The organism is Streptomyces hawaiiensis (assembly GCF_004803895.1).
In the GTDB taxonomy this organism is placed as follows: Bacteria; Actinomycetota; Actinomycetes; order Streptomycetales; family Streptomycetaceae; genus Streptomyces; species Streptomyces hawaiiensis.
In genome coordinates this window covers 7506618-7736175 of record NZ_CP021978.1, presented here as the reverse complement: position 1 = coordinate 7736175, position 229558 = coordinate 7506618, and the positions used below count along the sequence as shown (strand labels likewise).

Genomic DNA, 229558 nt, shown 5'->3' with positions numbered 1-229558 from the left:
GGCGGCAGCGGCGCCGCCGGCGCCGGTGCCCGTGCCGTCGACCGCACCCGGGCCGGCATCGGTGGTACGCGGGCAGCGGGGATCCCCGTCGCGTCGACTCCCTCGTCCGCCCTGCGCCTGCACGTGCCGGCCCCCGCTCCCTGATCCGCCTTGTTTTCCCGACGGCCACTGACAGTAGTCGCCACCGCATCATGTGCGGTGGGCAGTTGACAAACTCATACGGTGAGCGTCCCGCTCTGGTATGAGGCCTCGTACGACAGACCGATAACACCTCCAAACATCGGACCGCGAACGAAACGGGTTCGATCCGACCTGGTCAGAAGCGGTCACACAGGGACGGCGAGGGCCGGGGAGCCTCTCGCTCCCCGGCCCTCGCCGTTGGTCTGACGTATGTCCCGGGTCGGCCCGCCGGGAGCGTCTTGGGGTCCTCGGTGCCCTTGTCGGCCCGATGACCGTCGTCACTCACCGTGTCGGCCTGGGCCACGGCTGCCGCGTCCGACGCGGTCTTGATGCCGGCTCCGGCGAGGGCCTCCGCGGCCGGAGGCCCACCCTTCGGGGCGAGCGCCACCCCACGCCACCACGGCTCGGACGGGACGGTTTCCGCCGTGGGCTCGAAGGGCTCACCGGGGTGGGGCAGGGCGACACCGGCGCCCACCGCGCGGACGGCCGCGAGCGGCCCCTCGTCGGGGTCCGCCCAGGGATGCGTCGCCAGAATCATGCAGCAGCCCGGTACCAGACGTGTTCCGGTGACGGTACTGATCACCTGCAACCCGCCCGCCGCAAACAGCGGGTCCATGGTCAGCAGCCCGTGGAGGAAGCTGCCGAGCGGGTCGTCAGGGCGTGGTGGACGGTCGTCTCCGGGATCGATGTCATTGCAGGCGGCCAGGGCCAACACCGCAGTACCGACGTCGTCCGGCGTCCGCTCGCCATCGAGGGCCGCGTGAGATGACCTCTAAGGGCTGTCCCGTAACGGCTGATCTTGGTGTCATGATCTTGCCATGCCTGGGCTGATCACGTCGTCGGAACCATCCTGGATAGCCCCGTTCACGGGCTGAACCCGCGACAGTTCGGCAAGCTGGTCACTGCGATGCGGAGCGCAAGTACGGACCAGGTGCGCAAGGGTCGACCGTGGAGCCTGACTCTGGAGGACCGGATCCTGCTCGTAGCGGCTTACTGGCGTACGAACTTGACGCTGCGGCAGCTCGCCCCGCTGTTCGGGGTGTCGAAGGCCGCCGGCGGCCGGGCCACAGTCATCGCGGACGGCGGCTATCGGGGCACCGGCCTGCTCATCCCGCACCGCCGTGAACGCGGCCAGACCGAACTGCCCCCTTCGTGACTGCCGTCTGAAAGGCGACGGCGTTGACCCCGCCATGCTCGGCATCGCCCGGCTGCACAACCTCGCCCTCACCGGTAACTCCCGCCCCATACGAGGACCAGAGAGCCTCAGGGGAGGCGGTTCCCTGCCTCCCCGGCTCGGAGAATGCTCAGTCGATACAGAATTCGTTGCCCTCGATGTCGAGCATTGGGATGCATGACTCGTTTTCCTCATCGGCATACAGCGTTTGCACGTGGGTCGCACCGAGCGCAACCAGTCGTGCGCACTCAGCTTCGAGCGTGGCGAGGCGCTCGTCCCCCACGAGCCCGGTGCCGACCCGGACATCGAGATGCACCCGGTTCTTGACGATCTTGCCTTCGGGGACGCGCTGGAAGTACAGGCGCGGGCCCACACCTGAGGGATCACTGCAGGCGAACCACGAACCCTGCTTCTCAGGGGGCAGGGTGCGGTTGAAATCCTCCCAGGTGGTGAATCCCTCCGGTGGCGACGGTGTGACGTACCCCAACACCTCGCACCAGAAGCGAGCGAGGCGCTCGGGTTCTGCGCAGTCAAAGGTGACTTGGAACTTCTTGATCGCTGACATCGGCGCACCGTACCGCGTACAAGGGGGACCCTGCCGCTCATTTCCCCAGGCGGATCCGCCCGCCACCCGTCGCACCCAGGGGCGCCTTGGACACCCAAGTGATCAAACCGGACAGTCCACGAGAACGACGAGACCCTGGCGGCGGAGCGCCCCCGTGGGCCCCGGTATCCACTCCTGACCGACCACCTTCATGTCATGATCAGTTGCGGGACCACCCTTGGCTCAGCGCTCCAAGATGCGTGTTCGGACGACAACCCGAGGCGAGCCTTCCAGGGACGGCAAGGGCCTGAATCGCAGAGCTCGTCCCCCACGTCACCGCTCACCGGCGAGGTCGAGATCCCCCTTGCTCGGCTCGGCCGCACCCTCAACGACTTGCGGACGACGCCACGGGCACGCGATCGGCTGCGACACCGCCCGCCACCACGCCTCCACCGGCAGCTTCCCCGCCGGCTCGAACGGCTCGCCCGGCCGCGGGAACGCCACCGCCTGGCCTGCCTCCTCAGCCGCGTCCTTCATCCACTCCCCCGGCTCCGCCCACGCGTGCGGCGCCAGGTTGAAGGTGCCCCAGTGGATCGGCAACAGCACCCCGCCCGGGCTGCCTCCCTGCAGGTCAAGGTGGGTCTGCACCCCCTGGGCAGGCGTCATGTGGATGTCGGGCCAGAAGTCGGAGTACGCGCCGACCTGGATCATCGTGGCGTCGAACGGCCCGTGCTCGGCGCCTATCTCCTTGAAACCGTCGAAGTAGCCGGTGTCGCCGCTGTGGTAGATCCGGTGCTCCTCACCGGCGACGACCCAGGAGGCCCACAGGGTGTGCTGGGTGTTGCGCAGCCCGCGGCCGCAGAAGTGCCGGGCCGGGGTGGCAGTGAGGCTGAGCCCGCCGACCTTGGTGGTCTCGTGCCAGTCCAGCTCGCGCAGCCGGCCGGCGGACACGCCCCAGTGCTCCAGGTGCGCGCCGACGCCGAGGGGCACGGCGAACAGTGTGTCGGTGCCGGCGAGCGCCTTGATGGTGGGCATGTCCAGATGGTCGTAGTGGTCGTGCGAGATGACCACGACGTCGACCGGGCCGAGCGCGGCCAGCGGCAGGGGCACGGGGTGCAGCCGCTTGGGCCCGGCGAAGGGGAAGGGGGAGCAGCGCTCGCCCCACACCGGGTCGAACAGCACGCGCCGTCCGTCCATCTCCGCGAGGACGCTGGAGTGTCCCATCCAGGTCAGCCGCAGGCCGGTGGCAGGGGGCCGGGCGATGTCGGCGAGGGTGGTGGAGTGCACCGGAACGGTGCCGTTCGGGGTGCGGCGGGGACGGGTGTCCTTGTCGAAGAAGACCTTCGCGAAGTCCAGGGTGGAGCCCGAGGGCCGGGTCCGCGCGGAGCCGCCGGGGTTCTGGAAGACCCCGTCCGCGAAGTGGGGCGATCTGCGGATGCGCGCCATGCGCTCACCGCTCGGGTCCGCGCCGAACGCCCCGGGCTGCAGCGCGCGGAGCCCGGAGCTCAGGGTACGGAAACCGGCCACGGTACCTCCAGGTGGAGTCGGTCAGGCTTTCCATTATGGTCGGCCCCTCCGACAACACTGGCGTACAGGGGTCCCACCAGAAGTGGATACTGACCGGTGATTCAGTATCCCGGCGGCGAAGGAGCCCGTATGGCCACCCCCCTGCTGTCCCTGACCTGGACCGATCACCTCACGGAACGGCAGGGCTTCCTGGTCGTAGACCGGCTGGTGCGCGGGGTCGCCAGCGGTGGTCTGCGGATGCGCGCGGGCTGCACCCTGGACGAGGTCGCCGGCCTGGCCCGCGGCATGACCGTGAAGGAGGCCCTGCACTACGACCCGGCGAGCCGCTATGTCCCGCTCGGCGGCGCCAAGGGCGGCATCGACTGCGATCCCCGGGATCCTCAGGCGTACCCGCTGCTGGTGCGCTACCTGCGCGCGATGCGGCCGTACATAGAGAGCTGCTGGACGACGGGTGAGGACCTGGGGCTCACCCAGGACCTGGTCGACCGGGCCGCCGCCGAGGCGGGGCTGGTCTCCTCGATCCAGGCCGTGTATCCGCTGCTGGACGACGAGGCCGGGGCCCGGCTGCGGCTGCGGGACGCGTTCGCGGTCGAGGTCGACGGCATCGGTCTGGACGAGCTGGTCGGCGGCTGCGGTGTGGCCGAGGCGGCCCTGGCCGCACTGGACCGGGCCGGTGTGCCGTACGCCGGGACGCGGGTCGCCCTCCAGGGGCTGGGCACCATGGGCGGAGCCACCGCGCGCTTCCTCACGCGCGCGGGGCTGACGGTCGTGGCCGTCGCCGACCTCAAGGGCACGATCGCCAACCGCGCGGGCCTCGACGTCGAGGCGCTGCTCGCCGCGCGGGATGCCCACGGCACGGTGGACCGCTGCGTGCTGCGCCCCGGCGACCGCGAACTGCCGGGCGACGCCTGGCTTGCGGCCGACGCGGACATGCTGGTGCCGGCCGCCGTGTCGTACGCGGTCGACGCCGGGAACCAGGAGCGGATCACCGCCCGCTGGGTGGTGGAGGCGGCCAACATGCCCGTACGGCCGGAGGCGGAGCTGCTGCTGGCCGCGCGCGGTGTGACCGTACTGCCGGACGTCGTGGTCAACTCCGGGACGAACGCCTGGTGGTGGTGGACGCTGTTCGGGGACATCGGCGCCGACGCCGAGGAGGCGTTCGCGTACACCCGCCGCTCGATGCGGGTCCTGGTCGAGCGGATGCTGGTCCGCGCGCAGGCTGACGGGACGACACCGCGGGCCGCCGCCCACGCGATCGCGGCGGACCGGCTGCCGCTGATCGCGGAGCGGTTCGGCTGGTTCCGGTGAGGCGCCCGCCGCTTCGCCGACGGCCGTCGCGGGCCGCGCCGGACAGGCTGAAACGCCCCGTCAGGGGACATGAGGCGGGTGGGTAGGGTGACGGCGTGACGAGAGTCCGGTTGAGTGTGGCCGAGCGGCGAGGGGATCTGCTGCGGGCCGCCATCGAGCAGATCGAGGCGAGGGGTGTGGCGGCGGTCAGGATCGCCGACGTGGCCTCGGCGCTGGGCGTGAGCAACGCACTGGTCCTCTACCACTTCTCGACGAAGGAGCAGCTGGTCGCCGCCGCCTTCCGGCATGCGGCAGAGGGCGACCTGGCGCATCTGCGCAAGCTGCTCGGCCGCCGTTCACCGGCGCTGCGCCGGCTGCGGTCGGCCGTACGGTGGTACGCCCCGACCGGACAGGCCAAGGGCTGGCGGCTGTGGATCGAGAGCTGGGCGGCGGCGCTGCGCGACCCCACGCTGCGGGAGGTCGCCCAGGACCTCGACCGGCAGTGGAAGGCCGCCCTCGCCGAGGTCATCGCGGAGGGCGTGGCCGCCGGCGAGTTCCGCTGCCCGGACCCGCAGGGCACGGCCCTCCGCCTCACCGCCCTCCTCGACGGCCTCGCCGTCCAGCTGACGTCCTACGCCGGCGCGGTGCCGCGAGCGCGGGCCCAGGAGTGGGTGGAGGAGGCACTGGTCCGTGAGCTGGGCCTGGCGCATGAAGAGCGGCTGACGCCCTAGACGCCACGGCTCCCGCACGTGCGGGCCGCGCCGGTTCCCGGCCGGCACGGCCCGCACGCGCGGGAGCCGCTCTCACGCCACCGATGCGATCCGCATCCTGATGTCGTCCGGCGACAGCGCCCCCTTGGCCGTCACATGGTCGCCCGACGACTCCCCGCGCAGCCGGCGCCCGATCCACGGCACCAGGAACTCGCGTGCCCAGGCGACGTTGTCCCGCCGCATGTCGAGCGCGCCGCGCGGGGGCAGCGGAGGCCACGCCTGCTCGGGGTCGGCCGGCACGTCGAGGCCGAGCACCTGGCCCGCGCGGAGCGCCACGCGCGTGTGCCCCTCGGGCGACAGGTGCAGCCGGTCGGCGTCCCAGGCCCTGCGGTCCCGCACACTGCGCAGGGACCACAGATCGAGCACCGGGCAGCCGTACCGGTCGGCGATGGCCCGGACATGTCCGTTGTACGTGGCGATCTTGCCGCGCAGGTGCTTGAGCACGGGCACGCCACGGGTGTCGAAACCGGTCGTCACCATGACCGTGCCGGACACGGCGGTGAGCTGGACCAGGGCCCGCTCGAAGCGTTCGGCCACCTCGTCCGGGTCGGTGCCGGGCCGGATGATGTCGTTGCCCCCGGCGCAGAACGAGACGAGGTCCGGGGTCATGTCGACGGCCCGCGGAACCTGGTCCGCCACGATCTGGTCGAGGAGCTTTCCGCGTACGGCGAGATTGGTGTACCGGAAGTCGCCCTCGGGCCTGCGGTCGGCGAGAAGCACGGCGAACCGGTCGGCCCAACCGACGAACGCCCCGTCGGGGCCGGGATCACCGACGCCCTCGGTGAAGCTGTCCCCCACCGCCACGTACGACCCGATCACTGCTCTGCTGTCACTCTTCGAATCGTCTGCCACAACAGCTCATGATTCACCTTCGAATGTGACCTACGCGACCGTAGGAAGGGATTGACGGGCGGTGAGATAAGCCACTCCTAAAGTGTTCGCCAACTCCGGAATACACCGCTCGTCAGGGATGTTTCGGGGTGAGCCACCAGACCCGGAACCCACTGATCCGGAAATGGCTCCAGACGGTCCGGAAGGCGAAGTGCCCGCTCGTGTACGGCTGCGGATCGGTGTGGTCGAAGACGAGCCGTCCGTTGTTCCACCATTGGACCGTCGAGCCGTCGGAGACGATCCGGACCCGGTTCGGCTCGCCCGGGACCAGCAGCGGCTCGGTGTAGTCGAAGACCAGGGGACGGACGCCGGGCTCGCCGACGTAACGTCGCAGCCGGGTCGTGGTGTTGTAGTTGGCGCCGTAGCCCGCATAGTACGTCGTGAGGTGGTCGTACTCGTCGAGGGCGCCGCCACGCGCAGTCGCGAAGAGGTCGTCCGGGGAGCGGACGTCGGTCGCGTTCCAGAAGGTGTTGAGGTCCGAGACCCGGTCGTTGGCCCCGCCCTCGGAGACGGGAGTGGCGGTGTACTGAAGGACGTACGGCCCTGTGAGCCGCCGCCTGAACCACACGGTCGCGCCGCTCGGTACGTCGATCTCCAGGATGCCGCGGGAGGCGGTGACGGTGCCGCCGTCCTGGAGTTCGGTCGTCCATTGCCCGAGGCCGTGGCAGAAGTCGTCGTGGGCGATGAGGCGGCGAGGGCGGGGCGCGGCGTGCGCGGTGGCCGCCGGGGAGAGGGCCGCCAGGGCGGCTCCGGCGGACAGGGCTCCGAACGCTCTGCGGGTGGTCGGCACGGGACACAGCTCCTCGGGATCCGCCGGGAAAGCTCTGGAAAGCGCTTGCGCTCCGGACGGGATCACTCTGTCCCAACTGCCGCCGCCTGTCGATCCCTTGAGGCGATCAGTCCCTCCCCGGCCATCCGGCCCCGGCGGCCGCCCAGCAGGGAGCGGCACGCGCACACACCGAAGGCCGGACCCGGGGATCGGGGTCCGGCCTTCGGTCGCGTGTCAGGCAGGTGGTCGTGCGGTCGGTCAGCCGACGGAGACGCCGTGCGAGCGCAGGAAGGCGACCGGGTCCACGTCCGAGCCGTAGTCCGGCGTGGTGCGGATCTCGAAGTGCAGGTGCGGTCCGGTCACGTTGCCGGTCGCACCCGACAGGCCGACCTGCTGCCCGGCGGTCACGGTCTGGCCGGCCGAGACGGAGAGCTGGGACAGGTGGGCGTACTGGGCGTAGTTGCCGTCGTTCAGCTTGATGACGACCTGGTTGCCGTACGCGCCGCCCCAGCCGGCGGAGACGACCGTGCCCGCGCCGACGGCCTTGAGGGAGGTGCCGGTCGGGACGACGAAGTCGACACCGGTGTGGTAGCCGCTGGACCACATGCTGCCGGACATGTGGTATGGGGTGCCGACCGTGGCGCCGGCCACCGGGAGGGTGTAGCCACCGGAGTTGCTCTCGGCGGCGGGCTGGGCGGCGGCCGGCTTCGCGGCGGTCTCCGCCTTCGGGGCCGACTCGGCGGCGGACGGCTTGGAGGCCGAGGCCTTCGGCGCGGACGGGGCCGAGGACTTCGGAGCAGTCGCCGCCTTCTTGCCGATCGACAACTTCAGGCCCGGGTGGATCAGCGACGGGTCGGAGCCGACGGCGTCACGGTTGTCCGCGTAGAGCGTCTTCCAGCCGCCGCTGACGTTCTGGTCGTCGGCGATCTTGGCGAGGTAGTCGCCGGCCTGCACGGTGTACGTGCGGGCGCCGGTGGCCTTTTCGGCGGCCTTCTTCTCGGCGGCCGGAGCGGACTGGACGGCCTTCTCCGGAGCCGACTGCGGGGTGGCGGCGTGGGCGCCGGCGGCCCCCATGAGCGGCAGGGCGAGTGCGGCCCCGCCGGTTCCGGCGACGGCGATGGAGCGGGTGAAACGCTGGGTCTTGGGGCGGCGGTGCTTACCCTTCGCGGGCATGGCGAATTCCTCTCCGTCGCCTGCGAGGTGAGCTGTCGGGTGCGGGCTGGAGATGCCCGGCCGCGCCGGGGCGCGGCTTAACCCCAAGCCGTTCCGGGAACCGGAACAGGCGTCTTACCTGTGGGTCCCCCGCTCCTGCCGTACGTCGGGTCAGTGTGTGGGGCTCCGGGCGGCGGCAGGATTAGGCGTCCGTCCGGATTGATGTGGAACGTAAGCGACCAAGACGCAAGGGGACAAGCTTGCGGTTGCCCGTGACGGTGTTTTTCTTGACGCGTCGGCACATGTGCCGTCACCGAGCGTGGATTACCGGTCTCCCGCTTTCCTCAATGGCCCTGAATAACGCCAGAATTACGTGAACATGGCGACAACACATCGTCACGAATATGACGATGGTCACGCACCCCCTCCACATCTCCCTTACGATCGGGGCACGTTATCTCTTAGCGGCCGAAGCGCTTTATTCGGACAGAACGGCTACTTCCGCTTAAGGCGGACGACCGTGGCATCCAGATCCCCCCGCAGGCCGACCCGCAGTCCGTGATGAAGCAGTACGGCCCCTCGGTGAACTTCGCCCGTTTCGAGGCATTCGTACGATGCGGTCGAGTCGAGGGCGCGCAGCCGGAGCGCCGGCACGGGCTCGCCGTAGCGCTGCGCCTGGAGCCAGGCGAGGACGACGGTCTCGTCGCCGAGGGTGTACTGCACGGCGCTCATGCCGCCCTCCGGGGGCCGCAGCCGGTACAGGTCGCCGCGCTGCACCACGGGCCGGATCTCCTTGTAGAGCGCCACCCACTCTCCCGCCTCGGCGAGCTCCTGCGGCGTCCACTTCGTGAGGTCGCCGCCGACCCCGAGCACCCCGGCCATGGCGCTGACGAACCGGAACCGCAGGGAGCTGGCCCGGTGGTTGAGCATGGCGTTCGGGCTGTCGGTGACCCAGGCGGCCATGACCCGGGCCGGATGGACCTGGCTGAAACCGTGCTGGATGGCGAGCCGGTCGAGCGGGTCGGTGTTGTCGGAGGTCCACACCTGGTCCGTGCGGCTCAGCACACCGAGGTCGATCCGGCCGCCGCCGCCCGAGCAGGACTCGAAGGCCACGCCCGGGTGGGCGGCCCGCAGTCGGTCCAGCAGGACGTACAGGCCGTGCACGTGGTCGACCCACAGCCGCTGCGGGTAGGGGTCGTCCGGCCAGCCGGCGTCGGTGAAGCAGCGGTTGAAATCCCACTTGACGTAGTCGATCGGCGCACTGGAGAGGAGCCCGTCGAGCCCCTCCCACAGGTACTCCCGGACGTCCTCGCGGGCGAGGTTCAGTACGAGCTGATTACGGAACTCCGTCCGCTTTCGTCCCGTTTGGTACTGCACCCAGTCGGGGTGCGCGCGGTACAGGTCGCTGTCCGGGTTGACCATCTCGGGCTCGACCCAGATCCCGAACCGCATGCCGAGGCCGTGCACCTGGTCGGCGAGCGGCTTCAGCCCGCCCGGGAAGCGGTCGGGGTTCGGGGTCCAGTCGCCGAGCCCGGCCCGGTCGCTGGTGCGCGCCCCGAACCAGCCGTCGTCGACCACGAACAGCTCGACGCCCAGGGCGGCGGCCCGTTCGGCGAGCGCCCGCTGCTGTTCCTCGGAGATGTCGAACTCGGTGGCCTCCCAGGAGTTGAACAGCACGGGCCGGTCCTGTCCGGCGTCCGGGATCACGTACGCCCGCTGGTAGGCGTGCCAGGCGCGGCTCGCCCCGCCGAAGCCGCCGTCGCTCCAGAGGCCGGCGAAGAGGGGGGTGGTGTACGACTCCCCCGTGCCCAGTGTCAGCAGGCCCGAGTCGTCGTAGCCGGCGCCGCCGGTGATCTGCACGCGCGCGTCCGGGAGCTGGGCCACGGCGATGCGCCAGGAGCCGGACCAGCCGAGGGCGCAGCCGTAGACCTCGCCGCGCTCCTCGGTGGCGTCGGTGTCCAGGGCGACCCACGGCAGGTGCTGGTGGGAGGTGTGGCCGCGGCGACTGCCGATGACCTTCTCGCCGTGGGTGAGGGCGGAGCGCGTCAGCCGGGACTCGGCGCCCCAGCGGCCGTGCAGCTGGGACAGCCGCCAGGCGTCACGGTCGGGCAGGGTCCAGGTCGCGGAGTCGGCGCGCAGCAGCTCGACGGCGGGCCCCCGGTTGTCCAGGGTCACCCAGCGCTCGACGACATCCGTCGAGGAACGCATCCGGTAGTGCAGCGTCACGGCCAGGTCGCCGTCGCGGAACCGGAGCCGCAGTTCGTCGTCCTGGGTGTCGTGCCCCTCGTAGACCCACTCGGTGCCGCGCCGCTCGGCCGTGCGCACGGACAGGGCGGGGCGGACGAAGCGGGGGCCGCCCTCGACCGGGTACTCCTCGCGTCCGTCGAGCGGGGACTCGAAGGGCCAGTACTCCGGCAGCGGCCGGACGGCGAGGGCCTCGGCGTCGGCGAGGCCGATCCGGGGGCCCCAGTGCAGGTGCACCAGCTCGTCCCGGTCGGTGACATGGACGGCGTAGCTGCTGGCCGGGCCGGAGAGCACCCACGTACGACCGTCTTCGGAGATGTCCAGCATCATGCCCTCACAGATTCGAACAAGCCCGACCAGGTGCGACCAGGCGGCAACATCATCAAGGGCCGCGGGGGCATCGGGCAACGCTTGTGGACAACTCATTGCCCCAGGCAGGCATGTCGTATCGTCGAGTGATGCCCGTCGACGAGCCGCGCCGGCGGCGCCGAAGGGGAGGAGCCCTCGTGACACAGCAGGTCCCGTCGACCGAGCCCGAGCTGGCCGGAGTGCGCAACTTCCGTGATGTGGGCGGACTTCCGACCGTGGACGGACGGCGGCTGCGCCAGGGAGTGCTGTTTCGCAGCGGTCACCTCGCCCACGCGACCGGGGAGGACGCCGCGTTCCTGACCACCCTGGGCCTGCACACGATCTTCGACTTCCGCAACGCGGCCGACCAGAAGCTCGAGGGGCCGGACGTCGCGCTGCCCGGCGTGCGCAATGTGAACCTGCCGCTGAGCGACCCCGCCGACGGCGCCGAATTCTGGAAGATGGTCCGCGACGGAGACCTGGACCAGCTCCGCGCGATCCTCGCGGACGGCAAGGGCGCGGACCGGATGATCGCCTCGTACCGCATGATCATCAGGGACCGCACGGCTGAGCACTCCCGGGTGCTGCACGCGCTCGCGGAAGACAGCGTCCCCGCGCTGATGCACTGCGCGGCGGGCAAGGACCGCGCGGGTCTGTCCGTCGCGGCGACGCTGCTCGCGGTGGGCGTCGAGCGCGAGGCGATCGTCGACGACTACCTGAAGTCGAACGCCAAGCACCGCCGTTACAAGGTGCACCGCAGCAGCTCCGCCGCCTCGGCCTACTCCCCCGAGGTCATGGAGCTGCTCAGCCCCCTCTTCGACGCGCGCGCCGAGTACCTGACCGCAGCCTTCGACACCATCGAGGAGACCTGGGGCGGCGTCGACGCCTACCTGGAGAAGGGGCTGAAGCTCACCCCGGAGACCCGGGAGCGGCTGCGCGAGCGGCTCCTCGACTGAGGCGCCCGGGCAGCTACTTCGCGCCGACCGCGAACAGCAGGTACACGAACGCGGCGAAGACGTGTCCGAGGACGAGATAGATGAGCAGCCTCACCCACAGGCCCCGGGGGAGCCTCTCCTCCATGTCCCTCATGACATGCCTCCGGGGGTGGGGCCCAGGCACAGGGCGGCCGTGGGGCTCTGCAGCAGGGTGTGGACGAAGAGCAGCTCGACGCCGTCGTGGTCCTCGGCGGCGATCCGGTGCGGGGTGAGCGAGTCGAAGTGGGCGCTGTCGCCGGCCGCGAGCCGGTGCGTGGTGTCCCCGAGGCGCAGCCGCAGCCGGCCGCGCAGCACATGCAGCCACTCCTCGCCGGGGTGGACGCGCACGATGTCGCCCTGGGAGCCATGGGGGACGTGGACGCGCAGGGCCTGCATCCCGCGGCCGGGCGCGCCGGCCTGCCAGTAGGTCCAGCCGCCCGCCGCGGTGGGTTCCATGTCGGCCGCGCGGATGACGGAGTCCCGTTCGGCGACCGTCTCGCCGAGCAGTTCGGAGACCGTCGTACCGTAGACGCGGGCGAGTGCGAGCAGCATCGGCAGCGAGGGCTGGCGCTGCCCGGTCTCCAGTCGGGAGAGGTGGGCGGGCGACAGTCCGGCGGCGCGGGCCGCGGCCTCCAGCGTCAGGGAGGCCTGGCGCCGCAGCGCCCGCAGCTGGGGCGCGACGGTGGGCAGCGCACCGGCCGCCGGTTCGGCCGACGAGTCGGTCCCTGAGGGCCGCTCGGTCTCGGAGGAGCTCATGCCTCCATTCAGCCGGAGGCTTGCCTCAGCGGCAAATTTCTTGCCTCACAGGCAAAAAGCCCGGGGTCGGGGTCTCAGCGGTTGGCGACCGCCTGCTTGACGAGCGTCTTGCCGAAGTCCCACACCAGCCCGCCGTTGTGCGCGTCGTCCATCACGGCCGTGAAGGCGTCGACGAACCGGTCCACCTCCCGCTCGCCGATGATCAGCGGCGGGATCAGCTTGATCACCTCCATGTGGTCGCCGGAGACCTGGGTGAGGATCCGGTGCCGCCGCAGCAGCGGCACGACGACCATCTGCGCGAAGAGCCCCTTGCGGGCGGCCTGGAGCATGGCCCAGCGGCTGCGCAGCTTCAGCGACCTGGGCCGGCCGAACTCGATGCCGATCATCAGGCCCCGGCCGCGCACCTCGGCGAGCATCTCGTACTGGTCCGTGAGCGCGGCCAGCCGCGTCCGGAGCCGCTCCCCGGTGGCACGGACCTTGGCGACGATCTGCTCGTTCTCCATCACCGACAGCACCGCGAGGCCCGCCGCCATGGCCTGCGCGTTGGACCCGAAGCTCGCCGAGTGGACCAGCACCCGGTCCATGGACGAGTAGACCTTCTTGAAGATCCAGTCCTTGCCGATCGTGGCGCCGACCGGCACATAGCCGCCGGAGAGCGCCTTGGCCACACACACCAGGTCGGGTTCCACACCGTCCTCGTGCTGGTAGGCGTAGAAGTCGCCGGTCCGGCCGAGGCCCGTCTGCACCTCGTCGGCGATGAGCAGCGCCTTGTGCCGGTGCAGCAGCTCCTGCGCGGCCCGCAGCCAGCCGGGCGGGCCCTGCAGGACGCCCTTGCCCTGGATCGGCTCGACGATCAGCGCGGCGACGTCGCCCTTCTTCAGCTGCCGTTCGAGTGCGTCGAGGTCGCCGAGGGGGACGGCCGTGTCGGGCAGCAGCGGGGCGAAGCCGTCCCGGAAGCCGGACTCGCCGTTCACGGAGAGGGCGCCGGTGGTCAGGCCGTGGAAGGCGTGCGCGCAGTACAGGACCCGGGGCCTGCCGGTGACGAACCGGGCGAACTTCAACGCTCCCTCCACCGCCTCCGTGCCGCTGTTGCCGAAGAACACCCGGTCCAGATGCGGGCTGTGCGCGAGCAGCTTCTCGGCCAGCAGGCCCGGCAGCGGCTGGCAGTCGAACCGGGTGAGATCGGCGAGAGAGGCGTCCAGCACGTCGTGCAGTGCCTTGCGTACGACGGGGTGGTGGCGGCCGAGGCCCATCACCCCGAAACCGGCGAGCATGTCCAGGTAGTCGTTGCCGTCCGCGTCGTAGAAGTAGGCGCCCTCGGCGCGCTCGTAGACCTTGTCGAAGCCGATGGTGTGCAGCATCCGCGGGAGCTGGTGGTTGAGATGCCGGGTGTGCAGCTCGTAGCGCTCGGCTCCGCGCTCGGCCAGCAGCTTGCCGAGGTCGAACTCCCCGGCCTGCGACGACTGAGACGCGGACTCGGCGGTTGTCATTCCTGTGGCTCCTTGGACATCTCTTCCTTGACGGTCAGGCTCGCGCTGATCCGTCCGGCGACCTCGACGGGTGTCAGGCCGATGTCGGCGAGCACCTCGCCGCGCTTGGCGTGCGCGAGGAACTGCTCGGGGATGCCGAATCGCCGTACCGGCACGTCGACGTCGGCGTCGCCCAGCGCCAGCGCCACGGCCGAACCGACTCCGGCCGCACGGCTGTTGTCCTCGACGACGGCGACCAGGCGGTGCTCGGCGGCGAGGCCGGGGAGCGCCGGGTCGACGGGCTTGACCCAGCGGGGGTCTACGACGGTGCAGCCGATGCCGCGCGCTTCGAGCAACTCGGCGGCCCGGAGGCAGACGGGCGCCATCACACCGACGGCCACCAGGAGAGCCTGCGGCTGGGAGGAACGGTGCAGCACGTCCAGTCCGCCCACCCGGTCCACGGCCGGGATCGCCGGGCCGACGGACTCCTTCGGGAACCGCAGCAGCGTCGGCGCGTCGTCGACGGCGACCGCCTCGCGCAGCTGCGCGCGCAGCTGGTCGGCGTCCCGCGGCGCGGCGATCCTCAATCCCGGCACGACCTGGAGGACGGACATGTCCCACATGCCGTTGTGGGAGGCCCCGTCGACACCCGTCACCCCGGCCCGGTCCAGGACGAAGGTCACCCCGCAGCGGTGCAGGGCCACGTCCATGAGGACCTGGTCGAAGGCGCGGTTGAGGAAGGTGGCGTAGACGGCGACGACCGGGTGCAGGCCGCCCGTCGCCAGGCCGGCCGCGGACACGGCCGCGTGCTGCTCGGCGATGCCGACGTCCCACACCCGGTCGGGGAAACGCTCGGCGAAGGCGCCGAGACCGACCGGATGCAGCATGGCGGCGGTTATCGCCACCACGTCCTGGCGCTCCTCCCCGATCCGGACGATCTCCTCGCCGAACACCGAGGTCCAGGACGGGCCGCCCGACGGGGACAGCGGTGCGCAGGTCAGCGGGTCCATCACGCCGACGGTGTGGAAGTGGTCCTCCTCGTGGGCGAGGGCTGGCTCGTAGCCGCGGCCCTTCTCCGTGAGGCAGTGGACGAGCACCGGCCCGTGGAAGCGTTTCGCGCGCCGCAGCGCGGACTCCACCGCCCCGATGTCGTGCCCGTCGATCGGCCCCACGTACTTCAGTCCCAGGTCCTCGAAGAGGCCCTGCGGGGCGAACGCGTCCTTGAAGCCCTTCTTCGCGCCGTGCAGGGCCTCGTAGAGGGTGTTGCCGACCAGGGGCGTGCCCTGGAGCACATCCTTGCCCCAGGCCAGGACCCGCTCGTAGCCGTCGGTCGTGCGCAGTGTGGCGAGGTGGTCGGCGAGACCGCCGATGGTGGGGGCGTAGGACCGTTCGTTGTCGTTGACGACGATGATCAGCGGGCGGTTCTTGGCGGCCGCGATGTTGTTCAGGGCCTCCCAGGCCATCCCGCCGGTGAGCGCCCCGTCGCCGATGACCGCGACGACATGGCCCTTCTCCCCCTGCACCTGGCGGGCTTTGGCGAGCCCGTCGGCCCAGCCGAGTGCCGTGGAGGCGTGGCTGTTCTCGATGACGTCGTGCTCGGACTCCGCGCGTGAGGGGTAGCCGGACAGGCCGCCCTTGCCGCGCAGCTTGGAGAAGTCCTGGCGTCCGGTGAGCAGTTTGTGGACGTAGCTCTGGTGGCCGGTGTCCCACAGGATGCGGTCGACCGGCGACTCGAAGACCCGGTGCAGCGCGATGGTCAGCTCCACCACGCCCAGGTTGGGTCCCAGATGACCGCCGGTCCTGGCGACCGCGTGCACCAGGAACTCCCGGATCTCTTCGGACAGTTCCCCCAGTTCCGCCTCGGACAGCGCCTTCAGGTCGCGTGGTCCCCGGATGTTCTCCAGCATCGTCACGCTCGGGCCCCCTTCGGATTCCGTGCTGTTCAGCTCACGGTGACGGCCGGCTCCCCCGACCCCACGCCGTCCTGCTCCATCTGCTCGGCGATCTTCATCGCCTCTTCGATCAGCGTCTCGACGATCTTCGACTCGGGGACGGTCTTGACGACCTCGCCCTTGACGAAGATCTGCCCCTTGCCGTTGCCGGAGGCCACTCCCAGATCGGCCTCCCGCGCCTCGCCGGGCCCGTTGACCACACACCCCATGACGGCGACGCGCAGCGGCACCTCCATGCCGTCGAGTCCGGCCGTGACCTCCTCGGCCAGCTTGTAGACGTCGACCTGGGCGCGCCCGCAGGACGGGCACGACACGATCTCCAGCCGGCGCTCCTTGAGCCCCAGGGACTGAAGGATCTGGATGCCGACCTTGACCTCCTCGGCCGGCGGCGCCGACAGCGACACCCGGATCGTGTCGCCGATGCCCCGCGACAGCAGCGCCCCGAACGCCACGGCCGACTTGATGGTGCCCTGGAACGCCGGCCCGGCCTCCGTCACGCCGAGGTGCAGCGGGTAGTCGCACCTCTCGGCGAGCTGCCGGTAGGCCTCGATCATCACGACCGGGTCGTTGTGCTTGACGGAGATCTTGATGTCCCGGAAGTCGTGCTCCTCGAACAGGGACGCCTCCCACAGGGCGCTCTCCACGAGCGCCTCGGGAGTGGCCTTGCCGTACTTCTGGAGCAGCCTGCGGTCCAGCGACCCGGCGTTGACACCGATCCGGATCGGCGTGCCGTGGTCCTTCGCCGCCTGGGCGATCTCCTTGACCCGGTCGTCGAACTGCTTGATGTTGCCGGGGTTGACGCGGACGGCCGCACAGCCCGCCTCGATGGCCGCGAAGACGTACTTGGGCTGGAAATGGATGTCCGCGATCACCGGGATCTGCGACTTGCGCGCGATGGTGGCGAGCGCGTCCGCGTCGTCCTGGGTCGGGCAGGCGACCCGGACGATCTGGCAGCCGGACGCGGTCAGTTCGGCGATCTGCTGCAAGGTGGCGCCGATGTCCGACGTACGGGTCGTCGTCATCGACTGCACCGACACCGGGGCCCCGCCCCCGACCGGCACCGGTCCGACCTGGATCCGGCGCGAGGCGCGGCGCTCGGCGACCGGCCGGACCGGCATCCCGGGAACACCCAGCGAGACAGCGGTCATGAGCTCACTCCCGGTTTCCGGAGACCGTCTCGCGCAGGGCGCGCAGGGACTCCTTCAGCGATCCCATGGTGGCCAGGACGGCGGTGGGCTCGTACCCGCAGTGCGCCATGCAGTTGGCGCAGCGCGGGTCCTTGCCGCGGCCGTACTTGTCCCAGTCGGTGTCCTCGACCAGCTCCCGGTACGTCGGCACGTACCCGTCGCTCATCAGGTAGCAGGGGCGCTGCCAGCCGAAGAGCGAGTAGTTCGGGATCGCCCACGCGGTGCAGGGGAAGTCGACCTTGCCCTCCAGGAAGTCCAGGAAGAGCGGCGAGTGGTTGAGCCGCCAGCGCCGCCGGTTGCCGCCGGAGAAGGCCTTCTTGAACAGCTCGCGGGTCTGCTCCACACCGAGGAAGTGCTCCTGGTCGGGGGCCTTCTCGTAGGCGTAGGCGGGCGAGATCATCATCTCGTCGACCTGGAGGTCGTCGTTGAGGAAGTTCAGCACCTCGATGATGGTCTGCGGGGTGTCGGTGTTGAAGAAGGTCGAGTTGGTGGTGACCCGGAAGCCGCGCCGCTTGGCCTCCTTGATCGCCTCCACGGCCTCGTCGAACACGCCCTCCTTCGCCACCGACTCGTCGTGCCGCTCGCGCAGCCCGTCGATGTGCACCGCGAAGGCGAAGTAGGGGGAGGGCGTGAAGTGGTCCATCTTCTTGCGCAGCAGCATCGCGTTGGTGCACAGGAAGACGTACTTCCGCTTGGCCACCAGCTGACGGACGATCTCGTCGATCTGCGGGTGCATCAGCGGCTCGCCGCCGGCGATGGACACCATCGGGGCGCCGGACTCCATGACCGCCCCCACGGCCTGGGCGACCGGCATGCGCTGCTTGAGCACCCCGGCCGGATGCTGGATCTTGCCGCACCCCTCGCACTTGAGGTTGCAGGCGAACAGCGGCTCCAACTCGACGATCAGCGGAAACTTGTCCCGTCGGCGGATCTTCTGTTCAGCCAAGTATGTAGCGACCTTGATGGACTGTCGGAGCGGCATGGCCATCTGGCTCACCTCCTGGGGAGCAGCAAGGAACGGTGCCAATCGAAGAAAGCGGGAAGGACGGAGCGAAGGACACGGAAAGCTGATATTCCACCGCGCACCGTGCCGATCCGGACGAGTTCATGTTCAGGAGCGTCCACGACCACCCGGACGGCCGCAACCGGGCGCTCGCCCGCACGCACGGCGCTCAGGAGCGTGACGGCGGACTCCATGTCGACCGCGATTGCGCCGGTCGCGCGCAGAGCGGACCGTTCGGGGCCGCGCACGACGTGGTCGGAGCCGGTGAGCGGCCCGGTGTGCACGGTCCGTCCGGGCAGCGCCCGGGCCAGCTCCTTGACCAGCAGCTCGGTCCCCACGCAGGGGGTCGTGCCGCGCGGGTCGCGGGTCTCCTCGGCGACGACCAGGTCGCCGGGGTGCATGCCCGGCGCGAGGCCCGCGCAGAAGCCGGTGGCCAGGACGGCGGCGTCGCGCAGGGCCGGGTCGGCCAGCACGCGGGTGACGGCCCGCTCGGCAGCGGCCGGCCCCATGCCGGTCCGCAGCACCGTGACCGGCCCGTCGGCCCCGCCCCGGCCGCCCGCGCGCAGCGCGAACTGCTCGATGCCGAGCGCGCAGGCGATCAGCAGCGGGACCGGGGCGGGCTGTGCGCTCATCCGCTCCCCTTGGCCTCGGCGAGCGGCTTCCCGGCCCGGCTCCCCCGGAACCCCTCGGTCTCCCCGCTTCCCCGGAGCCGTTCGGCATCCCCGCTCCCCTGGAGCTTCTCGGCGAAGGGCTCTCCGTGCAGATAGCGGCCGAGCGCGGTGAGCGGGAACACCTGCCGGTAGAGGTGGTAGTTGATCGAGAAGTCCCACGGGAAGCCCGTCCCCGTGAAGTACGGCTCGTCCCAGGAGCCGTCCTGCCGCTGGGTGGCGGCGAGCCACGCGACACCGCGTTCGACGGCCTTGGAGTCCCGTTCCCCGGCCGCGAGCAGGGCCATCAGCGCCCACGCCGTCTGTGAGGCGGTCGAGGCGCCCCGGCCGCTCCACTCCCTGACGTATTTGTAGGAGCGCAGGTCCTCGCCCCAGCCGCCGTCGTCGTTCTGGACCGACTCCAGCCACGCGACGGCCCGCCGGATCGCGGGGTGCGCGGCGGGGATGCCGGCGGCGGTCAGGGCGGGGACGACGGACCCGGTGCCGTAGACGTAGTTGACGCCCCAGCGCCCGAACCACGAACCGTCCGGTTCCTGTTCGGCCAGCAGCCACTCGATGCCGCGCCGGGTGCGCGGGTCGTGGGCGAGGCCCTCCACCGCGAGCATCTCGACGACGTGTGCGGTGACGTCCGCGGAGGGCGGGTCGATGACCTCGCCGAAGTCGCAGAACGGCAGCCGGTTCGGGAAGGGGCTGGTGTTGTCGACGTCGAAGGCGGCCCAGGCGCCGTTCTTTGACTGCATGCCTAGCGTCCAGCGCATGCCACGCCCGATGGCCCCATCGACGCGCTCCGGGTCGTGGTGGGTGATCCGGCGCAGCGCGAGGATCACCTCGGCGGTGTCGTCGATGTCGGGGTAGTTGTCGTTGTGGAACTCGAACGCCCAGCCCCCGGGCGGCAGCTGGGGACGCTTCACGGACCAGTCGCCGGGCCGGACGATCTCCTCGCCCAGCATCCAGTCGGCCGCCTTCACCAACTGCGGGTGATCGGCGGGCAGTCCGGCGTCGGCGAGGGCGATGGCCGCCAGGCAGGTGTCCCACACGGGTGACTGGCAGGCCTCGATCATCCGGGCACCGTCCTCGCGCCACACGGCGAACCGGTCCAGGGACGCCAGCCCCTCGCGCATCACGGGGTGTTCGAGGTCGTAGCCGAGCAGATGCAGGGCGATGATGGAGTACACGGCTGGGGGCTGGATGCCGCCCCAGCAGCCGTCGTTCTCCTGCCGCTCGATGATCCAGCGGGCGGCGCTGTTCATGGCGGCTCTGCGCAGTCTGCGCGGGGCGACCTTCCGCAGGGCGTGCAGGCCCTTGTCCATCCGCTGGAAGGCACCGTCCCAACTGAACGGCGGGGCGAGGGGCTTGACCGGGTTGGGGTGGTCCGGGTCGGTGTGCAGCTCGTCGAGGGGGAAGGGCGCGGGGCGTACCGGCCGCTTCGCGGAGACGATCGTCAGCGGAACGATGGTCTGCCGGGCCCAGCAGCCGAAGTCGTAGATGTTGAGCGGGACCCACTTCGGGAAGAAGACGAGCTCCGGGGGGAGTTCGGGCAGGTCCTCCCACTTCCACCAGCCGAACAGGGCCAGCCAGATCCGGGTGAAGACCCGGGCGGCGGCGATGCCACCCTGTGCACGGATCCAGGCGGAGGCCTTCGCCATGTGCGGGGCGTCGGGCGCGTCACCGGCCAGGCGGAGGGCGACGTACGCCTCGATGGTGGCGGACAGTTCGCTCGGTCCGCCGTAGAAGGTGGACCAGGTGCCGTCCTCGCCCTGCTCGCCGCGGATGAAGAGGGCGGCGGCCTGGGTGGTCTTCTCGTCGCGGATGTCGAGGAACTGACGGAGCAGCAGGTCCTCGGCGTCCATCGTGACGTTGGTCTCGAGGTCGCCCTTCCACCAGCCCTGGGCGTCCTGGCGGGAGAGCAGGAAGTCGGTGGCGCGCCGGGCGGCGCGGGCGGCGGCTTCCGGTACCCCGGCCGCCCCGGGGGTGTGCGTGTCGGTGTCGCTGGCCGCGGCGGCGCGGGGTGGCAGGGCCCCGGTGCTTCCGTCGGTCGTCGCTGTCATGGCTTCCCCTTCGTGCAGTGGTGCAAGGTGTGCATCTGCTGTGGGTCCGCCGTCGGCCGGTGCTCCGTGATGACTCGCGGGCACCGGCCGGCGACTACGCGAGGGCTATTCGACCGATAGTGATCATCTCTTTCGTACGACGACGAAGTCCGCGAGCGCCGTGAACTGTGCCCGCACCCGGTCGGGCATGTCCACGGCGTCGAGGGCCTCGATGGCGATGGTGTGCTGACGGCGTGCTTCGCCGGCGGTCCACTCGCGGCCGCCGGCCTCCTCGATGAGGGCGGCGCGGGCCGCGAACTCCTCCTCGGAGAAGTTCTCGACGTCGCTGTTCTTGGCGTCGGCGGCGAGGATCTCGCCGAGCCGCTCGGAGGCGGAGCCGCCCGCCGCGAGGGCCGCGACGACCGGCAGGGACTTCTTGCGCTGGCGCAGGTCGCTCCAGGTCTGCTTGCCGGTGGAGACCGGGTCGCCCCAGATGCCGAGGAGGTCGTCGACGGCCTGGAAGGCGAGGCCCAGGTGGTAGCCGTACTTCTCGAGGGTGTCGGCGGTGCGGTCGTCGGCGCCGCCGAGGACCGCACCGATGGAGCTGGCGCAGGCCAGCAGGGCGCCGGTCTTGTTGCCCTCCATCTCCAGGCATTCCTCGACGCTGACACGGTCGCGGTGCTCGTAGGAGATGTCCTGGGCCTGGCCGTCGATCAGGGCGCGGGTGGCGGTGGTCAGACGGCGGGTGGCACGGCCGGCCTCGACGGTGCCGAGTTCGAGGAGCACCTCGTTGGCGAGGGCGAACAGGGCGTCGCCGACCAGGATGGCCTGGGCGGGGCCGTGCACCTTCCAGACCGTGTCGCGGTGGCGGCGCTGCTCGTCACCGTCCATGAGGTCGTCGTGGAGGAGGGAGAAGTTGTGGACGAGTTCCACGGCGACGGCGCCGGGGATGCCGGTCTCGGGGGCGGCCGACATGACCTCGGCTGACAGCACCGCGAGGGCGGGGCGCACGGCCTTGCCGCCGTCCCCCTCCGCGGGCCTGCCCTGGGCGTCGATCCAGCCGAAGTGGTAGGCGGCAACAGTGTCCATGGGAGGTGCCAGGCGGTCGACGGCCGCCCGCAGTACCGGTGTGGCCAGGGTTCGGCCGCGCTCCAGCAGCGCGGTCACGTCCACCGCCTCGGCAGTCTTCGAGGCCGGGGGCACAGTGGGCACAGTCTCTCCTCTTGTTGCGGTACCGGGGGTGCGGGGGCCGCCTGCCGCGCCGGCCTGAGCCGGCATCATGCCGCCTCCTCGAAGTCGAAGAGGGCTTGCGGACGGGGCCGGCCCAGGGCGCCCAGCACGGCGTCCGCCGCGCTCACACCACTGCGGACCGCACTCTCCATGGTCGCGGGCCACCCGGTGGCGGTCCACGCTCCGGCCAGACAGAGGCCGGATGCCTTGGTGCGGGCGCCGGGCCTGAGGCGCCCGACGCCGGGGGTGGGAGCGAACGTCGCGGTGCGCTCCCGGGTGACGAAGAAATCCCTCACTTGGGCGCCGCGGGTCAGCGGCAGCAGTCGCTCCAGCTCGGGCAGGTACCGCTCGCGCAGCACGGCCACGGGCTCGTCGATCTCGTCCTGCGCCGCCGACTGCGACACGGCGAGGTACTGCCCCTCGCGCAGTCCCGATGCGTCGGTCCGGTCGAAGACCCACTGCACGGGGCTGCCGAGGGCGGTGAAGAACGGCTGACCGAGGACCTTCCGGTCGTACACCACATGGACGTTGAGGATGGGCGCGGTGCCGATCTCCAGGAGCCGTTCAGGCGCGTCGAGGGCGCCCGCGGGCAACAGGTCGTACGCCTCACGCTGCGGTACGGCGAGGACCACCGCGTCGGCCTCCAGCGTCTCGCCCGGAACGTCGACGGTCCACTGCCCGTTCCCGTTCGAGGAAACGGAGGTGACGCGGGTACGGACCTCGGTGCGCACGCCCGCGGAGTCGAGCGCCTTGCGGGCCAGCCGGTCGTGCAGTTCGCCGAGCGGGACACTCGCCCAGCCGATGTCGGCCGCGCCCGGGTCGGACAGCAGGCCCGTCTTGAACACCATCGCGGCAAGCCCCAGGGAGGCGTCGCCGGCGACCGCGTTGAGGGTGGCGACCCCGACCAGGTCCCACAGGGCCTCGACGGCGCGCGCCGACTGGCCGTGCTCGGTCAGCCAGCTGCCGAAGTCCTGGGTGTCCAGCGCCGGGTCGGTGAGGTCGAGTCCCTTGAGCGCCAGTGCGGCCCGGCCCACTCGGGCGCGGTCGGCGAGCGACAGGTGCGGATAGGTGGCCAGGCTGCGGCCCAGGTGCAGCGGCACGGGCAGGGCGTCCCGCCGCAGCCTGCCCAGCCTGCGCCCCTCGGGCCGGGCGAGGTCCAGCACGGGTACGTCGAGCCGGTCCTGGAGCGGGGCGAGCGCGGCGCCCTCGATCCGGTCGAGGAACCAGCGGTAGGCGGTGCAGCAACGCAGGTAGACGTGCTGGCCGTTGTCGACGGTGAGATCGCCGCGCCGGAAGGAGAAGGCCAGACCGCCGAGCCGCGGCCTGCCCTCCAGCAGGGTGACGCGCATCCCGGCGTCGGCGAGCGCGAGCGCGCTGGTGACACCGGCGAGCCCGCCGCCCACCACGACGGCGTGCCGCCCTTGTCCGACCGGTCCTTGGGACCGTGCGCCGTAGGTCATCGCATGCCCTCCCCCGCGGCCGGGCCGTGCTGCTCGAACGGTGCACGACCGGCCGTCTCCGTCAGTGACGCGGCCCCGCACCGGAGGGTTGCCCGCCGGTTGTCTCCGACGGCTCGGCCAAGAGGGACGTCGTGGCCTCGCTTGACCGTGCGGGGCACGCGGGCGGGACCGTCCGGCCCGGCGCAGACGACCCCAACCCGCCCCCACCGACGGACCGGGGAGAACACCGGCTCGCTCCCGTGGCGGGCCCGCGGGGCGTCATGCCCGCGCTCGGCCGCCCGGGCCACGCAGGCGCAAGCGCCCGGCCCGGTGCCGACGACCCCGGCGTGCCCCCGCCCGCGGACCGGCGAGAACACCGGCTCGCTCTCGTGAGGGGCCCGCGGGGCGCGCGGCACCGCGCTGTCCGACGCCGCCCTGCGGCACAGGCCCGCACCCGCGCGGCCGGGGTGAGTCTGGTCACCGGTGGTGTCTCGCTGGACCGATCCGTTCGTCACGCACGCCTCCTGACGGTCCGCCGGGTCACGTGCCGGGCGTCCAGGCCGGACAGGCCGCGCACGGCGACGTAGGCCTTCTCCCGGCCGGGCAGGGAGACCCGGCCGCGCAGCACGGCCTCCGGGTCGCGCTCGATGCGGTCGAGAAGGCGACGGTAGATGCCGGCCATGGCGGCGACACAGGCGCCGCTGCGCCGGTCGAGCATGGGCAGCAGCCGGTAGCCCTCGGCGAACAGGGCGCGGGCCCGTCGCACTTCGAAGTGCACGAGGCCTACGAAGTCGGAGCCCTCCGGCGGCCGCGGCCCGCTGAAGCCGGCCGAGCAGCCGAACTTGGCGAGATCGTCGGCGGGCAGGTAGGTGCGCCCGCCCACGGCGTCCTCGCGGACGTCTCTGAGGATGTTGGTGAGCTGAAGCGCGAGACCGAGCGTGTCGGCATACTCCGGCGCTCGGTCCACACCGCGCGCCCCCGGTTCCGTGCCGAACACGCCGAGCGAGAGTCGCCCGATCGCGCCCGCCACGCAACGGCAGTACGCCTTCAGGTCGTCCCAGGTCTCATAGGTCTCGCCCCGGACGTCCATCAGGACGCCGTCGATGAGCTCGTCCAGGCCGCCGAGCGGAATCGGGAAGTGCCCGGCGGCGTGCGAGAGGGCGACGGCGACCGGGTCGGTGTCGTCCTCGTCGATCTCGTCCTCGCGGATCCGGGTGAGCAGCGCCCGGGTCTCCTCCAGCCTGGCCACCTTGACGTCGCCGGCGAGCGCGCCGTCGCCGATGTCGTCGACCCGCCGCGAGAACGCGTACAGCGCCGACATCGCACGGCGCTGGGGCGTCGGCAGCAGCCGGATGCCGTAGGCGAAGTTACGGGCCTGGCGCCCGGTGACGGCCTCGCAGTAGCTGTAGGCGGCGAGTACCGGTGGGGACGCGTGTGGTTCCGACTCCACGGTCCGGATCACCCCTCTCCTCGCAGAGTCACGCCCACCTCACGCAGCAACCGGACCTTGCCGGGCTTGGGCGGGCCGGGAAGTACGTCGTATCCGGCGGCGGCGATCGCGTGAACGGCCGCCCTTCCTCCCGCCACGAACCCTGCGAGCAGCAGCTTCAGCCTGCCGTGGACGCTACCCACCAGGGGGGCGCCTTCATTCAGGAGATCCCGGGCTCTTTGCGCTTCGTACGCAATCAACGCACGGACCGACGCTCCGGCGGTCTTCGTGGCGAGATCCGATTCCGGGACGTGGAAGCGTTTCATGTCGGCTGCGGGCAGGTAGATGCGGTCGCGGCCGAGGTCCTCCGCGACGTCCTGGAGGTGCTCGACGATCTGCAGGGCCGTACAGATCATGTCGGAGCGGCGGATCCGCTCGGGTGTCGAGGTGCCGGTGACGGCGAGGACGAGACGGCCGACGGGGTTGGCGGACAGCTCGCAGTAGGCGAGCAGGTCGTCGTAGGTCTCGTAGCGGCCGACCAGTTGGTCCTGGCGGTTGGCGGCGATCAGGCCGAGGAACGGCTCGGGGGTCAGCGAGCGGCGGCGCACGGTCGGCTGGAGGCGGCACAGCAGGGGATGGCGCGGGGTCGAGTCGAAGACCCGGCGCAGGTCTGCCTCGAAGGCGTCCAGCAGCACCAGCCGGTCCTCGGCCTCCCCCGGGGACACCCCGAGCAGGCGGGCGTCGGCGCCGCCGGGGGCGAGGTCGCCGTCGCCGATGTCGTCGACGAGGCGGGCGAAGCCGTAGACGGCCATGAGGTCGGTGCGCCAGGCCCGGGGCAGGAAGAAGGGGGCCACCGGGAAGTTCTCGCCGGCGGCCTTGTCAAGCGTGCCGCGCTCCGGATCGAGGGGGCGCGCCGTGCCGGTTCCCGTCACCGCCGGCTGCCCGGCGCGGGGACGGCACGTGCTGCGTGGAGCTGGGGAGTTTCCGAAGCCATCGCCGTCACATCTCCCGTTCTACACTGCCGACCCAATACATACTATTTCGGACACGCCGCCCGGCCGTCCGCACGATGGCCCGACGGGCGGTGTCGCGCATTATTGCCCTGATTGCCGTGTTTCGGGACCGGTCCAGCTTACGTTGTACAACACGAGACGGTTCGTCAGGGTGTCCCGCACCTCACGAGAACACACCGATTGGCCCCAAGATTCCTGAGATGGGCCGGAGTTGACGTTTCCTTTGCAGACGCGGGGCCCCGCCGGAGCAGTTCCGTCGGGGCCCTGTCCGAATCGGGCTACTTGCCCGTGAACTTCTCGTACTCCTTGAGCACCTCGTCCGTGGGGCCGTCCATGCGCAGCTCGCCGCGTTCCAGCCACAGGACGCGGTTGCAGGTGTCGCGGATGGACTTGTTGTTGTGGCTGACCAGAAACACCGTGCCGGCTTCCTTGCGCAGCTCCCGGATGCGGTCCTCGGAGCGCTTCTGGAACTTCCGATCGCCGGTCGCCAGGGCCTCGTCGATCATCAGGACGTCGTGGTCCTTGGCCGCGGCGATGGAGAAGCGGAGCCGGGCCGCCATGCCGGAGGAGTAGGTGCGCATGGGCAGGGTGATGAAGTCGCCCTTCTCGTTGATGCCGGAGAAGTCGACGATGTCCTGGTAGCGCTCCCTGATCTCCTCACGGGACATGCCCATGGCGAGCCCGCCCAATATGATGTTCCGTTCGCCGGTGAGGTCGTTCATCAGGGCCGCGTTGACGCCGAGCAGCGAGGGCTGGCCGTCGGTGTAGACCTTGCCCTGCTCGGCGGGCAGCAGTCCGGCGATGGCCCGCAGCAGGGTCGACTTGCCGGAGCCGTTGGAGCCGATCAGGCCGATGGCCTCGCCGCGGTACGCCACGAAGGAGACGCCGCGCACGGCGTGCACCTTGCGCACGCCCCGCTCTTCGCCGCGCTTGATGATGCGGCTCAGGGCGGCGGTGGCGCTGCCCTTGCCGGACTTGGCGCCGTTGACGCGGTAGACGATGTGCAGATCGTCCGCGACGACGGTGGGGATGCGTGCGTCCTGCTTCTGCTCAGCCACGGCCGTACCTCTCCTCCGCCTTCCAGAAGTACACGAAGCCGCCGACGGCGAACAGCACGGCCCAGCCGCCCGCTGCCGCCCACACGTGGTCGGGGAGGAACTCGGAGCTGTAGTCGTCGATGAGGGCGAAACGCATCAGGTCCATGTAGATCGCGGCCGGGTTCCACTGGAGGACGTTCGCGATCCAGCCCGGCTTGTCCGCCAGGAAGATCGGGATGGAGAACATCACCCCCGACGCGTACATCCAGGTCCGCATCACGAACGGCATCAGCTGCGCGAGGTCGGGGGTCTTGGCGCCCGCCCGGGCCATGATCAGCGCGAGTCCGGTGTTGAAGCAGAACTGCAGGACGAGCACCGGCACGATCAGCACCCAGGACAGGTCCGGGTAGTGGCCGAAGCCCACCGTGACGGCGAACAGCACGATCATCGAGAACAGCAGCTGCTGGAGCTGCTGGAGCGCGAAGGAGATCGGCAGCGAGGCGCGCGGGAAGTGCAGGGCGCGCACCAGGCCGAGGTTGCCGGAGATCGCGCGCACGCCCGCCATCACCGAGCTCTGCGTGAAGGTGAACACGAACACACCCGTGACCAGGAACGGGATGTACACCTCGCGGGACATGCCCCGGTCGGCCTCCAGCAGGAGACCGAAGATGAAGAAGTACACCGCGGCGTTCAGCAGCGGTGTGGCCACCTGCCACAGCTGGCCGAGCTTGGCCTGGCTGTACTGGGCGGTCAGCTTCGCCCGGGAGAAGGCGAGGATGAAGTGCCGCCGGTCCCAGAGCTGACGGACGTACTCGAGGAGGGACGGCCGGGCGCCGCTCACGGTCAGTCCGTGCTTGGCGGCGAGTTCCCCCGCCGTGAGGCCCTCGTCGGGCGCCGCGGGCGGGCTCACCGCGACCGTGGCGTCGTGCGTTGTCTCACTCACTAGTGGAAACTTTCGTCTTCGGGATGCTCGGCCTGTGCCGGTCTGGCATGAGCCGGGGCCAGGGTACGGCCCGGGGGCTCCCCGGGTGTTCCCGGATACGAGCTTGTCAGATGACGGGGGGCCGGCCCAGCCGGGTCAGCCGCCACACCGTACGCCACTTCATGGGACGGCGGGGCCCGCAGGAGGTGGTCCAGCCTTCGCGGAATCCTCCGAACCAGGCCCGCAGCGCACTGCGGGTGGGACGGCGCAGGAGGGTGAGCAGCAGCCACACGCCGAGGTAGACCGGGACGAGCGGCGCGGGGAGGTTGCGGCGGGCCAGCCAGACGCGGTTGCGGGCGACCATGCGGTGGTAGACCGCGTGCCGCGAGGGAGCGGTCGTCGGGTGGTACAGCACCATGTCGGACCGGTAGTCGATCATCCAGCCCGCGTCGAGGGCCCGCCATGCCAGGTCGGTTTCCTCGTGGGCGTAGAAGAACGCGTCCGGGAGTGCGCCGACGTCGGCGAAGACGCGGGTGCGGACGGCGTTGGCGCCGCCGAGGAAGGTGGTCACGCGCGAGGAGCGCATCGGGTCGGAGGCGCGCAGCCGGGGGACGTGGCGGCGCTGGGTGACGCCGGTCTCCGGGTCGGCTATGCGGAAGCTCACGATGCCGAGCTTCGGGTCGGCCTCGAACGCCGTGCGGCACAGCTGCGCGGTGTCATGGCTCGCGAGCAGTCCGTCGTCGTCCAGGAAGAGCAGGATGTCGACGTCCCGGCCGGCCGGCCCGAAGGCCTCGATGCCCACGTTGCGGCCGCCGGGGATGCCGAGGTTCTCGGGCAGCTCGATCGTGCGGACGCCTTCGGGGACGTCCGGCACGGGCGAGCCGTTGCCGACGACGACCACCTCGACCGGGTCGCCGTCCTGCTTGGCGACGGAGTCGAGGAGGGCGCGCAGTTCCTCGGGGCGGTTGCCCATGGTGATGATGACGGCGCCGACCTTCATGCCGCTCACTTCAGCCTGCTCGAGGCGAGGATGGACACGAGGTGCAGCAAGGTCTGCACCAGTGCGATGCCGGCCAGCACCGCGACGCCGAGCCGGGAGAAGAACAGGTCGCCGCGGACCTGGTCGACGATCGCCAGCACGAGGATCAGCAGGGTCGCCTCGATGCCGAGGATCAGCCGGTGGAAGTTCAGGGCGGCGGCGGCCTTGCGGGCCAGGGCCATGCCGGAGGAGCGCATCTCGGCGGCGGCCTCCTTGACCGGCGGCTTTCCAGTCTGGTGGCGGGCGACGCCGACGAGGTCGGTCTCGGCCTTGATCAGGATGGCGCCGAGGGCGGCCAGGGTGCCGAGGAAAGCCCATAGCCAGTCGATACGGCCGCTGCCCCACGGGTCGGCGGCGCGCAGGCCGAAGCCGACGAGCACCGCGGCGTCGGTGAGGTAGGCGCCGACCCGGTCCAGGTAGACGCCGTTGAGGGAGTACTGCTTCTTCCAGCGCGCGATCTCGCCGTCGACGCAGTCCAGCAGCAGGTACAGCTGAACCATGACCACGCCGAGCACGGCGCCCGCGATCCCCGGCACGAGCAGTGCCGGGGCCGCGAGCACACCGAAGACGGTCATCAGGTACGTGAGCTGGTTGGGCGTGACCCTGGTGTTGACCAGGTAGCGGTCGACCCGCAGGGACACCTCACGCATGTAGAGGCGTCCCATCCAGTGCTCACCGCTGCGCCGGTCCTTCACCCCTGGGGGTGAACGACGGGGCGGAGTTCAGCTACCGATGGCCTTGACATAGTCGGCGTAGGTGTCCTTGATCTGTTCGGTGTTCAGGTCGAGGTGTTCGAGGATGGTGTAGCGGCCGGGCCGGGTCTCCGGGGCGAACTCGACGGCCTTGACGAACTCGTCCGTGGTGAAGCCGATCTCGTCCGGCAGCACAGGCAGGCCGTGCCGGCGCAGCACCTCGGCCATGTAGGCCGACTCCTCGTGCGCCCCGCGCAGCCACATCGCGAAGGCCGCGCCGAGTCCGCACTGCTCGCCGTGGGCGGCGGCCCGCTTGGGGTAGAGCAGGTCGAAGGCGTGGTTGATCTCGTGGCACGCCCCGGAGGACGGCCGCGAGTCGCCCGACACCGACATGGCGATGCCGCTGAGGACCAGCGCTTCGGCGAGCACCTGGAGGAAGTCGTTGTCCCCGATGCCGCCCGGGTGCCGCAGTACGGCCTCGCCGGCCTGGCGGGCCATGGCCGCGGCGAGTCCGTCGATCCGCTCGCCCTTCACGCGGTTGGCCAGCTCCCAGTCCGCGATCGCGGAGATGTTGGAGACGGCGTCGCCGATGCCGGCGCGGACGTAACGGACCGGGGCCTCACGGATGACGTCCAGGTCGATGACGACCGCGATCGGGTTCGGCACACCGTAAGAGCCGCGGCCCGCGTCGTTGTCGAGGGTGGCGACCGGCGAGCACAGGCCGTCGTGCGCGAGGTTCGTGGGCACGGCGACCAGGGGCAGGCCGACGCGTGCCGCGGCGAACTTGGCGCAGTCGATGATCTTGCCGCCGCCGAGGCCGACGACCGCGTCGAAGTGGCCGGCCTTTATGTCGCTCGCCAGCCGGACCGCGTCGTCGAGGGTGCCGCCGCCGACCTCGTACCAGGTGGCGCCGGGCATGCTCGGCGAGATCCGCTCGCGCAGCCTGGCGCCGGAGCCGCCGCTGACCGCGACGGCGAGGCGGCCGGAGTGCGAGATGCGCTCGTCGGCGAGGACGCACGCCAGGTCGTCGAGGGCACCCGGGCGGATGTCCACGACGAGCGGCGAGGGGATGAGCCGGGTCAGTACTGGCACGCGATCTCCCGTCCACGGGCGAGATCGTCGTGGTTGTCGATCTCCACCCACTTGACGTCGCCGATCGGCGCCACGTCGATGCGGAAGCCGCGGTTCACGAGCTCCTGGTAGCCGTGCTCGTAGAACTGCTGCGGGTCGGTCTCCCACACGGCCTTGAGCGCGTCGGCCAGCTCGGGGGCGGCGTCGCCCTCGATCAGCGTGACGCCGATGTACTCGCCGGTGGCCTCGGCGGGGTCCATCAGCTTGGTGATCTTCGTCATGCCCTGGGCGGGGTCGACGACGACCTTCATCTCCTCGTCCGCGAGCTGCTTGACCGTGTCGAGGGCGAGGATGATCTTCTTGCCGTCGCCGCGGGCGGCGAGCAGCGTCTTCTCGACGGAGACCGGGTGGACGGTGTCGCCGTTGGCGAGGATCACTCCGTCCTTGAGGGCGTCACGCCCGCACCACAGGGAGTAGGCGTTGTTCCACTCCTCGGCCTTGTCGTTGTCGATGAGGGTGAGCTTGAGGCCGTACTTCTGCTCGAGGGCTTCCCTGCGCGCGTACACGGCCTCCTTGCGGTAGCCGACGATGATCGCGACCTCGGTGAGACCGATCTCGGCGAAGTTGCCGAGGGTCAGGTCGAGAACCGTGGGTTCGCCTTCTATGCCCGCGGGGCCCACCGGCACCAGCGCCTTGGGAAGGCTGTCGGTGTAGGGGCGCAGACGCCGTCCGGCGCCGGCCGCGAGCACGAGGCCGATCATGCGGTTTCTCCTTCATCGTGTACGGCGGGTGCGCCGCCCTGATGGGCGGCGACCCAGAAGCGGATGCTCTCGACGAGCACCACCAGGGCCACGGCCACGGCCAGTGCCGTGAGCGCGACCGTGAACTGCGAGGCGGTGAGCAGCGCGGCGAGGACGGTGACGAGCAGCGTCCGCCCTTCGTGCCCCCCGATGGAGCGCACCAGCCAGGCCGGGGGCGCTCCGGCGTCGCCGCGGATGCGGTAGACCGTGTCGTAGTGATGGTAGGCGACCGCGGCCACCAGCCCGAAAGCCGCGGGAAGGGCTCCGTGCACGTCCGCTTTCGCCGCCAGGACCAGGACGGTGCCGTACTCGGCGGCGCGCAGGAACGGGGGGACCAGCCAGTCGAGGGCGCCCTTGAGGGGGCGGGCGACGGCGAGGCCCGAGGTCAGGACGTAGGCGAGGGCCGCGACGATCGGCCAGGGGCCGCCGAAGTCCGTCAGCGCCGCGGTGAGGACGACGGCGAGGCCGCCGAGCAGGGCGACGACGGGGGCGGTGAAGCCCGGCAGCTTACGCGCGGCCCTCTTGAGTGCCTCCGCGAGGCCCTGCGCGAGCGGGCCGTTGTCGGCGAGGTCGGCCAGGGCGCCGGCCGCCCGGTCGGTCCGCCTGGCCCTGCGGGTCAGGGAGCGCAGCACCCGGCCGGCCGTGGTGTACGTCGCGGCGAAGGCGCAGCCGATGAGCAGCGCGTAGAAGGTGATGCGGGGAGTCGTGGCCGCCGTCAGGACCGCGATCATCGCCCAGCGCTCGCCGATGGGCAGGACGATCATCCGCCGTACCCAGACCGTCCAGCCGACGCTGTCGAGCTTGTCGGAGAGGGCGGCGGTGGGGCTGGTGTTGGCCGTGGCGTCGTGGTTGGCCTCGTTGAAGGAGAAGTCCACGACGTGCCGGCAGGTCTGCAGGACCATGGCGCCGAGGGCCAGGGCCCAGACGTCGTCGCCGCCCCGGGCGGCTCCGAGCGCGAGGCCGGCGTAGTAGGCGTACTCCTTGGCCCGGTCGAAGGTGGCGTCCAGCCAGGCGCCGAGCGTGGAGTACTGCAGGGAGTAGCGGGCGAGCTGGCCGTCGGTGCAGTCCAGCACGAACGACGCGATCAGCAGGACGCCGGCCGCGACGAAGCCGCCGCGGGTGCCGGTGGCCGCGCAGGCCGCCGCTATGAGGGCGGTGAGCAGGGAGGCGGTCGTGACCTGGTTCGGGGTCAGGCCGCGGCGGGCGCACCAGCGGGCGATGTAGCGGGAGTACGGGCTGATGCAGTAGGTGGTGAAGAAGCCGTCGCGGGACTTCACCGCCGACTTCAGGCGTACGGCCTCGTCGTCCACGTCCGCCACCGCCTGCCGGGCCTCGTTGCGGGCCTGCGGGTCGGCGGGGACGGCGGCGACGAGGCTGCCCAGCTCGGGGCGGTGCACGTCGGTGCCGTCGGTGCCGAGGGCGCTGAGGATGCGGTCGGCGAGACTGTCGACCAGCGTGGTGCCGCCGCCGGCGGAGTTCTCGCGGGCCATGGCCCGGGTGAGGGCCTGGCGGCCGGCGGGCTGGGCGGTGACGGCGCCGGGGATCGCGGCGAGCGGGAAGCGGGGGTCGGTGAGACCGAGACGCAGCGCGTGCACGTGCCCCACGAACCGGGCGTCGACCAGGGCGACCCGTTCGTCACCCGGTACCTCGGCGAGGAGGGTCTCGGCCTCGGCGGCGTCGGTCGCGATCCGGAGGTCGAACCCGAGGGACCGCAGGTCGGCCTCGATCGACGATCCGGGGACCGGCTGGCCGGTGAGGATGGCGGTCGACAACCGAATTCACTCCCTGCGTACCGACGCGTCCGCGCCAGTGAATGACATGGTGGGGGCGCCCTCTCCGGTGGCTCCCGGGCGGCATGTCGGCAGAGGCTATCGGATGCCGGGAAGGCCACGTTCACCGCCCGTTCGGCAGCTGGATCGACGTGGTTCGCGCCAGCCCTTGCCGCGATCATCATCGGGGATCCCGGGCCCGCCCCACAAACCGTGCCCCCCTAAGCGGACATCGGGGACATTGCACAGGCATCCCGTGGGGCCGCATAGGGTGGGCGACCATGACATGGCTGATCACCGGCGGTGCCGGCTATATCGGAGCACATGTGGCCAGGGCCATGACCGAGGCCGGGGAGCGCGTCCTCGCCCTCGACGACCTCTCGGCCGGGGTGCCCGCCCGGCTCCCGGCCGAGGTCCCGCTCGTGCGGGGCTCCTCGCTGGACGGGGAGCTGCTGAAGCGGGTCTTCGCCGAGCACGCTGTGACGGGTGTGGTGCATCTCGCGGCGCGCAAGCAGGTCGCCGAGTCCGTCGCGCAGCCGACGCGGTACTACCGGGAGAACGTCGGCGGCCTGGTGACCCTGCTGGACGCGGTCGCCGGCGCCAGGATCGAGCGCTTCGTGTTCTCCTCGTCGGCTGCCGTCTACGGCGACCCGGGTGCGGACCTCATCACGGAGGACACCCCGTGCGCACCGGTGAACCCGTACGGCGAGACCAAGCTCGCCGGGGAGTGGCTGGTGCGGGCGGCGGGACGGGCGCACGGGATCTCCACCGTGTGTCTGCGCTACTTCAACGTGGCGGGTGCGGCCGCGCCGGAGCTGGCGGACACGGGTGTCTTCAACATCGTCCCGATGGTCTTCGACCGGCTGACGCGCGACGAGGCGCCCCGGATCTTCGGCGACGACTACCCGACCCCGGACGGCACCTGCGTCCGTGACTACATTCACGTCGCCGACCTGGCCGAGGCCCACCTTGCGGCGGCCCGGCGGCTGGCCGGGGGTGGCGGCACGGGCGACCTGACGGTCAACATCGGCCGCGGCGAGGGCGTCTCGGTCCGCGAACTCATCACGGTCATCGGCGAGGTCACCGGCGACCGCCGGCCACCGCTCGTCGAGGACCGCCGCCCCGGCGACGCCCCACGGGCGGTGGCCTCGGCCGCCCGGGCGGCCGCGGAGCTCGGCTGGACGGCCCGGCGTGGGGTCCACGAGATGACCGAGTCGGCCTGGCGTGGCTGGCGGCTGCACCACGGCTCCTGACCCGCTGGAGGCATCCTGACCTGCACGTCGTTTCCGCAGGTCAGGGCACATGACAACGGTGTTCAGTGCCGCGTTGCACATACCCCCTCCCCGTAGTTCACTGGGGTGCCCGAGCACGATCAGACGGACACAGGGAGGCTGACTTCTCATGGGGGCTGGGCACGATCACGGGCACGCGCACGGCGCGGCGGCCGGCGGTACGGCGACCTCGGCGTACCGCGGCAGGCTGCGCATCGCGCTGGCGATCACGCTCGGCATCGTGGTCGTGCAGATCGTCGGCGGTGTCCTCGCCGACTCGCTCGCGCTCGTCGCGGACTCGGCGCACATGGCGACGGACGCCCTGGGCCTCGGCATGGCGCTGCTGGCGATCCACTTCGCGAACCGCCCGCCCAGCGAGCGGGCCACCTTCGGCTACGCCCGGGCCGAGATCCTCGCCGCCCTGGCCAACTGCCTGCTGCTGCTCGGGGCCGGCGGGTACGTCGTGTACGAGTCGGTCCAGCGGTTCGTCACGCCGGCTCAGACCGAGGGCCGGCTGGCTCTGGTGTTCGGTGTGATCGGCCTGGTCGCGAACCTGGTGTCGCTGTCGCTGCTGATGCGCGGGCAGAAGGAGAGCCTGAACGTGCGCGGCGCGTTCCTGGAGGTCGCGGCCGACGCCCTGGGTTCGGTCACGGTGATCGTCTCGTCCGTGGTGATCATGTTCACGGGCTGGCAGCCCGCCGACCCGATCGCCTCACTCGTCATCGCGCTGATGATCGCGCCCCGGACGTGGAAGCTGCTCAGCGAGACGCTCTCCGTGCTGCTGGAGGCCGCCCCCAAGGGCGTCGACATGGCGGAGGTGCGGTCGCACATACTCGCCACGGACGGCGTGGAGGACGTCCACGACCTGCACGCCTGGACGATCACCTCCGGCATGCCGGTGCTGTCGGCGCACGTGGTCGTCAGCTCGGAGGCTCTGAACGCGATAGGCCACGAGAAGATGCTCCACGAGCTCCAGGGCTGCCTCGGCGACCACTTCGACGTGGAGCACTGCACCTTCCAGCTGGAGCCGAGCGGGCACGCGGAGCACGAGGCGCGGCTCTGTCACTGACCCGGTGGCTTCCGGGGCATGCGAGACAGGTGGGGGCGCGCTCCGCTGCGCGAGCGCCGGGGGACGCAACCCTCCGCCACGCGCCCGCATCCCGAGCCCCACAGCTCCGGTATGGACGATTTCCCGCCTGCCTGGCCGGGCACGATCACCTACCGGGTCCCTTTCCCGGCGTCCGACCGGTGCCGGCCGCGGTCGGCGCCGACGCACGGGACATGCGGGCGTACCACGAAGTGCCGTGAGTGCCGGATTCGTACGGCAGACTTGGGGCGCGAAGACCGATGTGAAGGATGGGTATGCCGATCACACCTGCCACCGCGACGCACACCCCGTCGAACGGCACCGCAGACGCGATTTTGCTGGAACTGGTCGACGAGGACGGCGTGACGATCGGCACCGCGGAGAAGCTCGCCGCCCACCAGCCGCCCGGGCAGCTGCACCGCGCGTTCTCGGTGTTCCTCTTCGACGAGTACGGCCGGCTGCTGCTCCAGCAGCGCGCGCTGGGCAAGTACCACTCCCCCGGTGTGTGGTCCAACACCTGCTGCGGCCATCCCTACCCCGGCGAGGCGCCCTTCGCGGCGGCGGCGCGGCGCACGTTCGAGGAGCTCGGCGCCTCCCCGTCCCTGCTGGCCGAGGCGGGCACGGTCCGCTACAACCACCCCGACCCGGAGTCCGGTCTGGTGGAGCAGGAGTACAACCACCTCTTCGTCGGCATGGTGCAGGCCGTGGTGCGGCCGGACCCGGAGGAGGTGGCGTCGACGGTGTTCGTGACCCCGCCGGAGCTGGCGGAGCGGCACGCCAAGGACCCCTTCTCGTCCTGGTTCATGACCGTCGTGGACGCGGCCCGGCCGGCGATCAGGGAGCTGACGGGCCCGTCGGCCGGTTGGTGACCGGGGCCCCGGCGACGGGCCTCAGACGAAGCGCGCGGGTTTGAGCGGCAGGGCGGCCCAGATCACCTTGCCGCCGCTCGCGGTGTACTCGACCTCGCACATGCCGCCCGCCTCCCGGGTGACCTCACGCACCAGGAGCAGCCCGCGCCCCCCGGTCCGGCCGTGGTCGGTCTCCAGGGCGGTGGGCCGGTACGGATGGTTGTCCTCCACGGACACCCGGAGCCACTCGGCACCGACGGCCAGTTCGACGGCGACCGTCGGCGACAGCACCGCCGCGTGCTTCACCGCGTTCGTCACCAGTTCCGAGACGATCAGCAGCAGCCCCTGGGCCAGGTCGTCGGAGACCGGCACGCCCTGACGCAGCAGCAGGTCCCGTACGGCGTGCCGTGCCAGGGGCACCGAGGCGTCGACCGCCGGTGCGGTGAACCGCCAGACCCCTTCGTACGGCAGCGGATCCGCGGGCCCGGGGCCGAGGGGCGCCGCGCCGCCCTCTGGGCGCCGGCCGAACCCACGCCCGTCGTTGTCCATCGTCCGGTCGCCACCCTCGCGCTCGATTGTCGCCACACCTCGAGTGTTGGTAACGATGCGCCTCGCACCCCGGGACTGAACAGAAGTCAGCAAGTATCGAGCGCTTCTGACCGTTGGCGTATGACACGGTCAGTTGTGGGACTGGTCCTGTCCCTGTTGTGCCATCTCGGCGAACTATTCGGGTTGTACGGGTTTGGCATCCGGATAGCATCCGGCGCATGGAGCCCCAGCTGCGGTACCGCGTGACCGACTCGGTCGCGACGGTCGTCATCCGCCATCCCGAGAAGCGCAACGCCATGACGGCCGCGATGTGGCGCTCTCTTCCCCCACTGCTGGACGAGCTCGCGGGGGATCCGGCCGTGCGGGCACTGGTGCTGACCGGTGAGGGCGGCACGTTCTGCGCCGGGGCCGACATCTCGACGCTGCGGGGCTCGCCCGAGGAGGCGCAGGGGTTGGCCGTGCGGGCCGAGGAGGCGCTGGCCGCGTTCCCGAAGCCGACGCTGGCCGCGATCCGGGGTCACTGCGTGGGCGGCGGGGCGCAACTGGCGGCGGCCTGTGATCTGCGGTTCGCCGAGGAGGGGGCACTGTTCGGTGTGACGCCCGCGAAGCTCGGCATCGTGTACCCGGCGTCCTCGACCCGGCGGCTGGTGTCCCTGGTCGGGCCGGCCACCGCCAAGTACCTGCTGTTCTCCGGTGAGCTGATCGACGCGCGGCGGGCGCTGCGCACCGGGCTGGTGGACGAGGTACTGCCCGAGGGTGAACTCGGCAAGCGGATCGCCGGGTTCACCCGGGTCCTGGCGTCCCGTTCGCAGCTGACGCAGGCGGCGGCCAAGGAGTTCGCGGACGGGCGTACCGACCGGGACGCGCACTGGGCCGGGCAGGCGCGCGGGAGCGGCGACACCGCGGAGGGTGTCGCCGCGTTCCTGGAGCGCCGGCAGCCGCGGTTCGGCTGGAGCGTGCCTACGTCAGGCTGAGCCCGGCGTGCGACCGGAGCAGTTCGACGAGGTGCGCCGGTGCCTTCTCGGGCGATCCGGCGTCGTAGGGCGGCTGGGGGTCGTACTCGGTGGCGAGCTGGACGAGTTGGGCGTGGTCGTCGCCCGCGATCCGGCCGAGCAGGGTCAGTCCCATGTCGATGCCGGAGGAGACGCCGGCCGCGGTCACGTACTTGCCGTCGGTGACGACCCGCTCCCCCGTCGGCTCGGCGCCGTGGCGCTTCAGCTCCTCCAGGGCCAGCCAGTGGGAGGTCGCGCGGCGGCCCTTGAGGAGTCCGGCGGCGGCGAGCAGCAGGGAGCCGGTGCACACGGACGTCGTCCAGGTGCTGGTTTCGTCGGCGGTGCGCAGCCAGGTGAGCAGGGGTCCGTCGGCGTCCAGCGGCAGCGGGCCCGGGCCGCCGGGGACCACGATGATGTCGGGGTGCGGTACGTCGGCGAGGGTCCGGTCGGCGGTGAGCGCGAGGTTCCGCGAGTCGTTCCGTACGGGGCCGGTCCGCTCGGCGACGAAGACGGTCTCCGCGTCCGGGATCCGGCCGAGGGTCTCGTAGGGGCCGACGGCGTCGAGGGCGGTGAAGCTGTCGTAGAGGACGATGGCGATCTGCACGGGGTCCCTTCGGTCGGCGAATGTCGATGGGGTCAGGGTGTGGTGACGGGGCGGAAGCGGCGGCGGTACTCGGCCGGGGGCGTTCCCAGGGTTTTGACGAAGGCCCGGCGCATGGCCTCGGGCGTGCCGTAGCCGCTGGTGCGGGCGATCTCCTCGATGCCGTCGGTGGTGTCCTCCAGGAGGCGCCGGGCGTGTTCGAGGCGGACGCGGTCCACGTAGCGGCCCGGTGTCATGCCGGTCTCGGCGCGGAAGGCGCGGGCGAAGTGGCGGGGCGAGAGGCGGGCGCGGACGGCGAGGGTGTCGACGCAGAGGTCCGCGTCCGGGTGGTCGGTGATCCACCGCTGGACGTCCCGCAGGGGCTCGCGCTGTGCGGTCTGGGCCGCGAGCTGGGCGCTGAACTGGGCCTGGCTCCCCGGCCTGCGCAGGAACACCACCAGGTGGCGGGCGATGGTGAGGGCGGCGTCCCGGCCCAGGTCCTCCTCGACCAGGGCGAGGGCGAGGTCGATGCCGGCGGTGACACCGGCCGAGGTGGCGATGTGCCCGTCGCGTACGTAGACGGGGTCGGGGTCGATCTCGACGGCCGGGTGGTCACGGGCGAGCCGGTCGCAGTACGCCCAGTGGGTCGTGGCGCGGCGGCCGTCCAGGAGTCCGGCCTCGGCGAGCACGGCGGCGCCGGTGCACACGGAGACCAGGCGTGCGGCGCGCGGACCTCGCTCGCGCACCCAGGCCACCAGGCGCGGGTCGGGCCGCAGACTGCCCGTGCCGCCGGGGACGAGCAGGATGTCCGGGTCGGGCGCGGTCGTCAGGGACTCGTCGGGTACGAGGGTCAGGCCGCTGGTGGTCCGCACGGGCGCGCCGTCCAGGGAGGCCGTGCGGATCCGGTACGCGTCCGGGGCGAGAACCCCCGCGCCCGCGAAGACCTCCACGGGCCCGGTGACGTCGAGACTCTGCACGCCGTCGAAGAGGACGGCGAGAACCGTGCGCTGGGCCATGCCGTCGATTCTTCGCGGGGCCGCGGCATGGCCGCAAGGACGAGTACCCCACCTTTCCTGCCATGAGGTGCGGGGCCATGGAGTACATACCAAGCGGTTGGTAATCTGCCGGGCATGACGACTGCCGCCCTGGAGCCGCGTGCCGGCCGACGCTGCCACAACATGCTCAACTCCCTGCACGCGACGCACTACTTCTCACCCGACCTCGGGCGCGAGCTGGGCGCCGTCGGGATCACCGACCCGCGTGCCGTGAACTTCGCCGTGCGGGCCGCCGCCCTCGGTCCGGTCGGGGCCGGGGCCGTCACGGCGGCCTTCTACAACTACAAGTACGAGCTCGTGGCCCGGCACGTGCCGACGGTGTGGGAGACCGCCGCACCCGGGCAGGTCCTGGCGGCACGCGCGCGTGCGGTCGACGCGACGCTGCGCCGCCTGCTCGGCGAGGAGGCCCTGGCCTCGGCGGAGATGGCCGAGGCCGCGCGGCTCGCGCTGCGCGCCGCCGAGGCCTGCTCGCGCGAGGCACGGCCGCTGTACGCCGCCCACGCCGATCTGCCCGTCCCCGAGGAGCCGCACCTCGCCTACTGGCACGCGGCCACCCTGCTCCGCGAGCACCGGGGCGACGGGCACCTGGCCGTCCTGATGTCCGCGGGTCTGGACGGGCTGGAGGCGGTGGTGACCCACACAGCGACGGGCAAGGGCATGACACCGAAGTGGGTGTCCACCACCCGGGGCTGGAGCCGGAAGGACTGGGAGGCGGCGACGGACCGGCTGCGGGGGCGCGGGCTGCTGGCGGCGTCCGGCGACCTCACCGAGCAGGGTGTCGCCCTGCGCCGGGAGATCGAGCACGAGACGGATCGCCTGGACCGCGCCCCGTACGAACACCTGGGCCCGCAGGGCGTGGCCCGGCTGACCGAGCTGGGCGGGGCGTTCGCGCACGCGGCGCTCGTGGCCGGGGCGTTCCCGGCGGACCTGATCGGCAAGGGTGACGCATAGTGACGCGGCTATGAGGTACCCGCTCTCCACCGGCCGGCGCGGCCGGGAGTGAGAAAGGGGAATTCCGTGTTCCGTGCTATCGCAGACGTGCTGCGCCAGATCGGCGGGGCCATCGCCACCGTCGTGACGCTGCCCTTCCGGGCGCTTGCCCGGCTCTTCGGTGGGGCCTCGTCCTCCACCCGCAGTCGCAGGGCCTGAACGGGATTCCGACCTTCCCGGTGCCGTCCTGATCCCGAGTGTCCGTGCCACCTGCCACAATTGCCGCGCAACCTCAGTGGAGAAGGCGGTACGGGATCGTGACGACACCCGGGTCCAACGGGTCCAACAGCGTAGGGTCCATCGAAGGCAGGATCGCCGAGGAACTCGGCGTACGGGAGCGGCAGGTCAGGGCCGCCGTGGAACTGCTCGACGGCGGTTCTACGGTGCCCTTCATCGCCCGCTACCGCAAGGAAGCGACCGAGATGCTCGACGACGCGCAGCTGCGCACGCTCGAGGAACGGCTGCGCTATCTGCGGGAGCTGGAGGAGCGGCGGGCGGCGATCCTGGAATCCGTGCGTGAGCAGGGCAAGCTCACCGCGGAGCTGGAGGCGAGCATCCGGGGTGCCGAGACGAAGGCGCGCCTGGAGGACATCTACCTCCCGTACAAGCCCAAGCGGCGCACCAAGGCGCAGATCGCCCGCGAGGCCGGCCTGGAGCCGCTGACGGAGGGGCTGCTCGGCGATCCGGCCGTCGAGCCCCTCACCGCGGCCGCCGCGTTCGTCGACGCCGACAAGGGCGTGGCCGACCCGCAGGCCGCCCTCGAGGGCGCCCGGGCGATCCTGACCGAGCGGTTCTCGGAGGACGCCGACCTGATCGGTGAGCTGCGCGAGCGCATGTGGGTGCGCGGGCGGCTGGCCGCCAAGGTGCGGGACGGCAAGGAGGAGGCGGGGGCGAAGTTCGCCGACTACTTCGACTTCGCCGAGCCGTTCACGGAGCTGCCCTCGCACCGCGTCCTCGCGCTGCTGCGCGGCGAGAAGGAGGAGGTCCTCGACCTCGTCCTGGAGCCCGAGGAGCAGACGGACGGCCCCTCCTCGTACGAGGGGATCGTCGCCCACAAGTTCGGGATCGCCGACCGGGGCCGCCCCGGCGACAAGTGGCTGAAGGACACGGTCCGCTGGGCGTGGCGCACCCGCATCCTCGTCCACCTGGGCATCGACCTGAGGCTGCGGCTGCGCACGGCCGCCGAGGACGAGGCGGTGCGGGTCTTCGCGGCGAACCTGCGCGACCTGCTGCTCGCCGCCCCTGCGGGCACCCGTGCCACGCTCGGCCTGGACCCCGGTTTCCGTACGGGTGTGAAGGTCGCCGTGGTCGACGCGACCGGCAAGGTCGTCGCAACGGACGTCATCCACCCGCACGTCCCGGCCAACCGGTGGGACGAGGCGATCGCCAAGCTGGCCCGGCTCGCGAAGGAGCACGCGGTCGAGCTGGTCGCCATCGGCAACGGCACGGCGTCCCGCGAGACCGACAAGCTCGCCGGGGAACTGATCACCAGGCACCCGGAGCTGAACCTCACGAAGGTGATGGTGTCCGAGGCCGGCGCGTCCGTGTACTCGGCGTCCGCGTTCGCCTCGCAGGAGCTGCCCGACATGGACGTGTCGCTGCGCGGCGCCGTGTCGATCGCCCGCCGGCTCCAGGACCCGCTGGCCGAGCTGGTGAAGATCGATCCGAAGTCGATCGGCGTCGGCCAGTACCAGCACGACCTGTCCGAGGTGAAGCTGTCGCGTTCGCTGGACGCGGTGGTGGAGGACTGTGTGAACGGCGTGGGCGTGGACGTCAACACGGCGTCGGCCCCGCTGCTCGCCCGGGTCTCCGGCATCACCTCCGGGCTCGCCGAGAACATCGTGGCGCACCGGGACCAGAACGGGCCGTTCAAGGCCCGCGGTGAGCTGAAGAAGGTGGCGCGGCTCGGCCCGAAGGCGTACGAGCAGTGCGCGGGCTTCCTGCGGATCCGCGGCGGCGACCCGCTGGACGCGTCGAGCGTGCACCCCGAGGCGTACCCGGTGGTCCGGCGCATGGTGAAGACCGCCGGGCAGGAGGTCGCCTCGCTCGTCGGCAACACCGGTGTGCTGCGCTCGCTGAGGCCGCAGGACTTCGTGGACGAGACGTTCGGCCTGCCGACGGTCAGCGACATCCTGAAGGAGCTGGAGAAGCCCGGCCGCGACCCGCGCCCGGCCTTCAAGACGGCCGTCTTCAAGGACGGTGTGGAGAAGATCTCCGACCTGTCGTCCGGGATGATCCTGGAGGGCGTCGTGACGAACGTCGCCGCCTTCGGGGCGTTCGTGGACATCGGGGTACACCAGGACGGCCTGGTGCATGTCTCCGCATTGTCGAAGACGTTCGTGAAGGACCCGCGGGACGTGGTGAAGCCCGGGGACATCGTCAAGGTGAAGGTGCTCGACGTCGACATCCCGCGCAAGCGGATCTCGCTGACGCTGCGCCTGGAGGACGAGGCGGCCCCGCAGGGGCAGCAGGGCGGCGGCTCGGGTGAGCGCCGGCAGCGCGGCGGGCGTCCGCCGCAGCAGCGGCAGGGCGGTGGCGGGCGCCGTGGCGGCGGTGGCGGCGGTTCGCGTCAGGCTCCGCCGCCGGCCAACGACGCGATGGCGGACGCGCTGCGCCGGGCGGGTCTGGTCGATCCGAAGAACGGCCGCCGCTGACGGCTTCGCCGGGGTCGTGTCCGGTCGTGGGGAGCTGCGGGTCAGTTGTGGCTGGTCGCGCAGTTCCCCGCGCCCCTGAAAGTCAGCGCTCGGTCACCTTTCCGTCCGCCACCTCCAGGCGGCGTGTGACGTGCACGGCGTCCAGCATGCGGCGGTCGTGGGTGACCAGCAGGAGGGTGCCCGCGTAGGCGTCGAGGGCGGACTCCAGCTGCTCGATGGCCGGCAGGTCGAGGTGGTTGGTCGGCTCGTCGAGGACCAGGAGGTTGACGCCCCGGCCCTGGAGCAGTGCCAGTGCGGCCCGGGTGCGCTCGCCCGGGGAGAGGCTCGCCGCGGGGCGCAGGACGTGGTCCCTCTTGAGGCCGAACTTGGCCAGGAGGGTGCGGATCTCGACCGGTTCGGTGTTAGGGACGGCCGTGCGGAAGGCGTCGAGCAGGGACTCCTCGCCGTGGAACAGCTGGCGGGCCTGGTCGACCTCGCCGAGCCGGACGCCCGAGCCGAGCGCGCCGTGCCCGGCGTCCAGCGGGACACGGCCGAGGAGGGCGGCGAGCAGCGTGGACTTGCCGGCGCCGTTCGCGCCCGTCACCGCCACCCGGTCCGCCCAGTCGATCTGCAGGGACACAGGCCCGAGGACGAAGCCGCCGCGGCGCACCTCGGCGTCCCGCAGGGTCGCGACGACGGCGCCCGAGCGCGGGGCCGACGCGATCTCCATGCGCAGGTCCCACTCCTTGCGGGGCTCCTCGACGACGTCCAGCCGCTCGATCATGCGCTGGGTCTGTCGGGCCTTCGCGGCCTGCTTCTCGCTGGCCTCGCTGCGGAACTTGCGGCCGATCTTGTCGTTGTCGTTGCCCGCCTTGCGGCGCGCGTTCTTCACGCCCTTGTCCATCCAGGAGCGCTGCGTCTGCGCGCGGTCCTGGAGGGCCGTCTTCTTGTCGGCGTACTCCTCGAACTCGTCGCGGGCGTGCCGGCGGGCGACCTCCCGCTCCTCCAGGTAGGCCTCGTAGCCGCCGCCGAAGAGGTTGATCTGCCGCTGGGCGAGGTCGAGTTCGAGGACCTTGGTGACCGTGCGGGTGAGGAACTCGCGGTCGTGGCTGACGAGCACCGTCCCGGCGCGCAGGCCGGTCACGAAGCGTTCGAGGCGCTCCAGGCCGTCCAGGTCGAGGTCGTTGGTCGGCTCGTCCAGGAGGAAGACGTCGTAGCGGGACAGCAGCAGGGAGGCCAGGCCGGCCCGGGCCGCCTGGCCGCCGGACAGGGCGGTCATCGGCTGGTCCAGGTCGACGGCGAGGCCGAGGGAGTCGGTGACCTCCTCGGCGCGTTCGTCGAGGTCGGCACCGCCGAGGCCGAGCCAGCGCTCCAGGCTGGTGGCATAGGCGTCGTCGGCGCCCGGCGCCCCGTCGACCAGGGCCTGGGTCGCCTCGTCCATGGTCCGCTGAGCCTCGGTGACGCCGGTGCGGCGGGCCAGGAACGCCCGTACGGTCTCGCCGGGCCGGCGGTCCGGCTCCTGCGGGAGGTGTCCGACGGTGGCGGCCGGCGGGGACAGGCGCAGTTCGCCCTGCTCGGGTGCGGTGAGTCCGGCGAGCATCCGGAGCAGGGTGGACTTGCCCGCGCCGTTGGCCCCGACCAGGCCGATCACGTCGCCGGGCGCGACGACGAGGTCGAGTCCGGTGAACAGGGAGCGGTCGCCGTGGCCGGCGGCGAGGTTCTTGGCGACGAGGGTGGCAGTCATCAGAGCGCCGATTTTAACGGCCGGGCCGCTCAGTGGTTCACGGCCGTCACCAGGACGGTTCCGGAGGTGCGCGCCACGACGAACGACTGCCCCCTGACCGCTTTCGCGTCGAGGACGACGCGGTGGCGGCCCGGTTCGAGGACGCCGTCGAAGATCTCGTGGGTGTGGGGACGGGAGAGCCGGTCGAGGCGGTAGGCGGTGAGGGTGACACGGCAGGCGGAGGTGACCTCGACGTCCGCGCTCCCGTCGGCGGCGGTGAGGCCGGTGAGGCGGCGCCGGCGGGCCGGGCTGCGGCCCAGGGCGTGTTCGATCTGCGCGACGAGGAGCGGGACGATCGGGGCGAGGCCGTCGACGTGGGCGACCGGGACCCCGGCGCGCTCGAAGGCCCGGCGGACGGCGGCACGTTCCTGCTCGCCGGCCGCGTGGCCGAAGACGACGGCGCCGTAGCCGCGGAGTTCGTCGGCGGATACGCCGTCGGCGTCATGGGCGATGTCGGCGCCGACGCCGATGGTGCGTAGGGCCGCGGCCAGTTTGGCGAGGACGGCGACGCGGGCGCCGATCAGCAGGACGCGGCGCCGGGGGTCGGGCGCGGCGCCGTTCAGCAGGGCGCTGAGCGCCGTCCGGTACTCGGTGCCGCGGAAGCGGAACGGGCCGATGCCGTGGTAGCCGTTGAGCTCCAGGTCGGCGTGTTCGTCGGTCTGCCAGGCGAAGTCCCGCCAGATGAAGTCCTCGCCGTCGCTCTGGATGACGGCGGTGACGGCTCCGCAGGCCAGGTCCTCGCACTCGGGGCAGCCGTAGACGACGTAGCGGCCGCCGGGCAGCGGGGCCGCGCTCTCCAGGAGCAGGCTGCGGACCTGCGCGGTGAAGATCGCCGGTGGGACGTCGGAGGCGAGCGGGGAGACCGCGTCGAGGTCGGAGAGCTGGAACAGCAGCGGGCGTCCGTCGACGATGAAGTCCACGAAGTCCCGGTGGACCTGGTAACCACCGTCGTTGAGGACTCCCCCGGCCCGCATCGCGGGTGCCAGGCCGAAGGTCGCGTACTCGGCACACATGCTGTGAGTATCCCCACACTGCGCGTGATGTGAGCACGGCATGACACATTCCGCTACGGTCCGGGCATGACGAGCGAGTCGAGTGGCGAGATCGTGGTGGTCGGCGGCGGGGTGGTCGGGCTGACGACCGCACTGGTTCTCGCCGAGCAGGGGCGGCGGGTGCGGGTGTGGACGCGGGACGCCGTCGAGGCGACCACGTCAGCCGTTGCGGGTGCGCTGTGGTGGCCGTACCGGATCGAGCCGGTCGCGACGGCGCGCGTGTGGGCGCTGCGGGCGCTCGAGGTGTACGAGGAGCTGGCGGCGCGGGCCGAGCAGACCGGCGTGCGCATGGTCGATGGCGTACTGGGCGAGACCCGCCTCGACGAGGCCGACGGGTGGCTGACGGGCCGGGTGCCGGGGCTGCGGGCGTCCACGGCCGGGGAGTACGCCGGGACGGGCGTCCGGGCACGGCTGCCGCTCATCGACATGCCCGCTCATCTGCCGTGGCTGCGGGAGCGGTTCGTGGCGGCGGGCGGGGTGGTCGAGACGCGTACGGTGTCCGCCTTCGCGGAGGTGGACGCGCCGGTCGTGGTCAACTGCGCGGGACTCGCCGCGCGGGAGCTCGTGCCGGATCCCTCCGTGCGGCCCGTGCGCGGGCAGCTGGTCGTCGTGGAGAACCCGGGGATCGACACCTGGCTGGTCACCACCGACGCAGCCGGGGAGCACGCGTACCTGTTCCCGCAGCCGGGCGGGCTCGTCCTCGGCGGTACCTCCGAGGAGGACGCGTGGTCGCTGGAGCCCGACCCCGCGGCGGCCGAGGCGATCATCCGCCGCTGTGCGGCGCTCAGGCCGGAGATCGCCGGGGCCCGCGTGCTGGAGCATCGGGTCGGGCTGCGGCCCACCCGGCCGGCGGTCCGGCTGGAGCGCGACGCCCTGCCGGACGGGCGGCTGCTGGTGCACAACTACGGCCACGGCGGCGCGGGCGTCACCGTGGCCTGGGGGTGTGCGGAGGAAGCGGCCCGGCTGGCCTGCGGCTGAGGGCGCGCGGCACGTCCTGACGCGGCGAGGGCGGCCCGGGTCGCGGAAACCCGGGCCGCCCGCTGCCGTGCGATCAGTGCTTGCCGATCGGGTCTCCCTCCACGTCCGGGCCGCGGCCCGGGCCGACACGGAACTCGAACTCGCCGTCGTACTTCTTGTGGCCCGCCATGACGGCCATTTCGACGGCCTCGGATCCCATCTGCTCACGCACGATCACCGGGTCGCGGCGAAGGTCGCGCATGAGGGCGACACACATGAAGATCATCACGATGACGAACGGCGCCGCCGCGAGGATCGTGAGGTTCTGCAGGCCGGTCAGCGCGTCGCCCTGCCCGCTGCCGACGAGCAGCATGATCGCGGCCACCGCGCCGGTGAGCACGCCCCAGAACACCACCACGAAGCGGCCGGGTTCGAGCGCGCCCTTCTGCGACAGGGTGCCCATGACGATCGAGGCCGCGTCGGCGCCCGAGACGAAGAAGATGCCGACGAGAACCATCACGAGCAGGCTCGTGGCGGTGGCGATGGGGAACTGCTGGAGCACGCCGAAGAGCTGGCCCTCCGGGGTCGCCTCCTTTCCGAGCTGTCCTTCCTCCTGCATCTTCATCGCCGAGCCGCCGAAGATCGCGAACCAGACCAGGCTGACCGTGCTGGGTACGAGGATGACACCGCCGACGAACTGGCGGATCGTGCGGCCCCGGCTGATGCGGGCGATGAACATGCCGACGAACGGCGTCCAGGAGATCCACCAGGCCCAGTAGAAGACCGTCCAGCTGCCCAGCCAGTCGGCGACGCCCTCGCCGCCGCTCGCCTCGGTCCGGCCGGCCAGCTGGGGCAGGTCGCCGAGGTAGGCGAAGACGGACGTGGGCAGCAGGTCGAGGACGATGATGCTCGGGCCCGCCACGAACACGAACAGGGCGAGCACCAGCGCCAGCACCATGTTGGTGTTGGACAGCCACTGGATGCCCTTCTCCACACCGGAGATCGCGGACGCGACGAAGGCCAGGGTCAGCACCGCGATGATCGTGACGAGCAGCCCGGTGCTCACCTTGTCCATCCACTTCAGCTCCTGCACACCGGAGCCGATCTGGAGCGCGCCGAGCCCGAGGGAGGCGGCGGAGCCGAACACGGTCGCGATGATCGCGAGGATGTCGATGGCCCGGCCGATCCCGCCGTTGGCGTTCTTCCTGCCGATGAGCGGGGTGAAGACGGCGCTGATGGTCTGCCGACGCCGCCTGCGGAAGGTGCTGTAGGCGATGGCGAGGCCGACCACCGCGTAGATGGCCCAGGGGTGGAGCGTCCAGTGGAACAGGGTGGTGGCCATGGCCGTCTCCATGCGATCGCCGGAGTCGGCCGGGTTGGTGCCCGGCGGGGGCGTGCCGTAGTGCGACAGCGGCTCGCTCACGCCGTAGAACATCAGGCCGATGCCCATGCCCGCGCTGAACATCATCGCGACCCAGGACACCGTGCGGAACTCGGGCGCCTCGCCCTCCGTACCGAGATGGATTCGGCCGTAGCGGCTGATCGCGAGCCAGAGGGCGAAGACGACGAAGCCGGAGGCGGCGAGCATGAACGCCCATCCGCCGTTGTGCATCAGCCCGCCGAGCATGGTGGTGGAGACATCTGTGAGCGAGTCGGTCGCCGCCGCGCCCCAGACCACGAAGGCGAGGGTGAGCACCGCCGTGACGCCGAAGACGATGCGGTCGGTCTGCGGCCGGTCCTGACCGGTTAGGCCCGCTTCCGACCCCGGCAGCGCGGCTCCCTCGGGGGAGTCCTTGTCGCTTGGTCGTTCTTGCGTCACTGGCGGCACCTTTCATCGGGAAATGCAGAGGAGGGCGTAGGTCCTCCGTAACGCTGCTACCACGTGTGGCGCAATTTCACCCCTCTCAACATGCGGTTTCGGATGAACCTCCGGTCAGGCGGTACTCGGCCCGGTCGTCGAGCAGCAGCGGCACTAGCGCCCGCAGGGGCTGGCGCAGGGGCACGAGCACCCCCTCGCCGTCCTTGCGTACGCGCACACCGTGCAGCGCGAGTTCGTCGCCCACCTCGGCGTACTGGGCTGCGGTGAGCCGGTATCCGCAGGGTGGGTTCTGGATGATTTCAGCCGGTTCGGGCGGGTCGTTGTCGGCGCCGCCGACGTAGACGGGGCCGGTGGTCGCGTAGCCGGCGAGCCGGGCCCTGGCCGTCGCCGCCTCGATCCGGCCCCGGCGCTGGTCGGTGTAGCCGAACAGACCCTTGAGGGCGTCGAGTTGGGAGGTGACCCGGCGGCGGTTGTTCAGTGCCTCGTCCGCCTTCTCCGCCTCGGTGAGCGGGTCCACGCGGCTCTCGATGAGCAGTCCGACGGAGTGCTTCACACCGGACATGTTGCGCAGAATGCGCTCCTGTCCGTCCCCGGCGACCTGCTTGACCGGCTCACCGGTCTCCGGGTCGGTCCAGATGCCGTAGGTGCCGGTCGAGTGGCCGGCCCGCCGGGCGGTGGGCCGGACGTACGACTCGGACAGGGTCTGCGCCTCGTCGTGGACCGCCTCGTGGGTGTTGAGGTTGCGCGGCCACAGGTCGAAGAGGTCCCTGTCGTAGTACGGCGGGGTGGCGCCGTACTCGTGCAGGTCGTAGACGATGTCGGGGCGCTGGTCGCGGATGAGGGCGGCCAGGGCACGGCCCTCGGCGGTCTTCAGGGCGAGGTGGTCGCGGTTGATGTCGACACCGTCGCCGTTGCCGCGGGTGTTCGCGGCCCGGCCGTCGGGGTTGGCGGTGGGCACGACCAGAACCGTGGTGCGGTCCAGGAAGCGCCGGGTGCGGCTGTCGCGGGCGTACGCGAGGTCGCGGACGGTGGTCAGGCAGGCCTCGCGGCCGGAGGGTTCGTCGCCGTGCTGGCTGCAGATGAGCAGCACCTTGTTGGGGCTCGGGCGGTTGCCGATCCGCACCAGCTGGAGCGGGCGGTCCTGCTTCGTGGTGCCGAAGCGGGTCAGGAGGACGCGGGCACTGGACCGGTCGACGGCCTTGAGGAAGTCCTGTTCCTCGGGCTGGGTGGTCCAGCGGGCGCCGTTCGACTGCTCGAAGCCGGTGCGCGGCGGGGAGCCGGTGGCCGCCTGGGCCGGTGCGGCGACCAGGGAGGCCGTGAGGGCCGCGGTGGCCAGGATCAGGGCGCCGACGCGGGTGGTGTCTCGGGTCACTGGCTCGCCTCCGGGACGCGGTGCGTGGTGCGCGGCTCCCGTACGCCGTCCAGGACCGTGGCCTCGGGGGCGGCGGACGCGGCATGTGTGGTGGCGCGGGCGAAGGCGGTGGCTCCGCCGACGAAGGGGATGCGCGCCGAGGTGCGGGACAGGTCGAGCGTGAGCTCGGGCCTGTCGGCGGGAGGGTCGATGAGGCCCTGGTCGGTGCCCGCGACGATCAGCGCCAGGCGGTGGCCCTCGGGCACGACGTGGTCGGTCGCCGCCAGGTCGAGGGTGATCGTGTACCGCTGGCCCGGAGTGAGCGGGGCGCCCTTGTGGTCCGAGGCGTGGTTGCCGAGGTCGGCCCAGCCGCGGCTGACGACCGTGTAGTCGACGTCCGCGGTCTTCGCCTTGGTCTCCTTGAAGCAGGAGCTGTCGCCGGCGGTGCTCGCGCCCCAGCAGGTGCGGTCGGCGAGGGTGGTGATGCCTTCGCCGGCATCGGCGTAGTCGCGGATGGCGGCGGGGCCGATGTCCACGAGGACGGCGGAGAGATGGGCCGTCGGGGTGGAGGGCGTCGCGGTGACGGTGACCTCGGAGGATCCGGACAGGCGCAGGTCGCGGGTGAGCGGCCCGCTGACGAACCCGGCCTTCTCCGGTGTCGGCTCGTCGATGTGCGCGGCCCAGTCGCTCTCGCTCAGCTTCGGGTCGTCGGTGAAGCTCTCGGTGCCGTGGCCGCGGTGCAGGCCGAGGGTGCCGACGCCGGCCTGGTCGCCCCGGTCGGGGCGCAGGGTGGCGGCGCGGGTGCCGCTCGGCGGCCAGACCCTGGACGTGGTCCACTGGTCCGGCCCGCGTTCGATGTCGGCCATGGGCTCGCGGTCGATGCCGTTGTCGTAGCCCATGAGTTCGTGGTCGAACCAGCGGTGCAGCGTCTCGACCCACTCCGCGCGCCGGAAGTCGAAGGGGTCGACATGGCCGGTCTGCGACAGCCAGATCTTGCGCTCGACGCCGTTCTTCGCCAGGGCGTCCCACCACTGGCCGACGTGCTTCATGCGGACGTTGAGGTCCTGCATGCCGTGGATCAGGAAGACGCTGGCCTTGACCTTGCGCGCGGCCGTGACGTAGTCGCGCTCGGTCCACAGCGGGGTCCGGTCGCCGGTGCGCGGGGCGCCGTCGACGAGCTTCTGCTGCACGGCTGCGCACTTGGCGCGGGCGTCGGGGCCGTTGACGTAGTCGGAGAGCCACTCGGGGCCGGAGTCGTAGAGCGGGGCGCCCTGCTGGAAGTAGTAGTCGTACCAGGAGGAGATGGCGCTGATCGGGACGATGGTCTTCAGGCCCTTGACGCCGGTGGCGGCGACGCCGTTGGCGATGGTGCCGTCCCAGCTCTTGCCGATCATGCCGGTGCGGCCGTTGGTCCAGCCGGCCTGGGCGCGGGTGGTGCCGGTGCGGCTCGTGTAGGCCTTGGCGCGGCCGTTCAGCCAGTCGACGACGGCCTTCGCGGACTGGACGTCGGAGCGGCCGCCGACGTCGACGCAGCCGTCGGAGCGGTTGGTTCCGGCCAGGTCCACGCCGACGAACGCGTAGCCGCGCGGGACGAAGTAGTTGTCGTAGTACAGCGGCATCTGTGCGACGCGGCCCTGCGCGTCGTACGTCTTCCTCTGGCTCTCGTTGCCGCGCCCGCAGCAGGAGTAGTACGGGCTGGCGTCCATGATGACGGGGACTTTGCGGCCCTGGCGGGCGGTTTCGCGGGGGCGGACGATGTCGACGGCGACACGGTCGGTTTTTCCGTCGCGGTCGCCGTCGAGTCCGGTGTCCACCCAGACGGCCTCGCGGATGGCGTTGTCGTAGGAGTAGACGGGTTCGCTCCCGCGCGGGGCGGTCTGGGCGGCCTGTGCGGCCGCCGGGGTGAGCAGTGTGGCCAAGAGGGCGGCCGCGGCCGCCGTCGCGAGCGGTCTCCAGGTCGTGAAGCGCGTGCGTTTCGGCATGCGCCGGACGCTACATCGGTGAACTCCTGTTCAGAAGAGGGCAGCTGACGGACCGGCGTGTCCGGGGGGAGCCTCCGGGGCGGGTGTCTCATGTCGGCCGAATGGCGATCGTGTGACAGCGGGGGCCATGGACATGATCAAGGCACGGGGAGTCAACAGGCTCCAGACAGACTCCGGAAGACCTCGGCACCCTACGACTTGGAGCCTTGCGTGCACCGCAGAATCATCGCGCCGGGAGCCCTGGCAGCGGCCGTTCTCCTGCTGGCGATCCCGGCATCGGCCGCCCCCTACTCCCCCGGCGCGCCGGGTATCGGCGACCCCTACTACCCGGCCTACGGCAACGGCGGATACGACGTCTCCCACTACGACCTCCGGCTGAAGTACCAGCCGGCCACGGACGAGCTGGAGGGCACGGCCACCCTCGTGGCCCGCGCCACGCAGGACCTGTCGAGCTTCAACCTGGACTTTCTGCTGGACGTCGGCGAGGTGCGCGTCGACGGAGCGAAGGCGTCGTTCCGGACCTCGGGCGAACACGAGCTGGAGATCACGCCGAGGAGCCCGCTGGCCAAGGGCGCGTCCGTCACGGTCGTCGTGCGCTACCGCGGGGTGCCGTCGTCGAAGAAGGCCTACGGATTCACCAGCTGGCACCGCACCCCGGACGGGGGCGTCGCGGCGAACGAGCCGGAGGCGGCGGCGTGGTGGTTCCCGAGCAACGACCATCCGCTGGACAAGGCCACCTACGACGTGTCCGTACTGGTCCCGGACGGCACCCAGGCCATCTCCAACGGCACGCTTCAGTCGACGAGTTCACGGCTCGGCTGGACCCGCTGGAACTGGCGGTCCGACCAACCGCAGACCACCTACCTCGCCACGCTCGCGGTCGGGAAGTTCGACATCACGACCGGCACGACGGAGGGCGGCATTCCGGTCCTCAACGCCTACAGCAAGGATCTCGGCGCCCATGCCGGGGCGGCGCGGGCGAGCATCGAACGGACCGGGGAGATCGCGGACTGGCTGGCCGGGTACTTCGGGCCGTACCCGTACAACGCGCTCGGCGGGTACGTGCCGAACACGGACACCGGGTACGCGCTGGAGACCCAGACCCGGCCGTTCTACAGCCCGCGGCAGTTCGCCAACGGGTCGAACGTGTCCGTCGTCGTGCATGAGCTGGCCCACCAGTGGTACGGCGACGACGTGTCGCTCAAGGGCTGGAAGGACATCTGGATCAACGAGGGGTTCGCGCGGTACGCGCAGTGGCTGTGGTCCGAGCACGAGGGCGAAGGCACGGCGCGGGAACTCGCCGACTACGTGTACGCCTCGCATCCGGCCGACGACCCGTTCTGGACGGTGAAGCCCGGGGATCCCGGCCCGGCCAGCCAGTTCGACATCGCGGTCTACGACCGTGGCGCACTGGCCGTGCAGGCGCTGCGCAACAAGATCGGCGACGAGGCGTTCTTCACGGTCCTGAAGGGCTGGCCGTCGAAGTACGCCCACGGCAACGCGTCGGTGGCGGACTTCCGGCGGTATGCGGAGGAGGTCTCGGGCAAGCCGCTGGCCGCCCTCTTCGACACGTGGCTGTTCCAGCCGTCGAAGCCGGGGGTGCCGGCGGCCCGGGCCGCGGCCGTGGCGAAGGCGCCGGGGGTGGTTGCGCAGCCCCGGTCGTGGAAGAGAATCGCGGCGACGAACGGGGTGCACGGGCACGGGGAGCACGAGCATGGGGAGCACGAACGGAGGCGCTGACAGACCTGGTCCTGCACGGGCTTCGGTCGCCGGGAGTGGCAGCGGGCGGCGGCGGCGGTTCTGCTGGGCTCCGGGTGGCGCCTGGCGGAGGGGCGACACCGGTACTGCTCAACCCCGGGCGGCCTGGCAGCGGGCGACAGCCGTACTGCTGGGCTCCGGGTGGCCTGGCCGCACTCGGTGCCGAGCGGGGCCGCCTGGCTCGGTCCGCCGGCCCTGCTCCGCTTGCGTCCGGCAGCCCGGCCCCTCAGGGCTGCCGGCGGTGCGGCCCACTGCCGTCGGGGACCTGGTTCCGCCCGAGTGCGGGCGGTCTGCCGTCGGGGCCCCGGCTCCGCCCGGGCGCGGCCCACTGCCGTCGGGGCCCCGGTTCCCCCGGGCGCGGGCGGTCTGCCGTCGGGGCCCCGGTTCCCGCCCAGGTGCGGGCGGTCGCACCGCCAGGACGGCGCGGGTGGGCGTAGCGGCACCCCGCTGCGCCGGGTAATAGCCCCGGGCACCAGGTCTGCCGAGCGTCAGCACCTGTCCCCTCTGCTCGATCGCACGCACGGCCGCGCTTCCTCCTGCCCCTGGCACTACGGTGGATCAGTGCGCCGGGCGCGTCGGTCCGGCGGCGTTGTCGGGCCGATCGAGGAGCCGGACGTGCGGAACGTGGCGATCGTCGAGGCACCGTCCGTGCTCGGGCTGCGCCCCACCGGTGTCGAGGACCTGCCGGCGGCGCTTCTCGGGGCCGGGCTGGCCAAGCGGCTCGGGGCGGTGCACGCGGGCCGGGTCGAGCCACCCCCGTACGACCCGGAGAGGGACCCGGGGACGGGAGTTCTGAACCCGGGCGGCATCGCCGCCTACTCCGTGGCGCTGGCCGACGTCGTGGGCGAGGTCCTCGACCGGGGCCGGTTCCCCGTCGTGCTCGGCGGCGACTGCAGCGTGCTGCTCGGCAACCTGCTCGCGCTGCGCCGCCGCGACCGGCACGGACTGCTCTTCCTGGACGGGCACACTGACTTCTACCAGCCGTCGGCGGAGCCGGCCGGTGAGGTGGCCTCCATGGAACTCGCCCTGGCCACCGGGCGCGGCCCGCGCGTGCTGGCCGACCTGGAGGGCAGGGGCCCGCTCGTGCGGGACGAGGACGTCGTCGCCCTGGGGTTCCGGGACGCTGAGGAGTCCGCGGCGTACGGGATGCAACCGCTGCCGTCCGCGCTGCACGCGCTGGAACTGGACACCGTGCGCGCCCTGGGCGCGGCCGAGGCGGCCCGGCGCGCGGTCGGGCTGCTGACCGGCGGCGGCGCGGACGCCGGGTACTGGGTCCATCTCGACGTCGACGTCCTGGACGACGCGGTCATGCCCGCCGTCGACTACCGGCAGCCGGACGGTCTGACCTGGCAGGAGCTGGAGAGCGTGCTGCGCACGGCCCTGTCCGGCGGCGGTGCCGTCGGCCTGACCGTCACGATCTTCAACCCCCGGCTGGACCCCGATGGCACCCTGACGCGGGACCTGTGCGGCTGCCTGGTGCGGGCCTTCGACAGCCAGGGCTGAGCCGGCCTGTCCCCGCCCGGGGTGTACTCGCCGTGGTCGTGGTTCACCGACGGAACGGTGGCGTCACCCCGGACATACGTGATCCCCGACATGACGCCACCGTGGGCGCGGCCACTGACAACGGCCGTGACCTGCTACTTCGTCAGCTGCGACAGCTCCTGGTCCGCCGTCTGCGAGACCCGGCGGCGGACGCCGAACCAGCCCGCTACCAGCATGACCGCGATCAGCGGGATGAGCAGGAGGGTCCTGCGGCCGACCTCGGGGTCGTTCCACATCATGCCGAGGCAGGCCAGCAGGAAGGCGATCGTGGTGATCTCCGTGACCGGGCTGGCGAAGAGGCGGAAGGAGGGGCGGGTGACCTGGCCGGCCTTGGCGCGGCGGACGAAGACCAGGTGGCACACCATGATGATCACCCAGGTGCTGATGATGCCGAGGGAGGCCACGTTCAGAACGATCTCGAAGGCCTGGGCCGGCACGAGGAAGTTCAGGCCGACGCCGAGCACGCACACCGCGCAGGTCAGCAGGATGCCGCCGTAGGGGACCTGGCTGCGGTTCATGCGGGCGGTGAACTTCGGGGCGGATCCCGCCATCGCCATGGAACGCAGGATGCGGCCCGTGGAGTACAGGCCGGAGTTGAGGGAGGACATGGCGGCCGTCAGGACCACCAGGTTCATCACGTCGCCCGCGGCCGGGACGCCGATCTTCGACAGCACCGTGACGAAGGGGCTCTGGTCGGCCGAGTAGAGCGAACCCGGCAGGAGCAGGGCGAGCAGGACGACCGAGCCGACGTAGAAGAGGCCCACGCGCCACATGATCGAGTTCACCGCGCGCGGGACGACCTTCTCCGGCTCGGCGGTCTCACCCGCGGCGACACCGACCAGCTCCAGCGCGGCGTACGCGAAGATCACGCCCTGCATGACCAGGACGACCGGCATCATGCCGTGCGGGAAGACCCCTCCGTTGTCGGTGATGACGCCCAGGCCCGGGGTCTGGCCCCCCACCTCGTGCTGCGTGGCGAGCAGGAAGATGCCGATGAACATGAAGCCGATCAGCGTGGCGACCTTGATGATCGCGAACCAGAACTCCATCTCGCCGAAGTACTTCACCGAGATCAGGTTCACGGCCAGCACCACCGCGAGGGCGACCAGCGCCAGCATCCACTGCGGGATGTCGGTGAACAGGCTCCAGTAGTGCGTGTAGAGCGCGATCGCGGTGATGTCGGCGATGCCGGTGGTCGACCAGTTGAGGAAGTACATCCAGCCGGCGACGTACGCGCCCTTCTCGCCGAGGAACTCGCGCGCGTACGACACGAAAGAGCCCGAGGACGGGCGGTAGAGCACGAGCTCACCGAGGGCCCGGACCACGAAGAAGGCGAAGATGCCGCAGACCAGGTACGCGATCGCCAGCGCCGGTCCCGCGTTGTGGAGGCGGCCGCCCGCGCCCAGGAAGAGCCCGGTGCCGATCGCGCCTCCGATGGCGATCATGTTGACGTGGCGGGCCTTGAGGTCCTTGCTGTAGCCGGCGTCGCCCGCGTCCGCGGGCACTGCGGCCGCATCGGTACGCGGCGTGGCCGCAGCCGTGTTCACGGCGTCCTTGCTCACGGTGGATCCACTCTCTGGTGCGCCCGAGCGGGTCGCGCTCGGCTTCCGGACGTACATAAGGTCCGCGCCCTCTGTCAGGGCACAGACCAAGGGGCCACCTTCCCCCGCCGGGCGCGGCTCACGCGATGGCATACCTCACAGAGCGCCACTTCTCACACGGTCTTCACCTGGGGCGCCGGAGGTTTCACAGCACTGGTGAGACAGCGATACTGCTGCACATGACGACCGACACCGAGGAGCCGACCCTCACGATCGACGAGCTGGCCGCCCGGGCCGGTGTCACGGTGCGCACGCTCCGCTTCTACGGCACGAAGGGGCTGCTGCCCCCGCCGGTGCTCGGTCCGCGGCGCGTCGGGCACTACGGACGCGATCATCTGGCCCGGCTGGCGCTGATCGAGGAGTTGCAGCAGCAGGGCATGACGCTGGCCGGCATCGAGCGCTACCTGCGGCAGCTGCCGCCGGACCTGAGCGCGCACGACCTCGCCATCCACCGGGCCGTGGTGGCCTCCTGGGCGCCGGAGTCCGTCGAGACGGTCACGCGCGCGGAGCTGGAGCGGCGGGCCGGACGGCCGCTGGACGACGAGGACGTCGAGCGGCTCGTCGCGATGGGCGTGGTCCGGCCCGCGGACGGCGGGTACGAGGCCGACCTCGGTCTGCTCCGGCTCGGCGCCGGGCTGCTGGACGTGCCGCTCTCCCAGGAGGCGATCTTCGCGGCGCGCACGGTCCTCAACGAACACACGCGCGCCGCCGCCCGGGAGCTGTCCCAGCTCTTCCGCGGTGAGGTCGCCGAGCGTGACGCGCGAGACGTGCGCTCCTTGTCGGCGCACATGCACCCCCTGGTGGTGCAGGCGCTCCTCACCGCTTTTCAGCGGTCACTGAAGGAAGAGCTGGGCGAGTGGCTCACCGGGCCTTCGGGCTCCGGCGGATCAGACGCGGGCTGAGTCGCTGAACCGCTCCCCCTTCTCCGCCTTCTCCACCAGCAGCGCGGGCGGCGTGAAGCGCTCCCCGTACTGCTCGGCGAGTTCACGCGCGCGTGCCACGAATCCGGGCAGGCCTCCCTCGTAGCCGTTGATGTACTGGAGCACGCCGCCGGTCCAGCCCGGGAAGCCGATGCCGAAGATGGAGCCGATGTTGGCGTCGGCGACCGAGGTCAGCACGCCCTCCTCCAGCAGCCGGACGGTGTCCAGCGCCTCGGAGAACAACATGCGCTCCTGCATGTCCCGGAACGGGATCCGGTGGCCGGGCTTGGTGTAGTGCTCGCGCAGTCCGGGCCAGAGTCCGGTGCGCTTGCCGTCGTCGCCGTAGTCGTAGAAGCCGGCGCCGCCGCTGCGGCCGGTGCGGCCGAACTCGTCGACCATACGGTCGATGACGGCCTCGGCGGGGTGGGCCGTCCAGGTGCCGCCCGCCTCCTCGACCGCGCGCTTCGACTCGGCCCGGATCTTGCGGGGCAGGGTGAGCGTCAGTTCGTCCATCAGCGACAGCACCTTGGCCGGGTAACCGGCCTGGGCGGCGGCCTGCTCGACCGAGGCCGGTTCGATGCCCTCGCCGACCATGGCGACGCCCTCGTTGATGAAGTGGCCGATGACGCGGGAGGTGAAGAAGCCGCGCGAGTCGTTGACGACGATCGGGGTCTTGTTGATCTGCCGCACCAGGTCGAAGGCGCGGGCCAGGGCCTCCTCGCCACTGCGCTCGCCCTTGATGATCTCGACGAGCGGCATCTTGTCGACGGGCGAGAAGAAGTGCAGGCCGATGAAGTCGCCCTGGCGCTCCACGCCTTCGGCGAGGGCGGTGATGGGCAGGGTGGAGGTGTTGGAGCACAGCAGCGCGTCGGGCTCCACGACGTGCTGGATCTCCTGGAACACCTTGTGCTTGAGCGACGTGTCCTCGAAGACGGCCTCGATGACGGCGTCGCAGCCGGCCAGGTCCTGGACCTCGGCGGTGGGGGTGACGCGGGCGAGCAGCGCGTCGGCCTTCTCCTGGGTCGTACGGCCCTTGGAGACGGCCTTGGCGCACAGCTTCTCGGAGTAGGCCTTGCCCTTGAGGGCCGCCTCCAGGGAGACGTCCTTCAGGACCACGTCGATGCCCGCGCGGGCGCAGGAGTAGGCGATGCCCGCGCCCATCATCCCGGCGCCGAGGACGGCGACCTTGCGGGCCTTGCGGGGCTCGATGCCCTGGGGGCGGTTGGCGCCGGAGTTGACGGCCTGTAGGTCGAAGAAGAAGGCCTGGATCATGTTCTTCGAGGTCTGGCCGGCCGCGAGGTCCACGAAGTAGCGGGCCTCGATGACCTGCGCGGTCTCGAAGTCGACCTGGGAGCCCTCGACGGCGGCGGCCAGGATGTTGCGCGGCGCCGGGTAGGGGGCGCCGTTCGTCTGCTTGCGCAGGCTGGCCGGGAAGGCGGGCAGGTTCGCGGCGAACTTGGGGTTGGCGGGTGTGCCGCCCGGGATGCGGTAGCCCGGCTTGTCCCAGGGCTGCCGGGACTCGGGGTTGGCGTCGATGAAGGCGCGGGCCTTGGCGAGCATGTCCTCCGGGCTGTCGGCCACCTCGTCGACGAGGCCGTTCTCCAGGGCGCGGCGCGGGCTGTACTGGGTGCCCTGGAGGAGGACCTTCAGCAGGGCGTCGGCGATGCCCAGCAGGCGGACCGTGCGGACGACGCCGCCACCGCCGGGCAGCAGGCCGAGGGTGACCTCGGGGCAGCCGATCTTGGAACCGGGCGCGTCGAGGGCGACACGGTGGTGGCAGGCCAGGGCGATCTCGTAACCGCCGCCCAGGGCCGCGCCGTTGAGGGCGGCGACGACGGGCTTGCCGAGGGTCTCGATGCGGCGCAGGTTCCGCTTGATCGCCATGCCGCCGTCGAACAGCTCCTGGGCCGTGTCGGGCGTGACGCGGATCAGGTCGCGCAGGTCGCCGCCGGCGAAGAAGGTCTTCTTCGCGGAGGTGATGATGACGCCCCGGATGGAGTCCTTCTCGGCCTCCAGGCGGTCGGTGACGGCGGCCAGCGAGTCGCGGAACGCCTGGTTCATGGTGTTCGCGGACTGGTTCGGGTCGTCGATGACCAGGGTGACGAGGCCGGTGCGGTCCTGTTCCCAGCGGATGGTGGTGGACTCAGTGCTCATGTGGAGGTGCTCCGTGTGATCCGTCGGGAGGGGGTCAGATGCGCTCGACGATCGTGGCGACGCCCATGCCGCCGCCGACGCACAGCGTGGCGAGGCCGTAGCGCTTGTCCTGGCGCTCGAGTTCGTCGACGAGGGTGCCGAGGATCATCGCGCCGGTGGCGCCGAGGGGGTGGCCGAGCGCGATCGCGCCGCCGTTGACGTTGACCTTGTCCAGGGACAGGCCCATGTCCTTGACGAAGCGCAGCACGACCGCGGCGAACGCCTCGTTGATCTCGACGAGGTCGATGTCGTCGATGGTGAGCCCGGCCTTGGCGAGGGCCTTGCGGGTGGCCGGGGCGGGGCCGGTGAGCATGATGGTCGGCTCGGAGCCGGAGACGGCGGCGGAGACGATCCGAGCGCGGGGCGTGAGGCCGTAGCGCTCGCCGACCTCCTTGGAGCCGATCGCGACGAGCGAGGCGCCGTCCACGATGCCGGAGGAGTTGCCCGCGTGGTGAACGTGGTCGATCTTCTCCACCCAGTGGTACTGCTGGAGGGCCACCGCGTCGAAGCCGCCGAGTTCGCCGATGTCCGCGAAGGACGGCTTGAGCCCCGCGAGGGAGTCGGCGGTGGTGCCGGGGCGGGGGAACTCGTCGTGGTCGAGGACGACGAGACCGCTGCGGTCCTTGACCGGGACGACCGACCTCTCGAAGCGGCCGTCCTTCATCGCGGTGGCGGCCCGCTCCTGGGAGAGCGCCGCGTACTCGTCGACGTCGCGCCGGGAGAAGCCCTCGATGGTGGCGATGAGGTCGGCGCCGATGCCCTGCGGTACGAAGTTGACGTCCAGGTTGGTCATGGGGTCGTTGAACCAGGCGCCGCCGTCGGAGGCCATCGGCACCCGGGACATCGATTCGACACCGCCCGCGAGGACGAGGTCCTCCCAGCCGGAACGCACCTTGGCGGCGGCCAGGTTGACGGCCTCCAGGCCCGAGGCACAAAAGCGGTTCTCCTGCACACCGGCGACCGTGTCGGGCAGGCCCGCGGCGATGGCGGCGATCCGGGCGATGTCGGAGCCCTGGTCGCCGACCGGGCCGACGACGCCGAGGACGATGTCGTCGACGGCGGCCGGGTCGAGGTCCGGGAACCGGGCGCGGATCTCGTGGATGAGTCCGACGACCAGGTCGATGGGCTTGGTGCCGTGCAGGGCGCCGTTGGCCTTGCCGCGGCCGCGCGGGGTGCGGATCGCGTCGTAGACGTACGCTTCGGTGCTCACGAGGGGGCCTTTCACTGAGGGTTTTTGGACGACGGGAGGAGCCCGGGGACGTCCCAGTCCCGGGCGACGTCCGCCGTGTCGGCGCCCGGCCGGGCCGGGCCGGTGCGGACGGAGGTCGGGGTCGCGCAGAAGCGGGGGGCCGGGGCGGGCTGGGTGATGCCGCCGTGGTCGGTGAAGGTGCCGCGGGCGGCCAGGTGCGGGTGGTGCGGGGCCTCGCGCAGCGACAGCACGGGCGCCACGCACGCGTCGGAGCCGTCGAAGACGGCCGTCCACTCGTCCCTGGTACGGCTCTTGAAGCGGGCGGCGACTTCTTCGCGCAGTTCGTCCCAGCGGGCGATGTCCTTGCGGGCCCCGGTCCGGTCGCCGAGGCCGAGGAGGGCGAGGAACTCCTCGTAGAACTGCGGCTCCAGCGCGCCGACGGCCATGTACCGGCCGTCGGCCGTCTCGTAGGTGCCGTAGTAGGGGCAGCCGCCGTCCAGGAGGTTGGCGCCGCGGCGGTCCTGCCAGCCGCCGGCGGCGAGCATGCCGTGGATCATCGTGGCGAGGTGGGCGGTGCCGTCGACGATGGCGGCGTCCACGACCTGGCCGGTGCCGGTCGCGCGGGCGTGGTGGAGGGCGGCGAGGACGCCGACGACGAGGTACAGGGAGCCGCCCGCGTAGTCGCCGAGCAGGTTGGCCGGAACCGCTGGCGGTTCGTCCGGGCGGCCGATCATGCCGAGGGTGCCGGTGGGGGCGATGTAGGCGATGTCATGCCCGGCGCGCCGCGCGAGCGGGCCGTCCTGGCCCCAGCCGGTCATCCGGCCGTAGACGAGAGACGGGTTGCGGGCGTGGCAGGGCTCGGGACCCACGCCGAGGCGCTCGGCGACGCCGGGACGGTTGCCCTCGAGCAGGATGTCGGCGCGGGCCGCGAGGTCGAGCACCCGGTCCGGGCCGTCCGGGGCCTTCAGGTCGACGACCACCGAGCGCTTGTTGCGGTTGGTGACGTCGTAGGCCGGGTCGATCGCGAGTCCGGGGCCGCCGGGGCGGTCCACGCGCACGACGTCGGCCCCGAGGTCGGCCAGGAGCATGGCGGCGAACGGGCCGGGCCCGATACCCGCCAGCTCGACCACGCGCACGCCGGTGAGCGGGCCGTGTCCTGACGTCCCTGCCGTGGTCATCCAGCCCCCAGTGCTGTGACACATTTGATGTAACACCAGTGATGCTAAGAACGTGTTCCACTCGGCACAAGACCTGAACGAGCAAGCGCTTAGCAATCTGCCGAACGAGGTCAGCTCCCGTCCAACTCCACTATCAGCCGCTTCGGGGCGATCACGCGGTAGCTCTCCTCCACCCAGTCGCAGAGCACTTCCGCGGCCGGGGCGCCCTGCTGCTCCAGGGGGATGCTCACCCAGCCCGCCTTGCCCAGGCCGTATCCGGCGGGTTCGGCACCGGGGCAGGCCAGCGCGTGCGCGTGCGCCGTCTCGTCCTTCAGCTTCACCGTCACCCCCAGGGGGTAACTGCCGTCCTCGACACCGAGGAAGACGAACACCTTCTTGTTGACCTTCGCGACGGACTCACCCCAGGGGAACTCCTCGACGGCGTCCGGCAGCCCCAGTGCGAACGCGCGCACTTTCTCCCACTTCTTCAGGGCATTCCTGGGCACGGCCATCGTCGTCCTCCGGGCTCGTCGTCGGGCTCCGCACTCCTCACGCTAGCCTCGGCCACCGACAGCGGCACGGGCTGCACGACCGAGGGGTGTCATGAGCAGGCAAAACAGGACGGACCGTCCGTACGACATCGTGCTCTTCGGAGCGACCAGTTTCGCCGGGGCGCTCACCGCGGAGTATCTGGCCGCCCATGCGCCCGAGGGGCTGCGCTGGGCGATCGCGGGCCGCAACGCCGAGAAGCTGGAGCGGCTGCGGGAGCGGCTGCCCGCCGACACCGAGGTGGGGGTGGAGCGGGCGGACGTCTGCGACCCGGCCTCGCTGCGCGACCTCGCCGGGCACGCGCGCGTGGTGGCCACGACCGTCGGCCCGTACGTGAGTTACGGCGAGGAGCTCGTCGCCGCATGCGCGGACGCCGGGACCGACTACCTGGACCTCTGTGGCGAGCCGGAGTTCGTGGATCTGACGTACGTCCGGCACGACGCACGGGCGCGGGAGACCGGGGCGCGGCTGGTGCACGCCGCAGGGTTCGACTCGATCCCGCACGACCTGGGCGTGTACTTCACCGTGCAACAGCTGCCGGAGGACGTGCCGCTGAGCATCGAGGGCTTCGTGACCGCCGACGGGGCGTTCTCGGGCGGGACCTTCGCCTCCGCGCTCAACCAGTTCGCGCGGCAGCGGGAGATGGCGGCGGCCGTGCGGGACCGGCGGCGGCACGAGCCGCGGCTGGTGGGCCGGCGGGCGTCGGCGCCGCTCGGTGCGCCCCGGTTCGCCAAGGAGGTCGGCGCGTGGGCGCTGCCGATGCCGACCATCGACCCGCAGATCGTGCGGCGCTCGGCGTCGGCCCTCGACCGGTACGGGCCCGACTTCCGCTACCGGCAGTACGCGGCCGTCCGGCATCTGCCGGTCGCCGTGGGCGGGGTCGCGGCGGTCGGCGCGCTGGTCGCGGCGGCCCAGGTGCCGTCCGCGCGGCGCTGGTTGTCGGACCGGCTCAAGCCGGGGGAGGGGCCGAGCCCGGAGAAGCGGGCGAGGAGCTGGTTCTCGGTGCGCTTCGTGGGCGAAGGCGGCGGCAAGCGGGTGTACACGGAGGTCTCGGGCGGCGATCCCGGCTACGACGAGACGGCCAAGATGTTCGCCGAGTCGGCGCTGTGCCTGGCCCTCGACGACCTTCCGCAGACGGCGGGTCAGGTCACCACCGCGGTGGCGATGGGCGACGCGCTGATCGACCGGTTGCGCGCGGCGGGCATCCGCTTCCGCGTCGCGTCGGCCCGCTGAAGTCCTACCCCGGCCACTCGGCGATGGTGTAGATCATCCCGGCGATCCAGCTGAGCCCGGCCAGCACGGCGAGGATCAGGCCTATGGTGACCGCCCGCTCGACGGTCTGGGTCGGGTCGGCGACAGGCTTGGGAGCGCGGTGCGTTGTCATGCGCCCCAGCCTGCCGACGCGGGGTGCGGGCGGACATCCGTACGGGTACTCAGAACCGGTACTCAGAATCGGTACGCGGAACCGGTACTCGGAACCCGTACCCGGGTCGTGTCGCGCCGTCGGTCAGGCCGATCCGGTCTCGCGCAACGCCTTCCGGCACAGCGCGTCCGCCCTGCGCGTGGTCTCGGGAAGGCGGTAGGCGGGGGTCAGCGCGAGGGTGTGCGCGCAGGCGCTGTCCAGCGTCGTGCGGTGGCCGACCGAGACGAAGACCGGCTTGACGGCGTCCCGGGTGCGCAGGGCCCGGCCGACCTCCTCGGAGCCGGCGAGCAGCGCGGAGGTGCTGCCGCGCGGGGTGTCCGGTTCGTCGTAGGTGAAGGCGAAGGGGTTCTTGGCGACGCCGATCGTGGGCAGGCCGGTCAGGACGCCGAGGTGGCTGGCGAGGCCGAAGCGGCGGGGATGGGCGAGGCCGTAGCCGTCGCAGACGACGAGGCCGGGAGGGCAGGGCAGGGCGTCGAGGGCGGCGAGGACCGTGGGGATCTCGCGGAAGGCGAGCAGTCCGGGCACGTAGGGGAAGGAGACCCGGCCCACGGCCGTGGCCTCGGCGACGACCTCGAGACTCGACGCGTCCAGCACGACCGCTGCCGCCGCGACGACGTCGTGCTCGTCGTCGTACGCGACGTCGACCCCGGTCACATGGCCCGTTCCGGGCGGCGGCCCCGGTTGGTCGAGGATCACTCGCTCGCGCAGTTCGTCCTGGACGGCGCGGGCCTGTTCCTCGGCCGTGGGCCAGTCTTCGGGGATGCGTACGGTCGTCATGGTGGCCCCGAGCCTACGGGCCGCGCGAAGGCCGGCAGGACCGGGGAGTCCTGCCGGCCTCGGGAGGCTCGCGCCTCACTTGCCCAGCGCGCGCTGCAGCTGGCTCTTGTTCATGCTGGAACGGCCCTCGACGCCCTTGCGCTTGGCCTCCTGGTAGAGCTGGTCGTAGGTGGGCCCCTGGGAGCCCTGCCCCGACCGCTGGCCGCCGCGCTTGCCGGACGACATGTCCTTGGTGGAGGTGCGGCTGGCCGTCTTCGACTCGCCGGAGCGGGCGCGTTCCTTGTTCACCGTCCGGGCGGCGATCTCCTTGGCGCGGCCGGTGCTCTCGCCCCGGTCCTGCGCACTGTCCTTGATGTGCTCGTACTGGCGCTCCCGCTTGGAGCTCGAACCGCGTGGCATTCTCGCTCACTTCCTTTCACGATCAGTGAACGAGTACCCACCCTGCCAACGATCAGGGCACCCCGCATGCTCAGTGCTCCAGGCGGGCAACCCGGCCCTTCTCACCGGCGGCCCAGCACCCGTGGTCCGGGGCGCAGTCGACGGTGTCGTAGGAGCCCGTGTCGACGGTCCGCCAGGTGCGGCCGGCGTCCGTGGTGAGGTCGGTGCCGGTGGGGCCGACGGCGAGGGCGGCGGTGCGGCTGTGCGGGAGCCAGGCGACGCCGGAGCGGTAGGCGAGCGGGGGCGGGGCGGCGGGGCGCCAGGTGCGGCCGCCGTCGGAGGTGCGCGCGGCGGCCTGCGGTGAGGGCTGGTCGGTGCGGAAGTCGCCGCCTACGGCGAGGCCGTGGGTGCGGTCGCGGAAGGCGAGCGCGAAGACGCCGCGGGCCGGATCGCCCGCCGGGAGGGGCGTGTCGGTGGCCGTCCAGGTGCGTCCGCGGTCGGCGGAGTGCAGCACACGCGCGCGTGCGGCCCCGCCGGTGGCGAGCCAGACGTCCTTCGGCCCGGACGTCACCAGGCACTGGCCGCTCGCCGCGAATCCGGCCTCGCCCTCCTGCGCGGCCGGCATGCCCTGATCCGGCAGCACCTGCCAGGTCCGGCCGCCGTCGCCGGTCGACAGGATGCGGAACTTCCCGTTCACCGGGTCGCTCATCGCGAGTCCGCGGCGGTGGTCGAAGAAGGCCATGCAGTCGTAGAACGCCCGGGGGTCGGTGTTGCGGAAGGACTCCGTCCAGGTCGCTCCGCCGTCGTCGGTGCGGTAGACCCGGGACGCCTCGCCCTCGCCGATGGCCAGGACCACGGCCCGGCGCGCGTCGAACGCCTCGACGTCCCGGAACTGCAACTCCCCCGCGCCGGGCGGCGAGACGTTCCGCCAGCTCGCCCCGCCGTCCGTGGTGCGCAGCACGGTGCCGCCGGTCCCCGCGGCCCAGGCGGTGTTCCGGCTGACGGCGGCGAGACCCCGCACCCGTGCCTCCGGGGTGCCGGTGTCCTTGAGTTCCCAGTGCGGCAGCCGGCGCTCCGGTTCGTGCGCCTGTGCCGGTAGGGCGGTCAGGGCTGCCAGTGCCGCCGCGCAGGCCGCCAACGCGGTCGCCCTACTGCGTGTTCTTCCCGTCCGTCGCGTGATCCCCATGCGCCTCATGGCGGGGGAAGCTAGCCGACCCCCCGGGTGGCGTCCAGACGGCCTCTCCCGCGCTCCGGGTGTGCCGGTGGGCGCCACATCCGCCCTGCGGGGCACACGAGGAGAGCCACGTCACTCTGGTGCATGAACGCGGTGACAGAGGTCACTCGCACTTCGTGTGCACGGATTGGCTGATTCCGTCGTCTCTTCCCATGCCCGGCCTCATCCGCCCGGACGTGTCCGTCCAGCCGTCACAAGGGAGCAAGGCGTTGTCCATCGTCATCGAGCAGCCTGTGGAGGCCCGCCTCGTCGCCGCCGCGCCGCGTATGCCGAGCATTCCCGCGACGCTGCACTACGACCGGCGTGACCCCTTCGCCGTCCGCATGACCTTCCCCGCCCCGGCCACGCTGGAGGGCGTCGAGGTCTGCTGGACCTTCTCCCGCGAGCTGCTCGCCGCGGGCCAGAAGAACGCCGAGGGGCACGGCGACGTGCGCGTGCGGCCCTACGGCTACGACCGCACCGTGCTGGAGTTCCACGCCCCCGAGGGCACCGCCGTGGTCCACGTCCGCTCGAGCGAGATCCGCCGGTTCCTCGAGGCCACGAGCGAACTCGTGCCGGTCGGGCTGGAGCACCTCCAGCTGGATCTGGACGACGGTCTCGCCGAGCTGATGCGGGACGCGTGCTGAGCTGACGGGACCGCTTCAGGAAGACGTTGACCTCGCCGTGGCCGAGCGCGTCCGTCAGCGCCCCGCAGGTCCGCCGGTCCAGCAGCTCCCGGGCGGCCCGGCGGACCAGGGCGGGGGCGGCCTGGGCGATGCCCGAGCTGACGCGGGCGACGGCCAGGCGGCCGGTTCGGCGACCGGGGGTGCGCCGGGGCCGGCCATGACGTTCAGCGGCCCGTCGACGCCGCCCACGAGTTCCTTCACGGTCCCCGGGTCGACGGCCCCGGGGACGAAGCTCCCGGCGGCGGCGCGGATGGCGGCGGCCCGCTCCACGGTGAGGCCCACTCCCCCGGCACCGCTCAGGAAGGTGTCGATCCGGGCGTTGACGCAACGCCGCCCGCCTTGCGGTGCGTCACGGCGAGGGCGCCACCGCGGCCCCCGCCGTCACCGCCCCGGTCACCTCGCGCACGATGCCGCCCAGCCCGGGCGTCGCCGTTCCGGCCCGTTCGGTCAGGTCCGCGGCGCGCTGTGCGCGAGTGGTTGCGCCGAGGAGGCCGGCCGCGGCGGCGAGGGCGGCGACCGCCGCCTCCCGCTCGGAGATCTCGGCGACCGGCAGCGGCCCGCGGAGAACCTGCCGTGTCTCCTCCCGCAGCGCCTCCACGACAGCCACACGCTCCAGCGCGTACTCCACGGACGGGAACACGCCGAGGACCCGTCGCTTCTCCGCCCGCAGATACCCCTCGGCCACCAGCTGCTCCCGCACCGCGTCGAAGGTCACCCGCGCCCGCAGCGTCACCCATGTCCGCCACGGGTGCGGGCACGACTCGCGGATGAGTTCGAGCAGCCCGTCGAGGACCGCGTCACCCGTGCTCGCATCCAGGTCGACCGGTGTGGCGATGCCGTCCTCGTCGGTGAGCAGGCCGCGCCGGGCCAGCTCGACGAGGGCACCGGCCCGCACCGGGCCGGGCCGGTGGGCGGTGCCGCCGGCCGCCGGTCGCGCGGCGTCCCAGGCCAGCAGGCAGAGCCGGGCCGGCAGCGAGAGCGGGCCATTGGGCACGGGGCCTCCTCGGGGCGAATAGATCGAGTCGCACGTTAATCCGTTGACAGCCTCAGAGCGCATTCGTACGGTGTATGACGTCCCTGTTGCCGCCGATTGGAGAAGGACGTTGCTCGTCTGAGGTCCTGAGACACCGCGTCACACCCGTCCGGTGTGCGCTGCGTGCGACCTCGGCGTTCGAGCCGTTCTCCTGGTGCTGGGCTTTTTTCACGTCCGTGACGTGCCCATGGAGCCTCCCCCCTGGTCGCAGGTGTCTCGACACGCGTTTGCCCCTGACCGCTTCGAGCAACCGCGAGTGAGGCCCCCATGTCTACTTCCATCACCGTTACGTCCCTTGCGTTCACCTGGCCCGACGGCAGCCCCGTCTTCGAGGGCCTGGACGTCGCGTTCGGCCCCGGCCGGACCGGCCTGGTCGGTGTCAACGGGTCGGGGAAATCAACCCTGTTGAAGCTGATCGCCGGTGAACTCGCACCGGCCGACGGCACCGTCCGCGTGGCCGGCGAGGTCGGCTACCTCCCGCAGAACGTCACGCTCGACACCACCCTGCGCGTCGACGAGGCCCTCGGCATCGCCGGACAGCGCGCCGCCCTGCACGCCATCGAGGCCGGCGACGTCTCCGAGACGCACTTCGAGACCGTCGGCGACGACTGGGACGTGGAGGAACGCGCCCTCGCCACCCTCGGCGAACTCGGGCTCGGGCACGTCGAGCTGGACCGCACCGTCGGCGAGGTGTCCGGGGGCGAGTCCGTCCTGCTGCGCCTGGCCGCCCTGCTGCTGCGCCGTCCCGACGTGCTGCTGCTGGACGAGCCGACCAACAACCTCGACCTGTACGCCCGCAGGCGGCTGTACACGGCCGTCCAGTCCTGGCCGGGCGTGATGGTCGTCGTCAGCCACGACCGTGAACTGCTGGACCTCGTCGACCAGATCGCCGATCTGCGCTCCGGCACGATCACCTGGTACGGCGGCAACTACTCCGACTACGAGGAGGCCCTGGAGATCGAACAGGAGGCGGCCGAGCGCATGGTGCGCGTCGCCGAGTCCGACTTCCGCAAGCAGAAGCGTGAACTGGCCGACGCCCAGGTCAAGCTGGCCCGCCGCAAGCGGTACGGGCAGAAGATGTGGGACCAGAAGCGCGAGCCGAAGATCGTCATGGGTGCGCGCAAGCGCGCGGCGCAGGAGTCCGCGGGCAAGCACCGCATCATGCACGAGGAGAAGCTCGCCGAGGCCAGGGAGCGGCTCGACGAGGCGGTGGAGGCCGTACGGGACGACGACGAGATCCGCGTCGACCTGCCGTACACGGCCGTGCCGCCGGGGCGTACCGTCCTCACCCTCCAGGATCTGGGGCTCCCGTACGGCGCCCGGGTGGAGGGCGGCTTCGAGCTGCGCGGGCCGGAGCGGGTCGCGTTGATCGGGCGCAACGGCGCGGGCAAGACCACGCTGCTGCGGACGATCACCGGCGAGCTCGCCCCGGAGTCGGGCGAGGTGCGGGCGCACGTCCCGCTGCGGTTCCTGCCGCAGCGGCTCGACGTCCTCGACGGGGAGCTGTCCGTCGCCGAGAACGTGGCCCGGTTCGCGCCGGGCGCCACCAACAACCGGGTCCGGGCGCGGCTGGCGCGCTTCCTGTTCCGGGGCGCCCGCGCCGACCAGAAGGCGGCGACGCTGTCCGGCGGTGAACGCTTCCGGGCCGCGCTGGCGGCGCTGATGCTGGCGGAACCCGCGCCGCAGCTGCTCATGCTGGACGAGCCGACCAACAACCTCGACATGGCGAGCGTCCGGCAGCTCACCACGGCCCTGGAGTCGTACGAGGGAGCGCTCGTCGTGGCCAGTCACGACCTGCCGTTCCTGGAGTCGATCGGCATCACGCGCTGGCTGCTGCTGGAGGAAGGAGAGCTGAAGGAAATCACGCCAGAGGCTGTCGGGTTTTCCTTCTAGCGTCGGTGGCATGACCGACTTCACGGACGATGCCATCACCCTGACCGGAGCACGCGAGAACAACCTCAAGGACGTCACCCTGCGCATCCCGAAAGGCCGGCTGACCGTGTTCACCGGCGTTTCGGGGTCGGGGAAGTCGTCCGTCGTCTTCGACACGATCGCGGTGGAGTCGCAGCGCCAGCTGAACGAGACGTATCCCTGGTTCGTCCGCAACCGGCTGCCCAAGTTCGAGCGTCCGCACGCGGACGGCCTGGAGCACCTCACCCCGGCGATCGTCGTCGACCAGCGGCAGGTCGGCGGCCACTCCCGGTCGACGGTCGGCACCATGACCGACGTCTATTCGGTGATCCGGGTGCTGTTCTCCCGGCACGGCACCCCGAGCGCCGGGCCGGCGACGGCGTACTCGTTCAACGACCCGTCGGGCATGTGCCCCGGGTGCGACGGCCTCGGCCGGACGGTGCGGCCCGACTGGGACCGCATCCTGGACCCGGACCGCTCCCTCGCGGACGGGGCGGTGCGCTTCCCGCCGTTCGCCGCCGGAACCTGGCAGGGGCAGGCGTACACGAACAGCGCCGACCTCGACCCGCACAAGCCGGTGGGGCGTTTCACCGCAGCCGAGCGGGAGTTCCTGATGCGCGGCCAGCCCGGCAGCAAGGTCACCGTCAACGGCAGCGGCGGCACCTGGACCACCGAGTACGAGGGGCTGGCCGTCCGTTTCGAGCGGCTGTACCTGAAGCGGGACCTGTCGGCCATGAGCCGGAAGACCAGGGACCTGGTCCGGGAGTTCACGGTGGAGGGCACCTGCCCGGACTGCCGTGGAGCACGTCTGAACGCGGCGGCGCTCGCGACCCGGATCAACGGCCGGTCGATCGCCGACTGCACCCGTATGCAGGTCACCGACCTGATCGCCGCACTGAAGGAGATCGACGACCCGGTGGCCGGGCCGGTCGCCTCGGCCGCCGTCGCCGCGCTGGAGCGCATCGAGGCGATCGGCCTCGGCTATCTCAGCCTCGACCGGGAGACGGCCACGCTCAGCGGCGGGGAGGGGCAGCGGCTGAAGACGGTGCGGCACCTCGGCTCCAGCCTGACCGGCATGACGTACATCTTCGACGAGCCGAGCGTCGGCCTGCACCCGCGGGACGTGGGCCGCCTCGGCGACCTGCTGTTGCGGCTGCGCGACAAGGGCAACACCGTGCTGGTCGTCGAGCACGACCCGGATGTGATCGCGCTGGCCGACCACGTCGTCGACATGGGGCCGGGCGCCGGTGCCGGGGGCGGCACGGTGGTGTTCGAGGGGACGCCGGAGGAACTGGCCGCGTCCGGCACGCTCACCGGGCGCTGCCTGCGCACCCGTACGGCGGTCAAGGACGAGGTGCGCCGGCCCACCGGCGAGCTGTGGGTCAAGGGCGCCGACCGGCACAACCTGCGGGACGTGAGCGCACGGTTCCCGGCCGGTGTGCTCACGGCGGTGACCGGGGTCGCCGGGTCCGGGAAGAGCACCCTGGTCGGGGAGTTCACCGCCGCGCACGAGGAGGCCGTGGTCGTCGACCAGTCGTCGATCGGCATCTCGGGCCGCTCCACCCCGGCGACGTATCTGGGGATCATGGACACGGTCCGGAAGATCTTCGCCCGCGGGACGGGAGCCGAGGCGGGCTTCTTCAGCTTCAACTCCAGCGGCGCCTGCGGCACCTGCGAGGGCCGGGGCATCATCTACACCGACCTCGCCTTCATGGACCCGGTGACGACGACCTGCCACGACTGCGAGGGGCGGCGCTTCAAGGAGGAGGTGCTGCGGCTGACCGTGCGGGGCAGTTCCATCGCGGACGTCCTGGAGATGACGGCCGAGCAGGCACTCGGCTTCTTCGACGACACGGGCGTACGGCGCCGGCTGCGCGCCCTGCGGGACGTCGGACTGACATACCTCACCCTCGGGCGCCCCCTCTCCACGCTCTCCGGCGGTGAGCGGCAGCGGATCAAGCTGGCCACGCGACTGCACCGGACGGGCGCGGTCTACGTGCTCGACGAACCGACGACCGGCCTGCACATGGCGGACGTGGAGGGCCTCATCGCCCTGCTGGACCGGCTGGTCGACACCGGCAACACGGTCGTCGTCGTCGAGCACAACCTGGACGTGATCGCCCGGGCCGACTGGGTGATCGACCTCGGCCCGGGCGGCGGCCGGGACGGCGGCGAGATCGTCTTCGAGGGGACTCCGCGACAACTCATCGCGGCCAAGGGGTCGTTCACCGGGGAGCATCTGCGGCGGGCGGTGCGGCAGGGCCCGTGAGCCGGGGTACGCCGACGTCAAAGCGCGGTCCGCTGGTTGAACCGATGGGGTGGTTTGGCCCGCCGTCGGCCGATCAGGCGTGCGGGCCCCGCGAACACTGGAGGGGGGTGGCGCGGGCCACCGGGGAGGGGAGCGGCATGGCCGACGGCACGGTTCTGGTGGCGGTGACGGAGCATCCGGAGGACTGGGGCGCCACCGCAGGGCAGTTGACGCGCATCGCCGAGGGGATCCGGGCGCGCGGCTTAGAGGTGCGATGGGTGGTGAGCCTCGCCGACGCCGAGGCGGTGCTCAGGACCGAGGCCGGGCTGGCCGCCGCGGTGGTCGCCTGGGACCTTCCGCCCCAAGCCGGAGCCGGGGACGGACCGGGCGGGGCGACGGTGCTGCGCCGGATCGGGCGCCGGTTCCAGAACCTGCCGGTGTTCCTGGTCATGGCGGACGAGGGGCTGCGTGAGCTGCCGCTGTGGGTGTCACAGTCGGTGGTGGGCTATGTGTGGCCGCTGGAGGACACACCGGCGTTCATCGCCGGCCGGATCACCACCGCCGCACGCGCCTACCAGGACGCGCTGCTCCCGCCGTTCTTCAAGGCCCTGCGGCGCTTCGACGACGCGCACGAGTACTCGTGGCACACGCCCGCGCACTCCGGGGGTGTCGCCTTCCTCAAGTCGCCCGTGGGCCGTGCCTTCCACGAGTACTTCGGGGAGCGGCTGCTGCGCAGCGACCTGTCCATCTCGGTGGAGGAGCTCGGCTCGCTGTTCGAGCACACCGGGCCGATCGGCGAGGCGGAGCGCAACGCCGCGCGGGTCTTCGGCTCCACGCACACGTACTTCGTGCTGCACGGCGACTCCACCTGCAACCGCCTGGTCGGCCACTTCAGCGTGACCCGCGACGAGATCGCCCTGGTGGACCGCAACTGCCACAAGTCGGTCCTGCACGGCCTGGTCGTCTCCGGCGCCCGGCCGGTGTACCTGGTCCCCACCCGCAACGGCTACGGGCTCGCCGGTCCCTTGCCGCCGGCCGAGATCGCGGCGGAGTCGGTGGCGGCGCGGATCGCTGCGAGCCCGCTGACGGCGGACGCCGTGTCGTCCCGCGCCCAGTACGCGGTGTTCACCAACTCCACGTACGACGGGCTGTGTTACGACGCGGTGGCGGCGGCCCGGGCGTTCGCGGCGGGCACGTCCCGGCTGCACTTCGACGAGGCGTGGTTCGCGTACGCCCGCTTCCATCCGCTCTACGCCGGGCGCTACGGCATGTCGGTGGACGAGGACGCCTTCCCCGGCCCCGACCGTCCGACGGTCTTCTCGACCCAGTCCACGCACAAGCTGCTGGCGGCGCTGTCGCAGGGTGCCATGGTGCACGTCAGGCCCGCGCCGCGGGCGCCGGTGGAGCACGACCGGTTCAACGAGGCGCTGATGATGCACGGCACGACGTCGCCGCTGTATCCGATGATCGCCTCGCTGGACGTGGCCACGGCGATGATGGACGGTCCGCAGGGGCAGTGGCTGGTCGACGAGGCGGTGACCGAGGCGGTCCGGTTCCGCCAGGAGATGGTGCGGATCGGGCGGCGCATCGAGGCGGCGGGTGACCGGCCGCCGTGGTTCTTCGGGGTGTGGCAGCCGGACGAGGTGACGGACCCCGCGAGCGGGGAACGGGTGCCCTTCGGGGAGGCTCCGGCGGACCTGCTGCGGACCGAGCCGTCCTGCTGGCACCTCGCGCCCGACGCGGACTGGCACGGCTTCCCGGGGCTGACCGACGGGTACTGCATGCTCGACCCGATCAAGGTCACCCTGACCTGCCCGGGGCTCGACGCGACGGGGACGATGTCCGACCGGGGCATCCCGGCACGGGTGCTCACCGCCTATCTGACGACGCGCGGCATCGTCGTGGAGAAGACCGACAGCTACACCACGCTGGTGCTGTTCTCCATGGGCATCACGAAGGGCAAGTGGGGCACGCTGCTGGACGCCCTCATGGACTTCAAGGACCTCTACGACAGTGACACCCCGCTCGACCGGGTGCTGCCCGCGCTGGTCGCGGAGCATTCCCGGCGCTACGCCGGGCTGACGCTGCGCGACCTGTGCCAGGAGATGCACGACCATCTGCGCGAGGCCCGCCTGGTCGAACTCCTCGACACCGCCTTCCAGCAGCTGCCCGAGCCGGTGGCCCCGCCCCAGCTGTGCTACCAGCGCCTGATCCGCGGCGGCACGGAACGGATCCGCCTCACGGACGCGCCGGGCCGGGTCGCCGCGGCGATGGTCACGGTGACGCCGCCGGGCATCCCGGTCCTCATGCCGGGCGAGAGCACCGGAGAGGCGGACGGCCCCCTCCTGCGCTACCTCGGCGCCCTGGAGTCCTTCGACCGCCGCTTCCCCGGCTTCGGCAGCGAGACCCACGGGGTGACCCGTGAACCCGGCACGGGCGACTACCTGATCGAGTGCCTGCGTCCGGACGAGCAGGAGACAGCCGCCGGCGCGGTGACGCCGGCGCAACGGCGGGGCCTGGAGGGTGCCGGATCGGTGGGGTGAGTTGAAGAAGGCGGCCCGAGCGGGGTGACGGGCGGCCGGCGGCTGCCTGCTGGCGGTGGTCACCCCGGCCCGGCTCGGTGGGAAACCCCGCCCCGGCAGTCGGCCGAGGCCGCCCCGCAGGCCCCCGCCCCGCTGGGCGCGTGGGCGTGCGCGTCCGGCGCGGCCTGCGCAGCCGGACCGGACGTCGTCCCGGTACAGCCCGTCCTCCGAACGTCCCGGGCTTCCCCGGCTCCAGCCGTCGGCACACAAGGCTTTCCCTCCTGCCCCTCGGCCTCTCCACCCCCTCAGCCCCTCCCCAGGGCTGTCCTCTCCCCCGTTCGCCCTGCATGATGGTCGGCCGACGCCCGATGGGTTCCGGTCGATCCCGGAGGCTCCTGTCGGTGCGGTCCAGACACGTCCCATCCGATACGGAGTCACGCTCGTGCCCAGCAAGAAGGCCCTTGTCCGCCGCCCCAGCCCGCGTCTCGCCGAAGGGCTGGTGACGCACATCGAGCGGGAGAAGGTCGACGCCGACCTCGCCGTCGAGCAGTGGGAGGCGTACGTGGACGCGTTGCGCACGCACGGCTGGGAGACCATCGAGGTGGACCCCGCCGACGACTGCCCTGACTCGGTGTTCGTCGAGGACACGGTCGTGATGTACCGGAACGTCGCGCTGATCGCCCGCCCGGGCGCCGACTCCCGGCGTGCGGAGACCGCCGGGGTCGAGGAGGCCGTGGCCGGTCTGGGCTGCTCGGTGAACTGGATCTGGGAGCCGGGCACACTGGAGGGCGGTGACGTACTGAAGATCGGCGACACCGTCTACGTGGGCCGGGGCGGCCGCACCAACGCCGCCGGCGTCCAGCAGCTGCGCGCCGCGTTCGAGCCGCTCGGCGCGCGGGTCGTCTCCGTCCCTGTGAGCAAGGTGCTGCATCTGAAGTCGGCGGTCACGGCGCTGCCGGACGGTACGGTCATCGGACACATCCCCAAGATGGACACGCCCTCGCTGTTCGCGCGCTTCCTGCCGGTCCCGGAGGAGGCGGGGTCGCACGTCGTCCTGCTCGGCGGCGCCAAGCTGCTGATGGCGGCGAGCGCGCCGAAGACCGCCGAGCTCTTCGCCGACCTCGGGTACGAACCGGTCGTCGTGGACATCAGCGAGTTCGAGAAGCTCGAGGGATGTGTGACGTGCCTCTCGGTGCGGCTGCGGGAGCTGTACGCCTGACCGGAAGGCGCCCTTCCCCGTCCGGCCTCTCGACCTGCGGATCCGGGGCGCCGACGCGCGGACGGGCGACCCCGCTGATCAGCGGCCTTTACGACACCCTTAACCTACGGCATCGTAACCTACGGAAACGTAGCCTACGATTGCGTAGGTTCACCGCACACCGCACACCGCACACCGCACACCGCTCATCCGCTTGTCCCCCTGGAGAGTCCATGACGATCACCACTCCCCACCTCGGCAACCCGGCCGGCGCCTGGACCGACGCTCAGCTGCTGTACGCCCTGGAGGAAGTGGTCGAGAAGGAACTCAACCGGCATCTGAACGTCGCCAAGGACTGGATGCCGCACGAGTACGTGCCGTGGAGCGACGGGCGCAACTTCCCCGGTCTCTTCGAGGACGGCGAGGCCTGGGAGAAGAAGCAGTCCAAGGTCACCGAGATCGGCCGCATCGCGCTTGTCGTCAACCTTCTGACCGAGGACAACCTGCCCAGCTACCACCACGAGATCGCCTCGCTGTTCGGCCGTGACGGCGCCTGGGGCACCTGGGTGCACCGCTGGACCGCGGAGGAGGGCCGGCACGGCATCGTGATGCGCGACTACCTGCTCACCTCGCGCGCGGTGGACCCGGACCAGCTCGAAGAGTTCCGGATGTCCCACATGAGTGAGGGCTTCGAGTCGGACAACCGGCACTCGATGCTGCACTCGGTCGCCTACGTCGCCTTCCAGGAGCTCGCGACCCGCGTCTCGCACCGCAACACCGGCCACCAGTCCGGGGACCCGGTCTGCGACCGCATGCTGGCGCGCATCGCCACCGACGAGAACCTGCACATGGTCTTCTACCGGAACCTGCTGAAGGCGGCCTTCGAGCTGGCGCCCGACCTGACGATGCAGGCGGTGCGCGACGTCATCGTGAACTTCCGGATGCCCGGCCACGGCATGCCCGGCTTCGAGCGGGCCGCCGCGCAGATGGCGATCGGCGAGATCTACAACATGCGCATCCACCACGACGACGTGCTCCAGCCCGTGCTGCGCTTCCTGAGGGTCTTGGAGATCGACGGCCTGGGCCCCGAGGGCCGCAAGGCGCAGGAGGAGCTGGGCCTGTTCATGGGCGGCCTGGACTCCGAGGCGTCGAAGTTCGACGAGAAGCTGGCCGCCCGCAAGGCCCGTATGGCGGCCCGGGCCGGCGCCTGACACCGACCCGTACACGCGGTCACGAGGCCCCGGCCGCCACGAGCGGCCGGGGCCTCGTGCCATACCGGCAGCGGGTAACCCCCGACGGGGAGGCCCCTGCTCCCCCGGGTGGCGGCTACCGCGACACCCGTCGCAGTTCCAGCCGCTCCTTCTCCGAGAGACCGCCCCAGACACCGAAGCGCTCGTCGTTGTCCAGCGCGTATTCGAGGCAGGCCGCGCGGATCGGGCACATGCCGCAGATCCGCTTCGCCTCCCGTACCGAACTGCCCGGCTCGGGGAAGAAGAAGTCGGCACCCGTCTGCGCGCACAACGCCTCTTGCTGCCAGTCGAGTTCGGGCGAGGTGATCGTGTCGATGTGCATGACCGGAAGCGTCGCGGGCGGTGAAAAACGTTCGATCAACGCGGGATCAACAGCGCGTTCACATGCCTCCGGCCGCTTCGATGGTCGCCCGCCGGAGCGGCCGGCGCACGGCGGCGCGCGGAAGCACCGGAAACCACGCCCGGCGGTGTGCTCCGGCGGCGGTTGTCACCGGGCGGTGCGAGACTCGGCAGGGAAGCCGACGGGCCCCTGCGCGAGGAGGGCGACGATGCTCACCACCCGTTATGTCACCGGCGCTCCGAACTGGATCGATCTCGGCACCCCCGACATCGACGACGCCGCCGCCTTCTACGGCGGGCTGTTCGACTGGCGGTTCCAGCCGGGCGGCCCGGAGGTCGGAGGGTACGGCCTGTTCCAGCTCGGCGGCAGGACGACCGCCGGGGGCATGCGGACCACGCCGGAGCAGGGCCCGCCGTCCTGGACGGTGTATTTCCAGACGCCGGACGCGGACGCCACGGCGCGGGCGGCCGAGCAGGCGCGCGGCTCGGTGGCGGTGCAGCCGATGGACGTCCAGGACCTGGGCCGGATGGCGATCCTCGCCGACCGGGCCGGGGTGCCCTTCGGTCTGTGGCAGCCGGGCCGCAACAAGGGCCTGGAGGTGGTCCAGGAGCCCGGCTCGCTGTGCTGGGTCGAGCTGTACACGGCGGACGTCCCGGCCGCGGCGGCCTTCTACCACTCGGTGCTCGGTCTGGAGACCTTCGGCGCCGACTTCGCCGGCGGCGGCGCGTACACGACGTTCAACCCCGCCGGGGAGAGCGAGGACGCCATGTTCGGCGGTGTCGTGCCCCTGGCCGGCGACCCGGGGGAGGAGGAGGCGTACTGGCTGCCGTACTTCGAGGTCGCCGACACGGACGCCACCGTCGCCAGGGCCGAGGAGCTGGGCGGCACGGTCCGCCTCCCCGCCACGGACGTCCCGTCCGTCGGCCGCCTGGCCAAACTCGCCGACCCGCACGGCGCCCGCTTCGCGGTGATCCGCAGCGAGCCGCAACAGGGCTGAGGCCGGCCAGGGCCTGTCACGGAAGCGGCGCCGGCCGCGCACCGCCCGGCAGGCCCGCTCGCCGCACCGCCCGCGGGCGCCCGGCAGGAGGGCGTCCGGACGGCAGACCGAGAGCCCGCACCGCACGCCGCGCTGCCGCCCGCCGGGCGACGACGCCCCTTTCGCAGCACGGCCCAGGTCGTGTCCGCAAAGTCCCGTCGTTCGCCCGGAGGGCGGGCGCCGCGGCGTCTGGTGCGTGCTCTCGGCGTGCCGGGCGCAGACCTCGTACCTGATGTACTCGGGCTTCGCCCGGTGCGGCGAGAGTGCGTGCCAGGCGTCGCGGGACAGGCGGGACTTCGCGGAGCCGACCCTAAGCGGACCCGCGCCGTACCAGCGTCGTCGGGAGCACCACGCTGGACGGCGTCGCCGCGACGCCCTCCCGCGGGGCGTCCCGGTCGAGGCCGCGCAGCAGCAGGCGGGCCATCAGGCGGCCCATCTCCTCGATGTCCTGACGGACCGTCGTGAGCGGCGGGTCGGTCTGTTCCGCGACGGGCTGCATGTCGTCGAAGCCGATCACGGCGACGTCGTCGGGGACCCGGCGGCCGGACTCGCGCAGGACGCGCAGCGCGCCGGAGGCCATGAGGTCGTTGGCGGCGAACACCGCGTCCACGTCCGGGCAGCGCTCCAGAAGCTCGCGCATCGCCCGTTCGCCGCCCGCCGGGGTGAAGTCGGCCTCGGCGATCAGTCGCGGGTCGGCGTCCACCATGACGTCCCGGTAGCCGTCGAGGCGGTCCGCGGCGGAGGTCTGGTCGAGGGCCCCGGTGATGTGCGCGATCCGGGTGCGGCCGAGGCCGGCCAGGTGACGGACGGCGTCGCGGGCGCCGCCGCGGTTGTCGCTGTCGACGTAGAGCACCGCGCGCCTCTCGCCGCTCCAGCCGGGCCGCCCGCCGAAGACGGTGGGAATGCCGGCCCGCTGGATCAGCTCCGGCAGCGGGTCGTCGAGATGCAGGGAGAAGACGAGGGCGCCGTCGACATGTCCACCGGCGAGGTACCGGCCGACCCGGGCGTGGTCGTCCCGGCCCTCGGTGAGCAGCAGTACGAGCTGGTTGTCGTGGGCGGTGAGCTCCTTGCTGATGCCGCGCAGCTGGAGCGCGAAGAACGGGTCGGCGAAGACCCGTGTCTCCGGTTCGGCGACGACGACCGCGACCGCGTCGTGCCGCCGGGTGACCAGGGACCGGGCGGCCTGGTTGGGCACGTACCCGAGCTCGTCCACGGCCTTGCGGACCCGCTCCACGAGGATGTCCCGCACCCCGTCCCCGCCGTTGACCACGCGGGACACGGTGGCCCGCGAGACACCGGCCCGGGCGGCCACGGCCTCCAGCGTGGGACGCGGCGCTGTGTCGGTCACTTCGGGGCTCCTCACCTGCGGCTGCGGATCAGGATAGCCCTGGGATCGCAGCGCGGTGAGAGCGCTCTCGCGCGCTTCGGAAAGCGGCCGCCCGTCAGTGCTCGTGGCCGCCGCCCGGCGGCTCCTCCCCGTGCTCGTGCGGCTCATACCCCGGAATGGTCCCGTCCGGCTTCTTCACCAGGAACAGGCCGACCATCCCCATGTCGGAGTGGCTCTGGACGTGGCAGTGGTACATCCACGCGCCGGCGCCGACCCCCTCCCCCGCGATCACCTGGAAGCCGAACGAGTCGGCCGGACCCGTGATCTTGTTGTCGATGACCTGGCTGGGGTCATCGGGGCCGGTCAGCATGCCGGTGCGGTTGTCCGCCCAGCGGTGACCGTGCATGTGGAAGGTGTGGTAGAACTCGCCGTGCGTGATCACGATGAACTCGACGCGATCACCCACCGTGGCCTCGAAATTCGGCCCGGAGTGCGGCGGTTTGTTGTTGATGCGCATGTCGTTGAAGACGACCGTGTGCGTCCGGTCCGGCAGGACGTCGCCCTTGCGGCGGACGATGACCGGGCCGAAGAGGCCCTTCTGCAGACCCTGCGTACCGTGCTCGGTGCCGACGACGTGGTCGTGGTAGTGCCAGTAGCCCGCACTGCCCGAGCGCCAGGTGCCGTCCCCCCGGCGGCCGGGGGCGTGGGTGCGCCAGGTGTAGGTGCGGGTGCCGCCCGGCTCGACATGACTGCGGTTCAGTTTCGTGCCGTCGCTGGTGATCTCGTAGTCCAGGCCGTGGACGTGCAGGCTCACCGCCACGTCCATGGTGTTCTCGAACTCGACGTGGAGTGTGTCGCCCTCATTGAGTTCGATCAGCGGGCCCGGGATGCTCGCCCTGCCCTTCTCCAGTGCGTAGCCCATCTGCCCGTCGGGGAGCTTTTCGGCGTACAGCTTCATGCGCTTCACCTCGCCCCCGGCGGGTGCCGTCTTCGCCGGTCCGGCGGCGCTCACGGCCTCCGGCGCCACGGACAACGATGTCGCGACGGCCGCGCCGCCCAGCAGGACCCGCCGGTTGAAGCTGCGTCTGTCCATTGCGGAACTCCCCACCCTGGTAAGGCTTTTACGGAGGCGTACCTGTGATGAACCGGTGAGACGGTACCGGCCGCACCCCTGTTTATCCACACTGAAGACAAAGTTGGTGCCATCCCGGTCATAGGTATTGGCGAGACAAGCAAAGGGGTTTAGCTTCCTTGGCGGTGTTGCTGTGACCGAGGAGGTGCCCATGCGCTTACGAGGGTTGAGCAGGACAAGACGCGTCTGGGCGGTGTCCGTTGCCGCCGGTGTCGTGACCGCCGGGCTGCTGTCGGGCCCCGCCGCGAACGCGCGCCCCTTTCCCGAACCCCCGCTGACAACGATGTCGATCAAGTCGCCGCCGGGCGGCGCGAACGTACGGGTGCTGATCTTCCACGGTTCCGCGGCGGCCGGGGACGAGCCGCCGGTCGTGAACGCCGGGATCGAGGCCATCGAGGACATCGGCCTGTCGGGTCCGGCGAACCGCCGCTTCAAGGTCCAGGCCACCGACGACGCCTCGGTGTTCACCGACGAGACCAGGCTCGGCCGCTTCAACGCCATCGTGTTCCTGACCGGCGGGGGCGATGTTCTCGACGCGGAGCAGGAGGCGGGCCTGGAGGCCTACATGGAGGCCGGCGGCGGTTTCGTCGGCATTCATGACGCGGCGCGCGCGGAGCCGTACTCGGACTGGTTCACCGGACTGGTGGGTGCCCGTCCGGCCGCGTCGAGCCCCGCGGCCGTGCAGCGGGCGACCGTGGAGGTCGGCGACCGCGGGCACCCCGCCACCAAGGATCTGCCGGTGCAGTGGAAACGCCCGGACCGGTGGCTGAACTGGGTGAAGAACCCGTCGGGTGACGTGCATACGGTGGCCCGGGTCCGCGAGTCGACCTACCAGCCGGGCACGGGGGCCAACGGCTGGGATCATCCGGTCAGTTGGTGCCGTGACTACGACGGCGGACGGTCCTTCTACACGGGCATGGGCGGGACGGTGTCGTCGTACGACGAGACCGACTTCCGCGATCATCTGCGCGGTGCGCTGATGTGGACGACCCGGCTGGAGCAGGCCGACTGCAAGGCGACCATCAACGCCCACTACGCGGCGGAGCGGCTGACCAAGCCCAACCAGCCCGGGCAGAACGACCAGATCGGCGAGCCGCACGGGATGGTCACCGCGCCCGATGGCCGGGTCTTCTACATCGGCCGGGGCGGCGCCGACTCCTCGCAGCCCGTGATCACGGACTGGAACAACCCCGACATCGGCAAGGGCAGGGGCGAGATCCACGTCTACGAACCGAAGACCAAGCAGGTCACCCTGGCCGGCGCGCTCACCGTCTTCGGCAACAAGGGCGGCGGCGACGAGCTGGTCAAGGTCGAGGAGGGGCTGCTCGGCATCGAGCTGGACCTGGGGTTCGCGCAGAACGGCTGGGTGTATCTGCACTACACGCCGCACGAGCGGATCAACCGCGAGACGCGGATGGCCGAGCGGAGGGTCTCCCGGTTCACCCTCGACCGGGCCACGGGCAAGCTGAACCTGTCCAGTGAGAAGGTCCTGCTGAAGTGGCCGGTGCAGATCCACAGTTGCTGCCACGCGGGTGGCGGGATGGCCTGGGACTCCAAGGGCAACCTGTACATCGCGACCGGTGACAACAACTCCAGCGGGTTCAGCGGCGGTTACTCGGGCAACAACCCGGAGCCGAGCTACCAGGGCGTCTCCTTCGCGGACGCGCGCCGCACCGCGGGCAACACCAACAACCTCAACGGCAAGATCCTGCGCATCCACCCGGAGCCGGACGGCACGTACACCCTCCCCGAGGGCAATCTGTTCACCGGGAAGGAGACCGACGAGGGCGGCGGCAAGACGCGCGGCGAGATCTACGTGATGGGCGTCCGCAACCCGGCGCGCATCTTCGTCGACAAGTCGACCGACGTGCTCTACGCGGGCTGGGTCGGACCGGACGCCAGCGCGCCCTCGACGACCTGGGGTCCGGCGAAGTACGACACGTTCGCCGCCATCACCGAGGCGGGCAACCGCGGCTGGCCGTACTGCATGGGCAACAAGCAGCCCTACCGGGACCGCAATCTGCCGGACCCGTCCAAGCCGCTGGGCTGGTACGACTGCGACCACCCGAAGAACGAGTCGCCGAACAACGACGGCCTGGTGAACCTGCCGCCGGTGACCGGCAACAACATCTGGTACTCGCCGTCGGGCGGCGGCCCGGATTACCCGCGGGACGCGAACGGTGTCCCGTCGTACAAGCCGGCGGAGGCCACGTACCGGCTGCCCTGGCTGAAGGGCGGCGGACAGGCCGCGATGAACGGGCCGGTCTACCGGTACGGCACGGTCGCGGCCGACAGCACCGTCAAGTGGCCGGCCTACTGGGACGGCAAGTGGTTCGTCGGTGACTTCTACGACGCCGACCAGCCGCGCAACGCGGTGCTCATGGACCCGAAGACGCAAGGCGACGGCGGTCTGCCGGTGCACTCGGAGTCGCTGAAGAAGATCGTGCCGATCGGCAACGACGGCATCAAGAACCTCATGGACTGGAAGTTCGGTCCGGACGGCGCGCTGTACGTCCTCGACTACGGGCGCGGCTTCTTCACCTCGGACTCCAAGTCGGCCCTGTGGCGGGTCACCTACAAGGGCGGCGGACCGACCCCGGCCGCCGGTCAGCTGGCGAGGGGGACCGAGTGATCCGGCAGCGAAGAGTCTGGGCCGCCCTGCTGGCCGCCCTGCTGATGATGCTCGGCGTGCAGGCGCTGCCCGCCGCCGGGCAGCCCGAGAAGGAGGCCGCCGACCAGGTGCTCACCTGGACGGCCGACAACGACATCGACAAGTACCTCTCGGCCCCGAAGACGGCGGTCGCCGGGACCGCCACGATCGTCTTCGAGAACAGCGTGGCCACCGGCAACACCACGGGCATGCCGCACACACTGACGTTCGTGACCAGCGATCCCGAGTTCAACGACGACGTGCAACTCAACATCCTGGCGAACCCGAACGACGCCCAGGGCGGCAAGCACACCGCCCAGGTCACGCTCACACCCGGCCGGTACTTCTACCACTGCACGATCCCCGGCCACGGCCAGATGCAGGGCATCCTCACGGTGACCGAGGGCACCGGCGAGGACACCAACGCGCCCGAGGCGTCGGCGCACGTGAGCGGCACGCAGAACACGCAGGGCCAGTACGTCGGTTCGGCGAGCGTGGCGCTGCACGCCACCGACGAGGGCGGCTCCGGCGTCGAGAGGATCGAGTACGCGATCGGCGACACGGGTGCCTGGCAGCCGTACACCGCGCCGGTCGTCGTCGATCAGGTCGGCGGTCACAAGGTCCGCTACCGGGCGTTCGACAAGGCGGGGAACGTCTCCGCCGAGCGGAGCGCCGAGTTCACGGTCGTGGCGCCCCAGTCGGACGACACCACCGCGCCGGAGACCTCGGCGACGGTGAGCGGTGAACGCGACGCCGACGGGGCGTACATCGACATGGCGACGGTCACCGTCTCGGCCTCCGACACGGGTTCCGGGGTCAACACGATCGAGTACGCGGTCGGCTCCGGCGGGTGGCAGACGTACACCGCGCCCGTGATGGTGCACGAGGTGGGCACGCACACCGTCCGCTACCGCGCCACCGACAAGGCGGGCAACGTGGCGTCCGAGAAGAGGGTGGAGTTCAAGGTCGTCGCGGCGCCGCCGCAGGACACCACCCCGCCGGTGACGGGCGTGAGTGTGGAGGGCGCGAAGAACTCCGACGGGGCGTACCTCAACAGCGCCCGGGTGACCGTCACGGCGACCGACGCGCACGGCTCGGGCGTCGAGACGATCGAGTACTCGCTCGACGGTGGACCGTACCTGGCCTACACGGCGCCGGTGGTGGTGGACCGGGCGGGCGCGCACACCGTGGCGTACCGGGCGACGGACAAGGCGGGCAACACGGCGGCGGCCCGGACGGTGACCTTCACGGTCGTCTCCGGACAGGTCCCGGCACCGGACTGCCCGGAGTACGACGAGCGGTTGACGGTGATCGTCGGCGAGGTCGACTCCGGGGTGCGCAACCGGGTGACCGACAACCGGTGCCGGATCGGCGAGCTGATCGAGGACGAGAAGGAGTGGACGTCCCAGGCGCTGTTCCTCAAGCACGTGAACTCCGTCCTGGACGCGCTGCTGAAGGAAGGCGTGATCGACCAGCGGGAGTCCAGGGCGATCCGGAAGGCGGCCCGCCAGTCGGGCATCGGCAAGCCGGGTCAGACCGAGGGCTACCGTGCGCTCTTCGACGGCAGTGCGGAGTCCCTCGCCAAGTGGCAGCAGGTGGGCGGCGGTTCGTTCGGCCTGAACCCGGACGGGACGATCACCTCCGGCACCACGACACCGGGCATGGGCATGCTGTGGTTCCCGCAGCGCAAGTACGGCGACTTCTCGCTGAAGCTCCAGTGGCGTGACGACGCACCGGGCACCGGCAACGCCAACTCGGGTGTCTTCGTGCGCTTCCCGTGGGTCCACGACCATCCGGAGGAGTCCCGCCCGGAGTGGGTCGCCATCAAGTACGGGCACGAGGTGCAGGTGCTCGACCGGCCCGACGGCGACATGTACAAGACGGGGTCGGTCTACGGCTTCGACCGTGTCGGTCTCGCCGGCGCGGGCGTGACGCAGAAGGGCACCTGGAACGACTACGAGATCCGCGTGGAGGGCCAGCACTACTCGGTGTTCCGCAACGGTGTGCTGATCAACGAGTTCGACAACACCGGCGGCCAGGAGTTCAGCCCGCCCCGCTCGGACGACCCGGGCACGGACGGGCGGCGGTTCGCCTCCGGCCACATCGGGCTCCAGGTGCACGGCACGACGGATGTGGTCTCGTACCGGGACATCCGGATCAAGGAGCTGTAGGAGGCTCCTTCTCCTTGCGGGCCCTGCTCGGCTGTACCCGTCTGGGCTCTCCCGGCATCTTCGGATACTCGGGCGGGTACGGCAGGTCGCCCAGCCCGTGGTCGTGTTCGTCGCGGCGGGCGAGGTCGAGCAGGGCTTCCAGGGAGTAGCGATGGTCGTCCATGTCCGCGTGCACGTCGCCGAGTTCGGCGAAGCGCGCGGGCATGGTCGCGAGGTCGAAGTCCTGGGGGTGCGCGATCCCGACCTCGTCCCAGCGCAGGGGCGCGGAGACCGGGGCGTGCGGGCGGGGGCGTACGGAGTAGGCGGAGGCGATCGTGCGGTCGCGTGCCGTCTGGTTGTAGTCCAGGAAGATGCGCTCGCCCCGTTCCTCCTTCCACCACTTGATGGTCACGTGCTCGGGCATCCGCCGTTCCATCTCCCGGCCGACGGCGATGGCGGCACGCCGGACCTGGGTGAAGGTCCAGCGCGCCTCGATGGGCACGAAGACGTGCAGACCCCGGCCGCCGGACGTCTTGGGGAAGCCCCGCAGTCCGCCGAACTCGTCGAGGACCGCCCGTAGTTCGTGGGCGGCGCGGGCGGCGTCGTCGTAGTCGGTGCCGGGCTGCGGGTCGAGGTCGATGCGCAGTTCGTCGGGGCTGTCGACGTCGTCGCGGCGGACCGGCCAGGGGTGGAAGGTGAGGGTGCCGAACTGGGCGGCCCACACCACGGCACCGACCTCGGTGGGGCACATCTCGTCGGCGCTGCGGCCGCTGGGGAAGGTGATGTGCGCGGTCGGGATCCAGTCGGGCATGTTCTTCGGCGCCCGCTTCTGGAAGAAGTTCTCACCGTTCATGCCTTCCGGGTAGCGCTCCAGGGTGGTCGGCCGGTCGCGCAGGGCGCGCAGGATGCCGGGGCCGACGGCGATGTAGTAGCGGGCGAGGTCCAGCTTGGTGAAGCCGCGCTCCGGGAAGAACATCTTGTCCGGGCTGGACAGCCGTACGGTCCGGCCGCCCACCTCCAGTTCCACCGCGTCACCCATGCTCGCCACGGTAGGCGTCGCCCGCATACCTCGCACATCGGGCACGCGTAGGCATATCGGCGCAGAATCGAGCCATGGATCTGCCGGTGATGCCCCCTGTCCTGCCGATGCTCGCCAAGTCGGTGGCGGCGATCCCCTCGGGCATGCAGTACGAGGCGAAGTGGGACGGGTTCCGGGCGATCGTGTTCCGTGACGGGGACGAGGTCGAGCTGGGCAGCCGTACGGGAAAGTCTCTGACCAGGTACTTCCCCGAGCTGGTGACGGCGGTGCGGGAGCGGTTGCCGCAGCGGTGCGTGGTGGACGGGGAGATCGTGATCGCGCGGGAGGGGCATCTGGACTTCGACGCGCTGACGGAGCGGATCCACCCGGCGGACTCGCGGGTGCGGACGCTGGCCGAGCGGACACCGGCCTCGCTCGTCGTGTTCGATCTGCTGGCGCTGGGCGACGAGTCACTGATGGACGTCCCGCTGACCGAGCGGCGGGAGCGGCTGGCGGGGGAGCTGTCCGAGGTGCGGGCGCCGGTGCACCTGGCCCCGGCGACCACCGATATCGAGGTGGCGCGGCAGTGGTTCGAGGAGTACGAAGGGGCCGGTCTCGACGGAGTCATCGCCAAGCCGCTGAGCGTGCGCTACCGGCCGGACGAGCGCGTCATGTTCAAGATCAAGCACGAGCGGACGGCGGATGTCGTGGTCGCGGGGTACCGCCTGCACAAGAGCGGCCCGGTCGTGGGCTCGCTGCTGCTCGGCCTGTACGACGACGGCGGGACCCTCCAGCACGTGGGTGTCTCCGCCGCCTTCACGATGAAGCGGCGTGCGGAGCTGGTTCAGGAACTGGAGCCGCTGCGCCTGGACGACGTGGCGGGGCATCCGTGGGCGGCCTGGTCCGAGGAGGCCGCCCACGAGAAGGCCCGGCTGCCGGGGGCGCCGAGCCGCTGGTCGGGCCGCAAGGACCTGTCGTGGGTGCCGCTCAGGCCGGACCGGGTGGCCGAGGTGGCGTACGACCACATGGAGAACGGGCAGCGCTTCCGGCACACGGCCCGTTTCCGCCGCTGGCGCCCGGACCGGACCCCCGAGAGCTGCACGTACGCCCAGCTGGAGGAGCCGGTCCGCTACGACCTGGCGGAGATTCTCGGCGTCTAGGGCCCCGGCCTCCCTCAGGGCTGTATCAGGATGGCCGCTGGCCCGGCCTCCCTCACGGCTGCATCAGGACCTTGACCGCGCCGTCCTGCTTGCGCTGGAACATCTCGTACGCGTGCGGGGCCTCCGACAGCGGTACCCGGTGGGTGGCGAAGTCGTCCACGCCGAGGGGGTCCTCGTCGGTGAGGTACGGGATGATGTCGTCGCTCCAGCGGCGGACGTTGGCCTGGCCCATCCGCATCTGGATCTGCTTGTCGAACAGGGTGAGCAGCGGCAGCGGGTCCGCCATGCCGCCGTAGACACCGGACAGCGAGATGGTGCCGCCGCGGCGCACCAGGTCGATGGCGGTGTAGAGCGCGGCGAGGCGGTCGACGCTGAAGCGCTCGGCGATGGGGCCGCCCAGTTTGCGGGGCAGGATCGCCGCGGCGTTCTGCACCATGCGCGCGGCCGCGCTGCCGTGGGCCTCGGTGCCGACGGCGTCGATCACGGCGTCGGGGCCGCGGCCGTCGGTCTGGTCGCGGATCGCTTCGACGAGTTCCTTCTCGTCGTCGAAGGACCTCAGGTCGAAGGTCTCCACACCCCGCGCCTTCGCCCGGCGCAGCCGCTCCGGGACCAGGTCGACGCCGAACACCCGCCCGGCACCCTTGACCTGGGCGACGCGGCAGGCCATGTCGCCGATGGGGCCGAGGCCCAGTACGGCGACGCTGCCGCCCTGCGGGACGTCGGCGTAGGCGACCGCCTGCCAGGCGGTGGGCAGGACGTCGGAGAGGTAGACGAAACGGTCGTCGGGCGGGCCCTCGGGGACCTTGATCGGGCCGAACTGGGCCTGCGGAACGCGCAGGTACTCGGCCTGGGCGCCCGGCACAGCGCCGTACAGGCGGGTGTAGCCGAACAGGGCGGCGCCCATGCCCTCGCCCTGCACCTGGGTGGTCTCGCACTGGGTGGGCAGGCCGGTGAGGCACATCCAGCAGTTGCCGCAGGCGATCTGGAACGGCACCACGACCCGGTCCCCCACCTGGAGGTCCGGGACACCGGCGCCGACCTCCTCGACGATGCCCATGGGTTCATGGCCGAGGATGTCGCCGGGGGTCATGAACGGTGTGAGCACTTCGTACAGGTGCAGGTCGGATCCGCACAGCCCGCTGGAGGTGACGCGGATGACCGCGTCCGTCGGCTCCTGGATCGTCGGATCGGGCACGTTCTCCACCCGCACGTCCCGCTTGCCCTGCCAGGTCACTGCCCTCATCGCCTCGCGCTCCCTCCGTCAGCGTGCGCGTCGGTCGTACGGCGAGGCCCGGGTACCCGGGCGCCCCGCGCTGAACCTTGAGCCACCCCCTTGAGCCGATCGACGGACGCCACGGAGACACTTCCCTGCCAAGAACGATCGACTATGGCCATTGATGTTCAGATAAGCGCACAATCAAGGCAGATCAATGACATAAGGCGCGGTGGCGACGGTGGGCATGGGACGAGGGGCGCGCGGACGACGCGCCGCGACGACGGTGGCGCTGCTGGCCGCCACGGTGACGGCCGCCCTGGCGGCGGGCTGCACGAGCGGGGGCGGACCGGGCGACGACGGACGGGGAGCCCCGAAGGAGTCGGAGCAGGGGGCATCGCCCTCGGCGACCGGCCCCTCCGCCCTCGCCGTCAAGATCGACAACGCCGGCCCGGCCCGGCCGCACACGGGCGTCGACGCCGCGGACGTGGTCTACGCCGAGCAGGTCGAGGGCGGGCTGAGCCGGCTGATGGCGGTGTACGCGACCCGGCTGCCGAAGTCGGTCGGGCCGGTGCGCAGCGCACGCGAGTCGGATCTGGAACTGCTGCGCCAGTTCGACCGGCCCACGCTCGCCTTCTCCGGCGCGCAGAAGAAGCTCCTGCCGCTGATCGACAAGGCGCAGCTGCGGGCCAAGACGCCGGGCAACGCCGCCGACGCCTATTTCCGCGGCCCCGGCAAGCCCGCCCCGCACAACCTCTACCTGCGCCCCGAGCGGATCGTGCCCGAAGCCCCGGGGCAGGCCGCCCTGACCACCGGTTTCCGCTACGGTGCGGCGCCCGCGGGCGGCACGGCGACGGACTCCCGGACGGTGCGCTACCCGGCGGCCCGTTTCTCCTTCACCTGGTCGGACTCCCGGGACCGGTGGCTGGTCGGCATGGACGGCTCACCCGCGACGACGGACGGCGGCGAACGGATGGCGGCCGCGACGGTCGTCGTGCAGTACGTGAAGGTGCGCGAGTCCGCCTTCCGGGACTTCCTCGGCAACAACACGCCGTACACCCAGACGGTGGGCTCGGGGAAGGCGACGGTGCTGCGCGACGGGCGGGCCTGGGACGTGAACTGGAAGCGGGAGAAGGCCGCGGACGGCACCTCGTTCACCACCGGCGACGGCACGCCGGTGAACTTCGCGAAGGGCCAGGTGTGGGTCGTGTTCGCCAGGACGCCCTGACCGGCCCGCCCGGGCCGCGTCCGTCAGCGGGGCGCCACCAGGGGCTCCTCGGGATTGCGGAGCCCCTCGGCGGCGTCGGCGACCCGCCGGATGAGATCGAAGAACACCGTCCGCTCTGCGGCGGTCAGCGGGGCGAGGAACACCTGGTTCATCCGGGCGGTGCGCACCGTCAGCTTGCGATGCGTGCGCGCCCCCTCGTCCGTGAGACGCAGCAGGGAGCGGCGGCCGTCCTGAGGGTCGCGGACCTTGTCGAGCAGTCCGCGCCGGCTGAGCCGGCTGATCACCTCGGCGATGGTGGACCGGTCGAGCCCCACCCGCTCCCCCACCGTGCGCTGGTCCAGGCCGGGCTCGGCGACGAGCGCGTTGAGGACCGCGAACTGGGGCGAGGTGATCTCCTCGGAGACCATCGTGTTCCACAGCAGGTAGTGCGCCTGCTGGAGCCGCCGGGCCAGGTGCCCGGGGTGGGTGGTGAGGTCCGCGGCCGCCATGTGCACCCCTCGGTCGTTTTCGTCGGTGTACTGAACAATACTCAAGGCGCAGGGCACTGTCTGCTGCGTACGCAAAGGATCGCAAGCGTATTCGCCGAGGTCTTGACGCCCCCGTGTCCCGATGGCAGCGTGAGGAACAGCTCGCAGAAATAGTCAGTGCCCTGATTAATCTGGTCGGGTCGCTCGGAAGAGATGGGGCTTCTCGGATGGACAAGGTGGTCGCCACAGCCCTGGAGGCGGTGGCCGACGTGCCGGACGGCGCGTCGCTCGCGGTGGGCGGTTTCGGGCTGAGCGGTGTGCCGAACGTGCTGATCGAGACGCTGTACGAGCGCGGCGTGGCCGGGCTGTCGGTGGTCTCCAACAACTGCGGGGCGATGGAGTCGGGCCTTGCGGTCCTGCTCGCCGCCGGCCGCATCGCCCGGGTCACGGGTTCCTACATCGGCGCCAACAAGGAGTTCGCCCGGCAGTACCTGGCCGGGGAGCTGGAGGTCGAGCTGATCCCGCAGGGCACGCTGGCCGAGCGGCTGCGGGCGGGCGGCGCCGGGATCCCCGCCTTCTACACCCCGGCCGGCGTCGGCACACAGGTCGCCGACGGCGGGCTGCCCTGGCGCTACGACGGCGAGGGCGGGGTCGCGCTCGCCTCGCCGCCGAAGGAGGTCCGGGAGTTCGACGGCACGGAGTACGTGCTGGAGCGGGGCATCCGCACCGACTTCGCCCTGGTCCGCGCCGCGCGCGGCGACCGGCACGGCAACCTCGTCTTCAACCAGTCCTCCCGGAACTTCAACCCCCTGACCGCGATGGCCGGGCGGATCACGATCGCCGAGGTCGAGGAACTCGTGGAGCCCGGCGAGATCGACCCCGACGCCGTGCACCTGCCGGGCATCTTCGTGCAGCGGGTGCTCGCGCTCACCCCGGAGCAGGCGGCGGACAAGAAGATCGAGCAGCGGACGGTGAGGTCCTGATGGCCTGGACGCGCGAGGAGATGGCCGCACGGGCGGCCGGGGAGCTGAGGGACGGGCAGTACGTCAACCTCGGCATCGGCCTGCCCACGTTGATCCCGAACTACCTCCCCGAGGGCGTGGAGGTCGTCCTGGAGTCGGAGAACGGCATCCTGGGCACCGGCCCCTACCCCACCGAGGACGCCGTCGACCCGGACCTGATCAACGCCGGGAAGGAGACGGTGACGGTCCTGCCGGGCGCCTCCTTCTTCGACTCGGCGCTGTCGTTCTCGATGATCCGGGGCGGGCACATCGACGTCGCCGTGCTCGGTGCCATGCAGGTGTCCGAGCGGGGCGACCTGGCCAACTGGGCCGTCCCCGGCAAGCTGATCACCGGCATCGGCGGGGCGATGGACCTCGTGCACGGCGCCCGTACGGTCGTGGTCGTCATGACGCACACCGCCAAGGACGGCTCGCCGAAGATTCTCACCGAGTGCACCCTGCCGCTGACCGGCAAGGCCTGCGTGAACCGGATCATCACCGACCTCGGCGTCCTCGACGTCACCGACGACGGGCTCGTCCTGATCGAGACGGCGCCGGGCGTGACCGCCGGGGAGATCGTCGCCCGGACCGACGCCGAACTGACCGTGCCGGAGGGCCTGAAGTGAAGGACGTCTACATCGTCGACGCGGTCCGCACGCCGATCGGCCGCTACAACGGGGGCCTGGCGAGCGTGCGCCCGGACGACCTGGCCGCGCATGCCGTCCGCGAACTCCTCGGCCGTACGCCGGATCTGGACCCGGCCCGGGTCGAAGACGTGTACTTCGGCAACGCGAACGGGGCCGGTGAGGAGAACCGCAACGTCGGCCGGATGGCCGCGCTGCTCGCGGGTCTGCCCACGTCCGTGCCGGGCGTGACGGTCAACCGGCTGTGCGCGTCCGGCCTGGAGGCCGTGATCCAGGCGGCCCGGGCCATCGCGCTCGGCGACGCGTCCATCGCGCTGGCCGGCGGGGTCGAGTCCATGACCCGGGCGCCGTACGTGCTGCCGAAGAGCGACAAGCCCTTCCCGGCCGGGCACACCGAGCTGTACTCGACGACGCTCGGCTGGCGCATGGTCAACCCGCGCATGGAGCCGCAGTGGACGATCCCGCTGGGCGAGTCGGCCGAACTCATCGCGGACAAGCACAAGATCGGCCGGGAGCAGCAGGACGAGTTCGCGCTGCGCAGCCACGAGAAGGCCGCGCGAGCGCAGTCCGAGGGCCTGTTCGACGGTGAGCTGGCGTCCGTGGCGATCCCACGGCGCAAGGGCGAGCCGGTGGTCTTCGCCGCCGACGAGTGCGTCCGGCCGGATGCCTCCCTGGCGGCGATGGCCAGGCTGAAGCCGTCGTTCCGCGAGGAGGGCGGCACGGTGACGGCGGGCAACGCGTCCCCGCTGAACGACGGTGCTGCGGCGCTGCTGCTCGTCGACGACGAGGGGTTGAAGGCCACGGGCCGCGAACCGCTCGCCCGTATCCGCGCGACGGGCGTCTCCGCGACCGACCCGCACTACTTCGGGCTGGCGCCCGTGGAGGCCGTCAACCGGGCGTTGGCCAAGGCGGGCCGGGGGTTCGGCGACCTGTCCGTGCTGGAGCTGAACGAGGCGTTCGCCGCGCAGGTGCTGGGGTGTGTGGCCGAGTGGCCCGAGTTCGATCCCGCGATCCTCAATCCGCAGGGCGGCGCGATCGCCCTGGGGCATCCGCTGGGTGCGTCCGGGGCTCGGCTCGCCGGCACGGTTGCTCATCAGCTGGCCCGGGGTGGCAGCGGGGTCGGTGTCGCCACGCTGTGCATCGGAGTGGGACAAGGCCTTGCGCTCGTCCTGGAACGGTAGACGTTCGGCTGCGGACCGTAGGTGGCTGGTCGCGCAGTTCCCCGCGCCCCTTTGGGGCGAGACCCTCACGAACACTCAGGGACCCCCATGACTCTCACCCAGCACGACATCGACCAGGAGATCGCGGCCGAGCACGCCGCGTACGAGAAGCGGCTCGCCGACGGCGGACCCGTCGAGCACCAGCCGCGCCGCGACTACGCGCCGTACCGCTCCTCGGTGCTCCGGCACCCCAAGCAGCCGCCGGTCACCATCGACGTCGGCAAGGACCCGGAGCTGGTGGAGCTGTCCTCCCCGGCCTTCGGGGAGCGGGACATCACCGAGATCGACAACGATCTCACCCGGCAGCACGACGGCGAGCCGATCGGTGAGCGCATCACCGTCTCCGGACGGCTCCTGGACCGCGACGGACGCCCGGTGCGCGGCCAGCTCGTGGAGATCTGGCAGGCCAACTCGGCGGGTCGCTACGCCCACCAGCGCGAGCAGCACGACGCCCCGCTCGACCCCAACTTCACCGGTGTGGGCCGCACCCTCACCGACGACGACGGCCACTACCGCTTCACCACCGTCCAGCCGGGCCCGTACCCGTGGCGTCAGCACGTCAACGCCTGGCGGCCGGCCCACATCCACTTCTCGCTCTTCGGCACGGCGTTCACCCAGCGGCTCGTGACGCAGATGTACTTCCCGAGCGACCCGCTGTTCCCCTACGACCCGATCATCCAGTCCGTGACGGACGACGCGGCCCGCCATCGGCTGGTCGCCACCTACGACCACAGCCTGTCGGTGCCGGAGTTCTCGATGGGCTACCACTGGGACATCGTGCTGGACGGCCCGCAGGCCACCTGGATCGAAGAAGGGCGCTGACCAGCCATGACGAAGATCGACCCCGACCGGCCGGAGAGCGTGCTGCCCACCCCCTCGCACACCGTCGGCCCGTTCTACGGCCACGCCCTGCCGTTCCGCGGCGGCGAGGACATCGCGCCCCTCGGGCACCCGGACACGGTCACGGTGCACGGCTACGTCACCGACGGCGAGGGCAAGCCGCTGCCGGACGCCCTGATCGAGCTGTGGGGGCCGGACCCCGAGGGCAACCTGCCGACGGCCGACGGCTCGATGCGGCGCGACCCGGCCTCGGGCGGCTTCCTCGGGCGCAACGGCGTGGAGTTCACGGGCTGGGGACGGATCCAGACCGACGCGAACGGCCACTGGTACGCGCGCACACTGCGGCCCGGCGCACGGGGGCGGAACGCCCCGTACATCAGCGTGTGCGTCTTCGCGCGCGGGCTGCTCCTTCACCTGTACACCCGGATCCACCTGCCGGGCGACGCGGCGGCGCTCGCCGCCGATCCGCTGCTGTCCGGGCTGGAGGACGCCCGCCGCGACACGCTGATCGCCGTGGAGGAGGGGGACGGCACGTACCGTTTCGACATCCGCCTTCAGGGTGAGGGCGAGACGGTCTTCCTGGAGTTCCAGTGACAGCTCCCTCCGGCGACACCGGCCTGCTCGCCCCCGGGTGGGCCGGCTCGGCGGCCGCGGCCGCCACCAGCGACGAGGCGTATCTGCGGGCGCTGCTCGACGCGGAGGCCGCGCTCACGCGTGCCCAGGCCGCGACGGGGCTGGCCCCGGCCGAGGCGGCGACGGCGGTGACCGAGGCGGCCGATGCCGGTGCCTTCGACGTAGGCTCCCTCGCCGGGCGGGCCCGCGCGGGCGGCAATCCCGTCATCCCCCTGGTCGCGGATCTGACGAAGGCCGTGGGCGAGGCGTACGGCCCCTACGTCCACCGGGGCGCGACCAGCCAGGACATCATGGACACGGCGACGATGCTGGTCGCCGCGCGGACCCTCGACCCGGTCCTCGCCGACCTCGGCCGTACCGAACAGGCCCTGTCCCGGCTGGCCGCCGAACACCGCGACACCGCGATGCCGGGGCGGACCCTCACCCAGCACGCCGTGCCGACCACGTTCGGGCTGAAGGCCGCCGGGTGGCGGTCGCTGGTGCTGGACGCCCGGGACCGGATGCGGGCCGTACGGGAGTCGCTGCCCGCCCAGCTCGGCGGTGCGGCGGGGACACTGGCGGCCTTCGGTGCGTACGGCGCCAGCGATCCGGCCGGGCTGCCGGAGGCGTACGCCCGCGAACTCGGCCTCCGTGCGCCCGACCTGCCCTGGCACACCCTGCGGACGCCGATCGGCGATCTCGCCGGGTGCCTGGCCTTCACGGCGGGCGCGCTCGGCAAGGTCGCCGCGGACGTCCTCACCCTCTCCCGCACGGAGATCGCCGAGGTCGTGGAGGGCAGTGGCGGGGGTTCGTCCGCCATGCCGCACAAAGCCAATCCCGTACGGTCCACCCTGATCGCCTCAGCCGCGCGGCGGGCACCCCAGCTCGCGGCCACGCTGTACGGCGCCATGGCCGCGGAGGACGAACGTCCGGCCGGGGCCTGGCACGCCGAGTGGGAGCCGCTGCGGGACCTGTTGCGGCTGGTCGGCGGGGCCGCCCGGGACGCCGCCGAACTGGCGCGGGGACTGCGGGTCAGACCCGAGGCCATGCGCGAACACCTGGATCTCACACACGGATCGATCGTCTCCGAGCGGCTGTCCGCCGAGCTGGCCCCGGTGCTGGGCCGCGCCCGCGCCAAGGAACTCCTCACCCGGCTGGCCTCCGAGGAACAACCTCTCGCCCAAGCACCGGAGTTGGCGGACGCCGACCTCGATCCCACCCACTACACCGGGTCCGCCGGGACTCTCACCGATCGTGCTCTGGAGCGACGTTGACCCTCCTGAACCACCACGCCGAAGGACCCGCCTCCGCTCCCCCGCTGCTGCTCGGCCCCTCGCTCGGCACGTCGTACGCCCTGTGGGACCAGGTGGCGCCCGAGCTGTCGATCACCCACCGGGTGGTGCGCTGGGACCTGCCGGGGCACGGCGGTTCGGCGGCCGGTCTCATCGAGGAGGGCGCGACGGTCGGTGACCTCGCCGGGCTGGTGCTGGCGCTCGCCGACTCGCTCGGCATCGAGCGGTTCGCTTACGCGGGTGTGTCGCTGGGCGGGGCCGTGGGGCTGCATCTCGCGGTGCACCAGCCGGAGCGGCTGTCGTCGCTCGCCGTGATCTGCTCGTCGGCGCACTTCAACGGTTCCCGGCCGTGGGAGGAGCGGGCCGCGCGCGTGCGAGGGGAGGGGCTGGCCGGGCTGGCGGAGAACGCCGACGCGCGCTGGTTCGCCGGCGGCTTCACCGTGCCGCGCCTGGTTCAGAACCACCGGGACGCCGACCCGGGCGCGTACGCCGCCTGCTGTGACGCGCTCGCGGCGTTCGATCTGCGGGAGCGGCTGACGGAGATCGCCGTGCCGACCCTGCTGATCGCCGGCCGTGAGGATCCCGCGACGCCGCCCGCGCATCTGCGGGAGATCGCCGACGCGGTGCCGGGCGCGACGCTCGTGGAGCTGGCGGGCGCCTCCCACCTGGCGCCCGCGCAGTGCCCGGAGGCGGTACTGACCGCCCTGCGCGCCCACTTCGGTCAGGGGGCCCTCCGGGGCATGGCCGTACGGCGCGAGGTGCTCGGCGACGTACACGTCGACGGGGCGCAGGCCCGGCAGACACCGTTCACGGCCCGTTTCCAGGACTTCATCTCGCGCTACGCCTGGGGTGAGATCTGGACCGATCCGACCCTGTCGCGCCGCGAGCGCAGCATGATCACCCTCACCGCGCTGGTCGCGCACGGCCACTATGACGAGCTGGCCATGCACGTCCGAGCGGCCCGCCGGGGCGGGCTCACCCCGGAGGAGATCGGCGCGGTGCTGCTCCAGACGGCGGTGTACTGCGGGGTGCCGGCGGCGAACTCGGCGTTCGCGACGGCCCAGCGGGTGCTGGCGGAGGAGGACGGCACCTCATGAGGGCCGGAGGGTGACCCTGCTGGTCGTAGGCCCGGCCAGGTCTCGCACCATCCTTCTCCGCGTGCCTACGGTGGGAGCATGTCCACGATGCTGCTCACCGGCGCCACGTCCGGGCTCGGCCGCCATGTCGCCTTCGAGCTGGTCCGCGCCGGGCACACCGTCCTCGCCCACGGCCGGGACGAGGACCGGACGCGGGCGCTCGTCGAGGAGCTGCGGGCCGAGGGCGACGCCGAGGGGTTCGTCGCCGATCTCGCCTCGCTGACCCAGGTGCGGGAGCTGGCGGCGCATGTCGGGGACGCACATCCCGAACTGGACGTTCTGATCAACAACGCGGGCCTGGGTGCGGGGCCGCCCGGCTCCGGGCGTGAGCTGAGCGCCGACGGGCACGAGCTGCGGCTGGCGGTCAACTATCTGGCGCCGGTCGCGCTGACCGGCGCCCTGCTGCCGGTGCTGCGTGCCAACGCCCCCGCCCGGATCGTCAACGTCGGCTCGGCCGGACAGGAACCGCTCGACTTCACCGACCCGGAGCTCACCCGCCGCTACAGCGGCCTGTCGGCGTACTGCCGCAGCAAGTTCGCGCTCGCCGCCCACACCTTCACCCTCGCCGAGGAGCTCGACGGCAGCGGTGTCGCCGTGAACGTGCTGCACCCCGCGACCCACATGGACACCGCGATGGTCCGCGAGGCCGGCTTCACGCCCCGGCACACGGTCGCCGACGGCGCACCGGGCCTGATCGCGCTGGCGACCCGAGACCTGGGTACGGGCCGCTACTTCGACGGCACCCGTGCCGCGCGGGCGGACGAGGCGGCGTACGACCCCGAGGTGCGCGGACGCCTCGCGGCCGTGACCGGCCAGCTGCTCCGCGCCTGAACTACGCCGGGCCGACACCGGCCTCGAGTGCCGCCCGAGCCCGCTCCTCCAGTCCGTCGGCCCCGCACGAGACCGCCAGGTCCAGGCCGCGGTGCAGGTCGGCCGCCGAGCGGGCGGCGATGCCGTACTCGATACGGGCCGCCGCGTGCTCGTACTGGCAGGGCGAGGCCTCCAGGTACGTGACCGCCTGGGCGTAGAGCCGGACCGCTCGCTGGCCGGTCTCCAGGCCGGCGGCGCAGCGCAGGGCCTCCCCTATCGCCGTGTCCGTGCCGAAGCGCTCCGCCTGGCGGCGGACGTCGACGGCGAGCCGGGCGGCCCGGGCCGGGTCCTCGGTGCTGAGGGCGCGGGCGAGGTCGGCCGCCCAGGGGACAAGCACGGGGTTGTGGTGGCCGCGGGCCGCCGCCGCCTTCTCCGCGGCTTCCAGTTCGTTGATGCCGTCCTTGGTGCGGCCGACGGCCAGCAGCAGCCGGCCGCGCACCGAGCGCGGGTCGGGCAGGACGATGGTGGACGGGTAGGGCGGGGCGAAGCCGTGCCGTTCGGCGACGTCCCAGGCCGGCTCGACATGGCCGCGGGCGAGCAGGGTGTCGACCAGGCTGCAGGTCGCGGACCAGTACAGGGGCAGGCCGCGGCCGACGCGCTCGGCGAGGCGCAGCGACTCGCGCAGGGACGCCTCCGCTTCCTTCAGCCGGCCCCGCCTGCGGTGGCCGATCCCGACGTAGGCGTGGGCCAGGGCGAGGTGGCCGCCGCTCCAGCCGGCTGTCTCATAGGCGCGCAGCGCTTCGTTGTAGAGGGTCTCGGCGCGGTCGAGGCGGTCGGTGAAGGCGTACGCGTTGGCCAGCATCAGCAGCAGTTCGATGCCCCACTCGGTGTCGGTCCAGCCGAGTCCGGGGGCCAGCCGGCCGTTGACGAGGGCGCGGTCGCACAGCTCGGCGACCTCCTCGGCGTTCTCGCCGTGCATCAGGGCGTCGAAGCCGCGCAGGATGAGCAGGGCGCGTTCGGAGTTGTCCCGGCCGGTGCAGGGGCGGGCGAGGTCGGCGAGCCGCTGGGAACGGCCGGGTGAGGTGGCCTCGCCGGCGTGCAACCCCTCCCACATGAACTGCGCGGCCTGCAGCCGCATCCGGGCGGGGCCCGGCTGGAGCCGGGCGGCTTCCGCCTCGACCGTGCGGACGGCCTCCTCCAGCTGGTCGTTGTGCAGGAGCGCCTGGGAGAGCCGGAAGACGGCGTCGACCCGCTGGTCGCCGTCGAGGCCGGGCATGGCGAGGGCCGTCCGCAGGTGGCCGATGGTGCGGGCGGGCGCGGTGAGGAAGGTCGCCTCGGCGAGTTCGTACAGCACGTGCGGGTGGGACTCGGGCCGGGGCGGTTCCTCCAGGGCCCGCTCCAGGCAGCGCCGGGCGGCGTCCGGGGCGCCGACGGCGAGGTGCTCGCGGGCGGCCTCGCGCAGCTGCCCGACGAGTTCCTCGTCGTCGTCCGGGTGGACCTCCAGGAGGTGGCGGGCGGCGGCCGCGGCGCCGTGTCCCTCGTCGGCGACGATCCGGGCGGCGATGCCGTGCATGGCGGTGCGCAGGGCGTCGGGGATGGAGTGGTAGACGGCGGTCGCGATCAGCGGGTGGACGAACTCCAGATCGCCGTCGGCGCTGCGACCGGTCGCGGGGTCGGGCGCGGTGAGGATGCGGGCGGTGCGCAGCAGTTCGGCGCAGCGGCGGGCGTCGTCCGGGCGCAGGGTGGCGAGCTTGGCGACCAGGCCGGTGGAGATGCCGGTGCCGAGGATGGCGGCGGCCCAGGCGAACCTGGTGGCGTCGATGCCGAGTTCCTCCAGGCGGGCGACGAGACCGCCGCCGCGGGCCGAGCGGTTCAGTTCGCGCAGGTCGCCGGCCCGGGCCTCGACCGCTTCGAGTTCGCTGTCCTGCACCTTGGCGAGGAGTTCGACGGTCTCGTAGGGATTGCCGGCGGTGACGGCCCAGACCTCGCGGCAGAACGCGGCATCCGCGTGGTCGCCCAGGGTGGCGCGGGTGAGTCCGGCCGTGGCGTCCGGGGTGAGGGCGCTCAGGGTGGTGACGGGGCCGTCCGCGGCGGCGGCGACGGTGTCGAGGTGGCGGGCGCTCGCACCGGAGACCTCCTCGGGGCGGCGGGTGACGACGACCAGGACGGACATCTCGTCGAGGCGCTCGGCGAGCCCCGCGAGCCAGTGCAGGGTCTCCTGGTCCGCCCAGTGGGCGTCGTCGATCAGCAGCACCAGCGGCCAGTCCCGGCGGGCGAGCCGGCGTACGGCGGCGACCAGGCCGTCGCACACGCCCTGCGGATCGGCCTGCCGGTCGCCGGGGTCCGCTATGCCGAGGGCGGGGCCGGCGATGTCGTACCAGTCACCGAGGTACTCGCGGGCTTCCTCCGGCAGCATCGACACCAGGGCCGGCTGCAGCAACTGCCGTACCACGTTGAAGGGGACCGACCTGAGGGTCTCGCCGCCGCGTGCCGACCAGACCGCGCAGCCGCGGGCCTCGGCGATGCGGCGGGTTTCGGCCAGCAGAGCGGTCTTGCCGAGTCCGGCCTCGCCACGGAAGACCAGCAGTCCGCCGGACGAGGAACGGTCCGCGCACAGGCTGTCGACGGCCCGCTCGACGGCGGCGACCTCCTCGTCGCGCTCCCACAGGGAAGCCGAGGCGGCGGCCGTGGGCCGTACCTCCGTCATCCCGCTACCTCCCCAAGTCGCCCGAACGACGTACAGACGTCGAGCGTAGCCGTCCGATTGCCTGAGTGCAGGGTGGTCGGGGCACCTCTTGCCGTGACGGGTGACACCGGGTGCGGCCGGGCGACGCACCGGGCCTGTCACCAGCCCCATTCCGGTCAACGGCGGTCAAGCTCACGGGAGGTGACGTCCATTCAGCAGCAAGGGGACACTCGGCGCGGCCGGCGGGCGCTGGTCGCGGGGTCGGTGGGCAATCTCATCGAGTGGTACGAGTTCGGCGTCTACGGCTACTTCGCGACGATCATCGCGGCGCGGTTCTTCACGCCGGAGGGCGGCAGCGAGGCCGAGGCTCTGGTCAGGACGTACGCGTCCTTCGCGCTCGCGTTCTTCTTCCGGCCCGTCGGGGCGGCGCTTTTCGGCCGTCTGGGCGACCGGGTCGGGCGGCGTCCGGTGCTGGTCCTCGTGATCACGCTGATGACGGTGGCGACGACACTGATCGGTGTGCTGCCGACGTACGCGCAGGCGGGTGCCCTGGCGCCCTGGCTGCTGACGTTCCTGCGGGTGCTCCAAGGGCTGTCGGCGGGTGGGGAGTTCGGCGGTGCGGTGTCGGTGATGACGGAGTTCGCTCCGCCGGGCCGGCGTGGACTGTACGGGTCGTGGCAGTCGTTCACGGTGGCGCTGGGGCTGCTGGCCGGTGCGGGTGCGGCGGCGCTGCTCGCAACCGTGCTGACGGAGCAGCAGTTGGGCGCCTGGGGCTGGCGGCTGCCGTTCCTGCTCACGCTGCCGCTGGGGCTGGGCGCCTTGTGGCTGAGGCTGCGGCTGGACGAGACGCCGGCGTTCGTGGCGGAACGGGCCGGGGAATCCCCTCCCGCGCGTGAGGTGGTCCGGGCCGTCGTGCTGGGCGCGGGGCGGATCATGGGCTGGGCCGCGGCCGGTTACACGTTCCTCGTCGTGCTGCCGTCGTATCTGCAGAGCTCGCTGGGCGCGACGTTCCAGCAGGCGCTGGTGGCGACCGTGCTGGCCAATCTGGGTTTCGCGGCCATGATCCTGCCGGCGGGGCTGCTCAGCGACCGGCTCGGGCGGCGGGCGGTGATGCTGACGGGGGCGGTGCTGGTGGTGGTCCTCGCGGTGCCGTTGCTCAACCTTCTGCAGGAGTCCGGCGTTTCGAACACCGTGAAGGGAGTGGCGGTGTGCGGCGCGGGTGCGGTGGTGGGGCTGATGGCGGGGCCGGGCCCGGCGATGCTGTCGGAGATGTTCCCGACCCGAGTGCGATACACGGGCCTGGGACTCGCCTACGCGCTGTCCAATGCGGTGTTCTCGGGGTGCGCCGGGCTCATCATCACGGAGACCATCGAGCGCACGGGGAGCGTGGACATCCCCGCGTACTATGCGGCGGCGGCGTGCGCGGTGAGCGTGCCGGCCCTTCTGACGCTGCCGCCGACGCGGCGGGTCGCGGTGGCCAAGCCGGCGGAGGAGAGGGCCGGGTGACCGGATGCGGGTGATCGGTCTCATGTCCGGGACGTCGTACGACGCGATCGACGCGGCGGCGGCCGAGCTGGATCTCGTCGGCGACAGCCTGGTGCTGAAGCCACTGGGCATGGTGAGCGAACCGTACGACGGCGAACTCCGCGAGGCCCTGGCCGCCGCGCTGCCGCCGGGGACCACCACGCTGGGCGAGGTGTGCCGGCTCGACACCCGGATCGGGCAGGCCTTCGCGGCGGCCGCGGTCCGGGCCGGCCGTGAACTGTGCGAGGGGCACGCCGAGCTGGTGGCCTCGCACGGGCAGACCGTCTACCACTGGGTCGCCGGCGCCGAGGTCCACGGCACCCTCCAGCTCGGGCAGCCGGCCTGGATCGCCGAGGCGACCGGGCTGCCCGTGGTGGCCGACTTCCGGCCCCGTGACATCGCCGCCGGCGGGCAGGGCGCGCCGCTGGTCAGCCTGGTCGACCTGCTGTGGCTGCGCGGCCGCCCGGGCCGGCCCGTCGCGCTCAACATCGGCGGGATCGCCAACCTCACCGCGCCGGACGGGACGGCCTTCGACACGGGGCCGGGCTGTGCGCTGATCGACGCGGCGGCCCGGGGGTTCAGCGGCGGAGCGCTGGCCTACGACACGGACGGGGCGCTGGCCGCGCGGGGCCGGGTGCACGGGCCGCTGCTGGACCGGCTGCTGGAAGAGCCGTACTACGCGCTGCCCGCACCGAAGACGACGGGCAAGGAGCTGTTCCACCTCGGTCATCTGCGGGACGCGCTGGCCGGGTTCGGGACGCTGCCCGCCGAGGACGTCGTCGCGACGCTGACCATGCTGACGGCCCGGACGGTGGCGGACGCGGTAGGGCCGGTGGGCGCGACGGAGGTGATCGCCTCGGGCGGCGGGACGCGCAACCCGGTGCTGATGTCGATGCTCGCGGAGCTGTTGCGGGGGGTGGCCGTGCGGACCTCGGACGACCTCGGTCTGCCGTCGGACGCCAAGGAGGCGTACGCCTTCGCTGTACTGGGCTTCCTGACCCTGCACGGCCTGCCGGGCACGGAACCGGCGAGCACCGGGGCCCGGCATCCCAGTGTGCTCGGGTCGGTGACCCCGGGACGGGACGGGCTGCGGCTTCCGCCACGGGCGGCTCGGCAGCCGACGCGGCTGCTCCTGGAATAGCCGGTTCCGACTCCTCTCATGCCTCTTTCACCGACGCCTCATACGGTGGGGGCATGACGCAGGAGACTCCTCCCGGGTGGTACGCCGATCCCGGACAGACAAGTGACGGGCCCGCCACCGAGCGTTGGTGGGACGGCAAGGCCTGGACGGACCGCATCCGCCCGGCACAGCCGCCCGCGACCTGGGGTCACCCGACAGGTCCGGCGTCCGCCGGGGCCGCATCGACGGATCAGACGCCCCACGGTGGTGCGTCGACGGCGCCGGACGGCACGGCGGCGCCCCCAGTGAGCCCGGCACCGGCGGAGCGTCCGGCTGCCGCCGAGGCACCGGCTGGGACCGAGGCACTGGGAGCCGGGCAGCCGACCGGGAGCGAAACGCCGGGGGCCGGGCAGCCCGCGGGCACCGGGGCACCGACTGCCGCTGCGGGGCCGGGAACCGGCCGGCCCGCCGGAGCCGGGACCCCGACTGCCGCCGAGGCGCCGGAAGCCGGGCCGGCCGGCCCCGGGGTACCGACTGCCGCCGAGGGGCCGGGAACCGGGCAGCAGGCCGCCGGCGCCGGCGGCGCGGGAGCCGCCGGGCAGCCGGGCGGTGCGTGGCAGACCGGAGCGGGGCAGCCCGCAGACGCCTGGGGTTCGGGAGCCGCCGGGCAGCCGAGCAGCGGGCAGACCGGGGCAGGGCAGCCCGCAGACGCCTGGGGCCCGGGAGCCGCCGGGCAGCCGGGCGGTGCCGGAAAGTCCGCAGAAGCCTGGGGTTCCGGAGCCGTCGGGTATTCAGGTGTTGCCGGGCAGCCGGGAGTCGGTGGGCAGCCGGGCGGCGGCGCGTATCCGGGGGCTGCCGGGTATCCCGCCTACCCCGCCTATCCCGCCGCGCCTCCGGGCGGAAAGGGGCGGCGGCTGCGGATAGGCGCGGCCGTCGCGGCGGCCGTGGTCGTACTCACCTGCATCGGCGTGGGCGTGTACGCCCTGACGGACAACGGCGGCGGGGGCGGTGCGCCCACCTCGCAGGCGCCGGGCGGGCCGGGCGCCCCCGGGGGCCAGGGCGGGCCGTTCGGCGGGCCGGGCGGGTCCGGAGGCTCGGGTGGATCCGGAGGGTCCGGCGGCGACGGCGGCGGGTCCGGTGGGCAGAGTCCGCAGCCCGAGCGGTCCGAGCCGCCGAAGATCAGGAGCGGGTCGGTGACCGACGCGGTCAGCGGGATCAGTCTGCCGATTCCGAAGGGATGGTACGGCCAGCAGGCCAACGTCGGCGCGCAGGTGACGTCCGACGACTCCTACAAGTGCCCCGGCGACACCTCCTCGACCTGCACGAAGGGCGGCGCCTACTCGGCCCCGGCCCTGGCCCTCGGTGCCAAGGGCGACACCGCCGAGGAGATCGCGAAGGCGGACATCGCGGCGAACGCCGAGGAGTCCTACGGCGGCAAGTCCTACGGCGGGATCACCTCCCACGACGTGCTGGACTCCAAGGCCGTGACCGTGGCCGGGCAGAAGGGCTACCTGGTCCGCTGGAAGGCCGTCACGAGCAAGGGCGCCGACGGCATCGTGGAGTCGCTCGCGTTCCCCTCCCCCGCGAACGCGAAGCAGATGGTCGTCGTGCGGTTCGGCGTCGACGCGGACCAGCAGGAGACCGTGCTCGACGACATCGCCAAGGGCATCAAGGCGGCGACGGGCAGCGGCAACGGTCAGGACGTCTGACCGGGAGCGGACACCCGCACACACCGGCGGCCGGGTGGGGCGCCCCCGCATCTCACAGGGGAACCCCACCCGGCCGGGGGGTGCGCGCCGCCCCCGTCCCCACGGGTCGGCGCGATCAGGTCACCGCCCGGTCATCCGGCGGACGGCGGCCCGGGTCTCAGGTCAGGCCCAGCGCCGGCAGCACGGCGGCGTCCACGAACCGCACCAGATAGTCCGGGTCGGCCCATTCGCCCTCCAGGACGGGCCGCACCCGCAGGACGCCGAGCAGCTGTGCCGGGATGTACTCCAGCGCCGGATGGTCGGCGGGCACCTCTCCGCGTTCGACCCCGCGCCGGATGATCTCCTTCAGCGCGGCGATCTCCGGCTCGACCAGCGCCTCGCGCAACGCGCGCTGCAGCTCCGGGTCCTGGCCGGCGGCATGGGCGAGCGCCTGGAGCAGCTTGGTGTCCCGGCCGGACAACTCGCCCGCCGCCCGGGCCGCCTCCCGCAGGTCCTCGGCCAGCGAGCCGGTGTCGACGCAGCGCGTCCGCCGGTGGGAGCGCAACGCCGCCGCCACGAACTGGGGCTTGGTCTTCCACTGACGGTAGAGCGTGGACTTGCTGCACCGGGTGCTGGCGGCGATCCCCTCCATGGTGACGGAGTCGTAGCCGCACTCGCCCAGTTGTTCCAGCACGGCGTCGTAGAACTCCTGCTCACGCTCGGGCGTGATCTTGGAGCGGCGCGTGACACCGACCGGCTCGGGCCGGTCCGCGGCCTGCGACGTCATGGGCGGTGCTCCTGGCTTTCGTCGGGCGGCCGGAAAATTCCCGGCCGGCGGTGTGTCGTACGTCTATCGATACGCCAGTGTACCGGTACGTGACCGTATCGGTACACTGGCGTATCGGTACGCTCTCGTACCGATAACAGCACCACCGTCACCGAAGGGGCCGGGGGATGAATGCCCGCACCGAGCCTGCGCCGGCGGGGTCCGACGCGATAGCGCGACCGCCGCTCGTCCGGGAGCTCCTGCTCGTCGCAGGGCTCTTCCTCGTCTACAAGTTCGGTCGGCAGCTGGCCACGGGCCACACCGGCGAGGCCCTCCACAACGCGCACCGCGTGTGGGACTTCGAGCGGGCGGTCCATCTGCCGGGCGAGGGTGCGGTGCAGGCCCTGCTGCTGCACGGGGACGGACTCGCGCACCTCGCGAACACGTACTACGCGGCCGTCCACTTCCCCGCCACCGTCGCCTTCCTGGTCTGGCTGTACCTGCGCCGCCCGGCGCACTACGTGTGGGCCCGCCGGGTGCTGGCCGCGGTCACCGCCGCAGCCCTGGTGCTGCACCTGCTGTTCCCGCTCGCCCCGCCGCGCATGCTCGCGTCGACCGGGCTGGTCGACACGGCGCGGGTGTACGGGCCGTCGGTGTACGGCGATCCCGCGACCGACTCCCTGTCGAACCAGTTCGCGGCGATGCCGTCGCTGCACTTCGGCTGGGCGCTGATGGTGGCGATCGGCCTGGTCGTCACGACCCGCTCGCGGTGGCGCCGGCTGTGGCTGGCGCATCCGGTGCTGACGCTGCTGGTGATCGTCGGCACCGCGAACCACTACTGGCTCGACGCGATCGTGGCAGCGGCCCTGCTGGGCCTCGCGCTCGCGGTGATCCTCCCCCGCACTTCGTCCGGGGGGACCCCCGTCTCGCTCCGCTCGCCGCACCGCACGGCGACCACGCCCGGCCGGGCACGGGGCGGCCTCGTACCGGCGCAGCGGGACGAGCGGGCACTCGTGGGGCCGGGCGATGAACGCCGTCCTGATCGCCGTCGCCCTGTCCCTCGTCTCCGCCGTCGCCTACGCGGCCGCCGCGGTCGCCCAAGAGCGGCTCGCCTCCCGTTCCCCCGGTGCGGGCACGCTGCGGCTGCTCGGCAGCCGCGCCTGGTGGTGGTCGGTCGGACTGAACGCGTCGGCCGCGCTGCTGCACGTCGTCGCCCTCCGGTACGGTCCGCTGACCGTCGTCCAGCCGCTCGGCGCGCTCACTCTGGTCGCGGCGGTGCCCATGGGGGCGCGGATGGCGGGACGGCGGGTGAGCGCGGTCGAGTGGAAGGGCACGGCGCTGACGCTGCTGGGCCTGGGCGCGATCCTGGTCACGGCGTCCGGTCCGGCCCCGGACGATGTGCTGAGCGTTCCCGAGGCACTGGCGGTGGCGGGCGCCACCGCGGCGCTCGTCGGGGTGCTGTCCCGGCCGGGCGCCCGCCCCGGGCTGCGGCACGCGACCGCCTCCGGCCTCGCCTCCGGGGTCGCCTCGGCCCTCACCCAGACCGTGACGGTGGCCGCGACGGACCGGACGGGACCGGTGCTGAGCGTCCAGGTGGTCGGCGTGGCAGTGCTCGTGGCGGCCTTCGCGGCCGGTGGGCTGCTGCTGTCGCAGACGGCGTACCGGGGTGGTCTGGGCGGCCCGCTCGCGATGGTGACCCTGGCCAATCCGCTGGCCGCCGCGGTGATCGGTCTGGCGCTGCTGGGCGAACGCCTCCAGGGCGGCCCGGCGGGCGTGCCGCTCGCGCTCGCCGGGGCGGGTCTGGCGTCCTGGGGTGTGGTGCTGCTCAGCCGGGCGGCACCGTTGGCCGCCCCGGTGGACGACGACCATCCGGTGGCCGCCGTCCTGGCGCTGGAGCCCGGCTCGGCCACGGCCGAACCGGCGCTGGTGCCCCGGTCGCACGATCCGGGGCACCTCACTCCCGCTACGCGGTGATGATCGCCGGGTCGCTCACCCCCGGCCGCCCGTTCTCGACGTGCCCCGCGAACCGCCGCAGGAACGCCTTGTCGCCCTCGGCGGTGACGGTCAGGTCGTACCAGCGGCGGCTGGCGGCGAGTTCCACGGTCCGGCACACCGTCGCGCCCGGGCGGACGGTGACGGTCGAGGGACGGCCGGCGTAGCCGCTGGAGAGCTTCAGCCGTGCCGTGCCGGAACCCTTGTTGGTGAAGGTCAGCTCGATGTCGTCGCCGGTGTGGCGGGCGGTGACCTCGCAGCCGGCCGTCCTGTTCGAGCCCTTGAAGACCCGCACGAAGCCGTTCGGTCCGTGCACGGTCAGGTCGTACGCGCCCGCCGAGTACGCCGAGTTCCAGGTGTCGGAGAGTGTCTTGCCGGCCTCGGTGGTGTACATCCAGGGGCCGTCGGTGCGGTTGCCGGAGGTGACGTGGAAGGCGCCGCCCGCCTTCGCGCCGGTGGCGAAGGTGAGGGTGAGCTTGCCTGCCGCCGCGTCGACCGAGGCGTCCACGCGCGGGGCGTACCTCAGCGGCCGGGAGCGGCGCAGTCCGCGTTCCTGCCGGGGCATGCGGGGGTCGGCGGGCGGGGTCGGCTTGTAGTCGGGGTGGCGTTCGCGGTCCTGCGGCTCGTACTCGTCGGTGCCGGGCAGCGGGGCCGGGCGCGTGTCCTTGCGGGAGAAGTCGAACGCGGAGGTCAGATCACCGCAGATGGCCCGGCGCCACGGCGAGATGTTGGGCTCGCGCACGCCGAAGCGGCGTTCCATGAACCGCAGGATCGAGGTGTGGTCGAGGGTCTCGGAGCAGACGTAGCCGCCCTTGCTCCACGGCGAGACGACCAGCATCGGCACCCGCGGGCCGAGGCCGTACGGGCCGGCGATGTTCTTGCCGTCGCCGGGGAAGAGGTCGAGGGAGACGTCGACGGTGGACAGGCCGCGGGAGGCGTCCTTCGGGGGCAGCGGCGGCACCACGTGGTCGAAGAAGCCGTCGTTCTCGTCGTACGTGATGAACAGGGCCGTCTTGGACCAGACCTCCGGGTTGGAGGTCAGGGCGTCCAGGACCTGGGCGATGTACCAGGCGCCGTAGTTCGACGGCCAGTTGGAGTGCTCGGAGAAGGCCTCGGGGGCGGCGATCCAGGAGATCTGCGGGAGCTTGCCGGCCTTGACGTCGGCCTTCAGCAGGTCGAAGTAGCCGTCGCCGGCCTTGGCGTTCGTGCCGGTGCGGGCCTTGTCGTACCAGGGGTCGCCGGGCTGGGCGTTGCGATACCTGTTGAAGTACAGCAGGGAGTTGTCGCCGTAGTTGCCGCGGTAGGCGTCCTGGATCCAGCCCCAGGAGCCCTTGGCGTCGAGGCCGTCGCCGATGTCCTGGTAGATCTTCCAGGAGATGCCGGACTGCTCCAGGCGCTCGGGGTAGGTCGTCCAGCCGTAGCCGAGTTCGTCGTTGCCGAGGACCGGGCCGCCGCCGGTGCCGTCGTTGCCCGTGCAGCCGGACCACATGTAGTAGCGGTTCGGGTCGGTGGAGCCGATGAACGAGCAGTGGTAGGCGTCGCAGACCGTGAAGGAGTCGGCGAGGGCGTAGTGGAACGGGATGTCCTCGCGGGTCAGGTACGCCATGGTCGTCGTGCCCTTGGCGGGCACCCACCGGTCGTACTTGCCGCCGTTGTAGGCCTGATGGCCGTCGGGCCAGGAGTGCGGCAGGCCCTCCAGGAACTGCATGCCGAGGTCGTCGGCGTCCGGGTGGAACGGCAGGATCTCCTTGCCGTCCTTCTCCTGGTGCCAGACCGGCTTGCCGTTGTCGAGGGCGACCGGGCGGGGGTCACCAAAGCCGCGGACGCCTCTCAGGGTGCCGAAGTAATGGTCGAAAGAACGGTTCTCCTGCATGAGGACGACGATGTGCTCGACGTCTTCGATCGACCCGGTGCGATGGTTCGCCGGAAGGGCGGCGGCGCGCTGGATGCTGGCCGACAGCGCGCTGAAAGCTGTGGTGGCACCCGCGAGTTGGAGAAAGCGGCGCCGGTTGACTTCGGACATGAAGGACAGACCTCTCATCCTGAGGTACGGGATGGCCGGAACGTGACGGAATCTGCGCGGAAGGAGTGTTTCAGGGACACCAAACGACAAGGAAGGGGCCGGTGACGCTCGTGTGAAAGTCGCCGGTACGCCAGGTGTGCCGGGGCGCCGCGGGGGGAGGGTGAGGGGCGTGACAGAGACGCAGACGGTTTCCCCGCCGACGAAACGGCCCGTTCGCCAGCTCCTCGCCGCCTCCGTGGGCAACGCGGTGGAATGGTACGACTGGTACGCCTACACGTTTCTGGCCACCTACATCGCCGACCAGGTCTTCCCCAAGAGCGCCGACAACTCGCTGGTGCCCCTGCTGTCCACGTTCGCGGTGTTCGCGGTGGGCTTCTTCATGCGGCCGGTCGGCGGGCTGCTGATGGGCGCGGTCGCCGACCGGCACGGACGGCGGGCCGCGCTGACGGTCACCATCCTGCTCATGGGCGGCAGCAGCCTGCTGGTCGGACTGACCCCGACGTACGCCACGGTGGGCGTGCTCGCGCCGGTGATCCTGGTGCTCGCGCGACTGCTCCAGGGGTTGTCCGTGGGCGGCGAGTTCGCGGCATCGACGACCTTCCTGGTCGAGTCGGCGGGCCCCGGCCGGCGCGGGCTGTTCTCCAGCTTCCAGTACGTGTCGACGACGGTGGGGCAGCTGGTGGCCTCCGGCATCGCGACACTGCTGGTGAACACGCTGAACGACGGCCAGATGAACGGCTGGGGCTGGCGGGTGCCGTTCGTGCTCGGGGCCGTGCTGAGCCTGGTCGGCTTCTGGATCCGGCAGGGCGCGCAGGAGACCCGCAGCGCCGAGCAGCAGCGGGCCCCGCGCCCGGGCCTGTTCGAGGCGCTGCGCCGGCACCCGCGCGAGTCGCTGCTCATCGGCGGTATCACGGCGGGCGGCACCATCGCCTACTACACGTGGACGTCGTACCTGCCGACGTACGCCGAACTCAACGCCGGCATCGAGAAGTCGGACGCGCTGCTCGCGGGCACGATCTCACTGGCGTTCTTCGCGCTGCTGCAACCGCTCGGCGGCCTGCTCTCGGACCGCTTCGGCCGCCGCCCCCTGCTGCTCTTCTTCGGCCTGGGCTTCGCCCTGCTGACCGTGCCTCTGCTGCACGCCCTGCGCGACTCCTTCGCCGTGCTGCTGCTCGTGCAGTGCGCGGGCATGGTGCTGCTGACCGGGTTCACCTCGATCAGCGCGGCCGTGAACGCGGAGATCTTCCCGCCCCGGGTCCGCGCGGCGGGCATCGGTTTCCCCTACTCCCTGACGGTGGCCCTCTTCGGCGGCACGGCCCCGTACGTCGGCACCCTGTTCAAGGAGCTGGGGCACTCCGGGTTGTTCCCCTGGTACGTCGCGGTGCTCTGCCTGGTGTCGTCGCTGGTCTATCTGCGGCTGCCGGAGACGGCTCACGCGCCGCTGCGGCGGTGAGCGGGCGCGCCGTCGGGAGCCGGCTCGCCGTCTCCGCCGGTCCCGTGCGGTCCCTCATGCCGCTCGTCACGCGGTCCCGCACCGTCGGGTGAGCCGGCAGCGGCAGGCACCGCCGCCCCCTCCCTGACGGCCACTCTCTCGGGGTCGACCACGGCGTCGGTGGTCCTGCCCACCTCCGACAGCGTCATCTGGGCGCGGTCGTCGACGAGTCGGGTCACCAGGTGCTGCGCGGCGCCGAACGCCGCGGCCCAGGCGAGGACCTGCGCCCTGCTGTCGAGGTCACTGAGCCCGGGGACGAAGGCGCCCCGGATCAGCAGCAGCCCGAGGAAGGCCGACAGGGCGCCGGTGGGGAACTTCAGCACGGCCGACGCCAAGGGCAGCATGTACGGGGAGTCGGTGCCACGGATGCGGCGCAGGGAGGCGATGACGGTGAGGGCCGCGCCGGCGAGTCCGGCGATCTCGACGGTGAGGATGTCCGTCGGGTCGGCTCTGCTGCTGGGGTCGATCCTCGGGGCACCCTCCGCCTGCCTGATGTGATGCTCGGCGGTCGGGCACACGACGTCGACCTCGCCCCGGGAGCTGTTCCCGGGTGAGAAGCACAAGCTCAGCGAACTGGGCGAGAACCACCCGTACAGAGCCAGACTCACCACCCCGGCCAGCACGAGGACCGTCGCGGCCCAGAGGATGTTGCGCAGGCTGCGCACCCGGGCCAGTTCGTCGTCCAGGCTGCAGTACGCGGCGTCGAGCGCCCGGGCCATCAGATCCCGGTCGCTCCCGGTGATGTCGCCGGAGATGATGGGACGGAGCCGCAGGGCGAGCCGGACCCGCCGTGGGTCGTCGGCGTCCAGGTGATCCTTGACCAGCGCCATGACCTCGCTGGCGCGGCCCGCGGCTTCCTCGTCGGAAACCAGTTGAATCAGCAACACCTCGGCACTTCGGATATTCGAGCACACGCCCTCACGGGCAGCCGATCCCGACCACAGCCACCGCCATCCGAAATCCTCATCCGCGGCCGAACGCGCCTTTTCCAGATGCCCCCGCATTCCCTCGATGAGCGCCATTCGGTCGTCCGCTTCCCGCCTGACGCTCTCGTGCTCCAGCTCCGCCTCGAGGTAGGTGATACGAGCCCGGGCCCGTGCGCGCCAGGCCGTCCTCGGCGGCCGGCCCGACGCGATGCCGCTCATTCGAAGACGGCGGGTACGTGAAGCCTCTCCCAGGACTTCCGGCCCGGCGTGCCGTCAGCTTCGTGGCCTGTGAATCCGAGTTTGCGCTGCCACATCGCGTACGACTTCCGGTCCGCCTCGCTCCACTGGGAGTCGGGGCCGCCGGCGTACGCCGAGCACTCCTCCTCGATCAGGCGGAAGCCCATGGCCTCGATGACCGGGCTCGTCACGGACGACTGGAAGAAATCGGGGCCCGGGAACGGCTCGAACTCCCCGTGCATTTCCGGTGCGGCCACACGGATCCGCTGACCGGGGTGGATGATGTCAGGATTCTCGATCTCGGGATTCCACTCGAGAATCTGGTCCAGTGTCACATGGAACATGGACGCGATCTTGGTGAGGTTGTCACCGCGCTTGACCACATAGAACTGTGTATTTTCCATATGCCCAGATTAAGCGGATTCCCCGTGATGAAAAAATCGGGAATTCCGTTGCGCTTTCACTTTTTGATGCGTCAACGGCTTCCGCCTGGCGGAAGGCCCGTTGCGGCGCCCGGAGGGCCGCCCCGACGATGACGGCACGACCACAGACGGGAGCAAGCGCCCATGCCTCACACGACCGCCTTCGCCAGGAACCAGTGGTACGTCGCCGCCTACAGTCAGGAGGTCGGGCGGGAGTTGCTCGGCCGGACGATCCTCGGTGAGACGCTCGTGCTGTACCGGACGGAGGAGGACGGCACGCCGGTCGTCCTGCACGACCGGTGTGTGCACCGCCGTTATCCGCTGTCACAAGCGCCGACGCGCCTGGACGGGGACCGGATCGTGTGCGGCTACCACGGGTTCACGTACGACACCTCCGGTACGTGCGTGTACGTGCCGGGGCAGAAACGGGTGCCGCGCACGGCCCGGGTCGCCTCCTACCCGGTCGTCGAGCAGGACTCGCTGATCTGGGTCTGGATCGGCGACCCGGCGCTCGCCGACCCGCAGTCCATTCCCCGGGCCCGGCACCTCGACTCCCCCGGCTGGGTCACCGTGCGCGGCATGGAGCCCATCGACTGCGACTACGGCCTGCTCGTCGACAACCTCCTGGACCTGTCCCACGAGACGTATCTGCACGGCGGTTACATCGGCACCCCCGAGGTCGCCGAGACGCCGATCACCACCGAGGTCGACGAGGGCGCCGGGATCGTCCGGGTGAGCCGGCACATGGACGACGCCGAGTGCCCGCCCTTCTACGCCAGGTCGACCGGCATCGAGGGCCGGATCACCCGCTGGCAGGACATCGAGTACCACGCCCCCTGTCTCTATCTGCTGCACAGCCGTATCGCCCCGGTCGGGGTGCTGCCCGAGGAGGACGGCAGCGACCCGAACGGCTTCCACACCGAGATCACCTACGCGATCACGCCGTCCGGCGACGGCACGGTGTACGACTTCTGGGCGGTTTCCCGGGACTGGGCGACGGACGACACCGAGGTCACCGAGTTCCTGCGGGGCAACAACCACACGGTCGTGATGCAGGACGTCACCGCGCTCAACCTGCTGCAGAAGACCCTCGGCACCGAACGCACCGGTTACCAGGAGCTGAGCATCAACATCGACACCGGCGGCCTGGCCGCCCGCCGCATCCTCGGCCGGCTGGTGGAGCAGGGCGAGAAGCCCGTGGAGAAGGTCCGGTGACGGCTCCGACCGGCGAGATCTACCGCATCGCCTGGCTGCCCGGCACCGACACCCTGCACGGCACGTGCCACTGCGGCCGTGAGCACACCGCGCAGGACCCGGTCGAGATGTGGGAGTGGATGCTCGCCCATCCGCAGGGGCACTCCGTCGACGAGCCACGAGGAAACAGCTCATGAGTGTGTACGAAGCCGAACTCGTCGTCGGCCGGCGGGAGTCCGCGGCCGACGGCGTGCTCGCCCTCACCCTGCGCCATCCGCTGGGTGAGCCGCTGCCCGCCTGGGAGCCGGGCGCCCATGTCGACGTCCTGCTGGAGCCCGGTCTGGAGCGGCAGTACTCGCTGTGCGGCGACCCGGCGGACCGGTCGGCCTGGCGCATCGCGGTGCTGCGGGAGAGCGCCGGGCGGGGCGGCTCGGCCCATGTGCACGAGCAGCTGGGCGAGGGTGCCAAGGTGCGGGTGCGCGGCCCCCGGAACAACTTCCGCCTGGAGCCGGCTCCCCGGTACCGCTTTGTCGCGGGCGGCATCGGCATCACCCCGATCCTGCCGATGCTGGCGGCGGCCGAGGCGGCGGGCGCCGAGTGGACGCTGCTGTACGGCGGGCGCACCCGCGCGTCCATGGCGTTCGGCGGGGAACTCGGCCGCTACGGGGACCGGGTGACGATCGCGCCCGAGGACGAGACGGGCCTGCTGGACCTGCCCTCCGTGCTGGACGACGTGCCCGAGGGCACGCTCGTCTACTGCTGTGGTCCGGGGCCGCTGCTGGACGCGGTCGAGGCCCGGTGTCCGTCCGGGGTCCTGCGCGTCGAGCGGTTCCAGCCGAAGGAGCAGGAGACCGGCGGCGACACGGAGTTCGAGGTGAAGCTGGCGCGCAGCGGCAGGACGCTCACCGTCGCGCCGGACGTGTCCGTGCTCGACGCCGTGCGCGCCGCCGGGGTCGAGGTGCTGTACTCCTGCACCGAGGGCACCTGCGGCACGTGTGAGACCGACGTCCTCGACGGTGAGCCGGAGCACCGGGACTCGGTGCTGACGGAGGACGAACGGGCGGCGGGCGAGACCATGCTCATCTGCGTGTCCCGCTGCCGCGGCAAGCGGCTCGTGCTGGACCTGTGAACCGGCAGGCCGACGCGGCGACCGCTTGCCGGGCGGGTCGTCGCCCAGGTGTCAGGGTGCCGCCCACAGGCCCCGGACGTGCCCGAGGTGCCGGGCCATCACGGCCCGTACGGCCTCCTCGTCCCGGGCGAGCAGTGCGTCCAGGATCTCCAGGTGCTCCTCGGCCGACGCCTCCAGCCGCCCCTGCTCCACCAGGGCCGTCAGACCGTAGAGCCGCGAGCGGCGTCTGAGGTCGCGTACGACGTCGACGAGGTGGCCGTTGCCGGCGAGGGCCAGCAGGCCGAGGTGGAAGCGCAGGTCGGCCTCGACGTAGGCGATGAGGTCCCCGGCCGCGGCGGAGGTGACGATCTCCCGGGCGACCGGGCGGAGCGCCTCCAGGGCCACCGGGTCGGCCGTGCGGGCCAGCTCCGCCGTGGTGGGGATCTCGATCAGTGCCCGGATGTGGGTGAACTCGTCGAGCTGCCGCTCGGAGACGGCGGTGACGCGGAAGCCCTTGTTGGGCACGGTGTCGACCAGACCCTCCTTGGCCAGGTCGAGCATGGCCTCGCGCACGGGGGTCGCGGAGACGCCGAAGCGGGTGGCGAGGCCGGGGGCCGAGTAGACCTCGCCGGGCCGCAGTTCACCGGCGATCAGGGCGGCCCGCAACGCGTCCGCGACCCGCTCCCGGTGGCTGGGCTTCCTGCTGCCGAGCACGGGCAGGTCGGGGGTGTGCTGCGGGGCCATGACGGTCGGGGTTCCTCTCGGGGACGTGGTGCGGGGGCGGGCTTACAGGACGAATCCCGCCGGGAACGGGTCCTCGGGGTCCAGCAGGTACTGCGCGGTGCCGGTGATCCAGGCGCGGCCGGTGAAGCTGGGCAGCACGGCCGGGCGGCCGGCGACCTCGGTGGTGCCGAGCAGTCTGCCGGTGAAGCGGGTGCCGATGAAGGACTCGTTCACGAACTCGGTGTGCAGCGGGAGTTCGCCGCGCGCGTGCAGCTGTGCCATGCGGGCGCTGGTGCCGGTGCCGCAGGGCGAGCGGTCGAACCAGCCGGGGTGGATGGCCATGGCGTGCCGGGAGTGGCGGGCGGTCGAGCCGGGGGCGGCCAGGTAGACGTGGTGGAGGCCGTGGATGGACGGGTCCTCCGGGTGGACGGGCGGGTCCTCGGCGTTGACGGCGGCCATGAGGGACAGGCCGGCGGCGAGGATCTCGTCCTTGCGGGACCGGTCGAAGGGCAGACCGAACTGCTCCAGCGGCAGGATGGCGTAGAAGTTGCCGCCGAACGCGAGGTCGTACGTCACCGTGCGGCCGTCGGCGAGGGTGGCCTTGCGGTCGAGGCCGACGGCGAAGGAGGGCACGTTCTGGAGCGTGACCGCCTTGGCAACCCCGTCCTCGACGGCCACCTCGGCGACGACCGGGCCCGCCGGGGTGTCGAGCCGGATGGTGGTGACCGGCTCGACGACCTCGACCATGCCGGTCTCGACGAGCACGGTCGCCACGCCGATGGTGCCGTGCCCGCACATGGGCAGATACCCCGAGACCTCGATGTAGACGACGCCCCAGTCGCAGTCGGGCCGGGTCGGCGGCTGGAGGATCGCGCCGCTCATGGCGGCGTGGCCGCGCGGCTCGTTCATCAGCAACCGCTTGACGTCGTCGCGGTGTTCGCGGAACCACAGCCGCCGTTCGTTCATGGTGGCACCGGGGATGGTGCCGATGCCGCCGGTGATCACGCGGGTCGGCATGCCCTCCGTGTGTGAGTCGACGGCGTGCAGGACGAGTCTGCTGCGCATGATCCTCAGCTCAATCCGGCCGCGACGGCCTTCTCCGTGGCGGCGCGGACCGCCGCCTCCTGCTCGCGCAGCAGCGCTGCGCGCGGCGGGCGGCAGGGTCCGCCATGACGCCCGACGAGGTCCATGGACAGCTTGATGGCCTGGACGAACTCCACCCGCGAGTCCCAGCGCAGCAGCGGATGCAGCTGCCGGTACAGGGGCAGCGCGGTGTCCATGTCGCCGCCGACGGCAGCGCGGTACAGCTCGGCCGAGGCCCGGGGCAGCGCGTTCGGGTAGCCCGCCACCCAACCCTTGGCGCCCGCGACGGCCAGCTCCAGCAGGACGTCGTCCGCGCCGATCAGCAGGTCCAGTTCGGGGGCGAGTTCGGCGATCCGGTAGGCCCGGCGGACATCGCCCGAGAACTCCTTCACCCCGCGGATGTGCCCCTCGCCGTGCAGCCGGGCGAGCAACTCCGGCACGAGGTCGACCTTGGTGTCGATCGGGTTGTTGTACGCGACGACCGGCAGTCCCGACCTGGCGACCTCGGCGTAGTGGGCGAGGACGGAGCGCTCGTCGGCGCGGTAGGCGTTCGGCGGCAGCAGCATCACGGCCCGGCAGCCGGCCTCGCCGGCCTGCTCGGCCCAGCGCCGGGACTCGGCGGACCCGTACGCGGCGACGCCGGGCATCACGCGCTCCCCGCCGATCGCTGCGACGGCCGTCTCCACGACCCGGGCCCGCTCCTCGGGCGTGAGTACCTGGTACTCGCCCAGGGAGCCGTTCGGCACGACGCCGTCGCAGCCGTTCTCGACGAGCCAGGCGCAATGCTCGGCGTAGCGGTCGTAGTTCACCGAGAGGTCGTCGTTGAGCGGGAGCGCGGTGGCGACGAGGACGCCGCGCCAGGGGCGGTGGTCGGTCATGACAGTCCCTCCTGAGGGTGTTGCCGGGCGAGGACGCCGAGCGGCACGGGACGGGCGAACGGGCGCCTGGCCGGGGTGGGCGCACAGCCGGCGAGACCGGCGACCGCGGTGCCGCACATCCGGCCCTGGCACCAGCCCATACCGGCCCGGGTGAGCAGCTTCACGGTGCGTTCGTCGCCCGCTCCGAGGTCCAGGGCGTCCCGCACGGCCCCGGCGGTGACCTCCTCGCATCGGCAGACCACGGTGTCGTCGGTGACCTGCTCGGGCCAGTGCGCGGGCGGCGCGTAGGCGGAGTCGAGGGCGGCCGCGGAGCGCTGGAGCGCCGTACGGGCCTTGAGGGCGGCGGGGGCCGGATCGGGGGCGGTGCCGTGCAGGTGGGCGGCGGCGGAGCAGCCGGCGATGTGCCCTTCGGCGAGGGCGAGCGCGGCACCGCCGATGCCGGTGGCCTCCCCGGCCGCCCACACGCCGGGCACGTCGGTGCGCTGCTCGGTGTCGACGGCCACGGCGAGCCCGTCGAGACGGCAGCCGAGGCTCTCGGCGAGGTCGGTGTGCGGGAGCATGCCGTGGCCGGCGGCGAGGGTGTCGCAGGGCAGATGCCGTGCGGTGCCGGGCCGGACGCGCCCGTCGGCGTCGAGCGCGGCGACGGTGACGCCGGTCAGCCGGTCGTCGCCGTGCGCGCGGACGACGGTGTGCCGGGTGAGGACCGGGACACGGTGGCGCAGCAGCCGGGCGGCGTATCCGGCGCCCTCGGGGAGCTTTCCGGCCAGGGCCGGGGCGTGGCGGGCGAGGCGCCCCGGGGCGGCCGACTCGACGAGCGCGGCGACCTCGACGCCGGCTGCCGCGAGCCCGGTCGCCACGGGCAGCAGCAGCGGCCCGGTCCCGGCCACGACCGCTCGGCGCCCCGGCACCACGAGCCCGCCCTTGAGCATGGCCTGGGCTCCCCCGGCCGTGACGACGCCCGGGAGGGTCCAGCCGGGGAAGGGCAGCACCTGCTCGTAGCCGCCGGTGGCCAGGAGCACGGTGCGGGCGCGGACCTCGGCCGGCTCCTCCTGCGCGGGCCCGAGCAGCGCGTGCACGGTGAAGCCCTCCGACGTCCGCTCCACGCACCACACATGGTGTTCCGTCAGGACGCGTACGGCACTGGCGGCGAGTCCGTCCCGCAGCCGCTCCCACGTCCGCCACCGGTGGTGCAGCGCCTCGGGCCGCGCGGCGCCGAGTCCGGCGGGGGGCTGCCGGTAGAACTGCCCGCCGGTCTCTGCCGCGGCGTCGACGAGCGTGACCCGTACGCCGCGCGCGGAGGCAGCCAGGGCGGCGGCGAGCCCGGCCGGTCCGGCGCCGATCACGGCGAGGTCAGACCGCATGCCGCGCCTCCTCATGGCCCGTGCCGTCCTGTGTGCCGATCACGTCCCCCGGCCGCACCGGCACCAGGCAGGCCCGTTGGCCGGGGCTGCCGTTGACGGTCACCAGGCAGTCGAAGCAGACGCCGATCCCGCAGAACACCCCGCGCGGACGGCCCTCGCCCCGGGTGGAACGCCACGACGTCACCCCTGCCGCCCACAGCACGGCAGCGACCGTCTGCCCGGGCAGCGCCTCGACCGGCCGCCCGTCGAACGTGACCGTGAAGGCGGGGCCGGGCCTGGCCCCCGCGAGCTCCAGCGGGTTCACTCGCCCTCCTCGGTGAAGCGCTCGGGCCGGAACGGGCCGAGGTCCAGATCAGGTGTCCGCCCGGTCAGCACCTGGGCGATCAGATGCCCGGTGCCGGTGGCGAGTCCGATGCCCGCGCCCTCGTGCCCGCAGGCGTGGAAGAGCCCGGGCGCCCGCGGGTCGGGGCCGATCGCGGGCAGGTGGTCCGGCAGATACGGCCGGAAGCCGGCGTAGGCCCGCAGGGCCCGGACTCCGGCGAGGAACGGGAAGAGCCCGGTCGCCCCGGCCGCCAGCGCGCGCACCGCCGGGAGCGACAGCGACCGGTCGAGGCCCACCCGTTCGCGGCTGGCGCCGATGAGGACCGGCCCGGCCGGGGTGCCCTCCACCACCGGGGAGGTCTGCAGCACCGCCGAGTCGCTCGCGACGTCGGCCACGTAGTCGGCGGCGTACACCTTGTGCCGGATGCGGGGCGGCAGCGGTTCGGTGACCAGGACGAAACCCCGCCGCGGCAGCACCGGCAGGGACACCCCGGCGCGGGCCGCCACCTCGCCGCCCCAGGTGCCGGCCGCGTTGACGACTGCGGGGGCGTGCAGGTCGCCCCGGTCGGTACGCACGCCGCGCACCGCACCGTCCGGGCCGCGCAGGACCTCGGTCACCTCCCGGCCGGTGAGCACCCGGGCCTTCGAGGCGCGCAGCAGGTGCGCAGCCGCGAGGGCGGGCATCACCTGGGCGTCCTGCGGGTAGTGCACGCCGCCCGCGAGGCCGGGGGCCAGGTACGGCTCCAGGTCGGTCAGCCGGTCGGGCGGCACCGGGACCGCCTCGGCCCCGGCCGCGCGCTGCTCGGCGGCGAGTTTCTCCAGCCCGGCCAGGGCCTGGTCCGTGCCGGCGACGACGAGCCCGCCCTTGGCCTCGTACTCGACGGCCCTGCCGAGCTCCTCCCGGGCCAGACCGGCCCACAGCCGGGCCGACAACAGGGCCAGTTCGAGCTCCGGCCCGGGTTCCTTGTCGGAGACGAGGAGGTTCCCCTCCCCCGCTCCGGTCGTGCCGCCGGCCACCGGGCCCCGGTCCACCACGACGGCGTCCAGACCCGCGCGGGCCGCGTACAGAGTGGTGGCGGCGCCGACCACTCCGGCTCCGACCACCACGACATCGCAGGTCAGCGACTCGCTCACGTCAGTACCATGTCACACACCACAAGGTCTGGGAAGGGTGCGGACAAGGGCGGGCGAACGCGCGGGAGCGGTCAGTCGGCCGCGGGGACGACCCTCAGGTGGGAGGCGGTACGGCGCGTGCGGCGCTCCCGGGACGCGGAGCGGCGTGTCTCGCGCAGGACGAACGTGACCCGGGCGCAGCCCAGTTCCTCGAGCGTCCTGGACGTCTCGACGACGACCCGGCACTCGGTGGCGCCCCGGCGCGGATCCGGGTGCAGCAGCGGCCGTACGGCACCGTCCTGCTCGACGGCGTCCTCGCCGACCGCGCGGATCCAGTGCGGCAGGCCGTGCCGGTAGGCGGCCTCCATGATCGGGTCCTGGGCGATGTCGCGGCGGATGGCCTGCAGGCCGTGGTCGGGGCCCTGGCTCTCCACGGTCCGCGCGAAGTGCGCGAGCATGGGCAGGCACCAGCTCGCCTCGTGCTCGCCGAGCACCGTGGGGGCGTCGGGGTGGAACAGCACGAACCTGAGGAAGTTGTCGCCGGGCATGGCCGTCGGGTGCGGGCCGACCTCGCGGAAAAGTGACCGGAAGGCGCCGTTGGTCAGCACCACGTCCCAGCAGTGGTCGACGACGAGCGAGGGGAAGGGGACACCCTCCAGAAGCCCCGCGTAGTCCTCCAGGTAGGCCTGGGCCTCGGGAGTCTCGGGGACGGGCCGCGGTGCCGGCCGCTGCCCTCCTGCCTGATATGCCATCGGGAGGTCACCCCTCTTGCCTGTGCGGCCTTGACGCGGCGCCCCGATCCTGCTGCCCGGAGCTGAGGCGTGTCAACTATCGTGGCATTTCGTGCCTGTTGACGGCTGAAATTGGCCACAGTTGTGGCGAGACCTGGATGTGAGTTCGAAGCACCGGCTACGCTCCGGGAAGTTAACGCCGGGGTAGGTCACGGCATCCACTTGTGAGAAGCCTGTGAGATACGTAGGAGATCTGTCGGTGACGGGTGGCTTCGTCGAGGGTCCGGGCGCCACGCCGACGGCCGTGCTACCGGCCGTCGTCTCCCGTGTCGGCGCGCTCGCCGACCGGCTCGGCGTGCCGCAGGCGGAGGTCTTCGACATCGGCCGGCTGTCCGTCGCCTCCGGGGTCCCGAACCCCGTGGTCAAGGCCCTGCTCAGTGGCCGGCCGGCGGGCGAGCCCGATGTGCAGGCCCGGTTCCTGCAACGCCTGGACCTGTTGCGCCGGACCCGGCTCAAGCCCAACGGCCGCAAGTACACCCAGCAGGAGATCGCCGACGGCGCGGGCATGTCGCGCCAGCAGGCCGGTGCCCTCATCAACGGCGACCGGCGGCCGACCATGGAGCACTGCGACGCCCTCCAGCGGTTCTTCCGGGTGCACGCCGGCTTCCTGACGGCCGAGGACCCCGAGGCGCTCGTGAGCGCCCTCCAGCACACCGAGCAGGAGCTGCTGCAGAAGCTCGCCGACCGCGAGCGGGAAGCGGCCGCCGCGGCGGACGACCCGCTGGAGCGGCTGCTGCAGGACCACGGCGTGCGCGGCATCGCCTGGCGGGCCGCGCAATTGCCCACCGACCAGCACCGCGACAAGGTCGCGGAGTGGCTGGACATGCTCCTGGAGAGCGTCAAGCGGCCCGAGTCGTGACCGTGGGGAGAACTGTGGGCATCGGTAAGGAAATGCGTCGCCTGTGCGGCGAGCTGGTCGCGGAGCTGACCCTCCCCGCGCCGGCACGGCCCGACGATCTGTACGCCGCCCTGTGCGACGGCATGAGCAGACGCCGCGGCCGCCCCGTCCGCTTTCGTACGGCCGCGTTCCCGCCCGGGACCGCCAGCGGGCTCTGGCTCGACATGGCCGAGCAGGACCTCGTCGTGATCGAGGAACGCACCACTCCTGATCACCAGTTGGTGATCCTCGGCCACGAGCTGTGGCACATGAAGGCCGGGCACTGCTCCCACCACGTCGAGGGCGCCGCCGTCGCGGCCCGGCTGCTCGACGACAGCGCCGACCTCCAGGCGACCGTCCTGAAGGTCGCCGCGCGCACCCGCTTCGACCTCGACGACGAGAAGGAGGCCGAGAGCTTCGGCCTGCTGCTCGCCAGCAAGTGCCGGGCGTGGCTCGCCGGTTCGTCGTCACGGGGGCCGTTGCAGCGGGACCATCTGGCGGGGCGGATCGAGGCGTCGCTGGGGTATCGCGGACCGCAGGGCTGACGGGCCGTCCACCGCGGCACCGTGGTGCGGTCCGCCTCCGCCGAGTGGGCGAAGCGGAGGGCGGTGGGGCCGGATTGTCAGTGGTGGGCGGCAAGCTGGAGGTGCGCCACCGCTGTGCGGGGCGTACGCGCCGCGAGGGCGCGGGACCGACGACGCCGACACGGGGAGAGCCGACCGATGCCCACCGCCGTCCTGACCGATCGTGAACGCACCGCCGTCCAGGCCTATCTGCGGCTGCTGCACACCGTCCGGGCCGCCTTCGACGTGGAGGGCGGCCCGCCGCTCGTCCCGCCCGCGGTCCTCGCCGAGACGGAACAGGCCCTGGAGCGCGCCGGACTGACCGGCAACGAGGAGGCGTTCTTCCGCCTCCTGGAGAACTGGTGCCCGCAGCCGGGCCCCTGACCCGACGTACCGGAGTCGGGCTCCGGAGCCCGGCGGACGGCCCGGGCCGTGGACCGAACGCCAGACCCGAAGCCTGGCAGATCGCCCAGGCTCTGGACGGGAAGCCGGACCCTAGGCCCGGCGGATGGCCCGGGCCTTGGGCCGGAAGCCGGACCCGAAGCCCGGCAGATCGCCCAGGCCGCGGGCCGGAAGCCGGACCCAAAACCCGGCGGGCGGCCCGGGCCGTGGGCCGGACGCCGGGCCCGGAGTCTGCGCGTGGCTCCCGGGCTTCCGGGCTTCCGGGCTTCCGGGGGCCGAGGGTGGGCCTCAGGCGAGGAGGCGGGGGCGCCCGTGGAGCGGGGTCAGGCGTGCGGTATCGATACCGCTGTCGTGACCAGGCCCCGCCCCGCCGTCCAGCGGCCGTCGAAGTGGCCGAGGCGGCGGTCGCCCACCCATGGGCCGGGGACGAGCAGCGTCGCGCCGAAGGTGCCGTCGGCGGTGATCTCGATGTCGGCCTCCGTGAAGTCCAGCCACTTCCCGGTGAGCGGGAACCACGCCTTGTAGACGGACTCCTTCGCGCTGAACAGCAGCCGGTCCCAGTGGATGTCGGGGCGTTCGGCAGCGAGCCTGCGCAGCCGGTCCGCCTCGGCCGGCAGGGACACGGACGGCAGGACGCCCTCGGGCAGCGGGCCGTGGACCTCGGCGTCGATGCCGACGGAGGCCAGGTCGGTGGCGCGGACCAGGGCGGCGGCGCAGTAGCCGTCGCAGTGGGTCATGCTGCCCGCCAGCCCGGCCGGCCAGCGGGGGGCGCCGCGTTCCCCGGGCAGGATCGGCTGCGGCGGCACGCCGAGCTTCTCCATGGCGCGGCGGGCGCAGGAGCGCACGACGGCGAACTCCCTGCGCCGCTTGGCGACCGCCCGGGTCAGGAGCGCCGCCTCCTCGGGGTACAGCGGGGTGTCCGCGTCCTCGTGGCCGTACGCCTCCACGGTGACCACGGCCTCCGGCAGCAGTTCCTCGATCACCGCTCCTCACCCTCCCCCGGCAGGACGCGCCGCAGCCGCCCCGGCGGCCGGGATCTCTTGCGCCACTCGCGCGGATAGCCCACCGACACCTCCTCGAAGCGCACGCCCTCGTGCCAGGTGGTGCGGGGGATGTGCAGATGGCCGTAGACCATGGTGTGCACCCGGAACCTGCGGTGCCAGTCGGCGGTCAGGTCCGTGCCGCACCACATGGCGAACTCGGGGTGCCACAGGACGTCCATCGGATGCCTGTGCAGCGGGTAGTGGTTGACCGGGATCACCGGCAGATCGCCGGGCAGTTCGGCGAGTCTGCGTTCGGTCTCGGCGACCCGGGCCCGGCACCAGGCCTCCCTGCTCGGGTACGGGTCGGGGTGCAGCAGGAATTCGTCGGTGCACACGATCCCGGTGCCCTGCGCGTACTCCAGGCCCTGCTCCTTGGTCGTGCAGCCGGCCGGCAGGAACGAGTAGTCGTACAGCAGGAACAGCGGGGCGACGGCCACCGGGCCGCCGGGGCCGTCCCAGACGGGGTAGGGGTCCTCGGGTGTCGTCACGCCGAGTTCCCGGCACAGCTCGACCAGGTACTCGTACCGGGCGACACCGCGCAGGGTGACGGCGTCGCTCGGATGGGTCCACAGCTCGTGGTTGCCGGGCACCCAGACGACCTTGCGGAAGCGGGACGCGAGCGTCTTCAGGGTCCAGCGGATGTCGGCCACGGTCTCCGCGACGTCCCCGGCCACGAGCAGCCAGTCGTCGTCCGTGCCGGGCCGCATGTCCTCGACCAGGGCGCGGTTCTCCGGGTAACCGATGTGCAGATCGCTGATGGCCAGCAGTTGTGCGGCGTCACCGGCCGTCGACGTCATCTCTCGCCCCCTCCGCGCACCGGACTCCTCCAAGAGATCACATCCGTGTGACCGGGTTCAAGAGCGGCCCGGGACCCTCGCCGCGGAAATCCTTCACACGCGCGTTGCACGACGAGGTCCGCCGAAGCCGTATGATCTGGCCCAACACCACCGCTACGAACTCCCCCTCACGGGGGCGGTTTGGTGTCCCTCCCTTCTTCCTGCCCGGGCACGGGCTGCTCAGCCCTGCCCGCGAACCGTGAAAGGCGGCCTGCATGGTCTCTCGCGTACGCGTCTGGCTCAACCGCACGTACGCGGAGAACGTGTTCTTCATGGATCAGCTGCGGAGAAATCCCAGCGACCGGGCCGTCGAGATCCACGCCACCCACGGCGACCCCGACTCGCCGGTGCTGGCCGCCGCCGACACCGCCGAACTGGAACCCGAGAGCCTGTCCCCCGCCGGGTACGTCGAGTACGCGCTGGACCAGGTCGCGCGGCGCGGCATCGACGTGTTCGTGCCCCGGCTGCACCAGGCGGCGATCGTGGCGCACCGCGCCGAGTTCGAGGCGGCCGGCACAGCGGTGCTGGCTCCGCCGCCCGAGGCTGTGGCCGTCTTCCACGACAAGGTGATCGCCTACGAGGCGGTCCAGGCGATCGGTGTGCCGGTGCCGCCGTGGTACCGGGTCCGCTCGGAGGACGAACTCGTCACCGCTGTCGAGGAGTTGGAGGCCGGCGGGCACAAGGCGTGCTTCAAGCCGGCGTCCGGGGCCGGCGGAGTGGGCTTCCGCGTGATCACGCGTACGCCCTTCTCCCTGATGCATCTGAGCGGGTTCCCGAGCCCGTACGTGCCGCTCGACCTGGTGCTGGAGGCGCTGCGGAGTGCCGAGGAGCCGGTCGACTGGCTGGTGATGCCGCGTCTGGAGCAGCCCGAGGTGTCGGTGGACTGCCTGACCGGCCCGGACAACCGGGTCCGGCTGGCGGTGGGCCGTACCAAGAACGGCCGCCGCCGCGGCTTCACCCTGCACGAGCAGTGGCTGGAGCCGGCCCGGCGGATCGCCGAGGGCTTCGGTCTGCACTATCTGTCCAACATCCAGTTCCGGATGTTCGGCGACCGGCCGGTCCTCATGGACGTCAACACCCGCCCGGCCGGCGGACTGCACCAGCTGTCCCTGTGCGGCGTCAACGCCCCGTGGGCCGCCGTGCAGCTGGCGCTCGGCGAGGACCCGGGCAAGATGGCCCCGCCGTTCCTGGGCCAGGACTACACGGTGGTGTCGGGGCCGCGTCCGCTGCGGCCGGTGTCGCTGCCGCAGCAGCGGCCGGAGGCGACGGATCCGCTGCCGGCGGCCCCCGCCCCCCTGTCGGCCGAGCCGGTCGGCTCCGTCGGGGCGGCGGCCCAGGTGCTGCCCCTGTAGAGCCTCAGACCCTGGCCGCGAGCGCCTCGCGCCACACGGGGCTGTCGACATAGTGGTTGTCGAAGCGTTCCGAGGAGTCCTTGATCTCCTGCGGGTCGGCCTCGCCGCGCATCACCCGGCCCAGCAGCCGCAGGTAGTCGAAGCGCCCCGCGCCCGGGGTGAAGACGAACAGCACGTCGGCTGTCGCACCGGGCGCGGCGGCGAAGGCGTGCGGGGTGTGGGGCGGCACCAGCAGGAAGTCGCCGGCCTCCAGCACGGTGATCTCCTCGCCCACCAGCACCTGGAGCGCTCCGTCGATCACGTAGAACAGCTCGGACGCCCGGGTGTGCAGGTGGGCGGGCGCGCCGATCGCGCCCTCGGCGAACGTCGACCGGTAGCTGGTGAGCCGCCCGCCGGTGTCCCGGGAGTCGGCGAGGAGGGTCATCACGCTGCTGGGGTCGCGCGTCGTCTCGGCTGCGGCGGCGCGGATGAGGACCGGTGCGAAGTCGCCGCTGTTACCCGTTTCGTTCTGGGTCGTCGTCATGGCATCGACCCTACGGAGCCGGGCGACCCACGGCAGGGGGCATTCCGATGCCGCTGTCGTGGGTCAATTCGACGGTGTCGGAAGCGGCCCCCGCCCCCGGGCAGGAGAGGCCGGCCTTGAGGCCCTGCTCGCGCGGGGCCTCGGCGTAGCCGCCGATCAGGTCACGGCATGGACGCCCCCGCGGTTCGAGGACGCCGAGCCCGGCGTCCTCGAACCACGGCTGCGCGGCCGTGCGCGGTCAGCCCCTTCGCAGGCGCAGGGTGAGGATCTGGAAGGGCCGCAGCGTGACGGCCACGGCGCCGTCGGCGACCTCGGCGTCCTGAAGCGGTCGCTCCAGCAGGTCGGTGATCTGCGCGCCCGCGAGCGGGAACCCGGTGCGCAGGGTGCCGGTCGCGCGACCGCCGCGGGACTCGTAGAGGCGTACGACGACATCGCCGGAGGCGTCGTCGGCGAGCTTGACCGCTTCCACGGTGATGCCCTCGCCCTCGGTGGAGACGACCGGTTCGGGGGCGCCGGCCGCCTGCGCCACCCGGAGCGGCAGGTTGAGGGCGTAGCCCTCGGCGACGGCGTCCTCGATGGTCGCGCCGGGCAGCAGCGCGTAGGTGAAGCGGTGGCGGCCCTGGTCGGCCTCGGGGTCCGGGATGCGCGGGGCGCGGACCAGGCTGAGGCGGACGGTGGTCGTGGTGCCGCCGTCCTCGCGGACCGTGCGGGAGACGTCGTGGCCGTACGTCGAGTCGTTGATGACGGCGACGCCGTAGCCGGGTTCGCCGAGGTGCACCCAGCGGTGGCCGGAGACCTCGAAGCGGGCCGCCTCCCAGGTGGTGTTGGTGTGGGTGGGGCGCTGGATGTGGCCGAACTGGATCTCGGCGGAGGAGTGCGGGGCGCGGATGTCGACCGGGAAGGCCGCCTTGAGGATCTTCTCGGCCTCGTGCCAGTCGATGTCCGTCTCGATGTCGATCCGGGGGCTGCCGGCGCGGACGGTGATCGTCTGGGTGATCGTGGAGCCCTTGCCGAAGGCCCGCTCGACGCGGATCGCGCCGATCAGCGGGTCCTGCTCGACGACTGTGACGGACGAGACGTCCAGGAGGTCGGTGTAGCGGTTCTTGTAGTGCTTGTCGATGTCCCAGGCGTCCCAGTAGTTGGGCAGGTCGGTGTGCAGACGGAGCAGGTTGCCCGGCTCGGCGAGCACCTCGCGGCCGGCGCGCAGGTCGCGGACGGAGGACAGGGTGCCGTCCTCGGCCACCTCCACCCGGACGAGCCCGTTGTCGAGGACCCGGCCGTCCACCGTCACCGGCTGCGGGGGCGCGGTGTCGGCGAGGGACGCGGAGCCGCTCGCGGGCACCTCCACATACACCGGTGCGCCGTCGGCGGTGCGGACCACGTCGGCGCGGTCGTAGGGGCTGGTGTTGAAGACGCGGGTGTCTCCGGCGCCCAGCGCGGCCACCGCCTCGGCGGTCAGCGCGTGCAGCTCCTGCGCGACGCGCGCGTACTCGGCCTCGGCCTCGCGGTGCACCCAGGCGATGGAGGAGCCGGGCAGGATGTCGTGGAACTGGTGCAGCAGCACCGTCTTCCAGAGCCGGTCCAGCTTCTCGTGCGGGTAGGTGTAGCCCGGCGCGTGCAGGGCGGCCGTGGTCGCCCAGAGCTCGGCCTCGCGCAGGAGGTGCTCGGAGCGGCGGTTGCCCTGCTTGGTGCGGGCCTGGGAGGTGTAGGTGGCGCGGTGCAGCTCCAGGTAGAGCTCGCCGACCCACACGGGCGCGTCCGGGTACTCCTCGCGGGCCTTGGCGAAGAACTCGTCGGGGTGTTCGACGACGACCTTCGCGGAGCCCTCCAGGTCCGCCAGCCGGCGGGCGCGTTCCATGATCTCGCGGGTGGGGCCGCCGCCGCCGTCGCCCCAGCCGAAGGGGGCCAGGGAGCGGGAGGCGCCGCCCTTCTCCGAGTAGTTGCGGACCGCGCGGGACATCTCCTCGCCGCTGAAGCGGGCGTTGTAGGTGTCGACCGGCGGGAAGTGCGTGAAGATGCGGGTGCCGTCGATGCCCTCCCACCAGAAGGTGTGGTGGGGGAACCTGTTGGTCTGGTTCCAGGAGATCTTCTGGGTGAGGAACCACTCGTTCCCGGCGAGCTTGGCCAGCTGCGGATAGGCCGCGTTGTAGCCGAAGGAGTCCGGCAGCCACACGCCCTTGGTCTCGATGCCGAAGTGCTCGATGAAGAACCGCTTGCCGTGGATGAACTGGCGGGCGACGGCCTCGCCGCCGGGCAGGTTGCCGTCGGCCTCCACCCACATGCCGCCGACCGGTGCCCACTGGCCCTTCTCGACCGACTCCTGGATGCGGGCCCAGACCTTCGGGTAGTTGTCGCGCACCCACTCGTACTGCTGGGCCTGGGAGCAGGCGAAGATGAAGTCGTCGTACTCGTCGGCGAGCGAGGTGACGTTGGAGAAGGTGCGGGACGTCTTGCGCTTGGTCTCGCGGATCGGCCAGAGCCAGGCGGAGTCGATGTGGGCGTGGCCGACGCCGGAGATCGTGTGCGCACTGGCGTGCGCGGGCTTGGACAGCACCGGCTTCAGCGCCTCGCGCACGGCGGCGGCCGAGCCGGAGACGTCGTCCAGGTCGAGCAGATCCATCGCCCGGTCCAGGGCGTGCGCGATCTCGTGGCGGCGCGGGTCGTGCTCGCCGAGCTCCAGCATCAGCTCGCGCAGCACCTGGACGTCGAGGTCGAGGTGGAAGACCTCCTCGTCGAGGACGGCGATGTCGGCCGCGCGGAAGGTGTAGAGCGGCTTGTCGCCCGCGGTGAGCTTGTCGCCGAGGGGCGTGGTCTTCGAGAAGTTGTCCGCGAGGATGTCCGGGTTGGAGGCGGCCTCGACCAGGTAGTCGATCGTCTCGCCGCCCTGCGCGGGGTTGGCGATCGCGACGTACTGGTTGAGCGGGTTGACGGCCTTGAGCGGGGTGCCGTCGGTGAGGTGGACCAGGGCCTCGGCCTGGTTGCCGGGCCAGTCGCCGACGAAGCCGAGGTCGATGACGGCCTCGACGCGCTTGCCCGCCCACTCGTCCGGCACCCGGCCGCGCATGCGGAACCAGGTGGTGCCCCAGGGCGGGCCCCAGGGGGTGCCCATCGCGAACGGCTCGTAGGAGGCGGCGGCGGCCTCCTCGAACGGGACCGGCTCCCCCGGGGCCTGCCAGGCCCCCACCTCGAAGGGGACGGTGGCCGCGTAGACCGCGTTCTTGATGCGCTGGTCGTGAAGGCGCTGCACGCGCTCCTCGATGCGGCGGCTTTCGTCGTGCATGAGATGTCTCCAGGAAGCGGGAAGAGCGGGGGAAAGCGCTTACCGAATGGTGCTCACCTAAGGTACGCGAGCCCGGGGTGGACCTCGGCGTAGCCCTCGACCAGCCTGCGGGCCACGTTGACGGAGTCGACGAGCGGGTGCAGGGCGAAGGCCTTCACAGCCGTCGCGCGGGAGCCGGAGCCGGCGGCGGCCAGCACCTCGCGCTCGACGGCCTTGACCGCGCAGACCAGGCCGGTGGCGTGGTCTGGCAGCGGGTCGACCGTGACGGGGTGGGCACCGTTGGCGTCGACGAGACAGGGGACCTCGATGACGGCGTCCGTGTCCAGGACCGACAGGGTGCGCTCGTTGCGGACGTTGAGGATCAGGGTGGTGCGCTCGTCCCGGGCGATCGCCCGCATCAGCGCGAGGGCCACCTTCTCGTAGCCGCCGGACAGGTCGTCCTCGTCGCGCTCGCCCGCGCCCGCGGTCTCGCGGTTCTCGGCCATGTAGGTGGCCTCACGCTCGGCGCGGGTGCGGTCCCACACCTTCAGGGCGGGGGCGCCCGGGTCGCGCATCTCGGCGTAGAAGCGGGCCTGCTGGCCATGCAGGAAGGCGCCGCGGGTCTTCTCGGCCTGCTGGTAGGCGCGTACGGCTTCCCGGTTGAAGTAGTAGTAGTGCAGGTACTCGTTGGGGATCGCGCCCAGGGACCGAAGCCAGTCGGCGCCGAAGAGCTTGCCCTCCTCGAAGGAGCCGAGCAGGTCGGGGTCGGCGAGCAGGCGCGGGAGCTCGTCGCGGCCGGCGACGCGCAGGCCTCGCACCCAGCCGAGGTGGTTGAGGCCGACGTAGTCGATCCACGCCTCGCCCGGGTTCCGCACGCCGAGCACCCGGGCGATACGGCGGCCGAGACCGACCGGGGAGTCACAGATGCCGATGACGCGGTTGCCGAGATGGCGGGACATGGCCTCGGTGACCAGGCCGGCCGGGTTGGTGAAGTTGATGACCCAGGCGTCGGGCGCGAGCCGGGCCACCCGCTGCGCGATGTCGACGGCGACCGGGACCGTGCGCAGGCCGTAGGCGATGCCACCCGCGCCCACCGTCTCCTGGCCCAGCACGCCCTCGGCCAGGGCCACACGTTCGTCGTTCGCGCGTCCCTCCAAGCCGCCGACGCGGATCGCGGAGAACACGAAGTCGGCGCCGCGCAGGGCCTCGTCCAGGTCGGTGGTGGCGCTCACCTCGGGCGCGTCGGGGACGCCGGCCGCCTGTTCGGCGAGGACCCGTGTCACCGCCGACAGTCGTCCGGCGTCCAGATCGTGCAGGACGACATGGGTCACCCGGCCCTCGGCGTGGTCCGCCAGGAGCGCTCCGTACACCAGCGGCACGCGGAATCCTCCGCCGCCCAGAATCGTCAGCTTCACCGGGTTCCTCCGATTCGGTAGGCGACGTGGGGCGCGTCGCGGGAGAGGGGCACGCGCCGCCTGCTCGAACGTGCCTCAAGCAGGTGGGCCGGTTCCGGCCCGGCCGGTGGTGAGGTCGCGGGGCCTCGTGGCCGGCCGCACGGCGGGGCGGCCCGGGCCGGCGATCCCTGCGCTCCTGCTGGGAGAGCCTTCACGTGTGCACCCTTCCCGCCACGACCACCTCGACGCCCGCCTCCTGGAAGGAGGCCCGCGTCGCCGCGTCGACCGGCTCGTTCGTCACCACCGCGTCCAGGTCCTCGGGACCGCAGACCTTCGCCATCCCGTGGCCCGGGAACTTCGCAGCGTCGGCGAGCAGGACCACCTTCTCGCCGGCCTTGATCATGGCGCGCTTGACCGGCACCTCCACGACCGTCGTGTCCATGACCTGCCCGCCGGGCCGCACCCCGCTGGTGCCGAGGAAGAGCCAGTCGGCGTGCAGCTGACGCAGGTTGTCCTCGGTGAGGAAGCCGACCAGGGAGCGGTACTCGCGGCGGACCATGCCGCCGAGCAGGACCAGCTCGATGCCCTCGTCGTCGGCGAGTTCCTCGTAGACCACCAGGTTGCTGGTGATCACGGTGAGCCGCCGGCCGTGCAGCTGCCGGGCCAGGCGGTAGGCCGTCGTCCCGATGTCCAGCAGCACCGACTGGCCGTCCCTGATCATGGCGGCGGCGCGTTCGGCTATGGCGTCCTTCTCGGTGACGCGCACCTCGGCCACCTCGGCGAAGGGCTGGTCGCCCTCCTCCACGACGGCGCCGCCGTGTACGCGCGTGAGTAGTCCGTCTTCTTCCAGTTTGACCAGGTCACGCCTGATTGTGGCAGGGCTCACGCCCAGCTGCTCTGAGAGGTCGGTCACGGCCGCGGGCCCGCCGGCCCGGAGGGCCCGCAGGATGAGTTGGTGTCGTCGTTCTGCCAGCACGGCGGGAACACTACTCGTCATCTTCAATCATTTCCATGCTCAGTTCTGCTCGGGTATTGACCAATCTCTCTGAGCAGCGCACGATTCCGCTCACCGAAATGAAGAGTTTTGACGATCTCCGTCGAAGCCCTGAGCGAGAGGACACATCCGTGGATGATGACCGGCCCGATGTGCTGCTGACCGGGCTGCTCTTCTACGACCTCGTCCTCACGGGGCTCGGCAAGCCGCCGACGCCGGGCGAGGAGATCTGGACCCGGGGCATGGGCTGCGGCCCGGGCGGCATCGCGAACCTCGCCGTGGCCGCTTCCCGCTTCGGCCTCACGACCTCTCTGGCCACGGTGTTCGGCGACGACTTCTACGGCGCGTACTGCCGGGACGTCCTGGGCGGCCAGGAAGGCGTCGACCTCTCGCTCTCCCGTACGGCGGACCACTGGCCGACCCCGGTCACCGTCTCCGTCGCCCACGGCACCGACCGGGCCCTGCTCACCCACGGCCAGGAGCCGCCGTACTCGCAGGACGAGCTGATGGGCGACCCGCCCGAGGCGCGGACCGCCCTGGTGCACCTCGAGGCCGAGCCGTGCGAGTGGCTCGCCAAGGCCGCCGCGAACGGCACACACATCTACGCCGACGTCGGCTGGGACCCCGCCCAGGAGTGGCCGACGGCCCTCCTGGACCAGCTGGCCCTGTGCCACGCCTTCCTCCCTAACGAGACCGAGGCGATGGCCTACACCCGCACCGACAGCGCGGTGGCCGCGCTCGGCACGCTCTCCGAGCTGGTGCCGGTCGCCGTGGTGACCCGGGGCGGGGACGGCGCCCTCGCCGTCGACCAGATCACCGGCGAATACGCCGAGGTCCCGGCCCTGGACACCGACGTCCTGGACGCGACGGGCGCCGGGGACGTCTTCGGCGCGAGCTTCGTCGCGGCCTCCCTCGGCGGCTGGCCGCTGGCGGAGCGGCTGCGGTTCGCGGTGCTCGCGGCCGGGCTGTCGGTCCGGCACCACGGCGGCGCCCTCGCGGCCCCCGGCTGGTACGGCGTCGAACGCTGGTGGCGCTCCCAGAGCGACCCGGAACTGCGACGGGCCTACGGCTTCCTGGCCGACCGCATTCCGGCCGACCCCGGCCCGCCCGTGCACCACGCCCCCGTCACCCCGCCGAGCCCTCACACCCCCGTCGGTCCGCGCGCCTCCTGAAGGGCGGCACTGACTCTCCCACCCCTCCGCACGTCGAACAGGAACAACAGGAGTGACCCGTGGACCTTTCTCGTAGAGGCTTCCTCCAGGCCGCCGCCCTGACCGCGGCCGCCTCCGGTCTGACCGTCGCATGCGGCGGCGGATCGGGATCGGCCGGCGGCAAGAACGGCAAGAACCTCACCTTGTGGTACTGGGGAGGCGCGCTCAGCGACAAGGTGGTCGCCGAGGCGAAGACGCACTTCAGCGGCCAGGTCAAGCTGACCGCCGCCTCCATCGGCGGCGACTTCAAGCAGAAGCTGACCACCACCCTCGCGGCGGGCGCCTCCGTGCCCGACATCACCGGCATCAAGGGCGAGGACATGGCGTCCTTCCTGCCCAACGCGAACCGCTTCCTCGACCTGAACGACCTCGGCTTTAAGAAGATCGCGTCCCAGTACCTGGACTGGAAGACCAAGCTCGCCCGGACCGAGGACGGCCGGCAGATCGGCTTCCCGATCGACATCGGCCCCACCGCGCTCTTCTACCGCGCGGACCTGTTCGACAAGGCCGGGCTGCCCACCGACCCCGACAAGGTCGCCGCCCGGGCCGGGACCTGGGAGGAGTACTTCGCGCTCGGCACCGAGCTGGGCAAGAAGGTGCCGGGCACCTACCTGGTCAACAACATCAGCTCGGTGTTCAACATCGCGGTCGGCCAGGGCAGCGCGCGGTTCATCGACCAGGACAACCACTTCATCGGCGACCAGGACCACATCCGCACCGCCTGGGACACGGCGATCCGCCCCTACACCCTGGGCATCGACGCCAAGATCAACGACAACACCTGGAACGCCGCCATCGGCAAGAGCCTGTCCACCGAACTCGGCGCGGCCTGGCACGCCCTGGACATCGAGCAGGCGGCCCCGAAGACCAAGGGCAAGTGGCGGGTCTGCGCAACGCCCGGCGGGCCGGCCAACCAGGGCGGCTCCTATCTGGCCCTGCCCAAGCAGTGCCGGAACCCCGAAGAGGCATTCAAGATCATCAGCTGGATCCTCAGCCCGGAGAACGACGCCCGCGGCTTCACCGACGCCGCCATCTTCCCCGCCGCGCCGGCGGCCTACGCCATGCCGGCCATGACGGGCGGCGACCCCTTCTTCGGCGGGCAGAAGGTCATCGAGGTCTTCGGCCCGGCCGCCAAGGCCATCCCGGCCAGCTACGAGGCACCGGCCGACGCCGCCGTCATGGCGCCTTTCATGACCGAACTGTCCAGCATCGAGGCCAAGGGCAAGAAGCCCGCGGACGCCTGGAAGGACGCGGTCGCCCAGGCCCGGCAGATCGCCCGGCGGCAGGGGGTGAACTGAGGTGTCCTCACCTCCGGTCACCGGTTCCGCCACGGTGCCCCGGCACCGCGGCGGGCCCGGCCCGGCCCGCTTCCGCCCGCGGCGCACGCCGCCCGCGGGCACCGTGCGGCCGGCGCGTCGCGGTGTGCTGTCCCACTGGCGGCAGTACCTCGCGATCTCGCCCTTCTTCCTGGTCTTCGGCGTCTTCTCGTTCTTCCCGGTCTTCTACTCGCTGTACCTCGCCTTCCAGCGCTGGGACGGCCTGGGCACCGTGCAGTTCGTGGGACTGCAGCAGTTCCGGTTCCTGTGGGACGACCCGGTCTTCTGGCTGTCGATCCGCAACACCCTGGTGATCTGGGTGCTGTCCACCGTTCCCACCCTGTTCGGCGCCCTGGTGCTGGCGACGCTGCTGCATTCGGTACGCCGCTTCAAGGGCTTCTACCGCATCGCCCTCTACATACCGAACGTCACCTCGATCGTCGCCGTGTCGATCTTCTTCGGTGCGGTGTTCAGCAACAACTTCGGCCTGGTCAACGCGATTCTGGGCACGGTCGGCATCTCACCCGTCCCGTGGCTGAGCAATCCGTGGCTGATCAAACTGGTCATCGCGCTGCTGATGACCTGGATGTGGACCGGCTACAACATGATCATCTACCTGGCCGGCCTCCAGGCCATCCCCACCCAGATCTACGAGGCGGCCAGGCTGGACGGCGCCGGTCCGATCCGTACGTTCTTCCAGATCACCATGCCGATCCTGCGGCCCATCATCCTGTTCACCGTCATCATCTCGACCATCAACGGCCTGCAGAGCTTCAGCGAACCGCAGGTGCTGTTCGGCAGCAACGCCGCGAACCCGAACCTGGGCGGTCCCGGCCAGGCGGGCCTGACCACGCTGCTGTACTTCTACCAGTCGGCCTTCGTCAACAACGACTACGGCTACGGCGCGGCCATCGTGTGGGCCTTCTTCGTACTGATCATGGTGCTGGTCGTCGTCAACTGGCGCGTCGTCCAGCGCGGGAGGAAGTCATGACCGCAGTGGTCCCGAGGCGGTCACGACGTCCCAAGGGTCTGACCGCGCACATCGTCCTCGCCCTGGCCGTCCTGATCTCGGTCTTCCCGTTCGTGTGGACGATCGTCATGGCGACGAACACCACCGAGGACATCTACAAGAGCCCGCCGAAGCTGGGCTTCGGTTCCCATCTGCTGGAGAACATCCGGCACGTCCTCGACACCATCGACTTCTTCGGGTCGATGCTGAACACGCTCGTCGTCGCGACCGTCACCACCGTGCTGGTCCTGTTCGTCGACTCGCTGGCGGCGTTCGCCTTCGCCAAGTTCGACTTCCCCGGCCGCAAGGTGCTCTTCGCCATGCTGGTGGGCTTCATGATGCTGCCGCTCCAGCTGGCCGTCCTGCCGCAGTTCATCCTCATGTCCGACATCGGCTGGGTCGGCACGCTCAAGGCGCTGATCCTGCCCGCCCTCGCCAACGCGTTCGGCATCTTCTGGCTGCGCCAGTACATCGAGAACGGCGTGCCGGACGAACTCCTCGACGCCGCGCGCATCGACGGCGCGGGGTTCTTCCGCCAGTACTGGAACATCGTGCTGCCGATGATCAAGCCGGCGTTGTCCTTCCTCGCCATCTACGCCTTCGTCGGCGCCTGGAACGACTACATCTGGCCGCTCATCGTGCTCAACGACCCCGGCCACCTGACCCTCCAGGTGGCGCTCGCCCAGCTCCACGTCGGCCACACCACCGACTACAGCATGGTCATGGCCGGTGTGCTCATGGCGTCCGTGCCGCTGGTCGTCATCTTCACGATCTTCGCCCGCGGGTTCATCGCGGGCGCCACGGAGGGGGCGGTGCAGGGGAGCTGACGCCGCCCAGGGGAGGGCCCCCTGACGGGGCGCGGGGCTGTGTCGATATGCGGCTCCGCCGCGTGGGCGCGACCCGCCACAACGGATGTGCGGCCGAGAACCGGCCGGTGGTCCCGAGCTCTTGGTAACCACACGAGGGAGGCACCCGGTGACGGACGTCGACGACGAGGCCCGACGCGCCAAGGTGCTCGTCGTCGGCATGGACGGCCTGCGCTACGACCGGCTGACCTGCTCGCCGGCCAACGCCCCGGTGCTGCACGCCCTGATGGCCGCAGGCTCCGTCGGCACGAGCCTGCTGCCCTACGGCCGAGCCGACGACGAGTCCTCGGCCGGCACGGCCTACACCGACTCCGGGCCCGGCTGGTCGAGCGTCCTCACCGGGGTGTGGCCCGACCGCCACGGGGTCACCGGCAACGATTTCAAGGGTGCCGACTACGCCCGCTACCCCGACTTCCTGACCCGCGCCGCCTCCGCCCGGCCGGGCCTGCGCACCGCGGCCGTGGTGTCCTGGCCGGAGCTGGTCCGCCGCGGCACCCTCGGCCGGGCCATCGGCCGACGTGTGCGCCACAACGGTGAACTCTGGGGATACGGGACCGCGGACCGCCGCGTCGCCCGCACCGCCATGCGCTGGCTCACCACGTTCGACCCGGACGCCCTCTTCGTGTACTTCGGCGCCACCGACGAGGCCGGCCACGCCACCGGCCCCCTCTCTCCCGCCTACGACCGGGCCCTCCTCGCCCAGGACGCCCACCTCGGGCGGCTGCTGGCGGCGATCGACGCCCGGGCGTCGGACCCCGGACGCGCCCGGGAGCGCTGGACCGTGCTGATCACCACCGACCACGGCCATCTCGACTCCGGTGGCCACGGCGGCGACTCGCATGCCGAGCGGGAGGTCTTCGTCCTCCTCTCCGAGCCCGGTGGGCCCGGAGGCACCCGGCTCGGCACGCCCCGCCTCGTGGACATCGCCCCCACCGTCCTGGACCGGCTCGGCATCCCCGTGGACCCCGCCTGGGGCCTGCAGGGCCGCGTCCTGCCCCGGCCCACCCCACCGACTTCGGAACGGTCATGACCCACGCACCCCTCGATCCCCTGCTCGCCCTGCGCCCCTGGAACGCACCCGAGGTGACCTCCTGGGGCCGGCTGCCGATGAACGCGGTAGACCGGCGCCGCGCAGCCGTCTCGCTCGACGGCGACTGGCGCTTTCAGCTGCTGCCCGCGCCGGACGCCCCGCTCGGGGAGGTCTGGTCGTCGTCGTACGTCCCCGGCGTGTGGACCGTGCAGGGCACGGACGATCTGCCGCGGTACCTGAACGTCCGCATGCCGTTCGCCGAGTTCCCGCCGGACGTGCCCGCGGACAACCCGACCGGGGTGTACGAGCGTGCGGTGGACGTGCCGGCCGAATGGGCCGGGCAGCGGATCGTGCTCCAGGTCGGGGCCGCCGAGAGCGTGCTGCTGGCGCATGTGGACGGGCGGCCCGTCGGGATCTCCAAGGACTCGCACCTGGCGGCCGAGTTCGACCTGACGGACCTGGTGCGTCCCGGGGGGCGGGCCACGGTGCGCCTGACCGTGGTGAAGTGGTCCGACGCCTCACACATCGAGGACCAGGACCAGTGGTGGCACGGCGGCATCACCCGCTCGGTGCTGCTGTACGCCGTCGACCCGCTGCATCTCGCGGACGTGACCGTGCGGGCCCGCCGCGACGGCGACCTGCTGGTGGAGTGCCGGGTGCGGGACGCGGGCGGGGCGCTGCCCGAGGGCTGGTACGTGAGCGGGGAGCTGGACGGGCACCTGCTCACGCAGGACGCGGAGTTCGACCGGGCCAACGCCGAGGACGAGCGCGTCTCCGGATTCCTCGGCGAGGCCCGGCTGCGGACCGTCGTGCCGGACGTCCGCACCTGGAACGCCGAGACGCCCGAGCTGTACGGCCTGACGGTCCGCCTCCACCGCGCCGACGGCACGGTCGCCGACACCTCCCGGCACCGGGTCGGCTTCCGCGACGTCGAGATCACCGGCCGGGACCTGCTGGTCAACGGCGAGCGCGTGTTCGTCCGGGGCGTCAACCGGCACGACTTCCATCCACTGACCGGGCGGACGGTGTCGCATGACGACATGCGCGCGGACCTCGTGCTGCTGAAGCGGTTCGGCTTCAACGCGATCCGCACCGCGCACTACCCGAACGACCCGGCCCTGTACGACCTGGCGGACGAGCTCGGCTTCTACGTCGTCGACGAGGCCGACCTGGAGTCCCACGACCACGCGCACGAGATCGCCGACGACCCGCGCTACCTGGGCGCGTTCGTGGACCGGGTCGCGCGGATGGTCCTGCGCGACAAGAACCACCCGTCCGTCATCATCTGGTCGCTGGGCAACGAGTCCGACTACGGCGCGAACCACGACGCGGCGGCGGGCTGGGTACGCCGGCACGACCCGACCCGGCCGCTCCAGTACGAGGGCGCGGCCAAGCGCGGCTGGGCGGATCCGGATCTGGCCTCCGACATCGCCTGCCCGATGTACGCGCCGCTGGAGGAGTGCCTCGCACACGCCCTGTCCGGGACGCAGACCAAGCCGCTCATCCAGTGCGAGTACTCGCACGCCATGGGCAACAGCAACGGCACGCTGGCGGACCATTGGGCGGCCATCGAGGCCACCCCGGGTCTTCAGGGCGGGTTCATCTGGGAGTTCTGGGACCACGGCATCCTCCAGCGTGTGAACGACGGCAGACCGGCCGGGCGTGGGGGCGCCGGGCTCTACGACAACGGTGTCGCCGCGCCCGGGCATCGCTGGGCGTACGGCGGCGACTTCGGCGAGACGGACCACGACGGCGCCTTCATCGCCGACGGGGTCGTCTTCCCCGACCGCACCCCCAAGCCGGTGATGTTCGAGCACCGGGAGATCGCCGCGCCGGTGCGCATCGAGTCCTTCCGGCACGAGGGCGTCGTGCTGAGCAACCACCAGCACTTCCGGGGCCTGGACTGGCTGTCCGGCGAGTGGGAGCTGTCCCTCGCCGACGGAACCGCTGTGACGGCTCCCGCCGGACTGCCCGCTCTGCGGCCGGGCGAGACGGCCGTGGTGCCGCTGCCGTTCGCGCTGCCGGAGGACGGCGGTGAGGCGTGGCTGACGCTGCGGGTCACGACGGCCCGGGACGAGCCGTGGGCGCCGCGCGGCACGGTCGTGTGCCTGCCGCAGGTGCGGCTGCGGGCGGCGCCCGTGGTGCTGCACACCCCGGTCGCGGACCGCGCGGTCGAGGTCGACGAGGACGGGCTGCTGGTCCATCCGCTGCTGACGGCCGCGCCCACGCTGTCGCTGTGGCGGGCGCCGACCGACAACGACGAACTGGGCGGCATGGCGGCCCACTGGCGTGACTGGGGGCTGGCCGCCCCCACCCGCAAGGTCGTCTCCGTACGGCGTGACCCGGGCCGGGTGGCCGTGGTGTCCGACCACCTCTGCGAGGGCGGGACCGTCCGGCACGAACAGGTGCTGACGGCCGTGGAGGGCGGACTCCTCGTCGAGGAGTGCGCCGAGCTGCCCGAGGCGCTGCACGACGTGGCCCGGGTCGGGTCGGTGTTCGAGACGGTCGCCGGGCTGAACCTGCTGGAATGGTTCGGGCAGGGCCCTTGGGAGTCGTATCCGGACCGGGCCGCGGGCGCGCCCGTCGGTCACCACTGTCTGCCGGTGGACGAGTTGTTCACACCGTATCTGCGGCCGCAGGAGAGCGGCGGACGGCACGGCGTACGGCGGTTCACGCTGTCCGCGCCCGATGCCACCGGGCTCGCGGTGCGGCTGGACCGGCCCCGGCAGGTCTCCGTGACCCGCCATCGCGCGGCCGACCTCGCCGCCGTCGCGCATCACGACGAACTGGTGCCGCGGGCCGGGTGCGTGGTGCACATCGACGCGGCGCACCGCGGGCTGGGCACGGCCTCGTGCGGGCCCGACACCTTCGCTTCCTACCTCGTCGCCGCCGGTGTCCATCGCTGGAGCTGGACGCTGCGCGTTCTCTGATCCTTCCTCCCCTGTCACCCTTTACGGAGCGCACGTGTGCACATCTCATGACCACGCCCTGGGCGAAGCGCCCCAGGCCGGTGCCGGAAGACGCAGTTTCCTTCGCGCCACCGCGCTGCTCGGTGCCACCGCCGCCGCGGTGACCGCGTTGCCGGCCGCCTCCGCCGCGGCGGCGTCCGCGCGTTGGCGCCCCGACCCGGGCAGCCGCCGCTTCACGCTCGCCGTGATGCCCGACACGCAGTACCTCTTCGACGGGCCCAGCATCGACAAGGCGCCGGTCGAGGCGTCGCTGCGCTATCTGCTGGAGCACGGCGGGGAGGAGAACCTCGTCTTCCTGTCCCACCTCGGGGACCTCACGCAGAACGGCGCGAAGGAGGAGTTCGCGGCGATCGGCGAGGCGTTCGGGCTGCTGGACCGCAGGGGTGTCGGCTACAGCGTCCTGGCCGGCAACCACGACGTGCAGTCCTCGACGACCGACCAGCGCGGCGGCACTCCCTACCTGGACGCCTTCGGGCCGCAGCGGTTCAAGGGGCAGCGGACGTTCGGCGGTGCCTCCCCGGACGGCTACAACACCTTCCACCTGTTCACCGCGGGCGGCCGGGAGTGGCTGGTGCTGGCCCTGGACTGGCGGCTGTCGCCGCAGGGCCACACGTGGGCGAAGGACGTCCTGGCGAAGCACCCGAAGACGCCGGTGATCCTCACGACGCACGAACTGGTCGTCGAGGACGACACCTTGTCGGACTACGGGCAGCAGCTGTGGGACCAGCTGATCGAGGACCACGACCAGATCTTCCTCACCCTCAACGGCCACTACTGGCCGGCGGCCCGCGCGACGCGGAAGAACGCGGCCGGGCGCGACGTCCACCTGCATCTGACGAACTACCAGAACCGCTACTTCGGCGGCGCGGCGATGATCCGCCTGTACCGCTTCGACCTGGACCGGAACGTCATCGACGTGGAGACGGTCTCCCCCTGGATCCTGGGCCGGGCCGAGAAGGGGATCAACGGGCTGGAGCGGCAGGAGATGGAACTGAGCGGCGACGCCGACCGGTTCTCCGTCGAGATCGACTTCGACAAGCGTTTCTCCGGCTTCGCGCCCGTGCCCGCCCGTCCGGCGCGGCCCGCCTCGAAGCTGCTCGTCCCGGGCACGATGGCGTACTGGCGCTTCGAGAAGCCCGTCGACGGCACGGTCGGCGCGGTCCGTGACCTGTCCGGGCGCGGCAACGACCTCTCCCTCGTCGCCGTCGGCGGTGGCACGCTGGGCTGGTCGGCCGACCACCACCCCGACCAGCCGGGCCACGGCAGCCTGGAGTTCCAGGGTTTCAAGTCCCCGCTGAAGGGCGCCTATCTGCGCACGGTCGACGGCGCCCCGCTGACCGTGGCCACCTTCGAGGACGGTTACACCATCGAGGCGTTCTACCGCCTGCCCGCCGACTGGGACCCGGACCACAACGCCTGGTCGGGTCTGGTCTCCCGCACGGGCACGGGCGGCGCCGCCGGGAAGAGCGCCGACGACCCGGACGAGCCGCTCGCCACGCTGTCGCTCTCCAACGACCGGGAACCGCAGTGGGCGATGCGCCCGCTCAACCAGCAGGGCATCGCCACCAACTGGGGCCAGGAGACGCCGCTGGAGACCTGGTGGCACCTCGCGGTCGTCAACGACGGCCGGCACACCACGCTGTACGTCGAGGGCTGCCCGGTCCTCCGCAATCCCAAGGCGCCCTCGGCCGGCGTCGCCTCCGTCGGACTGCCGTGGCTGCTCGGCGGCTACGAGTACGGCGGGAAGATCGACCAGATCTTCCACGGCCGGCTCGGCGACGTCCGGATCGTCGCCCGGGCGCTGCCCGTCACCTCCTTCATGAACCACTGACCTCACAGAACGCGCGAGGACCCTTCATGACCGAGCAGCAGCTGCCCGACTGGGCCGACCCGTCCGTCTCACCCGCCGCCCTCGACCCGCAGGGCGTGTCCCGCCGCGGGCTCCTGCGCCGCGCGGGCCTGTTCGGAGCCGCGTTCGCCCTCGGATCGGCGGCGACCCCGGCCCTGGCCGCCGGCGGCAGGCGCCTGGGCGGCGAGGACCCGCGCCTCGCCCACCTCGTCGGCGACCACCACATCCACTCCGTCTACAGCCACGACGCCAAGTACACCTTCTCCCAACTGGCCGCGGCGGGCGCGAAGTACGGCCTGGACTGGATGGTGTTCACCGAGCACTCCAACTTCGGGCACGCCGACTTCGGGGCATCCATGGAGCACGAGGAGATCCTGAGGGCGCGGGCGGAGAACCCGCGTCAGCTGATCTTCCAGGGTCTGGAGTGGTACATCCCGGCGGCCGAACACTGCACGGTGTTCACCGCGCCCGGCCCGCACGAGGTCGACGTACTGACCCGCTTCGAGAGCGCCTACGACGGCAAGCTCCTCGCCTACGACAAGGGCGGCCCCGCCGACGCGGACACCGCCCGCAACGAGGCGCATGCCCTCAAGGCTCTCAAGTGGCTGGACCGGCAGCGCCGTTCGGGGTACGTCGACGATGTGCTGGTGCTCGCCAACCACCCCATGCGGCTCGGCATCGACTCCCCGCACGAGATGCGCAACTGGCGGGACGCGGCGCCCGAGATCATGATCGGGATGGAGGGCGCGCCCGGCGCCCAGGGCGCGGCCATCCCCGGCTGGCGCGGGGCGACCTCCATCCGCGGCGAGTACGAGAACAAACCGTCCGCGCAGTCCTGGCCCGGCTACCCGGCGGACGCCTACCTGACGTACGGCGGTTTCGACTGGGCGACCGCGACCGTCGGCGGTCTGTGGGACTCGATGCTCGCCGAGGGCCGGCTGTTCTCGATCACCACCAACTCCGACGCCCACCGGATCGTCTTCGACACCTGGAGGAACGGCGACTGGCAGCCCGGCCGGACCTTCGACGACACCGGGAAACTGCCCGACCCGGTGAACACGGACACCCCGCAGCCGGGCAGCGACTTCTGGCCCGGCCAGTTCAGCCGCACCCACGTGGGCGTGACCCGCTACGGCTACCGCGCGGTCATGGCGGGGATGCGCGCGGGCCGGGTCTGGCTGGACCACGGGCATCTGCTCGACGGACTCGATGTCCGGCTGACGCGGGACTGCGACCGCGGCCGGGGCGTGACGCTCGGTGGCAGGCTGCGGGTCCGCAAGGGAGAGAAGCTCACCCTGAACGTCACGGTGACGAGCGCCTCCCGGCCCAACCCGCAGGGTGTACTCCCCGAGTTGGCGCACGTGGACGTCATACGCGGCGCGGTGCGCGGCCCGGTCACCGACCGCGACTCCTGGAGGGCTCCGGACACCAGGGTCGTCCGCACGGAGGACGTCAGCGGCCGCAAGGGCACCTACACCCTGCGCATCCCGCTGACCGCCGGCGAGGAGTCCTTCTACGTCCGGCTGCGCGGCAGCGACGGGAACCGGCACGGCCCGGGCCGGCTCGGCGCCTCGGTCGACCCGCACGGGCCGGTCCCGCACCCGCCCGGGAACGGTGACCCGTGGGCGGACACGTGGTTCTACTCGAACCCGGTGTTCGTCGACGTCGAGGGTTCCTGACCCCGGGGACCAGCAGGTCACGGACTGATCGAGCGGAGGTACGGTGGGCCGCGTGACCGGTGAAGAGTCGCTGCGGCCCCAGTCCCTCATGCTGACGTTCCTGGGCGATCAGGTGCTCGGCCGTGACGTGTGCGTGTACTCGGGCAGCGTCATCGACGTGTTCGCCCGCGCCGGGATCGGCGAGCAGGCCACCCGCTCCACGCTGACCCGCATGGTGGGCCGTGACCTGCTGCGCCGCCAGCGCGAGGGCCGCCGTATGTACTTCGGGCTGACCGAGCGCTCGGAGGCGGTGCTGCGCGACGGCGAGCAGCGGATCTGGCAGGCGGGTGCCGTCAACCGGCGGTGGGACGGCACCTGGACGCTGCTCGGCTTCTCCCTGCCGGAATCCTGGCAGCGCCAGCGCCACGACCTGCGCTCCCGGCTGACCTGGAGCGGCTTCGGCCCGCTCTTCAACGGCCTGTGGATCGCGCCCGGCGAGGCCGACGTGTCGGCCCTGGTCGCCGAGCTCGGCCTGTCCGCCCACGTGAAGGTCTTCCGGGCGCACGCGGACACCGGCATGGACATCGGCCAGATGATCGAGGAGACCTGGGAACTGTCCGACCTGGCCGGGCGCTACGAGGGGTTCGGACGGCGCTGGCAGGCCTGGGAGGACGACCTGCCGGACGCCGACGACGCCCTCGTCCTGCGTCTTCGCCTCCAGACCGAGTGGCTGCAGATCGTCCGGCGCGACCCACGGCTGCCTGTCGAGCACCTGCCGGACGACTGGCCGGCCGAACAGGCCGAGAAGACGTTCCGGACCGTGCACGAACGGCTCTCACCGCTCGTCCGCGATGCCTCGGAACGCCTTCTGGACCTGGTGCCCGCGCGGCCTCAGGCGTAGAACCGCGACAGGCTCTGCAGCACCGCGGCCGGCTTGGCGGCGCCCTCGATCTCGATGGCGCCCTCGACGGTGATCTGGACACCGCCCGGCACCTCTTCCACCTCGGCGAGCTTCGCCACCAGCCGTATGCGGGAGCCGGCCTTCACGGGGGAGGGGAAACGCACCTTGTTGAGGCCGTAGTTGACCTTTGTCGTCACGCCCTGGACGTCCAGCAGCTCGGTGAACAGCGGGATGAAGAGGGAGAGCGTGAGGTAGCCGTGCGCGATGGGGGCGCCGAAGGGGCCCTCCTTGGCGCGCTCGGGGTCGACGTGGATCCACTGGTGGTCGCCCGTGGCGTCGGCGAAGGTGTTGATGCGCTCCTGCGTCACCTCGATCCACTCGCTGGTGCCGAGGTCGCCGCCGGCGAGCTTCTTGAGTTCGTCGAGACCGTTGACGGTGAGGCTCATGCGGTTCCTTACTGGTTGCCGTAGCGCGTACGGACACGGGACTTGAGGAGTTTTCCGGAGGCGGTGCGCGGGAGTTCGTCCGCGAGGACCACCGATTTGGGGATCTTGTATTTGGCGAGGCGGCCCGCGAGCGACGCGAGCACCTCGTCGGGGTCGAGGGCGGCGCCCGCGCGGGGCACGACGACCGCGCGCGGCACCTCGCCCCACTTGTCGTCGGGCACCCCGATCACCGCGCACTCGACGATGTCGGGATGGGCGAGGAGCTGGTCCTCGATCTCGGCGGGGTAGATGTTCTCGCCGCCCGAGATGATCATGTCCTTGATGCGGTCGACGATGTGGACGTAGCCGTCCTCGTCGACCTGGGCGGCGTCGCCGCTGCGGAACCAGCCGTCCGCGAAGGAAGCGGCCGTCTCCTCGGGCAGCCCCCAGTAGCCGGGCATGACGTGCGGGCCGCGCACCACGACCTCGCCCACCTCGCCGACGTCGACCGGCGACAGGTCCGGGCGGACCACACGGACGTCGCTGAAGAAGTGCGGCACGCCCGCGGAACCCGCCTTGCCCATGGCGTGTTCGGCGTCGAGGAAGAGCGTGCCGGGGGCGGCCTCGGTCATGCCGTAGCCCTGGAGGAAGGTAAGGCCCCGCTTTTGGTACGCGGCGATCAGCGGGGTGGGGACCGGGGAGCCGCCGCAGGTGAGGATGCGGAGCGACGACAGGTCGGCGTCGGGCCAGCGCGGGTGACGGGCCACCTGGTCGAACATCGTGGGCACGCCGAACATGAAGGTGATGCGGTGCCGTTCGATCAGGTCGAAGGTGGCGTCGGGGTCGAAGGCGTCGACCAGGACGCAGGTGCCGCCCTTCAGCAGGACCGGCAGGGTCAGCATGTTCAGCCCTGCCGTGTGGAACAGCGGGGCGGAGACCAGGGCGCGTTCGTCGGCGATCAGGTCGGTGTCGACGAGGACGTTGACCGCGTTCCAGGTGAGGTTGCCGTGGGTGAGCATGGCGCCCTTGGGACGGCCGGTCGTGCCCGAGGTGTACATGATGATGCAGGTGTCGTCGGCGCCGACCGGTTCGTCGATCGGCTCCCCGGGCGCCTCGGCGACGGCCGCCTCGTACTCGCCGCCGACCTCCAGATAGACGCGTACGTCCGTGCTGCCGGGCAGGCCCGCGACCAGACCGGTGTAGGACGGGCCGTAGACGAGGGCCCGCGCGCCGGAGTCGGCGAGCTGGTAGGCGATCTCGGGTCCGGCGAGGCGGATGTTGAGGGGGACGAAGACCGCGCCGAGGGTGCCGGCCGCGAACAGGGTCTCCAGGTAGGAGGGGTGGTTCGGGCCGAGGTAGGCGATGCGGTCGCCGCGGCGCACGCCCCGGGCGCGCAGGGCGTGGGCCAGGCGGGTGGTGCGGGCGTGGAGCGTGCCGTAGTCGGTGGCGGACTCGCCGTGGATCAGGGCGGTGCGGTGCGGGGTCTTGCGGGCCCGGCGTGCGGGCCATGACCCCAGTCCCTCGTTGCGCATGTCACGCCCCTTACGGTTGCGTCAGCCCGAGCAGGCGGGCCGCGTTCTCCTTGAGGATCTTCGGCCGGACCTCGTCCTTGATCGTCAGCTTGTCGAAGTCGGCGAGCCAGCGGTCGGGGGTGAGGACGGGGAAGTCGGAGCCGAAGAGGACCTTGTCCTTCAGCAGCGTGTTCGCGTACTGCACGAGCTGCGGCGGGAAGTACTTCGGCGACCAGCCGGACAGGTCGATGTGCACGCCCGGCTTGTGCGTGGCGACGGCCAGGGCCTCGTCCTGCCAGGGGAAGGACGGGTGCGCCAGGATGATCTTCAGGTGCGGGAAGTCGGCCGCCACGTCGTCCACATGGAGCGGGTTGGAGTACTTCAGCCTGATCCCGCCCCCGCCGGGGACGCCGGCGCCGATGCCCGTCTGGCCGGTGTGGAAGAGGGCGATCGCGCCCGTCTCCTCGATCACCTCGTACAGGTCGTAGGCCACCGAGCGGTCGTTGGGGAAGAAGCCCTGGATGCTGGGGTGGAACTTGAAGCCCTTCACCCCGTACTCCTCGACCAGGCGGCGGGCCTGCTTCACTCCCGCCTTCCCTCGGAAGGGGTCGATGGAGGCGAAGGGGATGAGGACGTCGGCGTTGGCGGCGGCCGCCTCGGCGACCTCCTCGTTGGGGACGGGCGGGGTGCCGGTGGCGGACTCGGCGTCCACCGTGAAGATCACGGCGGCCATGTTCCGCTCGCGGTAGTAGGCGGCCGTCTCCTGCAGCGTCGGCTTCCGCTTGCCCTCGACCTTGAAGTAGGCCGAGGAGGCGTCGTGCAGGTCGTCGTCCAGGGAGGAGTGACCCTGGGAGGACACCTCGGCGTGGGTGTGGACGTCGATCGCGACCAGTGAGTCCAGGTCCATCACGGGGTCCATCACGCCTCCGGGAACTTCGGCGCCGGGATGCCGACCGACTGGAGCTCCGCACCGACCGAGGTGGGCCAGGCGTCGGCCAGCGTCTGCGGGGTCCAGCCGCCGTCGGCGTAGGCCGCCCTGATCTCCTGCGGATGCGACCAGAGTGCCACCTTGTCACCGCCGATGCCGACGCACTGGCCGGTGACGCCCCGGGCGGCCTCCGACGCCAGGAAGGGGACCAGGGCCGCGCAGTCCTCGGGGGTGCCGAAACCCTCTCCCTTGCGCAGGAAGTCCGGCAGGGGCTCGCCGTTCTTCATGGCCTCGATGTACGGGGCGAAGGCCGGGATGGTCTCGGTCATGGCGGTGGCGGCGACCGGCACGATCGCGTTGACCGTGATGCCCGCGCGGCCCAGCTCCATGGACCAGGTGCGGGCCATCGCCGCGATGCCGGCCTTGGCGGCGGCGTAGTTCGTCTGGCCGAAGTTGCCGCGCTGTCCGGCCGGGGAGCCGACCAGGATCAGCGAGCCGCCCTCGCCCTGCTCGCGCATCCGGACGGCGGCGGCGCGGGCGCAGGTGAAGGTGCCCTTGAGGTGGGTGGTGAGCACCGCGTCGAAGTCCTCGTCGGTCATCTTCCACAGGACCTTGTCGCGCAGGATGCCCGCGTTGGTGACGAGCACGTCCAGCCGGCCGAACTCCTCGACCGCGCGGTTCACCAGCCGCTCGGCGGCCTCGGAGGTGCCGACCGGGACGACTTCGGCGACGGCCTTGCCGCCCGCTTCCACGAGGGACTTCACGGCCGCCTCCGCCACCGCCTCGTCGACGTCGTTGACGACCACGGACGCGCCGTGGGCGGCCAGGGCGTGGGCATAGGCGAGGCCGAGGCCACGGCCGCTGCCGGTGACGACGGCGGCCTTGCCGGAGAGATCGATGCTGGGCACGGGTGGGTCCCTTCGCACGGGTTCGACTGCGAGTCGCACGGGTTCGACTGCGAGATCGAAGCTAAGAGCAATAATTGTTGCCGTCAATAGTTGTTGGTGACCTGTGGGTGCGAGATGCTGGAATCACCGGGAAGCAGCACCGAGCACAGGGAGCCCGCCATCACACGCCAGAACGTCACCGCGAAGCCCATCGACGCCCACGAACCGTGGATGCGCGGACTGCACGCCGACACGGGCTACCTGCTGTACCGCCTGGGCCTGCGCTCGGGGCAGCTCTTCAACGCCTGCCTCCAGGAGTCGGGCCTGCGCCTGCGCCACTACGCGGTGCTGCGCTTCCTCGCCACCGCCGACGGCGCCCTGCAGCGCGAACTGAGCGCGCGGCTCGGGTACGACCCGAGCGCGATCGTCGGTCTGGTCGACGACCTGGAGAAGCTGGGCTTCGCCGAGCGCCGCCCCTCCCCCGACGACCGCCGCAGCCGGATCGTCGTGCTGACCGAGAACGGCCGCGGCTTCCTCCGCGACACCGACGAGGCCGGCCTGCGGGTGACCGGCGAACTCCTGGGCCCACTGGAACCGGCCGAGCGGGAGACCCTGCACGCGCTGCTGCTGCGAATCGCGGAGGACGGTCTGAACTGATGTTGTGCAAATGATTGACGGCTGCACGATGGATGCATAACTTCACGGACCAACCGCGCCCCGTCCCCAGGGAGCCCACCGTGCAGCCATCCCCGCCCACCCCTCAACTCTCCCCCGCATCACGGCAGTTGCGCCGCGTCGCCGTCTCCGGCCTGCTCGGCACGACCGTCGAGTTCTACGACTTCCTCGTCTACGGCACCGTCGCCGCGCTCGTCTTCGGCGAGCTGTTCTTCCCGCGGGCCGACCCGGCCGTCGGCACCATCGCGGCGTTCGGCACCTTCGCCGCGGGCTATCTCGCCCGGCCGCTCGGCGGCATCCTCTTCGGGCACTTCGGCGACCGGCTCGGCCGCAAGTCGATGATGCTGCTCACCATGGTCCTGATGGGGGCGGGCAGCTTCCTCATCGGCCTGCTGCCGACCTACGACACGATCGGCGTCTGGGCCCCGGTGCTGCTGGTCGCCCTGCGCGTGGTGCAGGGCATCGCGATCGGCGGCGAGTGGGGCGGCGCGATGCTGATGGTCGTCGAGCACGCCGAGCACGCGCGGGGTTCCCGGCGCGGCCTGTGGTCCAGCTTCACCCAGCTCGGCGCCCCACTCGGTTCCGTACTGTCGGCCGGTGTGGTCACCCTCGTCGCCACCCTGCCGGACGACGAGTTCCGCTCGTGGGGCTGGCGGGTGCCGTTCCTGCTGAGCATCGTGCTGCTGGGCGTCGGCCTGTTCGTGCGGCTGAAGGTCGCCGAGAGCCCGCTGTTCGCGCAGGTCAAGCGGGATCCGGTGGCCCGGCCGCCGATCGTGGAGGTGCTGCGCCGCCCGAAGCCGGTGCTGCTGGCCGCCTGCGTCGGCATCGGCGCGTTCACCGCACAGTCCCTGCTGACGAGCTTCATGATCTCCTACGCCGTCGACGAGGGGTACACCCGCCCGCAGGTGCTGACCGCGGTCACCGTCGCCTCGTGCGTGGCCCTCGTCGTCCTGCCCGCCGCGTCCGCGCTGTCCGACCGGGTCGGCCGCCGGCCGGTCGTCCTGGCCGGTGCCGTCGCCTCGGCGGCGCTCGCCTTCCCGGTGCTGGCCCTGGTCGACTCCGGCTCCCCCGGCCTGCTGATCCTCGCCCTGGCGCTCGGCCACGGCGTCGCCCAGTCCACGATGTACGGGCCGCTCGGCGCCCTGCTCACCGAGATGTTCGGCACCCGTGTCCGCTACACCGGCGCCTCCCTCGGCTACCAGGGGGCGACGCTGATCGGCGCCGGGTTCTCCCCGCTGATCGCGGGCAGCCTGCTGGCCTCCTTCGGCGGCGGCAGCACCCCGGTGTCGCTGCTGCTGTGCGCGGGCGCGGCGATCACCGCGGTCACCGTGTGGCGGCTGCGCGAGACGCACACGGACGCGCTGGACTCCCCCGCCGCCGCCCCCGCCCTGGAAGGAACCCCGCGTTGAGGATCCGCCTCGCTCTGCTGACCGCCTGCCTGGCCCTGGCGGCGACCGCCCTTCCCGCGCAAGCCGCCGCCACCGGCACCCACCTGGAGGGCCGGCTCCCCTCCGGCGCCGCGTACGTGATGGACCTACCGGCGTCCTGGAACGGCACGGTCCTGCTCTACAGCCACGGCTACACCCCGGCCGGGGCCCCCAACCCGGCCCAGAACACGCCGGGTTCCGCCGCCCGGGACAAGCTGCTTGCGAAGGGGTACGCCCTCATCGGCTCCTCGTACGCGACGACCGGCTGGGCGGTCACCGAGGCGGTGCCCGACCAGCTCGCCACGCTGGACCTGTTCACCGAGAGGTTCGGCGCGGCCCGGCGGGCCATCGCCTGGGGCACCTCGTACGGCGGCTTCGTCACCAGCGTGCTCGCCGAGCGGCACGCCGGCCGCTTCGACGGATCGCTGTCGATGTGCGGTCTGGTGCAGGGCGGTGTCGCCAACTGGAACAGCACCCTGGACCCGGTGTTCGCGCTGCGCACGCTGCTCGCCCCGGACTCCGGTGTCCGGCTCGCGGGGTTCGCGGACCAGGCCGAGGCGGTCGCCGCCGGCAAGGCACTCACCTCGAAGGTGGACGCGGCCCAGCGGACCCCCGAGGGCCGGGCCCGGATCGCCCTCGCCGCGGCTCTGCACAACATCCCCGGCTACAACGACGCCGCGCAGACCGAGCCGGGTCCCACCGACTGGAAGACCGCGCAGTCCAACCAGTACACGGCCGTCCGGGGCCTGCTCCAACTGCCCGCGTTCAGCTGGCGGCAGGAGGCCGAGAGCCGGGCGGGCGGCAACCCGTCGTGGAACACGGGCGTCGACTACCGCTCGATGCTTCTGCGGTCCCCGCTGTACAAAGAGGTGACGGAGCTCTACAAGGAGGCGGGCCTGTCCATGCGCACCGACCTCTCGGCCCTCGGCCGGGCACCCCGGATCACCGCCGACCCGTCGGCGGTGCGGTGGATGCGGAACACCAGCGTGCTCTCCGGCCGGCTCACCGACCCCCAGCTGACCATCCACACGACCGGTGACGCCCTGATCCCGGTGCAGTCGGAGAGCGGCTATCGCCGGGCCGCCTCGGCGGCGGGCTCCGCGGGGCTCCTGCGCCAGGCGTACGTCGACGCCCCGGGCCACTGCACCTTCACCCCGGGCGAGACACTGGCCGCCCTGCACACCTTGGAGAAGCGCCTGGACACCGGCCGCTGGGACGTGTCGCCCGACGCCCTCAACTCACGCGCCAGGGCCGAGGGCCCGGCGGCCGAGCCCCGCTACCTTCCGTACCGCCCGACCACCTACCCCCGTCCCTACGACCTCGCGCACCCGGGAGACGCCCGGCCATGACCGCCCCCACCGCGCCCGACCGGCTGCTGTCCGTGCTCGCGGCCTTCGACCACGAGCATCCGGCGCTGTGCCTGACGGACATCAGCCGGCGGGCCGGGCTGAGCCTGACCACCGCGCACCGCCTGGTGGGCGCGCTCACCGAGTGGGGCGCGCTGGAGCGGGACGAGTCCGGCGTCTACCACGTCGGGCTGCGACTGTGGGAGCTCGCCGCGCTGGCCCCGCGCGGCCTAGCCCTGCGGCAGATCGCGCTGCCGTACCTGGAGGACCTGTACGAGGCGACGCACGAGAACGTGCAGCTGGCCGTGCGGGACGGCAGGGACGTCGTCTACACCGAGTGGCTGTCGGGGCGGTCGGCGGTCGGCGTGCACATCCGCGTCGGCGCCCGCTGGCCGCTGCACGCCACGGGAGTCGGACTCGCGCTGCTGGCCCATGGCGACCCGGTGTTCCAGAAGGAGTACTGCGAAGGCGAACTGGCGTCCTTCACCCCGTACACGATCACCGAACCGGAGCGGCTGCGGCGGGCGCTCGCCGAGGTGCGCAGGTCGGGGGTCGCGGTGAGCGACCGTCAGGTCACGGAGGACGCCCTGTCGGTGGCCGCGCCGGTCCGTGGTGCGGACGGCACGGTGACCGCCGCCGTGTCGATCGTGGTGCCCCACGCGGACGCCCAGGTGCCGGTCCTGGGCCCGGCGGTGCGGGTGGCGGCGCGTGGGATCTCACGGGCGCTGGGGTGGCAGCCCTGAACCGTGTCGGGGGTTGCACGTGGTGCTGCGCAGGTCCTCCTCTACGCGGCGTTCGCGGTGCACGTCGCACTGGTGCTGAAGCACCGGCTGATCGACCGGGACCGGCTGCTGAGCAGCATGCTGTGAGGGTCAGGCTTGCCGGGGTGGCGTCATGGCCCAGCGGATGGTCCGGGTCAGGGCCCGCCCGGTGGGACGTACGGCGAGGTCCTCGACGACCGGCACCCGCGGCAGCCACAGCATGGTGCGCGCCCAGGGCGGGAGCAGGGTGACGGCGTTCGCGGCCAGACCGCCGTAGAACGGCCGCACGACCAGGGGCAGGGGAGGCTGGAACAGCAGGAAGCGGGCGGCTGCCCGGGCCTCGGGCGTGGCCCGCAGCTCGGGCCGGTAGGCGGTCAGGCGCTCGGCCAGTTCACGGCGGTCCCGCGGCGGGTCGACCACCCCCAGCGCCTCGGCGACGCGCGCGGTGTCGGCGACGTAGGCGTCGTAGCCGGCGGCGGCCAGCGGCCGGTCCCCGTAGCGTTCGTGGGCGCGCAGGAAGCTGTCCGTCTCGGCGGCGTGCACCCAGCCGAGCAGATGGGGGTCGGCCGCGTGGTAGGGCACGCCCCCGGCCGTCGTGCCGCGGATCCGTTCGTGGATGCCGCGCACATGGTCGACCGCCTGCCGGGCGTCGGTGGCGGTGCCGTACGTCGTCACGGCCAGGAAGGTGCTGGTGCGCTGCAACCGGCCCCACGGGTCGCCGCGGAAGCCGGAGTGGCCGGCGACCGCCGCCATCGCGAGCGGGTGCAGCGACTGCAGGAGGAGGGCGGCCAGCCCGCCGATGAACATCGAGGCGTCACCGTGGACCGTGCGGATCGGCCGGTCCGGCCCGAACCAGCGCGGGCCGGGGGTGTGGTGGATACGGGCACGGGTCGCGGGTCCGCTCGGGCCCGCGACGCGGCGGAACAGGGCCTGGCCCAGTTGTTCACGGACTCCGGTCAGCACGGTCGGCCTCCCTTCCCCTGCTGACCAGTGTCCGGCATGACCGTGGCCGTCCGGGCGTGCCGGACCGCCCTCGTCAGGAACCCGGCCGGGCCGCCGCACGGTCGGCATGTCCGCCGGCGCCGAGCGGCCCGGTGTAGCGCACCGGGCCCGTGGCCTCCAGGCGGGGCAGTTCGCGGCGCGCCACGCGCAGGACCACAGCAGGCATGGCCGGGCGTATCGGCTGGGCCAGCCGCAGCCACGCCGGTGCGTACACGGCCGTACGGCGGCGCTCCATCCCCCGGACCAGGCGGGCGGCGACCATGTCCACGGGGTACACGCGGCGGGCCGGCGGGGGCATGTGCCTGCGCAGTTCCCGCAGGACGGCGTACCGGTCGGCGTCGCGGATCATGTCGGTGTCCGTCCAGCTGAGGTAGGCGATGCCCACGCCGACCCCGCGGTGCGCCACCTCCGCCCGCAGGGAGTGGGCGAAGGCCTCGACCCCCGTTTTGGAGGCGCAGTAGGCGCTCATCAGCGGGGCGGCGCCGATCGAGGCCAGGGAGGCGACCTGGAGGAGGTAGCCCGCCGTGTCCAGCAGGTCCGGCAGGAACGCCCGGGCCGTCTGGGCGCTGCCGGTGAGGTTGACGTCGATCACGCGGCGCCAGGCGGCCGGGTCCGAGGCGAGGAACGCGCCGCCCTCGGCGATGCCGGCGTTCGCGACCACGGCCGAGGGACGGCCGAGGCGGTCCCGCACGGTGGTTGCCGCGGCCTCCAGTGCGCAGAGGTCGGTGACGTCGGCCTCCAGGGCGAGGGCCGGGCCCGGCAGGGAGGCGGCCACCGCGTCCAGGGCGGTCCTCTCATGGCCGATGAGCGCCACCCGGGCGCCGCGCCGGGCGACTTCGCGGGCCAGCGCCGCGCCCACACCGCGGGCGGCTCCGGTGATGACGATCGTGCGCTCGGCGAGCGGGCTGCTTGCCATGGGCTGCCCTTCCTTCGGCACCGGCCCGGCCCCGGAGGGCCGCGGTCAGCGTCTGGCTCCGGTGCGGTCGCGGCGGGCGAGGAGCCGCTGGGCGCCGGCGAGGCCGGGAGCCCGGTTGCGGCGCAGGGCGGCCCGGGCGGCGTTGGCTCCGGGCGCGCCGTGCACCCCGCCGCCGGGGTGGGCTCCGGAGGAGGCGAGGTACAGGCCCGGCACCGGGGTCTCCGGGCGGCCGGTGCCGGGCAGGGGGCGGAAGAGGAGCTGCTGGTGGATCGCGGTGGTGCCACCGTTGATGGCGCCGCCCGCGAGATTGCCGTCGAGCGCCTCCAGGGTCGGGGGCGCCAGGATGCGGCGGCCGCGGATCAGGGAGCGGAAGCCGGGCGCGAAGCGCTCCACCTGGCGTTCGACCCGGTCTGCCATGAGCTCCTGGTCCTTGGTGTCCCAGCTCCCGGTGATCCCCTCGTCCGCGGCGTCGGCGCGGATCTCATGGGGAAGATGGGTGTAGGCCCAGGCCGATTCGGTGCCCTGCGGAGAACGGGAGGCGTCGGAGGTGGTCATCTGGCCGAAGATCAGGAACGGCCGGTCCGGGACCTGCCGCATGGCGATCTGGGCCGCGAAGCGGGTGAGCTCGTCCAAGCCGTCGGCGAGGTGCACGGTACCGGCCCGGGACGCCTGCTCGGCCTGCCAGGGCACCGGGCCGTCGAGCGCCCAGTCGACCTTGAACGTGGCGAAGTCCCACTGGAAACGCCGCAGGTCGTCGAGGATCTGCGCGGGCAGGTGAGCAGGGTCGACCAGCTCGCCGTACAGGGCGGGCACCGACACGTCCGCCAGCACCGCCCGGCGGGCCGGCACCGCGTCCCCGCCGGACGTGCGCACGCCGACGGCCCGCCCGCCGCTGACGACGACCTGCTCGACGCGCTGCCCGCAGCGCACCCGTCCGCCCAGGGTCTCCAGACGCCGGACCAGGGCCGAGGTCAGCGCGCCGGAGCCGCCGGCCGGGACCGGGAAGCCGTAGGTCTGGCCCAGCATGGTCATCAACCAGCCGAAGCCGCCGCTGCCCGCCGACTCGGGGGCGAGGTCGGCGTGCAGGGCGTTGCCGGCCAGCAGCAGGCGCCCGCCCTGGCCGCGGAACTCCTCCTCCCCCAGGCGCCGCACCGGCAGCACCAGGGAGCGGGCCATGCGCAGTCCGCCCGCCGCCCGCAGCCGCAGCGCCAGCCGGGCCGTCGCCCGGACGGGTGGGAACGGGGTGAACAGGGCGCCCAGCAGGTCGGGGCGCAGGCGCTGCCACACGTCGTGCAGTCGCTGCCAGGCGGCTCCGTCGCCCGGCTCGAAGGTGTCGAGGGACGCGGCGGTGGTGGCGACGTTCCGGTCCAGGACGGCGCAGCTGCCGTCGGTGAGGGGATGGGCCAGCACGCTGGGCGCGTGGCTCCAGCGCAGTCCGTGCTCCTCGGGGCGCAGCGCGGCCAGGACGGGCGAGGCGGCCGCGAGGGGGTAGAAGGAGCTGAACAGGTCGTTGACGAAGGCGGGATCGACGCCCCGGTCGTGGCGTACGGCGCCGCCCGGTTCGGGCTGCTCCTCCAGCACCTCGACGCTCCACCCGGCGTCGGCGAGGACGTTGGCGGCCACCAGACCGTTGGGGCCCGCGCCGATGACCACGGCGTCAGGCATGGCCGCCTCCGTCCGCTTCGGACCTCACGGTCACCTGGCCCAGGGCGCGGCGGGTGTTCCCCGGGCCCTGTGGCCCGTCCTCGCACAGCTTGGCCAGACGGGCCAGCATGGTGCGGTGGCGCAACTGGATCAGCGCCTCGAAGCCGACGTTGTGCAGTCGGCCGCCCGCGCCCCGCAGGGGGTGCTCGTCCACGATCACCAGGCAGTGCTCGCCCCAGGGCCGCAGCTCGATCGCGATGCGGGCCGAGCCCAGCGCACCGGCGTGGGCCTCCAGCTCCAGCCGGGTGCCTTCCTCGCAGTATCGGACGACCGTCTCGTTGTCGAGCCGTACGGGTCCGAGCCGGACCTCGTAGCGGATCGCCGCGCCGGTGCGCGGCCACTGTCCGCGCACCGGGTGGGATTCGGAGGTTCCCACCACCCACTCCGCGTAGCGGTGGCCGTCGGCGAGGACGTCCCACACGGCGCCCGGGCCGACTCGGATGAGGTGATGGCGTACGGCCACGGATGCCTCCTGCTGCCTCGACCGGTGCTCTGTCGTCCACCCCGAGTGCCCCGGAACCCCTGGTTCAACAGTGCGGCGCGTCGGAGGACAGCCGGGCAACCGTCCCGGGCCGTCGGACGTCGGACCGCATCTACTCTGAGAGCGCTCTCAGAAGACCTCCGCCCCCAGGGCACGCCCATGGCCCGCTCCTCTGTCGTGCCCGCAACTCCCCGGCAGGTCCGCACCCGTTCAAGCACTGCACGCACAGCCACCCCCCGCACTTTTCCCGGCTTCACCTCTTGACGGGCCGCACGGCGAGGAGCACATTGGCGGCACTTTGAGAGCGCTCTCACCCTCCCGTTTCCGATTCGAGAGGCATCCCCACATGAGCGACACCACCGGCACCTGCACCTCCCACAGACGCCGTCCGCTGCGGCGGGCGCTCGTCGCCGTCGTCAGTACGGTCGGCCTCGCGGCGGCCGCCTCCGCGGTCGCCACCCCGTCCGCGACCGCCTCCGCGCCGCCGCCCCCGCCGGGCTGGACGCAGGTGTTCGCGGACGACTTCAACGGACCCGCGGGCAGCGGCGTCAACACGTCCAACTGGCAGTACGCGACCGGCAGGGGCTACCCGGGCGGTCCCGCGGGCTGGGGCACCGGCGAGATCGAGACGATGACGAACAGCACGGACAACGTCTCGCTCGACGGCAACGGCAACCTCCGGATCACGCCCCGCCGCGACGCCGCGGGCAACTGGACCTCCGGCCGGATCGAGACCAACCGCACCGACTTCCAGCCCCCGGCCGGCGGCACACTCCGCGTCGAGTCCCGGATCCAGGTGCCGAACGTCACCGGTGCCGCCGCCAAGGGCTACTGGCCGGCGTTCTGGATGCTGGGCGCCCCGTACCGCGGCGACTACTGGAACTGGCCCGCGGTCGGCGAGCTGGACATCATGGAGAACACCCAGGGCATGAACACGGTGTTCGCCACGATGCACTGCGGCACCTCGCCGGGCGGCCCCTGCAACGAGACCAGCGGCATCGGCAGTTCGACCACCTGCCAGGGCACCCCCTGCCAGGCCGGCTTCCACACCTACCGGATGGAGTGGGACCGCTCGACGAGCGTCGAGGAGATCCGCTTCTACCTCGACGGCTCCAACTTCCACACGGTGCGCGCCAACCAGGTCGACGCGACGACCTGGAAGAACGCCACCGACCACGGCTTCTTCATCATCCTGAACGTCGCGATGGGCGGCGGCTTCCCCGACGCGTTCGGCGGCGGCCCGGACGCCGGGACCCAGCCGGGCCACGCGATGGTCGTCGACTACGTGCAGGTGCTGTCCTCCGGCGGCGGCACCACGCCTCCCCCGACCGGCAGCCGCGACGCCTACGGCACCATCCAGGCCGAGTCCTACGACGGCCAGTCCGGCGTGATCACCGAGACGACGTCCGACTCCGGCGGCGGCCGGAACGTCGGGGCGCTCGCCAACGGCGACTGGCTGCACTTCAAGGGCGTCGACTTCGGCTCCTCGGCGGCCCGGCAGTTCAGCGCCCGGGTGGCGAGCGGCGCGGCGGACGGTGTCAGCGGGCTGGTCGAGGTGCGGCTGGACAGTCGCGGCAACGCGCCGGTCGGGAGCTTCGCGGTGGGCGGCACCGGGGGCTGGCAATCGTGGCGGACCGTTCCGGCGAACATCAGCGCGGTGACGGGCACACACGACGTGTATCTGACCTTCACCAGCGGTCAGCCGGCGGACTTCGTGAACGTCAACTGGTTCGCGTTCGGGCACTGAGCGTCCTCGGCAGGGGCTCCACGCACGCGTGGAGCCCCTTTTCGCTGCGCCGAGTCGCCGTCAGCGCAGCTCCGCCCGAAACGCCGCCGGGGTCTGGTCCGTATGCTGGTGGAAGAACTTGGAGAAGTTCGCGGCGTCGGGGAAGCCGACCGCCACGCCGACCCGGCCGATCGGCAGGTCGGTGTGGGCGAGGAGCCGTTTGGCCTCCAGGACCACGCGCTTGTCGATGAAGGCCTTGGGGGTCTCGCCGGTGGCCGAGCGCACCGCCCGGACCAGGGTGCGGCGGGAGTAGCCGAGCGCGTCGGCGTAGGCGCTGACGCTGTGGTTGGTGGCGAAGTCCCGCTCCACGGCGTCCCGGAAGAGGGTGAAGGTGGAGTCGGACCGCTGCCGCAGGGCCTGAGCCGAACTCGCCGCGAGGTGGGCGAGGCGCAGCAGGAACGCCGTCAGCGAGTGGCGCAGGACGGCGGTGTGCAGGCTGAGCGGGAGCGTCGCCGTGTCCTCGTACTCGCGCCGCAGCTGGGCGAGCGCGGCTTCCAGACCGGCGAGTTGGGCCGCCTCGGGGCGCAACAGCGGCGGCAGGTCGTAGCGGTAGAGGCCGGTGGCCTCCACGGTCGAGCGGGGCAGAAAGCCCGGTTGCATGGTCAGCACGGTTCCGCGGTACTCGCTGGTGCGCGAGAAGCGGTGGACCTGCCCTGGGCGGATCCACAGCAGGTCCCCGGCCATGGCCTCGTACTCGGTGAAGTCGACCATGTGCCGGACCGGGCCCGCGCCGAACAGCAGGACGATGTGGAAGTCGATGCGGTGCACGCGCTCCAGCGGCGCGTCGGCGTGCCAGGTACGGCCGGTGCTCATCGGGCCGACCTGCATGCCGACGCCGCCGACGCTGAGTTCGACCGGGAAGGGGAACGTATCGATCCCGTCGCCGCCTTGGATGCTTCTGTCCGCCATGTCCGCCTCGTACCGCCCCGCTCGCGTGCCCTGCTGCCGGTGGGTGTCCCACTTTCACCACAGGCTGGCACACGACGACCTTCCGTCGAAAAAGTCAGACTTTTAGTTTTGAACACGTCAGACCAGCAACTTCGCTCCTATCGAGGACTTCTTGAAGATGAGCACGCAGACAGCGGACCGCTTCGCATGGACCGAACTCGACCGGCGTGCCGTCGACACCGCCCGTCTTCTGGCGGCGGATGCCGTACAGCGGGTCGGCAACGGCCATCCCGGTACCGCGATGAGCCTGGCACCGGCCGCCTACACCATCTTTCAGAAGGTGATGCGGCACGATCCCGCCGATCCCGAATGGACCGGCCGTGACCGCTTCGTCCTGTCCCCCGGCCACACCTCGCTGACCCTCTACACGCAGCTCTACCTCGCGGGCTACGAGCTGGAGCTGGACGACCTGAAGGCGTTCCGCACGCACGGCTCCAAGACGCCCGGCCACCCCGAGTACGGGCACACCGCGGGCGTGGAGACCACCACGGGCCCGCTCGGCCAGGGCGTGGCGAACGCGGTCGGCATGGCGATGGCCGCCCGCTACGAGCGCGGTCTGTTCGACCCGGACGCCCCCGAGGGCGACTCCCCCTTCGACCACACGATCTGGGCGATCGTCTCCGACGGCGACCTCCAGGAGGGCGTGTCCTCGGAGGCCTCCTCGCTCGCCGGCCACCAGAAGCTCGGCAACCTGGTCTTCCTCTACGACGACAACCACATCTCCATCGAGGGCGACACCGCGACCGCGTTCTCCGAGGACGTGCTGAAGCGCTACGAGGCCTACGGCTGGCACGTGCAGCGGATCGAACCGCAGGACGACGGCGACGTCGACGTGCACGCGCTGTACGCGGCGCTGACGGCGGCTCAGGCCGAGACCGGGCGGCCGTCGATCATCGCGATGCGCACGATCATCGCCTGGCCCGCCCCGAACGCCCGCGACACCGAGGCCTCCCACGGCTCGGCGCTCGGCGAGGACGAGGTCGCCGCCACCAAGCGCCTCCTCGGCTTCGACCCGGAGCGGTCCTTCGAGGTCGCCGACGAGGTGCTGGCCCACACCCGCCGGGCCCTGGACCGGGGTGCCGAGGCGCACACCGCCTGGGACAAGCGGATCGCCGCCTGGCGGGGTGAGAACCCGGAGCGGGCCGCCACCTTCGACCGTGTCAGCAAGGGCGAGCTGCCCGAGGGCTGGGAGGACGCCCTGCCGGTGTTCGAGCCGGGCAAGGCGGTCGCCACCCGGGCCGCCTCCGGCAAGGTCCTCCAGGCGCTAGGCCCGGTCGTCCCGGAGCTGTGGGGCGGCTCGGCCGACCTGGCCGGGTCCAACAACACCACCATCGACAAGACCAGCTCGTTCCTCCCGCAGGGCAACCCGCTGCCGGAGGCCGACCCGTACGGCCGCACCGTCCACTTCGGCATCCGCGAGTTCTCCATGGCCGCGGAGATGAACGGCATCGCCCTGCACGGCAACACCCGCGTCTATGGCGGCACTTTCCTGGTGTTCTCCGACTACATGCGCAACGCCGTGCGGATGTCGGCCCTGATGCAGCTGCCGGTGACGTACGTGTGGACGCACGACTCCATCGGCCTGGGCGAGGACGGCCCGACCCACCAGCCGGTGGAGCACCTGGCCGCGCTGCGCGCCATCCCGGGCCTGAACGTCGTACGCCCGGCGGACGCCAACGAGACCGCGATCGCCTGGGCCGAGATCCTGAAGCGGCACTCCACCGCCCCGGCCCCGCACGGCCTCGCGCTCACCCGCCAGGGCGTGCCCACCTACGAGCCGGACCCGGACGCGGCGCGCGGTGGTTACGTGCGCTTCGAGGCGGAGGGCGGCGCGCCTCAGGTGATCCTGATCGCCACCGGTTCCGAGGTGCATGTCGCCGCCGGGGCGCGTGAGCGCCTCCAGGCCGCAGGCGTGCCCACCCGCGTGGTGTCGATGCCGTCCGTGGAGTGGTTCGAGGAGCAGCCGCGCTCCTACCGCGACAGCGTGCTGCCGCCGTCCGTGAAGGCCCGGGTCGCGGTCGAGGCCGGTATCGGCCTGACCTGGCACCGGTTCGTGGGGGACGCGGGACGCATCGTCTCCCTGGAGCACTTCGGTGCCTCCGCCGACGCGAAGACGCTGTTCGCCGAGTACGGATTCACCCCCGAGAACGTCGTCGCCGCCGCCCGCGAGTCCCTGACCGCGGCCCGTGGCTGATCCGACCGCCCGAAAGAAGATGATCACTGTGACCGAAGCGACCGCGAACGCGGGCGCACTCCAGCGCCTGTCCGACGAGGGCGTGTCGATCTGGCTGGACGACCTGTCCCGCCGGCGGATCGAGTCCGGCAACCTGGCCGAGCTCGTCGCCACGAGGAACGTCGTCGGCGTCACCACCAACCCGTCCATCTTCCAGGCCGCCATCGGCTCCGGCGCGGGCTACGAGGAGCAGCTCGCCGACCTGGCGGTGCGCGGCGTGACCGTCGACGAGGCCGTCCGGATGATGACGACCGCCGACGTCCGGGCCGCCGCCGACGTCCTGCGGCCCGTGTTCGACGCCACGGGCGGCCGGGACGGCCGGGTCTCCATCGAGGTGGACCCCCGGCTGGCCCACGACACGAGGGCGACCGTCGCCGAGGCCCGGCAGCTGGCCTGGCTGGTGGACCGCCCCAACGTCATGATCAAGATCCCGGCGACGAAGGCGGGCCTGCCGGCGATCACCCAGGTGATCGGCGCGGGTATCAGTGTCAATGTGACGCTGATCTTCTCGCTGGAGCGCTACCGCGAGGTGATGGACGCCTACCTCGCCGGCCTGGAGCGGGCGCGGGCGGCCGGCCTCGGCCTGTCGGCCGTTCACTCGGTCGCGTCCTTCTTCGTCTCCCGCGTGGACGCCGAGATCGACAAGCGCCTGACGCTGCTGGGCACGGACGAGGCCCTCGCCCTGAAGGGCCGGGCGGCCCTGGCCAACGCGCGGCTCGCCTACGAGGCGTACGAACAGGTCTTCGAAGGGGAGCGCTGGCAGGTCCTGGAAGGCGCCGGAGCCAACCGGCAGCGCCCCCTTTGGGCCTCCACCGGTGTGAAGGACCCCGCCTACAAGGACACCCTGTACGTGGACGAGCTGGTCGCCCCCGGCACGGTCAACACCATGCCGGAGGCCACGCTGAACGCCGTCGCCGACCACGGCGACGTCCGGGGCGACACCGTCACCGGCGGCTACGACCGGGCCCGAACGGATCTCGCGGCCGTAGAACGGCTCGGCATTGCATACGACGAGGTGGTGCGGCAACTGGAGGACGAGGGAGTGGCCAAGTTCGAGGTGGCCTGGCAGGACCTGCTGGACGCGGTCACCAAGTCCTTGAACAGCGAGGGAGTTGACGCGGTATGAGCGAGGGCATCCCCCAGACGGCCGAACAGGAGACGAAGGGGACCAAGGAGGACAAGGAGGCCCGGGTGGCCCAGGAGGCGGCCGGGGTGGAACAGACCGGGGTGAGCGGCGAGACGCAGGCCGCCCCGCACACGGACCTCGCCGACCCCGATTTCAGCAACCCGCTGCGCGACGCGCGCGACCGCCGTCTGCCCAGGATCGCGGGGCCGTCCGGGCTCGTCATCTTCGGCGTGACCGGCGACCTGTCCCGCAAGAAGCTGATGCCGGCCGTGTACGACCTGGCCAACCGCGGCCTGCTGCCGCCGGGTTTCTCCCTGGTGGGCTTCGCCCGCCGGGACTGGGAGGACCAGGACTTCGCGCAGGTGGTGCACGACGCGGTCCGCGAGCACGCCAGGACCCCGTTCCGTGAGGAGGTCTGGCAGCAGCTCGCCGAGGGCATGCGGTTCATCCCCGGCGACTTCGACGACGACACCGCGTTCAAGCAGCTGCGGTCCGCCGTCGAGGAGCTGGACGCCTCCCGGGGCACCAGCGGCAACTACGCCTTCTACCTCTCGGTGCCACCGAAGTTCTTCCCCAAGGTCGTCCAGCAGCTGAAGAAGCACAAGCTGGCCAGCGCCCCCGAGGGAGCCTGGCGCCGCGCGGTCATCGAGAAGCCGTTCGGGCACGATCTGAGGTCGGCCGAGGAGCTCAACCGGATCGTGCACGACGTGTTCGACCCGGAGCAGGTCTTCCGCATCGACCACTACCTCGGCAAGGAGACCGTCCAGAACCTCCTGGCGCTGCGCTTCGCCAACCAGATGTTCGAGCCGATCTGGAACCGGTCGTACGTGGACCATGTGCAGATCACCATGGCCGAGGACATCGGCATCGGCGGCCGGGCCGGGTACTACGACGGCATCGGCGCCGCCCGTGACGTCATCCAGAACCACCTGCTCCAGCTGATGGCTCTCACCGCGATGGAGGAACCGGCCGCCTTCGACGCCGCCTCGCTGCTCACCGAGAAGCTGAAGGTCCTCAAGGCCGTGCGGCTGCCGCAGGACCTGGGGCAGGGCACCGTGCGCGGGCAGTACGCGGCGGCCTGGCAGGGCGGCACGAAGGTGCGCGGCTATCTGGAGGAGGACGGCATCGACCAGTCCTCCACGACCGACACCTATGCCGCGGTCAGGCTCCAGGTGGACAACCGCCGCTGGGCCGGCGTCCCGTTCTACCTGCGCACCGGCAAGCGGCTGGGCCGCCGCGTGACGGAGATCGCGGTCGTCTTCCAGCGGGCCCCGCACTCCCCCTTCGACTCCACGGCCACCGAGGAGCTGGGCTCCAACGCGATCGTCATCCGCGTCCAGCCGGACGAGGGCATGACGGTCCGCTTCGGCTCCAAGGTGCCGGGCACCTCGATGGAGATCCGGGACGTCACGATGGACTTCGCCTACGGCGAGTCGTTCACCGAGTCGAGCCCCGAGGCGTACGAACGGCTGATCCTCGACGTCCTCCTGGGCGACGCCAACCTGTTCCCCCGTCACCAGGAAGTGGAAGAGTCCTGGAAGATCCTCGACCCGATCGAGCAGTACTGGGCCACGCACGGCCGGCCCGCGCAGTACGCCTCGGGCAGCTGGGGACCCGAGGAAGCCCACGAGATGCTCGCACGAGACGGACGGAGCTGGCGCAGGCCATGAAGATCGATCTGACCGACACCACGGCAAGCAAGATCAACAAGGCGCTGGTGCAGGGCCGCCGCGCCATCGGCACGCCCGCCGTGGGCATGGTCCTGACGATGGTGATCGTCACGGACGAGGAGAACGCCTACGACGCGATCAAGGCGGCCGAGGAGGCCTCGCACGAGCACCCCTCGCGCACCCTGGTCGTCATCAAGCGGCACGCCCGCACCCCGCGCGACCGCCAGTCCTCCCGCCTGGACGCCGAGGTCCGGGTGGGCGCCGACGCGGGCACCGGCGAGACGGTGATCCTGCGGACCTACGGCGAGGTGTCCGACCACGCCGACTCGGTCGTGCTGCCGCTGCTGCTGCCGGACGCGCCGGTGGTGGTGTGGTGGCCCGTGGACGCCCCCGAGGTCCCCTCCAGGGACCCGCTCGGGGCGCTGGCCCAGCGGCGCATCACCGACCTGTACGCCGTCGAGAATCCCCTGGAGATGCTCCAGGCCCGGGTCCGCGCCTACGCACCCGGTGACACCGACCTCGCCTGGACCCGGCTGACGCCCTGGCGTTCGATGCTGGCGGCGGCGCTGGACCAGGCCCGGGCGCGGATCACCTCGGCGGCCGTGGAGGCCGAGGCCGACAACCCGGCCGCCGAGCTGCTGGCCCGCTGGCTGGAGGCGCGGCTGCACGTCCGGGTGGACCGCGTGGTCACCGCCGGGCCGGTGGTGACGGCCGTGCGCCTGGGCACCGAGAACGGCGAGATCGTCATCGACCGCCCCGAGGGGCCGCTGGCCACCCTGACCCTGCCGGGCCAGCCGTCGCGCACCCTCGCGCTGAAGGTCCGTGCCACCTCCGAACTCATCGCCGAGGAGCTGCGGCGCCTCGACGCGGACGAGATGTACGCCATCGCCCTGAACGGCGAGGCAACCGAGGAGACCCCTGCTCATGCCTGACTCCCCCTCCGGTTCCCCGGAACTCACCCGGCGTCCCGAGTGGACCGCCCTGGAGAACCACCGCACGGACGCCCTGCCGCAGCCGGACCTGCGTGAACTGTTCGCGGCGGACCCGGGGCGCGCCGAGCGCTACGTCGTGCGCGTGGGCGACCTGCGCATCGACTACTCCAAGCACCTGATCAACGACGAGACGCTGGCCCTGCTCCAGGAGCTGGCCGCCGCGACCGGCGTGTCCGGGCTGCGGGACGCCATGTTCCGCGGCGAGCGGATCAACATCACCGAGGACCGGGCCGTGCTGCACACCGCGCTGCGCGCCCCGCGGGACGCCGTCATCGAGGTCGACGGCGAGAACGTCGTCCCGGGCGTGCACGCCGTACTCGACAGGATGGCCGCCTTCGCGGACCGGGTGCGCTCGGGTGAGTGGACCGGCCACACCGGCAAGCGCATCCGCAACGTCGTCAACATCGGCATCGGCGGCTCCGACCTCGGCCCGGCGATGGCCTACGAGGCGCTGCGGCCGTTCAGCGCGCGGGAGCTGACGTTCCGCTTCGTGTCGAACGTGGACGGCTCCGACCTGCACGAGGCGGTGCGCGACCTGGACCCGGCGGAGACGCTGTTCATCGTCGCGTCCAAGACCTTCACCACGATCGAGACGATCACCAACGCGACCTCGGCGCGCTCCTGGCTGCTGGAGGGCCTGGGAGGCGACGAGAAGGCGGTGGCGAAGCACTTCGTCGCGCTGTCGACCAACGCGGAGAAGGTCGCCGGCTTCGGCATCGACGTCGACAACATGTTCGAGTTCTGGGACTGGGTCGGCGGCCGCTACTCCTACGACTCCGCGATCGGCCTGTCCCTGATGATCGCGATCGGCCCGGACCGCTTCCGGGAGATGCTCGACGGCTTCCGCATCGTCGACGAGCACTTCCGCAACGCCCCCGCGGAGGCCAACGCCCCGCTGCTCATGGGCCTGCTGGGCATCTGGTACGGCAACTTCCTCGACGCCCAGTCGCACGCGGTGCTGCCCTACAGCCACTACCTGTCGAAGTTCACCGCCTACCTCCAGCAGCTCGACATGGAGTCCAACGGCAAGTCGGTGGACCGCGACGGCAACCCCGTTCAGTGGCAGACGGGGCCGGTGGTGTGGGGCACGCCCGGCACCAACGGGCAGCACGCCTACTACCAGTTGATCCACCAGGGCACGAAGCTCATCCCGGCCGACCTGATCGGCTTCGCCCGGCCGGTCGCCGAGCTCAACGACGAACTGAAGGCCCAGCACGACCTGTTGATGGCCAACCTGTTCGCGCAGGGGCAGGCGCTCGCCTTCGGCAAGACCTCCGAGGAGGTCCGCGCGGAGGGCGTGCCCGAAGAGCAGGTGCCGCACCGCACCTTCCAGGGCAACCACCCCACCACGACGATCCTGGCCACCGAACTGACCCCGTCGGTCCTCGGCCAGCTGATCGCCCTCTACGAGCACAAGGTGTTCGTGCAGGGCGCCGTCTGGAACATCGACTCCTTCGACCAGTGGGGCGTCGAACTCGGCAAGGTCCTCGCCAAGCGCGTCGAGCCCGCCCTGACCGAGGGCGCTGACGTCCCCGGTCTCGACCCGTCCACGGCCGCGCTGGTGGCCGCCTACCGCAATCTTCGGGAAGTGAACTGACATGCAGATCGGTCTTGTGGGTCTCGGCAAGATGGGCGGCAACATGCGCGATCGCCTGCGCAACGCCGGCCACACCGTCATCGGCTACGACACCAACCCCGAGAAGTCCGACGCCGACAGCCTGGCCGACCTCGTCAACCAGCTGGAGGCGCCCCGCACGGTCTGGGTCATGGTCCCGGCCGGCGACCCCACCCAGCACGTCATCGACCGTCTGGCGGACCTCCTCAAGCCGTACGACACGGTGGTCGACGGCGGCAACTCGCGCTGGACGGACGACGAGAGGCACGCCGAGGAGCTGAGCAAGCGCGGCATCGGCTTCGTCGACGCGGGCGTCTCCGGCGGCGTGTGGGGCCTGAAGAACGGCTACGCCCTGATGGTCGGCGGCGAGAAGGAGTACGTCGACCGGCTGCAGCCGATCTTCGAGGCGCTCAAGCCGGAGGGCCCGTACGGCTACGTCCACGCGGGCAAGGTGGGCGCCGGGCACTTCGCGAAGATGGTCCACAACGGCATCGAGTACGCCATGATGCAGGCCTACGCCGAGGGCTGGGAGCTGCTGGAGGCCGTGGACTCGGTGGACAACGTCCGCGAGGTGTTCCGCTCCTGGCAGGACGGCACCGTCATCCGCTCCTGGCTGCTGGACCTCGCGGTCAACGCGCTCGACGAGGACGAGCACCTGCAGGAGCTCCGGGGCTACGCCCAGGACTCCGGTGAGGGACGCTGGACCGTGGAGGCCGCGATCGACAACTCCGTGCCGCTGCCCGCGATCACCGCCTCCCTGTTCTCCCGGTTCGCCTCCCGGCAGGACGACTCGCCGCAGATGAAGATGATCGCGGCGCTGCGCAACCAGTTCGGCGGCCATGCCGTCGAGTCCGCGAAGAAGGCGTAGGGCGTGGGCGATCTGCTGCTGGTCCGCCACGGCGAGACGGAGTGGAGCCGGAGCGGACAGCACACCAGCTTCACCGACCTGCCCCTCACCCGGCACGGTGAGGAGCAGGCCAAGTCGCTCGCCCCGCTCCTCGCGGGCCGCTCCTTCGCGCTGGTCCTCACCAGCCCGCTGGGCCGCGCGGTGCGCACGGCCGAACTCGCGGGCCTGACCGGGGCCGTGCGGGAGCCGGACCTGCACGAGTGGTACTACGGCGCCTACGAGGGCGTCACCACCGAGGAGATACACCGCACCCGGCCCGACTGGGACCTGTGGACCGACGGCGGGCCGCCCGGCCCCGACGGCGAGCCGGGCGAGTCCCCCGCCGAGGTCGGCGAGCGCGCCGACCGGGTGCTCGCCCGGGCGGCGAAGGCGCTGCCCGAGGGCGATGTGATGCTGGTGGCGCACGGCCACTCCCTCCGCGTGCTGACGGCCCGCCGGCTGGGCCTGCCCCCGGCGGAGGGGCGGCTGTTCCGGCTGGAGACCGGCACGGTCAGCCGGCTGTCGACCGAGCACGGCCGGCCCGTGATCGCGGAGTGGAACACCAGGGCGTAACCGGCCCCGGCCGGAGGTGGGTTGACAGCCTCCGGCCGGGCACGTCAGAGTCCCCGCTGATGGAGATCGACAACATGACACCCGCCGAGGAGCGGGTGTGGCGTGCTTTTCCACGCGGGCAGGACGTGGACTTCCGGGGCCCGGCCGACGAGGGCCCGGCGCGGGGCGCGGAGTGGGGTCCCGAACGGACCGTACGGGCTGCCGTGGTGCGGGCACTGCTGCTGAGCTCCCCGCAGGAGGACGGCGAGACGGCCGCCCTCAGGCTGGCGGGCGCGCGGATCACCGGGGTGCTGAACCTCCAGTACGCCGACATCGACCACGCCGTGCGCCTCAGTGACTGCGACTTCGAGAACGTGCCCGTGCTGTACGCGGCGCGGCTGCGCCAGCTGAACCTGCGCGGCTCGGTCCTGCCCGGCCTGGACGCCGCCACCCTGCGCGTGGACGGCGTCCTGCGCATGTCGGACTGCCTGTTCGACGGCCCCGTGCGGCTCGGCGGGGCGCAGATCTCCGGCGCGCTGTTCATGGACGGGGCCGACATCGACGAGCCGCCGGCCGGTGAGCCGGCGCTCCAGCTCAACCACGTGACCGTCGGGGACGGCCTGTCGGCACCGGGTCTGCGGGCGCGTGGCGAGGTGCGGCTGACGGGCGCGTCGGTCGCCGGCTCCATCGACCTCAACGGGGCGCGGCTCGAGGCCGGTGCCGGCGAGGTCGCCGTGGACGCGGAGACGCTCACGGTCGAGGGCGACGCCCTGCTGCGCGAAGCGGACGTGCTGGGCTGGATCGGCCTGCGCGGCGCCCGGATCGCGGGCCGCCTCGACCTGTCGCACGCGCGGCTGGCGAACCCGGGCGACGCGGCGCTGCGGGCCAGCAGCTGCACCATCGGGGAACTCTGGCTGCGCAGGGGCCCTCGCATGGAGGGCACCCTCAATCTGCGCCGCGCGCAGGTGGACGTGCTGTTCCTGGAGCCGGAGGTGGTCCCCGGGGAGGTCCTGCTCAACAGTCTCGTCTACACCTCCCTCACCCCGCACGAGCCCGCCGAGCGGCGCCTGGCGATGCTGGAGCGGGACGGCGAGGGTTATGTCCCGCACGCCTACGAGCAGTTGACCGCCGCCTACCGCAGGATCGGCGACGACGACGCCGCCCGCCTCGTCCAGCTCGCCAAACAGCGCCGCCGGCGCGCCACCCTGCCCTGGTACGGGCGGCTGTGGGGCCATGTGCAGGACGCCACCGTCGGGTACGGCTTCCGCCCTCTGCGGGCCGCGGGATGGCTGGTGTCGCTGCTCGTGGTCGGCTCCCTCGCCTACGCGCTGCACCACCCCCAGCCGCTGAAGGCGGACGAGGCACCGCAGTTCAACCCGGTGTTCTACACGCTCGACCTGCTGCTGCCGGTGATCTCCTTCGGGCAGGAGGCCGCTTTCGCCCCCACCGGCGGGTACCAGTGGCTCTCCTACACCCTCGTGCTCACGGGCTGGATCCTCGCCACCACCGTCGTCACCGGCATCACCCGCACCGTCAGCCGCCAGTGAGCGCCCGCACCGCGTGCTGCGCGGCCAGCCGCACCGGGGCGTTGGCGGCGCCGTAGCCCCGGTAGCCGCCGTCGCGCTGGACCAGTTCGAAGAAGACCCGGCCGACGGTGCGGGTGTAGCAGTGGCGGAAGACGCCCTGGGCATCGCGGTCGTAGAGGATGCCGAGGTCGCGGTAGGTCTCCAGCTCACCGTCGGCGAACTCGAAGCGGGCGGCGAGGTCGTCGTAGTAGTTCGCCGGGACCGGCAGCGGACGGCCGCCCGCGTCCCGGAAGCGGCGGGCCGCGGCGACCACGTCGTCGGTGGCCAGGGCGATGTGCTGGGCGTGGACGGTGTCGTCCGTGGGCGCGGCGCCGACAGTGAGGGCGATCCGGACGCTGCCGTCGGCGCCGGTGACGGCGCGGCTGCGCATCAGCCCGTAGGGGTCGGCGACGTCCACGCTCTCCTGGGCGTCCAGACCGAGCACCCCGCGGTGGAACAGGGCCGCTTCGTCGAAGTGGTGCCAGGGCTGGGTGAGGGCGAGGTGGTCGATGCCCCGGATGTCCGTCCGCTCGGACGGCAGGCCCGTGTCCTCGAAGTCGGCCCGCCAGTCGGGCAGTTCCGGGCGGCCGGTGGCGCAGAAGAACAGCTCCGTGCCGTCGGGGGCGGCGACCGCGTCCAGCGGGGCGTCCTGTGGGGCGCGGCGGCGCGGCAGGACGGGGGCGAGGAGGGCCTCGGCGCGCCGGGCCGCTCCGTCGGGGTCCGGTGACTCCAGCCCGATCGCGGCGAGCTGGGTGCCCTCGCGGCGGACGGCGGGCCCGGTGTTGACCAGGATCCGGGCCTCGCCCTGCTCCCACAGGGCGACGGGCTTGCCGCGGTGGCGTGCCGTGCGGGTGAAGCCGAGGGCACCGAGCAGCGCGGCCAGGGGTTCGGCGTCGGGCGTGACCAGCTCGGCGAAGGCGACGCCGGTGGGGACGACGGGGCCGGGCAGGGGCGCCGTGCCCACCGCCTCCTGGAGAAGCAGCAGGGAGCGCCGGGCGTCCACGGCGGTCGGTCCGGCCTCGGCCTGCCGGAAGACGTCGTTGAAGACCTCCAGGGACAGCGGGCCGTCGTAGCCGGTGGCCAGCACGCGACGCACCAGTCCCGCGACGTCGAAGCCGCCCTGGCCGGGGAAGCAGCGGTAGTGGCGGCTCCACTGCAGGACGTCCATGGCGAGCAGCGGGGCGTCGGCCAGCTGGAGGAAGAAGATCTTCTCGCCGGGGATGGCCGCAATGCCTTCGAGGTCCTCGGGTTCCGAGCCGCGCGAGAGCATGTGGAAACTGTCCAGGCAGGTGCCGAGCGCCGGGTGCCCGGCCGTCTCGACGATGCGCCAGGCGTGGTCGTACGTGCTGACGTGCCGCCCCCAGGCGAGCGCCTCGTAGGCCACCCGGACGCCGTACTCCCGGGCCGCGTCGGCGAGCCGGCTCAGCTGCCCGGCCGCGAGGGCGTCGTCGTCCACCGCGTGCGGGGAGACGCTGGAGCAGACGAGGACCGTGTCGGCGCCGAGCCTGCGCATCAGCTCGAACTTGTGCCGGGCCCGCCGCAGGTTCCGGGCGAACTCAACCTCGGGGACGGCCTCGATGTCCCGCAGCGGCTGGTAGAGGTCGATGCGGAGCCCGAGGTCGGCGCAGCGGGCGCGGACGTCCTCGGGGGTGAGGGTGCTGGCCAGCAGGTCGTTCTCGAAGATCTCCACTCCGTCGAAGCCGGCCCGGGCCGCGGCGGCGAGTTTCTCGGTGAGGGAGCCGCTGAGGGAGACGGTGGCGATGGACGTACGCACGTCGGTACCTCTCTCTAGTTCGAAGCCCCGACGGCCCCGGCCAGTCCGGTCAGGTCCGCCAGCATCCGCGCGGCGTCGGGTTCCCGCCCGGTGAACAGGCGGAACGCGTCGGCGGCCTGGAAGGCGGCCATGCCGCCGCCGTCGAGGGTCGCGCAGCCCAGGCCGCGGGCGGTACGCAGCAGTTCGGTCTCCAGCGGGCGGTAGACCACCTCGGCCACCCACAGCCCCGGATGGAGCAGCTCGGCGGGCAGGGGCAGGCCGGGGTGGGCGGCCATGCCGGTGGGGGTGGCGTGGACGATGCCGTCGGCCCGCGCGAGGAGTTCCGGCTGCCGGCCGGCGGAGGCGGCGGCCGCGCGCCCCTGCCCGAAGGTCCGGTTCAGCGAGCCGGCCAGGGCCGCGGCCCGCTCGGGCAGGGCGTCGACGACGGTGACCCGCTCGGCGCCGAGGGTGAGCATGGCGTGTGCGACGGCCGCGCCCGCACCGCCGGCGCCCAGCTGTACGACCCGCTCCAGCGGGGCGTCGGGCAGCCCGCGCGCGAAGGACGCGGCGAAGCCGGTGACGTCCGTGTTGTGGCCGACCGCGCGGCCGTCCTCGAACACGACCGTGTTGACCGCGCCCAGTGCCTCGGCCTGCGGGGCGAGCGCGTCCAGGTGCTCGATGACGAGCTGCTTGCAGGGGTGTGTGATGTTGAGTCCGTCGAAGCCCAGATCGCGGGCGGCCCGCAGCAGATCGCCCACCGCCTCGGGCGGCACTCCGAGCATGTCGATGTCGATCAGCCGGTACACCAGGCGCAGGCCCCGCCGGCCGGCCTCCCGCTCGTGCAGCGCCGGACTGAGCGACGGGCCGATGCCGGAACCGATCAGTCCGACAAGATACGACTCTTTGGGCACGCGCGCCTCCCGAGCGGCTCACTAATGTACGAACCAGTACGTTAGCTATACCAGTCGAGCCCCGACTCGGAAAGACCCACGGGCGAGACGGCCCCCTCCTTCTAGAATCACCGGCACCGGCCCCTCCGCCCGAAGGAACCTGACCTGATGACCAGCGTCGAAGAACCGGCACGTCCCGGCGAGCGCATCCGTGACGCCGCCCGCACCCGGGCCGAGATCCTCGACGTCGCCACGCAGGAGTTCGCACGGGCCGGCTACGACGGGGCCCGGGTGGACGAGATCGCCGCCCGCACCCGCACCACCAAGCGGATGATCTACTACTACTTCGGCGGCAAGGAGCAGCTGTTCACGGCCGTGCTGGAGCGCGCGTACGGCGTGATCCGGGAGGCCGAGCAGCAGCTGGACGTCGACCACCTCGACCCCGTGGCGGCCATCCGGCGCCTGGCCGAGCTGACCTTCGACCACCATGAGCAGCACCCGGACTTCATCCGCCTGGTCAGCATCGAGAACATCCACGAGGCGCAGCACATCGCCGGCTCCGAGAAGCTCGGCAGGATCGGCTCCCCCGCCCTGGACGTGATCCGCCGGATCCTGGCGTCGGGTCAGGAGTCGGGGCTGTTCACGGCCGACGTCGACGCCGTCGACCTGCACGCGATGATCTCCTCCTTCTGCTTCTTCCGGGTCTCCAACCGGCACACCTTCGGCGCCCTGTTCGGCCGCGACCTGCTCGACCGGGCGCAGCGCGCGCACTACCGCGCGATGCTGGGCGACATGGTGATCGCGTACCTCACGGCGGAGCGAACGGCGGACTGAACGCCCGGCGCACGACCCCTTGACACCGGCGGCACACGGGCGCAGCATCACTGGCCATCCCCTTGCTAACTACCCAGTGGGTTAATTAGCCGCGATCCGGCACGCCCTCTGTGCGTCTCTGCCCTGCGCGACCCCTCTGCCCGCCTCTGTTCCGCTCCACCCAGGGTGGAGTCCCCCGAAGGAGCCGCCGTGTCCGTCCCTGCCACGCCCCAAGGGCCAGCCGCCCCACCCGGTCAGCCCAGGAAAGCCGCGACCGCCGCCTGGATCGGCAGCGCCCTGGAGTACTACGACTTCTTCATCTACGGCAGCGCCGCCGCGCTGATCTTCCCCGAGGTGTTCTTCGACGAGTCCGACCCGGCCACGGCGACCCTGCTGTCGCTGGCCACGTTCGGCGTCGCGTACGCCGCGCGCCCGATCGGCGCGCTGTTCCTGGGCCACTTCGGGGACCGGGCCGGCCGTAAGAAGATCATGGTCTTCACGCTGATGCTGATGGGTCTGTCCACGTTCCTCATCGGCTGTCTTCCCACCCGGGACCAGGTCGGCGGCCTCGCCCCGGTATTGCTGGTGCTGTGCCGGGTGCTGCAGGGCATCTCGGCGGCGGGTGAGCAGGCCAGCGCCAACTCCATGACGCTGGAACACGCGCCACCGGGCCGGAGGGGCTTCTTCACCAGCTTCACCCTCAGCGGCACGCAGGGCGGCCAGCTGCTGGCCACGCTGGTCTTCATCCCGGTCGCCGCGCTGCCCGAGGACCAGTTGCTGTCGTGGGGTTGGCGGCTGCCGTTCTGGCTGAGTGTCGGGGTCGCCGTCGTCGGCTACGTCATCCGCCGCAAGCTGGACGAGACGCCGGCCTTCGCCCAGCAGGCCGCCGAGGAGGGCGTGGCCAAGCTGCCGCTGGTGATCCTGCTCCGCGAGCACTGGGCGGACGTGCTGCGGGTGATCGCGGGCGCGCTGGTCGCCTCGGTCAGCACGATCTTCACGGTGTGGGCGCTGGCGTACGCCACCAGCGACGCGGTCGGCATGTCGCGCACGGCCATGTTGTGGGTGGGCGCCCTGGCCAATGTCGTCGCGCTCGCCGCGATCCCGCTGTGGGCGACGCTGTCCGACCGGATCGGGCGCCGCCCGGTGTTCCTGATCGGCGCGGTGGGCAGCGCGGTGACGATGTTCCTGTACCTGTGGGCTGTCTCCACCGGCTCGTATCCGCTGACGTTCCTGACGGGCATCGTCTGCTTCGGCGTGGTCTACAGCGCCGCGAACGGGGTGTGGCCCGCCTTCTACGGCGAGATGTTCGCGACCCGGGTCCGGCTGTCCGGGGTGGCCATCGGCACGCAGATCGGTTTCGCGGCGGCCGGGTTCGCGGTGACGTTCGCGGCGCGGATCGCGGGGCCGGGCGGGGACGACTGGTCGGCGGTGGCGCTGTTCACGGCGGCGTTGTGCGTGCCGCCGGTGGTCGCGGCGATGTCGGCGCGGGAGACCCACCGGGTTCCTACGGAGTTGCTGGGGGAACGCACCGGACCCGGAGCCGTCCAGCCGGAGAAGGTGACGGCCTGAGGCCACTGTTCGCTGCCGGTTCCTTTGGGGCCCGGCCGTGGAGAGGCCGCGGGTGCGGGCGGATGCGGATGCGGGTGCGGGTGCGTGGGGGCTGGTCCGGCAGTTCCCCGCGCCCCTCAGGAACTTGTCCCCGGGCCCCAGGGCTCTCGCTCACGTGTTCCTGCGCGATCATGAACCGTTCCTGCACCACGATGGGGTCTGAGGCGGTCCGGGCGGGGTATGCCGGATCTCACCTCGACGAGCGCGACGGGAGACGAGCCATGGCACAGCTGCGACAAGAGGTCGATCCGGGTGAGGCCGGGCTGGATCCGCAGGTGCTGGGCCGCCTGGACCGGCACTTCGCCCGGCTGGTCGACGACGGGAGCCTGCCGGGCTTCCTCGTGTCCGTCGCCCGGGGCGGACGCGTCGCCCACCTCACGACGCACGGCCGGCGCGACATCGCGGCCGGGCTCCCGGTCGAGCCGGACACGCTGTGGCGGGTCTACTCCATGACCAAGCCCGTCACCGCGGTCGCCGCGCTGCTGCTGGTGGAGGAGGGCCGGCTGTCGCTGGACGACCCGGTCGCCGACCATCTGCCCGCCTTCGCCGACCCGCGGGTCTACGTCGGCGGCTCCGGGGCGGACGTCGAAACCCGCCCGGCCGACGGTCCGATACTCGTCCGGCATCTGATGACCCATACCTCGGGTCTGACCTTCGGCTTCTACCACGCCCACCCCGTCGACGCCCTGTACCGCGAGGCCAACCTGGAGTCGTCGGTGCCGCCGGGCGCGAACCTGGCCGAGACCATCGAGGTGTACGCGAGCCTGCCGCTGCAGTTCGAGCCGGGCACCGAGTGGAACTACTCCGTGGCCAGCAACGTCCTGGGCCGGATCATCGAGGTCGTGTCCGGGCAGCCGCTCGACGCGTTCTGCGCCGAGCGGATCTTCGGGCCGCTCGGCATGACGGACGCCGGCTTCCACGTCACGGACGCGCAGGCGCCCCGGCTGTCCGAGATGTACGGGGAGAAGGAGGGCGGCGGCATCGAGCCGATCCCCGGGCTCCCGCTGCGCGGCCGGCCGCGGTTCCTGTCGGGCAGCGGCGGCATGGTGTGCTCCGCCCACGACTACCACCGCTTCATGGAGTTGCTGCGCCGCCGGGGCGAACTCGACGGCGTGCGGCTGCTCGCCCCGCGGACCGTGGACCTCATGACCCGCAACCACCTGCCCGGCGGTGCCGACCTGCGGACCTTCGGCAGCCGCCCCGCCCACGACGAGCCCGGCAACGAGGGGCTCGGCTTCGGCCTCAACTGTTCCGTGGTGATCGACCCGTCCCGCACCCTGGCGCCGTCCGGGCACGGCACCTTCGGCTGGAGCGGCGTGGCCACGACGACGTTCTGGGTGGACCCGGGCCGCGACCTGACGGTGCAGTTCATGACCCAGGTACGGCCCAAAACCCCCCACTCGATCTTCAAGGACCTCAAGCGGATGGTCCACGAGGCCCTGTCGGACTGATGCCCGCTACCGGTCCACGCGGAGCGCGAACTCGACCCCCTCCCGGGCGAGTTCCCGCAGCCACTGTTCGGACCGGGCCGCTGTCCCGGCGGCGCGGTTCAGGCCCGGCGGCAGCGAGCCGTCCAGGACGTGGCGGACGCCGAGGGCGAGGGTCCGCGAGACGCAGCGGGCCATCGCGCTCTCCTCGGCGTCGCCCACGAGGTCGAGGAGGTAACCGCCTTTCCACGACCGCCCCGACTCGGCGCGCACGTCCAGCGACACGGCGAGGACGACCCGGTCGTGGTCGTCGTCCGTGGTCGGGTAGGTGGCGGCCAACTCCTGGGCCAGGGCGGCGATCCGGGCGTCGTCGCCGGCCTTGAGCTCCTCGAAGACTCCGTCCCAGGCGCGCAGCCAGCCCTCCAGACGCAGGGTGCCGCGTACGAACGTCCGCGGTGTCCAGGCGTCCGGCAGCCCGTACTGCGCGACGAACGGGACGCTGTCACGGTTGGGGTAGACCTCGAAGGTCTCCCCGTCGACGACGCGGCGCCGGGTCGCCTCCCACGGCCGCTCGGCGACCGTCCGCACCCCGCCCTCGATGTAACGGGCCGGGGAGCGCAGGGCGCCCAGGACACCCGCGGGCGCCCAGCTGAAGCGGTACGTGAAGGCGTTCGGGACGGCGGGGACTCCGCCGCAGTACGACGTGAGGCTGTATGAGGCGGGCGTCCCGTCGCCGATCGCCTCCCGGGCCCGGGCCACCAGGGCGTGGGCGAAGAGGTGGTCGATGCCCGGGTCGAGCCCTGCCTCGGTGAGGACGACGAGCCCGGCCTTCCCGGCGGCGGGCACCTGCTCCAGCACAGCCTCCGACACATAGCTGGAGCACGCGAAGTGCGCCCCCTGGCGTACGCACTCCGCGAGCAGCGGGGCGTGCTCCGGTGCGGGCAGCATCGACACCACGACATCGCCCGGCACGAGTGCGGAGGCGAGCGCGGACAGCGTGTAGGCGCGGGGCTCGGCCCGGCCGGCGAGGCCCAGCCGGCCGAGGGCGTCGGCGGCGCGGGCCTCGGTGCGGTGCCAGAGCCGGACGCGCTCGGCGGTGTCGCACAGCGCGGCGAGACCGCTGCCCGTGGACAGTCCGGCGCCGATCCAGTGGACGGTGCCGCTCGCCGCCGCCGGTTCAGTGGTCATGGGACTCCCCCTTGACGAGGCCGTGTGCGCGGGACGCGTCGCGGAACCGGTCCAGGCAGCGCCCCCAGGCCCCGGAGACACCGAAGTCGAGCAGGTGGGGCAGCAGGGCGGCGGAGAAGTCGGCGCTGGACTCCAGCGGCAACAGGGAGGGCAGGTTGTCGATGGCGATGAGGTCGAGCGGAGGTTCGTCGCGCAGCCGCCGTACGGGCTCGTCCCAGTCGGTGGTGTCGTCGTACACCGGAAGGACGTTGAGCGGGGAACCGACGTCGCAGGTCACATCGCACAGGGTGCGCAGGCGGCGGTCGGGGGTGTCGAGGTCCCGCTCGCGGAGGAAGGGCGGGACGGGGGTGGTGGCGAGCACCGCGTTCACCATCACGTCGTGCCGCAGCAGGGCGGGGCGGTCCAGGTCCCGGGTCTCGGCGAGGTCCCAGCACGTCGGATCGACGCCGGCGGCGGCGAAGGCCGTGCGGGCGCCGCGGCCGCTGCGGCCCAGGGCGCCGATGACGAGGCCGGTGAACCCGGCGTCGGCGGCGGCGGGCTTCAGCGTCTCGTCCAGGTCTTCCTTGGTGGTCGGCGTCAGCGGTGCCCGCAGCCGGCCCCGGTGCCGGAGCACGGCCAGGGCCGCGCCCAGATAGCCGGCCCAGAAACCGAAGGCGGCGAGGCGCCGCCCGGTGTCGTCCACCAGGTACTCCAGGTCGAACAGGGCCCCGCCCCCGGCGGCGAACCGGCCCAGCAGGTCCGCCGCTCCCGGCTGGCCCTTGTAGGCGTGGCCGAAGAAGATGTGCCGGTGCGTCAGCTCGGCCGGGTCGTCGGGCAGTTCCTTCAGGCCGAGCACGACGGCGTCCCGGGGGGCCGTCACCCAGGAGCCCGCGGGGGCGACGCGGCAGCCGGCCGCCTCGTACTCCTCGATCGGGAAGACCCGCTGCGGGGACTCCTCGACGGTCAGTTCCACTCCGTGCCCGACGAGCCGCCGGGCGTCGTCGGGCACGATCGGAGTGCGTCGCTCGGTCGTGCGGGCCTCGTGGCGCAGCCACAGTCGGAGCTCGGTCATACCAGGTGGGCCTCCGGCGTGAGGCGCCGGCCGCTGACGGCCGACGCTTCTGGGGCGGACGTCCACGAAGCGTACGCGGCCCGCCCGCGGGTCGCGTACGGCTTCGCCCAGGTCACGTCGGGGAACCGGAACCGGCCGAGGCGCTCAGGAGGAGCTGACCACCGCGTCCAGGTGGGGCAGGTGGTGATCGAGGCGCTCCCGCTTGGTGCGCAGATAGGTGATGTTGTTCTCGCACGGCGGGATCAGCAGCGGCACCTGCTCGGCGACCTCGATGCCATGGTCCACCAGCGCCTCGCGCTTGCGCGGGTTGTTGGACATCAGGCGGACGGACCGCACGCCCAGGTCCTTCAGGATCCGCGCCGCCACGCCGTAGTCACGGGCGTCCACCGGCAGGCCGAGAGCGAGGTTGGCCTCGACGGTGTCCAGGCCCTCCGCCTGCAAGGCCATCGCGCGCAGTTTGGCGAGCAGGCCGATGCCGCGGCCTTCATGCCCTCTGAGGTAGACCACGACACCGGCGCCCTCGGCGACGACCGCGCGCAGGGCGGCGTCGAGCTGGTCGCCGCACTCGCAGTGCTGGGAGCCGAAGGCGTCGCCGGTCAGGCACTCCGAGTGCAGCCGGATGAGGACGTCGTCCGTGCCGATCTCTCCGTGGACCAGCGCCACCTGTTCGTCACCGCGGTCATGGTCCAGGTAGCCGACCGCCTGGAATTTCCCGTACACGGTGGGCAAGGGCGCATTCACGACGCGTTCCACGCCGGTCCGCTGCGCCGACTTCTTGCCGAGTACGCCAATTTTTTCTGTCATGATTCTCGAGTTCCTAAGCAGAGACGAAAGGCCGTGACGTTATGAGTGATCTGGTGCCGGCGGACACCACGGAAGACGTACGGACGCGGGGCTCCGGTGTCTCACGGCAGGTCGCGGTGCTTCCCGTGGGGAGCTTCGAGCAGCACGGTCCGTACCTCCCGCTGGCGACCGACACGCTCGTCGCCTGTGCCGTCGCGCGGGAGATAGCCGGCGCGTACCCGGTGCACCTCCTTCCTCCGGTGACGATCTCGTGTTCGCACGAGCACGCGGCCTGGCCGGGGACCGTCAGCATCTCCTCGGTGACCCTTCATGCGGTGGTACGGGACATTGCGGCTTCGCTGCGCCGGTCCGGGGTCGACGCCCTGGTGTTGGTCAACGGGCACGGCGGCAACTACGTGCTGGGCAACGTGGTTCAGGAATCCTCCGCCCGCGGCGAGCGGATGGCGCTCTTCCCGGCCGCGGAGGACTGGGAGGCGGCGCGCGAGCGGGCGGGTGTGGTCACCTCGCTGCTCACCGACATGCATGCGGGGGAAATAGAAACCTCCATCCTTCTGCACGCTCATCCCGAAATGCTCCGACCCGGTTATGAGACCTCCGATTTCGTCGCTGACGACCGGCGTCATCTGCTCACCCTCGGCATGTCCGGCTATACCGATTCCGGTGTCATCGGCCGTCCTTCGCTGGGTTCGGCGGAAAAGGGGAAGGAACTCCTGGCGAGCCTGGCGGATTCCTTCGGGGCGTATTTCTCGATGCTGGCCTCCGACGAGTAGTCACCCTGTGGCTCCGGGGCCCCGGAAGTCGCCCGGGCCCCGGCCCGCAGGCCCGCGTACCAGCGGGCGACGAGCACGATCAGGCCGGGCAGGCTCGCCACGAGGCTGAGCACCCCGTAGACGACCGCGACGGCCAGTCCCCGGCCGGCGCCCAGGCCCGCGGCGCCGAACGCCCAGGCGGTGACGCCCTCCCTGGGGCCCCAGCCGCCGACGTTCAGCGGCAGGCCCATCGCGAGCAGGGCGAGGACCGCGAGGGGCAGCAGGACGGCCACGGAGGCGGCGGTCCCGGCGACGCGGGCGGCGAGTACGAACATCGCGACGTAACCTGCCAGCACCACCACGGAGGAGACAACCACTCCGGGCCCGTTCCGCCGCGACAGCAGCCCTTCGCGGGCCTCGGCGAGGACCGCGCGCAGCTTGCTGCCGCGAGGGGAGGGTGCCGCGCGGTTCATGCGCAGGGCGAGGACGACGGCGAGCGCGCCCAGGGCGGCCAGGGCCGCGAGCGGAGCGATGTGCCGGGATTCGGCCAGCACCGGGGACGGCATGGTCAGCAGGACGACGGCCCCGAGGGCGAACAACGCGATCTGCCCGGCGGCCCGTTCGAGGACGACGGCCTTCACGCCCCGCCGCAGGTCCCCCTCGCTCTGCCCGTGCCGCACGGCCCGGTGCACATCGCCGAGGACCCCACCGGGCAGGGCCGCGTTCAGGAACAGCGCGCGGTAGTAGTCGGCGACGGCCGGCCCGAACGGCAGTCGGATCCTCAGCCCCCGGGCGACGATCGCCCACCGCCACGCGCTGAACACGGTGGTGACGAGCCCGATGCCGAGCGCGAGCAGCAGCGACACCCCGTCGATGCGTCGCAGCCCGTCCAGGAAGACGCCGGTACCGAGCCGCCAGAACAGCACGCCCAGGATGGCGATTCCGGCGACGGTGCCGAGGCGCGTACGGACTGCGGGAGAGCCGAGCCGGGCCAGGGCGGCGCGGATCGGGCCGGGCGAGGAGGTGGGGGCGCTGTCCGGGCCGGTGCCGTTCGCGCCGATGCCGTTTCGGCCGATGTCCGCCAGGCCAATGCCGTCCGCACCGGCGTTGTTTGGGCCGATGCCGTCCGGACTGATGCCCTCCACGCCGACGGCGTTCGGACCGACGCCGTCCGGACCGGTGCCGTCCAGACCGGTGCCGTCCAGACCGGTGCCGTCCGGGCGGATGCCCGCCAGGCCGATGCAGTCCGCGACGACGCTGTCCGGGCCGATGCCCTCCGGGCCTGTGTCGTCGGCGCCGATGCCGTCCGGGCCAGCGCCCGGCGACGGGGCTTCGGCCGGCCGGCCGGGGCCGGGTGGGTCAGAGGCGGCGGGTTCGCTCCTGTCGCCCACGGCCGGACGCGGCACTGCCGCGTCCGCCCGGGCCGCACCCGCCGCACCGGAGACGGCGGACGCACGGGTGCCGCTGCCGGTCGCGGACGGCCGGCGGATCTCCGTGAGCGTGGTGCGCGGGCGGGTTCCCGTCGCCTGGGGGCTCATGACGCTCCGCCCGCCGGGCGGGACAGGGCCAGGAGGTCGACGTGGTGGACGGTGACGCGCAACTCGCCCGCGGCGCAGGCCGTCAGCCGGTTGGTCAGGTAGACGTCGGCCTCGGCCCGCAGCTCGGGGCGCTCCTCGACGGCGGCGCCGACCCAGCCGCGCAGCCACTGCTCGGTGAGCGCGGCCTGCTCGGGGCCGAGCCGCCAGGGGCTCGGGTGCAGCCGTACGGTCGCGCCGTGCTCGGAGAACGCCTCGGCAGCCGCCGTGACGGCATCGGGGCCGAGCAGGCCGTCGCGGCGCTGGTGGTCGTTGAACGCCTGGGCGATCTCCGCGTCCAGCGGGTGCGACGGGGTCAGTTCCACGCGCCCGGCGACGGACAGCGTCAGCAGGGCGGGGCAGCCGGCTCCGGCACACGCGGCGGCGAAGGTGTCGATCTCCTGGCGGGTGAGGACGTCCAGCAGGGCGGACGCCGTGACCAGGGACGCCCCTTGCAGGGCGTCCGGGGTGAGGCGGGCGACGTCACCACGCCGCGTCTCCACGGAGACCCGGCTGCCGTCGGCGGCCGAGCGCGGGGAGGAGACGGCGGCGAAGTGCAGCAGGTAGGGGTCGCGGTCGTGCAGGATCCAGTGCTGGGCGCCGTCCAGCCGGGGCGCGAGCCAGCGGCCCATCGAGCCGGTTCCGCAGCCCAGGTCGTGGATGACGACGCCGCCCGACTTGCCGGGCAGGTTGGCGAGCCGGATCCGCAGCGGGTCGAGCAGGTCGTGCGCCCGCGCGGCGGCATCGGCCGGCTCCCGCAACTCCAGCCACTCGGGCGCGTACCGGGGCGGATCGTCCGGGTTGGCCTCACGCAGCTTGACGGTCGGCCGCGAGCCGGGCTTGCCGCTGGGGCCGGCGCCGGGGATGACGCCCCCGGAAACCTGCCCCGGAGCGAACTCCACGCTGGAGCCGAGACCGGGGATCACGGCGTTCCCGGCCTGCCTCGCTCCGGAGTCGCCGCCGGCACCCACGCCCGGGAGCACGGCCTCGGTGGCCTGCCCCAGCCCGGACCGCCCGCTGGGAGCCGCGCCCGGAATCACGCCGTCCGTCATCCCCATGACCTCCCTCGGCCCGGGCTGTGCCGGAATCGCCCCGCTCTGCTGGGTCGTCGTCGCCGGGTTCGTCATGCGGCCCTCCGGGGTTCGGTCGGGAGCCGGCGCAGTACCGCGGCCAGGCTCTGTGCGGTCGTCGCCCAGCCGTTGAGGGCGGCGCGACGGCTGCGGGCGGCGGCCTTCAGCCGGCGTCGTACGTCCGCCTCGCCGAACCAGCCGCGCAGTTCGGCGGCGATGGCGGCGGGGTTCTCCGGCGGGACGAGGATGCCGGGCACCCCGCCGTCGGGCGCCCGGCCGACCGCCTCGGGCAGCCCGCCGACGTCCGTGGCCAGCACCGGGATGCCCCGTGCCAGGGCCTCGGTCACCGCCATGCCGTACGTCTCGGCGTAGGAGGTGAGGACCATCAGGTCGGCGGTGGCGTAGCCGGCGTCGAGCGCGGGGCCGGACTTCGGCCCGGCCAGCTCCAGCCGGTCCTGAAGGCCGTGCTTGTCGATGAGGGACCGCAGGTGGGCGACGTACTCCGGGTCCTGGGTCAGAGCGCCGACGCACACGCAGCTCCAGGGCAGGTCGCTCACCATGGCCAGCGCCTCCACCAGCCGGTGCTGGCCCTTGCGCGGGGTCACGGCGGCCACGCACAGCAGGCGCGACACACCGTCGGTACCGGGCGCGAGCGGCGCGATGTCGGCGCCGGGGGCGGCGACGTGGACCCGCTCGGGGGAAAGACCGTGGTGGGCGACCAGGCGGCGGACCGCCCAGTCGCTGGTGGCGACCACCGCCGGCACCGCCCGCAGCACCGCCCGCTCCTTGGCGTCCAGCTCGGCGGCCACCGCCGCGTCCAGCCCCGTCTCGTCGCCGAGCGGGAGGTGGACGAGGACGGCCATGCGCAGCCGTTCCGCCTCGGTCACGATGATCTCCGGCACGCCGCAGGCCACCAGCCCGTCGAGCAGGACGACGGCCCCGTCGGGCAACCCGCTCAGGGTGCGGGCGAGTTCCGTGCGGGCGTCGGCCCCCGGCCGGGGCCAGTCACCGTCCACGGCGTGTTTGGTCACCTGCCAGCCGAAGCCGGGCAGGTCCAGGCACAGGCGCCGGTCGTAGGCGTTGCCGCCGCTCGGCGCCGTCGGGTCGTCGATCCCGCCCGGCAGCATGAAGTGCACGGTGCGCAGGGACATGGGGATGATCTCGGCGTTCTTCAGGGAGGCGTGCTGCACGGGAACATAATTCAGCCGCGCCGGTGCCGGATCCATGTGCTCGGGCCGCTCGATGGTCGTGTCGGTCACAGCGCACGCTCGTAACTCGCCCAGGCGATGTGCGACTCGTGCAGCGTGACGGTGAGGCCCGCGATGCCCTTGGCGCCCTCGCCCAGCGCCCCCTTGTGGATGCGCTCGGCGAGCCGGTCTGCGATGACCTTGGCGAGGAACTCCGTGGAGGTGTTGACTCCGGCGAAGTCGGGCTCGTTGTCGAGATTGCGGTAGTTCAGCTCGCTGACGACCGCGCCGAGCTCCTGGGTGGCCAGCCCGATGTCGACGACGATGTTGTCCTCGTCCAGCTGCTCGCGCCGGAACGTGGCGTCCACGAGGAACGTGGCCCCGTGCAGGCGCTGCGCGGGTCCGAAGACGTCGCCACGGAAGCTGTGGGCGATCATGATGTGATCGCGGACGGTGATGCTGAACAACGGACGACCCTCCAGGTGCGGCGCGTCTGCTCCCCGCTCTCGGGTGCCGGGGATGCCGAGTAGTACGGCTCGTTGCCTTCCCCTGTTCAGCCTTCCGTACGTCTTTTCTCAGGTCAGGCGCTCACGTCGTGGCGAAGTCGTACCGGATGGAACGAATCGTCAGCCGATGCGTCAATCGCTCTCGTCGTAACGGACGCGGTGGCACAGCGCGGGGACCTCGCCGGAGACCAGCTTGGGCAGTACGTCCGGCAGGTCCTCGAAGGGGGATTCGCCGGTGATGAGGGCGTCGAGCGCGGGGTCGGCCAGCAGGTCCAGAGCGACCGCGAGCCGGTCGGCGTAGGTGCGGTTGGGGCGGGCCGGGGAGACGGTGCCGACCTGGCTGCTGCGGATGACGAGCCGCCGGGAGTGGAAGGCCTCACCGAGCGGGAGGCTGACCTGCCGGTCGCCGTACCAGCTGAGTTCGAGGACGGTTCCCTCCGCGGTGAGGAGTTCCAGGGACCTGGCGAGGCCCTGTTCCGTGGCGCTGGCGTGCACGACCAGGTCGCGGTCCCCGTCGGCGTCCTGGGGGGTCGCGAAGCCGACGCCGAGCGCCTCGGCGATCTTGGCGCGGGAGGGGTCGGCGTCGACCAGCTGGACGCGGACCCCGGGGAACCGGGCGAGGAGGGCGGCCACCGAGCAGCCGACCATGCCGCCGCCGACCACTGCGATCCGGTCGCCGACCAGGGGCGCGGCGTCCCACAGGGCGTTGACGGCGGTCTCCACGGTCCCGGCGAGCACGGCCCGTTCGGCGGGGACGGTGTCCGGGACGGGGGTGACCGCGGTGGCGGGGACGACGTAGCGCGTCTGGTGCGGGTAGAGGCAGAAGACGGTGCGGCCGGTGAGTTCCGCGGGCCCTTCCTCCACCACGCCGACGTTGAGGTAGCCGTACTTCACCGGGCCGGGGAAGTCGCCCTCCTGGAACGGCGCGCGCATGGCGGTGTGCTGGCTGACGGGCACGCCGCCGCGGAAGACGAGCGTCTCGGTACCGCGGCTCACGCCGGAGAACAGTGTGCGGACCAGTACCTCGCCCTCGCCGGGCGCCGGCAGGGTGACGTCCCGGATCCCGCCTCGCCCAGGCGAGTCGATCCAGAACGCCCGTCCGGTGTGCTTCATCGGAGTCCTCCTGAACGATCGGGAAGCTGCTTGCGTACCGAGGGGTGCACAGGCCGCGCACAACGTAGCGGCGTTGATCGACTCTGTCACACGGCCGGAGGGTGTTCGGTGGCCCTGAACAACACTTACGACGCGAGGCTCCAGCAGGAGACCGCCCTGGGGGCGGGCGCGCAGGTCCTGCTGCTGGCCCTGATCGGTACGGCGATCGGGATGGGCCCGGCGGGCTGGCTGACCGGCCTCGCGTTCGCGATCGCCACCTGGGCGGTGCTCTCCCGCGCCCTGCACCGCTCCCGGCTGCGGTCGTTCGGCGCGGCCAATCGGGTCACCCTCGGCCGGGCCACCCTCGTCGGCGGGGTCACCGCGCTGGTCGCCGACTCCTTCCAGAGTTCACCGCCCGTGACGCTGTTCGTCGGCCTGACGGCGGTGGCGCTGATCCTCGACGGCGTCGACGGCAAGGTCGCCCGCCGCACCGGCACCTCGACCCCGCTGGGCGCGCGCTTCGACATGGAGGTCGACGCGTTTCTGATCCTGGTGCTCAGCGTGTACGTGTCCACGCAACTGGGCCCGTGGGTGCTGCTGATCGGCGGCATGCGCTACGTCTTCGTCGCCGCGGCCAAGGTGTGGCCCTGGCTGACCGCCGCGCTCCCGCCGAGCACGGCCCGGAAGACCGTCGCCGCGCTCCAGGGTGTGCTGCTGCTCCTGGCGGGCGCCGATCTGCTGCCCCACACGGCCAACTTCGGGGTCGCGGCCCTGGCGCTGGGCCTGCTGGTCTGGTCGTTCGGGCGTGACGTGCTGTGGCTGTACCGGACCTCGCGCATCGAGGAGTCGGTGGCGCCCCGTCAGGTACGGGAACTGGTGGCGAGCTGACGTCCGGAGCGGGTGGCGGTCAGAAGTCGAACCGCCCGCGGGCCGCCTCGATGTGAGCGAGGTACTGGTGAGTCCAGCCGCAGATCGCGTCGACCGTGGCGCGCAGGGCCCGGCCCGGCTCGGTGAGCGTGTACTCGACCTTGGGCGGCACGGTGGGGTGCACCTTCCGGGAGACCAGGCCGTTGCGCTCCAGCATCCGCAGGTTCTGGGTCAGCATCTTGTGGCTGACGCCCTCGACCTCGTCGCGCAACTCGCTGAAGCGCAGGGTGCGTTCCCCGAGGGCCTCGATGATCAGCAGCGCCCACTTGTTGGCGACGTCCGAGAAGATCTCCCGCGCCAGGGAATCCGCCCTCCGCAGGTCCGCGTTCTCCGGCAGGTCTCTCAACTGCTTGGTCACCATCGGGTTCCCCAGTCACTGAAAAGTGCGTTCTTCCAGGTCGGCGGTCACTCTCCTACGGTTTCCGAGTAACCGCAAGAGAGCGCGGGTTCGCGCTCGACGGAAGGACAGCGACTGTGACGACCATCGACGTCTACGACCACGGCATCCCGGCCGAGAGCCACTTCGGCTACGCGCAGGCGATCAGGTCCGGTGACCTGATCCACGTCTCGGGGCAGCTCTCGTTCGACGAGGCGGGTGTCTTCCACCCCGAGGACGGCGTCGCCGCCCAGCTCGAGCAGACCTACGCCAACCTCGACAAGGTTCTGGCCCATTACGGCGCCACCCGCAACCAGGTCGTCTCCCAGACGCTGTACACGGTGGGCCTGGTGGGCAACGCCGAGGTGGTGGCGAAGGGCAACCGGGCGTACTTCGGCACCCATCGGCCGGTCAGCACGGCCCTGGGCGTCACCGAACTGACCTTTCCCGGGCAGCTCGTCGAGATCAGCTGCGTGATCGACACGAAGCTGCCTGCCTGAGCCGCCGGTCAGCGTCGCGTTCGTGTTCCCGTGCCCACCAGGGTCCGCTCGTACGGGTCGAGCAGCAGGCCCCGGACCTTGGTGGAGACGCCGGCGATGATCTGCTGGTGGGCCAGCGGGACGACCGTGTCCGTGCCGAGGATCGCGGCTTCGGCTGCCATGGCGGCGTCCTGCCGCTCACCGGTGCCGTCGGTCTCGACGGCCTCGGCGATGGCCCGGTCGGTCTTCTTGTCGCACAGCTGGGCCAGGTTGTAGGCGCCGTCGCAGGTGTAGTCGCTGCCGAGGATGCCGACGGGGTCGCCGGTGTCCAGGAGGCTGTTGCGGGCGCCGATGAACGCGTCGAACTTCCCGGCGAGCGCGTCGCTCTCCAGCCGTGAGTACTCGCGGACCTCCAGTTTCACCGTGAAGCCGGCCTTCTGGAGCTGCTGTTGCACGACCTGGGCGACCTCGGGAAGCTCGGGTCGGTTGTCGTAGGTGGCGAGGGTGATCGGCGTGCCGTCGGGCCGGGCGGCCTGCGCGCGCCCGGCCGGCTTCACCCGCTTGCTCTCGGCCCAGGTGACGGCGGGCCCGAAGATGCCGACGCCCGGGTCGGCGTACCCCTCGAAGACGCCCTTGACGAGGGCGGAGGAGTCGATCGCGGTGCGAGCGGCGGCGCGCAGCTCCGGGTCCTTGAAGGGCCCGGTCTCCGTATTGAGCTGCAGGCTGGTGGTGCGGGTGGTGCCGGCTTCCCTGAGGGTGGCCTTGTCGAGTGTGGCGGCCTGGGCGACGGGGATCGCCTCGGCGATGTCGACGTCGCCGGTGCGTACGGCGTTGGCGCGGGCGGTGCCGTCCTTGACGAAGCGCGCGTCGATGCCGGTGGCGTGGGCGAGGCCGCCCCAGTAGTCGTCGTAGCGGTCGAGGGTGGCGGAGCCGCCGCCGTTGACCTTGGTGATCTCGAAGGGCCCGGTGGCGGTGCCGACCGGAGTGGGGTTGCCCTTCTTCCCGTACGCCTTCGGGGAGAGGATCGCCAGGCTCGGGCCGGCCAGGCGCATGGGCAGGACGGGGTCGGGCGCCGCGGTGGTGATGCGGATGCCGCGGTCGCCGTCGGCCTGCGCGCCGAGGGTGACGCCGGCGAGGGCGGCGGGTGCGGGCTCGGCCTTCGTGGCGTGGGTGAGCGCGGCGGCCACGGCGGCGGGGGTGACGTCCGTGCCGTCCTGGAAGGTGGCCTCGCGCAGGGTGAACCGCCAGGTGCGGTCGTTCTCCCGGCGCCAGGACTGTGCGAGCGCGGGGGCCGCGGCACCGTTGGCGTCCAGGGCGGTCAGCCCCTCGGTGACGCCGAGGCGGCTGAGCAGCGTGGCGTCGGCTCCGTACGGCGAGAAGTTCTCGGCGGGCGGGAAGGCGAGAGCGACGCGCAGCCGCGACCCCGACGGCCCGCCCTGCGACGACGACTCGCCGCCGGGGGAGGCGAAGCAGCCGGCCAGGCACGGCACGAGGGCGAGGGCGGTGAGGAACCGGCGGTGGCTTTTGATGCTCTGATCACGCACTTGCACAGCATATGCATCAAGCGGAACACGCCGGTCAACCGGGTGATCCACGCCAGGCCGTCGCCAAATCCCGTACGGAGCAAGCGATTTGACACCACTACTGATCACTCCCTAAACCTATCCACATGACATCCATTTTCAGAAAGGTGGGGCGGTCGTGAGGGTCGCGTTCGTCGGCAAGGGCGGCAGCGGCAAGACCACGCTGTCCGCGCTCTTCTCCCGTCACCTGGCGCGCTCCGGCGCCCCGGTCCTCGCCATCGACGGCGACATCAACCAGCACCTGGCCGAGGCACTCGGCGGCGAGGAGAAGCCCGCGCCTGCCCTGGGCGCGCACCTGCCCGGCATCAAGGACTACCTCCGGGGCGACAACCCCCGCATCCCCTCCCCCGAGGCGATGATCAAGACGACCCCGCCGGGCCGCGGCTCGCGCCTGCTGCGCCCGCTCGGCGGGGACGAACTGCACACGCGGCACGTCGGCCGGGCGGGCGGCGTGCCCCTCATGGTGACGGGCGAGTTCGACGAGTCCGACCTGGGTGTGGCCTGCTACCACTCCAAGCTCGGCGCGGTCGAGCTGTACCTCGGGCATCTGGTGGACGGACCCGGCGAGTACGTCGTGGTCGACATGACGGCGGGCGCCGACGCCTTCGCCTCGGGCCTGTTCACCCGCTTCGACATCACGTTCCTGGTGGCGGAACCCACCCGCAAGGGCGTCTCGGTGTACCGCCAGTACCGTGACCACGCTGAACAGTTCGGCATCCGCGTCGCGGTCGTCGGCAACAAGGTGACCGGCGAGGACGACCTGCTCTTCCTCAAGGAGCAGGTGGGCGACGACCTCCTGACCCACCTGGTCCAGTCGCCCTGGATCCGCGCGGCCGAGCAGGGCCGCACGGAGCCCGGACCGGAGGCCCTGAACTCCCTGGAGCCGCACAACCGCCATGCCCTGACGATCCTGCGCGAGGCGGTCGACTCCCACCCACGCGACGGGGACCGCCTCCACCGCCACGCGGTCGAGTTCCATCTGCGCAACGTCCACGCCTGGGCGGATGCCCGCACGGGCGAGGACCTGGCGGCGCAGGTGGACCCGGACTACGTGCCGGGGCCGGCCGCCCTGCCCTGAGGCGCACCACACCCGCTGCCGGCCCGCCTCCGCCGGCTACTCGATCCCCGTGGCATCGAGTAGCCGAACCACGTCCTTGCGTCCGTATCCGAGCAGTCGGGCGCGGTCAGCGGCCATCAGCACCACGTGCGCGACGATCTGCGCGGCGTATCCGTCCTTGCTGTCCGTGTCGAACCATTCCTGGGTCTTCTCGACACCCAGGCTGTTCATCACCAGCCCGTGCTCTCGGCGGACCTCCGCGACGGTACCGGCGACCGCGTCCAGGAGCGTCTTCCCCGGCCGTTCGCACTCCAGGGCGAAGCACCCCCGGTCGACGGGCGCACACCCCTCCGGCGGACGCGCCCGCAGCCGCGCGTACCGCTCGTCCCCGAACCCGAAGGCCCGGAAATCGTCGTGGACCAAGGAGAACCGATGGAACCCGGGCGGAACCGGCGGCGGTGGAGGCGTGTACTCCCATCCGGCATCCTCGTACAACTGCCGCTTCACCTCTTCTTCTTCGGCATGCGTCACGGTGAAGCCGTTGGCCTCGTTGCGCCCGGTCGTCGTGCCGTCCGGGTTGCGGTGGAAGTGCAGGCCCATGGTGTGCTCCCGTTACCGTGCTGAGAATGGACAACAAGTCCCGTCACCAGCTCGAACGGCCTGCGGGCCGGGCGCGTGCCCGCTCCCCGCAGCACCATCCGATCGCGTGAAAAGGGGCGCTGCGGGAACTTCCCGGTTCAGCCGGAGGAGCGTTGTTACGCTCACCCGATGATGATTCCGGGCCCCGCAGAGATCCGGGCGCTGCACGAGAAGTACGCGCCCACCACCGAGGCGTTCGCCCTCGTCCACACGCACTGCGAGATCGTCTGGGGAATCGCCGAGCAACTCCTTTCGGCGCCTCACCTCGCCCACCTCGACGCCGATCTGGTCCGCGCCGGCTGCCTCCTCCACGACATCGGCGTCTACCGCCTCTACGACGACGGACGCCTGGACCACCGGAACTACATCCGGCACGGCCTGCTCGGCCACGAGATCCTCGAAGCGGAGGGCTTCCCCGAGACCCTCCGCCGCTTCTGCTCGCACCACACCGGAGTGGGGCTCACGCGGCAGGACATCGTGAGCCAGGGGCTGCCCCTCCCTCCCGCCGACTACGTGGCGGTGACGGAAGAGGAGAGGCTGGTGATGTACGCGGACAAGTTCCACACCAAGTCCCGGCCGTCGGCGTACCTCTCGCCGGACGAATACGCCGCCCACGTCCGCCGCTTCGGCGCGGACAAGGTGACCGGTTTCCAGGCGCTGCGCGCGCGGTTCGGCGACCCGGACCTCGCCGGGCCCGTGCCGGGCTCCGAGGCGGAGGGAGACGCCACGAGCGCCGCCGTTCAGGCGTAGAAGTCGGGGACGTCCACGGTGCCGTCCCGACGATGCCGTCGTACCCGTAGGGCAGGACCGGCCCCTCCCTTCCGCGGTCGGGGAGGGAGGGGCCGGTCGCGGCGCTACCGCACCGGTGTCGCGACCGGCGCCGGCGCGTAGCCGGTGGGCCGGGCCGTGAAGGTGCCGCGGCCCTGGGTGCGGCTGCGCAACCGGGTCGCGTAGCCGAACAGTTCGGCCAGCGGCACGGTGGCGGTGACGACCGCCGCACCCGCGCGGGTGACCGAGCCGGTCACCTTCGCGCGCCGGGCGGCGAGATCGCCGAGCACGCCGCCCACCGCGTCCTCGGGCACGGTGACCGTGACCTCGACGACCGGCTCCAGCAGGACCATCGCGCAGGCGCGCAGGGCCTCCCGGAGACCGAGGCGGCCGGCCGTGCGGAACGCCGTGTCCGAGGAGTCCTTCACATGGGTCGCCCCGTCGGTGAGCGTGACGCGCAGCCCGGTCACCGGGTGCCCGCCGAGCGGGCCCTCGGTGAGGGCGTCCCGGCAGCCGGCCTCGACCGCCCGGACGTACTCCTGCGGCACCCGCCCGCCGACGACGGCCGAGCGGAAGGCGAAACCCCCCTCCTCGTGCGGCTCGACGTCGAGGACGACGTGGGCGAACTGCCCCGCTCCCCCGTCCTGCTTGACGTGCCGGAACACCAGCCCGGACACGCCTCGGCCGACGGTCTCCCGGTAACTGACGCGGGGGCGCCCGACGTTGACCTCAAGGCCCAGCTCGCGCCGGAGCTTCTCCACTGCCACCTCCAGGTGCAGTTCGCCCATGCCCGACAGCACCGTCTGCCCGGTCTCCGGGTCGGTTCGCGCGACCAGCGAGGGATCCTCCTCGGTCAGCCGCGCCAGCCCCGACGCCAGCCGGTCGGTGTCACCGGCCCGGCGGGACTCGACCGCGACCGACACCACCGGCTCGGGCACACCGGGCGGTTCCAGGACGAGCGGAGCGTCCGGTGCGCACAGGGTCGAGCCGGCGCGGGCCGCCTTCAGCCCGACCACGGCGACGATGTCCCCGGCGACGGCCCGGTCCAGCGGGGCGTGCCGGTCGGCCTGGACGCGCAGGATCCGTCCGATCCGCTCGGTGCGCCGCGCGCTCGCGTCCCACAGCGTGTCTCCCTTCTCGATCGTGCCCGAGTAGATCCGCAGGTAGGTCAGCCGTCCCGTGGAGGTGGCGTGCACCTTGAACGCGAGGGCGGCCGCGGGTGCCGCGGGGTCGGCGGGCCGCTCCTGCTCCACGCCGTCGAGCGTGCCCCGGACCGGCGGCACGTCCAGGGGCGACGGCAGATAGGCCACGACCGCGTCCAGCAGCGGCTCGACACCGCGGTTGCGGTACGCGGAGCCGCACAGCACGACCACGCCGTCACCGTCCCGGGTCGCCTCGCGCAGCGCCGAGGAGAGGGTCCCCTCGGAGAGCGTGCCGGTGTCGCAGAACTCCTCCAGTGCGCCCGGATGCAGTTCCGCCACGGCCTCCTCCAGCGACCGACGGCGTTCCTGGGCTGCGGCCCGCAGCTCGTCGGGCACCGGCGCGTTCTCGACGGTGCCGTCATCGGTCCACAGCAGCGCGCGCATGCGCACCAGGTCGACGACACCGGTGAAGGTGTCCTCCGCGCCGATCGGCAGCTGTACGACCAGAGGTGCCGGGTGCAGTCGCGCCCGGATCGACGCCACGGCCGCGTCGAGGTCGGCCCCGGCGCGGTCCATCTTGTTGACGAACGCGATCCTCGGCACGCCGTGCCGGTCGGCCTGCCGCCACACCGACTCGCTCTGCGGCTCCACCCCGGCCACCGCGTCGAACACGGCCACCGCACCGTCGAGCACCCGCAGCGCACGCTCCACCTCGTCGGCGAAGTCGACGTGCCCCGGGGTGTCGATGAGGTTGATCCGGTGACCGTCCCAGGCGCAGCTCACCGCCGCGGCGAAGATGGTGATGCCCCGGTCGCGCTCCTGCGGGTCGAAGTCGGTAACGGTGGTGCCGTCGTGGACCTCGCCGCGCTTGTGCGTGGTTCCGGTGGCGAACAGGATCCGTTCGGTGACGGTGGTCTTGCCGGCGTCGACGTGGGCGAGGATGCCGAGGTTGCGGACGACGGCGAGCGGGTTGAGGTGGGTGCGCACGGCCCAGGGCCTTTCGGTGCGATCAGGAAAGGGGCAGCGCGATTCCCGGGCGAAACGGGCGGGTACCACCCAGACCTGACAGCACGTCAGCGTCTTCGGGTGTCAGGCGTTCGTCCCGGTCAGCCGGTGCCGCCGCGCAGCGGGCACCGGGGCGACGAAGACACGAGGATCACCTCGTAGCGCGGCAGGGAGACGACGGCAGCGGTGTGGTCACGCATGGCCGTCTCCCTTCATCCGTCGCGAGGATGCCCGGCGCTCTGTAGTGGGCGGCCGGGTACATGCGTGAGTGTAGGGAGACCGGGGGGAGCGGGCCAGGGATTATTCCGGCGGGGTCGGGGTGTCGTGGGTGCGGTACATCGCCTGGACGTCGAGCTCCAGCTGGACCGTCGGGCCGACCACGGCGATGCCCCGGGCCAGCATGGAACGCCAGTTGAGGGTGTAGTCCTCGCGGTGCAGTTCCGCCGTCGCCAGGGCCGCGCAGCGCAACTCCTGGCCGTAGCCGCCGTTCACGGTGCCGAGGTACGTGGTGTCCAGGGACACCGAGCGGCTGACGCCGTGCATCGTGAGGGAACCCTGCAACGTCCACTTGCTGCCGCCCCGGTAGGCGAAGCGCGCGCTCGTGAAGTCGATGTACGGGAAGCGCTCGACATCGAGGAAGTCGGCGGACCGCAAGTGGTTGTCGCGGGTGGTGTTGCCGGTGGTGATGCTGGAGGCGTCGATCCGGACGTGCACCCGGGAGTCGGTCATCTCCGGGGCTATCCGGATGCCGCCCTCGAAGCGTTCGAAGCGGCCGTGGACATGGGCCATGCCGACGTGCTGGGCGATGAACCGGATCGCCGTCTGCGGCGGGTCGAAGAGCCAGGTGCCGGGTGTCGGCAGCTGGAGCGCCTCGGCGGGCTGCAGCCAGACCCGTTCGGTGGCCGTCGGGGTGCCCGGGCCCGTCTCGATCGTCTCGCGGTGCGGCCGCAGGCCCTGCGCCGAAATGAGCAGGCTGTACCGGCCGGGTGGCAGGGCCGCGAGGAAGTAGCCGTACGGGTCGGTCGTGCCGCGGGCGACGACGCGGTGGGTGTCCAGGGCGGTGACGGTGACGTCCGCGGCCGCCAGGGGCGAGCCCATCGGGTCGACGACCTCGCGGGCGACGGCGCCCGCGCCGGCGGGGAGGGGGAGGGCGAGGCCCGCCGCTGCGGCGGAGGCGCTCTTGAGCCTCCGGCGCCGGAGCAGTGCGAGGGCCATGGTGGTCACCTTTCTTCGGGTGTGCGGCCGTACGGGCAGCGATTCAGCGCATGCCGACGGCCGCACCTTGCTGCGGTCACACCCCCTTGTCGACCTTGACGGACCGGGCTCCGGGCCGGGTGTCTCAATACGAGACAGTCAGGACCGCTCCGTGAAGGCGTCCGTGTGTCCGGCGGCCCACTCGGCGAAGGTGCGCGCGGGGCGACCGGTGACCTTCTCTACGATGCCGGAGACCGTCCGGCCCACCTCCGGGGTGTTCCCGTACGCCTCGAGCAGGAAGCCGATGACGTCCTCGGGGAGGCCCGCCGCCCGCCACTGCGCGATGGCCTGCTCCTCGGTCACTTCGACCAGGGCGATCTCGCGCCCGACGGCGGCGGCGATCGTCTTCACCTTGTCGCCGACGGTGAGCACCTCGGGGCCGGTGATCACGTACTCCTGGCCGCCGTGCCCCTCCTCCGTGAGCGAGACGGCCGCGACGGCGCCGATGTCGCCCTCGTGAACCATGGCGCTCAGCCGGTCGACGAACGGCTCCCGCACCTCGCCCGAGGCCACGATCCCGTCCGCCCACTGCAGGGCGTTGGCCATGAACTCGACCGGCATGAGCACGGTCCAGTCCACGCCGTCGCCGACGCGCACCGCGTCCTCCAGCGGGGTGGGGCCGCCGCCGTGCAGCACGGTGACGCGGCGGACACCGGCGGACCGGGCGAGCTCCAGGATCCGGGGGCCGCTCTCCAGCGGGCTGAAGGCCGCACCGCCGAAGGTGATCAGGTGGAGGCCGGTGATGCCCTTCAGCGCCGGGGCCAGGCCGTCCGGCTCGGTGAGGTCGCCCTGGACGACCTCGACCCCGGCCGGGAAGGCGGCCTGCGCGGCGTCGCGTGTCAGGGCACGCACCTGGTGCCCCCGGTCGAGCAGTTCGGCGACGACCTGACGGCCGACGGTTCCGGTGGCGCCGGTGACAAGAATCCTCTGCGTCCGGGTCATGCCACGACCCTAGGAAGGCTCGCGGTCACCTTCTGTCCGCGAGCCCGAGTCCGGCGGGCCTCCTTCGTATGCCGCGAGCAGTACGCCCCGCACCCCCTGCGCCGTCACCTCGCGGGGGTTGGCATACGGTTCGCCCGCGACTCGGGTCGCCGCCGGTGTCACGTCGGCCTCCGCGAGGCCCAGTTCGGCGAGGGAACGCGGTGCGCCGAGGCGGCCGGCCAGGTCCCACAGGGCGCGGGGCACGTCGTCGGCGCCGAGGGCGCGGCGCAGTACGGTCACCGCCCGCGGTGCCGCGGGGGCGTTGTGGGCGAGGACGTAGGGCAGGACGACGGTGTGGGTCTCGGCGTGGGGCAGGCCGTACGTGCCGCCGAGGACGTGGCACAGCTTGTGGTGCAGCCCCATCGTGGTCGCGCCGAGGCACGTGCCGCACAGCCACGCCGCGTACAGCGCCCGGCTGCGCGCGTCGAGGTTCTCCGGGTCGCCGGCCAGCCGCGGCAGCGCCTCGGCCATCGCCCGCACGCCCTCCTCCGCCATGACCGAGACCAGCGGTGAGACGTCCGGCGCGTACAGCGCCTCGGCGGCGTGCGCGAGCGCGTTGATACCGCTGGTGACGGTCAGCGGTACGGGCAGGGAGAGGGTGAGCGTGGGGTCGTAGACGACGCTGCGGGGCTGGACGACCGGGTCGCGGCCCGTGCGTTTGGTGCCGTGCTCGGTCAGGCCCCACACCGGGGTCATCTCGGAGCCCGAGTAGGTCGACGGCACCGCGATCAGCGGCAGTCGGGTGCGCAGGGCGATCGCCTTTCCGAGCCCGATCGCCGAGCCGCCCCCGACCGCGACGCAGCCGTCCGCCCCGGCCGCCCGGACGGCCTCCACGGCCCGGTCCGCGTCCTCGACGGGCACGTGCATCCGCGCCTCGGCGTGCAGTCCCGCGCACCTGTCGCCGAGCGCGTCCGCCACCGTCCGGGCCACGCGCTCGCCCCGGCTGCCGCACACCACCAGCAGCCGTCTCAGGCCCAGGCGCGCCGCCTCGTCCGGGGTGGCGCTGACGGCCGCGCCGGGCCGGAAGACCACCCGCGCGGGCCGGGTCTCGTACGTGAACCGCTCCTGGAACGTCATGCGGTCCGCTCCAGGACGAGGTCGAAGCGGGCGTGCCGGAAGGGGTTCTCCACGCCGAACTCCCCGGCCAGCGTGGGGTTGTCCGTCTCGGTGAAGTCCTGCACCAGGCTCTGCTTCACGGCGAACACCGCGTCGGAGTCGAGGTAGTCGCCGCCGGCCACGAAGATGTGCGTGGTGACGGGCGTGTGGCCCTCGGCCGCGGCGATGAAGTGGATGTGCGCGGGGCGGTAGGGATGCCGCCCGGCCGCGCGCAGCAGCCCGCCCACGGGGCCGTCGGTGGGGATCGGATACGCCGCCGGGACGCAGGTGCGGAACCAGAAGCGCCCCTCGGCGTCGGCGGTGAACAGCCCGCGCCCGTTGCCCGCGGGCTGGACGCCGGGCTGCTGGACGTCGTAGTAACCCTTGTCGTCGGCCTGCCAGACGTCGACGACGGCACCGGGCAGCGGGGTGCCGTCGGCGGACCGCACCCGGCCGCTGACCACGCACTTCTCGCCGCCGCCCACCAGGTCGATGTCGTCGCCGAGCGCGCGGACCGGTGACTGGGTCATATGGAAGGGGCCGAGCACGGTCGACTCGGTGGCGCCGGCCGCGCGATGGCCGTTGAGGGTCTCCACGAGCATGGAGAGGCCGAGCACGTCCGACAGCAGGATGAACTCCTGCCGGGTGTCGGTGCAGGCCTGGCCGGTCGCCGTCAGGAAGGCGATCGCCCGCTCCCACTCCTCCTGGGTGAGGCGGGTCTCGCGCGCGAAGTCGTGCAGATGGCGGACGAGACAGGTGAGCAGTTCACGCAGCCGCGGGTCGGCGGTCCCGCGCAGGCCGGCGAGAGCCTGCTCGGTGACGCCCGTCCCGGTCGCATCGGTGGTCATCCCGGCTCCTCGTCGTCGACGTCCGCTTCTTCCATGATGGCGAACGTCACCGAGCTGGCCCATGTCGTACGGGCCCTGGCCGAGCACCGGCGGCTGTCCGGGCCGGTGCGCCGGGCGGAGCTGCCGGACCCCGTCCGGGAGGGACCGGCCGCGCGCCCGCTCAGCCCGATGGAGCACGCCGAGCGCGCCGCGATCCTGGAGGCGCTGCGCCGCCACGGCGGCAACAAGGCTCGCGCCGCGGCCGCGCTCGGGATCGGCCGGGCGACGCTGTACCGCAAGCTGCGGGGCTACCGGCGCTGAGCCGCAGGCACGCAGCCGAGCCGCAGGCACGCACAAACAGCTCGGGCGGGTCGAGAAGATCTCGACCCGCCCGAGCTGGTCTGTGTCCGAGGGGGGACTTGAACCCCCACGCCCGATAAAGGGCACTAGCACCTCAAGCTAGCGCGTCTGCCATTCCGCCACCCGGACCAGGTGTCTGTCGCCTCGCAGGGGTGTTCCCCGCGGCGACACGGACAACAATACCAAGCTTTCGGAGTGCCTTTCACCTGCGTTTCCGTCCGCCTGGCGGGGGTCCGGGACCTCGCGCCCCGACACCTCTAGGGTCACACCATGAGTGACTGGATGGTTACGCGGAGCTCCTCGCCAGGGCGTCGCCCGCGCGCGCTGTCGCCGCTCAGGGAGCATCTGCGGGACACGTTCTGGTTCGCCCCGACCGCGGCGATGGTGAGCGTCTTCGTGATCTGGGCGGGGGCGCAGGCACTCGACGCGGTCGTCGTCGACGCGCTCCAGGAGGACCGGGACTACGAGACGCTCGACGAGCTGCTGCGGTTCGCGGAGGACGCGAAGGCGGTGGTGAGTGCCGTCGGCTCGGCGATGATGACCTTCATCGGTGTGGTCTTCAGCATCTCGCTGGTCGCCGTGCAGATGGCGAGCGGGCAGTTCACCCCGCGCGTGGTGCGGCTCTTCGTCCGGAGCCGGATCACCAAGGCGACCTTCGCGGTCTTCCTGGCGACCTTCGTGCTGACCCTGCTGGTCCTGACGAGCTTCACAAGTGTCGACGACCCCCGGGCCGTCACGTCGGTGCCTCTGGTGCAGTCGGTCCTCACTCTGTGCATGGTCGGGCTGAGCCTGCTGCTCTTCGTGCTGTACGTGAACGCCACCCTGCGGCTGATGCGGATCAGCCATGTGATCGCGCGGATCGCCTCGGAGTCGTTCCGGGTGGCCGCCTCGATGCCCGTGCCGGTGGGCGGGCAGGACGCTTCAGGCCTCGGCGCCGAGACCGCGTGGATGCCGCACGAGGGCCGGGCGGGAGTGCTGCGGGACGTGCACATCGCACGGTTGGTGCGGGTGGCGCGCAAACACGGGGCGGTGCTGCGGCTGATCCCACGGATCGGTGACTTCGTGGTGCCCGGTATGCCGGTTGTGGCGGTGCACGGCGGGCCGGTGCCGCCGCGCAGGGCGCTGCGGCACGCGATCTCGGTGGGGGTGGAGCGGACCTACCACCAGGATCTCGGTTTCGGGCTGCGCCAGTTGTCCGACATCGCGCTGCGCGCCCTGTCCTCGGCGATCAACGATCCGACGACCGCCGTGCAGGCGCTGGACCGTATCGTCCAGTTCCTGGCCGCCCTGAGCCGGCGCCCGCTGGACGCCGCCCTGCACCGGGACCGGGCCGGTGCGGTGCGGCTGGTGCAGCCGGTGCCGGGGTGGACCGAGCTGGTGGATCTCGGGTTCACCGAGGTACGGATCTGTGCCGTCGGGAGCCCGCAGGTCTCCCGACGCATGCTGGCCGGACTGGACGACCTGCTCCTGCTCGCCCCGCCGGAACGCCGCGAGCCGCTGCTGCGCCATCGCGAACTGCTCCGGCAGGCCGTCGGCCTGACCGCGCCGACCGCGTCAGACCGGGAGTTCGCCCTGCGCCCGGACCGGCAGGGGATCGGCTGAGCGACACCCGGCGCGCTCAGGCACGAGCGGGAAGGTGGCCAGGCCCGGCATCGCGGAGAGAACCGGGTCCGAGGCGCCCGGGTGGGAGCGGCACGGCTGCCGGGCGGGGCCGGAGCGGCGTCGGACCCCGTTCGGCGTCCGACGCCGGCACCCACGGGGCGGACCGCGTGGCGAACCGGCGTCGGACGCGCCCCCCCTCGTCAGGGCAGCAGCTGGTACTCCGGGAAGTTCCCCGGCAGCCGCTCCCCCTGCGGTCCCCGCGTCACCGCGCGCACCAGCAGATCGCCGCCGACGAACGCGCCGCGCCAGGACGCCCCGAGCCCGCCGAACAGCTCGTGGCGGTCACCCCGGGAGCGGGGCGCGCCGTGGCCGACCTTGAACGCGCGGATGTGCGGGGCGAGCCGGTCGTATGTCGCCCGGTCGTCCGTGGACAGCGTGGCGACCAGCGCGCCGTTGGAGGCGTTCATCGCGGCCAGCAACTCTGCCTCCGTGTCGACCAGGACGATCGTGTCGACCGGGCCGAACGGCTCCGCGTGGTGCAGCGGAGAGGACGAGGGTGGGTTGAGAAGCGTGACCGGCTGGACGTAGGCGGAGGTGTCCTGGCCGGGCAGGAAGCGGGCGTCGTCGGGCGTGGCGCGGTGCAGTGGTACGGCGCCGCGCTCGATCGCCTCGGCGACCTGGTCCCGCAGCTCCTTCGCCTTGGCCGCGTTGATCACCGGCCCGAAGTCCAGCTCCGGGTACGGGTCGTCCCGTTGCTCCACGGCGAGCGGATGCCCGACTCTGAGCGTGCGTACCGCCGGGAGGTACGCGGCCAGGAACGCGTCGAACAGGTGCCGCTGGACGACGAAGCGCGGGTACGCCGTGCAGCGCTGCTTGCCGTAGTCGAAGAGCCTGGGGATCACCGCGGTGAGGGTGTCCCAGTCCGAGTGGTTCCAGATGCCCCAGGTGTTGAGTCCTTCCTGTTCGAGTACGTGTCGTTTGCCGAGATCGGTGACGGCCGTGGCCACGGCGGCGCCGGTGTCGCGGCCGCCGACGAAGGAGACGCAGCCGATCTCGGGCGCCCGCACCAGCGCCTGCGACAGCTCGCCTCCGCTGCCGCTGACGAGCGTCACGGGAATCCCCTCGCGGGCGGCGAGGGCACAGGCCAGGGTCAGGCAGGCGACACCGCCGTCGGTCGGGGTCTTGGCGATGACCGCGTTGCCTGCCAGTGCCTGGACCAGCATTGCGTGAACGAGCACGCTCATCGGGTAGTTCCAGCTCGCGATGTTGGAGACCGGTCCGTCCAGCGGGGTCCGGCCGGCGAGCATCGGTTCGATGCCGTCGACGTACCAGCGGACCCCGTCGATGGCCCGGTCGACGTCCGCCTGGGCGAGGCGCCAGGGCTTGCCGATCTCCCAGACGAGCAGGAGTGCGAGCAGGCCGCGGTGTTCGGCGAGGGCGTCGAGGGTGGCCGCGACCCGGGCCCTGCGCTCCTCCAGAGGCAGGTGCCGCCATGCGCGGTGCTGGTCGAGTGCGGCGCACACGGCCCGGTGCGCGGTGGTCCCGTCCAGGCGTGGCGGACCGGCGATCGGGCTGCCGTCGACCGGGCTGACGGCGGGCATGACCCGGCCGTCCTCCTGCCAGGCGCTGTTCCAGAGGTTGAGGACCCGGTCGTCGCGGAAGGCCTCGGGGGCGACGGCGAGGCAGCGCTGCCACGCGTCGGGCCAGGACGTGCCGGTCTTGAGGGTGAGGGTGGGTGCCATGGGTTGCTCCGCTCTCGGTGCACAGTCGGGGGCGGGGAATCGGCGCGGGTGGCCTGCTGTCGTCCTTCGTGTCGCGCGAGCGGTGGTGGCGCGGTCATCGGCCTTCGAGCCACGCGAACATGGCCGTGGCCCGGCTATCGGCCTTCGAGCCACGCGGTCACGGCCGTGGCCCGGTCATGGGCCTTCGAGCCGCGCGGGCATGGTCGTAGCCCGGTCATCGGCCTTCGAGTCGCGCGAACATGGTCGTGGCCCGGCTATCGGCCTTCAAGCCGCGCGAACATGGTCGTGGCCCGGCTATCGGCCTTCGAGCCGCGCGAGCACCAGCTTCGCCGTCTCGGTCGGTGTGCTGCCCACGCTCACCCCGACCGCCTCCAGGGCCTCCTTCTTCGCTGCGGCCGTGCCGGAGGAGCCGGACACGATCGCGCCGGCGTGCCCCATGGTCTTGCCTTCGGGTGCGGTGAATCCGGCGATGTAGCCGACGACCGGCTTGGTGACGTGCTCGCGGATGTACGCCGCCGCGCGTTCCTCCGCGTCGCCACCGATCTCGCCGATGAGGACGATCAGTTCGGTGTCGGGGTCGTCCTGGAAGGCGGCGAGGCAGTCGATGTGCGTGGTGCCCACGACGGGGTCGCCGCCGATGCCGACACAGGTGGAGAAGCCGATGTCGCGCAGCTCGTACATGAGCTGGTACGTGAGCGTGCCGGACTTGGAGACCAGTCCGATACGGCCCGGTTTGGTGATGTCGGCCGGGATGATGCCGGCGTTGGACTGGCCGGGCGTGATGAGACCCGGGCAGTTGGGGCCGACGATGCGGGTGCCCTTGTCCTCGGCGTACGCGGTGAAGGCGACGGAGTCGTGGACGGGGATGCCCTCGGTGATGACGACGGCGAGGCCGATGCCGGCGTCGGCGGCTTCGACGACGGCCGCCTTGGCGAAGGCGGGCGGCACGAAGACCACGGTGACGTCCGCCCCGGTGGCGCGCATCCCGTCGGCGACCGAGCCGAAGACGGGCACGGCCCGGTCGTCGAAGTCGACGGTGCGGCCCGCCTTGCGCGGGTTGACGCCGCCGACGACGTTCGTGCCGGCCGCGAGCATCCGCCGCGTGTGCTTCATGCCCTCGCCGCCGGTCATGCCCTGGACGAGGACCTTGCTCTCCTTGGTGAGGTAGATGGCCATGGCGTTCCCTCTCCTCAGGCCGTGGTGGCGAGTTCGGCGGCACGGGCGGCGGCGCCGTCCATGGTGGTGACCTGCTGGACCATCGGATGGGCGTGCTCGTCGAGGATGGCCCGGCCCCGGGCCGCGTTGTTGCCGTCGAGACGCACGACGAGCGGCTTGGTCAGCCGGACGGTGTCCAGCGCCCGGACGATGCCGTCGGCGACCGCGTCGCAGGCGGTGATGCCGCCGAAGACGTTGACGAAGACGGATTTCACGGCCGGGTCGGAGAGGACGACCGACAGTCCGTCCGCCATCACCTGGGCGCTCGCGCCGCCGCCGATGTCGAGGAAGTCGGCCGGTCGCGCGCCGCACCCGGCGACCACGTCGAGCGTCGACATGACGAGGCCGGCGCCGTTGCCGATGATGCCGACCTCGCCGTCCAGCTTGACGTAGGTGAGGCCCTTCGCGGCGGCGGCCGCCTCGAGCGGGTCGTCGTGCCGGGTGTCGTCCGCGCCCCAGCGTGCCTGCCGGAAACGGGCGTTGTCGTCAAGGGTGACCTTGCCGTCGAGGGCCAGGATTTGGCCCTCCTTCGTGCGGACGAGTGGGTTGACCTCGACGAGGAGGGCGTCCTCGCGGACCAGGACCTCCCACAGGCGTACGAGCACGTCGACGGCCTGGTGCGGCAGTCCGGCCGCGTCGGCGATCTCGGTGGCCTTGGCCGTGGTCACGCCCTCGGCCGGGTCGACGGGGATGCGGGCGACCGCCTCCGGCCTCGTGGCGGCCACCTCCTCGATGTCCATGCCGCCCTCGGCCGAGGCGATCGCGAGGAAGCGGCCCGCCGCGCGGTCGAGTACGTAGGACACGTAGAACTCGTTCTCGATGTCGACCGGTTGGGCCAGCATGACCGTGCCGACCGTGTGGCCCTTGATGTCCATGCCGAGAATCTGGCGTGCGGTCAGCTCCGCGGCGGCCGGGTCGGCGGCCATTTTCACACCACCGGCCTTGCCGCGCCCACCGGTCTTCACCTGGGCCTTCACCACGACCCGACCGCCGAGCCGACGTGCGATCTCGCGGGCTTCCTTGGGCGAGTCGGTCACCTCGGCCCGTGGGACCAAGATGCCGTGTTCTTCGAAGAGTTCCCTTGCCTGGTGTTCGTACAGGTCCATTTCGGCTCCTGACTGCCGTGTCTTCTGGGGAGCGGCCCTCAGCTCCCCGAAAATGCCGCACGCCCCCTGGACACCACCCACCGGATGCGGGATAACAAGCTTCATACAGTATTCGTCGACTGTATGCAATGTACTGCGAGCCGCTCCAACCCCCTACGAAGGGACAGGACTTCGCCATGCCCGACGACACCCAGGACTTGATTTCCGGTGGTCATCTCGTAGCCAAGGCGCTGAAGGCCGAGGGGGTCGACCGCATCTACACGCTGTGCGGCGGCCACATCATCGACATCTACGACGGCTGCGTCGACGAGGGCATCGAGGTCGTCGACGTACGCCACGAGCAGGTCGCCGCCCACGCCGCCGACGGTTACGCCCGCATCACCGGCAAACCCGGCTGCGCGGTGGTCACCGCGGGGCCCGGGACGACCGACGCCGTCACCGGTGTCGCCAACGCCTTCCGCGCGGAATCCCCCATGCTGCTGATCGGCGGTCAGGGGGCCCTCACGCAGCACAAGATGGGGTCCCTGCAGGACCTGCCGCACGTCGACATGATGAACCCCATCACCAAGTTCGCGGCGACCGTGCCCGACACGGCCCGCGCCGCGGACATGGTGTCCATGGCGTTCCGCGAATGCTTCCACGGCGCACCCGGCCCCTCCTTCCTGGAGATCCCGCGCGACGTGCTGGACGCCAAGGTCCCGGCCGCCAAGGCGCGCGTGCCGCAGGGCGGCGCCTACCGCGCCTCGACCCGCTCGGCCGGCGACCCCGAGGCGATCGAGAAGCTCGCCGACCTGCTGGTGCACGCCGAGAAGCCGGCCATCCTGCTCGGCAGCCAGGTGTGGACGACCCGGGGCACCGAGTCGGCCATCGAGCTCGTCAGGGCCCTCAACATCCCCGCCTACATGAACGGCGCGGGACGCGGCACCCTCCCACCCGGCGACCCGCACCACTTCCAGCTCTCGCGCCGGTACGCGTTCTCCAATGCCGACGTCATCGTCATCGTCGGCACCCCCTTCGACTTCCGTATGGGCTACGGCAAGCGGCTGTCTGCGGACGCGACCGTCGTGCAGATCGACCTCGACTACCGCACGGTCGGCAAGAACCGCGACATCGACCTCGGCATCGTGGGCGACGCCGGCCTGGTGCTGAAGTCGGTGACCGAGGCGGCCTCCGGGCGCGTCAACGGCGGTGCGTCCAGGCGCAAGGAGTGGCTGGACGAGCTGCGGGCGGCCGAGCAGACCGCTCTGGACAAGCGGCTGCCCAGCCTGAAGTCCGACGCCTCACCCATCCACCCCTACCGCCTGGTCAGCGAGATCAACGACTTCCTCACCGAGGACTCCATCTACATCGGTGACGGCGGCGACATCGTCACCTTCTCCGGGCAGGTCGTGCAGCCCAAGTCGCCCGGGCACTGGATGGATCCGGGTCCCCTCGGCACGCTCGGCGTCGGTGTCCCCTTCGTGCTCGCGGCCAAGCAGGCGCGGCCCGACAAGGAGGTCGTCGCGCTCTTCGGCGACGGCGCGTTCTCCCTGACCGGCTGGGACTTCGAGACGCTCGTCCGCTACAACCTCCCGTTCGTCGGCATCGTCGGCAACAACTCCTCCATGAACCAGATCCGCTACGGCCAGGCCGCCAAGTACGGCAAGGACCGCGAGCGGATCGGCAACACCCTCGGCGACGTCCGCTACGACGAGTTCGCCCGGATGCTGGGCGGCCACGGCGAGGAGGTCCGCGACCCCGCCGACATCGGCCCGGCCCTGCTGCGCGCCCGCGAGTCGGGCAAGCCGTCGCTGATCAACGTCTGGGTCGACCCGGACGCGTACGCCCCCGGAACCATGAACCAGACCATGTACAAGTGAGGTGCCCCCGATGACAGGAACCAAGGCCCTCGAAGGCATCCGCGTCCTGGACATGACCCACGTCCAGTCCGGGCCCTCCGCGACGCAGCTGCTCGCCTGGCTCGGCGCGGACGTCGTCAAGCTGGAGGCCCCGGCCGGCGACATCACGCGCAAGCAGCTGCGTGACCTGCCGGACGTCGACTCCCTCTACTTCACGATGCTCAACTGCAACAAGCGGAGCATCACCCTCAACACCAAGACCGGGCGCGGCAAGGAGATCCTCACCGAGCTGATCCGGCGCTCCGATGTCATGGTCGAGAACTTCGGCCCGGGCGCGGTGGACCGGATGGGCTTCACCTGGGACCGCATCCAGGAGATCAATCCACGGATCGTCTATGCCTCCATCAAGGGGTTCGGCGAAGGCCCGTACACCAACTTCAAGGCGTACGAAGTCGTCGCGCAGGCCATGGGCGGGTCGATGTCGACCACCGGCTTCGAGGACGGGCCGCCGCTGGCGACGGGGGCCCAGATCGGGGACTCGGGGACGGGTGTGCACGCCGTGGCGGGCATCCTCGCCGCGCTCTACCAACGGGAGCGCACCGGGCGCGGGCAGCGGGTCAACGTGGCCATGCAGCACGCCGTACTCAACCTGTGCCGGGTGAAGCTGCGGGATCAGCAGCGTCTGGCACACGGGCCGCTCGCTGAATATCCCAACGAGGACTTCGGCGACGAGGTTCCCAGGTCCGGAAACGCGTCCGGCGGCGGCCAGCCGGGCTGGGCGGTCAAGTGCGCGCCGGGCGGCCCGAACGACTACGTGTACGTGATCGTGCAGCCCGTCGGCTGGCAGCCGCTCAGCGAGCTGATCGGCCGGCCCGAGCTGGCCGCCGACCCCGAGTGGGCGACGCCCGAGGCGCGGCTGCCCAAGCTGGGCAAGATGTTCCAGCTGATCGAGGAGTGGTCCTCGACGCTGCCCAAGTGGGAGGTGCTGGAGCGGCTCAACGCGCGCAACATCCCGTGCGGGCCGATCCTGTCCACCCGGGAGATCATCGAGGACCGTTCGCTCGTCGCCAACGAGATGGTCGTCACCGTCCCCCATCCCGAGCGCGGCGACTTCGTGACCGTCGGCAGCCCGCTCAAATTGTCCGACTCCCCCGTCGAGGTGACCAGCTCCCCGCTGCTCGGTGAGCACAACGAAGAGGTCTACGTCGGCGAACTCGGCCTCGGTGACGAGGAAGTGCGCCTGCTCAAGTCGAACGGAGTGATCTGACGTGATGGCGGAAGACCGGGTCCTGCGGGTGCGGTCCCTCCTGGAGTCCGTGCGGGCCGAGGGACGGACCGCGCTGACCGCGCCCGAGGGCAAGGTGATCGCCGACGCGTACGGGATCGCCGTACCGGGCGAGGAGCTGGCGACGGACGTCGACGAGGCCGTGGCGTTCGCGGCGCGCTTCGGCGGGCCCGTCGTGATGAAGATCGTTTCGCCTGACATCCTGCACAAGACCGACGCCGGCGGGGTGATCGTCGGGGTCGAGGGCGCGAGCGACGTACGGGCCGCCTTCCACCGCATCATCGACAACGCGCGTGCGTACGACGCCGATGCCCTCATCTCGGGCGTGCAGGTGCAGGAGCTGCTGCCGAAGGGGCAGGAGGTCATCGTCGGCGCGGTCACGGACCCGACGTTCGGGAAGGTGGTCGCCTTCGGGCTCGGCGGGGTGCTCGTCGAGGTCCTGAAGGACGTCACCTTCCGGCTCGCGCCGGTGACCGCCGACGAGGCGCTGTCGATGCTGGACTCGATCCGGTCGGCGGAGATCCTGCGCGGGGTGCGCGGCCAGGCGGGCGTGGACCGGTGGGCTGTCGCCGAGCAGATCCGCCGGGTGTCGCAACTCGTCGCGGACTTCCCCGAGATCGCCGAGGTGGACCTCAACCCGGTGATCGCGACGGCGGAGGGGGCCGTCGCGGCCGACATCCGGGTGATCCTCGCCGAGTCGCAGCCCGTGCCGCGGCGGACGTACTCGCGCGACGAGATCCTCACCTCGATGCGCCGGCTGATGCAGCCGGGCTCGGTCGCCGTGATCGGCGCCTCCAACGAACAGGGCAAGATCGGCAATTCCGTGATGCGCAACCTCATCGACGGGGGGTTCGCCGGGGAGATCCACCCGGTGAATCCCAAGGCCGATGACATTCTGGGCCGCAAGGCGTACAAGAGTGTCACGGACGTTCCCGGTGAGGTGGATGTGGCGGTCTTCGCGATCCCCGCCAAGTTCGTGGCCTCGGCCCTGGAGGAGGTGGGACGCAAGAAGATCCCGAACGCCGTGCTGATCCCCTCCGGGTTCGCGGAGACCGGCGAGCACGAACTCCAGGCGGAGATCGTGGCGATCGCCGAGCGGCACGGCGTACGGCTGCTGGGGCCGAACATCTACGGCTACTACTCGACCTGGCACGACCTGTGCGCCACGTTCTGCACGCCGTACGACGTCAAGGGCGGGGTGGCGCTGACCTCGCAGTCGGGCGGCATCGGGATGGCCATCCTGGGCTTCGCCCGCACCACCAAGACCGGTGTGTCGGCGATCGTCGGGCTCGGCAACAAGTCGGACCTGGACGAGGACGACCTGCTGACCTGGTTCGGCGAGGACCCGCACACCGAGTGCATCGCGATGCACCTGGAGGACCTCAAGGACGGCCGCGCCTTCGTGGAGGCCGCCCGGGCGACCGTGCCGAAGAAGCCGGTGGTCGTGCTGAAGGCCGGGCGGACGGCGGCGGGTGCCAAGGCGGCCGGTTCGCACACGGGTGCCCTGGCGGGCGACGACGCCGTGTACGACGACATCCTGCGGCAGGCCGGCGTGATCCGCGCCCCGGGGCTGAACGAGATGCTGGAGTACGCGCGCGCGTTGCCGGTGCTTCCCGCGCCCGAGGGCGACAACATCGTGATCATCACGGGCGCCGGCGGCAGTGGTGTGCTGCTCTCCGACGCGGTGACGGACAACGGCCTGTCACTGATGGAGATCCCGCCGGACCTGGACGAGTCGTTCCGGAGGTTCATCCCGCCCTTCGGGGCCGCGGGCAACCCGGTGGACATCACCGGGGGCGAGCCGCCGTCGACGTACGAGGCGACGATCCGGCTGGGTCTGGAGGATCCGCGCATCCACGCGCTGGTCCTCGGCTACTGGCACACCATCGTCACTCCTCCCATGGTCTTCGCGGAGCTCACCGCGCGCGTGGTGGCCGAGTTCCGGGAGCGGGGGATCGAGAAGCCCGTGGTGGCGTCGCTCGCGGGGGACGTGGAGGTCGAGGAGGCCTGCCAGTACCTCTTCGAGCGCGGGGTCGTGGCCTACCCCTACACGACCGAGAAGCCGGTGGCCGTGCTCGGCGCGAAGTACCGCTGGGCACGGGCGGCGGGGCTGCTGGGGGGCGGTACATGAGGTGAGTGAGCGGGGGGCAGGCCGACGGTGCGCGTCGGCCTGCCCCGGGACCCGCGCGCGCACGAAAGGCATGGGACAGGGGGCGCTGGCCAGATCTTTCGACGCAAGGGGTGCGACACGACATGACAACGACCGACCTGCCCACAACGGTTCCCTACCGGGAGGTCACCGACGCGAACGGTCGCGTCTACCGCCTCGGTGAGACCGACATCGACATCATGGGGCGCAAGCGCAAGTGGATGGTGATCCTGCCCTGGATCGGCATGATGGGCATCTCCTCCGCCGAGTACGCGTTCGCGTCCGCCGAGGACACCCTGCACACGGCGCACAGCTGGAACAGCATGCACATCTTCTGGATGATGACCGTCTGGGTCTTCTTCCAGGCCGCGGTGGCCTTCCCCGCGGGCAAACTGCGCGAGAGCGGAAAGCTTCCCGCCCGCTGGGCGATGATGTGCGGCGCGGCGGGCACACTGCTGGGCTACCTGTCACTCGCCTTCGCACCGCACGTCGTCGTCGCCTACATCGGCTTCAGCATGTTCAGCGGCATGGGCGCCGGCATGGTGTACGCGACCTGCGTCAACATGGTCGGCAAGTGGTATCCGGAGCGCAAGGGCGGCAAGACCGGCTTCGTCAACGGCGGTTTCGCCTACGGCTCGGTGCCCTTCGTCTTCCTCTTCAACGGCTACATGGACCTCACCAACTTCCGCTGGGTCCTGGTCTCCGTAGGCCTGTTCCTGGCCGGAATAGTCGCGTGCTCCGGTTACTTCTTCAAGGACCCGCCGAAGAACTGGTGGCCCTCCGCCATCGACCCGCTGAACCCGCCGGAGGACCCGCGCGCGGCCCGCTCGATGCGCATGAACCCGCCGGCGGTGCACCAGTACTCCCCCAAGGAGGCGTGGAAGACCGGCCGGGTGGCCCTGATGTGGTTCTGTCTGGCCTGTACATCCGGCGTGAACATCTTCGGTATCGCCTTCCAGGTGGAGATCGGCGAGGAGGCCGGATTCGCGGGCGGGATCGTCGCCACGGCCATGTCCCTCAAGGCCATCGTCAACGGCACCGGCCGCGGTGTCATCGGCTGGCTCTCCGACCTGTACGGCCGCAAGCGGTGCCTGCTCGTCGTGTGCGTGATCCTGGGCCTGTCCCAGTACGGCATCCTCTGGTCGGCGAACGCCGAGAACCTTCCGCTGTTCCTGATCTTCTCCTCGATATCCGGTTTCGGCGGCGGCGCCATCTTCCCGATGTTCGCCGCGCTCACCGCCGACTACTTCGGTGAGAACAACAACGCGTCCAACTACGGCATGGTCTACAGCGCCAAGCTCGTCTCCGGCCTGGGCGCCGGCATGGGTGCCGTGGTCGTCGGTGCCTGGGGGCACTCCGGTGCCTTCATCCTGGCCGGCTCCATCTCCCTCTTCGCCGGCTGCGTGGCACTGTTCCTGACCCCGCCGGGACGCGACAAGAAAACGGGCCGCATCTCCCCCAACCCACAACCGCTCGGCGAGGACACAGCCTGACATGACGGCAGATCCGTACGAAGCGAGCACGTCCCCGTTACCCTCCGACGCCGCACTCCGCCCCTACCGAGAAGTGACCGATCCCCACGGCCGCGTCCACCGCCTCGGCGAGACCGACCGGGACATCCTCGGCCACTCCCGCACGCTCATGGTGTATCTGCCGTGGATCGCCATCATGGCCATCAGTGTCTTCGAGTACGCGTACGGCTCCGCGGAGGACACCCTGTCCCACGCGCACGGCTGGACGCAGAGCAACACCTTCTGGATCCTCAGCGTCTGGGTGTTCTTCCAGGCCGGCATCGCCTTCCCCGCGGGCTGGCTGAGGGAGAAGGGCCACCTTCCGAAAACGGTGGGCTGACGTCCGTTCCCCCATGAGGAGGCCCCTCCCCGTTCGGGGAGGGGCCTCCTCATGTCCGTACGCCGGTCAGCACTTCTCCCTCAGGGAGTGCAGGTGCGCGCTGGAGCGGCGCGCGAACGTGAAGGACTCGGACGGGTTGTCGTGCTCGGCCTGCCAGTGGTGGGCCAGGCGGTGGCCGCGCAGCCGGGTCACGGCGGATATGAACCGCTGGTAGTCGATGTCCCCGTCACCGACGTCGGTCATGCGGTAGCCGTACGGGTTCGACGGGTCGCTCTCGCCGTCCTTCACGTGGAAGAGCGGGTAGCGGTCGGGCCGCCGCAGGACGTAGTTCAGCGGCTCGAACGGCGCCGGCGTGCCGTCGGGCCGCTTGGAGAAGCGGAACTGGCCGACGTACGCCCAGTAGATGTCCATCTCCAGGTACACGAGGTCCGGGTCGGTCTCCTTGAGCAGGACGTCGTAGAGGCGGACCTTGGGGTTGTCGGTGGCGAAGGAGAACTCCTCGGAGTGGTTGTGCTGGTAGAACTTCATGCCCCGGGCTCTGGCGGCCGCGCCGTAGGTGTTGAAGTCCTCGGCGGCGCGCTTCCAGGCGTCGACGGTCGAGCCGTAGCGGAACGGGCCGGCGGCCGTGCCGATGTGCTTGAGGCCGAGGGCCTGGGCGTCGTCGAGAACCTTGGTGAGGTTCTGGGCGAAGGTGTAGGCGTTCGGGTCGTCGGAGTAGTAGCCGACGTGGCTGCCGATCGGGTTCAGCCCGTGGTTGCGGGCCAGCCGCTTGAGCTGGGCGAGCGTGATGGGGCCCGCGGAGCCCTGGGTGTATCCGGCGAACTCGACCTCGTCGTAGCCGTAGCGCTCCAGTTCGGCGAAGACGGGGCCGAAGCCGAGGGTGGAGACCTTGTCGCGCAGGCTGTAGAGCTGGATGCCGAGGCGGCCGGGCGGCAGGACGGGGCGGCCCCGGCCCTTGGCGCCGGCAGCGGTGCCGGTGGATGCCGTCGCGGGAGCGGCGGTCGCGGGGGCCGCGGCGCCGAGCAGCGCTGCGGCGGTGGCACCGGCGGCCACGCCGAGCATGCCTCGTCTGCTGAGGCGGTGGCTGAGCTCTGGGTCGGGCTGGGAGAAGCGGCTCATGCGTGGAACTCCTCGTGATCGCGGGGCGTTGTCAGTGGTGAGTGCTTCACTTGTGACCAGTCGGGACCGAGGCCTGTGACCTCAGCCGAGACCGGCGAGTCGGAGCAGCAGTGACTTCACATCGGTGGCCGCGACGCGGTCGCCGACAGCACGGGGGGTGGAGCAGATGAGGAGCGGACCGTCGTCGTCGCTCGCCGGAAGGCGGCCGTGGCTGCCGCGAATAGGTGAGGGGTCCAGGGGCACGACCGCCATGCGGTAGCGCATGCCGACCTTTTTGCGCGCCAGAGCGGTGGCCGCCTTGACCTTGACGTACGGGTCGAGGGGATCCATGAAGAGTTCGACCGGGTCGTAGCCGGGTTTGCGGTGGATCTCGACGAGCTGCGCGAAGTCGGGCGCGTGGTCGTCGTCGAGCCAGTAGTAGTACGTGAACCAGGCGTCGGGTTCCGCCACGGCGACGAGTTCGCCCGCGCGCGGATGGTCGAGGTGGTGGGTCTTCTTGCCCTCGTCGTCCAAGAGTCGGTCGATGCCGGGCAGGTTGTCGAGTGCGGCCCGGGTGGCGTCGAGGTCCTCGGGGCGGCGCACGTAGACATGGGCGATCTGGTGGTCGGCGACCGCGAAGGCGCGGGACGCCATCGGGTCGAGGTACTCCATGCCGTCCTGCGTGTGCACCTCCAGCAGGCCGGCGCGGCGCAGGGCGCGGTTGATGTCGACGTGCCGGTTCACGCGGGTGATGCCGTACTCGGACAGTGCGACGACGGTACGGCCCTCGGCGCGGGCGTCGTCCAGGAGTGGGGCCACGGCGGCGTCCAGGTCGGCGGCCGCCTTCAGGGAGCGCGGGTCGTCGGGGCCGAAGCGCTGCAGGTCGTAGTCGAGATGAGGGAGGTAGCAGAGCGTCAGGTCGGCGTGCCGGGTGCGGATGATGTGCCGGGTGGCGTCGATGATCCACCGGCTGGAGAGGAGGTCCGCTCCCGGGCCCCAGAAGTGGAACAGGGGGAACGTGCCGAGCTTCTCGGTGAGTTCGTCGTGCAGCGCGGCCGGCCGGGTGTAGCAGTCGGGTTCCTTGCGGCCGTCGGCGTAGTAGACCGGACGGGGGGTGACGGTGATGTCGGTGTCGGCGCCCATGGCGTACCACCAGCAGATGTTCGCGACGGTGTAGCCGGGGTGGGCGCGGCGGGCGGCGTCCCAGAGCTTGTCGCCGGCCACGAGCCCGTTGTGCTGGCGCCACAGGAGGACGTCGCCGAGTTCGCGGAAGTACCAGCCGTTGCCGACGATGCCGTGCTCCGAGGGCATGGTGCCGGTGAGGAACGTGGACTGGGCGGCGCAGGTGACGGCGGGCAGGACGGTACCCAGCGGGGCGCGGGAGCCGGACTGGCCGAGCGCCTTGAGGTGGGGCATGTGGTCCAGGAGACGCGGGGTGAGGCCGACGACGTCGAGGACGAGCAGCGGGGTGGGGCGGTCCGTGGCGGCCTGGTCCGGGCGCTCCTGGGTGCCGGTGCTCATGGCAGCTCCTTCAGGCCGAGGTCCGTCAGCAGGTCGCGGGCGAGGGTGAGTTCGGCGGCGATGCCCTCGGCGAGCTGGGCGCGGCTCCTGGGGCGCAGCTCGGGCGGGAGGGCCTGCCAGGTGTAGGTCTCGACCTCCAGGTGGCGGGTGAGCGGGGCCGGGCCGCCGACGAGCCGGGTCAGTGCGGATTTCAGGACCGGGAGGGTGGAGGTGAGGGGCGCGGCGGGGGCCGCGTGCAGGGGGACGTGGAAGTGGGCGCGCCAGGGTGAGGCGTCCGGCAGGGCGTGTCCGGCGAGAGCCTCGTCGAGGTCGTCGGTGGCGCGCAGGCCGGCGGCGGTGGGGGTGCGGGTCTGGTGCAGGAAGCGGGGTTCGGCGAATGCGGCGAGGGCTTCGCGGACCTCGGGGAGATGGGGGTGCTCGGCGTGCAGAGCGGCGGAGAGCTGGGATTTGACGACGGGGACGCGGGCCTCGGTGAGGGCGTCGAAGGCAGTGTGCGGATCTTCGAAGGAGGTGGCGAGATGGCAGGTGTCGACGCAGATGCCGATGCGGTCGTGGCCGATCGCGGTGAGCGGGGCGATGGCATCGCGGGTGGTCTCGACGACGCAGCCGGGTTCCGGTTCCAGGCCGGCCCGGATGGAGCGGCCGGTCAGCTCCTCGATGGCGTCGAGGCGTTCGCCGAGGGTGCGCAGCGCGGTGCGGGCGGTCTCCGCACGCTCGTCGTCATACGCGGTGCGCCAGGCGAGGGGCAGTGTGGAGATGGTCCCGGCGGTGACGTCGTCGGGGAGGAGCCCGGCCAGGACGCGGGCCAGGGCGGTGGTGTGGTCGAGGCGTTCTGGGTCGGCCCAGTCCGGCTTGTAGACGCGGTACTTGACCTCCTCGGCGCCGAAGCCCTCATAGGGGAAGCCGTTGAGGGTGACGACCTCGAGGCCGCGCCGGTCCAGTTCCGTGCGCAGCTTGCGCAGTGCGGAGGGGTCGGTGACCAGGGCGTGGGCGGCGTCCTTGGCAAGCCACAGGCCGATGCCCAGCCGGTCGCGGCCCAGGCGGCGGCGGACGGGTTCGCAGTGGTCACGGAGCTGGGCGAGGACTCCGTCGAGGGTTTCGGCGGGGTGGACGTTGGTGCAGTAGGCGAGGTGGACGGTGGAGCCGTCGGGGTGGCGGAAGCGCATCGTTCACGCCTCCGCAGCGGTCACGCGGGCCGGCGTGCCGGTGCCGGTGTCCGGCTCGCCCGGATCCTTCGGGGCGCCTCGGAGGACGGAGTTGCCCTCGTGGGTGGCCTCCGCGGCGGTGACGTGGAGGTTCAGACGACCGCTGAGCCCGTAGAAGGCGACCGGGTTGCGCCACAGCACCTGGTCGACGTCGTCCTCGTCGAAGCCCTCGGCCAGCATCAGGTCGCCGACCTTGCGGGTTTTGAGGGGGTCGCTCTTTCCCCAGTCGGCGGCGGAGTTCACCAGGACCTGCTCGGTCCCGTGGGCGCGCAGGATCGCGACCATGCGTTCCTCGTCCATCTTGGTGTCCGGATAGACGGAGAAGCCCAGCCAGCAGCCGCTGTCCCTGGCCTCCTTGACGGTGGTCTCGTTGAGGTGGTCGACCAGGACTCGGTCCGGGGCCAGCGCGGACTCCCGGACGACGTCGAGAGTGCGGCGCAGCCCGGCGAGCTTGTCGCGGTGGGGGGTGTGCACGAGGGCGGGCAGATCGTGGTCGGCGGCGAGCTGGAGCTGCGCGGCGAGGGCGGTGTCCTCGGCCGGGGTCATGGAGTCGTAACCGATCTCCCCGACCGCCACGACGTTGTCCTTGACGAGATACCGCGGCAGCTCGTCGAGGACGGGCATGCAGCGCGGGTCGTTCGCCTCCTTGGGGTTGAGGGCGATCGTGCAGTGGTGGGCGATGCCGTACTGGGCGGCGCGGAAGGGCTCCCAGCCGAGGAGGGAGTCGAAGTAGTCACGGAAGGAGGCGGGCGAGGTGCGCGGCTGGCCGAGCCAGAAGGACGGCTCGACGACGGCGCGGACACCGGCGGCGTACATCGCCTCGTAGTCGTCGGTGGTGCGGGACGTCATGTGGATGTGGGGGTCGAAGATGCGCATCAGGACTCCTTGCCGTGGGGGTGGTCCGTGCCGGCGGCCGGGGTGACGGACTCGGTCAGGTCCAGGACGCGGTACAGGTCCTCGAGGACGGAGCGGTCGGCGGCGGTGCGTTCGGCGGCGTAGTCGCCCAGCATCCGGGCGAGTTCGCCGTCGCCGGCGGCGCGCCGGGGCAGGTCCGCCACGTGGTCGACGGGGACGCCGGTGAACAGGCACTTCAGCACGGCGTGACGCCAGGCGTGGGCGCTCAGGTGCCGGGCGGCGTAGGGGCCGACGGCGGCGCTGAGGAGCCGGGTGTCGTTGGTGCGCAGGGCGTCCTCGATCAGCGGGAGGGCGCCGGGGCCGGACACGAGGTGGGGCAGGGCATGCAGGACGGCTCGGCGCTCGTCGGCGGTGCCCTGGAAGTACACCCGGGTCAGCGCGTCGAGGCCGGCGCGGGCCGCGTCCAGGATGAGGACCCGTGCGGCGTCGGCGTGCAGGGGGCCGCAGCGGCGTCCGGCTTCGGCGAGACGCAGCTCCCACACGGAGATGGGTCCGTGGATGCCCGGCTGGGCGGCGGCCTCGTCGAGGGCGTGGTCGAGCCAGGAGCGGGCCGGCGGGTCGAGGTGGGTGGTGAGGTGGTGGCGAAGGTCTGCGAGTGAGGGGCGGGTGGTGAGGGTGGTGTCAGGGGTCGTTTCGCCGGCGTGGGTTCTGGGGCTCGGTGCGTCCTGGGTGCTCTCGGTTCTCGCCGCGGGCGTGGCATGGGGGTGGGTCATCTGCTGCTCCCTTCAGGGGCTGTGGAGGGAGCGCCGTGGGGTGGCGCGGTCTGCTGGAGGGCCGGAGCGGGGCCGGGCGGCACGGTGGCCGCGGTCCGCTCGGCGTGGCGGAGAAACGGGAGGGAGTGCGCGGCGAAGTGAGGGCCGGCGTGGGAGTGGCGGGGTAGTTCGACGACGGTCAGGCCCTGGTAACCGGTGGCGGCGAGGGCCGCCAGGACCGGCGGGAAGTCGATCTCCCCGTCCCCGAACGGCAGGTGCTCGTGGACACCGCGCCGCATGTCCTCGATCTGCACATGCCGCAGCCAGGGTGCGGCGGCCCGCACGCAGTCGGCGGGAGAAAGGGGTTCGAGGCACTGGCAGTGGCCGATGTCCAGGGTGAGGCCGAGGGGTTCGGGGTCGCCCAGGGCACGGCGGAGGTGGTGGAAGTCGGCCAGGGTGGCGAGGAGGTGACCCGGCTCGGGTTCGACGGCGAGCGGGATGCCCGCGGACGCGGCGGTGTCCAGGACGGGGGTGAGGGCCTCGGCGAGGCGCTTCCACGCGGTGTCGGTGCCGGTTCCCTCCGGCACGACCCCGCTGAAGCAGTGCACCGCGTGGGCGCCGAGGTCGGCGGCGACCCGGACGGCCCGGACGAGCAGGTCGGCGCGGCGGGCCCGGTCGTCGGGGTCCGGGTCCAGCAGGGACGGGCCGTGCTTGCGGCGCGGGTCGAGCACATAGCGGGCGCCCGTCTCCACGGTGATGCCCAGACCGAGCGCGTCCAGCCGGTGCGCGACCCTGCGGGTGCGGGCGGCGAGGTCGGGGGCGAGCGGGTCGAGGTGCATGTGGTCGAGGGTCAGTCCGACGCCGTCGTAACCGAGGTCGGAGAGGAGACAGAGGGCGTCGTCGAGCCGGAGGTCGGCGAGACCGTTGGTGCCGTAGCCGAAGCGGAGGGAAGGGGGGGCACCGGGCGGGACAGTGGCCGTGTGGGGCGAGGCGGTGGCCTGGACGGTGGTGTGAGGCAAGGCCGAGGTCCGAGTGGGGCGTTGGGGCGAGCCGGAGGCCTGCGCGGAGGTGTGATGCGAGCCGACTGCCTGGACGGAGGCGTGAGGCAAGGCCGCGGCCCGAGTGGGGCGTTGGGGCGAGCCGGAGGCCTGCGCGGAGGTGTGATGCGAGCCGGCTGCCTGGACGGCGGCGTTGGACGAGGCTACGGCCCAGGCGGAGGTACTGGACGAGGCAACAGCCCAGGCGGAGGTACTGGACAAGGCAACAGCCCAGGGGGAGGTGCTGGGCGAGGCGGCGGCCCGGGCCGGGGTGTGGGGCGAGGCGGCGGCCCGGGTGATGGGTGCTCGTGAGGTCCCGGCAGGGCTCTCGGAGGCCCGGGCTTCGGGGCTCATGTGACGCTCACCTTCTTCGCGAACTTCCCTCCGAGCGGGGTGAGGGCAGCGATGAGGAGTGCGGTGGCCGTTCCCCGGGAGCGGGCGGCGAGGGTGGCCTGGAGGGGGATGGTGGCGCGGATGCCGGCTCCGACAGCACGTTGGGTGAGAGGAGGCGAGGGGTTCAGGGTGGCGTGGAAGTAGGGGCGGGCGGTGGTCGCGGCGTAAGCGGCTCCGAGGGCGGTGGTGAGCAGCGCTGCGGACTCCTGCCGTGGGTGCCGGGCTGCTCGGGGCCCTGCCGGTCTGTGGCTGGTTACCTGCCTGCGCCCTTTCAGCAGCCCAGCGGGGCGACTCATCAACCCAGCGGGGCGGCTCATCGGCCCCGCCGGGCGACGCGTCACCAGTCGGGTCAGGAGGGCCGTCGTCGCGAGGGCTGCCAGAGGGGCCAGGGGGGAGCCGCCCCGGGCCTCCTGCCGGGAGACCGTCGTGACGGCCGCGGTGTGGGTGCAGAGGAGGGCCGCGGAGGGCAGGGCCGGGCGGGTACAGCCGGTCGTGGCCGCCGCTCCCAGAAGCAGGTCGAGCCCGCGGGCCGCGCCCATGGCCACGGGTCCGGCGGGCGTGTGCTTGAGGCCGAGGTCGTACGCCCAGACGGTTGCCGCCAGGGGCGCGGCGACGGCCAGGGCCGGGCGGCCCGCGCGCGCGGCCAGGGCCAGTCCGGCGCCGGTGAGGGCGCAGGCCGCCGTCAGTGCGGCGGCCGGTCGAATGCGGCCGGAGGGCAGGGGGCGGTGCGGGCGTTCGACGGCGTCGACGTCGCGGTCCGCCCAGTCGTTGAGGGCCATGCCGGCTTCGTAGAGGCAGAGGGAGGAGCCGATGGCGAGCAGGGTGCGGGAGTTGGGGGCCGAACCGGTGGCGGCCGTGCCGGCCAGGGCGTCTCCGGGGACGCTGAACAGGGCGGGCAGACGCAGGAGTTCGGCCCAGGCGCGTCTCCGGCGCGAGCGGCCGGTGCAAGCGCAGGAGGCCGTGTCACCGGCAGTGCCTTCAGGAGCGGCTGTGGACGCCACGTCGGGGCATCCGCAAGGGCTCTCGCGCAGCGTCACAGCGCTTCCCCCGTCTCACCGGTGTCCCCCGTCTCACCGGTGTCCCCCACCGGCCGCGCGGCACGGCCCCCTCCATCGGCCTGCTCCAAACTTCGCCCGAAGCGGACCAGTTCCTCGTACTGCTCGGACAGCCCCGAGGGCCCCTCTCCCACCGGGTCCTTGAAGTAGAAGCCGAGGGCGTCGAGCGGGCCGGACCGCCCCGTCTCGTGGGCGCGGGCGGTCAGGCGGGCCAGGTCCAGCACCAGGGGTGCCGCGAGCGCCGAGTCGCAGCCCTGCCAGATGGTCTGGAGGATCATGCGGGTGCCGAGGAAGCCGTCGAAGGCGATGTGGTCCCAGGCGGTCTTCCAGTCGCCGAGGGCCGGGACGTCGTCGATGTGCACCTCGCCCTCCGGGACGGTGCCGAGGGTGTCGGCGAGGACGCGTTCCTTGCCGGCGTTCTTCGCCGCCGCGGCGGACGGGTCGGCGAGGGCCGCGCCGTCGCCGCCGCCGAGCAGGTTGGTGCCGGACCAGGCGCGGACCGTCAGCGCCCGCTGAGCGAACATCGGGCCCAGCACGGCGCGCAGCAGCGTCTGTCCGGTCTTGCCGTCCCGGCCGGCGTAGGGCAGGCCGCTTCGTTCGGCCTCTCGGGCGGCGACGGGGTGGTGCATGCCCTCGGAGGGGGTGAAGTTCACGTAGGGGCAGTCGGCTCGCAGGGCCGCCAGCGCGTAGAGGGTGCTGGCGGGGAGCGGGGAATCGGGGCCTTGCGAGGCGGGTTCGGTGGAGGCGACGTTCACGACGACGGCCCGCTCCAGTGCGTGGCGGTGGACGAAGTCGCGGATGTCGTCGGCGAAGGCCGTGATCAGTTCGGTCTCGCTCCTGGTGTCCCCCGGAGTGGGGCCGCCGGGCCGGATCTCCCGGTCGGCGGCGGCGAGTTCGGCGGCGACGGCCGTGGCGGTGCCGGGTGGGAGGACGCCGCCGGCGGTCAGGGTCTCGGCGCGTTTGGGCAGGGGGCAGTCGAGGGTGTCGTGGCCGCCGAAGACGAGGTCGGACAGCGCGGGCAGGCGGCTGTCGGTGAACGCCGGTGTTTCGGTCACCATGCCGGTGGGCGGGTGCAGTCCCGCGGTGATGGCGGCGCACCCCGTGACGACGGTGGTGGCGACGGAGCCTCGGGCTCCGATCAGCCACACCCCCACACGCGGTCGGGAGAGGGACGCGGACATGGGCAGCCTCCTGATCGTGCGCGAGCCCTGGGGGGGAGGTATGGAGACGGCGGGCGGGGGTCCGGCGTCCCCCGCCCGCCGCCGTTCAGTCGCCCTGGACGGGCAGTTCCTTCAACTGGATGTTGCGGAAGGAGACCTGGTCGCTGGCGCCGTGGTTCTGCAGGCCGATGTGACCGTCGGTCAGGCTCCGCTGGGGGTCCTTGTTGGTGAAGTCGTTGATCTTGACTCCGTTGAGGAACACCCGGAGGCGTTCGCCCTGGACCTTGATCTCGTAGGAGTTCCACTGGCCGGGTGGCCGCAGGACCTGGTCACGGGCCTTGATGTTGGCCGACTTGAACGAGTAGACGGAGCCCGTGGTGCGGTCGGGGGTGTCCGTGGCGTCGATCTGGATCTCGTAGCCCTTGTTCACCGCGGACCAGGGGTCGTCGGAGGCGGGGAAGCCCACGAAGATCCCGGAGTTGTCGTCGCCCCGCATCTTCCAGTCGAGCTTGAGCGAGTACGACTTCAGCTCCTTGGCCTGGTACCAGAGCAGGCCCATGCCGCCCTCGGACTCCAGGGTGCCGTCCTTGACGTCGAACGTGCCGGGGCCGGCCTGCTTCCAGCCGTCCAGGGTCTGGCCGTTGAAGATCTTCCGGTAGTTCTTGCTCGGCTTGCAGTCCGCCTTCACCTGGCCGGTGGCGTACTGCAGGCCGCCGAGCAGATGGGCGCGGAAGGCTTCGTCGGCGTAGGACTCCTTGGTGTGGCCGCCGCCGGTGTAGAAGGAGCGGCCGCCGCCGTAGTTCTGGCACCAGGCGATCGGGTGGTCGCCCTTCATGGTGCCGCCCTGGTAGGTGGTCTCGTCCAGGGTGGCGAGGACCTTGGCCTGCTCGCGCGGGTTGGTGCGGTAGTTGTACCACTCGTCGGTGCGCTCCCAGGCGTCGTCCAGGTGCGCGGTCGACGGGTGGTCGTGGTCCTCGACGCGGACGGTGGCCTTCTGGATGGCCGGGTGCGAGTGGAAGTAGGCGCCGACGAGGCCGCCGTAGAACTCCCAGTCGTACTCGGTGTCGGCGGCGGCGTGGATGCCCATGTATCCGCCGCCGCCCGCCACGTAGTTCTCGAACGCCTTCTGCTGCTCGGCGTTGAGGACATCGCCAGTGGTGGACAGGAAGGCCACGGCGTCGTACTTGGCGAGGTTGGCCGTGGTGAACTGCCTGGCCTCCTCGGTCGCGTCGACCGTGATGCCGGCCGGGCCGCCGAGCTCCTTCAGGGCGGTGATGCCGGCCGGGATGGAGTCGTGGCGGAAGCCGGCGGTCTTGGAGAAGACCAGGACCTTCTTGCCGCCCTTGAACGGCTTCTTGGAGAACTCGAAGTCGTCCACGTCGTACAGCGCGCCCTCGCCGCCCTTGAAGACCAGGTAGATGTCCGTGGTCTTCCTGGGGAGCGACCGCAGCGGCACGTCGACGTTCTGGAAGGTCTCCCAGCCTCCGGTCGGCGGGATGTACGCCGAGCCGTGCAGCGGTCCGTCGGGCGAGCCGGTGCGCAGCTCGATGAAGCCGCCCGCGCCGCCGGAGGAGGTCCGCACGGTCATCTTCTTCTGCCCGTCGAACCGGTAGGGGGTGAAGGAGATCCAGTCGCCGTCGTTGATGTCGCCGACGGTCTTGCCGCCGTTGGCGCCGGTCTTGTCGATGACCGACACACCCGACCGGGTGGTGAAGTGCTCGCCCTGGCGGTGCAGCGGCTGGAGCACGGTGCGGGCGGTGCCGGTCAGCTCCTCCTGGCCGTTGGCGCCGCCGTCGGTGTAGCCGGCGCCGACGACGCCGTAGATGTTGGCGTTGGGGTCGTGGCCGCCGTCACCGGGGGGCGGCTTCAGGGTGCCCTCGCAGCCCATCTCGCTGGTCAGCTCGTGGGCGTGCGCGTCGTGGCCGAGGCTGTAGGTGACCTTGACCTTGGAGCAGTCGACCGTCTCCTCGGGGTCGGTGACGGTCACCTTGAACGGGACGGGCTTGCCGAATTCGGCCAGTGCGCCGTTGCCCGGGACGTCGATCCTCACCTTGGGTTCGGTGTTGCCGACCACGATCCGGACGCTGGCGTTGCCGGTGTTGCCCTCGGGGTCCTTGGCGGTGAAGGTGGCGCTGTAGGTGCCGACCTTCTTGTACCGGTGGGTGGGGTTGAGGCCCTCGCCCCTGGTGCCGTCGCCGAAGTCCCAGCTGTAGGTGAGGTCCGTGGAGTCGGCGTCCTTGGCGGAGGCGGTGAACTTGACTTTCAGGCCGGCCGCGCCGGACGTCTTGTCGGCGCTCACCTCGGCGATGGGCGAGAAGCCGTCCTCGGCGTTCTCGATCCGGTACAGCGCGGAGTGCTCGTCGCCCTGGAACCAGGAGACGCCGTAGTCGAGGACGTAGAGCGCGCCGTCGGGGCCGAACTCCATGTCCATGATCTGGGTGCCGGTCCACGGGAAGTCGTTGATCTTCGCGACGGAGCCGTCGGCGTTCTGCTCGATCCGCTTGATCCAGCGACGGCCGAACTCGCCGGCGAAGAAGTCACCGTCGTAGGCCTCGGGGAACTTCACGCTGGAGTCGAGTTCGGGGTCGTAGCGGTAGACCGGGCCGGCCATCGGGGACTCGGAGCCGGTGCCGAACTCGGGCACGGAGCCGTCGTCGTACGGGATCCAGGCGGCCTGCGCGGGCGGCAGGTCGGTGAGGCCCGTGTTGTACGGCGAGGTGTTCTTCGGTGCGTCGCAGTCGAACGCCTCGCCGGACTCCTTGGTGGCGAAGTCGTAGTCGACGTAGGCGTCGTTGTCACCGGTGCAGAAGGGCCAGCCGAAGTTGGCCGGCTTGGTGACCTTGGCGAACTCGACCTGTCCCGCCGGGCCGCGCTTGGGGTCGGCGGCGCCGGCGTCGGGGCCGTAGTCGCCGACGTAGACGGTGCCGGTCTTGTCGTCGACGCTCATCCGGAACGGGTTGCGGAAGCCCATCGCGTAGATCTCGGGGCGGGTCTTCTCGGTGCCCGGGGCGAAGAGGTTGCCCTGCGGGACGGTGTACGAGCCGTCCTCGGCGACCTTGATCCGCAGGATCTTGCCGCGCAGGTCGTTGGTGTTGCCGGAGCTGCGGCGGGCGTCGAAGGCCGGGTTGCGGTTCGGCCGGTCATCGATCGGGGTGAAGCCGTCGGAGCTGAAGGGGTTGGTGTCGTCGCCGGTCGACAGGTAGAGGTTGCCGTCCGCGTCGAAGTCGATGTCGCCGCCGACGTGGCAGCAGGTGCCACGGGAGGCCGCGACGTCGATGACCTTCTTCTCGCTCGCCTTGTTCAGCGTGCCGTTGGCGTTCAGCACGAAGCGGGAGAGGCGGTTGACGCCGTCGAACTTCTTGAAGTCCTCGGCGGTGCCGGTCTCCGGGGCGTCGCCGGCGGGGGTGTCGAGCGGCGGGGCGTAGTAGAGGTAGATCGCCCGGTTGTTCTTGAAGTCCGGGTCGATGCCTACGCCTTGGAGGCCCTCCTCGTCGTGGCTGTAGACGTCGAGCTTGCCGGCGACCTTGGTGACGCCGCCCTGGTCGGTGAGGCGCAGCGTGCCGTCGCGCGAGGTGTGCAGGACGCTGCGGTCCGGGAGCACGGCGAGCGACATCGGCTCGCCCGTCTCGGGTTCGCCCTTGGCGAGCGGCACCTGCTGGAACTGCCCCTCGGCGGCTGCCGGTTCGTCCTGCTCCGCTTGGCCGGGTCGGGCCCCGGCGACGGTGGCCGGGGTGCCCACGGCCAGGAGCAGGCCGGTGAACAGGGCGACGGCGGTGCGAAGCCTGGGGCCTCTGGGGGTGCGGGTGCTTCTGGGTCTGGTTCTGTGCACGAAGTCCCTCCGGGAACGGGGTGGGCCGTACGGAACGGGTGCGAAGACGTGCGGTGCGGGCGCCGGGGTGCGCCGTCACCCCGGAGGTGCGTGTGTCCTGAACGCTTCAAGGAAGGTAACCGCGTCCGTCCGGGGCGAACACCCCTTGCATCAGGATCGGTTGCGCTTTCTCCCAGCACAGGACAAAGCAGGATCCGGGCAGGTCGGAGGGGGGACCGGCCGGTGGAACCGGTCCCCGTTCCCGACCAGCGCCGGGTCCGTGGTTCAGCTGTTGAACGCGGCGTCGAAGGACGCGCTGGGCGGATCGAAGTCGAAGGCCTTCAGCCGGGTCAGCGCCTCGGGCGCGCCCTGGAGGCGGTCCATGCCGGCGTCCTCCCACTCGACGGAGACCGGGCCCTGGTAGTCGATGGAGCGCAGCATCCGGAAGACGTCCTCCCAGGGGACGTCGCCGTGTCCGGCGGAGACGAAGTCCCAACCGCGCCGCGGGTCGCCCCAGGGCAGGTGGGAGCCGAGCCGGCCGTTGCGTCCGTCGAGGCGCTTGCGGGCCTCCTTGCAGTCGACGTGGTAGATCCGGTCGCGGAAGTCCCAGAGGAAGCCGACCGGGTCGAGGTCCTGCCACACGAAGTGCGAAGGGTCGAAGTTCAGCCCGAAGGCGGGCCGGTGGCCGACCGCTTCCAGCGCACGCTGGGTCGTCCAGTAGTCGTAGGCGATCTCGCTGGGGTGGACCTCGTGCGCGAACCGCACGCCCTCGGCGTCGAAGACGTCCAGGATCGGGTTCCAGCGGTCGGCGAAGTCCTGGTAGCCCCGCTCGATCATCGCGTCGGGGGCGGGCGGGAACATGGCGACCAGGTGCCAGATGGCCGAGCCGGTGAAGCCGATGACGGTGTCGACGCCGAAGGCGGCGGCGGCGCGGGCGGTGTCCTTCATACGGTCCGCGGCCCGCTGCCGGACTCCTTCCGGGTCTCCGTCGCCCCACACCTGCCCCGGCACGATGGCCTGGTGGCGTTCGTCGATGATGGCGTCGCAGACGGCCTGGCCGACCAGGTGGTTGGAAATGGCCCAGCACTTGAGGCCGTACTTGTCGAGGAGCTGATGTCTCGACTCCACATAAGAGGAATCACTCAGCGCCTTGTCGACTTCGAAGTGATCGCCCCAGCAGGCGAGTTCCAGGCCGTCGTAGCCGAAGTCGCGGGCCAGGCGGCAGACCTCCTCCAGGGGCAGGTCCGCCCACTGGCCGGTGAAGAGCGTGAAAGTGCGCGGCATCGAAAACGAGCCTCCTCAGACCGCGATCGGCGTGTAGACGGAGTTCTTCTCGGCGCTCTCCTCCACCGCGGCGAGCACCCGCTGCACCTGGAGTCCGTCGGTGAAGGACGGCTCGGGGCGGCGGCCCTCGGCGATGGCGTGGACGAGGTCGCGGGCCTGGTGGACGAAGGTGTGCTCGTAGCCGAGGCCGTGGCCCGGCGGCCACCAGGCGTCGAGGTAGGGGTGGTCGGGTTCGGTGACGAGGATCCGGCGGAAGCCCGCCTCCGCGCCCGGCTCGGTGCCGTCGTGGAAGGACAGCTCGTTGAGCCGCTCCAAGTCGAAGGCGAGCGAGCCGCGTTCCCCGTTGAGTTCGATGCGCAGGGCGTTCTTCCGGCCGGTGGCGTAGCGGGTGGCCTCGAAGGAGGCGATCGAGCCGGAGGGGAAGCGGGCCGTGAACAGGGCCGCGTCGTCCACGGTGACCTCCCCGGTGCCGGCGGCCGAGACGGCGGACAGTCCGCTCGTGGCGCCGATGGGCAGGGGCCGCTGCCGTACGAAGGTCTCCGTCAGGGCGGAGACGCCGGCCAGCGGCTCCCCCACCAGGTACTGCGCGAGGTCGATGATGTGCGCGCCCAGGTCGCCGAGCGAGCCCGAGCCGGCCTGCTCCTTGCGCAGCCGCCAGGTCAGCGGGAAGTCGGGGTCGACCAGCCAGTCCTGCAGGTACGTCACGCGCACGTGCCGCAGCCTGCCGAGACGGCCCTCGGCGACCATCCGGCGGGCCTGGGCGGTGGCCGGCACCCGGCGGTAGTTGAAGCCGACCATCGCCACCTGGCCGCGTGCGTGGGCCTCTTCGGCCGCCCGGGCCATCGAGGTGGCCTCCTCGACGGTGTTGGCCAGCGGCTTCTCGCACAGCACGTGCTTGCCCGCGGCCAGGGCGGCGAGCGCGATCTCGGCATGGCTGTCGCCGGGGGTGCAGATGTCGACGAGGTCGACGTCGTCCCGTTCGACGAGGGCCCGCCAGTCGGTCTCGGTGGAGGCCCAGCCGTGCCGGTCGGCCGCCGCGCGGACGGCGGTGGCGTCGCGGCCGCAGATCACGGCCTGCACGGGGTTCAGCGGCAGGTCGAAGACGCGGCCCGCGGTGCGCCAGCCCTGGGAGTGGGCGGCACCCATGAAGGCGTAGCCCACCATCCCCACGCGCAGGGGTGGCTTGCCTGCCTCGGTCCCATCTGACGGCGCTTGCGGCTGTCCCATACGGGTGTCCTCCTCGTCCTGGTCGGGGTGGCGCACGTGGGGGGTGCGGGGTGGATCACTTGAAGCCGGTGGACATGTACTGGTCGACGTTGGTCTTGTCGACGACGGCCGAGTAGAGCGTGAGCGACGACGGGATCTCGAACTCGGCGAGGCCGCCGATGCCCTTGCTCTGACCGAGGGCGCGGGCGAGGTCGATCGCGGAGGCGGCCATGGTCGGCGGGTACAGCACGGTCGCCTTGAGCACGCCGTCGTCCTGCTCGATGGCCTGGAACGCGGAGAGCGCGCCGGCGCCGCCGACCATCAGGAAGTCGTCGCGCCCGGCCTGCTCGATGGCGCGCAGCGCGCCCACGCCCTGGTCGTCGTCGTGGTTCCACAGCGCGTCGACCTTCGACTGGGCCTGGAGCAGCTGGGCCATCTTGGCCTGCCCGGACTCGACGGTGAACTCGGCGGCCTGCCGGGCGACCTTCTTGATGTTGGGGTAGTTCTTCAGGGCGTCGTCGAAGCCCTGGGTGCGCTGCTTGGTCAGCTCCAGGTTGTCCAGGCCGGCCAGTTCGATGACGCGGGCACCCGACTTGCCCTTCAGCTTCTCGCCGATGTAGTGCCCGGCGTTGAGGCCCATGCCGTAGTTGTCGCCGCCGATCCAGCAGCGGTACGCCTGCGGGGTGTTGAAGATGCGGTCGAGGTTGACGACCGGGATGCCGGCGCGCATGGCCTTGAGGCCGACCTGGGTGAGGGCCTTGCCGTCGGCGGGGAGCACGACCAGGACGTCGACCTTCTTGTTGATGAGGGTCTCGATCTGGCCGATCTGCTGGGCGGTGTCGTTGGAGCCCTCGGTGATCTCCAGGGTGACGTCGGAGTACTTCTCGGCGCGGTTCTTGGCGTTGTCGTTGATGGCGTTGAGCCAGCCGTGGTCGGCCTGCGGTCCGGCGAAGCCGATGGTGACCTGCTTGCCGGGCTTGTCGTCGGCGGCCGGCTGGTCGTTGGCGGCCGGCTCGTCCTTGGAGTCGGAGGGCTCGTTGCTGGTGCACCCCGTGAGGAGGGCACCGGTGGAGACGGCGGCGGCCCCGAAGAGCAGCCCTCTGCGGCTCGTGATCTCTG

General features: G+C 71.9%; 195 protein-coding genes, 1 tRNA gene, 6 pseudogenes and 1 riboswitch (2 of these 203 only partly in view). Of the genes and pseudogenes, 89 read left to right on the top strand and 113 right to left on the bottom strand.

What is annotated here, in order from left to right; translation table 11 throughout:
• Positions 1-144 carry the 3' portion of a hypothetical protein gene (locus CEB94_RS35285; RefSeq protein ID WP_175436007.1) on the top strand. It extends 87 nt beyond the left edge of the window, so only the last 144 of its 231 coding nucleotides appear in the window; its start codon lies beyond the left edge, outside the window; it ends in the stop codon at positions 142-144.
• Between the two features lie 172 nt (positions 145-316).
• On the opposite strand, the gene CEB94_RS35280 is transcribed toward CEB94_RS35285, so the two are convergent.
• Positions 317-718, bottom strand: coding sequence for a hypothetical protein (locus tag CEB94_RS35280; RefSeq protein ID WP_342790314.1), 402 nt, complete (start codon positions 716-718; stop codon positions 317-319).
• A gap of 280 nt (positions 719-998) precedes the next feature.
• Here CEB94_RS35280 and CEB94_RS35275 point away from each other — a divergent pair.
• A pseudogene (locus CEB94_RS35275) lies at positions 999-1412 on the top strand (helix-turn-helix domain-containing protein); the annotation flags it as partial.
• Positions 1413-1484: 72 nt separating this feature from the next.
• Here CEB94_RS35275 and CEB94_RS35270 read toward each other — a convergent pair.
• A complete protein-coding gene (locus CEB94_RS35270; RefSeq protein WP_175436006.1) occupies positions 1485-1919 on the bottom strand; it encodes a VOC family protein in 435 nt (144 codons plus the stop codon).
• Between the two features lie 312 nt (positions 1920-2231).
• A complete protein-coding gene (locus tag CEB94_RS35265) occupies positions 2232-3425 on the bottom strand; it encodes an MBL fold metallo-hydrolase (protein WP_175436005.1) in 1194 nt (397 codons plus the stop codon).
• Positions 3426-3554: 129 nt separating this feature from the next.
• Here CEB94_RS35265 and CEB94_RS35260 point away from each other — a divergent pair, with 129 nt between their 5' ends.
• Positions 3555-4733 carry a Glu/Leu/Phe/Val dehydrogenase dimerization domain-containing protein gene (locus tag CEB94_RS35260; RefSeq protein WP_175436004.1) on the top strand — a complete coding sequence of 393 codons (1179 nt, stop codon included), beginning with the start codon at positions 3555-3557 and terminating at the stop codon, positions 4731-4733.
• A 95-nt stretch (positions 4734-4828) separates the two neighbouring features.
• A complete protein-coding gene (locus CEB94_RS35255) occupies positions 4829-5443 on the top strand; it encodes a TetR/AcrR family transcriptional regulator (protein ID WP_281292545.1) in 615 nt (204 codons plus the stop codon).
• Between the two features lie 72 nt (positions 5444-5515).
• Here the strand turns inward: CEB94_RS35255 and CEB94_RS35250 are convergent, their stop codons facing one another.
• The 4 genes from CEB94_RS35250 to CEB94_RS35235 form a co-directional block, all read right to left on the bottom strand.
• Complete coding sequence (locus CEB94_RS35250; RefSeq protein ID WP_175437302.1) at positions 5516-6301, bottom strand: SGNH/GDSL hydrolase family protein; 786 nt, start codon at positions 6299-6301, stop codon at positions 5516-5518.
• A gap of 145 nt (positions 6302-6446) precedes the next feature.
• Complete coding sequence (locus CEB94_RS35245; RefSeq protein WP_175436003.1) at positions 6447-7163, bottom strand: DUF6250 domain-containing protein; 717 nt, start codon at positions 7161-7163, stop codon at positions 6447-6449.
• Positions 7164-7400: 237 nt separating this feature from the next.
• Positions 7401-8315: a LysM peptidoglycan-binding domain-containing M23 family metallopeptidase gene (locus tag CEB94_RS35240; RefSeq protein WP_175436002.1), complete on the bottom strand. Its 915-nt coding sequence runs from the start codon at positions 8313-8315 to the stop codon at positions 7401-7403.
• 4 nt (positions 8316-8319) lie between these two features.
• Positions 8320-8474, bottom strand: a riboswitch (cyclic di-AMP (ydaO/yuaA leader).
• A gap of 315 nt (positions 8475-8789) precedes the next feature.
• Positions 8790-10865 (bottom strand): alpha-galactosidase, encoded by a 2076-nt coding sequence (locus tag CEB94_RS35235; protein WP_175437301.1) that lies wholly within the window; start codon positions 10863-10865, stop codon positions 8790-8792.
• Between the two features lie 179 nt (positions 10866-11044).
• Between CEB94_RS35235 and CEB94_RS35230 the strand changes: the two genes are divergently transcribed.
• Positions 11045-11842 (top strand): tyrosine-protein phosphatase, encoded by a 798-nt coding sequence (locus CEB94_RS35230; protein ID WP_175436001.1) that lies wholly within the window; start codon positions 11045-11047, stop codon positions 11840-11842.
• A gap of 13 nt (positions 11843-11855) precedes the next feature.
• Here the strand turns inward: CEB94_RS35230 and CEB94_RS35225 are convergent, their stop codons facing one another.
• From CEB94_RS35225 to CEB94_RS35135, 20 genes are all read right to left on the bottom strand, one after another.
• The gene (locus CEB94_RS35225; RefSeq protein WP_175436000.1) at positions 11856-11975 is read right to left on the bottom strand and encodes a DUF6126 family protein; all 120 of its coding nucleotides are present in this window, start codon (positions 11973-11975) and stop codon (positions 11856-11858) included.
• Positions 11972-12616 (bottom strand): helix-turn-helix domain-containing protein, encoded by a 645-nt coding sequence (locus CEB94_RS35220; protein WP_175435999.1) that lies wholly within the window; start codon positions 12614-12616, stop codon positions 11972-11974. The genes CEB94_RS35225 and CEB94_RS35220 overlap by 4 nt, the downstream gene beginning before the upstream one ends.
• A 74-nt stretch (positions 12617-12690) precedes the next feature.
• Positions 12691-14106 (bottom strand): aspartate aminotransferase family protein, encoded by a 1416-nt coding sequence (locus tag CEB94_RS35215; protein WP_175435998.1) that lies wholly within the window; start codon positions 14104-14106, stop codon positions 12691-12693.
• Entirely contained in the window at positions 14103-15998 is a 1896-nt protein-coding gene (dxs, locus tag CEB94_RS35210) for a 1-deoxy-D-xylulose-5-phosphate synthase (RefSeq protein ID WP_175435997.1), read from the bottom strand. The genes CEB94_RS35215 and dxs overlap by 4 nt, the downstream gene beginning before the upstream one ends.
• A gap of 29 nt (positions 15999-16027) precedes the next feature.
• Positions 16028-17185, bottom strand: a complete 1158-nt coding sequence (gene ispG / locus CEB94_RS35205; protein ID WP_175435996.1) for a flavodoxin-dependent (E)-4-hydroxy-3-methylbut-2-enyl-diphosphate synthase — start codon at positions 17183-17185, stop codon at positions 16028-16030.
• Between the two features lie 4 nt (positions 17186-17189).
• A complete protein-coding gene (gene hpnH, locus CEB94_RS35200) occupies positions 17190-18212 on the bottom strand; it encodes an adenosyl-hopene transferase HpnH (RefSeq protein ID WP_175435995.1) in 1023 nt (340 codons plus the stop codon).
• Between the two features lie 5 nt (positions 18213-18217).
• Positions 18218-18859: a phosphorylase family protein gene (locus CEB94_RS35195; RefSeq protein ID WP_175435994.1), complete on the bottom strand. Its 642-nt coding sequence runs from the start codon at positions 18857-18859 to the stop codon at positions 18218-18220.
• Positions 18856-20943, bottom strand: coding sequence for a squalene--hopene cyclase (gene shc, locus CEB94_RS35190; RefSeq protein ID WP_246112016.1), 2088 nt, complete (start codon positions 20941-20943; stop codon positions 18856-18858). The genes CEB94_RS35195 and shc overlap by 4 nt, the downstream gene beginning before the upstream one ends.
• A gap of 123 nt (positions 20944-21066) precedes the next feature.
• Positions 21067-22134, bottom strand: coding sequence for a polyprenyl synthetase family protein (locus CEB94_RS35185; protein ID WP_175435993.1), 1068 nt, complete (start codon positions 22132-22134; stop codon positions 21067-21069).
• A gap of 65 nt (positions 22135-22199) precedes the next feature.
• On the bottom strand, positions 22200-23612 hold the full coding sequence (gene hpnE / locus CEB94_RS35180; RefSeq protein WP_175435992.1) for a hydroxysqualene dehydroxylase HpnE: 1413 nt from the start codon (positions 23610-23612) through the stop codon (positions 22200-22202).
• On the bottom strand, positions 23609-23770 hold the full coding sequence (locus CEB94_RS42340; protein WP_425472560.1) for a DUF6380 family protein: 162 nt from the start codon (positions 23768-23770) through the stop codon (positions 23609-23611). The genes hpnE and CEB94_RS42340 overlap by 4 nt, the downstream gene beginning before the upstream one ends.
• Before the next feature lie 332 nt (positions 23771-24102).
• Positions 24103-25053, bottom strand: a complete 951-nt coding sequence (gene hpnD / locus CEB94_RS35175; RefSeq protein WP_175435991.1) for a presqualene diphosphate synthase HpnD — start codon at positions 25051-25053, stop codon at positions 24103-24105.
• Positions 25050-25952 (bottom strand): squalene synthase HpnC, encoded by a 903-nt coding sequence (gene hpnC / locus CEB94_RS35170; protein ID WP_175435990.1) that lies wholly within the window; start codon positions 25950-25952, stop codon positions 25050-25052. Before hpnC ends, hpnD begins: the two co-directional genes overlap by 4 nt.
• A gap of 359 nt (positions 25953-26311) precedes the next feature.
• Positions 26312-27091 carry an ABC transporter ATP-binding protein gene (locus CEB94_RS35165; protein ID WP_175435989.1) on the bottom strand — a complete coding sequence of 260 codons (780 nt, stop codon included), beginning with the start codon at positions 27089-27091 and terminating at the stop codon, positions 26312-26314.
• Positions 27084-28013 (bottom strand): ABC transporter permease, encoded by a 930-nt coding sequence (locus tag CEB94_RS35160; protein WP_175435988.1) that lies wholly within the window; start codon positions 28011-28013, stop codon positions 27084-27086. The genes CEB94_RS35165 and CEB94_RS35160 overlap by 8 nt, the downstream gene beginning before the upstream one ends.
• A gap of 106 nt (positions 28014-28119) precedes the next feature.
• Positions 28120-28992, bottom strand: coding sequence for a glycosyltransferase family 2 protein (locus CEB94_RS35155; RefSeq protein ID WP_175437300.1), 873 nt, complete (start codon positions 28990-28992; stop codon positions 28120-28122).
• Between the two features lie 5 nt (positions 28993-28997).
• Positions 28998-29726 (bottom strand): CDP-alcohol phosphatidyltransferase family protein, encoded by a 729-nt coding sequence (locus CEB94_RS35150; protein WP_175435987.1) that lies wholly within the window; start codon positions 29724-29726, stop codon positions 28998-29000.
• 27 nt (positions 29727-29753) lie between these two features.
• Positions 29754-30815 (bottom strand): iron-containing alcohol dehydrogenase family protein, encoded by a 1062-nt coding sequence (locus tag CEB94_RS35145; RefSeq protein WP_175435986.1) that lies wholly within the window; start codon positions 30813-30815, stop codon positions 29754-29756.
• A complete protein-coding gene (locus CEB94_RS35140) occupies positions 30803-31555 on the bottom strand; it encodes a phosphocholine cytidylyltransferase family protein (RefSeq protein WP_175435985.1) in 753 nt (250 codons plus the stop codon). Before CEB94_RS35140 ends, CEB94_RS35145 begins: the two co-directional genes overlap by 13 nt.
• A complete protein-coding gene (locus CEB94_RS35135; RefSeq protein WP_175435984.1) occupies positions 31552-33366 on the bottom strand; it encodes a DUF5941 domain-containing protein in 1815 nt (604 codons plus the stop codon). Before CEB94_RS35135 ends, CEB94_RS35140 begins: the two co-directional genes overlap by 4 nt.
• Positions 33367-33644: 278 nt before the next feature.
• Between CEB94_RS35135 and galE the strand changes: the two genes are divergently transcribed.
• The 3 genes from galE to idi all read left to right on the top strand — a co-directional run bounded on the left by galE (position 33645) and on the right by idi (position 36590).
• Positions 33645-34616 carry a UDP-glucose 4-epimerase GalE gene (galE, locus tag CEB94_RS35130; RefSeq protein ID WP_175435983.1) on the top strand — a complete coding sequence of 324 codons (972 nt, stop codon included), beginning with the start codon at positions 33645-33647 and terminating at the stop codon, positions 34614-34616.
• Positions 34617-34764: 148 nt separating this feature from the next.
• Positions 34765-35703 (top strand): cation diffusion facilitator family transporter, encoded by a 939-nt coding sequence (locus CEB94_RS35125; RefSeq protein ID WP_175435982.1) that lies wholly within the window; start codon positions 34765-34767, stop codon positions 35701-35703.
• Between the two features lie 293 nt (positions 35704-35996).
• Positions 35997-36590: an isopentenyl-diphosphate Delta-isomerase gene (gene idi / locus CEB94_RS35120; RefSeq protein ID WP_175435981.1), complete on the top strand. Its 594-nt coding sequence runs from the start codon at positions 35997-35999 to the stop codon at positions 36588-36590.
• 21 nt (positions 36591-36611) lie between these two features.
• Here the strand turns inward: idi and CEB94_RS35115 are convergent, their stop codons facing one another.
• Positions 36612-37118 (bottom strand): ATP-binding protein, encoded by a 507-nt coding sequence (locus CEB94_RS35115; protein ID WP_175437299.1) that lies wholly within the window; start codon positions 37116-37118, stop codon positions 36612-36614.
• 218 nt (positions 37119-37336) lie between these two features.
• Between CEB94_RS35115 and CEB94_RS35110 the strand changes: the two genes are divergently transcribed.
• A complete protein-coding gene (locus CEB94_RS35110; protein WP_175435980.1) occupies positions 37337-38092 on the top strand; it encodes an enoyl-CoA hydratase/isomerase family protein in 756 nt (251 codons plus the stop codon).
• Here the strand turns inward: CEB94_RS35110 and CEB94_RS35105 are convergent.
• Positions 38079-38714 carry a DJ-1/PfpI family protein gene (locus tag CEB94_RS35105; protein WP_175435979.1) on the bottom strand — a complete coding sequence of 212 codons (636 nt, stop codon included), beginning with the start codon at positions 38712-38714 and terminating at the stop codon, positions 38079-38081. The two genes, CEB94_RS35110 and CEB94_RS35105, sit on opposite strands and share 14 nt — an antisense overlap.
• Positions 38715-38746: 32 nt before the next feature.
• Positions 38747-39706, bottom strand: coding sequence for a GlxA family transcriptional regulator (locus CEB94_RS35100; protein ID WP_175435978.1), 960 nt, complete (start codon positions 39704-39706; stop codon positions 38747-38749).
• 114 nt (positions 39707-39820) lie between these two features.
• Here CEB94_RS35100 and CEB94_RS35095 point away from each other — a divergent pair, with 114 nt between their 5' ends.
• From CEB94_RS35095 to CEB94_RS35090, 3 genes are all read left to right on the top strand, one after another.
• Positions 39821-40696, top strand: a complete 876-nt coding sequence (locus CEB94_RS35095) for an SCO6745 family protein (protein ID WP_175435977.1) — start codon at positions 39821-39823, stop codon at positions 40694-40696.
• A 66-nt stretch (positions 40697-40762) separates the two neighbouring features.
• Positions 40763-40894 carry an LPFR motif small protein gene (locus CEB94_RS41785; RefSeq protein ID WP_252100478.1) on the top strand — a complete coding sequence of 44 codons (132 nt, stop codon included), beginning with the start codon at positions 40763-40765 and terminating at the stop codon, positions 40892-40894.
• Positions 40895-40992: 98 nt separating this feature from the next.
• Positions 40993-43389, top strand: coding sequence for a Tex family protein (locus CEB94_RS35090; protein ID WP_175435976.1), 2397 nt, complete (start codon positions 40993-40995; stop codon positions 43387-43389).
• Between the two features lie 82 nt (positions 43390-43471).
• Here the strand turns inward: CEB94_RS35090 and CEB94_RS35085 are convergent, their stop codons facing one another.
• Both CEB94_RS35085 and CEB94_RS35080 read right to left on the bottom strand, forming a co-directional pair.
• Entirely contained in the window at positions 43472-45112 is a 1641-nt protein-coding gene (locus CEB94_RS35085; RefSeq protein ID WP_175435975.1) for an ABC-F family ATP-binding cassette domain-containing protein, read from the bottom strand.
• Positions 45113-45141: 29 nt separating this feature from the next.
• A complete protein-coding gene (locus CEB94_RS35080; RefSeq protein WP_175435974.1) occupies positions 45142-46164 on the bottom strand; it encodes an oxidoreductase in 1023 nt (340 codons plus the stop codon).
• A gap of 66 nt (positions 46165-46230) precedes the next feature.
• Here CEB94_RS35080 and CEB94_RS35075 point away from each other — a divergent pair, with 66 nt between their 5' ends.
• Complete coding sequence (locus CEB94_RS35075) at positions 46231-47181, top strand: NAD(P)/FAD-dependent oxidoreductase (protein WP_175435973.1); 951 nt, start codon at positions 46231-46233, stop codon at positions 47179-47181.
• A gap of 73 nt (positions 47182-47254) precedes the next feature.
• On the opposite strand, the gene CEB94_RS35070 is transcribed toward CEB94_RS35075, so the two are convergent.
• From CEB94_RS35070 to CEB94_RS35060, 3 genes are all read right to left on the bottom strand, one after another.
• Positions 47255-48979: a BCCT family transporter gene (locus tag CEB94_RS35070; protein ID WP_175435972.1), complete on the bottom strand. Its 1725-nt coding sequence runs from the start codon at positions 48977-48979 to the stop codon at positions 47255-47257.
• An 85-nt stretch (positions 48980-49064) separates the two neighbouring features.
• Positions 49065-50351, bottom strand: a complete 1287-nt coding sequence (locus CEB94_RS35065; protein WP_175435971.1) for a M14 family metallopeptidase — start codon at positions 50349-50351, stop codon at positions 49065-49067.
• Positions 50348-52312 carry a Xaa-Pro dipeptidyl-peptidase gene (locus tag CEB94_RS35060; RefSeq protein ID WP_175435970.1) on the bottom strand — a complete coding sequence of 655 codons (1965 nt, stop codon included), beginning with the start codon at positions 52310-52312 and terminating at the stop codon, positions 50348-50350. Before CEB94_RS35060 ends, CEB94_RS35065 begins: the two co-directional genes overlap by 4 nt.
• A gap of 210 nt (positions 52313-52522) precedes the next feature.
• Between CEB94_RS35060 and CEB94_RS35055 the strand changes: the two genes are divergently transcribed.
• Complete coding sequence (locus tag CEB94_RS35055; protein ID WP_175435969.1) at positions 52523-54052, top strand: M1 family metallopeptidase; 1530 nt, start codon at positions 52523-52525, stop codon at positions 54050-54052.
• Between the two features lie 633 nt (positions 54053-54685).
• Positions 54686-55573: an arginase family protein gene (locus tag CEB94_RS35050; RefSeq protein ID WP_175435968.1), complete on the top strand. Its 888-nt coding sequence runs from the start codon at positions 54686-54688 to the stop codon at positions 55571-55573.
• A 134-nt stretch (positions 55574-55707) separates the two neighbouring features.
• Here the strand turns inward: CEB94_RS35050 and CEB94_RS35045 are convergent, their stop codons facing one another.
• A complete protein-coding gene (locus tag CEB94_RS35045; protein WP_175435967.1) occupies positions 55708-57174 on the bottom strand; it encodes an amino acid permease in 1467 nt (488 codons plus the stop codon).
• 218 nt (positions 57175-57392) lie between these two features.
• Between CEB94_RS35045 and CEB94_RS35040 the strand changes: the two genes are divergently transcribed.
• Complete coding sequence (locus CEB94_RS35040; protein WP_175435966.1) at positions 57393-58115, top strand: MerR family transcriptional regulator; 723 nt, start codon at positions 57393-57395, stop codon at positions 58113-58115.
• Here the strand turns inward: CEB94_RS35040 and CEB94_RS35035 are convergent.
• From CEB94_RS35035 to CEB94_RS35020, 4 genes are all read right to left on the bottom strand, one after another.
• Positions 58101-60287 (bottom strand): 3-hydroxyacyl-CoA dehydrogenase NAD-binding domain-containing protein, encoded by a 2187-nt coding sequence (locus CEB94_RS35035; RefSeq protein ID WP_175435965.1) that lies wholly within the window; start codon positions 60285-60287, stop codon positions 58101-58103. The genes CEB94_RS35040 and CEB94_RS35035 overlap by 15 nt on opposite strands.
• Positions 60288-60321: 34 nt before the next feature.
• Positions 60322-61536, bottom strand: a complete 1215-nt coding sequence (locus tag CEB94_RS35030; RefSeq protein ID WP_175435964.1) for an acetyl-CoA C-acetyltransferase — start codon at positions 61534-61536, stop codon at positions 60322-60324.
• 11 nt (positions 61537-61547) lie between these two features.
• On the bottom strand, positions 61548-62693 hold the full coding sequence (locus CEB94_RS35025; protein ID WP_175435963.1) for a CaiB/BaiF CoA transferase family protein: 1146 nt from the start codon (positions 62691-62693) through the stop codon (positions 61548-61550).
• A 110-nt stretch (positions 62694-62803) separates the two neighbouring features.
• Positions 62804-63184, bottom strand: coding sequence for an MmcQ/YjbR family DNA-binding protein (locus CEB94_RS35020; protein WP_175435962.1), 381 nt, complete (start codon positions 63182-63184; stop codon positions 62804-62806).
• 91 nt (positions 63185-63275) lie between these two features.
• Between CEB94_RS35020 and CEB94_RS35015 the strand changes: the two genes are divergently transcribed.
• Positions 63276-64454 carry a saccharopine dehydrogenase family protein gene (locus CEB94_RS35015; protein WP_175435961.1) on the top strand — a complete coding sequence of 393 codons (1179 nt, stop codon included), beginning with the start codon at positions 63276-63278 and terminating at the stop codon, positions 64452-64454.
• Positions 64455-64458: 4 nt separating this feature from the next.
• Here CEB94_RS35015 and mmpA read toward each other — a convergent pair whose 3' ends face one another.
• The 4 genes from mmpA to CEB94_RS34995 form a co-directional block, all read right to left on the bottom strand.
• Positions 64459-64605 (bottom strand): morphogenic membrane protein MmpA, encoded by a 147-nt coding sequence (gene mmpA, locus CEB94_RS35010; RefSeq protein WP_175435960.1) that lies wholly within the window; start codon positions 64603-64605, stop codon positions 64459-64461.
• 123 nt (positions 64606-64728) lie between these two features.
• Positions 64729-65421, bottom strand: a complete 693-nt coding sequence (locus CEB94_RS35005) for an endonuclease V (RefSeq protein ID WP_175435959.1) — start codon at positions 65419-65421, stop codon at positions 64729-64731.
• 75 nt (positions 65422-65496) lie between these two features.
• Positions 65497-65820 (bottom strand): plasmid stabilization protein, encoded by a 324-nt coding sequence (locus CEB94_RS35000; protein WP_102913972.1) that lies wholly within the window; start codon positions 65818-65820, stop codon positions 65497-65499.
• A gap of 70 nt (positions 65821-65890) precedes the next feature.
• Positions 65891-66985 carry a WD40/YVTN/BNR-like repeat-containing protein gene (locus CEB94_RS34995; RefSeq protein ID WP_175435958.1) on the bottom strand — a complete coding sequence of 365 codons (1095 nt, stop codon included), beginning with the start codon at positions 66983-66985 and terminating at the stop codon, positions 65891-65893.
• Positions 66986-67242: 257 nt separating this feature from the next.
• Between CEB94_RS34995 and ssgD the strand changes: the two genes are divergently transcribed.
• Entirely contained in the window at positions 67243-67659 is a 417-nt protein-coding gene (ssgD, locus tag CEB94_RS34990) for a spore wall synthesis regulator SsgD (RefSeq protein WP_062930310.1), read from the top strand.
• Positions 67660-67713: 54 nt separating this feature from the next.
• On the opposite strand, the gene CEB94_RS34985 is transcribed toward ssgD, so the two are convergent.
• Positions 67714-67980, bottom strand: a complete 267-nt coding sequence (locus CEB94_RS34985) for a hypothetical protein (RefSeq protein ID WP_425472519.1) — start codon at positions 67978-67980, stop codon at positions 67714-67716.
• A gap of 67 nt (positions 67981-68047) precedes the next feature.
• Positions 68048-68692: a GOLPH3/VPS74 family protein gene (locus CEB94_RS34980; RefSeq protein WP_175435957.1), complete on the bottom strand. Its 645-nt coding sequence runs from the start codon at positions 68690-68692 to the stop codon at positions 68048-68050.
• Positions 68693-68998: 306 nt separating this feature from the next.
• Between CEB94_RS34980 and CEB94_RS34975 the strand changes: the two genes are divergently transcribed.
• The 5 genes from CEB94_RS34975 (at position 68999) to CEB94_RS34955 (ending at position 77821) form a co-directional block, all read left to right on the top strand.
• On the top strand, positions 68999-70624 hold the full coding sequence (locus CEB94_RS34975) for an ABC-F family ATP-binding cassette domain-containing protein (protein WP_175435956.1): 1626 nt from the start codon (positions 68999-69001) through the stop codon (positions 70622-70624).
• Positions 70625-70634: 10 nt separating this feature from the next.
• Positions 70635-72911 carry an ATP-binding cassette domain-containing protein gene (locus CEB94_RS34970; RefSeq protein ID WP_175435955.1) on the top strand — a complete coding sequence of 759 codons (2277 nt, stop codon included), beginning with the start codon at positions 70635-70637 and terminating at the stop codon, positions 72909-72911.
• A 137-nt stretch (positions 72912-73048) separates the two neighbouring features.
• Positions 73049-75433, top strand: coding sequence for an Orn/Lys/Arg family decarboxylase (locus CEB94_RS34965; protein ID WP_175435954.1), 2385 nt, complete (start codon positions 73049-73051; stop codon positions 75431-75433).
• A gap of 421 nt (positions 75434-75854) precedes the next feature.
• A complete protein-coding gene (gene ddaH / locus CEB94_RS34960; RefSeq protein WP_175435953.1) occupies positions 75855-76631 on the top strand; it encodes a dimethylargininase in 777 nt (258 codons plus the stop codon).
• A gap of 212 nt (positions 76632-76843) precedes the next feature.
• Complete coding sequence (locus tag CEB94_RS34955; protein ID WP_175435952.1) at positions 76844-77821, top strand: acyl-ACP desaturase; 978 nt, start codon at positions 76844-76846, stop codon at positions 77819-77821.
• Positions 77822-77936: 115 nt separating this feature from the next.
• Here the strand turns inward: CEB94_RS34955 and CEB94_RS34950 are convergent, their stop codons facing one another.
• Positions 77937-78182: a WhiB family transcriptional regulator gene (locus CEB94_RS34950; protein ID WP_175435951.1), complete on the bottom strand. Its 246-nt coding sequence runs from the start codon at positions 78180-78182 to the stop codon at positions 77937-77939.
• Positions 78183-78408: 226 nt separating this feature from the next.
• Here CEB94_RS34950 and CEB94_RS34945 point away from each other — a divergent pair, with 226 nt between their 5' ends.
• Positions 78409-79197, top strand: a complete 789-nt coding sequence (locus CEB94_RS34945) for a VOC family protein (protein WP_175435950.1) — start codon at positions 78409-78411, stop codon at positions 79195-79197.
• A gap of 349 nt (positions 79198-79546) precedes the next feature.
• Here CEB94_RS34945 and CEB94_RS34940 read toward each other — a convergent pair whose 3' ends face one another.
• Complete coding sequence (locus CEB94_RS34940; protein WP_175435949.1) at positions 79547-80584, bottom strand: LacI family DNA-binding transcriptional regulator; 1038 nt, start codon at positions 80582-80584, stop codon at positions 79547-79549.
• 94 nt (positions 80585-80678) lie between these two features.
• Positions 80679-81656 carry a multicopper oxidase domain-containing protein gene (locus CEB94_RS34935; RefSeq protein ID WP_175435948.1) on the bottom strand — a complete coding sequence of 326 codons (978 nt, stop codon included), beginning with the start codon at positions 81654-81656 and terminating at the stop codon, positions 80679-80681.
• A 190-nt stretch (positions 81657-81846) separates the two neighbouring features.
• On the opposite strand from CEB94_RS34935, the gene CEB94_RS34930 reads away from it, so the two are divergent.
• Both CEB94_RS34930 and CEB94_RS34925 read left to right on the top strand, forming a co-directional pair.
• Positions 81847-84327, top strand: a complete 2481-nt coding sequence (locus CEB94_RS34930) for a ThuA domain-containing protein (protein WP_175435947.1) — start codon at positions 81847-81849, stop codon at positions 84325-84327.
• A 44-nt stretch (positions 84328-84371) separates the two neighbouring features.
• Positions 84372-86516, top strand: coding sequence for an OmpL47-type beta-barrel domain-containing protein (locus tag CEB94_RS34925; RefSeq protein ID WP_175437298.1), 2145 nt, complete (start codon positions 84372-84374; stop codon positions 86514-86516).
• Here the strand turns inward: CEB94_RS34925 and ligD are convergent.
• A complete protein-coding gene (gene ligD, locus CEB94_RS34920) occupies positions 86503-87534 on the bottom strand; it encodes a non-homologous end-joining DNA ligase (RefSeq protein WP_175435946.1) in 1032 nt (343 codons plus the stop codon). The two genes, CEB94_RS34925 and ligD, sit on opposite strands and share 14 nt — an antisense overlap.
• Before the next feature lie 74 nt (positions 87535-87608).
• Between ligD and CEB94_RS34915 the strand changes: the two genes are divergently transcribed.
• The gene (locus CEB94_RS34915) at positions 87609-88673 is read left to right on the top strand and encodes an ATP-dependent DNA ligase (RefSeq protein WP_175435945.1); all 1065 of its coding nucleotides are present in this window, start codon (positions 87609-87611) and stop codon (positions 88671-88673) included.
• 52 nt (positions 88674-88725) lie between these two features.
• On the opposite strand, the gene CEB94_RS34910 is transcribed toward CEB94_RS34915, so the two are convergent.
• Positions 88726-89916 carry a zinc-dependent alcohol dehydrogenase gene (locus tag CEB94_RS34910; protein ID WP_175435944.1) on the bottom strand — a complete coding sequence of 397 codons (1191 nt, stop codon included), beginning with the start codon at positions 89914-89916 and terminating at the stop codon, positions 88726-88728.
• A 217-nt stretch (positions 89917-90133) separates the two neighbouring features.
• Here CEB94_RS34910 and CEB94_RS34905 point away from each other — a divergent pair, with 217 nt between their 5' ends.
• The gene (locus CEB94_RS34905; RefSeq protein ID WP_175435943.1) at positions 90134-91114 is read left to right on the top strand and encodes a DUF3048 domain-containing protein; all 981 of its coding nucleotides are present in this window, start codon (positions 90134-90136) and stop codon (positions 91112-91114) included.
• Positions 91115-91137: 23 nt separating this feature from the next.
• On the opposite strand, the gene CEB94_RS34900 is transcribed toward CEB94_RS34905, so the two are convergent.
• Complete coding sequence (locus CEB94_RS34900) at positions 91138-91602, bottom strand: MarR family winged helix-turn-helix transcriptional regulator (RefSeq protein ID WP_175437297.1); 465 nt, start codon at positions 91600-91602, stop codon at positions 91138-91140.
• A gap of 206 nt (positions 91603-91808) precedes the next feature.
• Between CEB94_RS34900 and CEB94_RS34895 the strand changes: the two genes are divergently transcribed.
• The 8 genes from CEB94_RS34895 to CEB94_RS34860 all read left to right on the top strand — a co-directional run bounded on the left by CEB94_RS34895 (position 91809) and on the right by CEB94_RS34860 (position 99157).
• Complete coding sequence (locus CEB94_RS34895; protein WP_175435942.1) at positions 91809-92564, top strand: CoA transferase subunit A; 756 nt, start codon at positions 91809-91811, stop codon at positions 92562-92564.
• Positions 92564-93208, top strand: a complete 645-nt coding sequence (locus tag CEB94_RS34890) for a CoA transferase subunit B (protein WP_175435941.1) — start codon at positions 92564-92566, stop codon at positions 93206-93208. The genes CEB94_RS34895 and CEB94_RS34890 overlap by 1 nt, the downstream gene beginning before the upstream one ends.
• Positions 93205-94407 (top strand): thiolase family protein, encoded by a 1203-nt coding sequence (locus CEB94_RS34885; RefSeq protein ID WP_175435940.1) that lies wholly within the window; start codon positions 93205-93207, stop codon positions 94405-94407. Before CEB94_RS34890 ends, CEB94_RS34885 begins: the two co-directional genes overlap by 4 nt.
• Positions 94408-94494: 87 nt before the next feature.
• Complete coding sequence (pcaH, locus tag CEB94_RS34880) at positions 94495-95268, top strand: protocatechuate 3,4-dioxygenase subunit beta (RefSeq protein ID WP_175435939.1); 774 nt, start codon at positions 94495-94497, stop codon at positions 95266-95268.
• A gap of 6 nt (positions 95269-95274) precedes the next feature.
• Positions 95275-95880 carry a protocatechuate 3,4-dioxygenase subunit alpha gene (gene pcaG / locus CEB94_RS34875; RefSeq protein WP_175435938.1) on the top strand — a complete coding sequence of 202 codons (606 nt, stop codon included), beginning with the start codon at positions 95275-95277 and terminating at the stop codon, positions 95878-95880.
• On the top strand, positions 95877-97172 hold the full coding sequence (gene pcaB / locus CEB94_RS34870) for a 3-carboxy-cis,cis-muconate cycloisomerase (protein WP_175435937.1): 1296 nt from the start codon (positions 95877-95879) through the stop codon (positions 97170-97172). Before pcaG ends, pcaB begins: the two co-directional genes overlap by 4 nt.
• Positions 97169-98287 carry a bifunctional 3-oxoadipate enol-lactonase/4-carboxymuconolactone decarboxylase PcaDC gene (pcaDC, locus tag CEB94_RS34865; RefSeq protein ID WP_175435936.1) on the top strand — a complete coding sequence of 373 codons (1119 nt, stop codon included), beginning with the start codon at positions 97169-97171 and terminating at the stop codon, positions 98285-98287. The genes pcaB and pcaDC overlap by 4 nt, the downstream gene beginning before the upstream one ends.
• A gap of 78 nt (positions 98288-98365) precedes the next feature.
• Entirely contained in the window at positions 98366-99157 is a 792-nt protein-coding gene (locus CEB94_RS34860) for an SDR family NAD(P)-dependent oxidoreductase (RefSeq protein WP_175435935.1), read from the top strand.
• A 1-nt stretch (position 99158) separates the two neighbouring features.
• Here the strand turns inward: CEB94_RS34860 and CEB94_RS34855 are convergent, their stop codons facing one another.
• Complete coding sequence (locus CEB94_RS34855) at positions 99159-101843, bottom strand: ATP-binding protein (protein WP_175435934.1); 2685 nt, start codon at positions 101841-101843, stop codon at positions 99159-99161.
• Between the two features lie 180 nt (positions 101844-102023).
• Between CEB94_RS34855 and CEB94_RS34850 the strand changes: the two genes are divergently transcribed.
• From CEB94_RS34850 to CEB94_RS34835, 4 genes and pseudogenes are all read left to right on the top strand, one after another.
• Positions 102024-103328, top strand: a complete 1305-nt coding sequence (locus CEB94_RS34850; protein ID WP_175435933.1) for an MFS transporter — start codon at positions 102024-102026, stop codon at positions 103326-103328.
• A gap of 4 nt (positions 103329-103332) precedes the next feature.
• Positions 103333-104487 (top strand): anhydro-N-acetylmuramic acid kinase, encoded by a 1155-nt coding sequence (locus tag CEB94_RS34845; protein WP_175435932.1) that lies wholly within the window; start codon positions 103333-103335, stop codon positions 104485-104487.
• A gap of 53 nt (positions 104488-104540) precedes the next feature.
• Positions 104541-104621 (top strand): annotated as a pseudogene (locus CEB94_RS41300) (DUF2510 domain-containing protein); the annotation flags it as partial.
• Between the two features lie 516 nt (positions 104622-105137).
• Positions 105138-106175 (top strand): annotated as a pseudogene (locus CEB94_RS34835) (hypothetical protein); the annotation flags it as partial.
• 157 nt (positions 106176-106332) lie between these two features.
• On the opposite strand, the gene CEB94_RS34830 reads toward CEB94_RS34835, so the two are convergent.
• Positions 106333-106941: a TetR/AcrR family transcriptional regulator gene (locus tag CEB94_RS34830; protein WP_175435931.1), complete on the bottom strand. Its 609-nt coding sequence runs from the start codon at positions 106939-106941 to the stop codon at positions 106333-106335.
• A 167-nt stretch (positions 106942-107108) separates the two neighbouring features.
• On the opposite strand from CEB94_RS34830, the pseudogene CEB94_RS34825 reads away from it, so the two are divergent.
• Together CEB94_RS34825 and CEB94_RS34820 are read left to right on the top strand one after the other, a co-directional pair.
• Positions 107109-107945, top strand: a pseudogene (locus CEB94_RS34825) (phosphatase PAP2 family protein); the annotation flags it as partial.
• Position 107946: 1 nt separating this feature from the next.
• On the top strand, positions 107947-108894 hold the full coding sequence (locus CEB94_RS34820; RefSeq protein ID WP_175435930.1) for a DMT family protein: 948 nt from the start codon (positions 107947-107949) through the stop codon (positions 108892-108894).
• On the opposite strand, the gene CEB94_RS34815 is transcribed toward CEB94_RS34820, so the two are convergent.
• Entirely contained in the window at positions 108884-110935 is a 2052-nt protein-coding gene (locus CEB94_RS34815; protein WP_175435929.1) for a phosphocholine-specific phospholipase C, read from the bottom strand. The two genes, CEB94_RS34820 and CEB94_RS34815, sit on opposite strands and share 11 nt — an antisense overlap.
• Before the next feature lie 169 nt (positions 110936-111104).
• Here CEB94_RS34815 and CEB94_RS34810 point away from each other — a divergent pair, with 169 nt between their 5' ends.
• Positions 111105-112388 (top strand): MFS transporter, encoded by a 1284-nt coding sequence (locus tag CEB94_RS34810; RefSeq protein WP_175435928.1) that lies wholly within the window; start codon positions 111105-111107, stop codon positions 112386-112388.
• On the opposite strand, the gene CEB94_RS34805 is transcribed toward CEB94_RS34810, so the two are convergent.
• Positions 112367-113314, bottom strand: coding sequence for a hypothetical protein (locus CEB94_RS34805; RefSeq protein ID WP_246112015.1), 948 nt, complete (start codon positions 113312-113314; stop codon positions 112367-112369). The two genes, CEB94_RS34810 and CEB94_RS34805, sit on opposite strands and share 22 nt — an antisense overlap.
• 254 nt (positions 113315-113568) lie before the next feature.
• Positions 113569-113994: a peptidoglycan-binding protein gene (locus tag CEB94_RS34800; RefSeq protein ID WP_175435926.1), complete on the bottom strand. Its 426-nt coding sequence runs from the start codon at positions 113992-113994 to the stop codon at positions 113569-113571.
• Positions 113995-114156: 162 nt separating this feature from the next.
• Between CEB94_RS34800 and CEB94_RS34795 the strand changes: the two genes are divergently transcribed.
• Genes CEB94_RS34795 through CEB94_RS34785 form a run of 3 tightly spaced genes read left to right on the top strand, consistent with a single transcriptional unit; the run spans position 114157 to position 116335 of the window.
• Positions 114157-115227: an aromatic ring-hydroxylating oxygenase subunit alpha gene (locus CEB94_RS34795; RefSeq protein WP_175435925.1), complete on the top strand. Its 1071-nt coding sequence runs from the start codon at positions 114157-114159 to the stop codon at positions 115225-115227.
• Positions 115224-115403, top strand: coding sequence for a hypothetical protein (locus tag CEB94_RS34790; RefSeq protein WP_142157173.1), 180 nt, complete (start codon positions 115224-115226; stop codon positions 115401-115403). The genes CEB94_RS34795 and CEB94_RS34790 overlap by 4 nt, the downstream gene beginning before the upstream one ends.
• Complete coding sequence (locus CEB94_RS34785) at positions 115400-116335, top strand: PDR/VanB family oxidoreductase (protein WP_175435924.1); 936 nt, start codon at positions 115400-115402, stop codon at positions 116333-116335. Before CEB94_RS34790 ends, CEB94_RS34785 begins: the two co-directional genes overlap by 4 nt.
• Before the next feature lie 51 nt (positions 116336-116386).
• On the opposite strand, the gene CEB94_RS34780 is transcribed toward CEB94_RS34785, so the two are convergent.
• The 7 genes from CEB94_RS34780 to CEB94_RS34750 form a co-directional block, all read right to left on the bottom strand.
• Positions 116387-117058 carry a GntR family transcriptional regulator gene (locus tag CEB94_RS34780; protein ID WP_175435923.1) on the bottom strand — a complete coding sequence of 224 codons (672 nt, stop codon included), beginning with the start codon at positions 117056-117058 and terminating at the stop codon, positions 116387-116389.
• Positions 117059-117100: 42 nt separating this feature from the next.
• Complete coding sequence (locus CEB94_RS34775; protein ID WP_175435922.1) at positions 117101-118102, bottom strand: proline racemase family protein; 1002 nt, start codon at positions 118100-118102, stop codon at positions 117101-117103.
• A 5-nt stretch (positions 118103-118107) separates the two neighbouring features.
• Complete coding sequence (locus CEB94_RS34770; protein ID WP_175435921.1) at positions 118108-118998, bottom strand: dihydrodipicolinate synthase family protein; 891 nt, start codon at positions 118996-118998, stop codon at positions 118108-118110.
• Positions 118995-120359, bottom strand: coding sequence for an FAD/NAD(P)-dependent oxidoreductase (locus CEB94_RS34765; RefSeq protein ID WP_175435920.1), 1365 nt, complete (start codon positions 120357-120359; stop codon positions 118995-118997). Before CEB94_RS34765 ends, CEB94_RS34770 begins: the two co-directional genes overlap by 4 nt.
• Positions 120349-120663: a (2Fe-2S)-binding protein gene (locus tag CEB94_RS34760; RefSeq protein ID WP_175435919.1), complete on the bottom strand. Its 315-nt coding sequence runs from the start codon at positions 120661-120663 to the stop codon at positions 120349-120351. The genes CEB94_RS34765 and CEB94_RS34760 overlap by 11 nt, the downstream gene beginning before the upstream one ends.
• Positions 120660-121814, bottom strand: coding sequence for an NAD(P)/FAD-dependent oxidoreductase (locus CEB94_RS34755; protein ID WP_175435918.1), 1155 nt, complete (start codon positions 121812-121814; stop codon positions 120660-120662). The genes CEB94_RS34760 and CEB94_RS34755 overlap by 4 nt, the downstream gene beginning before the upstream one ends.
• A gap of 71 nt (positions 121815-121885) precedes the next feature.
• On the bottom strand, positions 121886-122545 hold the full coding sequence (locus tag CEB94_RS34750; protein ID WP_175435917.1) for an MmyB family transcriptional regulator: 660 nt from the start codon (positions 122543-122545) through the stop codon (positions 121886-121888).
• 238 nt (positions 122546-122783) lie between these two features.
• On the opposite strand from CEB94_RS34750, the gene CEB94_RS34745 reads away from it, so the two are divergent.
• From CEB94_RS34745 to CEB94_RS34735, 3 genes are all read left to right on the top strand, one after another.
• Positions 122784-123443 (top strand): helix-turn-helix domain-containing protein, encoded by a 660-nt coding sequence (locus CEB94_RS34745; RefSeq protein ID WP_175435916.1) that lies wholly within the window; start codon positions 122784-122786, stop codon positions 123441-123443.
• A 32-nt stretch (positions 123444-123475) separates the two neighbouring features.
• Positions 123476-124006, top strand: coding sequence for a toxin-antitoxin system, toxin component (locus tag CEB94_RS34740; RefSeq protein ID WP_175435915.1), 531 nt, complete (start codon positions 123476-123478; stop codon positions 124004-124006).
• Between the two features lie 177 nt (positions 124007-124183).
• Entirely contained in the window at positions 124184-124408 is a 225-nt protein-coding gene (locus CEB94_RS34735) for a hypothetical protein (RefSeq protein WP_175435914.1), read from the top strand.
• 341 nt (positions 124409-124749) lie between these two features.
• Here the strand turns inward: CEB94_RS34735 and CEB94_RS34730 are convergent, their stop codons facing one another.
• Positions 124750-125409 (bottom strand): 4'-phosphopantetheinyl transferase family protein, encoded by a 660-nt coding sequence (locus CEB94_RS34730; protein WP_175435913.1) that lies wholly within the window; start codon positions 125407-125409, stop codon positions 124750-124752.
• Positions 125406-126266 (bottom strand): metallophosphoesterase family protein, encoded by an 861-nt coding sequence (locus tag CEB94_RS34725; RefSeq protein WP_175435912.1) that lies wholly within the window; start codon positions 126264-126266, stop codon positions 125406-125408. Before CEB94_RS34725 ends, CEB94_RS34730 begins: the two co-directional genes overlap by 4 nt.
• A 254-nt stretch (positions 126267-126520) precedes the next feature.
• Here CEB94_RS34725 and CEB94_RS34720 point away from each other — a divergent pair, with 254 nt between their 5' ends.
• Entirely contained in the window at positions 126521-127657 is a 1137-nt protein-coding gene (locus CEB94_RS34720) for an ATP-grasp domain-containing protein (protein ID WP_175435911.1), read from the top strand.
• A gap of 4 nt (positions 127658-127661) precedes the next feature.
• Here the strand turns inward: CEB94_RS34720 and CEB94_RS34715 are convergent, their stop codons facing one another.
• The 4 genes from CEB94_RS34715 to CEB94_RS34700 all read right to left on the bottom strand — a co-directional run bounded on the left by CEB94_RS34715 (position 127662) and on the right by CEB94_RS34700 (position 133809).
• The gene (locus CEB94_RS34715) at positions 127662-128180 is read right to left on the bottom strand and encodes a cupin domain-containing protein (protein ID WP_175435910.1); all 519 of its coding nucleotides are present in this window, start codon (positions 128178-128180) and stop codon (positions 127662-127664) included.
• Positions 128181-128418: 238 nt separating this feature from the next.
• Entirely contained in the window at positions 128419-131460 is a 3042-nt protein-coding gene (locus CEB94_RS34710; protein WP_175435909.1) for an alpha-mannosidase, read from the bottom strand.
• A 53-nt stretch (positions 131461-131513) separates the two neighbouring features.
• A complete protein-coding gene (locus CEB94_RS34705; RefSeq protein ID WP_175435908.1) occupies positions 131514-132854 on the bottom strand; it encodes a 6-phospho-beta-glucosidase in 1341 nt (446 codons plus the stop codon).
• Between the two features lie 190 nt (positions 132855-133044).
• Entirely contained in the window at positions 133045-133809 is a 765-nt protein-coding gene (locus CEB94_RS34700; RefSeq protein WP_175437295.1) for a DeoR/GlpR family DNA-binding transcription regulator, read from the bottom strand.
• Positions 133810-133958: 149 nt separating this feature from the next.
• Here CEB94_RS34700 and CEB94_RS34695 point away from each other — a divergent pair, with 149 nt between their 5' ends.
• The 9 genes from CEB94_RS34695 (at position 133959) to CEB94_RS34655 (ending at position 146636) form a co-directional block, all read left to right on the top strand.
• Positions 133959-134999: a carbohydrate kinase family protein gene (locus tag CEB94_RS34695; protein WP_175435907.1), complete on the top strand. Its 1041-nt coding sequence runs from the start codon at positions 133959-133961 to the stop codon at positions 134997-134999.
• 59 nt (positions 135000-135058) lie between these two features.
• Positions 135059-136336 (top strand): extracellular solute-binding protein, encoded by a 1278-nt coding sequence (locus CEB94_RS34690; RefSeq protein WP_175435906.1) that lies wholly within the window; start codon positions 135059-135061, stop codon positions 136334-136336.
• A 124-nt stretch (positions 136337-136460) separates the two neighbouring features.
• Entirely contained in the window at positions 136461-137345 is an 885-nt protein-coding gene (locus CEB94_RS34685; RefSeq protein WP_175437294.1) for a carbohydrate ABC transporter permease, read from the top strand.
• Positions 137342-138190 (top strand): carbohydrate ABC transporter permease, encoded by an 849-nt coding sequence (locus CEB94_RS34680; protein ID WP_175435905.1) that lies wholly within the window; start codon positions 137342-137344, stop codon positions 138188-138190. The genes CEB94_RS34685 and CEB94_RS34680 overlap by 4 nt, the downstream gene beginning before the upstream one ends.
• Before the next feature lie 199 nt (positions 138191-138389).
• The gene (locus CEB94_RS34675) at positions 138390-139259 is read left to right on the top strand and encodes an alkaline phosphatase family protein (RefSeq protein ID WP_246112214.1); all 870 of its coding nucleotides are present in this window, start codon (positions 138390-138392) and stop codon (positions 139257-139259) included.
• Positions 139256-142189 (top strand): glycoside hydrolase family 2 TIM barrel-domain containing protein, encoded by a 2934-nt coding sequence (locus tag CEB94_RS34670; protein WP_175435903.1) that lies wholly within the window; start codon positions 139256-139258, stop codon positions 142187-142189. Before CEB94_RS34675 ends, CEB94_RS34670 begins: the two co-directional genes overlap by 4 nt.
• A 34-nt stretch (positions 142190-142223) precedes the next feature.
• Positions 142224-144059: a LamG-like jellyroll fold domain-containing protein gene (locus CEB94_RS34665; RefSeq protein ID WP_175435902.1), complete on the top strand. Its 1836-nt coding sequence runs from the start codon at positions 142224-142226 to the stop codon at positions 144057-144059.
• A 26-nt stretch (positions 144060-144085) separates the two neighbouring features.
• Positions 144086-145756: a PHP domain-containing protein gene (locus CEB94_RS34660; RefSeq protein ID WP_175435901.1), complete on the top strand. Its 1671-nt coding sequence runs from the start codon at positions 144086-144088 to the stop codon at positions 145754-145756.
• Positions 145757-145808: 52 nt separating this feature from the next.
• On the top strand, positions 145809-146636 hold the full coding sequence (locus tag CEB94_RS34655; RefSeq protein WP_175435900.1) for a PaaX family transcriptional regulator: 828 nt from the start codon (positions 145809-145811) through the stop codon (positions 146634-146636).
• Here the strand turns inward: CEB94_RS34655 and CEB94_RS34650 are convergent.
• From CEB94_RS34650 to CEB94_RS34635, 4 genes are read right to left on the bottom strand one after another with little or no spacing between them, the layout of a single operon-like run.
• Positions 146627-147082: a MaoC family dehydratase gene (locus CEB94_RS34650; RefSeq protein WP_175435899.1), complete on the bottom strand. Its 456-nt coding sequence runs from the start codon at positions 147080-147082 to the stop codon at positions 146627-146629. The genes CEB94_RS34655 and CEB94_RS34650 overlap by 10 nt on opposite strands.
• Positions 147083-147090: 8 nt before the next feature.
• On the bottom strand, positions 147091-148593 hold the full coding sequence (locus tag CEB94_RS34645) for an acyl-CoA synthetase (protein ID WP_175435898.1): 1503 nt from the start codon (positions 148591-148593) through the stop codon (positions 147091-147093).
• A 10-nt stretch (positions 148594-148603) separates the two neighbouring features.
• A complete protein-coding gene (locus CEB94_RS34640; protein ID WP_175437293.1) occupies positions 148604-149479 on the bottom strand; it encodes an amidohydrolase family protein in 876 nt (291 codons plus the stop codon).
• 11 nt (positions 149480-149490) lie between these two features.
• Entirely contained in the window at positions 149491-150408 is a 918-nt protein-coding gene (locus tag CEB94_RS34635) for an SDR family NAD(P)-dependent oxidoreductase (protein WP_281292544.1), read from the bottom strand.
• Positions 150409-150618: 210 nt separating this feature from the next.
• Between CEB94_RS34635 and CEB94_RS34630 the strand changes: the two genes are divergently transcribed.
• From CEB94_RS34630 to CEB94_RS41780, 5 genes are read left to right on the top strand one after another with little or no spacing between them, the layout of a single operon-like run.
• Positions 150619-151044, top strand: coding sequence for a MarR family winged helix-turn-helix transcriptional regulator (locus CEB94_RS34630; RefSeq protein ID WP_175437291.1), 426 nt, complete (start codon positions 150619-150621; stop codon positions 151042-151044).
• 32 nt (positions 151045-151076) lie between these two features.
• Positions 151077-152471 (top strand): MFS transporter, encoded by a 1395-nt coding sequence (locus CEB94_RS34625; RefSeq protein WP_425472518.1) that lies wholly within the window; start codon positions 151077-151079, stop codon positions 152469-152471.
• Complete coding sequence (locus CEB94_RS34620) at positions 152468-153838, top strand: DUF6351 family protein (RefSeq protein ID WP_246112013.1); 1371 nt, start codon at positions 152468-152470, stop codon at positions 153836-153838. The genes CEB94_RS34625 and CEB94_RS34620 overlap by 4 nt, the downstream gene beginning before the upstream one ends.
• The gene (locus CEB94_RS34615) at positions 153835-154578 is read left to right on the top strand and encodes an IclR family transcriptional regulator (RefSeq protein ID WP_175435895.1); all 744 of its coding nucleotides are present in this window, start codon (positions 153835-153837) and stop codon (positions 154576-154578) included. The genes CEB94_RS34620 and CEB94_RS34615 overlap by 4 nt, the downstream gene beginning before the upstream one ends.
• Positions 154579-154581: 3 nt before the next feature.
• Positions 154582-154704 carry a hypothetical protein gene (locus CEB94_RS41780; RefSeq protein WP_281292543.1) on the top strand — a complete coding sequence of 41 codons (123 nt, stop codon included), beginning with the start codon at positions 154582-154584 and terminating at the stop codon, positions 154702-154704.
• A gap of 3 nt (positions 154705-154707) precedes the next feature.
• Here CEB94_RS41780 and CEB94_RS34610 read toward each other — a convergent pair whose 3' ends face one another.
• The 4 genes from CEB94_RS34610 to CEB94_RS34595 form a co-directional block, all read right to left on the bottom strand.
• The gene (locus CEB94_RS34610; protein WP_175435894.1) at positions 154708-155559 is read right to left on the bottom strand and encodes an oxygenase MpaB family protein; all 852 of its coding nucleotides are present in this window, start codon (positions 155557-155559) and stop codon (positions 154708-154710) included.
• A 73-nt stretch (positions 155560-155632) separates the two neighbouring features.
• Entirely contained in the window at positions 155633-156514 is an 882-nt protein-coding gene (locus CEB94_RS34605; RefSeq protein ID WP_175435893.1) for an SDR family oxidoreductase, read from the bottom strand.
• 45 nt (positions 156515-156559) lie between these two features.
• Entirely contained in the window at positions 156560-158179 is a 1620-nt protein-coding gene (locus CEB94_RS34600; protein WP_175435892.1) for a phytoene desaturase family protein, read from the bottom strand.
• Positions 158172-158681, bottom strand: a complete 510-nt coding sequence (locus CEB94_RS34595) for an SRPBCC family protein (protein ID WP_175435891.1) — start codon at positions 158679-158681, stop codon at positions 158172-158174. The genes CEB94_RS34600 and CEB94_RS34595 overlap by 8 nt, the downstream gene beginning before the upstream one ends.
• Positions 158682-159045: 364 nt before the next feature.
• On the opposite strand from CEB94_RS34595, the gene CEB94_RS34590 reads away from it, so the two are divergent.
• Positions 159046-160446, top strand: a complete 1401-nt coding sequence (locus CEB94_RS34590) for a glycoside hydrolase family 16 protein (protein WP_175435890.1) — start codon at positions 159046-159048, stop codon at positions 160444-160446.
• Positions 160447-160506: 60 nt separating this feature from the next.
• On the opposite strand, the gene CEB94_RS34585 is transcribed toward CEB94_RS34590, so the two are convergent.
• Positions 160507-161394 carry a helix-turn-helix domain-containing protein gene (locus CEB94_RS34585; protein ID WP_175435889.1) on the bottom strand — a complete coding sequence of 296 codons (888 nt, stop codon included), beginning with the start codon at positions 161392-161394 and terminating at the stop codon, positions 160507-160509.
• Between the two features lie 157 nt (positions 161395-161551).
• Here CEB94_RS34585 and tkt point away from each other — a divergent pair, with 157 nt between their 5' ends.
• From tkt to CEB94_RS34545, 8 genes are read left to right on the top strand one after another with little or no spacing between them, the layout of a single operon-like run.
• Entirely contained in the window at positions 161552-163627 is a 2076-nt protein-coding gene (gene tkt, locus CEB94_RS34580) for a transketolase (RefSeq protein ID WP_175435888.1), read from the top strand.
• Between the two features lie 19 nt (positions 163628-163646).
• Complete coding sequence (tal, locus tag CEB94_RS34575) at positions 163647-164792, top strand: transaldolase (RefSeq protein WP_175435887.1); 1146 nt, start codon at positions 163647-163649, stop codon at positions 164790-164792.
• Entirely contained in the window at positions 164789-166462 is a 1674-nt protein-coding gene (gene zwf / locus CEB94_RS34570; protein ID WP_175435886.1) for a glucose-6-phosphate dehydrogenase, read from the top strand. The genes tal and zwf overlap by 4 nt, the downstream gene beginning before the upstream one ends.
• Complete coding sequence (opcA, locus tag CEB94_RS34565; RefSeq protein WP_175435885.1) at positions 166459-167394, top strand: glucose-6-phosphate dehydrogenase assembly protein OpcA; 936 nt, start codon at positions 166459-166461, stop codon at positions 167392-167394. Before zwf ends, opcA begins: the two co-directional genes overlap by 4 nt.
• A complete protein-coding gene (pgi, locus tag CEB94_RS34560) occupies positions 167387-169051 on the top strand; it encodes a glucose-6-phosphate isomerase (RefSeq protein ID WP_175435884.1) in 1665 nt (554 codons plus the stop codon). The genes opcA and pgi overlap by 8 nt, the downstream gene beginning before the upstream one ends.
• A gap of 1 nt (position 169052) precedes the next feature.
• The gene (gene gnd, locus CEB94_RS34555) at positions 169053-169937 is read left to right on the top strand and encodes a phosphogluconate dehydrogenase (NAD(+)-dependent, decarboxylating) (RefSeq protein ID WP_175435883.1); all 885 of its coding nucleotides are present in this window, start codon (positions 169053-169055) and stop codon (positions 169935-169937) included.
• A gap of 3 nt (positions 169938-169940) precedes the next feature.
• The gene (locus tag CEB94_RS34550; protein ID WP_175435882.1) at positions 169941-170528 is read left to right on the top strand and encodes a histidine phosphatase family protein; all 588 of its coding nucleotides are present in this window, start codon (positions 169941-169943) and stop codon (positions 170526-170528) included.
• Positions 170529-170587: 59 nt separating this feature from the next.
• Positions 170588-172054: a membrane-associated oxidoreductase gene (locus tag CEB94_RS34545; RefSeq protein ID WP_175435881.1), complete on the top strand. Its 1467-nt coding sequence runs from the start codon at positions 170588-170590 to the stop codon at positions 172052-172054.
• Here CEB94_RS34545 and CEB94_RS34540 read toward each other — a convergent pair.
• Both CEB94_RS34540 and CEB94_RS34535 read right to left on the bottom strand, forming a co-directional pair.
• Entirely contained in the window at positions 172041-173846 is a 1806-nt protein-coding gene (locus CEB94_RS34540) for a bifunctional sugar phosphate isomerase/epimerase/4-hydroxyphenylpyruvate dioxygenase family protein (protein WP_175435880.1), read from the bottom strand. The two genes, CEB94_RS34545 and CEB94_RS34540, sit on opposite strands and share 14 nt — an antisense overlap.
• A gap of 14 nt (positions 173847-173860) precedes the next feature.
• Positions 173861-174736, bottom strand: a complete 876-nt coding sequence (locus CEB94_RS34535) for a shikimate dehydrogenase (RefSeq protein WP_175435879.1) — start codon at positions 174734-174736, stop codon at positions 173861-173863.
• A 147-nt stretch (positions 174737-174883) separates the two neighbouring features.
• Here CEB94_RS34535 and CEB94_RS34530 point away from each other — a divergent pair, with 147 nt between their 5' ends.
• From CEB94_RS34530 to CEB94_RS34520, 3 genes are all read left to right on the top strand, one after another.
• Complete coding sequence (locus CEB94_RS34530; protein ID WP_175435878.1) at positions 174884-175549, top strand: TetR/AcrR family transcriptional regulator; 666 nt, start codon at positions 174884-174886, stop codon at positions 175547-175549.
• Positions 175550-175738: 189 nt separating this feature from the next.
• Complete coding sequence (locus CEB94_RS34525; protein ID WP_175435877.1) at positions 175739-177097, top strand: MFS transporter; 1359 nt, start codon at positions 175739-175741, stop codon at positions 177095-177097.
• A 260-nt stretch (positions 177098-177357) separates the two neighbouring features.
• Positions 177358-178587 (top strand): serine hydrolase domain-containing protein, encoded by a 1230-nt coding sequence (locus CEB94_RS34520; RefSeq protein WP_175435876.1) that lies wholly within the window; start codon positions 177358-177360, stop codon positions 178585-178587.
• Between the two features lie 6 nt (positions 178588-178593).
• Here CEB94_RS34520 and CEB94_RS34515 read toward each other — a convergent pair whose 3' ends face one another.
• The 3 genes from CEB94_RS34515 to ribA all read right to left on the bottom strand — a co-directional run bounded on the left by CEB94_RS34515 (position 178594) and on the right by ribA (position 181606).
• Positions 178594-179751, bottom strand: coding sequence for a saccharopine dehydrogenase family protein (locus tag CEB94_RS34515; RefSeq protein WP_175435875.1), 1158 nt, complete (start codon positions 179749-179751; stop codon positions 178594-178596).
• Positions 179741-180802 (bottom strand): saccharopine dehydrogenase, encoded by a 1062-nt coding sequence (locus CEB94_RS34510; RefSeq protein WP_175435874.1) that lies wholly within the window; start codon positions 180800-180802, stop codon positions 179741-179743. Before CEB94_RS34510 ends, CEB94_RS34515 begins: the two co-directional genes overlap by 11 nt.
• A 144-nt stretch (positions 180803-180946) precedes the next feature.
• Positions 180947-181606 carry a GTP cyclohydrolase II gene (gene ribA, locus CEB94_RS34505; protein ID WP_175435873.1) on the bottom strand — a complete coding sequence of 220 codons (660 nt, stop codon included), beginning with the start codon at positions 181604-181606 and terminating at the stop codon, positions 180947-180949.
• 41 nt (positions 181607-181647) lie between these two features.
• Between ribA and CEB94_RS34500 the strand changes: the two genes are divergently transcribed.
• Entirely contained in the window at positions 181648-182376 is a 729-nt protein-coding gene (locus CEB94_RS34500; protein ID WP_175435872.1) for a creatininase family protein, read from the top strand.
• Positions 182377-182522: 146 nt separating this feature from the next.
• Here the strand turns inward: CEB94_RS34500 and CEB94_RS41995 are convergent.
• The 5 genes and pseudogenes from CEB94_RS41995 to CEB94_RS34480 form a co-directional block, all read right to left on the bottom strand.
• Positions 182523-183893, bottom strand: a pseudogene (locus CEB94_RS41995) (lysylphosphatidylglycerol synthase transmembrane domain-containing protein); the annotation flags it as partial.
• Positions 183890-185056, bottom strand: coding sequence for a class I SAM-dependent methyltransferase (locus tag CEB94_RS34495; RefSeq protein WP_246112012.1), 1167 nt, complete (start codon positions 185054-185056; stop codon positions 183890-183892). The pseudogene CEB94_RS41995 and the gene CEB94_RS34495, both read right to left, overlap by 4 nt.
• Positions 185053-186258 (bottom strand): glycosyltransferase family 4 protein, encoded by a 1206-nt coding sequence (locus tag CEB94_RS34490; RefSeq protein ID WP_425472517.1) that lies wholly within the window; start codon positions 186256-186258, stop codon positions 185053-185055. The genes CEB94_RS34495 and CEB94_RS34490 overlap by 4 nt, the downstream gene beginning before the upstream one ends.
• A complete protein-coding gene (locus CEB94_RS34485) occupies positions 186255-186653 on the bottom strand; it encodes a 6-pyruvoyl trahydropterin synthase family protein (protein ID WP_030843501.1) in 399 nt (132 codons plus the stop codon). Before CEB94_RS34485 ends, CEB94_RS34490 begins: the two co-directional genes overlap by 4 nt.
• Before the next feature lie 171 nt (positions 186654-186824).
• Positions 186825-187805 (bottom strand): zinc-dependent alcohol dehydrogenase, encoded by a 981-nt coding sequence (locus tag CEB94_RS34480; protein WP_175435871.1) that lies wholly within the window; start codon positions 187803-187805, stop codon positions 186825-186827.
• 108 nt (positions 187806-187913) lie between these two features.
• Between CEB94_RS34480 and CEB94_RS34475 the strand changes: the two genes are divergently transcribed.
• Positions 187914-188672 (top strand): CDP-alcohol phosphatidyltransferase family protein, encoded by a 759-nt coding sequence (locus CEB94_RS34475; RefSeq protein WP_175435870.1) that lies wholly within the window; start codon positions 187914-187916, stop codon positions 188670-188672.
• Positions 188673-188691: 19 nt separating this feature from the next.
• On the opposite strand, the gene CEB94_RS34470 is transcribed toward CEB94_RS34475, so the two are convergent.
• The gene (locus tag CEB94_RS34470; protein ID WP_175435869.1) at positions 188692-189072 is read right to left on the bottom strand and encodes a winged helix-turn-helix transcriptional regulator; all 381 of its coding nucleotides are present in this window, start codon (positions 189070-189072) and stop codon (positions 188692-188694) included.
• A 113-nt stretch (positions 189073-189185) separates the two neighbouring features.
• Here CEB94_RS34470 and CEB94_RS34465 point away from each other — a divergent pair, with 113 nt between their 5' ends.
• On the top strand, positions 189186-189587 hold the full coding sequence (locus CEB94_RS34465) for a RidA family protein (RefSeq protein ID WP_175435868.1): 402 nt from the start codon (positions 189186-189188) through the stop codon (positions 189585-189587).
• Positions 189588-189595: 8 nt separating this feature from the next.
• On the opposite strand, the gene CEB94_RS34460 is transcribed toward CEB94_RS34465, so the two are convergent.
• Entirely contained in the window at positions 189596-191116 is a 1521-nt protein-coding gene (locus CEB94_RS34460) for an ABC transporter substrate-binding protein (RefSeq protein WP_175435867.1), read from the bottom strand.
• A gap of 151 nt (positions 191117-191267) precedes the next feature.
• Here CEB94_RS34460 and CEB94_RS34455 point away from each other — a divergent pair, with 151 nt between their 5' ends.
• Positions 191268-192227, top strand: coding sequence for an ATP-binding protein (locus CEB94_RS34455; protein ID WP_175435866.1), 960 nt, complete (start codon positions 191268-191270; stop codon positions 192225-192227).
• 36 nt (positions 192228-192263) lie between these two features.
• On the opposite strand, the gene CEB94_RS34450 is transcribed toward CEB94_RS34455, so the two are convergent.
• Positions 192264-192806 (bottom strand): hypothetical protein, encoded by a 543-nt coding sequence (locus CEB94_RS34450; protein WP_175435865.1) that lies wholly within the window; start codon positions 192804-192806, stop codon positions 192264-192266.
• 168 nt (positions 192807-192974) lie between these two features.
• Between CEB94_RS34450 and CEB94_RS34445 the strand changes: the two genes are divergently transcribed.
• Entirely contained in the window at positions 192975-193595 is a 621-nt protein-coding gene (locus CEB94_RS34445) for an HD domain-containing protein (RefSeq protein ID WP_175435864.1), read from the top strand.
• Between the two features lie 104 nt (positions 193596-193699).
• Here the strand turns inward: CEB94_RS34445 and fusA are convergent, their stop codons facing one another.
• The 5 genes from fusA to CEB94_RS34420 form a co-directional block, all read right to left on the bottom strand.
• Positions 193700-195742 carry an elongation factor G gene (gene fusA / locus CEB94_RS34440; protein WP_175435863.1) on the bottom strand — a complete coding sequence of 681 codons (2043 nt, stop codon included), beginning with the start codon at positions 195740-195742 and terminating at the stop codon, positions 193700-193702.
• Between the two features lie 318 nt (positions 195743-196060).
• Positions 196061-196975: a YceI family protein gene (locus CEB94_RS34435; RefSeq protein ID WP_175435862.1), complete on the bottom strand. Its 915-nt coding sequence runs from the start codon at positions 196973-196975 to the stop codon at positions 196061-196063.
• A 138-nt stretch (positions 196976-197113) separates the two neighbouring features.
• Entirely contained in the window at positions 197114-197956 is an 843-nt protein-coding gene (locus CEB94_RS34430; RefSeq protein ID WP_175435861.1) for an NmrA family NAD(P)-binding protein, read from the bottom strand.
• A gap of 9 nt (positions 197957-197965) precedes the next feature.
• Positions 197966-199072: a maleylacetate reductase gene (locus tag CEB94_RS34425; RefSeq protein WP_175435860.1), complete on the bottom strand. Its 1107-nt coding sequence runs from the start codon at positions 199070-199072 to the stop codon at positions 197966-197968.
• Positions 199069-199938 (bottom strand): intradiol ring-cleavage dioxygenase, encoded by an 870-nt coding sequence (locus CEB94_RS34420; protein ID WP_175435859.1) that lies wholly within the window; start codon positions 199936-199938, stop codon positions 199069-199071. Before CEB94_RS34420 ends, CEB94_RS34425 begins: the two co-directional genes overlap by 4 nt.
• A gap of 33 nt (positions 199939-199971) precedes the next feature.
• On the opposite strand from CEB94_RS34420, the gene CEB94_RS34415 reads away from it, so the two are divergent.
• Positions 199972-200238, top strand: a complete 267-nt coding sequence (locus tag CEB94_RS34415; RefSeq protein ID WP_425472516.1) for a helix-turn-helix domain-containing protein — start codon at positions 199972-199974, stop codon at positions 200236-200238.
• 83 nt (positions 200239-200321) lie between these two features.
• Here CEB94_RS34415 and CEB94_RS34410 read toward each other — a convergent pair.
• Positions 200322-200406 (bottom strand) — tRNA-Leu (locus tag CEB94_RS34410).
• Positions 200407-200547: 141 nt separating this feature from the next.
• On the opposite strand from CEB94_RS34410, the gene CEB94_RS34405 reads away from it, so the two are divergent.
• Positions 200548-201879: a DUF2254 domain-containing protein gene (locus CEB94_RS34405; RefSeq protein WP_175435858.1), complete on the top strand. Its 1332-nt coding sequence runs from the start codon at positions 200548-200550 to the stop codon at positions 201877-201879.
• A 200-nt stretch (positions 201880-202079) separates the two neighbouring features.
• Here CEB94_RS34405 and CEB94_RS34400 read toward each other — a convergent pair whose 3' ends face one another.
• The 3 genes from CEB94_RS34400 to sucC form a co-directional block, all read right to left on the bottom strand.
• Complete coding sequence (locus CEB94_RS34400) at positions 202080-203621, bottom strand: aldehyde dehydrogenase family protein (protein WP_175435857.1); 1542 nt, start codon at positions 203619-203621, stop codon at positions 202080-202082.
• A 294-nt stretch (positions 203622-203915) separates the two neighbouring features.
• Positions 203916-204797: a succinate--CoA ligase subunit alpha gene (sucD, locus tag CEB94_RS34395; RefSeq protein ID WP_175435856.1), complete on the bottom strand. Its 882-nt coding sequence runs from the start codon at positions 204795-204797 to the stop codon at positions 203916-203918.
• Positions 204798-204811: 14 nt separating this feature from the next.
• Positions 204812-205942: an ADP-forming succinate--CoA ligase subunit beta gene (gene sucC / locus CEB94_RS34390; protein WP_175435855.1), complete on the bottom strand. Its 1131-nt coding sequence runs from the start codon at positions 205940-205942 to the stop codon at positions 204812-204814.
• 176 nt (positions 205943-206118) lie between these two features.
• Between sucC and CEB94_RS34385 the strand changes: the two genes are divergently transcribed.
• The 5 genes and pseudogenes from CEB94_RS34385 to CEB94_RS34365 form a co-directional block, all read left to right on the top strand.
• The gene (locus tag CEB94_RS34385; protein WP_175435854.1) at positions 206119-207801 is read left to right on the top strand and encodes a thiamine pyrophosphate-binding protein; all 1683 of its coding nucleotides are present in this window, start codon (positions 206119-206121) and stop codon (positions 207799-207801) included.
• A gap of 10 nt (positions 207802-207811) precedes the next feature.
• Positions 207812-209047, top strand: a complete 1236-nt coding sequence (gene frc, locus CEB94_RS34380; RefSeq protein WP_175435853.1) for a formyl-CoA transferase — start codon at positions 207812-207814, stop codon at positions 209045-209047.
• A gap of 4 nt (positions 209048-209051) precedes the next feature.
• Positions 209052-211196, top strand: a complete 2145-nt coding sequence (locus CEB94_RS34375) for an acetate--CoA ligase family protein (protein WP_175435852.1) — start codon at positions 209052-209054, stop codon at positions 211194-211196.
• Between the two features lie 122 nt (positions 211197-211318).
• Entirely contained in the window at positions 211319-212707 is a 1389-nt protein-coding gene (locus CEB94_RS34370; protein WP_175435851.1) for an OFA family MFS transporter, read from the top strand.
• 1 nt (position 212708) lies between these two features.
• Positions 212709-213047, top strand: a pseudogene (locus tag CEB94_RS34365) (MFS transporter); the annotation flags it as partial.
• 84 nt (positions 213048-213131) lie between these two features.
• Here the strand turns inward: CEB94_RS34365 and CEB94_RS34360 are convergent.
• The 6 genes from CEB94_RS34360 to CEB94_RS34335 all read right to left on the bottom strand — a co-directional run bounded on the left by CEB94_RS34360 (position 213132) and on the right by CEB94_RS34335 (position 219515).
• Positions 213132-214184 carry a sugar phosphate isomerase/epimerase family protein gene (locus CEB94_RS34360; protein ID WP_175435850.1) on the bottom strand — a complete coding sequence of 351 codons (1053 nt, stop codon included), beginning with the start codon at positions 214182-214184 and terminating at the stop codon, positions 213132-213134.
• An 81-nt stretch (positions 214185-214265) separates the two neighbouring features.
• On the bottom strand, positions 214266-215684 hold the full coding sequence (locus CEB94_RS34355; RefSeq protein WP_175435849.1) for an alkaline phosphatase family protein: 1419 nt from the start codon (positions 215682-215684) through the stop codon (positions 214266-214268).
• Entirely contained in the window at positions 215681-216850 is a 1170-nt protein-coding gene (gene eboE / locus CEB94_RS34350; protein WP_175435848.1) for a metabolite traffic protein EboE, read from the bottom strand. The genes CEB94_RS34355 and eboE overlap by 4 nt, the downstream gene beginning before the upstream one ends.
• A gap of 3 nt (positions 216851-216853) precedes the next feature.
• A complete protein-coding gene (locus CEB94_RS34345; RefSeq protein ID WP_175435847.1) occupies positions 216854-217765 on the bottom strand; it encodes a TatD family hydrolase in 912 nt (303 codons plus the stop codon).
• A complete protein-coding gene (locus CEB94_RS34340; protein ID WP_175435846.1) occupies positions 217765-218517 on the bottom strand; it encodes an EboA domain-containing protein in 753 nt (250 codons plus the stop codon). The genes CEB94_RS34345 and CEB94_RS34340 overlap by 1 nt, the downstream gene beginning before the upstream one ends.
• The gene (locus CEB94_RS34335) at positions 218514-219515 is read right to left on the bottom strand and encodes a sugar phosphate isomerase/epimerase family protein (protein WP_175435845.1); all 1002 of its coding nucleotides are present in this window, start codon (positions 219513-219515) and stop codon (positions 218514-218516) included. Before CEB94_RS34335 ends, CEB94_RS34340 begins: the two co-directional genes overlap by 4 nt.
• Positions 219516-219687: 172 nt before the next feature.
• On the opposite strand from CEB94_RS34335, the gene CEB94_RS34330 reads away from it, so the two are divergent.
• The gene (locus tag CEB94_RS34330) at positions 219688-219891 is read left to right on the top strand and encodes a hypothetical protein (RefSeq protein ID WP_175435844.1); all 204 of its coding nucleotides are present in this window, start codon (positions 219688-219690) and stop codon (positions 219889-219891) included.
• Here CEB94_RS34330 and CEB94_RS34325 read toward each other — a convergent pair.
• The 6 genes from CEB94_RS34325 to CEB94_RS34300 all read right to left on the bottom strand — a co-directional run.
• Positions 219884-220927, bottom strand: a complete 1044-nt coding sequence (locus CEB94_RS34325) for an SCO3242 family prenyltransferase (protein ID WP_175435843.1) — start codon at positions 220925-220927, stop codon at positions 219884-219886. The genes CEB94_RS34330 and CEB94_RS34325 overlap by 8 nt on opposite strands.
• Positions 220928-220959: 32 nt before the next feature.
• Positions 220960-222162 carry an inositol-3-phosphate synthase gene (locus CEB94_RS34320; protein WP_175435842.1) on the bottom strand — a complete coding sequence of 401 codons (1203 nt, stop codon included), beginning with the start codon at positions 222160-222162 and terminating at the stop codon, positions 220960-220962.
• A gap of 85 nt (positions 222163-222247) precedes the next feature.
• Complete coding sequence (locus CEB94_RS34315; RefSeq protein ID WP_175435841.1) at positions 222248-225970, bottom strand: ThuA domain-containing protein; 3723 nt, start codon at positions 225968-225970, stop codon at positions 222248-222250.
• A gap of 264 nt (positions 225971-226234) precedes the next feature.
• On the bottom strand, positions 226235-227233 hold the full coding sequence (locus tag CEB94_RS34310; RefSeq protein WP_175435840.1) for a sugar phosphate isomerase/epimerase family protein: 999 nt from the start codon (positions 227231-227233) through the stop codon (positions 226235-226237).
• Positions 227234-227248: 15 nt separating this feature from the next.
• Entirely contained in the window at positions 227249-228460 is a 1212-nt protein-coding gene (locus CEB94_RS34305; RefSeq protein ID WP_175435839.1) for a Gfo/Idh/MocA family protein, read from the bottom strand.
• A 55-nt stretch (positions 228461-228515) separates the two neighbouring features.
• On the bottom strand, positions 228516-229558 hold the 3' portion of the coding sequence (locus CEB94_RS34300) for a substrate-binding domain-containing protein (protein ID WP_175435838.1). It continues 4 nt past the right edge of the window; only the last 1043 of its 1047 coding nucleotides appear in the window; its start codon lies beyond the right edge, outside the window; it ends in the stop codon at positions 228516-228518.

Excerpts from the sequence above, each read along its gene's own strand:
- CEB94_RS34975 (WP_175435956.1), top strand. The coding sequence starts at position 68,999 with ATGTCTACTTCCATCACCGTTACGTCCCTTGCGTTCACCTGGCCCGAC.
- CEB94_RS34480 (WP_175435871.1), bottom strand. The coding sequence starts at position 187,805 with ATGAAGCACACCGGACGGGCGTTCTGGATCGACTCGCCTGGGCGAGGC.
- CEB94_RS34495 (WP_246112012.1), bottom strand. The coding sequence starts at position 185,056 with ATGACGAACCCGGCGACGACGACCCAGCAGAGCGGGGCGATTCCGGCA.
- CEB94_RS34910 (WP_175435944.1), bottom strand. The coding sequence starts at position 89,916 with ATGAGGGCAGTGACCTGGCAGGGCAAGCGGGACGTGCGGGTGGAGAAC.
- CEB94_RS34860 (WP_175435935.1), top strand. The coding sequence starts at position 98,366 with ATGTCCACGATGCTGCTCACCGGCGCCACGTCCGGGCTCGGCCGCCAT.
- CEB94_RS34935 (WP_175435948.1), bottom strand. The coding sequence starts at position 81,656 with ATGGACAGACGCAGCTTCAACCGGCGGGTCCTGCTGGGCGGCGCGGCC.
- CEB94_RS35020 (WP_175435962.1), bottom strand. The coding sequence starts at position 63,184 with ATGGCCGTGCCCAGGAATGCCCTGAAGAAGTGGGAGAAAGTGCGCGCG.
- CEB94_RS34310 (WP_175435840.1), bottom strand. The coding sequence starts at position 227,233 with ATGCCGCGCACTTTCACGCTCTTCACCGGCCAGTGGGCGGACCTGCCC.
- pcaH (WP_175435939.1), top strand. The coding sequence starts at position 94,495 with ATGACTCTCACCCAGCACGACATCGACCAGGAGATCGCGGCCGAGCAC.
- CEB94_RS35225 (WP_175436000.1), bottom strand. The coding sequence starts at position 11,975 with ATGAGGGACATGGAGGAGAGGCTCCCCCGGGGCCTGTGGGTGAGGCTG.
- CEB94_RS35280 (WP_342790314.1), bottom strand. The coding sequence starts at position 718 with ATGATTCTGGCGACGCATCCCTGGGCGGACCCCGACGAGGGGCCGCTC.
- CEB94_RS34340 (WP_175435846.1), bottom strand. The coding sequence starts at position 218,517 with ATGACCCACCCCCATGCCACGCCCGCGGCGAGAACCGAGAGCACCCAG.
- CEB94_RS35080 (WP_175435974.1), bottom strand. The coding sequence starts at position 46,164 with ATGTGTGCCGAGTACGCGACCTTCGGCCTGGCACCCGCGATGCGGGCC.
- CEB94_RS35040 (WP_175435966.1), top strand. The coding sequence starts at position 57,393 with ATGACGACCGACACCGAGGAGCCGACCCTCACGATCGACGAGCTGGCC.
- CEB94_RS34355 (WP_175435849.1), bottom strand. The coding sequence starts at position 215,684 with ATGAGCACCGGCACCCAGGAGCGCCCGGACCAGGCCGCCACGGACCGC.
- CEB94_RS34795 (WP_175435925.1), top strand. The coding sequence starts at position 114,157 with ATGCCTCACACGACCGCCTTCGCCAGGAACCAGTGGTACGTCGCCGCC.
- CEB94_RS35085 (WP_175435975.1), bottom strand. The coding sequence starts at position 45,112 with ATGACTGCCACCCTCGTCGCCAAGAACCTCGCCGCCGGCCACGGCGAC.
- CEB94_RS34890 (WP_175435941.1), top strand. The coding sequence starts at position 92,564 with ATGGCCTGGACGCGCGAGGAGATGGCCGCACGGGCGGCCGGGGAGCTG.
- CEB94_RS34370 (WP_175435851.1), top strand. The coding sequence starts at position 211,319 with ATGACAACGACCGACCTGCCCACAACGGTTCCCTACCGGGAGGTCACC.
- tkt (WP_175435888.1), top strand. The coding sequence starts at position 161,552 with ATGAGCACGCAGACAGCGGACCGCTTCGCATGGACCGAACTCGACCGG.
- shc (WP_246112016.1), bottom strand. The coding sequence starts at position 20,943 with ATGACAGCGACGACCGACGGAAGCACCGGGGCCCTGCCACCCCGCGCC.
- sucD (WP_175435856.1), bottom strand. The coding sequence starts at position 204,797 with ATGGCCATCTACCTCACCAAGGAGAGCAAGGTCCTCGTCCAGGGCATG.
- CEB94_RS34545 (WP_175435881.1), top strand. The coding sequence starts at position 170,588 with ATGGAGATCGACAACATGACACCCGCCGAGGAGCGGGTGTGGCGTGCT.
- CEB94_RS34500 (WP_175435872.1), top strand. The coding sequence starts at position 181,648 with ATGAGTGATCTGGTGCCGGCGGACACCACGGAAGACGTACGGACGCGG.
- CEB94_RS35195 (WP_175435994.1), bottom strand. The coding sequence starts at position 18,859 with ATGAGCGCACAGCCCGCCCCGGTCCCGCTGCTGATCGCCTGCGCGCTC.
- CEB94_RS34770 (WP_175435921.1), bottom strand. The coding sequence starts at position 118,998 with ATGACCGACCACCGCCCCTGGCGCGGCGTCCTCGTCGCCACCGCGCTC.
- CEB94_RS34680 (WP_175435905.1), top strand. The coding sequence starts at position 137,342 with ATGACCGCAGTGGTCCCGAGGCGGTCACGACGTCCCAAGGGTCTGACC.
- CEB94_RS34630 (WP_175437291.1), top strand. The coding sequence starts at position 150,619 with ATGCGCGGACTGCACGCCGACACGGGCTACCTGCTGTACCGCCTGGGC.
- CEB94_RS34660 (WP_175435901.1), top strand. The coding sequence starts at position 144,086 with ATGACCGAGCAGCAGCTGCCCGACTGGGCCGACCCGTCCGTCTCACCC.
- CEB94_RS34750 (WP_175435917.1), bottom strand. The coding sequence starts at position 122,545 with ATGGCATATCAGGCAGGAGGGCAGCGGCCGGCACCGCGGCCCGTCCCC.
- CEB94_RS35240 (WP_175436002.1), bottom strand. The coding sequence starts at position 8,315 with ATGCCCGCGAAGGGTAAGCACCGCCGCCCCAAGACCCAGCGTTTCACC.
- CEB94_RS34520 (WP_175435876.1), top strand. The coding sequence starts at position 177,358 with ATGGCACAGCTGCGACAAGAGGTCGATCCGGGTGAGGCCGGGCTGGAT.
- CEB94_RS34405 (WP_175435858.1), top strand. The coding sequence starts at position 200,548 with ATGAGTGACTGGATGGTTACGCGGAGCTCCTCGCCAGGGCGTCGCCCG.
- opcA (WP_175435885.1), top strand. The coding sequence starts at position 166,459 with ATGAAGATCGATCTGACCGACACCACGGCAAGCAAGATCAACAAGGCG.
- CEB94_RS34645 (WP_175435898.1), bottom strand. The coding sequence starts at position 148,593 with ATGCGCAACGAGGGACTGGGGTCATGGCCCGCACGCCGGGCCCGCAAG.
- CEB94_RS34675 (WP_246112214.1), top strand. The coding sequence starts at position 138,390 with ATGGACGGCCTGCGCTACGACCGGCTGACCTGCTCGCCGGCCAACGCC.
- CEB94_RS35115 (WP_175437299.1), bottom strand. The coding sequence starts at position 37,118 with ATGGACAACGACGGGCGTGGGTTCGGCCGGCGCCCAGAGGGCGGCGCG.
- CEB94_RS34590 (WP_175435890.1), top strand. The coding sequence starts at position 159,046 with ATGAGCGACACCACCGGCACCTGCACCTCCCACAGACGCCGTCCGCTG.
- CEB94_RS34735 (WP_175435914.1), top strand. The coding sequence starts at position 124,184 with ATGCCCACCGCCGTCCTGACCGATCGTGAACGCACCGCCGTCCAGGCC.
- CEB94_RS34820 (WP_175435930.1), top strand. The coding sequence starts at position 107,947 with ATGAACGCCGTCCTGATCGCCGTCGCCCTGTCCCTCGTCTCCGCCGTC.
- ligD (WP_175435946.1), bottom strand. The coding sequence starts at position 87,534 with ATGGGTGACGCGGTGGAACTGGAGGTGGGCGGCCGGACCGTACGGCTG.
- CEB94_RS34670 (WP_175435903.1), top strand. The coding sequence starts at position 139,256 with ATGACCCACGCACCCCTCGATCCCCTGCTCGCCCTGCGCCCCTGGAAC.
- CEB94_RS34855 (WP_175435934.1), bottom strand. The coding sequence starts at position 101,843 with ATGACGGAGGTACGGCCCACGGCCGCCGCCTCGGCTTCCCTGTGGGAG.
- CEB94_RS35110 (WP_175435980.1), top strand. The coding sequence starts at position 37,337 with ATGGAGCCCCAGCTGCGGTACCGCGTGACCGACTCGGTCGCGACGGTC.
- CEB94_RS34775 (WP_175435922.1), bottom strand. The coding sequence starts at position 118,102 with ATGCGCAGCAGACTCGTCCTGCACGCCGTCGACTCACACACGGAGGGC.
- CEB94_RS34765 (WP_175435920.1), bottom strand. The coding sequence starts at position 120,359 with ATGCGGTCTGACCTCGCCGTGATCGGCGCCGGACCGGCCGGGCTCGCC.
- CEB94_RS34945 (WP_175435950.1), top strand. The coding sequence starts at position 78,409 with ATGCTCACCACCCGTTATGTCACCGGCGCTCCGAACTGGATCGATCTC.
- tal (WP_175435887.1), top strand. The coding sequence starts at position 163,647 with ATGATCACTGTGACCGAAGCGACCGCGAACGCGGGCGCACTCCAGCGC.
- CEB94_RS35220 (WP_175435999.1), bottom strand. The coding sequence starts at position 12,616 with ATGAGCTCCTCCGAGACCGAGCGGCCCTCAGGGACCGACTCGTCGGCC.
- CEB94_RS34900 (WP_175437297.1), bottom strand. The coding sequence starts at position 91,602 with ATGGCGGCCGCGGACCTCACCACCCACCCCGGGCACCTGGCCCGGCGG.
- idi (WP_175435981.1), top strand. The coding sequence starts at position 35,997 with ATGCCGATCACACCTGCCACCGCGACGCACACCCCGTCGAACGGCACC.
- CEB94_RS34615 (WP_175435895.1), top strand. The coding sequence starts at position 153,835 with ATGACCGCCCCCACCGCGCCCGACCGGCTGCTGTCCGTGCTCGCGGCC.
- CEB94_RS34650 (WP_175435899.1), bottom strand. The coding sequence starts at position 147,082 with ATGAGCCTCACCGTCAACGGTCTCGACGAACTCAAGAAGCTCGCCGGC.
- CEB94_RS35100 (WP_175435978.1), bottom strand. The coding sequence starts at position 39,706 with ATGGCCCAGCGCACGGTTCTCGCCGTCCTCTTCGACGGCGTGCAGAGT.
- CEB94_RS35260 (WP_175436004.1), top strand. The coding sequence starts at position 3,555 with ATGGCCACCCCCCTGCTGTCCCTGACCTGGACCGATCACCTCACGGAA.
- CEB94_RS34955 (WP_175435952.1), top strand. The coding sequence starts at position 76,844 with ATGACGATCACCACTCCCCACCTCGGCAACCCGGCCGGCGCCTGGACC.
- CEB94_RS35060 (WP_175435970.1), bottom strand. The coding sequence starts at position 52,312 with ATGCCGAAACGCACGCGCTTCACGACCTGGAGACCGCTCGCGACGGCG.
- CEB94_RS34320 (WP_175435842.1), bottom strand. The coding sequence starts at position 222,162 with ATGTCCGCGTCCCTCTCCCGACCGCGTGTGGGGGTGTGGCTGATCGGA.
- CEB94_RS35005 (WP_175435959.1), bottom strand. The coding sequence starts at position 65,421 with ATGACGACCGTACGCATCCCCGAAGACTGGCCCACGGCCGAGGAACAG.
- sucC (WP_175435855.1), bottom strand. The coding sequence starts at position 205,942 with ATGGACCTGTACGAACACCAGGCAAGGGAACTCTTCGAAGAACACGGC.
- CEB94_RS34640 (WP_175437293.1), bottom strand. The coding sequence starts at position 149,479 with ATGGACCTGGACTCACTGGTCGCGATCGACGTCCACACCCACGCCGAG.
- CEB94_RS35235 (WP_175437301.1), bottom strand. The coding sequence starts at position 10,865 with ATGCTGGACATCTCCGAAGACGGTCGTACGTGGGTGCTCTCCGGCCCG.
- CEB94_RS34720 (WP_175435911.1), top strand. The coding sequence starts at position 126,521 with ATGGTCTCTCGCGTACGCGTCTGGCTCAACCGCACGTACGCGGAGAAC.
- CEB94_RS34715 (WP_175435910.1), bottom strand. The coding sequence starts at position 128,180 with ATGACGACGACCCAGAACGAAACGGGTAACAGCGGCGACTTCGCACCG.
- gnd (WP_175435883.1), top strand. The coding sequence starts at position 169,053 with ATGCAGATCGGTCTTGTGGGTCTCGGCAAGATGGGCGGCAACATGCGC.
- CEB94_RS34710 (WP_175435909.1), bottom strand. The coding sequence starts at position 131,460 with ATGCACGACGAAAGCCGCCGCATCGAGGAGCGCGTGCAGCGCCTTCAC.
- pcaG (WP_175435938.1), top strand. The coding sequence starts at position 95,275 with ATGACGAAGATCGACCCCGACCGGCCGGAGAGCGTGCTGCCCACCCCC.
- CEB94_RS34430 (WP_175435861.1), bottom strand. The coding sequence starts at position 197,956 with ATGACCCGGACGCAGAGGATTCTTGTCACCGGCGCCACCGGAACCGTC.
- CEB94_RS34450 (WP_175435865.1), bottom strand. The coding sequence starts at position 192,806 with ATGGGCCTGCACTTCCACCGCAACCCGGACGGCACGACGACCGGGCGC.
- CEB94_RS35215 (WP_175435998.1), bottom strand. The coding sequence starts at position 14,106 with ATGACAACCGCCGAGTCCGCGTCTCAGTCGTCGCAGGCCGGGGAGTTC.
- CEB94_RS34815 (WP_175435929.1), bottom strand. The coding sequence starts at position 110,935 with ATGTCCGAAGTCAACCGGCGCCGCTTTCTCCAACTCGCGGGTGCCACC.
- CEB94_RS35075 (WP_175435973.1), top strand. The coding sequence starts at position 46,231 with ATGACGAGCGAGTCGAGTGGCGAGATCGTGGTGGTCGGCGGCGGGGTG.
- CEB94_RS34725 (WP_175435912.1), bottom strand. The coding sequence starts at position 126,266 with ATGACGTCGACGGCCGGTGACGCCGCACAACTGCTGGCCATCAGCGAT.
- CEB94_RS34965 (WP_175435954.1), top strand. The coding sequence starts at position 73,049 with ATGGCCGACGGCACGGTTCTGGTGGCGGTGACGGAGCATCCGGAGGAC.
- CEB94_RS34925 (WP_175437298.1), top strand. The coding sequence starts at position 84,372 with ATGATGCTCGGCGTGCAGGCGCTGCCCGCCGCCGGGCAGCCCGAGAAG.
- CEB94_RS34915 (WP_175435945.1), top strand. The coding sequence starts at position 87,609 with ATGGATCTGCCGGTGATGCCCCCTGTCCTGCCGATGCTCGCCAAGTCG.
- CEB94_RS35025 (WP_175435963.1), bottom strand. The coding sequence starts at position 62,693 with ATGACCACGGCAGGGACGTCAGGACACGGCCCGCTCACCGGCGTGCGC.
- CEB94_RS34375 (WP_175435852.1), top strand. The coding sequence starts at position 209,052 with ATGGCGGAAGACCGGGTCCTGCGGGTGCGGTCCCTCCTGGAGTCCGTG.
- CEB94_RS34360 (WP_175435850.1), bottom strand. The coding sequence starts at position 214,184 with ATGAGCCGCTTCTCCCAGCCCGACCCAGAGCTCAGCCACCGCCTCAGC.
- frc (WP_175435853.1), top strand. The coding sequence starts at position 207,812 with ATGACAGGAACCAAGGCCCTCGAAGGCATCCGCGTCCTGGACATGACC.
- pgi (WP_175435884.1), top strand. The coding sequence starts at position 167,387 with ATGCCTGACTCCCCCTCCGGTTCCCCGGAACTCACCCGGCGTCCCGAG.
- hpnH (WP_175435995.1), bottom strand. The coding sequence starts at position 18,212 with ATGGCCATGCCGCTCCGACAGTCCATCAAGGTCGCTACATACTTGGCT.
- hpnE (WP_175435992.1), bottom strand. The coding sequence starts at position 23,612 with ATGACCTACGGCGCACGGTCCCAAGGACCGGTCGGACAAGGGCGGCAC.
- CEB94_RS34780 (WP_175435923.1), bottom strand. The coding sequence starts at position 117,058 with ATGGCCCCGCAGCACACCCCCGACCTGCCCGTGCTCGGCAGCAGGAAG.
- CEB94_RS34305 (WP_175435839.1), bottom strand. The coding sequence starts at position 228,460 with ATGGGACAGCCGCAAGCGCCGTCAGATGGGACCGAGGCAGGCAAGCCA.
- CEB94_RS34600 (WP_175435892.1), bottom strand. The coding sequence starts at position 158,179 with ATGCCTGACGCCGTGGTCATCGGCGCGGGCCCCAACGGTCTGGTGGCC.
- CEB94_RS34345 (WP_175435847.1), bottom strand. The coding sequence starts at position 217,765 with ATGCGCATCTTCGACCCCCACATCCACATGACGTCCCGCACCACCGAC.
- CEB94_RS34515 (WP_175435875.1), bottom strand. The coding sequence starts at position 179,751 with ATGACCACTGAACCGGCGGCGGCGAGCGGCACCGTCCACTGGATCGGC.
- CEB94_RS34605 (WP_175435893.1), bottom strand. The coding sequence starts at position 156,514 with ATGGCAAGCAGCCCGCTCGCCGAGCGCACGATCGTCATCACCGGAGCC.
- CEB94_RS35035 (WP_175435965.1), bottom strand. The coding sequence starts at position 60,287 with ATGAGCACTGAGTCCACCACCATCCGCTGGGAACAGGACCGCACCGGC.
- eboE (WP_175435848.1), bottom strand. The coding sequence starts at position 216,850 with ATGCGCTTCCGCCACCCCGACGGCTCCACCGTCCACCTCGCCTACTGC.
- CEB94_RS34425 (WP_175435860.1), bottom strand. The coding sequence starts at position 199,072 with ATGACGTTCCAGGAGCGGTTCACGTACGAGACCCGGCCCGCGCGGGTG.
- CEB94_RS34740 (WP_175435915.1), top strand. The coding sequence starts at position 123,476 with ATGCGTCGCCTGTGCGGCGAGCTGGTCGCGGAGCTGACCCTCCCCGCG.
- CEB94_RS34415 (WP_425472516.1), top strand. The coding sequence starts at position 199,972 with ATGATGGCGAACGTCACCGAGCTGGCCCATGTCGTACGGGCCCTGGCC.
- CEB94_RS34970 (WP_175435955.1), top strand. The coding sequence starts at position 70,635 with ATGACCGACTTCACGGACGATGCCATCACCCTGACCGGAGCACGCGAG.
- CEB94_RS35125 (WP_175435982.1), top strand. The coding sequence starts at position 34,765 with ATGGGGGCTGGGCACGATCACGGGCACGCGCACGGCGCGGCGGCCGGC.
- CEB94_RS34420 (WP_175435859.1), bottom strand. The coding sequence starts at position 199,938 with ATGACCACCGATGCGACCGGGACGGGCGTCACCGAGCAGGCTCTCGCC.
- galE (WP_175435983.1), top strand. The coding sequence starts at position 33,645 with ATGACATGGCTGATCACCGGCGGTGCCGGCTATATCGGAGCACATGTG.
- CEB94_RS34830 (WP_175435931.1), bottom strand. The coding sequence starts at position 106,941 with ATGACGTCGCAGGCCGCGGACCGGCCCGAGCCGGTCGGTGTCACGCGC.
- CEB94_RS34995 (WP_175435958.1), bottom strand. The coding sequence starts at position 66,985 with ATGGGGATCACGCGACGGACGGGAAGAACACGCAGTAGGGCGACCGCG.
- CEB94_RS34845 (WP_175435932.1), top strand. The coding sequence starts at position 103,333 with ATGCGGGTGATCGGTCTCATGTCCGGGACGTCGTACGACGCGATCGAC.
- CEB94_RS34930 (WP_175435947.1), top strand. The coding sequence starts at position 81,847 with ATGCGCTTACGAGGGTTGAGCAGGACAAGACGCGTCTGGGCGGTGTCC.
- ispG (WP_175435996.1), bottom strand. The coding sequence starts at position 17,185 with ATGACCGCTGTCTCGCTGGGTGTTCCCGGGATGCCGGTCCGGCCGGTC.
- zwf (WP_175435886.1), top strand. The coding sequence starts at position 164,789 with ATGAGCGAGGGCATCCCCCAGACGGCCGAACAGGAGACGAAGGGGACC.
- CEB94_RS34530 (WP_175435878.1), top strand. The coding sequence starts at position 174,884 with ATGACCAGCGTCGAAGAACCGGCACGTCCCGGCGAGCGCATCCGTGAC.
- CEB94_RS35270 (WP_175436006.1), bottom strand. The coding sequence starts at position 1,919 with ATGTCAGCGATCAAGAAGTTCCAAGTCACCTTTGACTGCGCAGAACCC.
- CEB94_RS34435 (WP_175435862.1), bottom strand. The coding sequence starts at position 196,975 with ATGGCCCTCGCACTGCTCCGGCGCCGGAGGCTCAAGAGCGCCTCCGCC.
- CEB94_RS35155 (WP_175437300.1), bottom strand. The coding sequence starts at position 28,992 with ATGAAGGTCGGCGCCGTCATCATCACCATGGGCAACCGCCCCGAGGAA.
- CEB94_RS34625 (WP_425472518.1), top strand. The coding sequence starts at position 151,077 with ATGCATAACTTCACGGACCAACCGCGCCCCGTCCCCAGGGAGCCCACC.
- CEB94_RS34800 (WP_175435926.1), bottom strand. The coding sequence starts at position 113,994 with ATGGAAAATACACAGTTCTATGTGGTCAAGCGCGGTGACAACCTCACC.
- CEB94_RS34785 (WP_175435924.1), top strand. The coding sequence starts at position 115,400 with ATGAGTGTGTACGAAGCCGAACTCGTCGTCGGCCGGCGGGAGTCCGCG.
- CEB94_RS34585 (WP_175435889.1), bottom strand. The coding sequence starts at position 161,394 with ATGGCGGACAGAAGCATCCAAGGCGGCGACGGGATCGATACGTTCCCC.
- CEB94_RS35000 (WP_102913972.1), bottom strand. The coding sequence starts at position 65,820 with ATGCCACGCGGTTCGAGCTCCAAGCGGGAGCGCCAGTACGAGCACATC.
- CEB94_RS34470 (WP_175435869.1), bottom strand. The coding sequence starts at position 189,072 with ATGGTGACCAAGCAGTTGAGAGACCTGCCGGAGAACGCGGACCTGCGG.
- CEB94_RS34445 (WP_175435864.1), top strand. The coding sequence starts at position 192,975 with ATGATGATTCCGGGCCCCGCAGAGATCCGGGCGCTGCACGAGAAGTAC.
- CEB94_RS35140 (WP_175435985.1), bottom strand. The coding sequence starts at position 31,555 with ATGATCGGCCTCGTGCTCGCGGCCGGCGCCGGACGGCGTCTGCGCCCC.
- CEB94_RS34400 (WP_175435857.1), bottom strand. The coding sequence starts at position 203,621 with ATGGCACCCACCCTCACCCTCAAGACCGGCACGTCCTGGCCCGACGCG.
- mmpA (WP_175435960.1), bottom strand. The coding sequence starts at position 64,605 with ATGACAACGCACCGCGCTCCCAAGCCTGTCGCCGACCCGACCCAGACC.
- CEB94_RS34895 (WP_175435942.1), top strand. The coding sequence starts at position 91,809 with ATGGACAAGGTGGTCGCCACAGCCCTGGAGGCGGTGGCCGACGTGCCG.
- CEB94_RS35015 (WP_175435961.1), top strand. The coding sequence starts at position 63,276 with ATGAGCAGGCAAAACAGGACGGACCGTCCGTACGACATCGTGCTCTTC.
- CEB94_RS35095 (WP_175435977.1), top strand. The coding sequence starts at position 39,821 with ATGACGACTGCCGCCCTGGAGCCGCGTGCCGGCCGACGCTGCCACAAC.
- ribA (WP_175435873.1), bottom strand. The coding sequence starts at position 181,606 with ATGACAGAAAAAATTGGCGTACTCGGCAAGAAGTCGGCGCAGCGGACC.
- CEB94_RS34385 (WP_175435854.1), top strand. The coding sequence starts at position 206,119 with ATGCCCGACGACACCCAGGACTTGATTTCCGGTGGTCATCTCGTAGCC.
- CEB94_RS34905 (WP_175435943.1), top strand. The coding sequence starts at position 90,134 with ATGGGACGAGGGGCGCGCGGACGACGCGCCGCGACGACGGTGGCGCTG.
- CEB94_RS34510 (WP_175435874.1), bottom strand. The coding sequence starts at position 180,802 with ATGACCGAGCTCCGACTGTGGCTGCGCCACGAGGCCCGCACGACCGAG.
- CEB94_RS34950 (WP_175435951.1), bottom strand. The coding sequence starts at position 78,182 with ATGCACATCGACACGATCACCTCGCCCGAACTCGACTGGCAGCAAGAG.